Source organism: Streptomyces sp. Rer75, from assembly GCF_013414305.1.
Lineage (GTDB): Bacteria > Actinomycetota > Actinomycetes > Streptomycetales > Streptomycetaceae > Streptomyces > Streptomyces himastatinicus.
Window position 1 is genome coordinate 2,172,945 of record NZ_CP058693.1, and the last position, 230,686, is coordinate 2,403,630.

Consider the following 230,686-nt stretch of genomic DNA (forward strand, 5'->3'; position numbering starts at 1 on the left):
CGTGGGCTGAGCCGCACGGGCCCCGTGCGCACCAGGAATCGGCTGGCACGTCTCGTCAGGAGGTTGCTAGCATGACGCGCATGTCGACTCCGCGTGTTTCCTAGCGACCCATCCCGCCTCAAGGGACAGGTCTGCCTTCAGGAAGCCACGGAGAGTATGCATTGATTACAGTTTGTCATGTGGATGTGCGTGTCGGTGCACGTCTGCTGCTGTCGGACGTCGACTTCCACATCTCCCCCGGTGACCGGGTCGCCCTCGTCGGGCGCAACGGAGCGGGCAAGACGACGCTCATGCGCACGATGGCGGGTGAACTGCGGCCCGCCGCCGGGACCATCAAGGCGACCGGACCGGTCGGGTACCTCGCACAGGACCCGCGCGGAGCCGACCAGGACCAGACGGTCATGGACCGGGTCCTGGCCGCCCGCGGCCTGGACCGCGTCATGGCTACGCTGCGCGCCGCGGAGACCGCCATGGCCGAAGCCCGGTCCGACACCGAGCGGGACCGGGCCATGCGCGCCTACACCAGGGCGCAGGACGAGTTCGATGTCCTGGGGGGATACGCGGCCGAGGCCGGCGCCGCACAGGTGACCGCGGGTGTCGGGCTGCCCGACCGGGTACTGACGCAGCGGCTCGGCGACCTGTCCGGCGGGCAGCGCCGGCGGGTGGAGTTGGCGAGGATCCTCTTCGCCGAGCAGGACACGCTGCTGCTCGACGAACCGACCAACCACCTCGACGCGGACTCCATCGCCTGGCTGCGCACCTTCCTGTCGGGGTTCCCCGGCGGCCTCCTGATGATCAGTCACGACATTGATCTGATCGCGGCCGTGGCGAACCGGGTCGTCCACGTCGACGCCGAACGGCTCGCGATCGAGGTGTACAACACCGGTTGGCGGCGCTACCAGGCCGACCGTGAGGCCGCCGAGCGCAGGAGAGCCAGGGAGCGTACCAACGCCGAACGCAAGGCGGCGGCGCTGCGCGCGCAGGCGGAGAAGATGCGCTCACATGTGGCGACAGCGGTGGCCGCGCGGAACATGGTCCGGCGTGCGGACACCATGCTGCGGGAACTGGAGCCGGCACGCAGGGCCGAACGCGTGGCCCGGGTGCGGCTGCCCACCCCGGAACCCTGCGGGCGCATCCCACTGGCGGCGGTCGGCTTGAGCAAGTCGTACGGCGAGCACACGGTCTTCGACGGGATCGACCTGGCCGTCGACCGGGGCAGCCGCCTGGTCGTACTGGGGCTCAACGGTGCGGGCAAGACCACGCTGTTGCGCGTCCTGGCAGGTGAGGAGCGGCCCGACCGGGGACGGGTGGTGCCGGGACACAACCTGCGTGTGGGGTACTTCGCCCAGGAGCACGACACGCTCGATCCCGCCGCGACGGTGTTCCGGACGCTGTCGTCCGCGGCCCCGGGGCTGGCCGACGGCGAGGTGCGACAGGTGCTGGGCGCGTTCCTGTTCCGAGGCGACGACGCCGACAAGCCCACCGGTGTGCTCTCCGGCGGTGAGAAGACCCGGCTGGCGCTGGCGTGTCTCATCCACTCCGGCGCGAACGTACTGCTGCTCGACGAACCCACGAACAATTTGGACCCGGTCTCCCGCGACGAGGTCCTGGCCGCCGTGGGCGACTATCCCGGCGCGGTCGTCATGGTCACCCACGACCGCGGCGCGGTGGAGGCGCTGCGCCCCGACCGGGTCCTCTTCCTCCCCGACGGAGAGGAAGACCTGTGGAGCGAGGCATACGCCGACCTGATCTCCCTGGCCTGACCCCGGACACCGGCGCGCCGCCCGGTCCGTGAGGACCGGGCCCCTTCCGGCAGAACACCATACGGCCATACCCGGTCCTTGCGGACCGGTCGATTCGCTGAGGGAGCACCATGCTCGACCTGAAAGGCCGCACAGCGCTGGTCACCGGTTCCTCGCGCGGGATCGGCCGCGGCATCGCCGAGCGGCTGGCGGCGGACGGCGCCCGTGTGGCCGTCCACTACGGACACGACGAACGGGCTGCCCAGGAGACCGTGGCGCACATCCGCGAACGCGGCGGAGAAGCGTTCGCCGTCGGTGCCGACCTGTCGACGGTCGCCGGGGTGGACGGCCTGCTGGCCGAGACGGGCTCCCGGTTCGCCGACGGCGGCCGGGACAGACTCGACGTGCTGGTCAACAACGCGGGCTTCAGCACGACGTTCTTCGAGGCCACCACACCCGAGATCTTCGACAGGCTGTTCGCGGTGAACGCCCGGGCGCCGTTCTTCCTGGTGCAGCGCGCGCTGCCGCTGCTCGCCGACGGCAGCAGGGTGGTGTCGGTGTCCTCCGCGGCGGTGCGGGTGGCGGTGGCGGACGTGGCGTACACGATGGCCAAGGCCGCGGTGGTGGCCATGAACCGGACCCTGGCGCACCTGCTGGGCGAGCGTGGCATCACGGTGAACACCGTGGCCCCCGGTGCCGTGGACACTGACCTGACCGCGGCCGAGCGGCGGGAGCAGCCGGAAACCAGGCAGGTCATCATCGACATGACCGCGCTCGGCCGGATCGGCACCCCCGCCGATGTCGCCGATGTCGTGGCGTTCCTCGCCTCGGATGACGCGAAGTGGGTCACCGGACAGCTCATCGAGGTCAGCGGTGGCCTGTTCCTGGGGCTTCCCCCGGGTCTCGCACACTGACCGCGTCCGCCAACGACGGAGGGGAGGAGCCCGTGTTCCTAGTGGGACTCGCCGAGCCAGCCCGCGTCCGACGGGGCATCACACCCGACGAAGGCGTTCACGAACGCCTCGATGGCCCGCTCGTCGGCAGCGGTTCGCGTCAGGTCGTCGAGGAACTCGGCGGTGAAGGGACGCAACTCGGCCTGCTCGCAGGTGTAGGCGAAGGCCGCGAGCCGCTGCGCGTCGCGGGTCGCGGCATAGCCCGCCAGCGCCTCGTCGAGCCCGACGGATCCCGAGAGCCCGGCGTCGAGGGCGTCGGCGAGTACGGCGGCGTCGGCGAAGGCGTCGGAGATCCCCTGGGCCGAGACGGGATCCTTGTGGTGGCCGGCGTCCCCGGCCAGGACCCATCCCGGGCCGTGGGCGTGTCTGCGGGCATTGCGGACGGCTGCGGACCGAGGCTGCGATACCAGGTCCGCGCTCGCCAGGGCCTGCCCGACCTCGGGTACCTCTCTCAGCGACGACATGTAGAACGCATCCCGCGCCGAACGCCCCGGGCCGGGGGCCTCCTCCGGAGGGAAGACCAGCGAAACCACGGTGAGATCGCCGTTCGTCGGCCACAGGGAGATGCCGCGCCGACCGCGGAACACCACCCGCACCCCCCCTTCCGCGACACCCGTCCAGTAGCCGTAGAGGCTGCGTGCGAGAACCCCCCTGTCCTCCAGGACCGGGGCCTTCACCAGGCGGGCGACCGTCGAGTTGCGGCCGTCGGCCCCGACGACCACGCGGGCGTGCAGGTCGACGGGCCCGTCCGGGCCGGCCCCCCGCACCCCCGCCACCCGGCCGTCGGCGACGAGGAGACCGGTGACCGCGAAGCGTTCCCGCAGCCGCGCCCCCTTGGCGCGGGCCTCGGCCACCAGCAGGGCATCCAGCGCGGTCCGCCGGGGTGCGTAGGTCACGGCCTCCGTCCCCCCGGCCTTCGGTCCGCCCGTCACCACACGGCCCTCGAAATCGAGCGAGGCGCTTGTAATGGGCGGGCACCCCGTTTTCTCCAATTCTGGAACGAGGCCCCACGCACGGAGCTGTTGAACACCCGGCCACCGGATCCAGTGAGTGGATACCGTATCGGTTCCGGCTGCGCTTTGGTCGACCATCTCCACCGCGTAGCCACGTTGGGAAAGCAGCATTCCCAGTGGGGCGCCGGCGCACCGCGCACCCACGACCAAGACATCGTAAGGATGACCTTCCGTGCCCAATTGACTAACGCTCACTAAACACTTTCCTTTCTCCACGGCAAGGTTGACTCCGGTGTTCGCGTAGCTCGTGCACCGTCGAACGGTGATGCGGCGCGTCGTGTCTAAAACAGCAGCTCAGACGTGCTGTCGAAGGCAGCCGCGTGAGCGAGTAATTTCCGCAACGGGTACCTGTGGCCGCATCTGGGGAACTGTCCCCCGCATGCGACCACAGGTACCCGTCCGGTCGCGGGACGACACTTTGCGACATTGGCTTGGCTTAAATCATTTTCCTTGCTTTGGGGCGCCGTTGACGTCGCTCGGCGAGCCAACCTAGCATCGCATTATGGTCAGCGATTCGATTCCGCTAATTGCGGCGCGATGTCATCGGGAGACAGATCCCGTACACCTGCTCTGTTATTTCGCCCCCGAGGTCGAACAGGAATTGACCTCGACAGGACTCCAGCCAGGGCACATGGCGTATTTCGCCGGCCGCGCCGCCGCGCTCGGCCGCGCCTCCTCCGCCGCGGTGGCAGCCATGTTCTACAACTTCAACCCCGCTCTCGTCGCCCGCCATCTGCCCCGGGCGTGGGACCTGGCCCCGCCGGAGCGCGTGGTCGAGGCCCGTCTGACTGCCGTGGACCGCGCGTTGCGCCGCATCCTCGGCGACGAAGCGATGGGCAGCCCGGAGGTCGCCGAGGCGGCCGCACTCGCCCGAACCGCCGCCGAGGCATGCTCCCCCGAGGGGCGGCCCCTGTACGCCGCGCACGCCGAGCTGCCGTGGCCCCGTGAACCGCACCTGGTGCTGTGGCACGCCATCACGCTCCTGCGCGAGCACCGGGGCGACGGCCACATCACCGCGCTGGTCGGCCACGGTGTCGGCGCCATCGCGGCCCTGGTCACCGATACCGCCACCGGCAGCAGCCTGTTCGGGGCGCAGCAGATGCGCGAGCACCGCGACTGGTCGGAGCAGGAGTGGGACGCGGAGGTGACCGCGCTCACCGAATCGGGCTTCCTGGACTCCTCCGGCCGGTTGACCGAGGCGGGCAGGCGGCTGCGTTCCCGGATCGAGGACGCGACCGACGCCGCCGCGGCTCCTCCCTACCGATCCTTGGGGGCCGAACGCGCGGAACGGCTCATCGCGCTGTGCAAGCCGTTCCGTGATGCCGTGGTCGCCTCGGGCGAGCTGCCCGGCAACGACGCGGTGGGCGCGCCCGCCCACGGGTGAGATCGAACCCACCCCCGTCCGCACGCACCGGGGTATCCGCCGACCACCGGTGCCCGTGTGAAAGGAGGAACCCCGCACACACCCCGCCGTACGTTGTCCACTCCACCACCTTCCGCTCGCCGTCCCGCTGCGGGTCGTGTCCGTACCGCCATCCGGACGCGACCCGCTCCTCGGACGGGAACGCCCGGGACGAGCCGCCGGTACCCCGGTCCGCCGCCGTGCCCCGCCCGGCGACCCCTCGAGGTCGTCCGCTCCGTGGCAGAGCCGTGGAGCACAGGGGCGGGCCGTCTCCACCGCCAGGAGCGTCGGCGTCCGACGCCGACCGGTGCGCACCACCTGCGGCCCCGTACCCCGCCACGCGACCAACCCCCAGCGGAGCCAAACGACTCACGCAGTGGAAGTGATCTATGGACGTCACCACACTCATCGACGCGGTCGCACAGATCAAGAGTCAGGCCGACGAGCTCACACAACAGCAGATCGTCGACGGCCTCTCCCGCCCGCTCGCGGAGTTCACCACCTCGACGGAGAACCAGGTCTTCGCCGAGGCGTACAGCCCGAGCGGGAACTACACGCGGCTGCTGCTGAACGACCCGGAGGAGCCCTATCAGATCGTCCTCGTGTTCTGGGGGCCGGGACGGGGGAGCCCGATACATGACCACGACGACACGATCGGCGCGGTCAGCGCGCTCACCGGTGAGACGAAGGAGATCAAGTACGCCGTCACCCGGTGCGCGGGAGAACAGGTCAAGCTCGCCCAGGGCGACGAGTTCACCATCGCGCCCGGCCGGGTCACCCCGATCCTGCCCGAGGACGACAAGCAACTGCACCTGATGGTCAACGAGGAGACGGGCTGGGCGGCCACCGTCCACGTCTATCTCACCGCGATCCACCGATACCGGCAGTACGAGCCCGCGCCGGACGGCTCTTTCCGCACGGCCGAGACCTCGCTGTGGTTCGACGAGTGCGGAGTCGGGCGCAGGATGCCCGCGAGCACCCGCTCCTGACCCCGCCGGGACACGCCTCCCGGCCGCCCGGGCGCGCCACGCCCACCGTGCGCGTCCGGTCCCGAGAAAAAGGGGGTAATGATGGACATGCTCGACGCCGTGGCCCTTCACGTCCGCCGGGCGCCGGACTCGCCGGCGCTCACCGACCACCTGGGCACCCGGTTGACCTACGCCGAACTCGACTCCGCCGCCCGCGCGGCGGCCGGCGCCCTGAGCTCTCTCGGCGTACGCCCCGGGGACCGTGTCGGACTGGTGCTGCCCCGCAGCGCGGACCTGTTCGTGCTCGAACTCGCCGTACTGCTCGCGGGTGCCTGCTTCACCCCGTTGGACCAGGCCCAGCCACCGGACCGGCTACGCCTGCTGCTGAAGCGCGCCTCCGTGGCGCTGCTGGTCACCGACGACGACGAACTGGCCGGGGCCGCCGACGTCCCCGCGGTCCGGCCCGATGGGCTGCCGGCCCGGGACGGTCCCGCCCCGCACGATCCGGGCGCCCGGCCGGAGGACCCCGCCTACTGCCTGTTCACCTCAGGATCGACGGGGACGCCGGTGGGCACCCTGATCAGCCGTGCGGCGCTGGACGTCTACGTCGCCGCCTACGCGCGGCTGGTGGGCGCCTCACCACGAGAGCGCGGAGCGCAGATCGGCTCGCCCGGGTTCGACGTCACCATCGACGAGCTCTGGCCGTTCCTGAGCACGGGCGCATCCGTGCACATCGCGGCCGACACCGATCGCTCGTCGCCCCGCGCGCTGGTGGACTGGCTGCGCGTCAACCGGATCACCCAGACCTACGTCCCCCCGCTGCTGTTGGAGGCGATATTCCGTCTCGATGACGTGGACCTCGGCGACGTACGGCTCATCCGCACCGGCGGCGAGCGACTCGCCGCCTACCCACCGCCGGGTTTCCCCAGCCGCGTCCTCAACGAGTACGGGCCGACCGAGACCGTCGCCGGCGCGGTGTTCTGCGATCTCTCCGCGTGGCCCGACCGCGGCATCCTGCCGCCCATCGGGACGCCGCTGCCGCACATCAGGGCCAGTGTCCGCGACCCGCGGGGAGCGCCGGTCGTGCCGGGCACACCGGGTGAGCTGTACCTGGGCGGCCCGACCGTCGGCATCGGCTACGTCGGCGACGACGAGCGCACCGCGCGCAGGTTCGTCGAGGTGGACGGGGAGCGCTGTTTCCGCACCGGCGACCTGGTCCGCCAACTGCCCTCCGGAGACCTGGAGTTCCTGCGCCGACTCGACGACCAGGTGCAACTCTTCGGGAAGCGCGTCGAACTGGGCGAAACGGAGAGCGCGGCGGTCACCCATCCCGCAGTCCGGCGGGCCGCGGTGGCCGCTCCGACGGACGACGCGGGCCGTGCGGAGCGGCTGGTGTGCTTCGTGGAGTGGCACCCGGGGCACGGCGACGCGGACACCGCCGACCTCCGCGCCCACCTGAGCCGGCTGCTGCCCGGCCACATGGTGCCCACCGAGGTGCGCACGGTCGGCCGGCTGCCCACGACCCCCGCCGGGAAGATCGACCGGAGAGCGCTGCTGCGCCCCCGGCCGGGTCCGCCACGTCCGGCGCCGACCCCGCAGGCGCTGGTGCGGGTCTGGGAACGGGTCCTGGGCGCCACCGGTCTCACCGTCCATTCCGACTTCTTCCTGCACGGCGGTGACTCCGCGCGGGCAGTGACCGTGGTGACCGAGATCGGTCTGCGGCTGGGCCTGCGGGTCAGCGTGCGCGATGTGTTCGTCCACCCCACCCCTGCCAAGCTGGCCGAGCGGCTGACGGAGGATAAGCAGTGAGCGCAAGCCCCGTGCTCGACATGGTCACGAACACAGCGACCGCCCGCCCGGAGGCGGCCGCCATCGTCCAGGGCGAGCGGTCGCTGACCTACCGCGAACTGGCGGCGGCCGTGCACCGCTTCGCGGCGGCACTGACCGGCGCGGGCGCCTCCCCCGGTGCGCACGTGCTGCTCGCGCTGGACAACCGGCCCGAGTTCGCGGTCGCCTACTTCGCCACGGCCAGGGCGGGCTGCACGGTGGAGGCCATCGATCCGGACCAGCCGGAAGAGGTCCTGCGGCGGAGGCTGGCCGACGGCCGGCCGGCCGTCGTGGTCACCACGTCGGGTCACCCCGTCGCCGCACTCGCCGACTGCTCCGTCCTCACCGTGGACGCCCCCCTCTCCCCGTCGCGGTCGACGGCGGGACGCCCGCCATCACCGGCGGACGGCCCGTGGGTGACCGCCCTCTCCTCGGGCAGCACCGGCGAACCCAAGCGCGTCGTCCGCACCCAGGCCCACCAGGTCGCCGAGGCGACCAACATCACCGCGACGGCGGGCATCACCTCCGATGACGTCCTGCTCTGCCCGCTGCCGCTGTTCCACGCCCTCGGACAGTTCTGCTGCCTGCTGGCGGCGGTGCGCTCCGGGGCCACGCTGGTGCTGCCGGACCGGAGCGCGGGCGCGTCGTCGGTGGAAGCCGTGGTGCGCGCTCTGGCGCTGCACCGCGTCACACTGTTGATCGCCGTGCCCCAGATCTTCGACGCCCTGGCCGACCTGCCCTCGGACACCCCGGCCGACCTGGGCACGGTGCGCCTGTGCCTGTCCGGGAGCAACTTCCTCGATCCCGCCGTGGTGCAGCGCTTCGAGGCGCGCTTCGGCCTCCCCATACGCCAGACCTACGGGAGCACGGAGGCGGGCAGCGTCTGCTGGGACGTCGGGGCGGAGCCCTCCCCGGGCACGGTCGGCACCCCGCTGAAGGGCGTACAGATCCAGGTGACCGACGAGGGCGGCGCCCCACTGCCGCCGGGTGTGACGGGCGAGATCGTGGTGTCCGGCCCCGCCGTGGTCAACGACCCCGGAAGCGGCCACCACAGAACAGGCGACCTGGGCAGGCTGGACACACACGGCAGGCTGACCGTCGTCGGGCGGTCCCGGGTGCTGATCGACACCGGCGGGCACAAGGTGAATCCGGTCGAGGTCGAACAGGCGCTGGTCGACCACCCGCTGATCGCCGACGCCGGAGTGGTCGGCATCCCGCTGCCCGGCCGGGGAGCCCTGCTGGTGGCGGCGGTACGGCTCCGCGACGACACTCGGGCAGCGCCCCCCGATGTCCTCGCGCACTGCGCACGGCGTCTGCCCCCCTACGCGGTCCCCCAGCGGGTGCGCGTGGTGGCCGAGGTACCGCGCACCGCGCTGGGCAAGATTCGCCGCGCGGTGCTCGCCGCCCGGCTCGCGGACGAGCGGAACGAGGCGACGGTCGGCCTACGGGAGCGGCTGGCAGCGCTCCCCCCGGACCGGCGGCGCGCCGAGGTGTGCGACCACCTGCGCCTCCAGGTGGCCGAGGTGGTGGGCACGGCACCCTCGGCGGTGGAGCCCGGTGCCCCAGCCCGGGCGGCCGGCGTGGAATCGCTCGCCGCGCTGCGGCTGCGCATGGCCGTGTACGGGGAACTGGGGGTGAAGCTGTCGCTGCCCTCTCTGCTGGGCGCACGCACGCTGGAGGAACTGACCGACGAAGTCGTGAAACGGCTCGACGGGGCCGAGGACGACCCCGACCCGGTACCGCACGGACCGGTCGAGGGCCCATTCCCACTGGCACCGAACCAGATGTCGCTGTGGCACGCCGACAGCCTCGACCTGGGCGGGTCGGCCTACGTGGTGGCCTTCGCGGCGCGCCTGGTCGACGGCTGCGACGTGGAGGCACTGCGACGGACGTGGACGACCCTGGCCCACCGGCATCCCGTTCTGCGCACGTCCTTCCCCCTGCGCGACGGCACCCCCGTGCAGCAGGTGTCCGCCGGGGCGGACGTGGACTTCGCGGTCGTGCCGGTGCCGTCGAGCTGGGACCGCACGAACCGCGAGGACCTGGTCCGTTCGGCGTTCGAGCCCTTCGACCTGACCGCACGACCGCCGCTGCGCGTCCGGCTCTACACCGGACCGGCCGAGGGGCCGGTCATGGTGGTGTCCCAGCACCACCTGATCACGGACCACTGGTCCATGATCACCATGCTGCGGGAGCTGGCGGTGGTCTACGCGGCGGAGAGCACTGGCACGGAGGCGTACCTGCCCGCCCCCGCACACACCTACACCGACTTCGCGTCCTGGTCGATCGCACGGTCCCGGACACCCCGCGGCGCCGAGGACCTCGACTACTGGGTGCGACATCTGACGCCTCCGCCCCCGCCTGCGGACCTGCCCACCGACCACCCCCGACCAGTGGTGCGCGGGCAGCGCGGCTCGGCATTGCGGAAGGACCTGTCGTCCACCCGGGTGACGGCCGTCCGCACACACGCCCGTGCCAGCGGGACAACCCCGTTCGCCGTGTTGCTCGCGGTGTTCCACGTGCTGCTGCACGCCCACACCGGACGCGGCGACAGTGCCGTCGGGGTGAACACCGCAGGCCGCGAGCGGCCCGAGTTCGCCGATGTGCTCGGCTACTTCGTCCTCCCCGTGGTGCACCGGGCCCAGCTGACACCGGACCAGACGTTCTCCGCCCTGCTCGACTCGGTCACCGAGACGCTGCTGGCAGGGCTCGGGCACAGCGGCGCCACCTTCGAGGACTTGCTGGGACCGGTGGGCGCACCCCGCGACCGAAGTCGCGCACCGCTGGTGGAAGTCGGCTTCGGGCAGAACACCGCGCACGACCCGGCACTGAGCGGAGTGGGCGCGCTGCTCTTCGCCGATCGCGACGGCGTACGCGTGCCCTTGGGCCCGCTGACCCTCGAAACGGTCCCACTGCGCCGCACGGGAGCCGTCTACGATCTGGCGGGTGCGGTCTTCGAGGGCGACGATTCGATCTCGATCACCTGGGAGTACGACGCGGACCTGTTCACCCGGGCCACGGTGCGCCGGCTGGCGGCCCGGTTCGAAACCTTGCTGGACACCCTGCTCGCCGCGCCTGACACCGAGCTGGGGACCCTTGCCGCGGCGGCCTCGCGCCCGGGTGGGCTCACTGGAGCGCCTCCCAGTGAGCCGATCACCGACCGTGTACGGCGGTGGGCCGAGGCGGACCCCGCGGCCCTGGCGATCGTCGACAGCACGGACAGGGCCACCTACGGCGAGATCGACCGGGTCGCGGATCGGGTGGCAGCCGCTCTTACCGACCACACCGACCCAGCCCGCCCCGCCGTGGTGGCCGTGCGGGCAGAGCGGGCGACCGACCTGGCCGCCGCGTGCCTCGGGGTGCTGCGCGCCGGTCTGGTCTGTGCTCCCGTCACCGGAGAGGAGACGGACGCGCCTGACGAGCCGTCCGAGGTGGGGGCATCGGCCCTGCTGGACATCGCCGGGTCCGCGGACGACCCGGGCACCCCCACGGTGCGCGTCCACGGCACGTCCGCGGCATTCACGCCCCCGGCGGAGCGCCCCGACGGTCAGCGGGCGCCGCTGCTGGTAGTACGCACCAGCGGTACCACCGGCGCCCGACGGCCGATGGCGCTCCCACACCGGGCGCTCGCCGGCGCGGTGCCCGACGATGAGCGGGGCGAGGTGCTGATCGCCCGCGGCACGGCCGACCGTCTCGCACTCGACCTGCTCACCGCCCTCGCGGCAGGGAGTACCGCCGTGCCCCTGGCTCCCGCCACGCGGCTGGCGGAACTCGCCCGGGGGCGAGCGGCGGCCTCAGCCCAGGTCACCCCCACCGAACTGGCCGATCTCCTCGGCCGGTTGGACGAGGACGGCGGCACCCCGTCGGTGCGGACCCTGGTGGTCAGTGGCGAGACCCTCGGCTCGGACCTCGCCGACCGGTGGCGGAACCACGCTCCGCGAAGCCGCCTCGTGCACAGGTACGGCGGTGTCGAGTGGGGACCGGTGATCGCCGAGGAGGAGGTGCCCACCGGCCATGCCGCGACGGTTGTGGAACCGGTCACCGGCATCGTGCCCGTGGGCAGGCCCTCGGCCGATCCGCTGCTGTGCGTGGTGGACCCGTGGGGCCGTGCCTGCCCGACGGGGGTGCCTGGGGAGATCTGCGTCGGTGCCGAGGGGGCGCCGGTACCGCTCGGGGCGGCACGGGAGGACCCCGCGCTCCGTCATCCGCTGGCACCCGATGCCCGGGTGCGGCGGACGGGGGACGCCGGCGTGTTCCTCCAGGACGGCAGGCTGGTCGTGCTCGGCCGGGTCGCGGAGATCCACTCCGAACACGGCTACCACCATGCCCCGGCCCGGGTCGAGCGCGTGCTGCGGGGCCACCCGGCCGTACGGGCGGCCACGGCTCCAGGAGGCGGAGCGGAACGGTCCGTCGCGGTGGTGGAGACGGACGGTTCGGTGTCCGAGGGCGAGCTGATGGACGCGCTGCGCCGTGAGCTGCCCGCCTACCTCCTGCCCGGACAACTGCGGTGCGAGGCGCGGCTGCCGAGGACGCCGGACGGCAAGGCCTCGCGCGTCCCGCCCACACCAGTGGTCACCGGCCCTCAGGCGCCCGTGCCCGCCCAGGACATGACCGAGGTCGAGGCCGCGCTGGCGAGCGTGTGGCGCGAGATCCTCGGCGTCCGGCACGTCGGCCTGGACGACGACTACTACGCGCTGGGCGGCGACTCGGTGCAGGCCGTGCGGATCGCCACGAAGGCCGCCGAAAAGGGGCTCCAGGTCACCCGTCGGCATCTGTTCACCCACCCGACCATCCGGTCGCTGGCCCGGGTCACCACCTCGGCCGCCGGGGCGACCAAGGTGAGCGAGACCTTCGCCCGGCGCAGGTCCATCCCCCTGACCCCGGTCCAACGCTGGTTCTTCGGGCTGGATCTGCCCGACGCGAATCACTGGAACCAGTCGGTCGCGGTGCGCGTACCGCGGTCGCTGGCCTCACAGACGCTGCTGACCGCCGTCCAAGCGGTGGCCGACCACCACGCCGTGCTGCGCCACCGCTTTCGCCGACGGGGAACGGATTGGGAGCAGGTCAGCGATCCGACGGCACAGACCGTGGCGATCGAGGACGTGACGGCACCCGACGACGATGCCGTGTCCGCCGCGATCAACCGGGCCAGGCGGGGCGTCGACATCACCGGGGGGCCACTGCTGCGCGCCACGCTGATCCGGGACGCGGCAGGCAGCCGCCTGCTGGTCCTCACCGCGCACCACCTTGTGGTGGACGTGCTGTCGTGGGGCGTGTTCCTGGACGACCTGCGGGCCGCCTGCGTCAACCACGCCGCGGGAGATCCCGTCCGGCTGCCCCCGGTGCCCATCCCCTACCACCGGTGGGCGCGTTCCCTGGCGGAGCACGCCGACGACCTCGCCAGGCGCCTCGGCCCGACCGTACGGGCCGACACACCCGGCGCCACCCCTGGCCCGCCGCCCACGACGTACGAGGGCAGCACCCGCGTCGTCGAGCGCGCGCTCGACTCGGTGCACACCCGTTCCCTGCTCGAGGGCCTACGGAGGCGGGGCGCGCACCCGGCTGACGCCGTGCTGGCAGCCGCAGCGGGCGCCGCCGCCGCCGAACTGGGCTGCCGCGGGCTCCGCGTCGTGATGGAACTGCACGGTCGCGAAGAGGAGGTGGTCGGCGGTGCGGACCTGTCGCGGACAGTGGGCTGGTTCACCACCCTGGTCCCCGTGCTGGTCGACGCCGCACCGGATGCCGAGCCGCGCGAGGTGCTCGACAGTGCCCGGGAGGCCCGTTCACGCCATGCCCTCGAACACGGCCTGGTGCGGTACGGCACCTCGGACACCGCCGTTCGGTCCCGGCGCGCGGAGGCGGAACGCCCGTGGGTGAGCGTGAACTACCTGGGCAGACTCGGAACGGTGTTCACGGGCAGGGCCGGACGGGGCGACGACAGCCTGGTGGAGGTCCCGCTGCCGCACCGGGGTGACCGGGCCCCGGATAACCCCAGGCCATTTCACTGGGAGTTCAGCGCGTACACGACGGGGGACGAGGTGAGGTTGCGGCTGGCGCACGCGGGCGACGGCGGCCAGGCGGAACGCCTTCTGGACACCGCCTGCGACTACCTCCGCTCCCTCGCCGCCGTCCTGGACCCGGCAGAGACGAAGGAGTTGCGGTGAGCGAGAACTGGCTGGTGGACCTCGTGCCCGCCGAGCAGCCGGGACGGGTGGCATACCTGTTCCCGCACGCGGGCGCCGGCGTCGGGGCGGTGCTGGCATTGGGCCGGGCCCTGGCTCCGGACCCCCACCCGGTGGCGATCCGTCTGCCCGGGCGGGAGGCGCTGCTCGACCACGCTCCGATCGCCGACCTCCCGGCCGTGGCCAAGCAGTTGGCGGACGCCATCCGTACCCACGCGGGCGAGGCGCGGATCATCCTCTACGGCCACTCGTCGGGGGCGGTGCTGGCGTACGAGACGGCCCGTGCGCTGGAGCCGGAGACCGCCGTTCTGCTCGCGGTCTCGGCGCAACAGGCGCCGGGGACGCCCGTCCGTACGGCCGCCGGCGGCTGGGACCTCCCGGACGACCAGTTCTTTGCCCAGGTCGTCGCGGACGGCTACCTGCCCGCCGAGCTGCTCGACGCCCCGGACGTCCTGGAGCTGGTGGCTCCGGCTCTGCGGGCAGACTACCGGGCGACCCACGAGTACCTTGCCGGAACCACCCGATGGCCACCCGTGGCGTCGCCGATCCTGACCATCCGCGCCACGGAGGACGAGACCGTCGCCGAGGAGGACATCGCCGCGTGGGCGGCGCTGACGACGAGCGGCCACACGACCGCGCTGATCGCCGCCGAGCACAACCTGCTGCGCGACCGTCCGGCGGAGTTGGCCGACGCACTCCGGGGCGCACTGTCCTGAGCGCCGGGCCCGGTGGTGGCCGGTCACGGCCTACGGTGCACGGAAACGGCGTACTCTCCGCCGGTGTAAGGGTCCCGGGACCACGTCGCGTACCGGGCTTCGAGGGTGAGTCCCGCCGCATGGCAGTGAGCGTCGTAGTCGTCCAGCGTGTAACCGCGGTTCAGGGAGAACCCGGCGACCAAGCGCCCAGCCGGACGGACGTGACCGGCCACCCCGGCCACCAGGGCCGGTTCCGTTCCCGGCGGGGTGAACAGGGGGACGTTGCCCGCCATCACCACAACGTCGAACAACTGCCCGAGGTCGAGGGCCACCAGGTCACGCTGGTACCAGCTGATCCCCGGCGCCCGGCGCCGGGCGGTGGCGAGCATCGACTCGTCGACGTCCACGCCCGTCACGGCGATCCCGTGGCGGGCCAGCTCGATGGCCACGCGCCCGGTGCCACAGCCCGCGTCGAGGACCGTGGACGGGGCGAAGGAACGGACCAGCGCGGCTTCACCATGGACATCCCCTCCCTCGACGGCGATGCGGTCGAACCGGGCCTGGTACTCCTCACCGTTCCACGTCATGCGATCACCATGGCACACCCGCCACCCCGCCCCAAGACCGATCTCCGCCGGAGGCCGGAACGCTCTTCCGGACGCGAGCCGGCCCTTGCCGGTGCGAGTGCCAGTGCGCCGGGCCGGTGCCGGCCAGGATGCCGCCGACGATCACCACGGCGGAATGGCGGAACCGCGTGCGGGGCCGGAGCGCGAGCGACGGCCCGAGGCGGCCGATGATGCGGTCAGCGGCCGACGCCCTCCAGGACACCGCGAACGCCCGGCCGCTGCAACCTGCGCTTGCCGTAAAGGTCATCCGCCCTGGTGGCAGGTGGTGCGCGCGGTGTACCGGAGGTCGACCGGCGAAGTCGCCAGAACAGGCGCTCTCGCGAGGCTGGCGCTCACCGCGGTCGGTGGCGAGGTTGCGGGCTTGCCGGGTGGCCCAGGCCGCGATCGGGTGTGCGGTGACGCCGGCGATGTGCAGGCGCCGGGTGCGGTGCTCGAGAAAGACCAGGGCGCAGAGACGTTGCAGGCTGATGGTGTCGATGTGGAGGAAGTCGCAGGCGATCAGGCCGGTCGCCTGCGTAGAGAGGAACTCGCGCCAGATTGGACCGGTGCGGCGTTGTAGGGGCCAAAAACCTCATCCGATCTGGTCATGACGGGCGAGCGCTGCGGTGGACCCGCCAACCTCGTTGCCGACCCAGCCTCTCCCCCACCAGCATGGTGGAGTGCCGCTGCGACTGCTCTACCTGACCTTGACGAACGTGTTCACCTTGATACGGCTCCTGCCGCGGAATGAGCACGACAAAGACGCCGAGATCCTGGCCCTACGCCACCAACTCACCGTGCTGCAGCGACAGACCGACAAACCGAAGCTCACCTGGCCAGACCGCGCGCTGCTGGCCGCTCTGCTCCGCCCCCTTCCCCGGATACATCTTCGCCCTACCGCTGATCGTCACTCCCGACACGGTGCTGCGCTGGCACCGTGACCTGCTGCGCCGCCGCCACGCGAAGGCATCCCGCCCCAAGCGCCCGGGACGACCTCGCACGGTTCGTTCCATCCGCGCCCTGGTGTTACGGCTGGCACGAGAAAATTCCAGCTGGGGCTACCGGCGTATCCACGGCGAACTCGCCTCCCTCGGCATCAAGGTCGCCGCCGGTACCGTGTGGAACATCCTCAAGGAGCACGGCATAGAACCAGCGCCCGAACGCGACCACACCACCTGGGCGACTTTCCTGCGCTCCCGGGCCCAAGCCATCCTCGCCGCCGACTTCTTCAAGACCAAGACTCTCAATGGAGCGACGCTCTACGTCCTCGCGGTGATCGAGCACGCCACCCGCCGCGTGCGGATCCTCGGCGCGACGGCACATCCCACCGCCACCTGGGTCACCCAGCTCGCCCGCAACATGGCCATGGATCTCCAAGACGCAGGCACCAAAGTGAAGTTCTTGATCCGGGACCGGGACGTTCGATACCCGACATCCTTCGACACTGTCCTACAAGCCGAGGGTATCGCGGTCGTCCAGACCGGCGTCCGGATGCCGCGCATGAACGCGATCACGGAGCGTTGGGTGCGGTCATGCCGAACCGAACTCCTCGACCGCACCCTCATCTGGAACCAACGCCATCTCCTCCACGCACTGCGCGAGTACGAGGCGTTCTACAACGAGCACAGACCTCACCGCACTCTCGCAAGCGCCGCACCACTCCACCCCCTACCCGAACCGATCACCGTCCCCGACCAACTCACCCATCTCCACGTCCATCGACGCGATCGCCTCAGCGGCCTCCTGCACGAGTACCGACATGCTGCGTGACCAGCACGGACGTAGTTCTTGGCACCTACAAGGTCCAATGCCGGTGACTTTGCAGCCTTCCAGACCCCGCCAGTGAGGACATCGCCGCAGGTCAAAGGCTCGCGCGCGCCGCTAAGTCACCGGCATTGGGGCTAGGTCCCCTTGGATCCGCCGGTGCCCCCACCTCGGATTCTCCCTCGCCAGCCGCACAACGAGCTTCTTGATCGCTGCCGGGTGGGTGGGCGACCGGTGCGTCGGCGCGCGGTCCGGAGTGGCAATCTGCACCGGCCCAAGCGCTACAGCCGACGCCTGCGACGGGTGTTCTACATGTCCGCGCAGGTCAGCGTCACTCGTGAGGGGCCGAACCGGGACTTCTACCTCAAGAAGCGAGGTGAGGGTTGCAAGCACGTCCAGGCCGTCATCGCCCTGGCCCGCCGACGAGCGAGCGTGTTGTGGGCACTCCTACGCGACAACCGGGTCTTCACCCCTGCCCCACCGATGACGCGAGCGGCTTGACTTCGGCATTGAGACTCCCAGACGGTGGAGGCAGCGACTTTGATCCCCAGGGCTGCGAGTTCGCCGTGGATCCGGCGATATCCCCACGAGGCATTCTCTCTGGCCAGGTGCAGGACGAGGGCGCGGACCGACCGGATGGTGCGTGGGCGTCCACGTCGTCTGGGTAGGCAGGTCGCGGCATGGCGTCGCCTGAGCAGTTCACGGTGCCAGCGCAACACCGTGTCGGGCCGGACCAGCAGCAGAAGGTGCCGCAGCCTGTCTTTGGGGAGGTGGTGGAGCTCCAGAGCCGGATACGGCACTCGCGCCCTGGGAGTGACCTATCTGCCGGCGGACGCCAAGGGGCTTTGCCTCGCCTTGACGCAGGTCGCTCGCAACGACCAGGACGCCCGCGTGCGACCTGCCTGCGAAAACCGACTCAGCGACATCACCGACAGTCCCCCCATCCCTGTCGCATGGGGAGCGCGACTCCGTGCTCCCACCCTGAAAGGAGGTCGAGAGCCGACAAGGGGTTCTTATGCCTCTCGATGCAGAGAGCATCCGGATCGATGGGGTGACTTCAGGGGCCTACGGTTGACGACGGCATGCAGGGGCGCGGTACGACGCTGTAGGTCTACCGGATCGGGTGACGGGCAAATCGGGCACCGTTGACACGTCCGCGAGTTGGGAGCACGAGGGCTCCCCATTGCTCCCAGCCCGGAAACGGTTAAGGCCGCTCCCGCTACCCGCGGAAACGGCCTCCGACCTGCGAAAACGCTGGTCGGGACGACAGGATTTGAACCTGCGACCCCTTGACCCCCAGTCGCGCGGCAATTCTCCCTCTATGCTCTACTTTAAGACTCTCGCGGATCTGCCGCGCCGTCAAGGTCTGTACGACGCCGTAGGCGGAAGCGGTCAAGTGGCACATGGAGCAACTTCGACGCGGTGCATCGCGAGCCACCGAACAACGCAACTATGCAGGTTTCGAAACCTATGAGACCGCTACCAGCCCCTCAAGAACACCCGGCACCTGACCAGGGCGGATGTAATATTCGGCACCCACAGGGTGCGCGCAGCACGGATGAGGCTTTTGGCACGTACAGGGTTCCCGGTGGCCAGGAGGGTGCGAGACCGTCCGTCGGCACGGACGGGCGCGTGGATCCGGCAGCCGGTGCCCCGGTCGAGGCAGGCAGCTCATCGCCGGGAAGAGGCGCCATCGCTCCGGTGGTCGCGCGAGCCCCGCCCGAACGCCCCCGCCGGGAGAGGGCTATACAGTACTGATGGGCGTAGATACCTGGATGACCGGGGCGACGCGATTGCGCAGCACAGTGGTGATCCTTACGGCACTGGGTCTGGAATACCAGTCGGTGCGCCAGTACCTGACCGGCTGTGACGTGGTTCGCCATCAGACCGGAACGGTCTTCGAAGTGGGCGATTTGGACGGGACACCCTGGCAGGTGGCGCTGGCGGAGCTCGGGGAAGGCAATCGTCCGGCTGCCGTCGTCACCGAGCAGGCCCGCCAGCTCTTCTCCCCCGGCGCGCTGCTGTTCGTCGGTGTCGCCGGCGCGCTCAAAGACGACGTGGAGCTCGGCGATGTCGTGATCGCCACCCGGGTCCACGCCATCCACGGAGGCAAGGACACCCCCGAAGGGTTCATGGCTCGCCCGGAGGGCTGGGCCGGCTCCCACGCGCTGCTGCAGACCGCCCGTCTCGCCCTGCGTTCGGCGTCGTGGCGGCCGGAGCCGGCCTCGGGGAACGCCGAAGGGCAGCGGGGACCACAGGTGTACTTCAAGCCCATCGCAGCCGGGGACGTAGTGCTCAACTCCTCTGCCTCCGCACTGCGTCGACAAGTGCATACGCACTACAACGACGTCGCGGCAATCGAGATGGAAAGCGCGGGAATGGCACACGCCGCCCAGATCGGTCACATCGACGCGCTGACCATACGCGGCATCAGCGACAAGGCCGACGGCAACAAGTATCCGGACGCCGATGCCGAACACCAGCCACGGGCGGCTGCCCACGCCGCGGCGGCCGCCGTCGCCGTCATCCGTCAGCTACCGGCGTCTCCAACGACGGCTACCGCCTCCCTCACCTCATCGGATGGAGTACCTCCGTCACAGCGAGAGGGCGCCCTTAGCACCCCGCGGAAGGGCTCGCCCCTATCGGTACGGCACCTGTTGTCCTGCCTCGCGGACGCGCCGCTGCCTCTGTACGTGCTGTCCCCCGCAGCCATCGCCTCGGTCGGCATACCGGACCTCTCCGCGGATCGCGTATCAGCTGATCTCAGCCACTTCACCGTCCGTTCCGTCACGGCGTCCGGACAACCCGGCGCACCCGCCGTGCCCTGCGTCAGCAGAGACGCAGCCACGCAGGCGGAGACCGCACGCGAAATGTCCCATGAACACGCCCAGGTGTGCGCGTATGCCGCCGCTCTTCTGGATCACGCGGTGACGGTGGTTCCGGATGGCTCCACCTTACGCCTGCTCACGCCGCACGCGATGGCACTGCTGTGGCGCGACAGCCACAATCCGACACGAGCCGTCGCGGCCGCGCGCCGGGTGCGGGACGCTTATTTGGCTCTGGGCGCGTACGAGGAGGGGTTGCCGCTCGCGGTCCAGATCGTCAAGACCGGGCGAGGCGATCTGAAGGACGACCTGGCGCTCGGCCAACTACGCAGGGGCTGCGGCGACTTCCCCGAAGCTGAGGCAGTGCTCCGACAGGTCCTGGCTCGGGCGGAGAAGGATGCCCACGCACACGGGCTGTCGCTGGCCGGGCGAACCGGCCCCAGTACGAGGGACATCCTCAGGGAGAACGCGAGCGGTCCGTTCACCAGAGAACTCTCCCCGGTGCAGTGCGACGTGCTGGGCTTCATGGCCGAAGTACAGCACGCGATGGGCAACACCCTCTACGACATGCGGCGTTACGAGCAAAGCGAGCGGCTACTGCACGCTGCCGTAGGGCTTCTGTGGAGAACACAGGGCGCGCACCATCCGGGCCGTATGGTCGCTCAGATGCACCGCGCGAAGGCTGTAGTGCGCCAACGTCGGTGGGAAGAGGCGCTCGGACTGGTTCACGATGTCCTCCCCCACCTCGCCCAGCTACGACTCGACCGAGACAGCCCTGAGGACGACGCGCTCATACGCCTGGCGCATGCCGAAGTGACGGCGGACATCGTCACCTCTCTCCAACGGGGGGATACACCGCAGATGCGAGGCGTCGGGATGTTCCCAGCGATCGTGGTGAAGTGGCTGGGGCGAACGGTCACCACCGCTCGACCGGAGAAGCTCACATGGGACGACGTGCGGCACCTCGGCGATGACGCCGTACGAGCCTGCGAGAGTACCTTCGGCGGCACCCACCCGCATACCGCGGCAGCCACGAAGGTGCGCGACCGCGCGGTTGCCGGACAACGCAAGGCCGCACGCCCGTAGCGTCGACGTATCAGCCCGAACAGGGCAGCGAACCGGAACGAGTTAGCAGGCTCGTCACGGCCCGAGTCACCGCGACCGGTGGGCCGGGACCGCTGTCAGCCTCCGACGTCCGTCTCGCAGGATGGAGGGCGCGTGCGACCGCGCGGCCCGGACCATCGCACGGGCCGCGGCCCGGCAGTACGGCGTCACCGAGCCGGTCGACGCCATCCACCGGTACGCGTTCCGGGACATCACCGGACGCCTGACCGTGGCGGACACCGACGACCTGGCCCGTACCGATGTGTGCGCCGCGGCGGCGCTGAGCGCGGCCGCGGAGACATTCCTGAAGTCCCTGGGCGGCTTCGAGCGGGTCATTGATGCGAAGTACGAGAGGTTCCTCGCCGAGGTCGGCCGCGACGAGGCGGAGGACCTGCACGCCACCGTACTCACGGCCATGATCACAGGGCTGTTGACGCCCCTGTGCGAGTGGTTACGCCAGCGGCGCGGCTCAAAGGCGTTCGAGGCTCTGTTCCTGTCGCCTGCGTACTTCGGCCCAGTCCGCCCCGCCTGACGCTGAGACTCTGGGATGCGCCGGCCTGGTCACCGGCGCACGCTGGACACATGACCGAGCGCCCGCCCGTCATCGTGCACCCGCCGTCGCCCAGCGGTGGTCGGCGGGTCACGATCCGGGGCGAGATCGTCGGCCTCGCGCACGGGCCAACTCATCTGCTGGAGTTCCTGCGACGCGCCGGCGCCCCGGAGGACGCCCGGCTCGACGATCCGGAGCTGATCGAGTGGCGTAGCGGCGGACCGGACCTGGTGGTGACCCCTGTGCTTGGGGGGGGATCCCTTATCGTCCGCCCATGGACATGGGGGATGTGCCCGCGTGGGTAGCACTGTTCTTTTCGGTGGTCGGGGTGGCGGTCAGCTACGTGTTGGGCAAGCGGTCCGCTGACGCCGCGAAGGATTCGGCCAGAGAGGCTCAGCGCTCGTCGGATGCGGCGGAGCGCTCAGCCGTCGCTGCGGAAGACTCGCTCGCGCTTCAGCGCGAGGAGGCGGAGGAGCGGCGGCGGGCTGCCGCGCCTAAGGTCAGGCTGGTGGTGGAACACGTGAAAGGCGATCGATATCGGGTCCGCAACGCCGGTGACGCCGTCGCTCAAAACGTCCGCTTCTTGGGGCGGGATCTGCCGTATGCCTTCACTTGGCCATCATCGGGCGTGACTATCCCGCCCGATGACAGCCACGGATTGCGCATGCCAGGAGCGAGTGGGAAGCCCATTCCGGTAAAGCTGTTGGCCCAATGGGACGGGCAACCGAAAGCGGTTCCTCTGTCCGTGCCACCTAGGCGGTAGGCCAGGGCAGCGCGCCTCACGCGTCGAGCCCGGCCGCCGTCAGGCCGCGGCGGGCTCTGGCTCGTGCCAGGTACGCCCGCAGTCCGAGCACCACACCGTCGGCCGTTTCCCGCCCCGGGCTCGATGACCAGCTCGCCGGAGCACTCCGGGCACGGCCGAGCGAGCGCCGCTTTGTGGTCGGTCATGTCGAGCGCGGTCTCGACGCTGCGTCTGCCGAGAATGTCATCCGCCCTGGTAGGAGGCATGCACCCGGACTGGCAGTCGTCGGCTCCGTCGCTCGAGTTAATGGGGATTCCGGAAAACGACCAGGTCTACTCGTCCCCCACTTGATCAAGTCGCCAACTGAGTGGGGAAGCTCGGTGAGCGCCAGGCCGGGTGTGAGCCGGGGCCGCCCGCTCGTTCAGTGTCTCGGGCCGAGTGTAGGTTCCGATTTGACTTGTCGGTCGGTGGGAACGTGACCTGGCGTTTTTGGGGTGCTGTCCAGGCATCTTGTCGAGGATTCGTCCGATAAATCTGTCGGACTTCTCAGGCGGTGGTGCGGTGTTGGGTTTCGCGCCGGGCGGCTCGGTGGCCCTCGGCTGTGAAGGTGTAGTAGGTGCGGCGTTTGGCGGGGCAGCGGCTGGGGTGCATTGCTTCGAGCCGCTGGGGCCGGGGGACGGACATCCCGGACTGAGTTCGGGACGATCGGAAATCGCTTGTGGTGATCCGATGGGGCGTCGTACGGTCGCCTTCGATGAACGAGACGCCCGAGGTTTTACCGTTGCCGGACCGGAAACCAGTCGGCGCCGCGGTGGCGGGCAGGTTGATCGCCGCGCAGTTCCCGCAGTGGTCCGACCTTGAGGTTCGGCCGGTCGATGCGCAGGGTTGGGACAACTGCACCTTTCGCCTCGGTGACGAGATGCTGGTGCGGCTACCGACTGCCGAGGAGTACGCGCTGGCGGTGGAGAAGGAGCACCGGTGGCTGCCGGTGCTCGCACCCGCGTTGCCGTTGGAGGTCCCGGTTCCGCTGGCCAGAGGCGTGCCCGATGAGAGCTTTCCGCACAGCTGGTCGGTCTATCGGTGGATCGGTGGCGAGCCTGCGGCCCGTGCCGCCGTCGGGGACAAGACGGCGTTCGCCATCAACCTTGCGGAGTTCCTCGTGTCTCTGCAGCGGATCGACCCGACAGGTGGACCGGGCCCGGGACTGCACAATTGGTTCCGAGGCGGACCACTGACGACCTACGACGGGTGGGCCCGGGCAGCCCTGGAGACGTTGGGCGGCCTGATCCGGATCGAGGCCGCCGAGGAGATCTGGGAACGGGCGTTGCGAGCCTCATGGGATGGTAAGCCAGCCTGGTTCCACGGTGACATGGCCTCGGGGAACCTTCTGGTGAAGGACGGTGCGCTCGCGGCTGTCATCGACTTCGGCACCTGCGGAGTCGGAGACCCGGCCTGCGATCTGTCGATCGCCTGGACGATGCTGACCGGCAAGAGCCGCGCCGCGTTCCGCGATCGGCTAGCGGTAGACGAGGCGACCTGGGAGCGTGGACAAGGCTGGGCACTCTGGAAGGCCCTGGTCGTCTGCGCCGGAGCGGTTCGCGATGGCGACGGCCTCCCGGCGGATGCGTCGGTCGTTCTTGAGGAGATCCTCGCCGCTCATTAGCGGTTGGTCCGAACGACAAGTTGATTACAAGGCATTTGGGCAACGACATCTCTATTCGGTGTTGTCCAGGCTTCTTGTTGGGGTTTGTTCGGATGATCTGTCGGATTCTTCAGGCCCTGGTGCGGTGTTGTGTTTCGTACCGAGCGGCGCGGTAGCCCTCGGCCGTGAGGGTGTAGAAGTTGCGGGCGTTTGCCGGGGCCGCGGCCTGGCGTGGCTCTGTTCATCCAGGTGACGTTGTCTTCGAGTCGGCTGGTAAGCCACCCTTGCGGGTTGAAGGGTGTCTTTATTGACGCACGGTGGTTGACCTGAAGCTTTGTGATCGCCCACGTATGGGCATGATCAGTGATCGTGGGTCTGCGACTGCGTTACCTGATCTTCTGCCCCTGCTGGGCTGCCTCCTCGTGCTGCGCCGACAGATCGAGCGGCCGCGGCTTTCATGGGCTGACCGTGCCGTGCTCTCCGCTCTCGCCCGGCACCTGCCATCCGCCTTGCGCCGCCATCGGTTGGTCACCCCGGGCACCCTGCTGACCTGGCGCCGCCGTCTGGTGCGCTGGAAATGGCGACAGGCACCAGCCAGGCCCGGTCGGCCACCGTTACCGGAAGAGACAGTCGCGCTCATCCAGCGCCTAGCGCGAGAGAACCCCACCTGGGGATATGTCAGGATCCAAGGCGAGCTGCGGCGGCTCGGTCATCGGGTTGCCGCCGCCACGATCCGCCGCGTCCTGCGCCGCTTCGGCCTGCCGCCCGCACCGCGACGCGCCTCCCAGCAGACCTGGCGCTCCTTCCTGCACTCCCAGGCCCACACGCTGCTCGCCTGTGACTTGATGCACGTGGAGGCCGTTTTCCTCAGACATCTCTATGTCTTCTTCGTCATGGAGATTGCCACCCGGCGCGTCCACGTCCTGGGTGTCACCGCTCACCCGAGCGGCGCATGGGTCACTCAGCTCGCCCGCAACCTGCTCATGCACCTCGGAGACAGGGCTGGATGCTTCCGGTTCCTCATCCGGGACCGGGACAGCAAGTTCACCGCCGCGTTCGACGCCGTCTTCGCCGGCGAACCTGCTCCGGGCTCATTGCTGCTCACCATCGGCGTGCCCCGACGGCCCTTCCCCTGCGCAGAGATACTGGACTCTCCGCCCGAAAGAATGAAGATCGACTTGTAGAACCGCACAATCGAGCCAGCAGACGCATATCAGTGATCAAGACGAGTGCCGAGCCTCCATCAACCCCGGAACGCCTCAGAAAGAGTTTTCAGTCCGTGGCGTCGGGCAGCATCTCACCTCTCGGCGTATTGCAGGAACCGCACACCCAGGACGACGAGTCCGGCGGCTTCCAGGATGGAGACCGCGACCAGAGGGGCGCTATCCGTGTTGTGGCACCAGAAGGTGATGAGTGCGGCAAAGGGAGTGACGAGGAAGGCCACCAGATCGACGACTGTCTGTGTGGTCTTGCGCGAGACCCGTCTGGCATCGCTGCGATGGTAGGTCTCCCAGCCGAACAGCGGTTCCTCCACGTTTGTGGCCTCTGCGAGTCGGGACGCGAGCTCGGTGCGGACGTAGCGCCCGATGGCTGAGATTTTCTCGTCGTTGACCAGGTGCGTCCATCCGAGCACAAGACACACCACCGGAAGGGCCAGGATCAGCTGTGGGTAGTCCGTCTGCGCGGCGACGGCCGCGACGGCGGTCACGGCCGCAAGAGTCACGTACAGCAGGTTGTCCCTGAAGCCGATACGTGCACGCTGCTCTTCCTTGATCTGTGCGTACTCGGCAAGGAGTACGGCGCTGGTGCTCCGTTTCCTGTTACTGGCGGTCATGACTGGCTGTCACCCTCGTATCCCAACACCTTGGCAGGGGTGGCTCGGTGGTACCCGTACTCGGCCCGTGGTGCCTGGACCTTCAGGGAGCTGCCGTGCTCTCGACAGTTCCCTGGACGGTCGGCCTCCGGATCCGGTCCGGGAGGACTCAGTCGGTGCTGTCCGCGGGCGGTGGACTGTCGGCGTTGTTCCGCTCGATCCATGCCTTCCCGTCGGCGGCGATGCCCTCCAGGAGGCGGAACGTATGGGCGAAGCCGGCCGCGTCGAGGTTGTTCTGCGAGAGGTCCCGGGCGTTCTCGTACGGTTCGAGTTGGTGGCTGTCGGCGTCCTTAATCCGGATGGTTCTGGCGGGGCCGTTGGAGAGGAGCAGCGCCATCTCGTAGCCGATGCGGTCGTCCTCAGTGACCTGTACGGAGGAGAAGGCGTTGAAGCGGTAGTTGGTGCGTTGTTCGCCCGGGCGAGTAGCGCGGGCGAAGTCGACTTCGGTGCTGATCTCACGGATACCGTTCCGTGTGGCCAGGAACAGCCGGAGGGTGTATCGGGAGTAGCGCCAGGGGCCGCCTCGGCGCCGTGCTCGTCTGTAGGGGCGTGCCGGTGTCGTCAGGATCGTGTGGGCGATGATGTCGTACCAGGTGAGCTGGTGGTGACGGAGCACATCGGCGGTGAAAAGGACCTTGTCGTGGCTGAGCCACGCCTCCATCTCGGCGTCGGAGGGCCGGATGGCTTCCAGTCGCTCCTTCCAGCGCTGGAACTCCTCCTCACGGGCGTACATCCGCCGGTGGTACTCCTGCGTCTCCTCGACGAGCCGCTGTTCCTCGCTGCGTATGTCCAGCCACACCGAAGCTGCCCGGCGCCCGCTCCCGATGGTGCCGAAGAACACGGCGAAGGTGAGGAGGCCGTGGAACGCACCCGCCGAACCTGTCGCGGCGGTGACAGTGATGGCCAGGGACGTGACGCCCAGCACGGCCAGGGCGAGCCCGCAGGCGAGTTTCGTCGTCACCGGAGTCCGGTACCGCTGCCGGTGGGCGAACAGCGCGCCGTTGTGATGGCGGTCCTTGGCGTCCCGGGCCAGGTAGCGGATGAGCCAGTTGACCCGGTCGACGCTGATTCTGCTTTCCCGGTAGAGGAACGCGACCTCGGCGGCCAGAACGGCGCGGATGCCAGCGGTGTGGGCGAGCCACTCGGGATGGTCGAACCCGTGCGGCACGTATTTGCCGAAGTAGTGCTCGAAGGACTTGCGGACGCGGCTGGTGAACCCGTCCGCGGCGGGGGCTCCGCCGCCCGCGGGTGCGGGGGAGGGGGCGGCCGGATCCGGTACCGGCTCCTGGTTCGACGCTTGGTCCAGCTCCTGCTCCTTGGCCTGCAGCCGGTGCTTGTTGTGCCACCATCGCTGGCCGAACCGGGCGGCGAGGAATCCGGTGCCGAGCGCGATCAGCAGCTCGACGATCGCGGTCAGCGGCTCCGCGATCACTGCCGAGATCCCGAGGAATCCCGCGGCGACGACGAACAGACCGGTCCAGGCCGCCAGGCGAGGACGGTAACGGAAGGCGGTGCTCTCCTCGGGAGGCCGGGTCCGTGCCCCGATGGGATCGGGCTCGAAGTAGTACCGGACCCGCCGGGAACGGTCACCACGGAACTGCCCGGCCTTGGCGAGCTCACAGATCTCGGCCCACAGGGTGGCTTTTGTCCGGCTGGTGAGCACGAGGTCGAGGTGGTGGACGATCAGGTCACGCTGGGGCGGTGCCAGATCCCTCAGCCGCTTCAGCACGGCGGCGGTCTCACTGTCAGCCTTGCCGGGCAATGCCAGCAGATCGAAGACGACCTGCAGACCGGGTTTCCAGTCCTTGTCCTCGGCGTAGCCCTGCATGACGTCCCGCGTCCGGTCCAGCTGACGGCGCTCCTCGGCGCTGAGGTCGTGGTGGGCGCGTTTGCTGAGCATGGCGAGCGTCCAGTGGAAGCGGATCTGCGGGCCGTCGTGGTTGTGGGTGATCGCGTCCCAGATCAGTTCCCGCGCCCGGCCGGGCAAGCCTTCTTCCAGACAGCGGACCCCGACCTCGTACTTCTTCTGGGGCGAAGCGTCCGGCGGGACGATGTTGATGGTGGAGTCGTGTACGTCCGAGGCCTGGAAGCCGACGAAGGAATCGTGCGCCTCGTTGTGCGTGGAGGGAAAGCCCTCGGTCATACCGGGTCACCCGCCGCCGCGATCAGGGACGCGAGACCGGCGGCCAGTTCCGGGTGGTCGGCGAGCAGGCCGCGCAACTTCCTGAGCGCCATAGCTGCCTTCTTCGGATACGCCGGGGCGTTCGCGGTGCACTTCTCCGCTGCGCGCCTCGCGATGCTCAGTTCGCCCTGTGCCTCGTGGAGAGTGTCCGCGTCGAGGGTCCCGTTGGCGTGGTGTCGTGTCAGGTGGTCACGGAAGTGGTCCAGCTCCGCGACCAGTTCCGTCGGGGTGGACGCCTTCGGAGTTGCCCCGCCGACGTGGATGGTGCTGCCGGTGACCTCTCCGGCCATGAATCCCACCGTGCTGGAAAAGGCCGTGTTGACGACGCTTCCGCTGCCCCTGCCAGTTCTGTCTTTCTGGGCCATGACGGTCCGCTCCTCTTCTTCCGCTTTCTCTGCCAGTTCCGCTTCCTTGATCAGTTCTGAAGCCAGCCGTACCGCGAAAGCCGCCGCGTTCGCCGCGGCGCGTGGCTGCCACTCGCGGTCCTCCGCACCGTTCTTCGTGCCGTCCGCCCGGTCACTGATGCCGCGGACGATGCCGACCGGCAGACTGCTGAGATGGCCGGCCTGTGCCACGCCGGCGGCTTCCATGTCGATCGCGAACGCGTCGTTGTAGTGCTGCCGGAGCCATGCGGCCTCGGCGGAGTTCCGCGAGTTCTGCAGGACCTCACCGGCGGCTATCGGGCCGAAGTGCACCCGCGGCACTTCCCCGTTCTCCGATGCGTGGCCGACCCGGTCCGTCATCCGGGCCAGATGCTGGCCGAGCTGGATGGTGCCGTGCGGCGCCTCCCACACCCGGGGCCGCGCCTTGAGTCCGTCGTCCTCGCTGGTCGCGCCGTGGTAGGCGTACACATGGGTGGCCATCACCACGTCGCCCAGCGCGATCGAGCTCCGCATGCCCCCGGCGACACCGACGAACAGTACGGCTGCCGGAGAGAAGTGCTCGATCGCGCGCTCCGCCAGCACTGCGGCCGAATGGTTCCCCTTGCTCGTCAGGCCGAGTGCCACACGGCACGAGGTGCCCGGCACGGTACCGACCTCGAACCGCGTGCCGCTCTTGTGTACGGTCACCTGTGGATCGGCCAGTTTCCTGTGCACGGCCTCGTATTCGAGATTGAGGGCAGCGAGAATCACCACCAGGTCATTTGACATGTATTCTCATTCCTTTGCGTGTTCCTCTGTTTGTTCATCCACCTGCTGTCCCGCCGGTGCTGGCGCGGGCCGGACCAGCGGAGGCGAGAGCACCGTGGTCGGTCCCGCGCGGAACAGACGTGCGGGGCGCCCCACCGTGGTCCTGCGTCCCGTCCCGGCCGGAACGATGAACCCGTCCACGGCCTGGATCTTCCGGTAGAAATTCCGGGTGTCGAGCGTGACGCCCCACACCGCCTCGTACACCTGCCGCAACTCGGCGATGGTGAAAAGGTCTCCACAGAACGCCGTGGCCAGTGCGGAGAACTCGAGTTTCGTACGGGCACGTTCAATTCCGTCCGTCACTATCCGATCGTGATCGAAAGCAAGCTTCACCTGCCCGGAAAGGACCGTGTCCGTCGGAATCCATGAGGCATTCGCGGCATCCGTTCCCGCGACCGGCTCAGGAAGGCGCGGTGCGATCGCCAGATGCGCAACCGAGACGACCCGCCCACGCGGATCACGCCCTGGATCCCCATAGGTGGCCAACTGCTCCAGATGAAACTGCCGGGCATCAACAGCGGTCTCCTCGCCCAGCTCGCGGCGAGCGGCCTCCGGGATCGCCTCACCGGCGTGGTTGAGGAAGCCGCCGGGCAGCGCCTGCATGCCAGCGAAGGGTTCCTTGCCCCGCTCCACGAGCAGGACACACAGCCGCCCCTCACGCAACGTCAGGATTACAAGGTCAACTGTGAGCAGAACGGACGGCGGCGCCCAGGAATCATCACGCATGGTGCCGACCGTATCGGATTGCTGTCACATTGACAATATACCCCTCGACATGCACTGCTTGGCACACTATTTGTGAGCAGCAACATCGATCATCGAAACACCGACTGCCACCGCCCCTCACCGGCCACGTCGCCGATCTGCCACGCCGTCAAGCTCCGTACGACGCCGTACACGGAAGCGGTCAAGTGGCACATGGATCAGCTTCGACGCGGCGCATCGCGCCCCACCGAACAACGCAACTACCCAGGTTTCGAACCTATGAGACCGCTACCAGCACCCGACACCTGACCAGGGCGGATGTAATATTCGGCACTCACAGTATCGATCGCGGCTGACATGACGCGACGGGGAGAGGACTCCGGGCGGGTGACGGGCTCCTCTCCCTGTTGTGGTGGAGTGGGAGGTCGTCGTAGGCAGGCGCCGTTTTCGGCCGCCGCTTCAGCAACGGTGAGGTTCGCTCGCCGCCAAGAGGTGACCGTGGCTGGTCGCAACGCGGAGCACGTCCCGCAAAGCCCCGGTCAGTTCCTTCGCCAACCGTCGCAGGTCCGCATCCTGGTCGCCGAGCGTCTCCGAAACCTGCGGGTGCCGGAAACGGTGTCACCGTATGCGACCTGCGCATATTGGTGGATGAGGCCGCCGAGTCGATCGCGTCGAAGGACTCGAGTGTTGTCGGTGGGGGTGGGTGGTTCGGGCTCGGTGAGTAGGTCCGGCGTTCGTTGTCCGAGGGATCGGTGTGGCCGGTGTTCGTTGTAGTGCTCTGTGTACTTACTGACGACGAGGCGTAGGTGGCGCTCTCCCGTGATCAGGACGCGCCCGAGTCGAGCCAGCTCACCTTGGATCCTCCGGTGCCCCCACGTCGGATTCTCCCTGGCCAGGCGCAGGACGAGCTTCTTGATCGCTGCCGGGGTGGGTGGGCGACCGGTGCCCCGGCGCGCGGTGTAATCCCATTTCACGGCGATGAACCTGCGGTGCCAGGCAAGCAGGGCGCCGGGGGCGACAGGGAAGATCTTGAGCCAGCGGCGCTGGGGTATCAGCCCGGACAGGGCGGCGAACCAGAACCGGTCGGCGGGCTCATAACGGACCGATCCGGGCAACTGGCGACGCAGGACCGCGTTCTCGTGCCGCAGCACCAGCAGTTCCGTCTCCTTCGCCGTCCCGCGACGCAGGAGCACCGATGGAACAGTGAGCAGCTTCCGGTCCCCTTGTACAGCAAGGACGCAATCACGCAGGACATGATCCCAGCGAACTGACTGCATCCCGCTCACCTGCGGCGATGACTTTTCGAGCGGCACACGGTCCCCGCTCCCCCGCTCTTCCTGTCGCATGGGGAGCACGGCGCCGTGCTCCCACCCCGAAAGAGGGTCGGGAGCCGACAAGGGGTTCTTATGCCTCTCGATGCAGAGAGCATCCGGATCGATGGGGTGACCTCAGGGGCCTACGGTTGACGACGGCACACAGGGGCTCAGTATGGCGCCGTAGGTCTACCGGATCGGGTGACGGACGAATCGGACACCGTTGACACGTCCGCGAGTTGGGAGCACGAGGGCTCCCAGAGGGCTCCCCATCGCTCCCTGCCCAGACACGACAAAGGCCGCTTCCGCTACCCGCGGAAACGGCCTCCGACCTGCGAAAACGCTGGTCGGGACGACAGGATTTGAACCTGCGACCCCTTGACCCCCAGTCAAGTGCGCTACCAAACTGCGCCACGTCCCGGTGCTTGTCCGGCTTGGGCTTTCCCCTTGCCGGGCGCGCATGAAGAACAATACCGCACTTCAGGGGGTGCTCGCCTCCACCCCTGGGCGAGGGCTCGGGGCGACCCGGGGTTACGGGGTGTTTTCGGGGGGTGGCGGGGTGTCGCCGAGGAGGTAGCGGGCGCCGGGGCCGTGGGTGGAGGCGGTGTCGGAGGGGTTGTAGAGGGCGCATTTGCGCAGGGAGAGGCAGCCGCAGCCGATGCAGCCGGTGAGCTTTTGCTTCAGGCGTTCCAGGTCGGCGATGCGCTGGTCGATGCGGTGGGTCCAGGTACGGGCGACGGCGTTCCACTGAGTGGCCGTGGGGGCGCGGTCGGCGGGGAGGCGGGCGAGGGCCGCGGCGGCCTCGTCGAGGGTGAGGCCGACGTGCTGGGCGGCCCGGATGAAGGCGACGCGGCGGAGGGTGGCGCGGGGGTAGCGGCGCTGGCGGCCGACGGTGCGTTCGGAGTGGATCAGGCCGAGTTCCTCGTAGTAGCGCAGGGCCGAGGTGGCGAGGCCGCTGCGGGCGGCCAGCTCGCCGATGGTGAGGCGATCGGAGGACGAGGTCATGGGCGCGATGCTAGCGCTTGACTTCAAGTCGACTTGAAGTTGCAGGCTCTCCGTATGACCTCGACCTACACCGACCTTCCGCGGCTGATGAGCCTGATGACCGGCGACGAGAAGCATGGGCCAGCCGCCACCTCCACGCTCGACGCGCTCTGGGTGCTGTACGACCGCGTGCTGCGCGTCTCGCCGGAGACCGTGGACGATCCGGGGCGGGACCGGTTTCTGCTGTCCAAGGGGCACGGGCCCATGGCGTACTACGCCGTGCTCGCGGCCAAGGGGTTCTTCGCCGACTCGCTGCTGCCGGGGTTCGGCTCGTACGACTCGCCGCTCGGCCACCATCCGGACCGGGTGCTGGTGCCGGGGGCCGAGATCAGCAGTGGTTCGCTCGGGCACGGGCTGCCGCTGGGGGTGGGGACGGCGCTGGGCCTGCGGGCACAGGGGCTCGACGGGGACGGCGGGCCCGCGGTGTGGGTGCTGATCGGCGACGCCGAGCTGGACGAGGGGAGCAACCACGAGGCGATCGCGTACGCGGGCGCCGCCGGGCTGGAGCGGCTGCACACACTCGTCGTCGACAACGCCTCCGCCACCTATGGCCGCCCGGGCGGCATCGCCTCCCGGTTCGAGGCCGCGGGCTGGTCCACGGCGACGGTCGACGGGCGGGACCACGACGCGCTGTACGACGCCTTCACCGCACCGCATCCGGGGCGGCCGCGCGCCGTCGTCGCCCGGGTCGAGGGCAAGGGGGCGTGAGGCCCGTTCTGCGTGTTTCCGTACCTTTCGGCTTTTCGGCTTATTCGTTAAGGGGATTTTTTCGTGGACACCATGCGTGAGCGCTTCGCCTCCACCGCCTCCCGTCTCCTCGACGACGACCCCCGGCTGGCGGTCGTCCTGGCGGAGATCGGCAAGGACGGCTTCGCCGACGCCCTGCGCGCCCACCCCGACCGGGTGATCAACGTCGGTATCCGGGAGCAGTTGCTCGTCGGCGTGGGCGGTGGACTGGCGCTGACCGGGATGCGACCGATCCTGCACACCTTCGCCAGCTTTCTGGTCGAGCGGCCCTTCGAGCAGGTGAAGCTGGACTTCGGGCACCAAGGGGTGGGCGGGGTGCTGGTGAGCGCGGCGGGGTCGTACGACTGGCCCGCGGGCGGCTTCACCCATATGGCGCCCGGTGACGTCGCTCTGATGGACACCCTCGACGGCTGGACGGTGCACGTCCCCGGCCACCCCGACGAGGCCGAGGCGCTGCTGCGGGACGCGGCCGCGGCCGGGGACGACTCGGTGTACGTACGGCTGTCGGCGCACGCCAACGCGGCGCCGCGGCCCATCGCCCCGGGGCGGTTCCTGACCGTGCGGGAGGGGCGCGACGGGGTGGTGGTCGCGGTCGGGCCGATGCTCGACGGCGTGCTCTCGGCCGTCGAGGAGGGCGAGGGGCTGGACGTGACCGTGCTGTACGCCACCACCGTGCGCCCCTTCGACGGGCGCGCGCTACGGTCCGCCACCGGTGCGGCCGCCGCCGCTACGGACGTCGTACTCGTGGAGCCGTACCTCGCGGGTACGTCGACGGCGGCCGCGAACGACGCCCTCGCCGACGTTCCGCACCGGGTGCTCGGGCTCGGTATCGCCCGGCGCGAGCTGCGGCGCTACGGGACGATGGAGGAGCATCTGGCGGGGCAGGGGCTCGATCCGGTGTCGTTGCGTGAGCGCATCGCCGGATTTTTGAGGACCGGGCGGCGGTGACCGGCGGCCCGGCTCAGAGGTGTTTGTCGAGCCAGTCCAGGAGGTCCTGCTGCACCTCGTCGCGGTTGGTCTCGTTGAGGATCTCGTGCCGGGCGCCCTGGTATCCCTTCCAGCTCAGCTCCCGGGTGCCGCCGTAGCGGAAGTCCTCCAGGAGTTCGTAGACCAGGGTCATCCGCTGGTTGCAGGGGTCCTCGGTGCCCACCGCCAGGTGGACGGGGAGCGCGGCCGGGATGCGGGACTGGTTGCGCGGGTCGTTGATCTTGCGGACGGCGCGCAGCCAGTCCAGCGAGAGTCCGGCGCTGAAGGGGAAGCCGCAGTGCTCGTCGGCTGCGTAGGCGGCGACCTCGGCCTGGTCCCGGGAGAGCCATTCGAAGCCCGTCCCGAACTCGTACGGGTCGTTGAACGAGGCGAAGAGCGTGGGGACGAAGGTGGACAGGGCCGTACGGCCGCGTTCCGCGACCTCCCGCTCGATGGCCGCCATCGCGTCCTCGATCTCCGCGCCCGGCAGTGAGCGGAAGGTGCCGGAGAGGATGAGCCCGGCCAGCTCCCCGCCGTACTCCTGGGCGCAGTCGCGGGCCAGCATGGAGCCCATGCTGTGGCCGAGCAGGATCAGCGGCACTCCGGGGTGGTCGGCGCGGGCGCGGTCGCCGATGGCGCGCAGGTCCGCGACGATGGCCCGCCAGCCGTCGCCGTCCTCACCGACGACCCCGAGGCCGCCGGTGGACTCGGCGGTCGCCCCGTGGCCGCGGTGGTCGGAGGCGACGACCGCGTAGCCGTGGCCGGCCAGGAAGCGGGCGAAGCGGTCGTAGCGCCGGGCGTGTTCGGCGGCGCCGTGGGCGATCTGGACGATCGCTCGCGCGGGGCTCGACTCCGGCTGCCAGGTGTACGTCGCGACGCGCACGCCGTCCGGGGCGGTCAGGTGGTCCGTGCGGTGGGTGATGCCGCCTGCTGGCATGCGCTCTCGTCTCCTGGGCCGTTGGGGATGGCGCCCTCGTGACGAGGGCGGAATCCCACTCTCCCTTCGCCGGGCCGCCAAGCCAAGGCCATGGACGGGCGTTGTTGCCGGTGCCGGCGGGTGGTTGTCGCCGGTACGGGCCGGTGTTGACGCAGCGCCGACAAGGTGCTGACGAGGTGTTGACCGGGAGCACGGGCGGTGTGTAACGATCAAGCGCTTTCCGTACCACCTGCAACTCCTGAACCGTGCAACTCCCTGTACCAGGAGGATCGTTGGATACATACGAAGCACCTGACGAGGCATCGGACGGGGCCCCGTCCCCCTTCTCCCGACGGCGCTTTCTCCAGGCGGCCGCCGCGGGCACCGCCGTCGCCGCCGGCACCGCCGCGCTGCCCGCCGAGGCGGTGGCCCAGGCCGCGGCCCGGGCGGAGGCGCGGCGGGTCTCGCTCTCCTTCACGGCGGCCACCAACGGCGCCGCGTCCCTCTCCCCCTCCGGCGACCGGCTGATCGCCGAGGTCCAGAACGTGCTGTGGTCCGTCCCCCGCAAGGGTGGCGACGCCGTCGCGCTCACCCCGCCCGATCTGGAGCCCACCCGTCCGGTCCACTCCCCCGACGGGAAGCTGCTGGCCGTGTGCGCGTACCGGGGCGGCGGCTTCCACATCTGGACGCTGCGCCCCGACGGTTCCGATCTGCGGCAGCGCACGGACGGGCCGTGGGACGACCGCGGACCGGCCTGGTCGCCCGACGGCACCCGGATCGCCTTCGCCTCCGAGCGCGGCGGCGATCCGGTGGCGGGGAGCCCGTACCGGGTGTGGGTGCTGGACGTCGCCGGCGGCGAGCTGACCCGGCTGACCGGGCTCCCCGGCCAGGACGGGCCGCTCCAGGGCGGCGCCTGGGAGGACTTCGACCCCACCTGGTCCCCGGACGGCGAGCGCGTGCTGTTCGTGCGCGGCGTGCCCGGCGCGACCGCGCTGGACGCCCGTACGGTGGCCTCCGTACGGGCGGACGGCACCGGGCCGGTGACCGTCGAGCGCACCGACGCGACCACGGGCGCCCAGGTGATGACGCCGTCCGTGTCGGCGGGCGGCAAGCTCGCCTATCTGCGCACCACCGTCGCCCCCGACGCGTCCTGCACGCTGGTCGTGGACGGCACGGCGGTCGCGGTCGAGGGCGATGTGCAGCCGGTGCCGCCGCGGTGGGTCTCGCGCGAGGAGCTGCTGCTGACGGTGAACGGGCGGTTCCGGCTGGTACGCCCCGACGCACCGGCCAAGGGCGAGGAGATCCCGTTCGCCGCCACCCTGCCGGTCGACCGGCCCCGGTACCCCGTCAAGCGGTACGACTTCGAGGGCGGCGGGGCGCGCCCGGTGCGCGGACTGCATCTGCCCGCGCTGTCGCCCGACGGCCGCGAGGTGGCCTTCGCCGCCCTCAACTCCCTCTGGATCGCGGACGTCTCGGGCGGCCGCGCCCCGCGCCGGGTCGTCCGGGCGGACGCCACCCGGTATCTGCTCGCCCCCACCTGGACGCGCGACGGGCGCGCCCTGGTGTACGCCGACGACCGGGACGGGCTGCTCGCGGTGCGCCGCCGGGACCTGGCCTCCGGCGAGGAGAAGGTGCTCGCCTCCGGCGGCCGGGTGCACCCCGCGCTCTCCCCCGACGGCAAACGGCTCGCCAGTATCGACATGTCGGGAAACCTCGTCGTACGGGACCTCGACGCCGGTACGGAACGGGTGCTGGCCGCGCCGCTCGGGGCGGGCGGGCTGCCCGGCCGCCCGACCTGGTCGCCGGACGGCCGCTATGTCGCGCTGTGCGACCGCAACCGGCTGAACCAGAGATTCCGCGAGGGCTACAACCTCATCCGGGTCGTCGACACCAGCAGCGGCACCGCGAAACTGCACGCCGTCGCGCCGCACACCTCCCTGACCGACCGCTATGACTCCGGCCCCGTCTGGTCCCCGGACGGCCGCCACATGGCGGTCGTCGCCGAGTCCGCCCTGTGGCTGCTGCCGGTCCGGCAGGACGGCAGCCCGGACGGCGACCCGCGCCGGCTGACCGACGAGGCGGCCGACCATCCGTCCTGGTCCGCGGACTCGGGCAGCATCCTGTATCTGTCGGCGGGCAGGCTGCGGCTGCTGGACGTCGCGAGCGGTGACGTCCGTACGGTGCGCGTCCCGCTCGACCACCGGCGCCCGCGCCCGGCCGACACCGTGGTGCGCGCCGGGAGGTTCTGGGACGGTACGGGCGGCGGCGGCACGGTCCGCGAGGACGTCGACATCGTGGTGCGCGGCGGGCGGATCGCCGCCGTCGAGGCGCACCGCGGCGGGCGGCCCGCGAAGCGCCGTGTCGACGCCTCGTCCCACACCGTCGTCCCCGGGCTGTGGGACGCCCACACCCACCCCTGGCAGTACACCTACGGCGGCCGCCAGACCGCGCTCCAGCTCGCGTACGGCATCACCACCGCCGTCTCGTTCGGCGGCTTCGCCTACGAGCAGGCGCGGCTGCGGGAGGCCGTCGCGGCGGGCGCGCTGGCCGGGCCGCGGCTGCTGGCCACCGGAGAGCTGCTGGACGGGCCGCGGGTGGCGTACAGCATGGGCCGCGCGCACCGCACCCGGGAAGGACTGCGGCGCTCGCTGGACCGCGCCGCGGCCCTCGACTGGGACTTCGTCAAGACGTACGTCCGCGCCCCCGGATGGATCATGGAGGAGGCCGCCCGCTTCGCGCACGACCGGCTCGGGGTGCGCTCCGGCAGCCATCTGTGCACCCCCGGCATACAGCTCGGCCAGGACCTGACGACCCATCTCCAGGCGACGCAGCGGCTGGAGTTCGGGCATGTGACGACGGGGACGGGGCGCGCCGAGCAGGATGTGACGGAGATCTACACGGCCTCCGACTTCCGGCTGATCGCCACGCCGTTCGCCGCCCAGCCGCTCGTCGGCACGGACCCCTCGCTGGCCGAGGACGAGCGCGTCACCCGGCTGATGCCGCCGTGGGACACCGCCCTGGTGCGGCAGCTGGCCGGAGCGCCGCCGACCGACGCCCAGCTGGCCACCCTGCGCGCCGAGATCGCCATATACCGGCGGATCCTGGCCGGTGGCGGAGTGGTCGCCCTGGGCACGGACCAGCCGCTGGCACCGGTGGGGCTCCATCTGCACGTGGGGCTGCGGGCGTTGCACCGATTCGGGATGTCGCCCGCGGAGGCGCTGCGCACGGTGACCGTTCTCCCGGCGCGGGCGTTCGGCGCCGACCGGGATCTGGGCACCCTGGAGGTCGGCAAGCTGGCGGACCTGACGGTCGTGGACGGCGATCCCTTCACCGACTTCGACTCGATGGTACGGACGGTGTCGGTGCTGCGGGGCGGGGTGCCGTTCGAGCAGCGGCAGCTGGTCGAGGCGTTCCCGGCGCCCGCCGGTGCCCGTGCGGCGCACGGGCGGTCGGCGGAGCACTGGCTGGAGGTCGGGCGGCAGTTGCGGCGCGACGGGTGCTGCGACCTGCACATCTGACGGCACATCTGACGGCCGTCTGAACCGTTGACGGGCATCGGAAACCGTCGACGGACATCCGAAAGGCAGCGCCGGGCCCGGCTCAGACGGTGGGAGCCGGGCCCGGTCGCGTCAGGCCGAGCAGGTCGCGGGCCGGTCCTGTGGGGTGGGGGCCGGACGGCCAGACGGCGCGCAGGTCGCGCCGGAGGGGGATGTCCTGGACCGCGATCTCCACCAGGCGGCGGGCCGCCAGCTCCTCGCCGACGGCCAGGCGGCTGAGCACCGCGGGGCCCGCCCCGCTCACCGCGGCCGCCTTGACGGCGGTCGTGGAGGCCAGCTCCAGCAGGGGCGCGGCCAAGCCGCCGTGGGCGGCGAGCGCGGCGTCCAGCACCTGCCGGGTGCCGGAGCCGCGTTCGCGGAGGATGAGCGGTGTGGCGGCCAGTTCGGCGGCGTCGGGCGGGGTGCGGCGGCGGGCCCAGGGGTGGCCGGGAGCGGTGACCACCGTCAGGCGGTCGTGGCCGATGACCGCGCCGTCCAGACCGTTCGGGGTGTCCAGGCCCTCGACGAAGCCGATGTCCGCCTCGCCGTCCAGCAGCCGCCCGGCGACGGCCGCCGTGTTCCCGGCGAGCAGCGAGACGGCGGTGTCGGGGCGCAGGGCGCGCAGGGCGATCAGCCAGCCGGGCAGCAGATACTCGGCGATCGTCATGCTGGCGGCGACCCTCAGCCGGGAGTCGCGGCGGTCGCGCAGCGCGTGGACGCCCGCGTCGAACGCCTCGGCCGCCTCCACCACGCGCCGCGCCCAGTCCGTGACGAGCGCCCCGGGCGCGGTGAGCCGGGAGCCGCGCGGCGAGCGGTCCACGAGCGCGACGCCCAGCCGCCGTTCCATCGCCCTGATCCGGCTGCTCGCGGCGGGCTGGGTGATGCCCAGCTCCCGGGCGGCGCGGCCGAGGCTGCCGAGCCGGGCGACGGCGAGCAGCAGCTCCAGCGCGCCGAGGTCGGGGACGCGGTACGCGAGGGGGGTGGGGTGCGCCGGGCCGTCGTCGCCGGGTGTGGGGCGCTTCCGGCGCTGCTCGCTCATAACGTCAGCTTATGCCCTCATAGAGAAGACGGGCCTGGTGGGAGGCGCGGCACCGGGCGAAGGTGCGTTCATGGTCACTGCCGCGCCCGCCCCGCCCCTCCCCGCCGCCGTCCGGAATCACCCGCCCCGGCCGTCCGTACGCGGCCTCGGCCCGAACTGGTACGCCACGGTGATGGGCACCGCCATCGTGGCCACCGCGGGCGCCGGGTTGCCGGTGCGCGTCCCGGGGCTGAGCGGCGTGTGCCGGGTGGTGTGGGGGCTGTCGGCGCTGATGCTCTGCGCCGTGCTGGCCGCCCGCGCGGCGCACTGGGCGCGCCATCGCGACCGGGCCCGCGCCGATCTGCTCGACCCGGCGGTCGCGCCCTTCCACGGCTGCCTCCCCATGGCGCTGTCGGCGGTCGGCGCGGCGACGCTGTCGGTGGGGGCGCAGGTGATCGGCGTACGGGCGGCGGTGGCCGTGGACGCGGCCCTGTGGGCGGCCGGAACGCTCACCGCCCTGCTGACGGCGGCCGGGATCCCGGCCCTGATGGTCGTCACGCACCGGATCGGCCCCGGGGACGCGTCCCCGGTGTGGCTGCTGCCCGTGGTGGCGCCGATGGTGTCGGCGGCGACCGGTCCGGCGCTGGTGCCGCATCTGCCGCCCGGGCAGGGGCGGGAGGCGCTGCTGCTGGGGTGCGTGGCGCTGGCCGGGGCGAGCCTGCTGGGGACGTTCCTGATGCTGCCGCTGATCTTCGACCGGCTGGTCCGCCACGGTCCGCTCCCGGCGGCGCTGACGCCCGCGCTGTTCCTCGTGCTGGGCCCGCTCGGGCAGTCCACGACGGCCGCGGGCGGGCTGGCCGACGCCGCGGCGTACACGCCCGGGGTGCCGGAGGCCGCCGTCCGGTTCGCCTCGGTGGCGTACGGGGTGCCCGTGATGGGGTTCGCGCTGCTGTGGCTGGCGTCGGCGGGGGCGCTGGTGGTGCGGACGGTGCGGCGCGGGATGCCGTTCGCGATGACCTGGTGGGGGTTCACCTTTCCGGTGGGCACGTGTGTCACGGGGGCGGCGGCACTGGCCCGGCACACCGGTCTGCACGCGCTTGGCTGGCTCGCGGCGGGGCTGTACGCCGCCCTGGTGGCGGCGTGGGGGCTGGTCGCGGCGCGCACGGCGCTCGGCCTGGCGCGCGGCACCCTGCTCGCGCCCTAGGGGGGTGTCTTGCCGAGCATGCCGGGCTCCCGACGCCTCCCCCTGAGCCCGGTCCTCACCGAGCCGCCTCCAGGGCCGCGCCCAGCACGGCGGGCGCCTCCGCCAGCGAGGGGCCGTACCAGGTCAGATGGCGGCCGCTGACGAGCGCGGCGGGCAGTCCGGGGAACGCCTCGGGCCCGTCGTCGGCCGTGAAGAGGTACGGCTCGTCCGGCAGCACCACCAGCTCCGCGCCGCACCCCGTCAGCTCGTCGATCGGGATGCGGGGGTAGCGCTCGGGGTGCTCCGCGTAGAGATGCCGTACGCCCAGCCGGGCCAGCAGGTCCCCGGCGAAGGTGTCCCGGCCCAGCACCATCCACGGCCGCCGCCACACGGGAACCACGGCCCGCCGCTCCGGCCCGGCGGCCCGGACGGCCCGGACGTCCGCCCAGGCGGCCTCGGCCTCGTCCAGCCAGCCGGGCCGCGGTAGCCCGCAGCCGCGCACCAGGACCCGGTCCAGCTCGGCGAACGCCTGCTCCAGCGTCCGTACCTCGGTCACCATCACCTCCAGCCCGGCGGCGCGCAGCGCGGCGAGGTCGGGGGCGCGGTTCTCCTCCTCGTTGGCGAGGACGAGGTCCGGGGAGAGGGCCGCGATGCGGGCGGTGTCGGGGTTCTTGGTGCCGCCGACGCGCTCCGCGCTCAGCCCCGGCGGATGGCTGCACCAGTCGGTCACCCCGGTCAGCAGGCCGGGCGCGGTGGCGGCGACGGACTCGGTGAGCGAGGGCACGAGGGACACCACGCTCCGTACGCGGGCACGAGTACTCATCGCCCCACGGTACGGCGCGGGCCCCCGCGAACGGCCGCCGCCGCGGGCCGGAGCGATGGGGCTCCGGACCGCGGCGGCGGATGGTGTTACAGCGGGGCGACGGGGGTCAGGGGGTGACCGGCGCCATCTTGTCGACGATGCCGGGGTGGGCGTCGATCCACTTCTGGACGCCCTCCTCCTCGTTGCCCTTGCCCGCGTCCTGCACGGCCTGCTCCAGCGTCGCCAGCTCCTTCTCCGTCATGTGCCACTTCTTCAGCCACCCGTTGAACTCGGGGAACTTCTTCGGGAAGGACTTGTGGGCGAGCGTGTGGAGCTGGTTGTTGGCCCCGAAGGCCTTCTGCGGGTCCGCGAGCTTGGTGAGCTTGTACTTGCTGTACGCCCAGTGCGGGGTCCACAGGACGACGGCCACCGGTTCCTTCTTGGCGTACGAGCGCTCCAGCTCCGCCAGCATCGCCGGGGAGGAACCGTCGGAGACCTTGTACTCCTTGTCCAGGCCGTACGCCTTCAGGACCTTGCTCTTGAGGATCTTCATCTCGCCGGTGCCCGGTTCGATGCCGACGATCTTGCCCTTGAAGAGGTCGGACTTCCCCTTGAGGTCGGCCAGGGACTTCACGTCCTTGACGTACGACGGCACGGCGATCTCGAGAGAGGTCTTGTCGTACCACGACCCGACATCGACGAGGTTCTTCTTGTATCTGTCCCAGTACTGTTTCTGCGCGACCGGCAACCAGCCGTCGAACTCGACGTCGATCTGCCCGGTGCTCATCCCGGTGAACATCGAGCCGACGTCGTACTGCTTGATCGACGGCTTGTAGCCGCGCTTCTCCAGGACGTTCTTCCACAGGTACGTGGTCGCGATGTCCTCGTCCCACGGGAAGTAGCCGATCTTCGGCGCGGCGCCCGCGTCCTTGCCCTTCTGGTCGGCGCCGCCGGGCACCGGGGCGAGCTTGCTCGCGATCCCCGGGTTGTCCTTCATCCAGGCGCGCACGCCCTCCTGCTCCTTGCCCTTACCGGCGTCCTGGATGGCCGACTCCAGGCTGGTGAGCTGCTTCTCGCTCAGCTTGAAGTTCTTCATCCACTTGGCGATCTGCGGGTTCTTCTTCGAGAAGCCCTTGCGCGCAATCGTGTCGATGTGGTCGCCCTTGCCGAAGGCGCCCTTGGGGTCCTTCAGCTTGGTGAGCTTGTACTTGTCGTACGCCCAGTGCGGGGACCACAGGGTGACCGCGATCGGCTCCTTCTTGGCGTAGGAGCGCTCCAGCTGGGAGAGCATCGCCGCGGTGGAGCCCTTGACCAGCTGGTAGTCCTTGTTCAGGCCGTACCCCGGCATGACCTTGTCCTGCATCAGCTTCATCTCACCGGCGCCGGGCTCGATGCCGATGATCTTCTTCTGGAAGGTGCTGGACTTGGACTTGAGGTCGTCGAGGGACTTCACGCCCTTGACGTACGAGGGGACCGCGACCTCCAGGGAGGTCTTGTCGTACCAGGAGCCGAGGTTCTCCAGCTTGTCCTTGTACTTGGACCAGTACGTGGCGTGGGTGGCCGGGAGCCAGGCGTCGGTCTGCATGTCGATGTTGCCCGCGGCCATGCCGGTCCACAGGGCGCCGACGTCGTACGACTGCACCTTGGGCTTGAAGCCGCGCTCCTCCAGCAGCTCCTTCCACAGGAAGGTGGAGGCGATGCCCTCGTCCCAGTTGATGTAGCCGAGGTTGACCGACTGGCCCTTGCCGACGTTGGCGGAGACGGCGGGGCCGGTGTCGTCGTCGGCGAACATCTTCATGCCGCCGGCGACCAGCGCCAGGGCGACCACGCCGACCATGGCGACCGAGGTCGCGGGCCGCCAGTGCAGCACCCGCGAACCGGTGAGCGCCTTGGCCCTCTCCTTGGCCAGCGCGCGGCGGGCCAGCGGGGAGACGCGCTGATTGAGCGCGCTGGTCATCCGGTCCAGGTACATGGCCAGGATGACCACCGCGATGCCGCCCTCGAAGCCCATGGCCACGTCGACGGAGCTGATCGCCTGGAAGACCGTGGACCCCAGGCCCTCGGCGCCGACCATGCCCGCGATGACGACCATGGACAGCGCCAGCATGATCACCTGGTTGATGCCCGCCATGATGGTGGGCAGGGCCAGCGGCAGCTGGACGCGCAGCAGGGTGCGGCGCGGATGGGTGCCGAAGGCGTCGGCCGCCTCGACCAGCTCGGCGTCGACCTGGCGGATGCCCAGCTCCGTCATGCGGACGCCCGGGGGCATCGAGAAGATGACGGTCGCGACGACACCGGGGACGACCCCGAGGCCGAAGAAGAAGATGCCGGGGATCAGGTAGACGAAGGCGGGCATCGTCTGCATGAAGTCCAGCACCGGGCGGATCGCCGCGCTGACGGCGCGGTTGCGGGAGGCCCAGATGCCCAGCGGCACCGCGAACACGATGGTGATCACACCGGCGACCAGCACCAGTGCGAGGGTGTTCATCGCCTCGCCCCACAGCTCGATCGAATCGATGAGCGCGAAGCCGAGGAAGGCGAGGACGGCGGGCAGCAGCCCGCGCAGCCACCAGGCGAGCACCGCGAGGATGCCCGCGAACAGCAGCGGCTCGGGCGCGCTGAGCACCGAGTTCACCCCGTCGTACATGCCCTGCACGACGGAGGAGATGAAGTCGAAGAGCCAGCTCAGGTTGTCACGGAGCCAGTTGACGCCGGAATTGATCCAGTCGCCGAGTTCGAGCCTAGGCACCGGTGATCACCTTCTTCGCGGACTCGGGCGCGTCCCCGCCGCCGGGTGACGGCGGTGTCGCGCCGTCGCCACCGGTGTCCCCGTCGCCGAGGACGGCGAGCAGCCGGGCGCGGGCGACGACACCGACGAGGGTGCCGTCACCGTTGGTCACCGCGACCGCGGTGCCGCTGCGCGAGCAGGGGGTGAACAGCTCGGCGATCGGGGTGTCGGTGCCGACGGTGGCGGGGGCGGCGTCCAGCACGTCCTGCTCGGTGCGCAGCGGCGTGCCGTCGTCGGCGGTGGTGCCCAGCACCTCGGCCGGGTCCGACATGATCGCCCCGGCGGTGAGCACCCGGGACCGGTCGACGTCCTGGGTGAAGGAGGCGACGTAGTCGTTGGCCGGGGTGACCAGGATGTCCTCGGCGGTGCCGATCTGGACGATTTGGCCGTCACGCATGACGGCGATACGGTCGCCGAGGCGCATGGCCTCGTTGAGGTCGTGGGTGATGAAGACGATGGTCTTCTTGAGCCGCTTCTGGAGCTGGACCAGCTGATCCTGCATATCGCGGCGGATCAGCGGGTCGAGCGCGCTGAAGGACTCGTCCATCAGCAGCACGTCGGCGTCCGTGGCCAGGGCGCGGGCGAGGCCGACGCGCTGCTGCATACCGCCGGACAGCTCGTCGGGCCAGGACTTCTCCCAGCCGGCCAGACCGACCATCTCCAGGGCCTCGGTGGCGCGCCGCACACGCTCCTCGCCCGGTATGCCCTGGACCTCCAGGCCGTACCCGGCGTTCTCCAGCACCGTGCGGTGCGGGAAGAGCGCGAAGTGCTGGAAGACCATGCTGATCTTGTGGGAGCGCACCTGGCGCAGATCGCGCGGGCTGAGCGCGGTGAGGTCGTCGTCGTCGAAGAGGACGCGTCCGGCGGTCGGCTCCAGCAGCCCGTTCAGCATGCGCAGCAGCGTGGACTTCCCGGATCCGGACAGACCCATGACGACAAATGTCTGGCCCGCCTCGACCGCGAAGGAGGCGTCGATGACCGCAGCCGTCGTGCCTTCCGCCCGCAGTTTCTCGCGGTCCGCACCGCCCTCGAGATCGGCTACCGCCTCATCGGGTCTTCTGCCGAACACCTTGTACAGGTGTTCGGCTCGCAGTTTGGACACATATACCTCTCATATCGCACCAAAAAACGACCCGCCACCCCCGCCGGCAGGTCGTGGAACAGCACGGCACCGGGACCGCATGCCCTACGCAATAGTTGAATCACGCAAGGGCCTCGCTCCGGGGGCGCGCCTGCCCCTGTCCTTATGGCGTAAACCATACGGTGACCCAGCTCACATTCCCAGTCCGGCAGTGTCACCGGCGTACGGCATTATCGAGATGTGACCCGACGCCTGATGCTTCTCGACACCGCTTCTCTGTACTTCCGCGCCTATTTCGGGGTGCCTGATTCGGTCAAGGCCCCCGACGGCACTCCGGTGAACGCCGTGCGCGGGCTGCTGGATTTCATCGCCCGGCTGGTCCAGGACCACCGGCCGGACGATCTGGTGGCCTGTATGGACTTCGACTGGCGGCCCGCCTGGCGGGTCGAGCTGATCCCCACGTACAAGGCGCACCGGGTCGCCGAGGAGGCGCCGGAGGCGACCGCGGTCGACGAGGAGGAGGTTCCGGACACCCTCTCCCCGCAGGTCCCGGTGATCGACGCGGTGCTGGACGCGATCGGCATCGCCCGGGTGGGCTCGGCGGGCTACGAGGCGGACGACGTGATCGGCACGCTCGCCGGGCGCGCGACCGGCCCGGTCGACATCGTCACCGGCGACCGCGACCTCTTCCAGCTGGTCAGCGACGAGCGCCGGGCGCGGGTGCTGTACCCGGTCAAGGGCGTCGGCACGCTCCAACTGGTGGACGAGGCGCTGCTGCGCGAGAAGTACGGGGTGGACGGCAGCGGATACGCGGATCTGGCGCTGCTGCGGGGCGACCCGAGCGACGGCCTGCCGGGCGTTCCCGGGGTCGGCGAGAAGACCGCCGCCAAGCTGCTGGCGGCCCATGGCGATCTGGCCGGGATCATGGCCGCGGTCGACGACCCCGGCTCCAAGCTGACCCCTGCGCAGCGCAAGCGGCTGGACGAGGCGCGGCCGTATCTCGCGGTCGCCCCCAAGGTCGTCCGGGTCGCCTCGGACGTCCCGCTGCCGCCGTTCGACGCCGCCGTGCCGCGGACGCCGCGCGACCCGCGGGCGGTGGACGCGCTCGCGGAGCGCTGGGGACTGGGTGGATCCTTGCGGCGGGTGCTCTCCACCCTTGAGGGATAAGGTGTTAGGTTAGCTTAACCTAACCATCGCCGATCAAGGAGCCCGCCATGGCAGACCGTCCTGCCCGTAAACGTCCGCGGCCCCACCGGGCGCAGGTAGTACGCACCGACCGGCTGACCCCCCACATGGTGCGGGTGGTGCTCGGTGGCGACGGTCTCGTCGACTTCAGCGCCGGTGAATGGACCGACCACTACGTCAAGCTGCTGTTCCCCGCCGAGGGCGTGGCGTATCCCGAGCCGTTCGACCTGGAGCGGATCCGCGAGGAACTCCCGCGCGAGCAGTGGCCGGTCACCCGTACGTACACGGTGCGGGCCTGGGACCCGGCGGCCCGCGAGTTGACGATCGACTTCGTGGTCCACGGCGACGAGGGCCTGGCCGGACCGTGGGCGGCACGCGCGCGGCCCGGCCAGGAGATCTACTTCCAGGGGCCGGGCGGCGCCTACGCCCCGCACGAGGACGCCGACTGGCACCTGCTCGCCGGTGACGAGAGCGCGCTGCCCGCGATCGCCGCCGCGCTGGAGCGGCTGGCCCACCGGCCCCAGGGCGCGGGCAGGCCCGTCGTGCACGCCTTCATCGAGGTCGAGGGACCGGAAGAGGAGCACAAACTGGCCGTCCCGGACGGGGCCGAGGTGGTATGGCTGCACCGGGGCGCCGCGCCGGTCGGCGAGGCGCTGGTGGCGGCCGTCCGCGGGCTGGACTTCCCGGCCGGGCAGGTGCATGCCTTCGTACACGGCGAGGCGGGCTTCGTGAAGGAGATCCGCCGCTATCTGCGGCTGGAGCGCGAGGTGCCGCGCGAGTGGCTCTCCATCTCCGGCTACTGGCGGCGCGGCCACAACGAGGACGGCTGGCAGGCGTCGAAGCGGGAGTGGAACCAGCAGGTGGAGGCCGAGCAGGAGGCCCAGGCGCCCAAGGAGGCGGCCGCGTAGGGCACACCGCACACACACGCGCGTACGCGGGCGGGTGGACGGCTGGGACCGTCCGCCCGCCCGTTGTGCTTTCGGGGACCTTCGGCGGTCGTCAAGTGGGGGCGTACGACGGCAGAGAAAATCCGTTAACAGGTTTTAACCCTACTTACACATGAATTCCCGGTTGCTCCAGTTCCACCTTCCGGCCCCTTCACCCGATGGCTTAAATCGGAAGCAGCGAGATGGACGGCGCCCCTCGCACACGGCGCCGAGTCGCTTCATCCCGAAGACCCGCCCCCAGGCGCCGGCCCCGAGGCCACGGGTCTTTCACCAGCCGTTCCCGCGCACCGGGACGTCCTCCGCGGTCGCGGAGCGCGTCAGCCATCGGCCTGCTCTCCGCGCCTCCCGGCGCAGCGGCTCCATCGAAGGAGAAGGATCATGGCAACCATCACCTCCGTGGTGGACACGACCACCACCACCAACCAAGGCAAACCCGGGGACACCGTCCAGATCAACGGCACCGCGATGGCCACCACCACCCGCGTGAACTTCGGGTCGACGGCCGTCACCCCGACGGGCGTCACCGCCACCCAGGTCACCTTCGTCGTGCCCAGCACGGCGCCGTGCTCCGGCCAGGTCGCCGTCAGCGTGACCAGCAACACCGGCGCCACCAGCAACGCCCTGCCGTTCTTCGTCATCGCCACGCCGACGACCACCGGGCTGAGCGTCACCTGTCTGTCGGCCGCCACCGGTGGCGCGGCGACGCTGTTCGGCACCAACTTCCTGACCGGCACTCAGGTCGCCGTGGGCACCGTCGGCAGCGTCGCGGTCACCCCCACCCAGACCAACCAGGTCACCTTCACCGCACCGGCCAACCCGGGGCAGGTCGCCGCCGTGTCGACCCAGCCGGTGACCATCACCACGGCCGGCGGCACCAGCACCTCGGGCACTACCCTGGTCGACTACTACCTCACGCCGGCCATCACCTCCGTGGTGCCCGCGACGGGCACGGCCGGGGACGACGTCACCATCAACGGAACGTCCTTCATCGGCGTCGACACCGTCACCTTCACCGACAGTGCCGCCGCCACCGCCACCGCGGTCTTCACGCCCTTCAGCGACACCCAGCTCGTCGCCACCGTGCCGGGCGGGCTCGCCACCGGCGCCGGGACCATCACGGTCAGCACCTGTGGCGGGGACTCCAACGCCCAGGCGTTCACCATCACCTGACGCCGGCGACGACCGAGCTCCGACAGCGTCACCGCGCAGTCGCCCCAGGGGGTGTCTTGTCGGTCAGGCCGGATCAGCAGGCGTCGGGAGCCCGGCATGACCGGCACGACGCCCCCTCACGCCCTGGCCGACAGCCGCCGGCCAGGGCGCTGCCGTCGAGGTACGAGAAGGAGAACCGCGTCATGGCCCCCATAGTGACCAGCGTCAGCCCCGCCCAGGGCACCCCGGCGGGAGGCACCCCCGTCACCATCACCGGCTCCGGCTTCACCGGCGCCACCGCGGTGAGGTTCGGCTCCAGCCTGGCCACGAACGTGGCCGTCGTGAGCAGCACGCAGATCACGGCCAGGACGCCCGCGGGGACCGGCACGGTCAAGGTCACGGTCACCGGGCCGTCGGGGACCAGCACCCAGAACGTGTTCTTCACCTACACCACCGTCGCGGCCCCCGTTCTCACCTCGCTCAGCCCGGCCTCGGGTCCCCCCTCCGGCGGCAACACGGTCACGATCACCGGCACCAATCTCTCCGGGGCGACCTCGGTCATGTTCGGGATCAACGCGGCGGCCATCCTCACCAACGCCGCCACCCAGATCACCGTCACCGCGCCCGCAGGGCCGCCGTCCGCGGTCAACGTCACCGTCACCACGCCGGGCGGCACCAGCAACCCGCTGCCGTACTCCTACATCACCGCGCCGGTCGTCAACGATCTCTCCACCCACCTCGGCCCGGCCACCGGAGGCAACACCGTCACCGTCTTCGGCAGCAATCTGACCCTCACCAGCGCCGTCGCCTTCGGCGGAAGCCCGGCCACCGCCATCAACGTGATCTCCGACAGCCAGCTGACCGTCACCGCCCCGGCCGGGTCCGGCACGGTCCAGGTCACCGTCACCACCCCCGGCGGCACCAGCTCGACCGGGAGCGGGAACCCGCACTACACGTATCTCGGCGCCCCGGTCCTCACCAGCCTCAACCCGCCGAACGGCCTGGACACCGGGAGCGAGTCGATCGTGCTCGTCGGCAGCAACCTCACCTACACCGACTCGGTGACCTTCGGCGGCGTCCCGGCCTCGTTCGCCGCGATCTCGGACACCCAGGTCGTCGCCACCACCCCGGGCGGGCCGCCCGGGGTGGTGAGCGTCGTCGCCCACACCCCGGCCGGGAACAGCAACGCCCTGCCGTTCACCTACGACCCGTCGTGACCCCGGCCCCGCAGGGCCGGTCCCAGGGCCGTAGGGCCTCAGGGCCTCAGCCGACGGAGGAGTACGCCACGACCCCGCGCAGCAGCCCGTCGACCGCCTTGCGGGCGTTACGCGCCACGCTGCCGTCCGGGGCGGCCGCCGCGATCTGGCCCAGCACGTCGATCAGCTGCTTGCACCAGCGCACGAAGTCACCGGCGGGCATGTCCACTTCCCGCAGCAGCTCGTCCAGCCCATGGCCGGACGCCCAGCGGTAGGCGGCCCAGGCGAAGCCCAGATCCGGTTCGCGCTGGCCGACCCCCTCGGCCTGGTTGATCTTGTGCTCCTCCTCCAGGGCGTCCAGCCGGCCCCAGATACGGACCATCTCCCCCAGCGCCTCCTTGGCGGCGCCGGTGGGGAGCTTGGGCGGCAGCGCGTCGTCCGCCGCCCGGGACTCGTACACCAGCGCCGAGGCACACGCCGCCAGCTCGGCGGGCTTCAGCCCCTCCCACACGCCGTCCCGCAGGCATTCGCTGGCCAGCAGGTCCAGCTCGCCGTAGAGCCGGGCCAGCCGCTTGCCGACGTCCGTGACCTCGTCACCGCGCAGATAGTCCAGTTCGGACAGCAGCGCGCAGATCCGGTCGAAGGTGCGGGCGATGGTGTTCGTCCGCCCCTCGATGCGCCGCTCCAGCTGGCGGGTGTCGCGCAGCAGGCGGTGATAGCGCTCGCCCCAGCGGGCGTGGTCCTCGCGGTCGGAGCAACCGTGGCACGGGTGGGCGCGGATGGCGGCGCGCAGCCGGGCGATCTCGGTGTCGTCGGCCGCCCGCGAGCGCTCCTTGCGGTGCCGCCGCACATCGTGGTGACCGGCCTTGGTGCGCAGCGCGGACGCCAGGTCCCGGCGGGACTGCGGGCTGCGCGGGTTGAACGACTTCGGGATCCGCATCCGGTCCAGCGGCTCGACCGGCACCGGGAAGTCGATCGACGCCAGCCGCTTGACCTGGCGCTCGGCGGTGAGCACCAGCGGGCGCGGCCCGTCGTGGTGCTCGAAGCCGCGGTGGCCGTTGGACCGCCCGGCGGCCAGCCCCGGGTCCAGCACCAGGGCGAGTCCGGCGAACTTGCCGGTGGGCACATGGATGACATCCCCCGGGCGGAGCTTCTCCAGCGCCACCGCGGCGGCCGCGCGGCGCTGCGCGGCGCCCTGCCGGGCGATCTCGGTCTCGCGATCCTTCAGCTCGCGGCGCAGCCGCGCGTACTCGTCGAAGTCGCCGAGGTGGCAGGTCATGGAGGCGCGGTAGCCCTCCAACCCCTCCTCGTTGCGCTGCACCTGACGGGAGATGCCGACGACCGCCTTGTCCGCCTGGAACTGGGCGAACGAGGTCTCCAGCAGCTCCCGCGAACGGTGCCGGCCGAACTGGGAGACCAGGTTGACCGCCATGTTGTACGAGGGCTTGAAGGACGAGCGCAGCGGATACGTGCGCGTGCCGGCCAGGCCCGCGAGGGCGGCCGGGTCCATGGCGCGCTGCCACAGCACGACCGCATGGCCCTCGACGTCGATGCCGCGCCGCCCGGCCCGCCCGGTCAACTGGGTGTACTCACCGGGGGTGATGTCGGCGTGCTGCTCCCCGTTCCACTTGACGAGCTTCTCCAACACCACCGAGCGGGCGGGCATGTTGATGCCCAGCGCCAGGGTCTCGGTCGCGAACACCGCCTTGACCAGGCCGCGGACGAACAGCTCCTCCACGACCTCCTTGAAGGTGGGCAGCATCCCGGCGTGGTGGGCCGCGATGCCCCGCTCCAGGCCCTCCAGCCATTCGAAATACCCCAGCACATGGAGGTCTTCGTCGGGGATGCCGGCGGTGCGCTCCTCGACTATCGCCCGCACCTGGGCGCGCGCCGCGTCGTCGTTGAGCCGCAGCCCCGCGTACAGACACTGCTGGACGGCCGATTCGCACCCCGCCCGGCTGAAGATGAACGTGATGGCGGGCAACAGCCCCTCGGCGTCGAGCCGGTCGATGACCTCCGCTCTGCCCGGGGTCCAGATCCGGCTGCGCTGGCGGCGCTCGCGCTCCCGGTCGGCCTCCCGCATGTTGTTCCGCCCCCGGCGCTTGTCGCGGCCGAAGGCGGGGCGGCTGTTCTCCATCCGGGCCAGCCGGACGAGGTCGGGATTGACCTCGCGACGGCCGGACTGGTCGCCGTCCCGGCCGCTCTTCTCCTCGAAGAGGTCGTACATCCGGCGCCCCGCCAGCACGTGCTGCCACAGCGGCACCGGGCGGTGCTCGGAGACGATCACCTCGGTGTCACCGCGCACGGTGTCCAGCCAGTCGCCGAACTCCTCGGCGTTGGACACCGTCGCGGACAGTGATACGAGGGTCACCGACTCGGGGAGGTGGATGATGACCTCTTCCCAGACGGCGCCGCGGAAGCGGTCGGAGAGGTAGTGCACCTCGTCCATCACCACATAGCCGAGGCCGAGCAGCGACTGCGAGCCCGCATACAGCATGTTGCGCAGCACCTCGGTGGTCATGACGACCACCGGAGCCTCGGAATTGACGCTGTTGTCCCCGGTGAGCAGGCCGACCTTGTCGGCGCCGTAGCGCTTGACGAGGTCGGCGTACTTCTGGTTCGACAACGCCTTGATGGGCGTGGTGTAGAAGCACTTGCGGCCCTGGGTGAGCGCCAGGTGGACGGCGAACTCGCCCACGATGGTCTTGCCCGAGCCGGTGGGGGCGGCGACCAGCACGCCCTTCCCGGCCTCGAGGGCCTGACACGCCTCGATCTGGAACGGGTCCAGCGCGAAGGCGTACATCTCGCGGAAGGGGGCCAGCGCGGTGGCCTGCTCGGCGGCCCGGAGGCGGGCCGCCACATAGCGCTCGGCGGGAGATAGCTCGTCGGTCATCGTATGTACGAGACTACCGGCCACCTCCGACAACGCACGCGATCTTTACGGCGGGATGGGGATCGGGGCCCGCCTGGGCGTGCCCCGGTCATCCGTCCGCGGGCCCCTTACGTGACGTCGTCGTAGCCGTTGCGCCGCGCGGGGTCGTCGCCGGGGGGCAGCTCGCCCGCGGAGACGCGCTCGGTCTCCTCGATGGCCTCCGGCGTCAGATCCAGGCTCGACGCCTCGTCGTCGCTCAGGCCGAAGTCGGGGTCGGCGGCCCGGCGCCGTGCCCTGCGCCGGTCGTTGACCATGGCGACGGCGACCGCGCCGAAGTAGAGCACGGTGACCGGTCCGGCCAGGGCGAACATGCCGATCGGGTCGGTGCTGGGGGTGGCCACCGCGCCGAAGACCGTGATGCCCATGATCATGGCCCGCCACCAGCCGAACATCCGGCGCCCGCTGAGGATGCCGGTGAAGTTCAGCAGGATCAACAGCAGCGGCAGCTCGAACGCCAGCCCGAAGACGACGATCATGCGGGTGAGCAGATCGAGGAAGTCGTCCAGCGGGAGGAGGTTGCTGGCCCCGCCGGGCGTGAAGTCGAGGAGGACCTTGGCGCTGGTCGGCAGGATCTTGTACGCGAAGAAGGCGCCGCCGACGAACAGCGGCACGCCGAGGCCGACGAAGAAGAGCGAGTACTTCTTCTCGTTGCGGTGCAGACCGGGCGCGAGGAACGCCCACAGCTGGTACAGCCACACCGGGGTGGCGAGGACCACGCCGGTGGTGAAGGAGACCTTCAGCATGATCGTGAACGGCGACAGCAGACCGTTCACGGTGAAGTACGCGCAGTTGTTCTTGCTGGCGTCGTCGGTGTTGAGCTGGGACAGCCGGACCCCGGGGCAGCCGACCGAATCCAGGACCGGCTTCATCAGGAAATCGACGATGTTCTTGTAGAAGAACATCGCGACGATCGTGATCACGCAGATCGCCAGGACCGATTTCACCAGCCGGTTGCGCAACTCGCGCAGGTGGTCCGCGAGGGGCATCCGCCCCTCGGGGTCCTTCTCCTTCTTGCGGGCAGACTTGAGCAACCCACGTCCTCATCTCGTGCGTCAGACGGCGGCGTCCATCGATGCCGCCTTCAAGTGGCCCCGGGTCAGCGCTTGGTGGTGTCGCTCGGTTCGGCCACCGGACGGGAGCTGGAGACATCGCCCGGGGCAGCCTGGATGGTGCGGTGCGCGCCCTGGTCCTGGCCGGGGTTCGGCGGGTCGGCCGGGGCGTTCTCGTCCTGCTTGCCCTCCGACTTCATCGCCTTGGCCTCGCTCTTGAGGATGCGGGCCGACTTACCCAGCGAGCGCGCCATGTCGGGGAGCTTCTTCGCACCGAACAGCAGCAGAACGACGATCAGGATGAGGATGATCTCGGTAGCGCCGAGCTTTCCGAACATATTCGTCTACCTTCTCACCGGGGCGGCTGGGGGGTGGGGCTGCCGACCGTTCGGACAGGAGTCCGGCAGCCGTGCTGTCAGCGATCGTAGCGCGCAGGGGTAAATGCAGGGCAATCCCCATGCAGACGCCTGGTTGCGGCCCTCCGCCTCGTTTCCAGGGCCACGACCAGCCAGCGTACCCCGCTTCCCTGTGATGCAGCAGAGCGCCGCCGATCAGTGGCCCTGGGCGGCGCCCTCGTCCCGGCGCACCGCCCCCACCTGCGCACTCAGCGGCCCGGTGGCCCGCTCCAGGTCGTCGGCGGCGCGGCTGATCCGCGCTGAGCTGTCCGACACCTGCCGGGCCAGTCTGCGCACCTCGGTGTAGACCCGTACGGAGAGCACGGCGAGGACGGCGATTCCGCAGAAGGCGAGGGTGAGGGCGAGCATCGGCCAGAGCATGGGGCGAGCCTATCGGGGCCGCCGGGGCGGCCGGACGGTGGCGCCGTGGTGACCGCATCGTGGTGATCAGACGGTGGCGGTCGGACCGCGGCGGTCGGCCCGCCGTCAGACAGTCGAGTGCAGCCGCAGGGTGCGCACCCCGCCGCCGGTGAGCAGTTCCACGATCCGCTCCCCCGCGGGCTTGCGCACCGCGCTGCCGCAGTCGGGGCAGGTGAAGGAGTAGAAGGTGGTGCGGTCACTGGCCCCGATCGCCAGCCGCAGCGCACCGGCGGCCAGCTCGAACCGGCCCCGGCACTCCGGACAGGCTGCCTTGAAGATCACCGAGGTGGGATTCCCCCCAGCGGTCACTGTGTGCGTCCCTTCACTCACCGCAAGCTTCACTCACCGTAGGCCGCAAGCGCTTGCCGCGCCGCGTCCCGAGCGCTGTCCGCGAGCCCCTGCGGCGCGACGATCCGGCCGTCCCTGCCGAGCCGCAGCGCCAACCGCCGCAGCGAGCCGGGGTCAGGGGCGCGCAGCGTGATCCGCAAGCCCCCGTCGGGCAGCTCCTCCGCGCTGTCATGCGGGTAGTACTCGGCGACCCAGCGCCCGCCCGGGCCGGTCTCGACGACCACCTCGGGGTCCTCGGCGCCGGTCTGCACCAGCCCGGTCGACGGATCGGAGAGGTCGCGCAGCTCGATGGGCGGCGGGTCGGACGCCTCGTCCAGCAGCTTGATCTCCACGACCCGGTCGAGCCGGAAGGTGCGGCGCGCCTCCGACAGCCGGCACCAGGCCTCCACATAGGTGTGGCCGACGGCGAACAGCCGGATCGGGTCGACCTCGCGCTCGGTGACCTCGTCACGCGCGGGCGAGTAGTAGCGCAGCCACAGCCTGCGGCGCTCGGAGATGGCCCGGTCGACGTCGGCGAAGACGCCGCCCTCGGACTCGAAGGTGACCGAGAGCCGGGAACTGGCGCCCGCCACCTCCCCCGCCGCGGCCTCCAGCTTGGCGGTGGCCCGCAGCAGCGCCTCCCGGTCGCTCTCGCGCAGCCCGGGCAGGGTCGCGACGGCACGCGCGGCGACCAGCAGCGCGGTGGCCTCGTCGGCGGCCAGCCGCAGCGGCTCGGCGACATCGTCGGGGTTGTGCCACCAGATGCGCTCGCCGTCGGTGTCGATGTCCAGCAGGTCGCCGCCGCGGAAGCTGGTGCCGCACAGCGGCAGCACGTCGAGGTCGGCGATCAGCTCGTCCTCGCTGATGCCGAAGGCGCGGGCGACCTCGGCGACGCGGGCGCCGGGGCGTTCCCGCAGATACGTCACCAGGGACAGCATCCGGCGGGTCTGGTCAATGGCGTTTCCGGCCATGATGAAGTCGTTCCGTCCCCTCAGCCCTTGGCCACGGCGCGCAGCCGCTCGACGACGTCCGCCCGCAGCTCGTCGGGCGCCAGCACGACCACCTCCGGGCCGAATTCCACGAGCCAGGCGTCCAGTCCGTGCCCGTACGGGATCTCCAGCTCGTCCCAGCCGTCGTCCCCGGTGCGGGTGGTGAGCGCCCTCGCCCGCAGCGGATAGCCGTGCCCGGCCCGCACCCTGATCCGGGCGGTACCGGTCGCGGTCTCCCCCGCCCAGGACTCCACGGTCTCCCGCACGGTGGAGTGGTCGGGCACCTCGGCGGTGTACGCGCCCGAGCGCAGCCGCACCCGGCCGGTGATCCGCGAGAGCCGGAAGACGCGCTCGGCGGACCGCCCTCGGTCCCACCCGGCGAGGTACCAGTGGCCGCGCCAGCACTCCAGCGTCCACGGCTCGACCTGGCGCTGTTCGGGGCGGGCGGCGTTGGACTTGCGGTAGTCGAAGACGACCGGGCGGCGGTCGCGGCAGGCCAGCATCAGCGGCTCGAACGCGGCCTCGTGGACCGGGATGTGCGGCTGGAGCGCGCTCTGCGGCTGGGTGTCGTACGGGTCCTCGGCGACCGGCATCCCGGCGGCGCGCAGCTTCTGGAGCGCGCCGCTCGCGGCGCCCGCGAGCCGGGCCTGCTGCCAGACCTTGGCGGCGAGGCCGAGCGCGGCGGCCTCCTCGGCGTCCAGCGTGATCGGGGGGAGGCGGTTGCTGTCCCGGCGGGCGAGGTAGCCGACTTCGCCGTCGAGGCCCTCCACCGTCTCGATGACCAGGCCGAGTTCGCGCAGATCGTCCTTGTCGCGCTCGAACATGCGGTTGAACGCCTCGTCACCCGCGGCGGTGGACCCGCTCGTCCCCTCCAGGTACGCCTCTATGGAGCCCCGCAACTCCCGTTTGGTCAGCGGACGCCGGGTTCCCAGCAGGCACAGCGCCAGATTCATCAGCCGCTCGGCCTTGGCAATCGCCATCGACGCCCTTTCTTCTTGACCTTACGACCGTGACCGTACCGCTCCGGGCACGCACCGCAAAAGCCGAGGCCCCCGCCCACCGGCGGGAAGACCTCGGCTCTGGCTTTCAAAGCTCCGCGGGAGGTCTCAGACGGAGACCAGGTCACACACGAAGATCAGCGACTCGCCCGGCTTGATCCGGCCGCCGCCGGCGCCACGGTCACCGTAGGCCAGGTGCGGCGGGATGATCAGCTGGCGGCGTCCGCCGACCTTCATGCCCTGGAGGCCCTGGTCCCAGCCGGAGATGACCTGGCCGACACCGAGCTGGATGCGCAGCGGGGTGCCGCGGTTGTAGCTCGCGTCGAACTCCTCGCCGGTGGAGAAGGCCACGCCGACGTAGTGGACGGCGATGTTGTCGCCGGCCTTGGCGGCGGGCCCGTCGCCCTCCCAGATGTCCTTGATGTCCAGGTCCGCCGGCGGCTCGCCGCCCGGGAAGTCGACCTCGGGCTTGTCGATGCTCACGAAATTGCTCCTCGTTACGTTGTGGGCAACCCGCACACCCTACAGAACGGCCGAGCTACAGAACGGCCAGGATGTCGACGGTGAAGACCAGGGTGGAGTTGGCGGGGATGCCCTTCTGGGCCTTCTTCCCGTAGCCGAGGTCCGGCGGTACGACGATCAGCACCCGGCTCCCGGCCTTCTTGCCCGTCAGCCCCTGCGACCAGCCCTTGACGACCTGCTGGAGGGAGAACTGGGCCAGCTCGCCGCGCTTGTAGGTGGAGTCGAACTCCTTGCCGCCGTCCCACAGCACGCCCTTGTACTGCACCAGCAGCGCGTCCTTCGCCGTGGCCTCGGGGCCGTCGCCCTCGATGACGTACTCGGAGACGAGCTTCTTCGGCGCGTCCTTCTTGGGGACGGTGATGGTGGGGGCCTTGCCGTCGGTGTTGTCGGACACCTTGGGCAGGTCGAAGTTGCTCTGCGCCACCTTCTTGCCCTTGGCGGAGCTCTTGGCGTTGAAGGCGCCCTCGATGTCGATGACGAACACCAGGGTGTCCGTGCCCTTGATGCCCGCCTGCGGCTGGCCCTGCTTGCCGTACGCGTACGCCGGCGGAACGGCCAGCTCCAGCCGGCTCCCGACGGAGCGGCCCACCAGCCCCTGGTCCCAGCCCGGCAGCACCTGGCCCTTGCCCACGGGGAAGGCGGCCGTCTGCTTCTTGTCGTAGGTGTCGTCCACGACCTTGCCGGTGTTCCAGATCTGGGCGAGGTAGTTCACCTGGACGTAGTCGCCCTTGGCCGTCTTCGCCCCGTTCCCCTTGATCACCGTCTTGACCGCGAGGTCGGAAGACGGCTTCCCGCTGCCCTTGGCGACCTTCGGCTTCTCACCGAACTTCTTGCCGCCGGTGATCTCCGGCACCGGCCCGCTCACGATCTTCCCCGTGGGGGCCGGTGAGGGCGACTGCCCGGTCGGCTCCTGGGAGGGCTTGGCCTTGTCGGATCCTGACTGGTCGTCACCGCAGCCCGCGAGCGTGAGCAGGCCCGCGGGCACGGCAAGGAGTACGGAGCGTCGGCGCACGGAGTCCTCGTTTAGGTAGATCTTGCGATGGCCAATGCGCGCCACTTTACGGCGTGACACGGGCCCCGTCCGAGAAACGCACGGGGCCCGCGTCACACATAAGCCGTACGCCGACTCAGGCAGCGGCCTACATACCGGCGATGAGTTTCTCCACCCGGTCATCGACCGAACGGAACGGGTCCTTGCACAGCACCGTGCGCTGCGCCTGGTCATTGAGCTTGAGGTGCACCCAGTCCACGGTGAAGTCGCGGCGCTGCTCCTGGGCACGGCGGATGAAGTCCCCGCGCAGCCGGGCGCGGGTCGTCTGCGGGGGCACCGACTTGCCCTCGAAAATCTTCAGGTCGTTGCACACCCGGGCCGCCTGACCGCGCTTCTCCAGCAGGTAGTACAGGCCCCGGCGGCGGTGGATGTCGTGATAGGCGAGGTCCATCTGGGCGATCCGCGGATGGGACATCGTGATGTTGTTCTTCGCGCGGTACCGCTCGATGAGCTTGTACTTCATCACCCAGTCGATCTCGGTGGCGATCCGGTCCAGCTCCTCGGTACGGATCGCCTCCAGGGTGCGGCCCCACAGCTCCAGCACCCGCTCGACGGTGCCGGTGCGGATACCCCGGCGCTCACAGAAGTCGACGGCCTTCTCGTAGTACTCCTGCTGCACCTCCAGGGCGGACGCCTCGCGCCCGCTGGCCAGCCGCACCTTGCGCTGCCCGGTGATGTCGTGGCTGACCTCGCGGATCGCCCGGATAGGGTTCTCCAGGGTCAGGTCGCGCATCACGGTGCCCGCCTCGATCATGCGGAGCACCAGGTCGGTGGCGCCGACCTTGAGCAGCATCGTGGTCTCGGACATGTTGGAGTCGCCCACGATGACGTGCAGCCGCCGGTAGCGCTCGGCATCGGCGTGCGGCTCGTCGCGGGTGTTGATGATCGGCCGGGAGCGGGTCGTCGCCGAACTGACACCCTCCCAGATGTGCTCGGCGCGCTGGCTGACGCAGTAGACCGCGCCACGCGGGGTCTGGAGCACCTTGCCCGCCCCGCACAGCAGCTGCCGCGTCACCAGGAACGGGATGAGAATGTCGGCGAGCCGGGAGAACTCCCCGTGCCGGGCCACCAGATAGTTCTCGTGGCAGCCGTAGGAGTTGCCGGCCGAGTCGGTGTTGTTCTTGAAGAGATAGACGTCGCCCGCGATTCCCTCCTCGTGCAGGCGGCGCTCGGCGTCGACGAGCAGACCCTCGAGAATGCGCTCGCCGGACTTGTCGTGGGTGACCAGCTCGGTCACGTTGTCGCACTCGGGTGTGGCATATTCCGGGTGCGAGCCCACGTCGAGATAGAGGCGGGCGCCGTTGCGCAGGAAGACATTGCTGCTACGGCCCCACGAGACGACACGGCGGAAGAGGTACCGCGCCACTTCGTCAGGAGACAACCGGCGCTGTCCCCTGAATGTGCACGTGACGCCGTACTCGTTCTCCAGCCCGAAAATGCGGCGGTCCATGCCTGAACATTACGCCTGATGGCCTGCTCTGAAACCGGGTTCGGCGGCATGGCTGCGATCATTTTCCTGACGGACTCCATCCGGCGTTCGCCGCGGAGCCTCCCCCAGGTACCTCCGGGCCGCCAGCAGGACCACCAGCGCGGCCGCTCCGGCGGCCCCCGGGACGGCGAAACCGAGGCCCGTACCGCCCAGCTCCACGGCGGGACCGGCCGCGGCCGCACCGGCCGAGCTGCCCACCACGAAGGTGGTCACGAGCCACGAGAACGCCTCGGTGACCGTACCGGCCGGGGCGTGCCGGTCGATGACCACGAAGGCGCACGCGAGCGCCGGGGCCAGGAACACCCCCGCCACACCCGCCAGGGCCGTCATCGCGGCAACGCCCGGCACCAGCACCAGCGGCACATAGCCGACCGCCAGGGCGGCCACCAGCAGCCGCAGCCGCCGCTCGGGCGGGCCGGCCCACGGGCGGGCGCCGTAGACCACGCCGCCGACCAGCGCGCCCACGCCGAGCGCGGAGAGCAGATAGCTGGAGACCAGACCGCCGCCGTGCTCGTCGGCGTACGCGACGGCAGCCACCTGGATCGCGCCGAGCGCGATCCCGACGAAGAAGAACGAGCCGAGCAGCACCAGCATCCCGGACGAACGCAGCGCGCCCAGCCAGTGCGCCTCGCGCGGCGCGGAGCGCCACCGCCGGGACGGCGGCGACACCACGACGGACAGCGCGCCCAGGACCCCGGCCGCGTTGATGACCAGCAGCGCGGCCGCCGTGGACCATCCGGCGACCAGGAGGGTGACCAGCAGCGGGCCGACGGCGAACATCACCTCCTGGGCCACGGCGTCCAGCGCGTACGCCGCGTGCACCTGGTCGGAGCGGCGCAGGACGTCCGGCCACAGGGCCCTCAGCCCGCCCTCCAGCGGGGGCGTGAACAGGCCCGCGACGAGCATCGCGGCGTACGCCACCGGCAGCGGATCGAGGCCCACGACGGCGAACAGCGCCATCCCGAGCGCGGACACCACGGCGGCCGGGAGCATCACCCGCGGCTGTCCCCAGCGGTCCACCGCCCGGCCCAGCAGCGGCTGTCCGACGGCGTTGGCCACCCCGTAGACGGCCGAGAGCGCCCCGGCGAGCGCGTAGCTTCCGCCCTCGGCGCGGGCGAAGAGCACCACGGCGAGCGGGGCGGTGGCGTTCGGCAGCCGCCCGATCAGCGTGCCGGTGAGCAGCCGTGCCGCGTGGCGTGTGCGCAACAGTTCCCCGTAACCGGCTGCCATGGCTGCCCCTCCTCGTGGGTCATGTACTGGTGGGTGATCGATCAAGTTTTACGTATAACGACGCGTCGTTATACGTACCATGGCGGCCTGCCCCGGGTCCACCCGTGGCGGGCGAACACAGGTACAGGACCGGACACAGCGGAGGCGAAGTGGCACACGGGACCGGACCGTCCGCGGCCGCGGCACGGGTCACCAGCCGGGACGTGGCGCGGCGCGCCGGAGTGTCCCAGGCGACCGTCTCCCTCGTGCTCGGCGACAAGTGGCGCGGACGGGTCTCGGAGCGCACCGCGGACGCCGTACGGGCCGCGGCGCGCGAACTGGGCTACCGGCCGAACCTGGCGGCGCGCAGCCTGCGGCTCGGCCGCACCCGGACCGTACTGCTCGTCGTCCCGGCCCTCACCAACGAGTTCTTCGCGCACGTCTACACCGGCGCCGCCCGCGTCGCCGCCGACCACGGCTTCGGCGTGGTGCTCTACCCCTCCCCCGAGGGCGTCGGCCCCGCCCGGGACCCCTTCGACTCGGCGCGGGCCTCACTGGACGGCGTGATCGCCTCCTCGATGGCCGCCGACGCGCTGGCCGCGGTGCGCGGGGGCGGGCTGCCGCTGGTCATGCTCGACAGCGACCCCGACGACCCGGCCGCCGCCTCCACCGTCAACCTGGACATCGGCGACGGCATGCGACAGGCCGCCGAACATCTGCTGGGCCTGGGACACCACCGGATCGTCCATGTGGCGGCGGCGGTCGACTCCTGGACGTTCCAGGTGCGCGCCCGGGCCCTGGCCGGGGCGGTGCACGCGGTGCCCGGCACCGTGCTGCACACCGAACACGCGGCGCTGAGCGTCGAGGAGGGGCGGCGGGCGGCGCTACGGGCGCTCGGCGGCCCGGGGCCCCGGCCCACGGCGCTGATGTGCGACGACGACATCCTCGCCGCGGGCGCGTGCAAGGCCGCCCGGCGGCTGGGGCTGCGGGTGCCGGAGGACGTGTCGGTCACCGGCGTCGACGACCTGGCGCTGGCCACGGCGGTCGAGCCGGAGCTGACCACCGTACGGCTGCCCGCGCAGGCGGTCGGGGCAGAGGGGATGCGGGCGCTGATGGCGGCCCTGGACGGGAAACCCGCCGGGGACACGACGCTGCCCGTGGAGCTGGTCGTACGGGCCTCCAGCGCCCTTCCCCCACCTGTGGGCGGATGAGGCGCCGACGCCTGAGCCCCGGCCGCTGATCGGCCGGGGCTCATCACGATGGAACGGTGCCTACTCGGCGCTCTCCGACGACTCGCCGGACTCGCCGGACTCCGACGCGGACTCCTCCGTGCCCTCGCCGGACTCCGACGCGGCGCCGGAACCCTCCAGGAGACGGGCCAGCTGACCGCCCAGGATGCGCTTGAACTTCCGGGCCTGAGGCCGCTTGCGGTCCAGGACCGCGACCTCCAGCTGCTCGGCGGTGAGGCTGCGCTCGCCGCCGTTGTTGTCCCGGGCCAGCGAGTCGACGGCCAGCTTGAGGGCCTCGGCCAGCGTCATGCCGTCCCGGTGGCGCTGGTCGAGGTAGCTGCTGATCTGGTCGGCGTTGCCACCGACGGCGACCGAGCCGTGCTCGTCCACGATGGAGCCGTCGTGCGGCAGCCGGTAGATCTGGTCGTCGGCGGGGCTTTCCCCGGTCTCGGCGACGATCAGCTCGACCTCGTACGGCTTCTCGGCGGCGCTGGAGAAGATCGTGCCCAGCGTCTGCGCGTAGACGTTGGCAAGGCCCCGGGCCGTGACATCGTCGCGGTCATAGGTATAGCCACGCAGATCGGCGTAGCGGACGCCGCCGATGCGCAGATTCTCGAATTCGTTGTACTTGCCGACCGCCGCGAAGGCGATGCGGTCATAGATCTCGCTGACCTTGTGCAGGGCGCGGGACGGGTTCTCGGCGACGAAGAGGATGCCGTCGGAAAACTGAAGCACAACCACGCTGCGGCCGCGCGCGATGCCCTTGCGGGCGTATTCCGCGCGGTCGGCCATGGCCTGCTGGGGCGATACATAGAACGGGGTCGTCACCGGCTATCCGTCCCTTTCTGTCATTGGCGAATGCATTCCGGGTCAACCGTCCCCTCAGAGCAGGGCGGCGCGCGGGCCGTCCGGCTCTTCGAGCCGCCGCTCGTGGACTGCGCGGACGATCTCCGCCACCTCGTCCTCGGTGAACTTCTTGAAACCGTCCTCGGTGATGACCGTGACGATGGGATAGATACGCCGGGCCAGATCGGGTCCGCCGGTCGCCGAGTCGTCGTCCGCTGCGTCGTACAGCGCCTGGATCACGGCGGTGGCGGCCTGCTCCTCCGTCAGGTCCTCGCGGTAGAGCTTCTTGAGCGCACCGCGAGCGAACGTCGAGCCAGACCCGGTGGCCGCGAAGCCGCGCTCCTCCGAGCGCCCGCCGGTCACGTCGTAGGAGAAGATGCGGCCCTTCTCCCGGTCCACGTCATAGCCCGCGAACAGCGGGACGACGGCCAGACCCTGCATCGCCATGCCGAGATTGCCGCGGATCATGGTCGACAGCCGGTTGGCCTTGCCCTCCAGCGAGAGGACGGTGCCCTCGACCTTCTCGAAGTGCTCCAGCTCCAACTGGAAGAGCTTGACCATCTCCACGGCGATACCGGCCGTGCCCGCGATGCCGACGGCCGAGTACTCGTCCGCCGGGAAGACCTTCTCGATGTCGCGCTGCGCGATGACGTTCCCCATGGTCGCGCGGCGGTCACCGGCGAGCGCGACCCCGCCTGCGAACGTCGCCGCCACGATCGTCGTGCCATGCGGTGCCTCGATGGCACCCTGCACCGGAGGAAGCGGGCGGTTCCCCGGAAGCAGCTCGGGCTGATGCGTCCCGAGGAAGTCCATGAAGGAGGATGAGCCCGGCGTCAGGAAGGCAGCTGGTAGACGCCCGGTGCTACGAGTGTTGGCTTCCACACGTTTCCTTCCAGATATGCGGCGGCACGCCGTATGGCATCCGCTCGGTCCTTGAACTGCCCCAATGCCGCATTGCAGCTGAAGCAGAGTACGCCACGGACCCTACCCGTCCCGTGGTCGTGATCCACATGCGCTGCGGGAGCGTCCAGGCAGATCGCGCAAGCGCCCGCTTGTGAGGCGACGAGCTCATCACGCTCCGCTTCCGTCAGGCCGTACTGACGCTTCAGGTGACCTGCCCTGCCGTCCTTCGCCCGGCACGTCTTGCACCGGCTCGCGAGGCCGTCCGGAGCGCCGAGCTTCCGATGCCATTCGCTGTGCGGCCTGACTTCCCGGCATCCGCGACAGTACTTGTGGCCGGGAGGGACATGACCCTTGCGGTGCACATCGAGCCCCGCCGCCTCCCGGCGCTCCAAGTAATACTCCTTGGTGCACTCCCGGCAATAAGCCTGAAGTCCGTCTCGCATCGACTTATTGCGCGCGAACGCTTCTCGCGAAAGCGTCCGACGACACCGGGAGCACCTTTTCGACGTCACTGGACCGTATCCGATACGGCCTATTGTCCGCCCTTTTGAACGAAGCTTCGCACGAAATCCTCGGCATTCTCTTCGAGCACATCGTCGATTTCATCGAGAACGGAATCGACGTCGTCGGAGAGCTTTTCCTGCCGCTCCTTGAGATCCTCCGCGGCCTGTGCGTCCTGCGCCTGCTCCTCGACCTCCTCGGTCTGGCGCGACGCCTTCTGCTGACCGCCGCCGGTGTCCTTGGTCGCCATGTCCCTCACCCCGCTCGGTTCGCCCGCTGATTCGATCGGTCTCAAGATCAGACCCTACAAGCAGGGTCCGACATCGGCCTCCCACTCGCTACAACGCGCGGAGGCCACCACGATGATTCCCGGTCGGAGGCCATTTCAGCCTCCGGACAGCACCCGCACCAGGTCCTCGGCCGTGCGGCAGCGGTCCAGTAGTTCCTTGACGTGGTTGCGGGTGCCCCGGAGGGGCTCCAGCGTGGGGACCCGTTGCAGAGAGTCACGACCCGGGAGGTCGAAGATCACCGAGTCCCAGGAGGCCGCGGCCACGTCGTCCGCGTACTGCTCCAGGCAGCGGCCGCGGAAGTAGGCGCGGGTGTCCTCCGGGGGCTTGTTCTGGGCCCGTGCCACGTCGGAGTCGTCCAGCAGCCGCTTCATCTTGCCGCGCGCCGCCAGCCGGTTGTACAGGCCCTTCTCGGGCCGTACGTCGGCGTACTGGAGGTCCACCAGGTGGAGCCGGGCGGCGTCCCACTCCAGGCTGTCGCGCCTGCGGTAGCCCTCCAGCAGCTCGCGCTTGGCCACCCAGTCCAGCTCGCCGGACAGGGACATCGGATCGCGCTCCAGCCGGTTGAGCACGTCCTCCCAGCGGGTCAGCACGTCCCGGGTCTGGTCGTCGGCGTCCGCGCCGAAGCGGTCCTCGACGTACTTGCGGGCCAGCTCGAAGTACTCCATCTGGAGTTGTACGGCGGTCAGCGTACGGCCGCTGCGCAGCGTGATCAGACGCTGGAGCGTCGGGTCGTGCGAGACCTGGTGCAGCGTGCGGACCGGCTGGTCGACGGCCAGGTCCACGGCGATGAAGCCGTCCTCGATCATCGACAGCACCAGTGCGGTGGTGCCGAGCTTGAGGTAGGTCGACAGCTCGGAGAGGTTGGCGTCGCCGATGATCACATGGAGCCGGCGGTACTTCTCGGCGTCGGCGTGCGGCTCGTCGCGGGTGTTGATGATGGGTCGCTTGAGGGTGGTCTCCAGACCCACCTCGACCTCGAAGTAGTCGGCCCGCTGACTGATCTGGAAGCCGTGCTCGTGCCCGTCCTGGCCGATGCCGACGCGCCCGGCGCCCGTGACGACCTGGCGTGAGACGAAGAACGGCGTCAGGTGGCGCACGATGTCCGAGAAGGGGGTCTCCCGCTTCATCAGGTAGTTCTCGTGCGTGCCGTAGGACGCGCCCTTGTTGTCGGTGTTGTTCTTGTACAGGTGGATGGGCTGGGCGCCGGGCAGCTCGGCGGCGCGCATGGCGGCCTCGGCCATGATGCGCTCGCCCGCCTTGTCCCAGAGCACGGCGTCCCGCGGGTTGGTGACCTCGGGCGCGGAGTACTCGGGGTGCGCGTGGTCGACGTAGAGCCGCGCACCGTTGGTGAGGATGACGTTGGCCAGGCCGATGTCCTCGTCCGTGAGCTGGCTGGCGTCCGCGGACTCACGTGCGAGGTCGAAGCCGCGGGCGTCCCGCAGCGGGTTCTCCTCCTCGAAGTCCCAGCGGGCGCGGCGCGCCCGGTGCATCGCCGCCGCGTAGGCGTTGACGACCTGGGATGAGGTGAGCATGGCATTGGCGTTCGGGTGTCCCGGGACGGAGATCCCGTACTCCGTCTCGATTCCCATTACGCGCCGTACGGTCATGCGGCCCTCCTTGCCCGGCGCGGCCCCAGGCCGGGGCCGGCGCTCAAGTACCGCTGCGCTTCCGGTCCGCAACCGGCCCCCGAGCCGCCGCGCCGCGGGGCCGCGGCGGTACCGGCGAGCCGGATACGGCTGTGCGGTGCTGCGGAGATCATGACAGTCATTGCTCCGGTGGGGCTCGTAGGACTCATACGATGAATGCCGTCCGAAAAGCGCATCCGGCTGCGGATGCCCCGTCCAGGACATCCGCAGCCGGACAGCGGTGTTACAGGTACTGACCGGTGTTGGCCACCGTGTCGATGGAGCGTCCCGTGTCTGCGCCCTGCTTTCCGGTGACCAGGGTGCGGATGAAGACGATCCGCTCACCCTTCTTACCGGAGATGCGGGCCCAGTCGTCCGGGTTCGTGGTGTTCGGCAGGTCCTCGTTCTCCTTGAACTCGTCAACACAGGCGGCGAGCAGATGGGAGACCCGAAGGCCCTTCTGGTTGTGGTCGAGGAATGCCTTGATGGCCATCTTCTTGGCCCGGTCCACAATGTTCTGGATCATGGCGCCGGAGTTGAAGTCCTTGAAGTAGAGGACTTCCTTGTCACCATTGGCGTAGGTGACCTCCAGGAAGCGGTTCTCCTCGGATTCCGCGTACATCTGCTCGACGACCGACTGAATCATGCCGGCGATGGCGGCCTTGGGGGACCCGCCGTGCTCGGCGAGGTCGTCCGCGTGAACCGGCAGGGTGGCGGTCAGGTACTTCGAGAAGATGTCCTTGGCGGCCTCCGCGTCCGGACGCTCGATCTTGATCTTCACGTCGAGACGGCCGGGGCGCAGGATGGCCGGGTCGATCATGTCCTCGCGGTTCGAGGCGCCGATGACGATGACGTTCTCCAGGCCCTCGACACCGTCGATCTCGGAGAGCAGCTGCGGGACGATGGTGTTCTCCACGTCCGAGCTGACTCCGGAGCCGCGGGTGCGGAACAGGGAGTCCATCTCGTCGAAGAAGACGATGACCGGCGTGCCCTCGCTGGCCTTCTCCCGGGCGCGCTGGAAGACCAGCCGGATGTGCCGCTCGGTCTCACCGACGTACTTGTTCAGCAGCTCGGGGCCCTTGATGTTGAGGAAGAAGCTCTTCCCCGCGGGCTTGCCGGTGACTTCGGCGACCTTCTTGGCAAGGGAGTTGGCGACGGCCTTCGCGATCAGCGTCTTGCCGCAGCCGGGCGGGCCGTACAGCAGCACGCCCTTGGGCGGCCGCAGTTCGTGCTCCTTGAACAGGTCGGGGTAGAGGTACGGAAGCTCGACCGCGTCCCGGATCAGCTCGATCTGGTTTCCCAGGCCGCCGATCTTGGTGTAGTCGATGTCCGGAACCTCTTCGAGGACGAGTTCCTCGACCTCGCTCTTCGGCACGACCTCGTAGACGTAGCCGGACCGGGGTTCCAGCAGCAGGGCGTCACCGGGGCGGATGGTGGTTTCCAGCAGCGGCTCGGCGAGCCGCACCACGCGCTCCTCGTCGGTGTGCCCGATGACCAGGGCCCGCTCGCCGTCCTCAAGGACCTCCTTGAGGGTGACGATGTCCCCGGCGCGCTCGAACTCCATGGCCTCGACCACGTTGAGCGCCTCGTTGAGCATGACCTCCTGGCCTCGCCGGAGGTCATCGAGCTCGACGCTCGGGCTGACATTCACGCGGAGTTTACGGCCTCCGGTGAAGATGTCGGCTGTGCCGTCCTCGTTCGCCTGCAGAAAGGCACCGAAACCGGCCGGCGGCTGGGCGAGCCGGTCGACCTCCTCCTTGAGGGCCACGATCTGGTCGCGGGCCTCACGGAGGGTGTTCGCGAGCCGCTCGTTCTGGGCGGACACTCCCGCCAGATTGGTCTGCAGCTCGACGATCCGCTCTTCGAGAATCCTCGTGTGACGCGGAGAGTCGGCGAGCTTGCGGCGCAGGACGGCGATTTCCTGCTCGAGATAGGCAACCTGACCGGCGGGGTCGTCAGACCCCCGCCCCGGCCGGATGCCGCGGTTGATGTCGTCGTCGTGGGCTGCCACGGTCCTCACCTCCTCCAAGGGGAGCTGGACGCTTCCTGACCCTACCTGGGCCGGTGCGGGTTGAAACCCCTAGATCACAAACCCGGTCGGCGTGTGTCCGATCTTCACCCTTGCGCACTCCCTCACGCCAGGTGAATACCCACCCAACAACATCGGAAAGCGAGCGGTTGTATCGTCGACCCGGTCAACACCCGCCAGGGCTGGCGATATTTAGTCAATGTTGAATCGCGTATCGAGGGAACGGCAGGCGACGCACCGTGCGGAACGAGGAGCTCGGCGATCTTGAAGTCTGGATTGACCAGGACCTGTGCACGGGGGATGGGATCTGTGCCCAGTACGCGCCCGAGGTCTTCGAACTCGACATCGACGGTCTAGCCTACGTCAAGAGCGCCGACGACGAGCTTCTCCAGGACAAGGGCGCGACGACCAAGGTGCCGCTGCCGCTGCTCACCGAGGTCGTGGATTCCGCCAAGGAGTGCCCGGGCGACTGCATCCATGTGCGGCGTGCCGCGGACAAGGTCGAGGTGTACGGCCCGGACGCCGAGTAGCGTGCGGGCGCGCCCGCCGGGGAACGCCGCGTGACCGGTCAGACACTCCCCGGCACGGGCAGCGCCTTCAGGACGAACTCGCCGTCCTTCCACTGCCAGTTGACCTTGCGCTGGAGGTCGGGGCAGCACCGCGGGACCTTCGTGGACGAGTAGCCCAGCAAAGTGGCCGAAACCTTCGTTCCGCGCACCGCGAAATCCTGGACACTCATCCCCTCCTTCGGATCGACGAAGGTCGCCACGATCCGGGGGGCCGCGCCCTGGCCGGTCGGCTGCGCGAGCACGTAGAGGCCACTGGGCGGGTTGCCGGCCGCGGTCTCGCAGCGCACCACGGCGACGGTTTCCGGCCGCCCGTCGCCGTCGAGGTCTCCCGAGGCGCGGTCCACCACGCCGGGCCGGGCCCGGCCGCAGTCCATCGGGTAGTGCGCGGCGCGCGGGTCGGGGGCCTGTGCGGCGGGCAGGCCGCCGGTGCGGGGCGCGGAGAGGGTGGTGGGGGCCGGGGTGGCCTTGGCGTCGGCGGGCTGGAAGGCCGACGCTCCGGCGACGACGGCGGCCACGGCGGCCGCGGTCGCGATCCAGTGCACGAGGCGGGGGCGGGTGTGCGCGAGATCCGGGCCCAGAGACTGCACGCGGGACGACTCCATGAGATGGCTGCGGCGGAGGGGGTGCTCCGCATCGTGCCACATCTCACACCGGCGCGGCCACCGCCCCGCACGGGGGAAGTCGGTGGCCGCGCCGAGTGGTTGACGAGGTTCAGCCGCGGTCGGTCGCGTCCTGGCCGCCGGAGGCGCCGCGCTTGCGCTCCGGGGTGGCGGTGTCCTTCCCGCTGCCGTAGCCCGGGTAGTCGTCGCCGTACGCGCCCTTGGCGGGCCGGCGGCGGCGGAGCGGCGGTTCCACGCCGTCGGCGAGGCGGCGGGCGGTGAGGAGGAAGCCGGTGTGGCCGATCATGCGGTGGTCGGGGCGTACCGCGAGGCCCTCGACGTGCCAGGTGCGGACCATGGTCTCCCAGGCGGACGGCTCGTTGAAGGTGCCGTGCTCGCGGATGGATTCCACGGTGCGGGCCAGCTGGGTGGTGGTGGCGACGTAGGCGCACAGGATGCCGCCGGGCACGAGCGCCTTGGACACCGCTTCCAGGCATTCCCAGGGGGCGAGCATGTCGAGGATGACGCGGTCGACGTCGGTGTCGGACAGGTTGTCCTGGAGGTCGCCGACGGTCAGCCGCCAGGCGGGGTGCGGGGCGCCGAAGTAGCGCTCGACGTTCTGGGAGGCGATCTCGGCGAAGTCGGCCCGGCGCTCGTAGGAGTGCAGCATGCCCTGGTCGCCGATGGCCCGCAGCAGGAAGGTGGAGAGCGAGCCGGAGCCGACGCCCGCCTCGACGACGCGTGCGCCGGGGAAGATGTCGGCCATCGCCAGGATCTGCCCCGCGTCCTTGGGGTAGACCACGGCGGCACCGCGTGGCATGGACAGGACGTAGTCGGGGAGCAGGGGACGCAGCGCGAGGTACGCGACGTTTCCCGTGGTGCGCACGACAGTTCCCTCGGGGGCGCCGATCAGCTCGTCATGGGGGAAGGATCCCTTGTGGGTGTGGAAGTTCTTCCCGGCTTCGAGCGTGAACGTGTAGTGGCGTCCCTTGGGGTCGGTGAGCTGGACCTGGTCCCCGACCTGGAAGGGCCCGCGACGGCGGGCGGCACCGGTCGGTTCGGACATGTGAACAGCCTACCGGGAGCGGGAGCCTGCCCGGGACGGCGGGCCTCACGGGCGCCCGGGGGCAGCCGCGTCAGGGGCCCGGGGGCCCGGGCGGGCGAGCCTCACATCAGGCAGTCGGGGTGCGCGCCATGGCGTTGACGAAGGCGCGCTCGACGTCGGCCGTGGAGAGCACGCCGTAGATCTCGCCCGTCTCCTCCACCACCAGGTACTCGGTCGCGGGGGTGGCGCGCAGGGTGTCCAGCAGCTCCTCGCCGGTCAGCTCGGCGGAGACCCGCATGCCGTCCTTGATGTCCTGGGCGAGGCCGCTGACCGCGACCCAGGGGCGCCGGTGCTCGGGGACCCCGACGATGGCCGCCTCCCGCACCACGGCGGTCGGGGCGCCGTGGCCGTCCACCACGACCAGGGCGCGCGCCCCCGCCTCGTTGGCCCGCCGCAGCGCCTCGGACAGGGGGGTGTCGGCGGCGACGGGCACGGCGCGCCGGGTGAGGTTGCGGGCGCGCAGGTCCGGCAGGCGCTCCCGGAGCCGGGCCATGCGCAGGCTGTTGCCGGCGCCGGTCCAGATGATCGCGGCCAGTATGGCGGCGAGCAGCGCGTCGGTGAGCGAGTCGACGCTGCCGAAGTCCTTGGGCTCCCCGCCGAGGCCGCCCGCCTGGGTGAGCAGCGGCAGCCCCACCAGGACGGCGACGGCGAGGGCCCGGCCGGTCCAGGCGGCGGCGACGGTGCCGGCCATGGGCTTGCCGCTGATCTTCCAGACGACGGCGCGCAGCATCCGCCCGCCGTCCAGGGGGAGGCCGGGCAGCAGGTTGAAGGCGGCCACGATGAGGTTGGAGATCATCAGTCCGGCGAGCAGCACCCCGGGCACCGTGTCGGGCTCCACGACCAGCATGCCGAGGTAGAAGACCCCGGAGAGGACCAGGGAGAGCAGCGGTCCGACGAAGGCGAGGACGAACTCCCGGCCGGGGGTCTCGGACTCCTTCTCGATCTCCGAGACGCCGCCGAAGAACTGGAGCTGGATCCGGCGCACCGGCAGCTTGAAGCGCAGGGCGGCCACGGTGTGTGCCAGCTCGTGCACCAGGACGGAGGCGTAGAAGGCGACCGCGAAGAAGAGCGACACCAGGTAGCGGGTGGCACCCAGCTCCGGCAGCACCCGCTCCAGCTGACCGCCGAAGACCCAGGTGATGAGGGCGGCCACGAGGAACCAGCTGGGCGAGACGTAGACGGGTACGCCGAAGGGGCGCCCCATCAGGATGCCGCCGCCCGCCTCGCGTGGGCGGCGCGGCTTGTCCGCCTCGGGCTCGGTCGTGCGGTCCGATCCCCCGTCGCCGGACTGCCGCTGCCCGCTGTTGTCCACGGTGTCCCCTCGTCGGATGCGTCCGTCGCACCCTCTTTTGATACGGTCCCCACGATCATGCAGTGCGAGGGGCTCGGACGTCGATGGTATGCGTCCGGCTGTCGGTGGCGGGTCGTAGGGTCTTCGCCATGGGAATCACCTCAGGGCAGCCCGAACAGGCGGACGGGGCACCGCAGTCCGGCCGCGCCGCGTCGCTCTCGCCGTCCCGCGCGGCCGACTTCATGCGGTGCCCCTTGCTGTACCGCTTCCGGGTGATCGACAAACTGCCGGAGAAGCCGAGCGCGGCCGCGACGCGCGGCACGGTGGTGCACGCGGTGCTGGAGCGGCTGTTCGACGCGCCCGCGGCGGAGCGCACCGCGCCGCGCGCGCGGGCGATGGTGCCGGGCGAGTGGGAGCGGCTGGTGGCGGCCAAGCCGGAGCTGGCGGAGCTGTTCCGGGAGGAGGACGGGGCGGAGTCCCCGGAGCGGCTGGCCGAGTGGCTGGCGGGGGCGCAGAAGCTGGTGGAGGGGTGGTTCTCGCTGGAGGACCCGACCCGGCTGGAGCCCGCCGAGCGGGAGCTGTTCGTGGAGACCGCGCTGGAGTCGGGGCTGACGCTGCGCGGGATCATCGACCGGGTGGACATCGCGCCGACCGGGGACGTGCGGATCGTCGACTACAAGACGGGGAAGGCACCCGGGCCGAGTTACGCGGGCGAGGCGCTGTTCCAGATGAAGTTCTACGCGCTGGTGCTGTGGCGGCTGCGCGGCACGGTGCCGCGCCGGCTCCAGCTGGTCTACCTGGGCAGCGGCGATGTGCTGACGTACGACCCGGAGGAGCGGGATCTACTCGGGGTGGAGCGCAAGGTGCTGGCGCTGTGGGAGGCGATCCGGCTGGCGACGGAGTCGGGGGACTTCCTGCCGCGCCGGACCAAGCTGTGCGGCTGGTGCGATCACCAGGCGCACTGTCCGGAATTCGGTGGCACTCCCCCGGCGTATCCGCTGCCCGTGGTCCCGGCCCAGTCCCCGGCTCTGTCCCCCGCTCCCTCCGGGGGTGACGGCTCCGGCAGAATGGACGCGGTCTAGCGAAGGAGATCCCGTGGCGATCCGCGTCCTACTGGTCGATGATCAACCGCTGCTGCGCACCGGATTCCGGATGATCCTGGAGGCGGAGCAGGATCTGGCGGTCGTCGGCGAGGCGGGGGACGGGCTTCAGGCCCTCGACCAGGTGCGGGCGCTCCAGCCCGACGTGGTGCTGATGGATATCCGGATGCCGCGGATGGACGGGGTGGAGGCGACCCGGCAGATCACCGGTCCCGGGCGGGACGGCCCGGCGAAGGTGCTGGTGCTGACCACCTTCGATCTCGACGAGTACGTGGTGGAGGCGCTGCGCGCGGGGGCCAGCGGCTTTCTGCTCAAGGACGCGCCGGCCACCGAGCTGGTGCAGGCCATCCGGGTGGTGGCGGCGGGCGAGGCGATGCTGGCGCCGAGCATCACGCGTCGGCTGCTCGACAAGTACGCGGGGCATCTGCCGTCGGGTGAGGAGCCGGTGCCGGACACCCTGCACACGCTCACCGAGCGCGAGGTCGAGGTGTTGAAGCTGGTGGCCCGGGGGCTGTCGAACGCGGAGATCGCGGCGGATCTGTTCGTGAGCGAGACGACGGTCAAGACGCATGTGGGTCATGTGCTGACCAAGCTGGGGCTGCGGGACCGGGTGCAGGCCGCGGTCTACGCGTACGAGAGCGGGCTGGTCCGCCCCGGCGCGCAGTAGGCATCAGGCGCGCGCCGGGGCGGGGCCGGGCGTCAGTCCGTGGGGGACTTCTTGATCTCCCAGAAGCGGAAGACCGTCGAGGCGTCCAGGGTCCACTGGAGCCCGGAGATGGACTCCTGGGCCACCGCGTACTGCTTGCCCTGCCACAGCGGCAGCATCGGCACGTCGTCGGCGACCAGGTTCTGTATCTTCTGGAAGTCGCCGACTGTGGCCGCGCGGCTGGGCTGGCCGGCGGTGGCCGGGATGAGCTGCCCGGTGAGCTGCGCCTGGGTGTAGTGGTTGGCCAGGACGTTGTCGGCGCCGAAGAACGGGGCGACGAAGTTGTCCGGGTCGGGGTAGTCGGGCACCCAGCCCTTGACGTAGACGGGGTAGTCGCCCGCGGCCACGCCCTTCTCGTAGGTGGCGACGTCGGTGCTCTTCACGTCGACGTCGAACAGCCCGCTGGCGTTGAGCTGCTTGGCGATCTCGTGCAGGCCCGGGACGGTGCCGGGGCCGTAGCGGATCGGGGTGCCCCACAGGGTGAGCTTGACCTTGTCGGTGATGCCCTCGTCGCGCAGCGCCTGTTCGGCCTTCTCGGGCTGCGGCCGGTCGCCGTACTTGTCGAAGAAGGCCGTGTTGTGGCCGGTGATGCCGGCGGGGACGACGGAGTACAGCGGCTCGGCGGTGCGCTTGTAGACGTCCCGGACCAGGGTGGAGCGGTCGAGGAGGTACGCCATGGCCTTGCGCACGCCGAGTTTCCCGGCGACCGGGTCCTTCATGTTGAAGACCAGGTGCTGGACCTCGGCGCCGGTGCCCTCGACGACGTTGAGGTTCTTGCCGCCGCTGAGGGACTCGGCCTGGAGGTCGGCCAGGTCCTTCATGGCCAGCCCGCGGTAGGCCAGGTCCACGTCGCCGTTCTGGACGGCGTCCTTCAGCTGCTGCTGGCGGCCCTGGAAGAACTTCAGGGTCATGCCGGTGTTCTGGGCCTCGGCGGGGCCCTTGTACTGGCCGTTGACCGAGAAGTCCGCCTCCTTCTTGCTGAAGGAGTCCAGCTTGTAGACGCCGGAGCCGATCGCCTTGTTGTCGGTGCGCAGCTTGTCGGCCGGGTATTCGCTGTGGTCCACGATGGACCCGGCGCCGGAGGCGATCTTCTGCGGGAAGGTGGCGTCCGGGGTCTTCAGGTTGAAGACGACGGTCCGCTCGTCCGGGGTCTTGATGTTCCCGATGCTGGCGAGCATCACCGCCGGGCCGTTCTCGTCGTTGATCCGCATGGTGCGCTCGAACGAGAACTTGACGTCCTCGGAGGTCAGCGGATGTCCGTTGGAGAACTTCAGGTCGTTCCGCAGGGTGCAGGTGAAGACCTGGCTGGAGTTGTCCTTGAAGCCGCACTTCTCCGCCGCCTCCGGCTGCGGGGTGGTGCCGCCCTTGGGGAAGCTCAGCAGTGACTGGAACACGTTGTTGAACAACAGCCAGGAGCCCGGGTCGTAGCCGGATGCCGGGTCGGTTGCCAGCACCTCGTCCGACATTCCCATGACGACGTGCTCACCGCTGCCCGCGGTGTCCCCGTCCTCGCTCCCACAGCCGGTGAGCAGGGCGGCGGCAAGTCCCGCTCCAAGGGGAGCTGCCAGCCACTGGTCACGTTTCCTCACGGGTGGTTTCCTCACAGTTTCGTCGTCTCGTTGTCCGGCCCCCGTCTGGCGTTGCGTCAGCTGCCGGCTCCTCGGCCCAGCTCCCAGAGCTGAAGCATGGTCGAGGAGTCGAATGCGTATTCGGCCCCGGTGATGTTCTCTCGGGCCGCCACATAGGTGTTCCCCTGCCACAGAGGCAGATAGGGAACATCGTCGGCGACGGTGTTCTGGATGGTCTGGAAGTCTCCGGCCGCGCGGGTCCGCTGGCTCTCCTGCCGGGTCCGCGGGATCAGCTCGCCCTGCACGGTGCTGTCGCGGTAGGGCGAGTTGAGGAAGTTGTCCTTGGTCAGGAAGGGCGCGATGTAGTTGTCCGGGTCCGGGAAGTCCGGCAGCCACCCCATGCCGTAGGCGGCGTACGCGCGCTTGGGGAGGTTGGGGCGGAACTCGGTCCAGCGGACGCCCTTGATCTTGACCTTGAAGAGGCCGCTGCGGTTGAGCTGGCTCTGGAGCTCCTTGAACTCCTGGGCGGTCTCCGGACCGTAGTGGTCGGTCGTGTACGTCAGGGTCAGCTTCACCGGGGTGCTGACCCCGGCGTCGCGCAGGGCGGTGCGGGCCGCGCCGGGGTCGGGGTCGCCGTACTCGTTGTAGAACGAGTTGGTGTGCGAGGTGACGTTGCTCGGGATCAGCGAGTAGAGGGGCTCGGCGGTCCGCTTGTAGACGTCGCGCACCAGCGCCTGCCGGTCCACCAGGTGGGCGATGGCCTGCCGTACGGCCTTGGTTCCGACCACCGGGGCGTCGGTGTCGAAGACGAGGTAGCGGATGCCCTGGCCGGAGGACTCGAAGAGCCGGACGCCCTCGACCTCGCCCTTGTTGAGCTCGTCGATCTGGCCGGGCGAGAAGCCGCGGTGCACCACGTCGATGTCGCCCTTGGTCAGCGCCTTCTCCATGGCCGGTGCGGAGTCGAAGAACCGCATCTCGACCTTGTCGTTGTCCGGCTTCACATCGCCCTGGTAGTTCGGGTTCCGGGTGAAGCGCACCTTCACCAGCCGGTCGTCCCGTACCTCGGTCTTCGCCTGGTACGGGCCAGAGCCGACGAGGCTGAAGCCCTTGCGCAGCGCGTTCCCCCGGTAGGACTCGCTGTCCAGGATGGCCGCGGCCGGGGTGGTGAGCTTGGACGGGAAGGTCGCGTCGGGCGCGCGGAGGTGGATGACGACCTCGCGGGAGGTCGGGGTCTCCACCTTGTCGACGTTGGAGAGCAGGGAGACCGGGCCGTTGCGGTCCTTGATGCGCAGCATCCGGTCGAGGGAGAACTTGACGTCCTCGGAGGTGAGCGCGTGGCCGTCGGAGAACTTCAGCCCGCTGCGCAGGGTGCAGCGGTACTGCTCGCTCTGCCGGTCCTGGAAGCCGCACTTCTGCGCGGCGTCGGGTATCGGCTCGGTCCCGGAGCGGGGCAGCCGCATCAGCGTCTGGAAGGTGTTGTGGAGGACGCTCCAGGAGGCGAAGTCGTACGCCTGGGCGGGGTCCAGCGGGGCGGGCGCCGCCTTGGATGCCTCGATCCGGTCGGTACTCCCCAGGACGATGGCGCCGTCGTCAGCGCCCGAGCCGTCGGGGCCACCGCATGCGGTGAGCGCTGACGTCAGTAGGCCCGCCACGGCCGGCAGCGCGAGCGACTTGCGCTTCATTGTCGGGAGTCTCCCTGCGATCGATCAACCACTCGCGACGAGATTAGTCCGAGGCGCCAGCCATGCTCAGACACAACGAAGTTGAGGCGATATCACGCACCGATAACGAGAAAGGTCCGCCCGATATCCGAACGCGGTCGCGTTTCGTACGGCATGTCATCAATCCGGACACAAGGGCGCACCCACATCGCACCAAACAGGACGCGCAGCAGATACCCACCCGATCTGTCGACGGCATATGCAGTGATAAACATCACGCCCGGAATGCCGGTGCCGCCACACAAAAATGGGGAGCGCGTTATTCAGTCTGCAATTTACAGACATACGCTCAGTGCGCGATCAGTGCATTCCTGTGACGAGTCCGCGCAGAAATGGAAGATCGACTTCTTCCAGCGATCCGATGACCGTACGGCCCGCCGCGGGCTCGATCGGCACGAGGGAGGGCACCGCCAGCACCCGGCACCCGGCCGCCTCGGCGGCCCGTACCCCGGTCGCGGTGTCCTCGATGACCACGCACCGCGCCGGGTCGGCGGCCAGCCCCGCGGCGGCGAACAGATACGGGTCGGGGTGCGGTTTGGTGCGGCCGATCTCGTCGCCCGCGACCGTCAGCGCGAAGTTCTCCGGGCCGATCGACCGCAGCAGCCGGTCCATCACCCGGCGGTGCGAGGCGGAGACCAGGGCGGTCGGCACCCCGTGCGCGCCCAGCTCGGTGAGCAGCCGGCGCGCGCCGGGCAGCATGGGCACGGTGCCGTCGAGCAGCTCGGTGAAGCGGCTGTTCAGCAGGCCGGTCAGCTCGGCGAGCGCGATGTCGGCGCCGGTGGCCTCGATGAGGAACGAGGCGCTGCGGGCCATCGGGCCGCCGACCACCACTTGGCGGTACTCCTCGGCGAGGGCATGGCCCAGCTCGGCGAAGATCGACACTTCCGCGTCCCACCAGATGTCCTCGGTGTCCACCAGGGTGCCGTCCATGTCGAGCAGGACCGCCTGGAGGGCGGAGCCTTCGGCCGTACGGGTGGCGACGGCGGGGATGCTGCTGGTCATCCAAACACCTCCGGATACGGGGCACGAAGGCCGGCCCCCTTCCACGATGTGGAAGACGACCGGCCTCTACCGGATCGACCAGTCTACGACGCGTCGCGTCGCGGCGCCTCCTGTCGGGCGCCCGCCGGTTACCGGGCGTTGAAGTACTTCGCCTCCGGGTGATGGATGACGATCGCGTCGGTCGACTGCTCGGGGTGCAGCTGGAACTCCTCGGAGAGCTTCACCCCGATCCGCTCCGGCTCCAGCAGTTCGGCGATCTTCGCCCGGTCCTCCAGGTCGGGGCAGGCGCCGTAGCCGAGCGAGAAGCGTGCGCCGCGGTACTTCAGCGCGAACATGTCCTCGATGTCGCCGGGGTCCTCCCCCGCGAAGCCGAGCTCGGACCGGACCCGGGCGTGCCAGTACTCGGCGAGCGCCTCGGCGAGCTGCACGGACAGCCCGTGCAGCTCCAGGTAGTCGCGGTAGGAGTCGGCGGCGAACAGGTCCGCGGTCGCCTCGCCGATCCTCGAGCCGACGGTGACGACCTGGAGGCCGACCACATCGGTCTCGCCGGACTCCTCGGGCCGGAAGAAGTCCGCCAGGCACAGCCGGCGGCCCCGGCGCTGGCGCGGGAAGGTGAAGCGGGTGCGCTCGCTGCCGTCCTCGTTGAGCAGGACGAGGTCGTCGCCCTTGGAGACGCAGGGGAAGTAGCCGTAGACCACGGCGGCTTCCAGCAGGTTCTCCGTACGCAGCTTGTCCAGCCAGCCGCGCAGCCGCGGGCGGCCCTCGGACTCCACCAGTTCCGCGTAGCTCGGTCCGTCGCCGGTGCGGGCCTCCTTGAGCCCCCACTGGCCCTTGAACAGCGCGCCCTCGTCCAGCCAGGAGGCGTAGTCGACCTGCTGGATGCCCTTGACGACGCGGGTGCCCCAGAAGGGCGGGGTGGGCACCGGGTTGTCGGTGGCGACGTCGGAGCGCGACGGGCCCTCCGGCTCCGGGTCGCTCAGGGCCGCGTCCCGCTTGGGCACCCGGCGCTGCTTGAGGGCGGGCAGCTCCGCGCCGGGCACGCCGCGCTTGACGGCGATGAGGGCGTCCATGAGGCGCAGACCCTCGAAGGCGTCGCGGGCGTAGCGGACCTCGCCCTCGTAGATCTCGTGGAGGTCCTGTTCGACGTAGGCGCGGGTGAGGGCGGCGCCGCCGAGGATGACGGGGTAGTCGGCGGCCAGGCTGCGCTGGTTCAGCTCCTCCAGGTTCTCCTTCATGATCACCGTGGACTTCACCAGCAGGCCGGACATGCCGATGACGTCGGCGCGGTGCTCCTGGGCGGCGTCCAGGATCGCGGAGACCGGCTGCTTGATGCCCAGGTTGACCACGTTGTAGCCGTTGTTGGACAGGATGATGTCCACGAGGTTCTTGCCGATGTCATGGACGTCGCCGCGGACGGTGGCCAGCACGATGGTGCCCTTGCCCTCGTCGTCGGACTTCTCCATGTGCGGCTCCAGGTGGGCCACCGCGGTCTTCATCACCTCGGCGGACTGGAGGACGAACGGCAGCTGCATCTGGCCGGAGCCGAACAGTTCGCCGACGACCTTCATGCCCGCCAGCAGCGTCTCGTTGACGATCTCCAGCGCCGGGCGCTCCTGGAGCGCCTCGTCGAGGTCGGCCTCCAGGCCGTTGCGCTCGCCGTCGATGATGCGCCGCTGGAGGCGCTCGTCCAGCGGCAGGGCGGCCAGTTCCTCGGCCTTGCCCGCCTTGAGGGACTTGGCGGTGGCGCCCTCGAAGAGCGCCATCAGCTTCTGGAGCGGGTCGTAGCCCTCGGCGCGGCGGTCGTAGATGAGGTCGAGGGCCGTGGTGACCTGCTCGTCGTCGAACCGCGCGATCGGCAGGATCTTGCTCGCGTGGACGATCGCCGAGTCCAGCCCGGCCTTGACGCACTCGTCCAGGAAGACGGAGTTGAGCAGGATGCGGGCGGCCGGGTTGAGGCCGAAGGAGATGTTCGACAGGCCGAGCGTGGTCTGCACGTCCGGGTGGCGGCGCTTGAGCTCGCGGATCGCCTCGATGGTGGCGATGCCGTCCTTGCGGGACTCCTCCTGGCCGGTGCAGATGGTGAAGGTCAGGGTGTCGATGAGGATGTCGGACTCGTGGATGCCCCAGTTGCCGGTGAGGTCGGCGATGATCCGCTGGGCGATCTCGACCTTCTTCTCCGGCGTGCGCGCCTGGCCCTCCTCGTCGATGGTCAGCGCGATCAGCGCGGCGCCGTGCTCGCGGGCGAGCTGGGTGACCTTGGCGAAGCGGGACTCGGGGCCGTCGCCGTCCTCGTAGTTGACCGAGTTGATGACCGCGCGGCCGCCCAGCTTCTCCAGCCCGGCCTGGATGACGTCCACCTCGGTGGAGTCCAGCACGATGGGCAGCGTGGAGGCGGTGGCGAAGCGGCCGGCCAGCTCCTGCATGTCGGCGACGCCATCGCGGCCGACGTAGTCGACGCACAGGTCGAGCAGGTGGGCGCCCTCGCGGATCTGCTCGCGGGCCATCTCCACGCAGTCGTCCCAGCGGCCGTCCAGCATGGCCTCGCGGAACTTCTTGGACCCGTTGGCGTTCGTCCGCTCGCCGATGGCCAGGTACGAGGTGTCCTGACGGAACGGCACCGTCTGGTACAGCGAGGCGGCGCCCGGCTCGGGGCGCGGCTCGCGCGTGGTCGGGGTCAGGTCGCGGACCCGCTCGACGACCTGGCGCAGGTGCTCGGGCGTGGTGCCGCAGCAGCCGCCGACCAGCGACATGCCGTACTCGCGGACGAAGGTCTCCTGGGCGTCGGCCAGCTCGGCCGGGGTGAGCGGGTAGTGGGCGCCGTCCTTGCCGAGCACCGGCAGGCCCGCGTTGGGCATGCAGGACAGGGGCACGCGCGAGTGGCGGGCGAGGTAGCGCAGGTGCTCGCTCATCTCGGCCGGGCCGGTGGCGCAGTTGAGGCCGATCATGTCGATGCCGAGCGGTTCCAGGGCGGTCAGCGCCGCGCCGATCTCGGAGCCCAGCAGCATGGTGCCGGTGGTCTCGACGGTGACCGAGCAGATGATGGGGAGGCCCGCGCCGGTGGCGTCCAGGGCGCGGCGGGCGCCGAGGATCGCGGCCTTGGTCTGGAGCAGGTCCTGGGTGGTCTCGACCAGGAGGGCGTCCGCACCACCGGCGATCATGCCTTCGGCGTTCTGCTGGTAGGCGTCGCGCAGCGTGGTGTACGGGGCGTGGCCGAGGGTGGGGAGCTTGGTTCCGGGGCCCATCGAGCCGAGCACCCAGCGGTGGCGGCCGTCGGCGGCGAACTCGTCGGCCACCTCGCGGGCGATCCGGACGCCCGCCTCGGACAGCTCGTAGACCCGCTCGGGGATGTCGTACTCGCCCAGCGCCGCGTGGTTGGCGCCGAAGGTGTTCGTCTCGACACAGTCCACGCCGACCGCGAAGTACGCCTCGTGGACCGAGCGGACGATGTCGGGGCGGGTGATGTTGAGGATCTCGTTGCAGCCTTCGAGCTGCTGGAAGTCGTCGAGACTGGGGTCCTGCGCCTGGAGCATCGTGCCCATCGCACCGTCGGCGACGACTACGCGGGAGGCCAGTGCCTCGCGGAGGGCGTCGATTCGGGCGGCGGATGCGGACGATGACGTGTGCGAGGCCATGGATGTGCTCCCTGGAGTGCGACGGCTGTCGGCTTTGCGCCCTCACTTGGCAAGGGCGCACCAGGCCAGCCTAGCTGCCGGGGGCAAGAGGGCAGGGGGCCGTCCCATCAGCCGGACTCACATCCTCCGGTCGGCCGCCGCGGACTGGTGATCGTTTACGTTTGGCTGTGTGTACCGCGGAGTCGGCATGGACCGATAGTGTTCAGCATTGTCGAACCGCAGTCAGGAGGTTGGCGATGGCACGGAACATCCAGTCGTTGGAGCGGGCTGCCGCGATGCTACGCCTGCTCGCCGGCGGCGAGCGCCGGCTGGGACTGTCCGACATCGCCTCCACCCTCGGGCTCGCCAAGGGGACCGCCCACGGCATCCTGCGCACCCTCCAGCAGGAGGGGTTCGTGGAACAGGACGAGAACTCGGGCCGCTACCAGCTGGGCGCCGAGCTGCTGCGGCTGGGCAACAGCTATCTGGACGTCCATGAGCTGCGCGCCCGCGCCCTGGTGTGGACGGACGACCTGGCGCGCTCCAGCGGCGAGAGCGTCTACCTCGGCGTGCTGCACCAGCAGGGCGTGCTCATCGTCCACCATGTCTTCCGGCCGGACGACAGCCGTCAGGTGCTGGAGGTCGGCGCCATGCAGCCGCTGCACTCCACCGCGCTGGGCAAGGTGCTGTCCGCGTACGACCCGGTGGCGCACAGCGAGGCGGCCGAGGGCGACCGGAAGCCGTTCACCAAGCGCACGGTGACCGAGACGGACGCGTTCGAGGGCGTCCTGGCGCTCACCCGGGCGCGCGGCTGGGGCTCGGACGTGGAGGAGACGTGGGAGGGCGTCGCGTCGGTCGCGGCCCCGGTGCACGACCGGCGGCGGCTGCCGGTGGGGGCGGTGGGGATCACGGGCGCGGTGGAGCGGGTGTGCGATGACGGGGAGCTGCGCTCCGAGCTGATCGCCGCCGTACGGGACTGCGCGCGGGCGGTCTCCCGCGACCTGGGCGCCGGACGGTTCTGACCGCGGCCCCTCCCGGAGGCCCCCGGTCCGGCCCCTGCCCGGCCCCTGCCCTGCCCCGGCCCGGAGCGCGCCCGACCTGGACCGGGAGCCTGATCGCCCGTCCTGACCAGGACCTTTGGCCAGGTCTATGGTCATTCATCACGGTTTCACATCCTCCCGAGTTTTCCTCCACACGACCCTTGACGGGGTCTTCGCCGTGAAGAAAACTGCCGTTCATCGGTCGGCATTGTCGAACACCTGACGACAATATTCGCTATGGTGGACTCGCCGCGGGCCGACCAACGCCCTCCCATGAGGGCGCGGATCCCCGGCGGGACCGGGGGTTCGCCTTCCCCTGGACGAAGGACAAAGGAGTCGCGGGTGTCCAGCTCCGACATCTTCATCGGCGAGACCATCGGTACCGCCGTACTCACCCTGCTCGGCTGTGGTGTCGTCGCAGGCGTTCTCTTGAAGCGATCCAAGGCGTTCGACGCGGGATGGCTGGCCATCACCTTCGGGTGGGGCTTCGCCGTCCTCACGGGCGCGTACATTTCGGCGCCGCTCTCCGGCGCGCACCTCAACCCGGCGGTGACGCTCGGTCTCGCGATCTCGGGCGGCACCGAGTGGGGCCACGTACCGATCTACTTCCTCGGGCAGATCCTCGGCGCCATGATCGGCGCGGTCCTGGTGTGGTTCGCGTACGTGGGCCACTTCCGGGCGCACCTCACCGACCGCGAGGTGGTCGGCGGCCCGGGCGCCCAGGACACGAAGAAGGCCGACGCCGCTCAGGCGGGCGCCGCGGGCCCGGTGCTGGGGATCTTCTCCACCGGCCCGGAGATCCGGAACACCGCTCAGAACGTGCTCACCGAGATCATCGCCACCGTCGTGCTGGTCCTCGCCATCCTCACCCAGGGCCTGAACGGCGACGGCAAGGGGCTGGGCGTGATCGGCGTCCTGATCACCGCCCTGGTCGTGGTCGGCATCGGCCTCTCGCTCGGCGGCCCGACCGGCTACGCCATCAACCCGGTACGTGACCTGGGCCCGCGCATCGTGCACGCCCTCCTGCCGCTGCCCAACAAGGGCGGGTCGGACTGGGGCTACGCCTGGATCCCCGTCGTCGGCCCGCTCCTCGGTGGAGCCATCGCCGGCGGCATCTACGAGATCGCCTTCGCCTAGCCCCCACCCCATCGGACTCGCAGGAGAGCAACCCACCATGACCGACACCCACACCACGAGCGCCTCCTCCCACGGACACGGTCCGTTCATCGCCGCCATCGACCAGGGCACCACGTCCAGCCGCTGCATCGTCTTCGACCGGGACGGGCGCATCGTCTCGGTCGACCAGAAGGAGCACGAACAGATTTTCCCCAAGCCGGGCTGGGTCGAACACAATGCGACCGAGATCTGGCAGAACGTGCAGGAGGTCGTGACCGGCGCGATCACCAAGGCCGAGATCACCTCCGCCGACGTCAAGGCGATCGGCATCACCAACCAGCGCGAGACCACCCTGCTGTGGGACAAGAACACCGGCGAGCCGGTGCACAACGCGCTGGTCTGGCAGGACACCCGGACCGACGCGCTCTGCCGGGAGCTGGGCCGCAACGTCGGCCAGGACCGGTTCCGCCGCGAGACGGGCCTCCCGCTGGCGTCCTACTTCGCCGGACCCAAGATCCGCTGGCTGCTCGACAACGTCGAGGGGCTGCGCGAGCGCGCCGAGTCGGGCGACATCCTCTTCGGCACCATGGACTCCTGGGTCATCTGGAACCTGACCGGCGGGGTCAACGGCGGCGTGCACGTCACCGACGTCACCAACGCCTCCCGCACCATGCTGATGAACCTGCACACCCTCGACTGGGACCCGAAGATCCTGACGTCGATGGAGATCCCGGCCGCCGTGCTGCCGAAGATCCGCTCCTCCGCCGAGGTGTACGGGCGCACCGCCGACGGCATCCTCCAGGGCGTGCCCGTCGCCTCCGCGCTCGGCGACCAGCAGGCGGCCCTGTTCGGCCAGACCTGTTTCGCCGAGGGCGAGGCCAAGTCGACGTACGGCACCGGCACCTTCCTGCTGATGAACACCGCCGACAAGCCGGTCAACTCCTACAACGGCCTGCTGACCACCGTCGGTTACCGGATCGGCGACCAGAAGCCGGTGTACGCCCTGGAGGGCTCCATCGCGGTCACCGGTTCGCTGGTGCAGTGGATGCGCGACCAGATGGGGCTGATCAACAGCGCCGCCGAGATCGAGACCCTGGCCAGCTCGGTGGACGACAATGGCGGCGCGTACTTCGTGCCCGCGTTCTCCGGTCTGTTCGCCCCGTACTGGCGCGACGACGCGCGCGGCGTGATCGCGGGCCTGACGCGTTACGTCACCAAGGCGCACATCGCGCGGGCCGTGCTGGAGGCGACCGCCTGGCAGACCCGCGAGATCGTCGACGCGATGACCAAGGACTCCGGCGTCGAGCTGACCGCGCTCAAGGTCGACGGCGGAATGACCTCCAACAACCTGCTGATGCAGACCCTCTCGGACGCCCTCGACGCACCCGTGGTGCGCCCGATGGTGGCCGAGACCACCTGCCTCGGCGCCGCCTACGCCGCCGGCCTGGCCGTCGGCTTCTGGCCGGACACCGACGCCCTGCGCGCCAACTGGCGCCGGGCCGCCGAGTGGACCCCCCGTATGGACGCGGACGTACGGGACCGCGAGTACAAGAACTGGCTCAAGGCCGTGCAGCGGACCATGGGCTGGATCGAGGACGAGGAGTAATCTCAATGACCCCCCTGCAGAGCGTTCCTTCCCTCGGGACGCGCCCGGCTGCCGGTTCGCACCCGACCCGCGCCGAAACCCGGGAACAGCTGTCCAAGGCTTCGTACGACCTCCTGGTGATCGGCGGCGGCATCCTGGGCATCACCACTGCCTGGCACGCCGCGCAGTCCGGACTGCGGGTGGCCATGGTGGACGCCGGTGACTTCGCCGGCGCCACCTCCTCCGCCTCCTCCAAGCTGCTTCACGGCGGCCTGCGCTACCTCCAGACCGGCGCGGTCAAGCTCGTCGCCGAGAACCACTTCGAGCGGCGCGCCGTCTCGCGCAGCGTCGCGCCGCACCTGTCCAACCCGCTCACCTTCTACCTGCCGGTCTACAAGGGCGGCCCGCACGGCGCGGCCAAGCTGGGCGCGGGCGTCTTCGCGTACTCGGCGCTCTCCGCGTTCCGCGACGGCGTCGGCCATGTGATCAACGCCGAGAAGGCCGCGCGGGACGTGCCGGAGCTGCGCACCGAGGGGCTGCGGGCGGTCGCCGTGTACGGCGACGGGCAGATGAACGACAGCCGCATGGCCCTGATGACGGTCCGGGCCGCGGTCGACGCGGGCGCCACCGTCCTCAACCACGCCGAGGTCACCGGGCTGCGCAAGACGGACGGCCGGGTCACCGGCGCGGAGCTGAGGGACCGCACCGACGGCACCGAGTTCGGCGTCAACGCCCGGCTGGTGCTCAACGCCACCGGTCCTTGGGTGGACCACCTGCGGCGGATGGAGGACCCGAACGCGGCGCCGTCCATCCGACTCTCCAAGGGCGCCCACCTGGTCCTCAAGCGCACCTCCCCGTGGCGGGCAGCGCTGGCGACGCCCATCGACAAGTACCGCATCACCTTCGCCCTCCCCTGGGAGGACATGCTGCTGCTCGGCACCACCGACGAGCCGTACGAGGGCGACCCGGCCGATGTCGCGGTCAACGACGCGGACACCACGCAGATCCTGGACGAGGCCGCGTTCTCCATCCGCGACCAGCAGCTCTCCCGCGACCTGATCACCTACGCGTTCGCGGGGCTGCGGGTGCTACCCGGCGGCCCCGGCGACACCGCCAAGGCCAAGCGGGAGACGGTCGTCACCGAGGGCAAGGGCGGCATGCTCTCCATAGCCGGCGGCAAGTGGACCACCTTCCGCCACATCGGCCGCACCGTGATGAGCAAGCTCGCCGAGCTGCCGGGCCGTCCGCTCGCGGACGACATGGAGCCGGTCAAGCAGCTGCCCAAGCACATGCCGCTGCCGGGCCTCGCCAATCCGCACGCGGTCGCCCACCGGCTGCTGGTGGACGGCGGTACGCCCGGCCCGCGCATGGCCGCGGACACCGCGCGCCACCTGGCGACCCACTACGGTTCGCTCTCCTTCGACATCGCGCGGCTGGCGAGCGGCGACGCGGCGCTCGCCGAGCGGATCCACCCGGACGCCCCGGAGATCTGGGCCCAGGTCGTCTACGCCCGTGACCACGAGTGGGCGCAGACCGCGGACGACGTGCTGCGCCGCCGCACCACGCTGACGATCCGCGGCCTGGACGACGACGCCATCCGCGGCCGGGTCGAGGAGCTGCTGGCCAAGCGCGGCTGACGCTTCTGCTGACGGCCGGGTGAGAAGACGTTCCTTCTCGCCCGGCCGTCGGTCTGTGCGGGGGCGTGGTCGGGGCTGTGGGCGGGACGCGACCTTACTCGCCAGTTAAAAAGTTGCGGAATCACTCTTGCCTTCTTCGGCGCCGCGCGCATCAATAGCTTTCCGTCCACGCATGACGGACAGTCAGGTCACCTCAGCGCGGGCGCACCCCCCACAAGCCCACCGCTCACTTCCCCCACTCCGGAAGGCAGTCCCCATGAGACGCATCAAGCTCGGGATCGGCACGGCAATGGGAACAGCAGCACTGGCCGCCGGCGCGCTCGCGCTGGCGCCGAGCGCGGTCGCGGTCACCCCGACCACCGCGACCCTGACGGCCGACTGCGGAACCTACGGTTCCGGTCTGGCGACGCTCACAGCCACGCAGAGCGGCACCGCCGCGACCATCACCCTGTCCTCGGCGGCCGTCAAAGCGCCGATCGACATTCCGGCGGGCGCGGTCAGCTCCACCCTGACGCTGTCGAAGAACGGCTCCGGCACCACGACGTTCACCGGCAACGCCAACCCGGCCATCAAGACCGGCGCCGATGTGACCACCGGCCCGCTCAAGGGCACCGTGGCCGCGGGTGACGTGCTGGAGGCCAAGTCGCTGAAGCTGGTGGTCTTCGGCCTGATCACGGTCAACTGCACCGCCACCACGGCCCAGTCCCCGGGCCCCTTCACCTTCTGAGCCCCACCTTCTGAACCCCACCTTCTGAGCCCCGTCGGCGGCGGCCGACAGCGGCTCGACAGAGGACCGAAACGGACCGGCGGCGTCCCCGGAAGACGCCGCCGGTCCGCGCGCGTCATAATGGACCCATACATCGGATGTTTGACCCGGAGGTCCATCATGGCGGTCACCGACGAGGCGATCGAAAAAATCAAGGGCATGATCGTCTCGGGTGCGCTGCGCCCGGGTGACCGGCTTCCCAAGGAGAGCGAGCTGGCCGCGGATCTGGGCCTGTCCCGCAATTCGCTGCGCGAGGCCGTCCGCGCGCTGTCCCTGATCCGCATCCTCGACGTGCGGCAGGGCGACGGTACGTACGTCACCAGCCTCGACCCCCAGCTGCTGCTGGAGGCGCTGAGCTTCGTCGTGGACTTCCACCGGGACGACACCGTGCTGGAGTTCCTGGCGGTGCGCCGCATCCTGGAGCCCGCGGCCACGGCGCAGGCGTGTAGCCGGATCAGCGACGCCGAACTGGATGCGCTCGGCGCCCAGCTGGACGCGCTGGGCGAGGCGCCCTCGGTGGAGGAGCTGGTCGCCTGCGACCTCGAATTCCACCGGGGCATCGTCCACGCGTCGGGCAACTCGGTGCTCTGCTCCCTCCTGGACGGGCTCTCCGGCCCCACGACCCGCGCCCGCGTCTGGCGCGGTCTCACGCAGGAGGACGCGGTCAGCCGCACGCTCCATGAGCACCGGGCGATTCTGGAGGCGCTGCGGGATCGGGATGCGGAGGCGGCGCGGTCGTGGGCGACGGTGCACGTGGCGAGTGTGGAGCAGTGGCTGCGGTCGACGCTGTGACGGGCGGGGCGTCTTCCCCCACCCCGCCCCTTCCCGAACCCGGGGCTCCGCCCCGGACCCCGCTCCTCAAACGCCGGAGGGGCTGGGTGTGGGGCACGTCCGTCCCGGGCCCCCGGCCGAGGCCGAAGACCGGCCGCGCTGGGGGCTCCGGGCCCAGGGCCCCAGCCGGAGGTCGCGGGGGCCGGGGCGGAGACGCGTGTCCGGGGGCTCTCGCTAGGTTCCCAGGGCGTACGTGCGGGCCGCGTTGGTGCCGAAGACCGACGCGCGTTCGGCTTCGGTCAGTCCGGCCGTCGCACGGTCCGCCAGGGTCACGACATCCGCGTACGTCGCGGCCAGTTCGCACACCGGCCAGTCCGAACCGAACAGCACCCGCTCCGGGCCGAACGCCTCCAGTACGTGCCGGGCGTACGGCAGCACCTGCTCCGGCTTCCAGGTCTCCCAGTCGGCCTCGGTCACCAGCCCCGACAGCTTGCAGTCGACGTTCGGCAGGGCGGCCAGTCGCGTCAGAAGGCCGGTCCACGGGTCGCGCTCGCCGCTCGCGATCGGCGGCTTGGCCGCGTGGTCGAGGACGAAGCGCACCCCCGGCAGCTCCCGCACCGCGGCGATCGCGGCGGGCAGCTCGCGCGGGGTGACGAGCAGGTCGTAGACGAGCCCCGCGTCGGCCGCGTCGGCGAGGCCGCGCCGTACGTCGGCGCGCCCCAGCCAGTCGGGGTCCGGCTCGTCCTGCACCTGGTGCCGCAGCCCCACCAGCCGGTCGCCGCCGGGGCCCGCGGCCAGGGCGGCGAGGACCGCGGGCAGCTCGGGGTCGGTGAGGTCGGCCCAGCCGACGACGCCCGCGATCCGGTCCGAGGCGCCCGCCAGGGCGAGGAGTTCGCGCGTCTCGTCGTACGAGGAGCTGGACTGGATGACGACGGTGGCGCCGATCCCGTGGGCGTCCAGGTGCGGCAGCAGGTCCGCAGTGGTGACGGTGCGGGCGATGGGGTCGGCCCAGGGGCCGTCCATCCACGGCTGCGGCCTGCGGGACAGGTCCCACAGGTGGTGGTGGGCGTCGATTCGGCTCAGCGGCACGGAAGTTCCTCGGGGTCGGGCCGTCAGAGCGGCAGCGGGATGTCGTCGTCGAGCAGCCCGCGCCCGACCAGCGCGTGCCACAGCTCGTCGGGAATGTCGTAGCCGAACATCTCGGCGTTGTCCCGCACTTCGTCCGGTCCGGCGGCGCCGATGACCGCCGTGGCCACGGCCGGGTGGCCGAACGGGAAGCGCAGGGCGGCGGCCCGCAGCGGCACCCCGAACTCGGCGCAGACGGCGGCGAGCCGCCGGGCCCGCTCGGCGATCTCGGGGGGTGCCTCCTCGTAGTTGTAGCGGGCGCCGGGGCGGGGGTCGGCGAGCAGCCCGGAGTTGTAGACGCCGCCGACCACCACGGAGGTGCCGCGCCGCTCGCACACCGGCAGCAGGTCGTCGTAGGCGGTGCGCTCCAGCAGGGTCCAGCGCCCGGCGCACAGGACGACGTCGACATCGAGGTCGGCGACGAAGCGGGCGAGGATGTCGCTGTAGTTCATGCCGAAGCCGATGGCCCGGACGAGCTTCTGGTCGCGCAGTTCGGCGAGCGCGGGGAAGGCCGTCTCGTACACCTCGCGGATGTGGTTTTCCGGATCGTGGAGGTAGACGATGTCGAGGGCCTCGACCCCGAGGCGTTCCAGGGAGGACTCCAGGGTGGCGCGGATGCCGTCCCGGGTGAAGTCCCACTCGCGGACGCGGTCGGGGGTGTCCGCGAACCCGTCCGGCTGGGCGGGTTCGCCGGGCGTCCGGTCCCGCAGCCGCCGCCCCACCTTGGTGGAGAGCGTGTACGAGCCGCGGTCGCGCCCGGCGAGCGCGCGGCCCAGCCGCTCCTCGGACAGCCCGACGCCGTAGTGCGGGGCGGTGTCGAGGTAGGTGCAGCCGAGGTCCAGGGCGGTGTGGACGGTCGCCAGGGCACGTTCCTCGGGCACCGCGGCGTACAGATTGGCCAGCGGGGCGCAGCCGAGCCCGAGGGGTGGTACGTGGACGCCCGAGCGCCCCAGTTCGCGCGGTCCGCGCGGTACCTGCGCCATGATTCCTCGCCTCTGTTCCTGTTCGCTCGGTACTGCGTCTCGGTTTCTGGGTCTCAGTCCTGCTTCTCGCCGCTCGCGTAGCGGGAGATGATCAGCGCGACGATGATGATGGAGCCGTTGATGAACTGGTTCCACAGTGGCGGAACGCCGCCGAGGGTCATCACATTGACGACCAATTGCAGCGTAAGCACACCCGTGAGGGCTCCGAAGAGCGTGCCGCGGCCGCCCTTGAGGCTGATGCCGCCGATGACCGCGGCGGCGAACACCTGGAAGATCCAGCCGTTGCCCTGGGTCGCGGCGACCGAGCCGTAGTGGCCGGTGTAGAGGATTCCGGCGAAGGCGGCCAGCAGGCCGCCGACGGCGAGCACGATCCAGGTGATGCGGTCGACGCGGATACCGGCGGCGCGCGCCGCCTCGGGGTTGCCGCCGATCGCGTACAGGGCGCGGCCGTGCCGCAGATAGCCGAGCGCGAGGCCGCCGAGCGCGTACAGGCCGAGGCACAGCCACACGGCGGCGGGCGCGCCCAGCCAGTCGGCCTTGCCGAGGTAGCGGAACGACTCGGGGACGTTGACGATGGACTGGCCCTCGGCGATGCCGACCTGGAGTCCGCGCAGCATGGTGAGCATGCCCAGGGTCGCGATGAAGCCGTTGACGCGCAGCTTGAGCATCAGGAAGCCGTTGGCCGCGCCGATCAGGGCGCCGACCGCCAGGCACAGCGGAATGGCCGTCCATACGGGCAACAGCCCGAGCCCTTCGAAGCGCGCGCCGTGCGAGGGCAGCACCAGCCAGAGGGCGATCACGGGCGCCACGGCGATGGTGGACTCCAGGGAGAGGTCCATCCGGCCGCTGATCAGGATCAGCGCCTCGCCCAGCACCAGCAGCCCCAGCTCGGTGGACTGCTGGACGACGCCGATCAGGTTGTCCTCAGTGAGGAAGGCGGGCGAGACGATGAAGCCGATCACGCCCAGCACGAAGATCACCGGGACCAGGGACAGATCGCGCCAGCGCGCGATGTCGATCCGCGGACGGCTTCGGGCCCCTCCGCGGCCTCGGCCGTGCCCGTGCGGTCCTCCCGTGCGGTCTCCCCGGCCGGTGGCCGTCCGTCCGTGCTGGGTGTACTGGTCGCGCCTGTCGTGCCCGGTTCCGTCATGCCTTCCATCGCGGCGACCAGCTGGCGGTCGCTCCAGCCGCTGCCGAACTCGGCGACGACCCGCCCGTGGAAGAAGGCCAGGACCCGGTCGCAGACCCGGAGGTCGTCCAGCTCGTCGGAGACGATCAGCGCGCCGCTCCCGGCCGCCGCGACGTCCCGTACGACGCCGAGCAGGGCGTCCTTGGACTTCACGTCCACCCCGGCGGTCGGCCGGATCGCGACCAGCACGCTCGGTTCGCGTGCCAGCGCCCGGGCGATGACGACCTTCTGCTGATTGCCGCCGGACAGGCCCGAGACGGGCTGCGACGGTCCCGCGGTCTTGATGTCGAGCGAGGTGATCATGCGCTGGGCGAACGCGCGGGTCCGGGAGGGCAGCACCGTGCCGTACGGCCCGAGCTGGTCGGTGACGGTCAGCGTGGCGTTCTCGGCGACGCTGCGGCCCAGGACGAGACCCTGGTCGTGGCGGTCCTCCGGGACGTAGCCGATGCCCGCGTCGATGGCGTGCGGCACGCTGCCGGGGCGTACCGGCCTGCCCCGTACGGAGACCCGGCCGCCGCCCGGCTTGCGCAGGCCCACCAGGGTCTCGCCGATCGCCGTGTTGCCGCTGGCGGTCGCCCCGGCCAGGCCCAGCACCTCGCCCGGCCGCACCACCAGGTCCAGCGGCGCGAACTCGTCCTCCAGGGTGAGCCCTTCGGTGCGCAGCACCGGCTCGCCGCCCGGGTCGGCCTCGCGCACGGTGACGGGGGCGCGGACGGCAGCCCGGGAGTCGCCCTCGGGGGCCCCTTCGCCGTCGCCCGTCATCGCCGCGACCAGGTCCTCCTTGGGCAGGTCGGCGACCGGGGCGGTCAGCACGTGCCGGGCGTCGCGGAAGACGGTGACGGTGTCGCAGAGGTCGTAGACCTCCTGGAGGTGGTGCGAGATGAACAGGAAGGCGACGCCCTGCCTGCGCAGTTCGAGCAGCTTGGTGAAGAGCCGGTCGATGCCGCCCGCGTCGAGCTGGGCGGTGGGCTCGTCGAGGATGATCAGCCGGGCGCCGAAGGACAGGGCGCGGGCGATCTCCACGAACTGCCGCTGTTCGACGCCGAGGTCCTTGGCCCGGGTCTGGGGGTCCACGTCCACCCCGTACTCCCCCAGCAGCGCCCGGGCGTCCTCGCGCAGCGCCCGCCACCGGATGCGCCCGGTGCCCTGGAAGCGGCCCAGGTACAGGTTCTCGGCGACCGTCAGGTGCGGGACCACCATCGACTTCTGGTAGACGCAGGCGACCCGGCGCTGCCAGGCCGCGGTGTCGCCGTAGCCGGGGGCGGGTTCACCGGAGAAGGTCACCTCGCCCTCGTCCGGGCGTTCCATGCCGGTGAGGACGGACACCAGCGTGGACTTGCCCGCCCCGTTCCGTCCGACGAGGGCGTGCGCCTCCCCCGGGCGCACGGCCAGGTGGGCGTGGTCCAGGGCGACGGTCGGTCCGAAGCGTTTGACGATGCCCTCCGCCCGGACCACGGGGGGCTGTGCTGCCTCTGCCGCTGCCTCTGCCATCGCTACTTCTTTTCGAGCTGGTTGGCCCACAGCTTCGGGTCGTCGACGTTCTCCTTGGTGACCAGTGGCGCCGGAAGCTGGTCCTCCAGACCGTTCTCGATCTTGACGATCTCCGAGCCGTGATCGGTCGGGCCGGGTTTGAACGTCTTGCCGTCCAGCGCCGCCTTGGCGTAGTTCAGGGCCCACTTGGCGTAGAGGTCCGCGGGCTGGGAGAGGGTGGCGTCGATCTTCCCGGCGCGGATCGCGTCCAGCTCCTCCGGTATGCCGTCGTTGGAGATGATCGTGATGTGCCCCGCCGAGCCCGCGGGCTTGAGCAGCTTCTTCTGCTCCAGCAGCGCCAGGGTGGACTGGAGGAAGGCGCCACCGGCCTGCATGTAGATGCCGTCGAGCTTGCGGTGCTGGGCGAGCAGGCTCTGGAGCTTCGCGGAGGCGACGTCGCCCTTCCAGTCGGTGGGCAGCTCGTGCACCTTGATGCCGGGGTACTTCTTCTTCATGCACGAGGCGAACGCCTGCGACCGGTCGCGGCCGTTGATGGAGCTGAGGTCGCCCTGGAGTTCGGCGACCCGGCCCTTGCCGCCCAGCTGTTCGCCGAGGTATTCGCACGCCTTGGTGCCGTACGCCCGGTTGTCGGCGCGCACCACCATGTAGATCTTGCCGGAGTCGGGGCGGGTGTCCACGCTGATGACGGGGATCTTCTTCTCCTCCAGCTGCTCCAGGGTGGAGGAGACGGCCCCGGTGTCCTGGGGGGCCATGACGATCGCCTTGGCCCCCTGGTCGGTGAACGCCTGGACGTTGGAGACGAGCTTGGAGATGTCGTTCTGCGAGTTGGACAGGGGGAGCGCGGAGACCGTGCCCTTGTCGATGCCCTTCTCCAGATACTGCTGGTAGGAGTTCCAGAAGTCGGTGTCGGTGCGCGGCATGTCGATGCCCACCTTGCCGCCGCCGGCGCCGTTGCTCTCACGGTTGCAGCCGGCCAGCCCGGCGACGGCGAGCAGCACGGCGCAGGCCGCGGCTCCGGTGGTGCGGAGTCTCGTCATCGAGTCCCGTCCTAGGTCGAGTTGTGCGACGTGCGTGGTGCGGGGTGCGATGGTGCGGGGCGCGCGGTACGGGGTTTGCAGCGTGCGGTATGGGGTGCGGGCGCGGGTGTGGCGGTGCGGCGCCGGGCTCAGGTGGCGGGGCGCAGACGCAGCCCCTGCATCCCGCCGTCGACGGCCAGCGCGGTGCCGGTGACGGCCGCGGCGGCGGGGCTCGCCAGATACGCGACGGCCGCGGCGACCTCCTCGGCGGACACCAGCCGCCCGGTCGGCTGCCGGGCCTCCAGGGCGGCCCGCTCGGCGGCCGGGTCGGCGGCCTGGCCGAGCAGCCGCCCCACCCACGGGGTGTCGACGGTGCCGGGGTTGACGCAGTTGACGCGGATGCCCTCGCGTACGTGGTCGGCGGCCATGGCGAGGGTCAGCGACAGCACCGCGCCCTTGCTTGCGCTGTACGCGGCGCGCTGCGGCAGTCCTGCGGTGGCGGCGATCGAGCAGGTGTGGGTGATGGAGACGGCTCCGGGCCGGTCGGCCGCGGCGGCGCGCAGATGCGGCAGCGCGGCCCGCGCGGTGCGCACCAGACCCAGCACGTTGACGTCCAGCAGCCGGTGCCACTCGTCGTCGGAGTTGTCCTCGACGGTGCCGATCGCGCCGATGCCCGCATTGCCGACGACGGTGTGCAGGGCGCCGAATTCGGCCACCACCGCCTCCACCGCGGTCCGTACGCCCTCGTCGGAGGTGACGTCGGTCTTGACCGGCAGGGTGCCGGACGGGGCGCCCGTCGGGTCCCGGTCGAGCACGGCGACCCGTGCGCCCCGGTCGCGCAGCGTGGCCGCGATGGCGGCGCCGATGCCCGAGGCGCCGCCGGTGACGAGCGCGGCCAGCCCTTCGAAGTCGCCGGTGGGGCTCAAGAGGTCTCCTCCTGTCGTGCGGACTGCGGTGCGGCGTTCTGCGGTGCGGCGTTGAGCGGTGCTGCGGACTGCGGTGCGGCGTTCCGGGCCTGCCATTCGGGCCCGTCCGGATAGCGGTAGGCGGCGATCGACTCGGGAAGCATCTGGGCGGAGAAGCCCGGGGCGGCCGGTGCGCGGTACCGGCCCGCTTCGACGACGGCCGGATCGGCGAAGTGTTCGTGGAGGTGGTCGACGTACTCGATGACCCGGTCGTCCCAGCTGCCCGAGACGGCCACGAAGTCGAACATGGCCAGGTGCTGCACCAGTTCGCACAGGCCCACGCCGCCCGCGTGCGGGCACACCGGCACCCCGTGCTTGGCGGCGAGCAGCAGGATCGCCAGGTTCTCGTTGACCCCGGCGACGCGCGCGGCGTCGATCTGCACGAAGTCGACGGCTTCGGCCTGAAGAAGCTGTTTGAAGACGACGCGGTTGGCGACGTGTTCACCGGTGGCGACCTTGACCGGCTGTCCGGCGCGGATGGCGGCGTGGCCGAGGACGTCGTCCGGGCTGGTCGGCTCCTCGATCCAGTGCGGGTCGTACGGCGCCAGGGCGCGCATCCAGCGCAGCGCCTCCGCGACGTCCCAGCGCTGGTTGGCGTCGACGGCTATCCGGATGTCCGGGCCGACCGCCTCGCGGGCCAGCCGCATCCGTCTGAGGTCCTCGTCGAGATCGCCGCCGACCTTGAGCTTGATCTGGTCGAAGCCCTCGGCGACCGCCTCCTGCGCCAGCTTGATCATTTTCTCGTCGGAGTAGCCGAGCCAGCCCGCCGAGGTGGTGTAGGCGGGGTAGCCGCGCTCGCGCAGCAGCGCGGCGCGCTCGGCGCGGCCGGGCTCGGCGGCGCGCAGGATGGCCAGGGCCTCGTCGCGGGTGAGGGCATCGCTGAGGTAGCGGTAGTCGACGAGGTCGGCCAGCTCCTCGGGCGACATGTCGGCCAGGAACTGCCACAGCGGCTTTCCGGCCTGCCGGGCGGCGAGGTCCCAGGCGGCGTTCACCACCGCACCGGCCGCCATATGCATGACGCCCTTCTCCGGGCCGAGCCAGCGCAGCTGGGAATCGTGGGTGAGGTCGCGGTAGAGCTCGGCCAGTGCGGCCGCGGTGAGCGGGGCGGGGCGGCCGACGACCTGGGGGCGCAGGGAGCGGATGGCGGCGGCGGTCACGTCGTTGCCGCGGCCGATGGTGAAGACGAAGCCGTGCCCTTCGGCGCCGCTGATGTCATCGCCGATGTCACCGGTGGCGTCATCGGTGGTGTGATCGGCGTCCGTACGGAGCACCACATAGGCAGCGGAGTAGTCGGGGTCCGGATTCATCGCGTCCGAGCCGTCGAGCTGCTCCGAGGTGGGAAACCGGATGTCATGGACCTCGAGCTCGGTGACGGTCGGGCGCAAACTCAATGGGGGCTCCCTGAACGACGCGCGATAGAACATCGGACCTTTAGCGATGATCCGATGTATAGCGCTGACATGGGGGTCTCGTCCAGGGGTGTGCCGCAACTTTCGGGAGACAGGTCGGATGAATGAGGATGGGTTTCCCTACGGGGGCTGCGGCGGGGGCCCCTTGAAGCCGTAGGCTTGGGGCGCACGCAAAAGAACTGTCGCCGGAGGCGGTACCAACCCGTCCGCCCCGGTCGGAAGGAGGCGCTGGGTGATCGAGCTTGAGGGGGTTCCCGAGCTGATCGACCCGGTCATGATCTGTGCCTTCGAGGGCTGGAACGACGCCGGAGACGCCGCCTCCACCGCGGTCGGGCACCTGGACCGGGAGTGGAAGGGCGAGGTCTTCGCCTCTCTCGACGCCGAGGACTACTACGACTTCCAGGTGAACCGGCCCACCGTCGCGCTGGACAACGGGGTCCGCAAGATCACCTGGCCGACGACACGGCTCTCCGTGGTCCGCGCGGAGGGCGGCGAGAAGACCCGCGACCTGGTGCTGGTGCGCGGTATCGAGCCGAGCATGCGGTGGCGGTCGTTCTGCAACGAGATCCTCGGCTACGCCCATGAGTTGGGCGTCGAGATGGTCGTCGTCCTCGGAGCACTGCTCGGCGACACCCCGCACACCCGGCCGGTGCCCGTCAGCGGTGTCACCTCCGACCCGGACCTGGCCCGCAGCCTCGACCTCGAGGAGACCCGCTACGAGGGGCCGACCGGCATCGTCGGCATCCTCCAGGAGGCCTGCACCCACGCCGGTGTCCCCGCGGTGAGCCTGTGGGCGGCCGTCCCGCACTACGTCTCCCAGCCGCCGAACCCGAAGGCGACCCTGGCCCTGCTGAACCGCCTCGAGGACCTGATCGGCGTCCGCATCCCGCTCGGCGAGCTGACCGAGGACGCGCGCGCCTGGCAGCTGGGCGTGGACCAACTCGCCTCGGAGGACAGCGAGGTCGCCGAGTACGTCCAGTCGCTGGAGGAGGCCCGGGACACGGCGGAGCTGCCGGAGGCGTCGGGCGAGGCGATCGCGCGGGAATTCGAGCGCTATCTGCGGCGGCGCGACGGCTCACCGGGCGCGCCGGGCGGTCATGCGACGGAGACGGGCACCGGGGGCATCGCCGACGCCCCGTATCTGCGGGACCCCGGAAGCGGCCACGCCCGACCGCGGAAGCCGTCCGCGAAGGACGACGAGGGCGGCGGTGACGGATCCGGATCCGGCTCCGGGAGCAGTGAGTCCGGCGGGGCCGCGGAGGAGACCGGGAGCAGCGACGCGGAGGAGCGCCCGGACGACCAGGGCTGAGCCCCGGTGACCCGCACCGCCGGGCGGACCGATTCCTTCGGTCCGCCCGGCGGTGTGCGGAGCGGGCGGTGCCCCCTGGTGTTTCGTTGCCGGGTGCGGGCCGGTGGCCGCGTTGTGCCCACCCGTTCCGCCCTGCGTTCCGCCCTGCGGAACGCTTGCCCACAACATGGCCAACTCCCGGCCGGGTCCAGGGGCGGAGCCCCTGGGGTCTGGGGAGGGGCGGGGTCGGGCCTCCCTACAGGGCTACGCCCAGGAGGGCGTCCACCGCTCGTGACACCAGGCCCGGGGCGCCCTCGTCCTCGCCGCCGGTCGAGGACTGGGCGGCGGCCCACCGGTCGACGGCCGCGAGGGCTGCCGGGGAGTCGAGGTCGTTCGCCAGCGCCTCGCGCATCTCCTCCACCAGCGCGTCCGCCGACGGGCCGTCCGGCCGGGAGACGGCTGCGCGCCAGCGGGCGAGCCGGGCCTCGGCGTCCCGCAGGACGCCGTCGGTCCACTCCCAGTCGGAGCGGTAGTGGTGGGCCAGCAGGGCGAGCCGGATGGCGGCCGGGTCGATGCCGTCGCGCCGCAGCGCGGAGACGAAGACCAGATTGCCCTTGGACTTGGACATCTTCTCGCCGTGCAGCCCGACCATCCCGGCGTGCACGTACGACTGCGCGAACGGCCGCTCGCCGGTGAGGACCTGGGCGTGCGAGGCGCCCATCTCGTGGTGCGGGAAGGCGAGATCGGAGCCGCCGCCCTGCACGTCGAAGCCCATGCCGAGGTGGTCGAGGGCGATGGCCACGCACTCGATGTGCCAGCCGGGGCGGCCGGGGCCGAGCGAACCGCCGTCCCAACTCGGCTCGCCCTCACGGGCGGCCACCCACAACATCGGGTCCAGCGGGTTCTTCTTGCCCGGGCGCTCCGGGTCGCCGCCGCGCTCGGCGGACAGCAGCCGCATGGCCTCGGCGTCGAGGCGGCTGACCGAGCCGAAGGCGGGGTCGGACTCCACGGAGAAGTAGATGTCGCCCTCGACCTCGTACGCCGCGCCCGCGTCCCGCAGCCGCTCCACGAGCGGCACGATCCCCGGTATGGACTCGACGGCACCGATGTAGTGGCGCGGGGGCAGCATCCGCAGGGCCGTCATGTCCTCGCGGAAGAGGGCGGTCTCGCGCTCGGCGAGGGCCGTCCAGTCGTCGCCGTTCGCCACGGCCCGCTCCAGCAGCGGATCGTCGATGTCGGTGACGTTCTGCACGTAGTGGACCTGGCGCTTGGTGTCGAGCCACACGCGCTGAACGAGGTCGAACGCGTTGTAGGTCGCCGCGTGACCCATGTGGGTCGCGTCGTACGGCGTGATGCCGCAGACGTAGATGCGGGCGACGGGGCCGGGGGTGAGGGTGATCGGTCCCCCGGTCGCGGTGTCGTGAATCCTCAGGTCGCGGCCACTGCCAGGCAGGGCGGGAACCTCGGAAGCGGGCCAGGCATACATGCAATGAGCGTAACCGGATGCCAGTTCCGGATACGAACCGGACCGGGCCTGCTGACCGTTTGTTGGCCGGATAGGCGGTCTTGCGTATTCGCCCGTGAACTGCTTCGTCGCCGCCCGGCAGCCTTCACCTCGGACCGGCGGGCCTCACATCGGCGGGCTCGGTCAGACCGGCGGCCACGGAATGGCGGGCCACTGGCCGCTGGGCGCGGGGTGCACCCCGGTCCGCACCAGCGCCGCCACGCGGTCCCGCAGCGCCTCGATCTCGGCGCCGGTGATCAGCTTCGCCAGCCGGGCGCACAGCGGGCCGTCGTCGGCGAGCTGCTCCGCCAGCCCGCGCAGCACCTCCAGCACGTCGTCCGGCAGCGGTTCCCCGGCCCATCCCCACAGCAGGGTGCGCAGCTTGTCCTCGGCGTTGAAGGTCACACCGTGATCAATCGCATAGAGTCGGCCCCCCGCGGCGGGCAGCAGATGGCCGCCCTTGCGGTCGCCGTTGTTGATCACCGCGTCGAGTACGGCCAGCCGCCGCAGCCGTACGTCGTCGGCGTGCACCAGCAGCGCGGTGCGGCCCTCCCCCACCTCGGCGAAGCCGACCGCCTTCCAGCCCGGGCCCGGCTCGTCGCCCTCGACGAGCGCGAGCAGCTCGGACCCGTCGGAGCCGTCGGTCCCGTCGGAGGCGTCGCCCGCGGCCTCACCGTCGCCGGTGGCCACCTCGACCCAGAGCTGGCACATGCCCTGCCCGTACGGCCCGTCGCGCAGCACGGTGGGCGGGACCAGTCCCCACCCGGTCGCCTCGGAGATCTCGTACGCCGCGACCTCGCGCTGGGCGAGCGTGCCGTCGGGGAAGTCCCACAGCGGCCGCTCCCCGGCCACCGGCTTGTAGACGCACGGGGCGCTGTGGCCCTCGTACTCGACCGTGCAGTAGAGCACCGCGTTGGACGCCTCCCGGACCTGGCCGCGCACCGTCAGCTCGCCCAGGGCCAGCAGCTCGGACGGCTCGGGGGGCGTCAGGCTTCGCGGCGGTATCCGTTCTGGCGCGGACATACGTGTCCTTCCGGGTCGAGCGGCAGGCTGCACAGCGGGCAGGGCGGCCTACCGGCGTTGACGACGTCCAGCGCCCGCTTGGCGAAGGCCCGCGCCTGGGTGCCGGTGAGCCGGACCCGCAGCATGGGCGGCCCGTTCACGTCGTCCTGGAGGAGCCGTTCCTCGGCCTCGGCGAGGTCCTCCTCGGACTCGGCTTCCAGCTCGACGAGCGCCTGCGCCTCCACGATCATGCGCTGTTCCTCGCCGTCCCAGGCGAGGGCCATGGTGCCGACGCGGAATTCCTCTTCCACGGGGGCGTCGAGGGGCGCGGTGTCGCTGAGTTCGGAAGGTGCGACGGCCGGTACCGGGGCGTTGCCGCCGGTGCGCCGCACCACCTCGTCGAGCAGCTCGTCTATCCGCTCGGCGAGCGCCGCGACCTGGGTCTTCTCCAGTGCCACGCTGGTGGTCCGGCCACCCGCGGACGCCTGGAGGAAGAAGGTACGGCGGCCCGGCAGCCCGACCGTACCGGCGACGAATCGGTCCGGCGGGTCATAGAGGAACACCTGACGGGACAACGTCCTGCTCCATTTGCGTCGACTGGTCGGCTGGTTGGCTGGTGGGGCTGGTGGTTCCGGCGGGGCTGCCGGGCGTCACGGCCGCCCGGTCGCGGCTGCCGCGGCGCGGCCGCGCCGCGGGACCACCCTACTGCGCCCGGAGATCATGGTGCCCCCGTGTCGCCGCCCACCGCCGCGTCCCCGCCGCGCTCGGCGGAGGCGTCCTCCCGGGGCGCGAGTCCCGCGAAGTCGCCGGTGTCCCCCAGCCGTACGACGAAGGGCCGGGTGGGGGTGTAGCGGATCGCGGTGACCGAGCAGGGCTCGACGGAGATCCGCTGGAAGAGGTCGAGGTGGAGGCCGAGGGCGTCCGCGACGATCGCCTTGATGATGTCGCCGTGCGAGCACATCAGATACGTCGCGTCGGCGCCGTACTCCCCCTCGATCCGGGCGTTCCAGTCGCGCACGGCGTCGACCGCGCGTGCCTGCATGGCGCGCATGGACTCGCCCCCGGGGAAGGCGGCGGCGGACGGGTGCTGCTGGACGATGTTCATCAGCGGTTCATCGGCCAGCTCGGCGAGTTTGCGGCCCGACCAGTCGCCGTAGTGGCACTCCCCGATCCGTTCCTCGGTGTGCGTCGGCAGGTCGGGGCGGGCGGCGAGCAGCGGCGCGAGGGTCTCCTGACAGCGCTGGAGCGGGCTGGTGACGGCGGCGGCGAGCGGCAGCCGGGCCAGCCGCCCGGGCAGCTCCGCGGCCTGGGCGGTGCCGCGCTCGTCGAGGGCGACACCGGGCGTCCAGCCCGCGAGGACGCCGGCCGTGTTCGCGGTGGACCGGCCGTGCCGGACGAGGATCAGCGTGGGCATGCCTGCCAGCCTACGACCCTTCCGGGCCCGCTCAGGGAGGGTGTGTGCCCCTCTTGTGCGCTTCCCCCACCTGTGCGCTTCTTACCCGGGCGAGGCACAATGCCCCGCGTGATCGTGGATTGTGCCATCTACCGGGACGGGTGCCGCACCGAGGGCCCCGCCGACTTCTCCGACGCCCTCGACCAGGCGCGCGCGGCCGGGGACTCCTTCCTCTGGATCGGGCTGCACGAGCCGACGGAGAAGGAGTTCGCGCTGGTCACCAGCGAGTTCGGGCTGCACCCACTGGCGGTGGAGGACGCGCTGACCGCGCACCAGCGGCCCAAGCTGGAGGTCTACGACGACTCGCTGTTCCTGGTGCTCAAGCCGGTCCGGTACGAGGAGAAGGCGGGCACCGTCACCGCCGGTGAGCTGATGGTGTTCGTCGGTGACTCCTTCGTGGTGACCGTGCGGCACGGCGAGGCCAATCCGCTGAGCGCGGTGCGCGAGCGGCTGGAGGACACCCCCGAGGTGCTGGCGCACGGGCCGACGGCGGTGATGTACGCGGTCGCCGACGCGGTCGTGGACCACTACCTGGACGTCGCGGACGCCCTCCACGAGGACCTGGACGAGCTGGAGACCACGGTCTTCGCGCCGGACGGCAGCGGGGGCCAGAACACGGCGGGCCGGATCTACGCCTTCAAGCGCGAGGTGCTCGAATTCCGCCGCGCGACGGTCCCGTTGGCGGAGCCGATGACCCGCCTCGCGGGCGCCGGGGTGCCGTTCGTCCACGAGGGGTCGCGGCCGTTCTTCCGCGACGTCCATGACCATCTGACCCGGGTGAACGAGCACGTGGAGGGCCTCGACCGGCTGCTGTCGGACATCCTCTCGGCCCATCTGGCGCAGATGGGGGTGCGGCAGAACGACGACATGCGGAAGATCTCGGCGTGGGCGGCGATGGCGGCGGTGCCGACGCTGATCGCCGGTATCTACGGCATGAACTTCCGCTACATGTGGGAGCTGCGCCAGCCGTGGGGCTATCCGGCCGTGGTGGGGTTGATGGCCGGAGTGATCGCGCTGCTGTACCGCATGTTCAAGCGCCGCGGCTGGCTCTGACCGGGCCGTGGAACAGGCTGTGGAACGGGCCGTACAACGAGCCGTGGAGCGGGCCGTACGCCGCCGTACGGGCGGGGGTCACGCGAACTCGGGCTCCTCGGGGGTGGCCGTCTCCGCGTCCCCCAGCGCGTCCCGCCGCTCGGGCATCCGCAGCGTCACCATGCGGCGCCAGCCGCCCAGCCGCTCGTACCCGTACCCGGCCTTGATGCCCGCCGTCAGCACCGCGGACTTCCCCTTCGACCAGCCGAGGATGCGCCCCATGTGCGTCATCACGCCGAGGCTGACGCACCGGTGGACCTCCATTTCGACGAGCGCGCACTCCCGCAGCGCCCGCTGGATGGTCCGGCCGTACCCGGCGGCGGCCAGCCGCAGCAACTCCTCGTGGCAGTAGGCGAGGTGGCTCTCCTCGTCCTTGGCGATCATCGTGACCGCCCGGCCGACCTCCGGGTGGTCGCCGAAGCAGCCGCGCAACATGGCCATCTGCGCGGCGGCACGCTGCTCGGTGACCCGGCTGTGGGCGAGATAGATGACGATGTCGTGCTCGGTGAGCGGCTCGTCGCGGCGCAGCTTCTCGTGGGCGAGCCCGACGCCGCGGGCCTCCAGCAGCATCGTGTAGTCCGTCTCGCGCGGCACCTCCACCGGCTCCAGGCCGCGCTTGCGGAGCAGGGCGTTGAAGATCCGGCCGTGCTTGTCCTCGTCCGCGCCATGGCGGGTGATCTTTGGTGCGAGGTCGCGCCGGCTGTCGGGCACGAGCGCGGCGATGCGGCCGTTCTCCCAGCCGCCCTGCGCCTCGCCGCTGGCGGCGATGGAGCAGAACAGCCGGAACGACTCGTCGTTTCCGAGGATCTCCTGGAAGACGCTTTTCGCCGAGAGCATCACTGCCACCTCCGGGCACGGCACGCGCGCACCGCACTGAAAAGAGTCAAATGCCGGGTATTGGAAGTGGCAACAGGTGGGGCGTCCGGCTCATCCGTACGAGGGAATCACGAGCGAATACGGAGGGGCCCGCCGTGCGCGTAACCCCGCGGCACCGGAGGCGTTGTGCTCGGTGACGGCCGTGGCGGGGAAGACCCCCGAGCCCCCACCACGGCCGTAGAAACCTCCGCGCCTACGCCTACGCCCCGCTTGTCCGCTACGCGAGCCCGGCGCGCTCCAGCGCCTCGACACCCGCCCGCAGCCCGGCCACCCGCTCCTCCAGGGTGAAGCCCGCGGGGGTGAGCGACAGGGTGGTGACACCGGCCTCGGCGTACGCCTTCATCCGGTCGGCGATGCGCTCGACCGGGCCGAGCAGCGTGGTGGAGTCGATCAGCTCGTGGGGGATGGCGGCGGCAGCGCCCTCCTTGTCCCCGGCCAGGTACTTCTCCTGGATCTCGGCGGCCTCCTTCTCGTACCCCATGCGCTGCGCGAGCTTGTTGTAGAAGTTCTGCTTGGCGCTGCCCATGCCGCCCACGTAGAGCGCGGTGTACGGGCGGAACTGGTCGGCGAGGCCGCGGACGTCCTCGCCCACCGCGAGCGGGACGGTGGGCACCAGGTCGAAGCCGTCGAGGGTCTTGCCCGCCTTCTCCCGGCCCGCGCGCAGCGAGCCGAGGGTGGTGGCCTCGGCGTGCTCGGGGGCGAAGAAGATGACCAGGGCGCCGTCGGCGATCTCGCCGGTCTGCTCCAGGTTCTTCGGGCCGATGGCCGCGATGTAGAGCGGGATGTACTCGCGCACCGGGTGCACGGTCAGCTTGAGGGGCTTGCCGGGGCCGCCGGGCAGCGGCAGGGTCCAGTTCGCGCCCTCGTGGGTCAGCCGCTCGCGCGACATCGCCTTGCGGATGATGTCCACGTACTCGCGGGTGCGGGCCAGCGGCTTGTCGAACCGCACGCCGTACCAGCCCTCCGAGACCTGCGGCCCCGAGACGCCGAGGCCGAGGCGGAACCGGCCGCCGGAGAGGGAGTCGAGGGTGGCGGCGGTCATCGCCGTCATCGCGGGCGTACGGGCCGGGATCTGGAAGATCGCGGAGCCGACGTCGATGTGCTCGGTCTGCGCGGCGACCCACGACAGCACGGTGGCGGCATCCGATCCGTACGCCTCCGCGGCCCAGCAGACCGAGTAGCCGAGCCGGTCGGCCTCGCGCGCCACCGCGAGGTTGTCCGCGTCCATCCCGGCGCCCCAGTAGCCGAGGTTGATTCCGAGCCGCATACCCATGCCACACCTCTTACTGATCAGTAACGTCGCTGTTCCGGGGACTCTAGCGCGCGGAACCCCGGTACGTCAGGGGTGGGTCCGGGGTAGGCCGGGGGTGGCTCGCCGGGTGATCCACCAGGGGCTGAGGGTGGGTTATCCACAGGCTGACACGGTCCGCTTTCCGGCCAGTAATCTCGATGTTCATGGAGCGACGTACATGGAGCTAAGGCACCTGGGCCGCACCGGCCTGCGCGTATCCCGGCTCGGGCTCGGCACGCTCACCTGGGGGCGGGACACCGGCGAACACGAAGCGGCGGACCAGCTGAAGGCGTTCTGGGAGGCGGGCGGGACCCTGGTCGACACCGCCGATGTGTACGCGGACGGGGAGGCGGAGTATCTGCTGGGGCGGCTGTTGGAGGGGCTGGTGCCGCGGCGCGATCTCCAGATCGCCACCAAGGCGGGCAGCGTTCCCGACCCGGACCGCCGCTTCGACGGCTCCCGCGGCCATCTCCTGGCGGCCCTGGACGCCTCGCTGGAGCGGCTCGGCACGGACCACGTCGACCTGTGGCAGGTGCACGCCTTCGACCCCGTCACCCCGCTCGAGGAGACCCTCCAGGCGCTCGACATAGCGGTGAGCAGCGGGCGGGCGCGGTATGTCGGCGTGTCCAACTTCTGCGGCTGGCAGCTCGCCAAGGCCGCCACCTGGCAGCTGGCCTCCTCCGGTGCCCACACCCGGCTCGCCAGCACCCAGATGGAGTACTCGCTGCTCCAGCGCGGCATCGAGCGCGAGGTGCTCCCGGCCGCCCTCGACCTCGGCATCGGGCTGCTGCCCTCCTCGCCGCTGGGGCGTGGCGTACTCACCGGAAAGTACCGCCACATGACGCCCTCCGACTCCCGCGGCGCCTCCGAGCTCGCCGCCTTCGTCGCCCCGTACCTCGACGAGGAGGCGAGCCGGATCGTCGACGCCGTCGCCATAGCCGCCGACGGCCTGGCCACCAGCGCCCTGCACGTCGCCCTCGCCTGGGTGCGCGACCGCCCGGGCGTGACCGCGCCCATCGTCGGCGCGCGCAACGCCCAGCAGTTGCGCGCGGCGCTGTCGGTGGAGGCCCTTAGTCTTCCGGACGAGATCTGCCAGGCGCTCGACGATGTGTCGGCGCCCGTGCACCGCTATCCCGATCAGGACTGGAGCACGCTGTGACGACCGACCACCTCGCCGGCGACCCCCCGCCCGAGGAGGCCACCGACGCGAGCGCGGACCGCGCCGCGCCCGCCACCCCCGCGGCGCCGTCGGCGCCCGACGCTACCGCGCCGGGGCCGGATCGGGACGCTGCCCCTGCCCCCGACGCCGCCGCATCAGCGGCGGCCCAGCCGGGCGGCGGCGAGGCCGACCCACCGGCCACGACGGGTGCCGCGGCAGACTCGCACCAGCCCGGGGCCGGGCAGGCCCCCGGCGATGCCGGTCCGCCGGAGGCACCGGCATCAGCCGCTGCCCCGGAGGGCCCCGGGCACCCCGCCCCCGACGGGGACGCCGCGGAGCGCGCTACGGCAGAGCATGGGCGACCCAGCTCCGGGAGCGCCGCCCCCGGACCGGAGGCCGACAGCTCCGCGACCGACGCGCACGCCGAGGCCGAGCCCGAGCCCGGGGCCGGGGCCGGGGCCGATGCCGATGCCGAGCCGACCGGGACCGGCGCCGCCGCACCGGAGCACCCGGCTGCGGCGGACGCCCCCGCATCCGGCGCTCCCGGGGCGGGGGCTCGCGCCGAGGCCGGGGGCACGGCGGGGTCGGCCGGTGACCCGGCCGCGCAGACACCGGCCGGTGGTGGCGGCAAGGGTGGGCGATCGGCGGCGGCCGAGGCGTTGGCTGCTGCCGTGCGGGCCGTGGAGAGTGGCGAGCGGTCGGCGGCGTCGTTCTTCAACGAGCCCCGACCGGCCCCCGCCCGGCCGCAACCGGCCGCCGCGCCCGCGCGGGAACCGGCCCGTGCCGCCGCTCCCGCTCCCGTCGCGCCACCGGCGCGTCCCGCTGCGGCGGGAGTGGCCGGAGTCCGCGAGGTGCTGGCGGCGGGCGGGGCGCCCGAGGCGCTGGCCGTATCGGTCGCCGAGACGCTCGGCGAGCGTGCCGCCGAGGCGCTGCGCGAGGACCCGTGGCAGCTGCTCGCCGTCCCCGGGGTGCGCCCCGATCAGGCCGATGGGTTCGCCCGCGCCCTGCTGGGGCCGGAGTGCGGGCCGGGCGACGAGCGCCGCTCGCAGGCGCTCACCGGCTGGCTGCTGGAGCGCGCCGCCCTCGAAGGGCACACCGCGCTGGAGTCCTCCGCGCTGCGCGCCGCGCTCGCCAAGGTGTCCGTGCCGGACCCGGACGAGGCGCTGCGGGCGGCCATCGCGGGCGGCGGGGTGCTGGTCTTCCAGGACGCCCTGGAGGCGCCCGCGGGCGCCCGGCCGCCCGCACCCGCCGCACCCTCCGCACCCGACGACGAGGACGCCGAGCAGCCGGTCCGGGTGCTGCTGGGGCTCGACCGCTACGCGCTCGCGGAGGAAAGCCTGGCGGACGGTTTCGCCCGGCTGATCACGACGTTCGCCGACGCGCACAAGGACGACGCGCCGGACTGGGAGGCGGCCGCCAGCGCCGCGCCGTCCCCTTCCGCCGCCGAGCTGATCCGTACCGTCGCGGCGCACGGCCTGGTCACGCACAGCGGTGGCGAGGCGGCCCGCGCCGAACCGGCCGCGCTGGTCTCCGCCGCGCGGTCCATGGGGCTGCGGGTGTGCGCCGCCGCGCACAGCGAGGACGGCAGGCAGCGGCTGGCCGCCGAGGTCGGCGCCGAGGCGGCCGTCACCGTCGCCGGGCTGCTCTCCGGCGGCGAGGGGCCGGGGCGCGACGAGGACGGCGCGCTGGCGCTGGATCTGATCGCCGTGCTGGACGCGCCCCAGCTGGACGTGGAGACGGCGGCCATGCTCGTCGAGTCCCTGCCGGACGGCGCCCGGCTGGTGCTGAGCGGGGACCCGGGCGTGCTGTGGTCGGCCGGGCCCGGCCGGGTCTTCGCGGATCTGGTGGCGGCCCGCCGCTGCCCGCAGGTGGTCTCCCGTACGCCCGACCCGGGACCGATCGGCGAGCTGGTCTCGGGCATCGGCATCGGCGAGCTGAACCAGGTGGAGGCGCCGGGCAAGGAGGTCGTGATCGTCCCCGTGCGCGACCCGGGCGAGGCCGTGCACCGCACCGTTCAGCTGGTCGCGGACTCGGTGCCGCGCGCGATCGGCGTGCCGTCGGAGCAGACCCAGGTGATCACGCCCGGCCATGGTGGCGCGGCGGGGACGCGTGCCCTCAACGCCGCGCTGAAGGAGCGGCTGAACCCCGGCCCCGGCCGGTTCGCCGGTTTCGACCCGGGCGACCGCGTGGCGTACACCCCGGCGCCGGGCCGTGCCCTCCCGGGCACCGTGGTGTCGGCGGACGCCGAGGGGCTGCGGCTGGACTGCGCGGGTGCGCCGGTGGTGGTGCCCCGTGAGCAGGTCGGCGACCTGGTGCGGCACGGCTGGGCCCTCACCGCCCATCAGGCGGCCGGGATGCGCTGGCCCGCCGCGGTCGTGGTGCTGCCGGGGGACGCGGCGGCCGGGCTGACCCGGGCCTGGGTCTACACCGCCTTCGGCCGGGGCGAGCGGCATCTGTCCGTGGTGCAGGGCGCGGAGGCGGCGCTGCCACGGGCGGTCGCGGAGATCCCGTTCAAGGACCGCACCACGCGCCTGCGGTCCCTGCTCCAGACCCAGGCCCCGCCCACGGGATGACGGGCGAGACGGGCCCTGCGGCCGCGGGGGTGCGGCCGGAGGGCCCGGGGTGCGGCGGTGCTGCCGGGTTCAGCTCCCCGGGCCCAGCACCTCGAGATCGTCCTCGTCGTCCAGCTCCTCGTCGAAGACCGAGCTGACGTCGAAGCGGCACACGATCTGCTCGGGGTCGGCCTGGTCGAACGGGGCGGACAGCCACTCGCCCGGTTCGGCGGGCTCTTCGAGGGCCGAGACCCAGAGGGTCGAGTCGCCCTCCTCCAGGCCGAACTCCTTGTGCCGGGAGGCGATCTCGTCCGGCTCGAACTCGCCGAACACGACGCCGAGGGCGGCATGGACGCTTTCCCCGGCACCGGCCGTCCCACCGCCCAGGCGGCCGCCTCCGGTGTCGAGGTCCGGGTCCAGGTCGACGATGCGCTGGGCCTGCGACAGCAGCCGCTGCGGTTCGACGACCGCGTAGTCCCGGCGGATCAGCACGCTGAGCGCACTGGGTTCGTCCGGGCCCGCATAGGCGGGCAGGCTGTCGTCGCCCGGGATTTCGAAGGGCGTGACCTCGTCGTAGGTGTCATAGAGCAGCTCGTCGTAGACCTCGGCTGCCGCCGCCAGTTCGTTGAATGCGGCGTAGACGGCCGGGTCGCCTTCCCCCGACCGGCGCTCGACGGCGTCGAGGTGACGGTCCAGTGCGGCTTTCACCGCTTCAGCGGCGGCGCGTACCTCGGCAGCGGATGGCTGCGCAGCATCAGACATAGTGCAGACGCTATCCGTACCAGGGCAGTTCCCGCACAATAGATGCGATGCCGGAATACGAATTCTGCGACGTGTATGTGCCACGCGGGGTGTCCCGCAACGCCGCTACCCGCCTGCTCACGGACCATGCCGAATACGGACACTGGGAGTTGGATCGACTGAGACTCAACCCCGACGGCAGCCGAAGAGTGCGGCTGCGGCGTCGAATCATCCGCCAGCTCCGCGCCACCTGGTGACGCACAGCGGGCCCCGCACGAGGCGGGGCCCGCCGTGATCCAACGGGATCAGACCAGGTCAGACGGTGTGGGCGAGGTCAGCGCCGCGCGACGCGCGCCCGACGGTAGAGCACCGTGCCCGCGAGCAGCATGCCCGCAGCGGCCGGAATGGCCAGTTCCACCGGTCCGGCACCGGTGTGGGCGAGCTGCTCGTTGCCCGTGAGGTGGGAACCGCCGAGGTTCGCGGCCGGGTCGGCGGCGTGCGCCCCGGGCCCGTTGCCGTTGTCACCGTTGTTGCCGTTGTTGCCGGGGGTGTCATCTCCCGGATTGTTCGGCTGACCGGGGTTGCCGGGGGTGCCGGGCTGGCCCGGGTTACCGGGGTTCCCCGGGGTGCCGGGCTCACCCGGGTTACCGGGGTTCCCCGGGTTACCAGGGTTGCCGGGGTTCCCAGGGTTGCCCGGAGTACCGGGGTTGCCGGGGTTCCCAGGGTTCCCCGGGTTGCCAGGGTTCCCGGGGTTGTCCGGGTTCTCCGGTACGGCGTCGACCACACCGTCGCAGTCGCCCCCACTGCTGTTCCCGGCCGCGATCACACCGATGCTGTTCCCGCACACGGTGACCGGAACGTGCACCGGGGCCTGGATGTTGTTGCCCGAGCCGACCCCCGGGGAGGTCTGGGTGCTGCCCTGGGCGGAGGAGCTCCCCGCCTGGGAGCCGCTGGACGAGCTGCCCGAGTTGGACGAGCTGCCGGATCCCTGCTGAGCACCGCCGCCGCACCGGGCGTCATTGAGGAACCCGAGGACGTTCACGGTGTTTCCGCACAGGTTCACCGGCACGTGCACCGGCACCTGGATGTTGTTGCCCGACACGGCGCCGGGCGAGTTCCCGGCGCCGCCGTTCGCCCCCGAGTCCGCGTGTGCGTAGCCTCCGGTCACGGCCAGCATGCCGCTCGCCGCCGCTACGGTGATCAGGCCCTTTTTCGCAACCTGTCGCATAACTTTTCGCTCCCCTGCCGGTGGCCCGGCCGGAACGCGTGCGGGCGGTGTCGCCCGCACCCCCATGCCCGGACGGTCCGGGAGTGCGCGTCGCGCGCATTCCCGGACCGCCGGGATCACGTTCCGGTGGACCGTGACTCAACGTCACGTGATCGATGCGGTAGTCGCCGAAGGCCGGGGTTCATCGTCCCGCCCCCTCTTCGGCTTCGCGGCCCGGTCACGAGCCGCACACCCCATGTAACGAGGAGGGAGCAATCAAGCTATCAAGCTACGACAGCATTCACCCTTTGTGATGCATTCAGTATGTGTGATCGATTAGGCCATTCAGGCACCCCTCAGCACGCGTCCAGGAACCGGTCGAGGACCCGCACGCCGAACTTCAGACCGTCCACCGGAACCCGCTCGTCCACGCCGTGGAACATCCCGGCGAAGTCCAGCTCCGGGGGCAGCTTCAGCGGCGCGAAGCCGAAGCAGCGGATGCCGAGGTCGTCGAAGGACTTGGCGTCCGTGCCGCCGGAGAGGCAGTACGGCACGGCGCGCGCGATCGGGTCCTCGGCCTTGAGCGCCGACTGCATGGCATCGACCAGCGCCCCGTCGAAACTCGTCTCCAGGGCCTTGTCCGCGTGCACGTCCTCGCGCTTGACCCGCGGGCCGAGGATGCGGTCGAGGTCGGCCAGGAACTCGTCCTCCAGACCCGGCAGGAAGCGGCCGTCGACGTGGGCCGTCGCCTGCCCGGGAATCACGTTGACCTTGTACCCGGCGCCCAGCATGGTCGGCGCGGCGGTGTTCTGGAGCGTCGCCCCGATGAGCTTCGCGATGCCGCCGAGCTTGGCCAGCGTCTCGTCCATGTTCTCCGGGTCGAGCGGGGTGCCGAGCGCGTCGGACAGCTCGTCCAGGAAGGACCGTACGGTCTTGGTCACCCGGATCGGGAACTTGTGCCGCCCGAGCCGCCCGACCGCCTCCGCCAGCTCGGTGATGGCGTTGTCGCTGTTGGTCATCGAGCCGTGGCCCGCGGTGCCGTCCACCGTGAGCCGCATCCAGTGCATGCCCTTCTGGGCGGTCTCGATCAGATACAGCCGCAGGTCCTCGTTGACGGTGAACGAGAAGCCGCCGACCTCGCCGATCGCCTCCGTCACGCCCTCGAACAGCTCCGGGTGATGGTTGACCAGGTGCCGCGCCCCGAACACGCCACCCGCCTCCTCGTCGGCGAGGAAGGCGAGCACGATGTCGCGCGGAGGCTTGCGGCCGGTGCGCAGCCGCTCGCGGACGACCGCGAGCGTCATGGCGTCCATGTCCTTCATGTCGACCGCGCCCCGGCCCCAGACGCAGTCGTCGACGATCTCGCCGGAGAAGGGGTGAATGGTCCAGTCCTCGGCGTTGGCCGGTACGACATCGGTGTGCCCGTGGATGAGCAGCGCGGGCCGGGACGGGTCCTCGCCCTCGATGCGCGCCACCGTCGAGGCCCGGCCCTTGCGGGATTCGAAGATCTGCGGTTCGAGCCCCACCTCGGCGAGCTTCTCGGCGACGTACTCGGCGGCAGCCCGCTCGCCGGGGCCGGAGTGATCGGGGCCGTAGTTACTGGTGTCGATCCGGATCAGATCGCGGCACAGATCGACGACCTCGTCCTCGCCTCTGACCGTTCCGGCTTTCGTCCCGCCCGATTGCGACTCACTCACGCTGCCTCCTCATCGTTCCCTGCCCCCGGGCCAGGTCCACCCGGACCGGCCCACCGCGGGGTCACTCCGCCATCCTCCACCTCCCGACGCCGCAGCCCAAGGCCGCAATACCGCCGTCATGCCCCCGTCACACAGCGGCGACCCACCGTCCGCCGCCGTCCAGGGGGCCGTCCGCGTGATCGAGCACGCTCTGATGTTTGCTATGGTTTTCCACGTCGGAACGGCCGCGGGCCGGGACGGCAGACACCTGGTCCGGGTGGCGGAATGGCAGACGCGCTAGCTTGAGGTGCTAGTGCCCTTTATCGGGCGTGGGGGTTCAAGTCCCCCCTCGGACACCAGCTAAGACCCCTGTCCATCAGGGGTCTTCTGCATTTCTGGGCAGGTGACCCGACACCTGAGCGCGGCCTGAACGTCTCAAGTGCGTGGAGCTGGAGCTGTGCCACGGGGCTGAGGAACTGCGGTGGGTGAGATCTGGCGTGCCCCCGGCCTCCCCGGGGCTACCTGGGCGGGGCCGTGAGGCTGCTGGGCCGGGCGCCGAGCGGGCGTCAGGGCGGGCGCTGCGGGAAGAGGTGGCACGCATATGACGACGTACCCCAGGCCGGAGCAGCGCACGGGGTAGCCGCCCAGGGGTGCCGCCAGGGCGGCTTCTCCGAACGGTGACAGGCAGCCGTAGCGGGCGGTGCCGCGGCAACCTCACCCTCCTCCAGGCCATCACGGTCAGTGATCGCCGGGGTTGCCGGTGAAGATCGAGACGACGACCTGACCTGCGGCTGATGGCCTTCCGGAAACGGGCCTTGGCCGCCCTCGTCGGCTGCCGCGACTGTGTCAAATACCCCCTGGGGGTATTTGACACAGTCGCGGCGGCAGGATAACCTCTTGCCGCAGAGATACCCCCAGGGGGTATACAGGGAAGGGGAACCGTGATGAGCGAGACGAACTGGCACCTCAAGGGCGAGTGGTTCGACGTATGCAGCTGCTCGATGCCCTGCCCTTGCACCTTCGCGCAGGCTCCGACAAACGGCGCCTGCCTGTTCACGCTCGTATGGCAGATCCATGAAGGGCACTTCGGGGATGTACGCCTGGACGGCCTGGGCGTCGTGGCGCTCGGCGAGTTCGCCGGAAACATGTGGGTGGACGACCCTGACGCCACGATGACGGCGATGTTCTACATCGACGCGAAGGGGACGCCCGCACAGCGGGACGCCCTGGAGAAGATCTTCCGCGGCAACGCCGGGGGATGGCCGGGCACGTTCGGTTCACTGATCAGCGAAGTGCGCGACGTGCGATACGCCCCGATTCACTTTGATGCCGCGCCGGATCTTGCATACTGGCGCGCGGCCGTGTCCGACCAGGTGAGCGTGGGCGCCACGGCACTGACCGGCCCCACCTCGGACCCCAGGCGCCGGGTGCAGTTGATCAACGCCCCGGGGGCGGAGGTGGGGCCCGGCCAGGTTGCGACATGGGGTGTGGTGAGCGCGGACCACGCCGAGGGCTTTGACTTCTCCCGCGAGTACCGTGGCGGGTCCAGCAAGCACTTCCCGTTCGACTGGCGGCCCGACGCCTGACAGCGCGCATTGCCTGCCGCACCCTCAGTGGGCCGTGAAGCGGGTCCTCCTCGCCACGGACGAGAGAGCGCCGCGGAGCCACCACAGCCACCGCCACCCCTGCCGGCACCGCCCGCAACGCCACCCATCCGGCAAGGGCTGTCCCCCGTAGTGCAAGTACGGGGGACAGCCCGGCGTCGGGCCCCGGCATGATGCAGACCTGCGCTGCCGGACCCGGCGGCGAGGCATGCGTCATCTCACTCCCCGCCAGACCACTCCTTTGAGTGACCACCGTGGAGCGATTCAGGCGATACGGTCTTGTCGGACGATCCGGGCCCTTTGTGGATGGCGCGTCGGTCGCCGTGCTCCTCGTCGTCACATGGGCGCCACCGCTGCCCGACACCACGTCAAGGGGGCCTAGTTGCAGGCACCACAAAGTGTTCCGAACCGCATCGTCCCCGACCGGCACGATACGGCCGACGCACACATGGAGGGCGAGACGGCCAGGCTGGCCTTCCTTCAACGGGCGATCAGGGACATCGGCACCACGTTGAACCTCGGCCACGCGGCTCGCCTCCTGGCCGCCTCGGCTGTTCCGGGGTTCGCCGACTTCGCTTCGGTTCATCTCCACGATCATGTGACCGCATCGGAAGACGACTCCACCGCACGGAATCCGGGCGCCGCCTCGGTGATGCACCGCGTGGCCGCCGTCCACCATGACGACCCGGGGCACGGGGAGGGACTCCAGGCGGGGCAGACCTTCGCCTACCCATCCGGCACGGCAATGGCCCGGTTTCTCGCACTCATCGAGCCGGTCCTCATTCCCCGGGTCGACCGGGACATCCTGCGGAAGCTGCCGGCGGAACTCGACAGCCCGTCAGCCCGGTCGGTGCTCACTGACTCCTCCGTCATGCTGGTGCCGCTGACCGTGCGGGATTCGGTCCTTGGCTTCCTGGTCTTCGGACGCAAACCAGGGCGCCCCGCGTTCCTCCCGGCGGACCTGGCCGCCTGCCAGGAGATGGCCGAGCGGGCGGCCCTGTCCCTGCACAACGCCCGCCTCTACCACCACCAGGCAAGAACCTCAGCCGTGTTGCGGCGCAGTCTCCTGCCCATGCTGCCGCCCCATCTGCCAGGGGTGGAAATCGCCTACCGGTACCACCCGTACAGCCGCACCACGCAGGTGGGCGGCGACTGGCTGGACGCCATCCGGCTGCCCGGCCACCGGGTCGGCCTGGTCATCGGTGATGTGGCAGGTCATGGATTGCATGCGGCCGTGGCGATGGGCCAACTGCGCACCGCCGTCAAAACCCTCGCCACCCTGGACCTTCCCCCCGCGCAGTTGTTGCTCCGCCTCGACCAGTTCGCCCAAGGGCTCGACCAGACCATCCTGGCCACGTGTCTGTATGGCATCTATGACCCCCTCACCCGCCGGGCCACCTTCTCCAGCGCCGGGCACCTTCCACCCATCCTGGTGAGCCCGGACGGCAAGGATGAACTGCTCCAGGTGCCCGTCAGCGCGCCGATCGGTGTGGGAAGCCCCGCCATCGACACATTCGAGCTGTCCGTCGACCCCGGCAGCCTTCTCCTGATGTGTACCGACGGTCTGGTGGAGACCCGCGAGGAGGACATCGAGGAGGGGCTGTCCGCCGTGCGCCGCAGCCTCACCACCCCCCACCTGTCGCTGGAGGAAGCGTGCGACGCACTCCTGGGGCGACAGCACCCCGGCGGCCGGCACGACGACGCCGCCGTGCTCATGGCCCGCCTCCACGGCGTTCCCCACGGGCGAATCGCCACGTGGCCTCGCCCGCAGCGGCCCGAGCAGGTGCGCGTCGCCCGCTGGTCACAGGAGTGAGGACGCGCTGAATCGGGAGCGCCGGGAGGGCGCTTACGCGCTGCGCGCGGGGACCGGCTCGTCGTGGACTACGCGGGGCACCGGGCGGGCGAGGCGTGCGACGCGGGCGACGGGGCGGTCGGGTCCCGTCCGCGCCTCGGCGCGGGTGGCCTTTCCGGTGCTCCACAGCCACGCGATGTCCCGGGCGAAGGACCAGATCAACGAGGTCAGGGCCAGCAGCACGACCGCGAGGTTCGCGGGGGCCGGGAGGAGACCGGTGGCGGCCACGAGGAGGGCGACGCCCTGGAGGGCGGCCACCGTCTTGCGGGCCATGCTGTGCGGGAGCGGCGCGTTCATCCAGGGGAGGAAGCGGGCGGCCGCGACGAAGGCGTAGCGCATGGCGCCGATCAGCAGCACCCAGGGGCCCAGTGCGGTGGCGACGTAGACGCTGAGCACCAGGATGAGGATGGCGTCGACCTCCATGTCGAACCGTGCGCCCAGGGTCGAGGAGGTTCCGGTGCGGCGGGCCACCTGGCCGTCGACCGCGTCGAGGATCAGGGCCACCGCGGTGAGCGCGGTGAGGACCGCGACCCGGGGCGGGCTCGTGAAGGAGTCGGCGACCAGCGCGGTCACGCCCCCGACGAGGGTGGCCCGGGCCAGGGTGACGCGGTTGGCGGCCCCGAAGGAGGACAGCCAGGAGCGGGAGACGGCGCGGGTCAGCACGGCCCAGGAGACGGCCGCGAAGGCGAGGCCGGTGAGCCAGCCCGCGGGCCCCAGGTCGAGCGAGGCGCCCAGAAGCGTGAGCAGGAGGATCTGTACGCCCGCTCCCGCCGCTGTCTCCTGCCGCAACAGCCTCGCGTTGTGTGTGTGGTTCAGGGCCACCGGGCACCCCTCCGGCTGTGTGACAGTGTCGATTGGCGCCGCGTAGCGTGTGCGCGGCTTGATGATGTCCCGTACGTGGCGCGTCTCCCGTTTGTTCAGCGCGATGCGCGGCCCGTTGTTTCAGCGCAGAGTTTCTGCTCGATTCCTACAGAGAGGACGCAGATGGAGCGCGTCGCCCGTGCTTTCTGGCTCAACTCCCCCGGTCACGGCGGGATACGGGATGTGGTGCTGCCCGAGCCCGCCGAGGGTGAGGTGGTGGTGCGCACGCTGTGCTCCGGTGTGAGCCGCGGCACGGAGGCGCTGGTGTTCCGGGGCGGGGTGCCGGAGAGCCAGTACGGCGCGATGCGTGCGCCGTTCCAGGAGGGCGACTTCCCCGGGCCGGTGAAGTACGGCTACCTCAATGTGGGGGTGGTCGAGGAGGGGCCGCGGGAGCTGGTGGGCCGTACGGTCTTCTGTCTGTTCCCGCATCAGACGCGGTACGTGGTCCCGGCGAGCGCCGTGACGCCCGTACCGGAGGGCGTGCCCGCCGAGCGGGCGGTGCTGGCCGGGACGGTGGAGACCGCGGTGAACGCCCTGTGGGACGCGGCGCCGCTGCTCGGCGACCGGATCACGGTGATCGGGGCGGGGATGGTCGGGGCGTCGGTCGCCGCGCTGCTGGCCCGCTATCCGGCCGTACGGGTCCAGTTGGTGGACGCCGACCCGGCGCGCGCGGCGCTCGCCAAGGCGCTCGGCGTGGACTTCGCGCTGCCGGAGGAAGCCGAGGGCGAGCGGGATCTCGTGGTGCACGCCAGCGCGAGCGAGGCGGGTCTCGCGCGCTCCCTGGAACTCCTCGCCCCGGAGGGCACGGTCATCGAGCTGAGCTGGTACGGCGACCGTCGGATCAGCGTGCCGCTGGGCGAGGCGTTCCACTCCCGTCGGCTGACCGTGCGCAGCAGTCAGGTGGGGACGGTGTCCCCGGTCCGGGGCGGCCGCCGCGGCTATGCGGACCGGCTGGCGCTCGCGCTGGAGTTGCTCGCCGACCCCGCGCTGGACGCGCTGGTCACCGGGGAATGCGCGTTCGAGGAGCTGCCGGGGGTGATGGCCCGGATCGCCGCCGGTGAGCTGCCGGGGCTGTGCCACCGGGTGCGGTACTGAGGCGCCCGGGGCGCGGCGCGCAAAGCCGTCTGAACAAGGCTGAGCTGCGGCTGAACACGGGGAAGGCATCGGCCGTACTAGAAGCCGAGATGTGCCGCCGGACCGGGAGGGCCGTTGTTCAGCATCACCGTCCGCGATCACCTGATGGTCGCCCACAGCTTCAGCGGAGAGGTCTTCGGACCCGCGCAGCGTCTGCACGGCGCCACGTTTCTGGTGGACGCCACCTTCCGGCGCGCCGCGCTGGACGACGACAACATCGTCGTCGACATCGGACTGGCCACCCGGGAACTGAGCGCGGTGGTCGGCGACCTCAACTACCGGAACCTCGATGACGAGCCCGCCTTCAAGGGGATCAACACCTCCACCGAGTTCCTGGCCAAGGTCATCGCCGACCGGCTCGCGGAGCGGGTGCACGCCGGTGCGCTCGGCGAGGGCGCGCGCGGCCTGGCCGGGATCAAGGTGACCCTGCACGAATCGCATGTCGCCTGGGCGAGTTACGAGCGTGACCTGTGACCGCGCACCTCGACAGTCCCGGGAGCCTGCTGGGCCTCGGCAGCGGTGCCGTCCCGCCGCCGGTGCGCGAAGTGCACGTCGTCATGCCCGGCGGGGTGGACGACCCGGCCACGCCGAGCGGCGGCAATACGTACGACCGGCGGATCTGCCGGGAGCTGCCCGGCATCGGCTGGGACGTCCACGAGCACACGATCGCGGGCAGCTGGCCGCAGCCGGGGCCCGCGGCGCGCGCCGAACTGGCCCGGCTCCTGGCGGAGCTGGCGGACGGCAGCATCGTGCTCCTCGACGGCCTCGTGGCCTGCGCCGTCCCCTACCTGGTCGTTCCCGAGGCGGAACGGCTGCGGCCCGGGGTGCTGGTGCATCTGCCGCTGGGTGAGGAGACGGGGCTCGCCCCGGGCCGGGCGGCGGACTTGGACGCGCTGGAGCGCAAGACGCTGCGCGCGATGCCCGCGGTGGTGGCCACCAGCGGCTGGGCGGCCCGTCGGCTCGTCGCGCACCACGGGCTGGCCCCGGGCCGGGTCCATGTGGCCGCGCCCGGTGCCGATGTGGCGCCGCAGGCGTCCGGCACGGACGAGGGCACCCGGCTGCTGTGCGTCGCCTCGGTGACCCCGCGCAAGGGGCAGCACCGGCTGGTGGAGGCGCTGGCCGAGGTCGCCGATCTGCCGTGGACGCTGGAGTGCGTCGGCGGTCTCGGCCAGGACCCCGGCTACGTGGAGCGGCTGCGCGAGCTGATCGAGGCGTCCGGGCTCGGCGACCGGGTGCGGCTCACCGGCCCGCGCCGCGGCGCGGAGCTGGAGGCGAGCTTCGCCGGTGCCGATCTGCTGGTGCTCGCCTCGTACGCCGAGACGTACGGGATGGTGGTGACCGAGGCGCTGGCGCACGGCGTTCCGGTGCTGGCCACCGCCGTGGGCGGGGTTCCGGAGGCGCTCGGGCACGCGCCCGAGGGCAGCGTGCCGGGCCTGCTCGTGGCCCCGGACGACCCGGCCGCGCTCACGGCGGCGCTGCGCCGCTGGCTGGGCGATCCCGATGTACGCCGCCGGCTGATCACGGCCGCCCGTGGCCGGCGCACCGCGCTGGACGGCTGGCACACGACCGCGTCGGACCTGGCCGGTGCGCTGGAACGACTTCGCCGCGAACCCCGGAGGGCCGCGTGACCACCACCGATACGCCTCAATACGCGCCCGAGTGGCTGGAGTTGCGCGAGGGCGCGGACGCCGCCGCCCGCGCGGCCGAACTGCTGGAGCCCTTGCGGGCCCGTCTCGCGGAGACGGCCGGACGCTCCGTACGCGTGATCCATGACCTGGGCTGCGGCACCGGTTCGCTGGGCCGGTGGCTGGCGCCCCGGCTGGACGGCCCGCAGGAGTGGGTGCTGCACGACCACGATCCGGGTCTGCTGGAGCTGGCCGCCGAGCGGGCGCCGCGTGCGGCCGCCGACGGCAGCCCGGTCACGGTGCGCACGCGCCGCGGTGACCTGGGCTCGCTGACCGCGGACGATCTGGCGGGTGCGTCACTGGTGACGGCCTCCGCGCTGCTGGACGTGCTCACCGCCGAGGAGATAGAGGGGCTCGCCGCGGCCTGTGCCGGGGCCGGTTGTCCGGTGCTGCTGGCGCTGTCGGTGGCGGGGCGGGTCGAACTGGCCCCGGAGGACCCGCTGGACGCGGAGATCGCGGAGGCGTTCAACGCCCATCAGCGCCGCTCCGGTCTGCTCGGGCCGGACGCGGTCGCGGTGGCCTCCGAGGCGTTCGCCCGGCATGGTGCGACGGTACGGACGCACGCCAGCCCCTGGCTACTGGGCGGCGGGGAGTCCGCGCTCGCGGCGGAGTGGCTGCGGGGCTGGGTGGGCGCGGCGGTGGAGCACCGGCCGGAGCTGGAGCCGCGTGCGGAGACGTATCTGCGGCGGCGGCTGGCGGAGTGCACGGCGGGCGAGCTGCGGGTGGTGGTGCACCACGACGACCTGCTCGCCCTGCCGCGCCCTGTGAGCCCCGGGCCGACGGGCGGAGTGTCATGAGCGCGACGATCCGGGCCCGGCTGGGCACCCTCGCCGGAGCGGCCATCATCGCGGTGCTGCTGTGGCAGATGGGCACCGGCGCCTTCGTGGAGGGCTTGCGCCGCATCGACGGGGTCACCCTGCTGGCCGCCCTCGGACTGGGCCTGCTGACCACGGTGTTCAGCGCCTGGCGCTGGTGCGTGGTGGCGCGGGCGCTGCGCATCCGGCTGCCCCTGGTGCAGGCGGTCGGCGACTACTACTGCTCCCAGTTCCTCAACGCGGCGCTGCCCGGCGGCGTCCTCGGCGATGTGCACCGCGCGGTACGGCACGGGCGCACCGAGGGCGATGTCGCCCGGGGCGTGCGCGCCGTGGTGCTGGAGCGGACCGCGGGTCAGGTGGTGCTGGTGATGGTCGGCGTGGCGCTGCTGTTCGCCCACCCCGCCCTCGCCCTGTCCGAGGGCGGACGGGTGCTGCACGCCGTGGCCACGACGCCCGGCGCCGCACCCGCGCTGCTCGCGGTGTGCGGGCTCGGGGCCGTGGCCGTCGTACGGCTGCGCCGCAGGCCCGGCACCTCGCGGGGGCGCCGGGCGCTGCGCGCCGCGCTCACCGAGGCGCGGCTCGGGCTGCTGGCCCGCGCGAGCTGGCCGGGGGTCGTGCTCTCGTCCGCGGTGGTGCTGGCGGGCTATCTCGGGATGTTCCTGCTGGCCGCGCGGGCAGCGGGATCAACCGCCCCGGCGGTCGAGCTGGTGCCCATCATGGTGCTGGCCCTGCTCGCCATGGCGCTGCCGCTGAACGTCGGCGGCTGGGGTCCCCGCGAGGGCGTCACAGCGTGGGCCTTCGGCTCCGCGGGCCTGGGCGCCGCCCAGGGGCTGACGGTCGCGGTCGTGTACGGGGTGCTCACCTTCGCCGCGAGCCTGCCCGGTCTGGGTGTGCTGGTCGGGCAGTGGGCCGTCCGGCTGCGGCGTCCCCAGGTCGAGCTCGAAGAGGGTGTCCTCGCCGAGGTGGGCCCGGCGGGTCCGGGGCCTGAGCGCGTCGCGCATGACGGGGGTGCCGTCGAAGCGCAGCCCCGGGATGCCGTCGCCGAGCAGAACCGGTGCCACGGTGACGTACAGGCGGTGCAGCGCGCCGTCATGAAGAAAGCGCGACACCGTGACGCCGCCACCCTCGATCAGCACCCGGCCGAGTCCGCGCGCCGCAAGCGCCTCCACCAGGCGCTGCGGCGTGAACGCGGCACGGTCCGGCAGGGTCAGTACGTCAACGCCGTCCGGCGCCGTCCGCCCGTCGCCGGTGTCCGCTCCCACCACCCACAGGGTCGGCGCTGAGCCGTCGGTGAAGACCCGGCGATGCGGAGGTACCCGGCGGTGCGGATCGAGGATGACGCGCACCGGATGCGGTCCGGAGCAGGCGCGCACGGTGAGCTGGGGGTCGTCCGCGAGGGCGGTCCCGGCCCCGACCACCACGGCGTCGGTGAGGGCGCGCAGCCGGTGCAGATGGCACCGGTCCTCCTCGCCGGTGACGTAGTCGGCGTCGCCGGTGCGGGTCGCGATGAAACCGTCGAGGCTCTGGCCGAGCTGGGCGATCGTCAGCCGCGGCCCGGCGAGGCAGAGCGGCAGATAGCGGTCGGCGAGTTCGTCCGCCTCCGGGGTGGCGTCCTCGCGCCAGCGCACCGCGCCGCCCGAGCCGCGCACCAGCCCGGCGGCCCGGGCGTCGGCCACGGTCCGTATGGAGCGCAGGCGCTCCCAGGCCTGTGCCGTGTCCAGCGTCGTCATCGCGTCTCCGTTTCCTGTCGCTCGCCGACCCGCTCGCCGACCGGAGAGCCGCCGACCACGGAAAGGTACTCGGCGAAGGATTCGGTGAGTGCGGCGAGAAGTTCCTTTCCCTTACCGGCGGATGCCAGGGAAGGGCGGCCGATGACACCGGACTCGGTGTACTCGGCCATGCCGAGGGTCAGCAGATGCTTCCGGTCGTCGGCGAGACAATCGGAGGTTTCATAACCGGGACGGACGAGTTCGGGATGGGCATGCAACAGGATGGAGGTCTCCACTTCTCCCCCGTGCATATCGCTGTACGACGGGGTTTGGACACCGGCCCTGGTGCGGGCCGTGTCCCAGTCGGCCGAGCCCGGGAAAAGCGCCATGCGGGTACCGGTGCCGGCGGATTCCTGAACAATGTTGCGCAGGACGTAATTTCCGCCGTGTCCGTTCACCAGAATCAGCGAACCGACACCGGAGCGGCGGAGCGATCCGGCGATGTCGCGCACCACGGAGTACAGGGTCGCGGCGGATATGGAGACGGTGCCCGGCCAGTCCGCGTGCTCGTGCGAGCAGGAAACCGTGACGGGCGGGAGGAGTTGGACCGGATACGCCGCGGCGATCTCCCGGGCGATGGTGCAGGCGATGACCGTGTCCGTCACCAGCGGGAGATGGGCGCCGTGTTGCTCGAAGCTGCCGATGGGCAGGACGGCGACACCGGTCCGCAGGGCCCGCACCTCCTCCGTGGTCGTCGGCGGCAGGAGCCCCGAGGCCCACTGGTCCGGCGTTTCCGAATCACTCATGTGCTACGGGCCTTTCGTTCTTCGCGTTACGGGATGCGCGGCCAATCACCCGGCCGACTTTGCCATTTTCCCCTACGCCACCCGGCGTTTACCAGATAGGGTTGCAACATGACAGCAAGTGATAGCGTGTTGGTCGACAGCGCTCGTCGATCGGATGTCGAACGAGTGGTGAATCTCCGGCTGTCCACCGTGCACGGCGATTTCCTCGCCTACGGCTACCAGGACCACAATCGCGGAGATGAACAGATCGCGCTGGTTTACGGCGACATCAAGGGCGAGGACGCACTGACGCGCGTGCATTCCGAGTGCCTGACCGGAGACGCCTTCGGTTCCCGGCACTGCGAATGCGGCGACCAACTGTCCGCGGCGCTGCGCGCCATCGTGAGCGAGGGGCGGGGCATCCTCGTCTACCTCCGCGGCCACGAGGGCCGGGGCATCGGCCTGCTGGCCAAGCTCCAGGCGATGCAGCTCCAGGCGGAGGGCCTGGACACGGTCGAGGCCAACCTCGCGCTCGGCCTCCCGGACGACGCCCGCGACTACCAGGTGGCGGCGGAGATGCTGCACGACCTCGGGGTGCGCTCCATACGGCTGCTCTCCAACAACCCGCGCAAGCGGGAGGCGCTGCTGCGCCACGGCATCAAGATCAGCGAGCAGGTTCCGCTGCTGATCCAGCCGTGCGAGGAGAACCTGCCCTACCTGCTGACCAAGCGGGAGCGGATGGACCACTACCTGCCGCATCTGGACGGTGTGCTGTCGTCCGTCGACGGCGGCGCCGAGCGGTCCTGAGCGGCGTGCGGAGCCGGTGGCGCCGACGACGCGGCGGGCCTGCCGCACCGTCGGCGCTCCGGAGGCACTGAGGCGAGAACAGGCGATCAGGGCACATATGTCCGATGATGTGAAGCATGGACGTGGAGATCACGCTCCGGGTGGACGGTACGGACCACCGGCTCACCGTCGACACCCGTACGACGCTGTTGGACGCCCTCCGCGAGCGGCTGGGGAACACCAGCCCCAAGAAGGGCTGTGACCACGGCCAGTGCGGCGCCTGCACCATCCTGCTCGACGGCCGCCGCGCCCTGGCCTGTCTGGCGCTGGCGGTGGCACACCAGGGCGCCGACGTCGTCACGGCCGCGGGCCTGGTGAACGGCGCGGGCGGGGACGGGGAGGGCGACGGGCTGCATCCGCTCCAGCGCTCGTTCATCGCCCATGACGCGTTCCAGTGCGGCTACTGCACCCCCGGCCAGATCTGCTCGGCGGTGGGCATGCTGCGCGAGGCGGCGGCGGGCTGGCCGAGCGCCGTGGCCAAGGATCCGAACGCCGCCGATGTGGTGCTGGACGACGAGGAGATCGCCGAGCGCATGAGCGGCAACCTGTGCCGCTGCGCCGCGTACGCCAACATCGTCCCGGCCATCGCCGATGTCGCACACCGGGACGAGGGGGCGCGCCGATGAAGCCCTTCCGCTACGAACACGCCGACACCGTGGCGGCCGCCGTGACCGCGCTGGCCGAGGAGCCGGAGGCGGCGTATCTGGCCGGTGGCACCAACCTGGTGGACCTGATGCGCCTCGAAGTGGCGACCCCCGAGGTGCTGATCGACGTACGGCGGCTCACCTCGGACCGGATCGAGGAGCTGCCGGACGGGTCGCTGCGCATCGGCGCCGCCGTCCCCAACAGCGATCTGGCCGCCGACCGGCGGATCCGGCGGCGCTATCCGGTGCTGTCGCAGGCCGTGCTGTCGGGCGCCTCGGGCCAGTTGCGCAACCTCGCCACCACCGGCGGGAACCTGTTGCAGCGCACCCGCTGCGCGTACTTCCAGAACGTGACCACCCCGTGCAACAAGCGCGAGCCGGGGTCGGGGTGTTCGGCGCTGGAGGGCTATCAGCGCGACATGGCGATCCTCGGCGCCTCGCCGTCCTGTGTGGCCACCCACCCCTCCGACATGGCGGTCGCGCTGGCGGCGCTCGACGCGACCGTGTGCGTCCACGGGGCCGACAGCCCGGACGGCGAGCTGCGCATCCCGCTGACCGAGCTGCACCGGCTGCCCGGCGACACCCCCGAGCGGGACACGGTGCTGCGGCGTGGGGAGCTGATCACGGCCGTGGAGCTGCCGCCGCCCGACTTCACCGCCACCTCCCGCTACCGCAAGGTGCGCGACCGCGCCTCGTACGCCTTCGCGCTGGTGTCGGTCGCCGCCGCGCTGGACGTCGGGGACGGCGGGACCGTACGGGACGTCCGCATCGCGCTGGGCGGAGTGGCGCACAAGCCGTGGCGGGCGTGGAAGGCCGAGGAGTCGCTGCGCGGTGCGCCCGCGACCTGGGACAGCTTCCGGGACGCGGCCTCGGCCGAACTGGCGCAGGCGGAGCCGCTGCCGGGCAACGCCTTCAAGATGGCGCTCGCCCGCAACACCGTCGTCGCCACGCTGCTCGATGTGCTGGAGGTCGCCCGATGAGCGAGGTCAGGGAGCGGCCGCGGGCGGTCGGCGCGCCGCTGCGCCGGGTCGACGGCGCGCTGAAGGTCACCGGCACCGCCACCTACGCCTTCGAGTGGCCCGTCGAGCACCCCGCCTATCTCCATCCGCTCCAGTCCACCATCGCCGCCGGGCGGATCACCGGGGTGGACACCGCCGCCGCGGAGGCGGCGCCCGGGGTGCTGGCCGTCCTCACCCATCTCACCGCGCCGCGGCTGACCATTCCGGACGATCCGGAGCTGGCGGTGCTCCAGTCCGACGAGGTGGCCTGGCGCGGGCAGTTCACCGGCGCGGTGGTCGCGGAGACCCCGGAGGCGGCCCGGTACGCGGCGGGCCTGGTGCGGTTCGGCTACGCGCAGCGCCCGCCCGACACGGCGTTGCGCGAGGACCGCGACGACCTCTACAAGCCTAGGGACGCGGCCCAGTTCGGGCAGGGCGGCGGCGAACTCCAGGACGGCTCCCCCGCCGACAGCGTCCTCGGCGACGCCGACCCGGTGCTGGCCGCCGCGCACACCGTGCTGGACGCCACGTACACCACGCCGATGTACCACAACAACCCGATGGAGCCGCACACCGCCGTGGTCACCTGGACCGACGGCGAGCTGCTCGTGTACTGCTCCACGCAGGGCGCGACGATGAGCCGCAACCTGATCGCCGCCACCCTGGGGCTCCAGCCGGGCCGGGTGCGGGTGGTGTCCCCGCACGTCGGCGGCGGCTTCGGGTCGAAGGTGTACCCGCACGCGTACGCGGTGCTCGCCGCGATGGCGTCGCGGACCGTGCGCCGGCCGGTCAAGTTCACGCTGACGCGTCAGCAGATGTTCGCGCTGGTGGGCTTCCGCCCGGCGTCGATCCAGCGGATCCGGCTCGGCGCGGACGCCGACGGCCGCCTGACCGCCGTCACCCATGACGTGGTCGAGCAGACCGCCCGGGCCAAGGGGTACGCCGACCAGACCGCCGTGTGCACCCGGCTGATGTACGCCGCCCCGCACCGGCGCACCACCCACCGGCTGGCCCCGCTGGACATCCCGGTGCCGACGATCATGCGGGCGCCGGGCGAGGCGCAGGGCATGTTCGCGCTGGAGTCGGCGATGGACGAGATGGCCATCGCGTGCGGCATGGACCCGGTGGAGTTCCGCATCCGCAACGAGCCGGACGTCCACCCCGAGTCCGGACTGCCGTTCTCCAGCCGCCATCTGGTGGCCTGTCTGCGCGAGGGCGCCCGCCGCGCCGGATGGGAGCGGCGCGATCCGACGCCCCGGGCGCGCCGCATGGGGCGGTGGCTGATCGGGACCGGGGTGGCCGCGTCCACGTACCCCTCGCCGCGCCTCCCGGGGAACGCGGCGACGGTCCGGGTCGCGCCGGACGGGCACTGCACGGTGCTGATCGCCGCCGCCGACCTGGGCACCGGCACCTGGACGGCGCTCACCCAGATCGCCGCGGACGCGCTGGGCGTGCCGGTCGAGCGGGTGGAGCTGCGCATCGGGGACACCACCCTGCCGAACGCCTCCCCCGCCGGTTTCTCCTCCGGCATCAACAGCTGGGGCTCGTCGATCGCGGAGGCCGCCCGACAGGCGCGGACGCTCCTGGAGACCGAGCACGGCGACGTGGTTCCGCCGGACGGCCTCGAGGTCACCGCCGACATGCCCGCGAACACCGACGCCGAGCGGTATGCGATGCACAGCTTCGGGGCGCAGTTCGCCGAGGTCCGGGTGGACGCGGACACCGGGGAGGTCCGGGTGCCGCGGCTGCTCGGGATGTTCGACGTGGGCCGGGTCATCAACCCAAGGACCGCGCGGTCGCAGCTGCTGGGCGGCATGACGCAGGGCATGTCGATGGCGCTGTACGAACACAGCGTGCTGGACCCGCGGTTCGGCCATGTGGTCAACCAGGACTTCGCCCAGTACCACATCGCCGCCAACGCCGATGTGCACGCGGTCGAGGCGCACTGGCTGGACGAGACGGACCCGCACACCAATGTGATGGGCGCCAAGGGCCTCGGCGAGGTGTGCATCGTCGGCACGGCGGCGGCCATCGCCAACGCGGTGCACCATGCGACGGGTGTGCGGGTGCGCGATCTGCCGATCACCCTCGACAAGCTGCTGTCCGATTCCTGATCCCTGCCCCCTGCCCCCCCCTGATCCCTGATCCCTGACCCCTGATCAGGCCCAGGCGCCGTCCGCGGCCGCCTCGCGCGCGACGTCGGCGATGTCACGCGGCTCGCGGCCGAGGGCGCGGTGGACGCCGTCCGTCACCCGCGCGTTGCGGCCGTCCAGGAGCGCGCCGAACAGCTCGGTCAGGAAGGCCACGAGGTCGCCGGAGAGCCCGTAGCCGCTCAGCAGCGCCCCGTATTCCGCCGCGGAGACCGGCACGTAGCGCACCGCGCGGCCGCTCGCCCGGGCGATCTCCGCGGCCACCTCGGCGAAGGTCAGCAGCCGCGGGCCGGTGAGGTCGTGGATCCGCCCCGCGGGCCCGTCGCCGGTCAGCGCCGCGACCGCGACCTCCGCGATGTCGTCGGCGTCGATGAAGGGCTCCTTGACGTCCCCGGCGGGGAAGGCGATCTCGCCGCCGAGCACCCCGTCCCGCAGGATGCCCTCGCTGAAGTTCTGGAAGAACCAGCTCGCCCGGATGACGGTCCACTCGGCGCCGTCCACCGCCACGGCCCGCTCGGCGGGCAGCGTCGCCTCCATGCCGCGCGCGGAGAGCAGCACCAGCCGCCGGGTCCCGCCGCGGACGGCCTGTTCGGCGAAGGCCCGGAGGGTGTCGGCGGCGCCCGGGTCGGCGATGTCGGGGTAGTACGCGAGGTACGCGGCGCCGGTGCCGTGCAGCGCGGGCGCCCAGGTGGTGCGGTCCTCCCAGTCGAAGGGCGGCTCGCCGCCGCGGGAGCCGATCCGGACCGGCCGTCCGGCGGCGGTCAGCCGCTCGGCGATCCGGCGGCCGGTCTTGCCGGTGCCGCCGAGCACCAGCGTCGTCGTGTGCTGCGTCTGCTGCGTCGTCGTGTGCTGCGTCGTGGTCATACGGACAGTCAACTGGGCCGTGGTGAGACGATCCATGGCCGAGAGGCTCGCCCGCATAAGCGTGCGTCTACGATGTGCGGCATGGACGCGCTGGCGAACCTGCTGGACGGACCGCGGGCCCGGGAGGCGTTTCTGCTGCGGGCCGTGATGGAGCCGCCGTGGTCGGTGCGGATCGAGGACCGGGCCCCGCTGTGTGTGATGACGATGGCGCGCGGCGAGGCGTGGGTGGTGCCCGACGCCGGTGAACCGCGGCGGCTGGGCCCGGGGGACGTGGCGGTCGTGCGCGGCCCGGATCCGTACACGGTGGCGGACTCCCCGGACACCCCGCCCCAGGCGTGGATCCTGCCGGGCGAGGAGTGCCGGACGGCGGACGGCCGGGACCTGGCCGAGGCGATGGCGCTGGGCGTGCGCACCTGGGCAACCACGCGGACGGCTCGACGACGCTGCTCATCGGCACCTATCCGCTGGACGGGGAGATCAGCGGGCGGCTGCTGGACGCGCTGCCGCCGCTGCTGGTGCTGGACGGCGAGGTGTGGGACTGCCCGCTGATGCCCTGGCTCGGCGAGGAGATCGTCAGGGACGAGGCGGGGCAGTCTGCGGTGCTGGACCGGCTGCTGGACCTGCTGCTGATCGCCGTGCTGCGGGCCTGGTTCGCCCGGCCGGAGGCGCAAGCCCCGGCCTGGTACCAGGCGCTGGGCGATCCAGTGGTGGGCCGGGCGCTGCGGCTGCTCCAGAACAACCCGGCGCATCCGTGGACGGTGGCGGGGCTGGCCGCGAAGGCGGGCGTCTCGCGGGCGGCGCTGGCCCGCCGCTTCACCGCGCTGGTGGGCGAGCCGCCGATGGCGTATCTGACCGGGTGGCGGCTGGCTCTCGCGGCCGATCTGCTGCGCGAGCAGGAGGCGACGCTGACGGCGGTGGCCCGGCAGGTGGGGTACGGCAGCGCGTTCGCGCTGTCCGCGGCGTTCAAGCGCGAACGCGGCGTCAGCCCGCGGGAGCACCGCGCCCGTGGTTCCGCGAAAACCGCGCGCTGACCGGCTGCCCGTACGGAGACGCCGGCTCACCCCGTGGGCGCGCCGCGCTCCCCACCGCGCACCGTCCGCATCCCCGCCGCGGGGCCCCGCAGACAGCCGTCCGGGCCGCAGGTGGTGGCGCGGTCGTAGAGGTCCATGAGGCGGCGGACGCCGCGGGCGATGTCGTACCGCTCGACCGCGTCCGGCACCGGGTACCGCCGCGGGCCCGCGGCCAGTTGGCGGCGGAGCGCGTCGGCGAGGGCGGCCGGGCCGGGGGCGACGCGGCGGGCGGCGGGGGCGGCGCCCGCGGGGAGTTCGTCGAGGGCCGGGCAGACGGTGTACAGCACGGGCAGCCCGGCCGCGAGGGCTTCCAGCGCGGCGAGCCCGAACGCCTCCTCGGCGGACGGCGCGACCAGGACGTCCATGGCGGCCAGCAGCCCGGGCAGCCCGGCGGGCCGGTCGTCGGGCGGGGCCACGGCCCCGTCCCGCTCCCCCAGCAGCCGGATCCGGTCGGCCGCGCCGAGCCGGGCGGCCAGGTCCTCCAGGGCGGGGCGCTCGGGCCCCTCGCCGACCAGCAGCAGCCGGGCCCCGGGTACGGCGGCGACGGCCCGCACCGCCACCTCGAACCGCTTGGCCGCCACCAGCCGTCCGACCGCTCCGACGACGAAGGCGTGGTCGGGGATGGCCAGGCGGGCGCGGGCGGCGGTGCGGGCGGCGGGGGCGAAGCGGAAGTGGCGGGCGTCGATGCCGTTGGGCACCAGATGGATGCGGTGGTTGGGCACGCCCCAGTCGCGCAGCCGGTCGGCGACGGCGGCCGAGACGGCGACGGTCGCCGAGCCCAGCCGTTCGGCGGCCAGATAGCGGGCGCGGACGGCGGGGCTGAGGGGGTGGCCGTCCACGCTGCGCGCGCCCAGGGCGTGTTCGGTGGCGATCACGGCCCGTACGCCCGCCAGCCGGGCGGCGATCCGGCCCAGGACGCAGGCCCGGTAGAGGTGGGTGTGCACCACGTCGTAGCCGCCGGAGCGGATGGTGCGCACCAGGGCGGGCAGCGCCCGCAGCTCGCCCGCGCGGCCGTCCAGGGGCAGATGGGTGACCGGGATGCCGTCGGCGCGGATGCCGTGGGCGGTTCTGCCCGGTGCGGCGAGGGCAACCACGTCGCAGCGCACCGGCACATGGCGCAGCAGCAGCCGCAGTTGCTGTTCGGCGCCGCCCGCGCCGAGGCGGGAGATGATGTGCAGAACTCTCATCGGGCGACCCCGCCCCATCCTCCGTTGTGCAGCCGCGGATTCGTTGATTCGCTTCTTTTCACGCGATCCCCGACCTTGCCAGAGGGCGGGATGTAAATCACGTAAGACGCGCGCTGATGGGCCGTCAGGGTGGCGCTTTCACGGCCTATCACCAAAGGCGCGCCGAAAATCCGATGTGCGCAATACCGCCACATCCGATTGTTACCTTCTCATCTCGCGCGATGACATGACGAATGTGGTCCGTTCGGGTCATCGCGGCGCGTCATCCGGTTTCCAGACAGCCCGCGGGAGCGCCCATGTCTGCACAGACCCCCGTCAGAGATTCGAGAAACGCACGAGATCCGCGTCGTGGAGTCGCCCCCGCCGCCGCGCGCACCGCCGGGCACGCCGCCGCACCCCCGCATGCGCGCCCCGCCCCGGATGCCGTGCACCCGCGCCCGGCCGCGGTGTACGAGTACAAGCGGTACAGCGAGCTGGCGGGCCCGCTGACGGAGCCGCCCGCCGACCGCCCGTACCGGGTGCGCAGCCGCAGCCTGCTGGCGCAGGAGCCGCACCGGTTCCGGGCGGCGCTGCTGCTGTGCGGGGCGCCGGTGTGCTCGGCGCTGCTGCTGTTCTGGCTGCTGCGGCCGGACCACTGGGCGGCGCGCACCCATGTGACGGCGTGGGAGACCGCGGCGGATGTCGCGATGCTGGTCTCGATCGCGCTGATCGAGACGTTCCGGCTGGTCACGGTCATCTCCAACGCGCACGCGACGCTGGTGGCCCGGGATCCGGTGCCGGTGACCGCCGAGCACGGCACCCGGGTGGCGTTCCTGACGAGTTTCGTGCCCGGCAAGGAGCCGATCGCGATGGTCCGGGCCACGCTGGAGGGCGCGGTGCGCATCCGGCACCAGGGGACGCTGGACGTCTGGCTGCTGGACGAGGGGGACGACGCGGAGGTCAAGGAGCTGTGCGCGCGGCTGGGCGTACGGCACTTCTCCCGCAAGGGAGTCGAGAAGTGGAACCAGCCGAAGGGCGCTTTCCGGGCGAAGACGAAGCACGGGAATTACAACGCCTGGCTGGACGCGCACGGGGACGCTTATGAATTCATGGCGTGCGTGGACACCGACCATGTGCCGCTGCCCAACTTCCTGGAGCGCATGCTGGGTTACTTCCGCGATCCGAATGTGTCCTTCGTGGTGGGACCGCAGGTGTACGGGAACTACGACACCGCCGTCACCAAGGCCGCCGAAAGCCAGCAGTTCCTGTTCCACGCGCTGATCCAGCGGGCCGGGAACGCGTACGGCAGCCCGATGTTCGTGGGCACCAACAACGCGGTGCGGATCAGCGCGCTGCGCAGCATCGGCGGGCTGTACGACTCGATCACCGAGGACATGGCCACCGGCTTCGAGCTGCACCGCCACCGCAACCCGGCCACCGGCAAGAAGTGGCGCTCGGTGTACACCCCGGACGTGCTCGCGGTCGGCGAGGGACCCAGCTCCTGGACGGACTTCTTCACCCAGCAGATGCGGTGGAGCCGGGGCACCTACGAGACGGTGCTCAAGCAGTTCTGGAAGGCGCCGTTCACGCTGTCGCCCGGCAAGCTGCTCAACTACACGCTACTGATCACGTACTACCCGATGACCGCGGTCAACTGGGTGCTCTCGGCGCTGTCCTGCACGCTGTTCCTGATGCTGGGCGCGGCCGGGCTCCACATCCCGGCCGAGCTGTGGATGATGCTCTACAGCGACGCCGCCATGCTCCAGATCGGGCTGTACATCTGGAACCGCCGCCACAACGTCTCCCCGCACGAGCCCGAGGGGTCGGGCGGACTCGCCGGGATGCTGCTCTCCGCCCTGTCCGCGCCGATCTACGTCAAGTCGCTGTTCGACGCGGTGCTGCGGCGCAAGAGCCGGTTCGTGGTCACGCCCAAGGGCGATTCGTCCAGCCCGGACCGGCTCTCCACGTTCCGCATCCACCTGCTGTGGGGAGGGCTCTTCGGCACCTCGCTCGCGGCCTCGTTCTTCCTGGGGCACACCCACGCGGCGATGCGGACGTGGGCCGTCCTCGCGCTCGCGCTGTGCCTGGCGCCGGTGGTCGTCTGGTACGGCGGGGTGGTGCGGGGCCGGCGCCGCCCGGTGGCGGCGCCGGCCGTACCGACCGCGCGTGCGGACAGCCAGGGCCCGTGCGCCCCGGCGAAGGACCCGGACGCGGTGTGCGCCCTGTGACGCCGGGCGGGCTTTGATACCGGACGCCTCAGCGGCGGCCCGGGCCATGTGGGTGACGGTGGCCCGGGCCGTGTGCGTTCCGGGCCAGCCCGAGCGCGTACTCGGGCCACCAGTGGCCCGCCGGGGGCCCGCCGTTGCACGTCCCGTCGGATTCGCCGGGCCGCTTGATCCACAGATACGCGTCCACCAGCCGGTCCCCGGTGTGGGTGCTCGGCGGCTCCCCCAGCGCCCGCCCCGGCGGGTTGCACCAGGCCTCCGCCGACCGGGCCCCGTGCCGGGCCGCGCCGCGGCGCCGCAGCGGGCCGTTGCCGTTGCGGCTGGTGTCGATGACGAAGTGCGCTCCGCCGACCGCCCTGGACAGCCGGTGGCCGTACCGCTTGGTGCGGCCGGTGGGCTGGAAGTTGGAGACGTTCAGGGAGAAGCCGTCCGCCTGCGCGATGCCGCTCTTGAGCAGCGGGACCATCAGCCGGGCGGGGTTCTTGATCCAGCCCGCGTTCCCGGCGTCCAGGTACACCCGTACGCGGGGCAGTGCGGCGAACGCGGCGACCGCGTCGCGCAGCAGCGTCAGCCGGGGGCCGACCATGCGGCGGGGCACACAGCCGTCGACGACCTGCGCCACCGCGTCGGGCTCCAGCACGACGATCGCCTTCCGGTCGCCGATGCCGAGCGCGACCTGCTCGATCCACCTCCGGTAGACCGCGCCGTTCGCCGCGCCGCCCGCCGAGTACCCGCCGCAGTCCCGGTACGGGATGTTGTAGGCGACCAGCACCGGGGTGGTGCCGGTCCGGGCCGCGGATTCGGTGATGAAGCGCACCCGTTCGCGAGGGGGCTGCGGGCCGAGCCATTCGGCGACCGGCTGCCGGGCGATCCGGGCGATCAGCGCCGCGTCCCTGCTCTTGTCCTCGTGCTTGCTGCCGTTCTTCCCTTCCTCCTCCCGCTCACGGACATGGCGGGCGGCCGGGCCGTCCGGGTTCACCCAGAGCCCGCCCCGCCGCGGTGGGGGGTCGGACAGCTGACATCCGCTCAGCGGCACCACCATCGCCACCACACCGCATGCGGCGACCGTCACCAATCGCCGCATAACCGACTTTTTTGGATCTTTCTCGCGCATGCGACGCATCATGGCACTGCGTGCCGTCGGTTCAGTGGACGTCGCGTCCGTGGTCGGCGTCGTGGTGGTCGGCGTCCTCCGTGCGCCACAGCGGATGCTCGCGGGCCGCCCACTCCGGGTCGACCCGCCCGGTGCGCATCCCGCGCCGCGCCTCCGGATCGGCGAGCGCCTTCCCGATGTGCCCGATCACCACGATGCCGACGGCCAGCGCCAGCCAGTCGTGGACGAACGTGGCGCCGGTGCGCCACATCAGCGGGGCCAGCCCGGTGAACCACATCAGCGACCCGGTGGCCGCCATCACCAGCATCGCGCCCGCGGTCCAGGCGGCGTACACCTTCTGGCCCGCGTTGAACTTCCCCGCCGGGCGCTCCGCACGGCTGTGGTCGCGGCGCAGCGCGGCCCGCAGCCAGCGGCGGTCGTGCGGTCCGAAGCGGTTGAGGCGGCCCAGATCGGCCCGGAACGCGCGCGAGGCGAGACCGGCGAGGGCCGGGACGGGCGTCAGGATGCCGGTCCACTCGTGGACGGTGACCACGAGGGCGCGGCGGCCCACGAGTTGGGCCAGGGCGGGTACGTACAGACAGGCCGCGCTCACCACGCACACGCCCACCAGGGCGGCCGTCGTGCGGTGGATCCAGCGCTCGGCGGGCGTGAAGCGGCGCACCCGGCGCGCGGTGGCGGCCGGGGCCGCGGCGGTCTCAGACAGTGGGGGCATCGTCGCGTCCGTTCGACTCGCCGACCCAGGCGTCCACGTCGTACCCGCGGTCCTCCCAGTAGCCGGGGCGCACCTCGTCGGTGACGGTGATGCCGGAGAGCCACTTCGCCGACTTGTAGAAGTACATGGGCGCGACATAGAGCCGGACCGGGCCGCCGTGCGCATGGCCCAGCGGCTTGTCCTGCATCCGCAGCGCCACCAGGACGTCGGGGCGGCGCGCCTGGTCGAGGGTGAGGCTCTCGGAGTACGCGCCGTCGAAACAGGTGAACCGGACCGCCTTGGCGCGCGGGCTCACCCCGGCGGCGTCCAGCAGCGTGGACAGCCGCACCCCCTCGAACGGCGTCTTCGGCACCCGCCACCCGGTGACGCACTGGACGTCCCGGACGAGCCGGGCCTGCGGAGTGTCGGCGAGCCGGTACGGAGGTGAGGCGGTACGGAGGTCAGTACCGGAACCCGCCGCCGTTGGGCAGCAGCCCGGTCACCCCGGTGGGGTCCTTGTCGGCCACCGCGCCGAGCGCGCTCTCCAGCCCGCGCTGCGCCCAGGGCGCGACGGCCATCCCGGCGGCGCCGAGGCCGAGCATGCCGAGCAGGATGCGGCGGCCGACCGGTGCGCCGCGGCCATCGCCGTGCTCGTCGTCGCCGGGGGTTGCGTCCATGTGCTGATGAGACCACCGGGGGGCGTGGCGCGCCATCGTCTGTGGCTTTTCGTCAGACTTCCGTCAGAACTGAACGCGCCCGGGAACTGCTGGAAACTACGACACCGCCCTGGCCGCCGCGCGCCCCGCCGTCCGCCCCGAGAAGAGGCAGCCGCCCAGGAAGGTGCCCTCCAGTGACCGGTAGCCGTGCACGCCACCGCCGCCGAACCCCGCTGCCTCACCGGCCGCGTAGACGCCGGGCAGCGGCTCCCCGCCCTCCGTCAGTACCCGCGACGACAGGTCCGTCTCCAGCCCGCCCAGGGTCTTGCGGGTGAGGATGTTCAGCCGCACGGCGATCAGCGGGCCCGCCTTGGGGTCGAGGATGCGGTGCGGGGCGGCGGTGCGGATGAGGCGGTCGGCGATGTACTTGCGGGTCCCGCGCAGGGCGGTGACCTGGAGGTCCTTGGTGTAGGGGTTGGCGATCTCGCGGTCCCGGGCCACGATCTCGCGGCGCAGCTCGGCCTCGTCGATGAGCGGGTCCTTGGTGAGGGCGTTCATCCGCCGTACGAGGGGGGGCAGCGAGCGTTCGACGATGAAGTCGGCGCCGTGGTCCATGAACGCCTGGACCGGTCCCGGCGCCCCGGCCCGCCCGCGCCCCAGCACATCGCGGACGCTCTTGCCGGTGAGGTCCGGGTTCTGCTCGGAGCCGGAGAGCGCGAACTCCTTCTCGATGATCTTCCTCGTGAGGACGAACCAGGTGTAGTCGTATCCGGTCCGCATGATGTGTTCGAGGGTGCCGAGGGTGTCGAAGCCGGGGAAGAGCGGGACCGGCAGCCGCCTGCCGCGGGCGTCGAACCAGAGCGACGAGGGGCCGGGCAGGATGCGGATGCCGTGCCGGGGCCAGATCGGGTTCCAGTTCTCGATGCCCTCGGTGTAGTGCCACATCCGGTCGCGGTTGATGAGGTGGCCGCCCGCGGCCTCCGCGACGCCGAGCATCTTGCCGTCCACGTGCGCGGGGACACCGGAGATCATCCGCTCGGGCGGGGAGCCCAGCCGCTCGGGCCAGTTGGCGCGTACGAGGTCGTGGTTGCCGCCGATGCCGCCGGAGGTGATGATCACGGCTTGGGCGCGCAGCTCGAAGGAACCGGTCACCTCGCGGCTGCTGGCCGTGCCCCGCTCGGCGCGGCTCGGCTCCAGCACCTCGCCGGTGACGGTGTCGACGGCGCCCGCGCTGCGCGAGAGCCCGGTGACCCGGTGCCGGAACCGCAGGTCGACCAGGCCGCGGGCGGCCGCGGCGCGCACCCGGCGCTCGAAGGGGGCGACGACGCCGGGTCCGGTGCCCCAGGTGATGTGGAAGCGGGGTACGGAGTTGCCGTGCCCGGTCGCGTCGTAGCCGCCGCGCTCGGCCCAGCCGACGAGGGGGAACAGCCGCAGCCCCTGGGCGTGCAGCCAGGACCGCTTCTCGCCCGCCGCGAAGTCCACGTACGCCTCGGCCCAGCGGCGCGGCCAGTGGTCCTCGTCACGGTCGAACCCGGCCGTGCCCAGCCAGTCCTGCCAGGCGAGTTCGCGGCTGTCGCGGATGCGCAGCCGGCGCTGTTCGGGCGAGTCGACGAGGAAGAGGCCGCCGAAGGACCAGTGGGCCTGGCCGCCGAGCGACTGCTCGGGCTCCTGGTCGAGCAGGATGACCTTGCGGCCCGCGTCGGCCAGCTCGGCGGTGGCCGCGAGGCCCGCCAGGCCCGCCCCGACCACGATCACATCCGCGTCGTACGCCATGGTTGGTGGTATCCCGTCCTCGTCAGCCGGTCGACGGTGTCGTCGGGTGCGATCCTGCCTACCGGCCAGTACGTCGTCAACTGGTCCGGAAGCGGGGGTGAGAGCGCTTTCCGGACACCGTCATCCTCAGGCTATAGCTCTCTTGTGCAGCAAAACGGAACAATCCCTCATCACTATTGGACACGGTTCAGCCAAACCGGCATCATCAACGACCATGGCTGACCGCTCCGTTGAGCAACCCGGGCCGCCGTACCCGGCGGACAAGCGCATCGTGAATCCGACACTTGTCACCCCCGGCCCCCAGCCCATCGAGGCGGGTGACGCCGTCACCCCGCACATCCTCCAGGGCGAGGTCATCGGCCCCCGGCACGCCCGCGCCCGCCGCCGGGGCATCGACCCGCGGCGCAAGGCGGCCGCCGGGGCGATCCTGCTGTCGGCCACCGGCGCGGCCACCGCGCTCTTCATGCTCATGGGCAAGGACGCGCGCCAGGCGCAGGCCGCCCCGGGGCACGACAGCTCCCCCACCGCCCCCGACGAGCCCGAGCCGAAGGCCGCCGCGTTCGGCGATTCGGCCGTCGGCGACGAGCCGCTGCGCGGTTCGCGCACGACCGAGCCCGCGGCCCCGGCGCCCGCCGCGCAGCCCGCCACCCAGGCCCCGGCCGCCCCCGCCGCCGAGCAGCGCACCCCGTCCTCCGGTCAGCAGCCCGGGCCCGGCTGGTCCGAGGCGGCCGAGAGGTGGCGGGAGCGGGCCGAGGAGTGGCGGCAGTGGGCCGGTGAGCAGGCCCGGCGACAGGCGGAACGGCAGGCCGACGGCCAGGGCGGCGCCGGTCAGGGCCAGGGACAGGGCCAGGGCGGCTGGGGGAACGGTCAGGGGAACGGCAACGGCTACCCCGGCGGATCCGGTCCGTACGGCCAGGGCGGCGGCGGACCGTACGGCCAGGGCGGCGGATCCGGCCCGTACGGCGGCCACGGCGGACAGGGCGGCCCCTACGGCGGCGGCCCCTACGGCGGTGGCCCCTACGGCGGTGGCCCCTACGGCGGTGGCCCCTCGCGCTGACCGCGGCGCCATCTGCTTGTATGGCCGTATGCCTGATCAGGAGCCGCTTTCCGCCGACGAACTGCTGGACATCGTGGACGAGCAGGACCGGGTGATCAGCCAGGCCCGTCGCGGTGACGCCACGGCACACCGGCTGCGCCACCGCTGCGCCTTCGTCCTCGTGCGCGACGCCGAGGGCCGCGTCTTCGTCCACCGCCGCACCGACCGGAAGCTGGTCTTCCCCTCGCTGTACGACATGTTCGTCGGCGGGGTCGTCGCGGCGGGCGAGAGCTACGACGAGGCGGCTATGCGGGAGGCGGAGGAGGAGCTGGGCGTCCAGGGGCTCCCCGCGCCCGTACCGCTGTTCTCCTTCCTCTTCGACACGCCGGAACACACCTGGTGGTCCCGGGTCTACGAGGTCCGCTGCGACCTCCCCGTCGCACCGCAGGCCGACGAGATCGCCTGGCACGCCTTCCTCACCGACGACGAGCTGGAACGGCGACTCACCGAGTGGGAGTGGGTGCCGGACGGCGCGGAGGCGTACCGGCGGCTCCAGGAGTGGCGCCGCGAGAGGCCCACCCCGTGACCGCAGGCAGACTCGCGGACGCCGTGGCGGGCATCCGGCTGTGGTTCGCGCCCGAACGGCTCCGCGAGGAGGGCGACACCCCCGACTACCGCTTCTCGCTCGCCAACGAGCGCACCTTCCTCGCCTGGCTGCGCACCGCGATGGCCCTGGTGGGCGGCGGTTTCGCGGTCGACCAGTTCCTGCCGGACACCGGGCGGGTGCTCCGGCTGGCCCTCGCGCTCACCCTGCTCGCGGGCGGCGCGGTGTGCGCCCTGCGCGCCATCAACCACTGGATCCGCTGCGAGCGGGCCATGCGGCGCGGCGAGGACCTGCCGGTGTCGCGCTTCCCGGTGATGCTGGGGCTGGCCGTCGGGGTGGTCGCGCTGCTGATGGTGCTCGTCGTCGCCGTGGGGTGGGGCGGGTGACCGAGCCGGTGCGGGACCCCGGGCTCCAGCCGGAGCGCACCCGGCTGGCGTGGCGGCGTACGACGCTGGCCTGCGCCGTGGCCGCCTCGCTCGCCGGGCGGCAGACCCTGCACGCGGGCGGCGGCCCGCTCCCGGTGCTCGCCCTGTCGCTGGTCGTCCTGTCCTGGCTGACCTTCGTGGCCGTGGCCCACCGCCGCGTCCGCCACCTGCACGCCCCGCGCCCGCCCCTGCTGTCCCCGCGCGCGGCGGTGGCCGCCGTGGGCTGCGTGATGGGCGCGGCGGTGTGCGGCGCGGCGATGCTGCGCTGATTTTCTGGGGCTCGGTCAGTCGACCGTGATGACGATCTTGCCGCGGGTGTGGCCCTCCGCGTTGCGCTGCTGCGCCTCCGCCGTCCGCTCCAGCGGGTACGTCGCCGACACCTCGACCCCCAGCGCGCCGCGCTCGGCGAGGTCGGTCAGGTCCTGGAGGTCGTCGGGGTCGGGGCGGACGAAGACATAAGCGCCGCCGAGGCCGAGGACCGCGGGGTCGGCGATGGACGCCAGCCTGCCGCCGGGCGCCAGCACCTCCGTGGAGGCGGTGAGGGCGTCGCCGCCGACCAGGTCGAACGCGGCCTGCACCCCGTCGGGGGCGAGCGCCCGCACCCGCTCGGCCAGCCCCTCCCCGTACACGGTCGGCTCGGCGCCCAGCGACCGCAGATAGTCGTGGTTGTGCTCACCGGCGGTCCCGATGACGCGGGCGCCCAGGTGCCGGGCCAGCTGCACCGCCATCGAGCCGACGCCCCCGGCGGCCGCGTGCACCAGCACCGTGTCCCCCTCGCCGACCCGCAGCGCGCCGACCAGCGTCTGGTAGGCCGTCAGCCCCGCCAGCGGGATGCCCGCGGCCTGCTCGAAGGAGAGGTTCCGCGGCTTGCGGGCGAGCGTGCGCAGCGGCGCGGCCACGTACTCGGCGCAGGTGCCGCGGGAGAGGAAGTCCTCGCGTACGTACCCGATCACCTCGTCCCCGGGCTGGAACCCGGTCACCGCCGGTCCGGTCTGCTCCACCACCCCGGCGACGTCCCAGCCCGGGATGACCGGGAAGACGGCGTCCAGGACGGGGTCGAGATAGCCCGCCTGCGCCTTCCAGTCGACGGGGTTCACGGCGGCGGCCTTGACCCTGACCAGCACCGAGTCGGGCCCGACCTTGGGGTCCCGGACCTCGCCGAATTCGAGGACCTCGGGGCCGCCGTAGCGGCGGTAGCTGATGGCCTTCATGGTGGCTGCTCCTTGCGGTTCCTTGTGACGGTGGCGCAGTAACGGGGGCGCAGTAACGGTTGCGCATCCCCTACGACGCTCCTGCTCGGGAACCGGCACCGCAAATCCAGTCCGGGTGGGTTCAGTCGGCGGCGCGGTGCGGGACCTGGGCCGCCGCCGGGGGCAGCGCGGCCCGCGGCTCCGCCCCCGCGAACCAGAAGCCGAGCAGGAACGCGGCCGTCGACTCCAGGTGGCGGGCCCGCTCCAGGCGGCCCCCGTCCAGCGGTACGCAGCCCATGTCACGTACGAGGGTCCGTACGGCCTCCAGCGCGCCCTCGTCGTCCCCGCACAGCGGCACCGCGAGCGGGCCGTCCGCGAAGACCGGCGGGGTCATCCGCCACACCGAGTCCGCGCACAGGTTGAAGCCCTTCACCACCGTGCGCCCCCACCGCCCGCGCGGCGATGCGCTCGGCCATTCCCGGGCCGCCGTCGGTGGCGAGGACGAACCGGCCGGGGACGATGGCGTTGGTGCAGTCGATCAGCGCCCGGCCGCTCAGCGTCCCCTCCCCCGCGCCCGCCGCCTCCAGGGTGGCCGACACCCCTTCGTACGCGACGGCGAGCAGCGTCGCCTCCCCGAACCCGGCGGCCTCGCGCAGCGATCCGGCCCGTGCGCCGTGGCCGATCCGTTCCGCCAGCGCCCGTGCGTTGGCGGGGGTGCGGCCTCCGATGAACAGCGTGTGGCCCGCCCGCGCCCACTGCCCCGCCAGCCCCTCGGCCATGGTTCCCGTGCCCAGCACTCCGATCCGCATCGCGCGGCCTCCTCGTCGTATCCGAAGCGGCGTGTGCCGCCTGCTGGATGAGGACACCAGGAACTCCGTTGCACACCCCGAGGTGCCCAACGGATCCGCTAGGCCGGTACGGACGCCCGCCACCAGGAGGCTTGAGTGACGACGACACCCCCGCACCCCTCGCCCACCGGCCGGTTCATCGCCGACTGCCGGGCCCGGATCGGCTTCGACCTGCTGACCGGCACCTGGACCGCCGTGGTGCTCTTCGGGCTGCGCGAGGGTCCGCGCCGCCCCGGCGAGCTGCGCGCGGCGATCGGCGGCATCAGCGCCAAGGTGCTCAACGAGACGCTGCGCCGTCTGGAGGACGACGGGCTGGTGGAGCGCCACCGGTACGCGGAGGCGCCGCCGCGCGTCGAGTACGCGCTGACGGCCCTGGGCCGGACCCTGCTGGGCCCGCTCGAGGCGCTGGGCTCCTGGGGCATCGAGCACGGCGACGCGGTCGTCGAGGCCCAGGAGCGCGCCGAGCGGCGGCGGGAGGCAACCGGTGACGGCCGGACACTGGACTACATACCGACTGGTCGGCATCATGAGGTGGACATGGAATGAGCGACAGGCAATGAACCGTCCGCCCGCCTCCCAGGGAAGAAGAGACCCGATGAACGCAGCCAATCCGCCAGGACTCGACCTGACGCGGCTCCGCGCCCATCTCGACCGCGAACGGCCGGGGCTGGTGGGCGGCGAGCTGAGTGCGGAGCTGATCGAGGGCGGCCGGTCGAATCTCACCTACGCGGTCACCGACGGCACCTCCCGCTGGGTGGTCCGCCGCCCGCCGCTGGGGCATGTGCTGGCCACCGCCCATGACATGCGGCGCGAGCACCGGGTGATCAGCGCGCTGCATCCGACCAGCGTGCCGGTGCCGGAGCCGGTGCTGCTGTGCGAGGACGACGCGGTGGTCGGGGCGCCGTTCTACGTCATGGAGTTCGTGGAGGGCACTCCGTACCGTACGGCCGAGCAGCTGGCCGCCATCGGGCCGGAGCGCACCCGGGGCGTGGTGCTGTCCCTGGTGGACACGCTCGTCGCGCTGCACTCCGTCGATCCTGCCGGGGTCGGGCTCGGCGACTTCGGGCGGCCGGAGGGCTTCCTGGAGCGGCAGTTGCGGCGCTGGGGCAAGCAGCTGGAGGCCTCGCGCAGCCGTGAGCTGCCGGGCATCGACGAGCTGCACGCCCGGCTCGCCAAGGCGCTGCCCGCCTCCCCCGCGCCCACCGTGGTGCACGGCGACTACCGCCTGGACAACGTCCTCGTGGGCACCGACGACCGGATCAAGGCGATCCTCGACTGGGAAATGTCCACGCTCGGCGATCCGCTGACCGACCTCGGCCTGATCGTGATGTACAGCGAACATCCCACCCTCGACGACGCGCCCATCTCCTCCACCCAGGGCGCCCCCGGCCACCCGGGGACGGACGAACTGGTCCAGCGGTACGCGGAGGGCTCGGGCCGGGACGTGAGCGGCATCGCCTGGTACACCGCCTTCGCCTACTTCAAGCTCGCGGTGATCTTGGAGGGCATCCACTACCGCTTCACCCTCGGACAGACCCTGGGCGCGGGCTTCGACCGCATCGGCGCGATCGTCCCGGGCTTCATCCACAACGGCCTCACCACCCTCCAGGAGAGCTGAGACACCTCATGGACTTCGCATTCGACGCCCGCACCGAAGAACTCCGCGCCAAGCTGCTGACCTTCATGGACGAGCACGTCTACCCGGCCGAGGCGATCGCGGCCGAGCAGCGCGCCAAGCTCGGTTCGCCCTGGGACACCCCGGCCGTCGTGGACGAGCTGAAGGCCGAGGCCCGCAAGCAAGGGCTGTGGAACCTGTTCCTGCCCGACTCCGCGTACGGCGCCGGGCTGACCAACCTCCAGTACGCCCCGCTCGCCGAGATCACCGGCCGCAGCCCCCAGCTCGCCCCCACCGCCCTCAACTGCGCCGCGCCGGACACCGGCAACATGGAGGTGCTCGCCCAGTTCGGCAGCGAGCAGCAGCGCAAGCAGTGGCTGGAGCCGCTGCTCGCGGGCGAGATCCGGTCGGCCTTCGCGATGACCGAGCCGGAGGTGGCCTCGTCCGACGCGACCAATATCGAGACCCGGATCGAGCGGGACGGCGACGACTACGTCATCACCGGGCGCAAGTGGTACATCTCCGGGGCCATGAACCCCGACTGCAAGATCTTCATCGTGATGGGCAAGACCGACCCCGAGGGCGCGGACGTGCGCCGCCAGCAGTCGATGGTGCTGGTGCCGCGCGATACGCCCGGGGTCGAGGTGCGGCGGGCGATGACGGTGTACGGCTACGAGGACCACTACCACGGCGGCCACGCCGAGGTCGTCTTCGACCGGGCCCGGGTCCCCGCCGCGAACCTCATCGGCGAGGAGGGCGGCGGCTTCGCCATCGCCCAGGCCCGGCTGGGCCCCGGCCGCATCCACCACTGCATGCGGCTGATCGGCATGGCCGAGCGGGGCATCGAGCTGATGTGCCGCCGGGCGGTGGCCCGGCAGGCGTTCGGCAAGGCGCTCGCCCAGCAGGGGCAGGTCCACGAGTGGATCGCGGATGCCCGGGTGGCGGTCGAGCAGCTGCGGCTGCTGGTGCTGAAGACGGCCTGGATGATGGACACGGTCGGCAACCGGGAGGCGCACACCGAGATCCAGGCCATCAAGATCGCCACGCCGCGGACGGTGGTGGGGATCCTGGACCAGGCGGTGCAGCTGCATGGCGCGGGCGGGGTCAGCCAGGACTTCCCGCTGGCCGAGCTGTGGGCGGCGGCCCGTACGCTGCGGCTGGCCGATGGCCCGGACGAGGTGCATCAGCGGTCGCTGGCGCGGCGCGAGCTGAAGCGATACCTGTAACCGGGGCTCCGCCCCGGACCCCGGTCCTCAAGCGCCGGACGGGCTGGAAAATCCAGCCCGTCCGGCGCTTGACACTTTATGGCCGTAGCGCTCGCAACAGGAGGTCGGCCAGGTGGTCGGCCACCTGCTGGGGGGCGAGGGAGCCGCCGGGGCGGTACCAGGTGCCCAGGTGGTGGACGGAGCCGAAGTGGTAGTCGACCACCAGGTCCGCCGGGGTGTCGGCGCTGAACACCCCGGTCCGCTGGCCCTCCTCGACGAGCGCGCGGAACCGCTCGTGGTAGCGGCGCCGCTCGGCCCGTACCTGCTTGTACTTCTCCGGGCTCAGATGGTGCATCGACCGGAAGAAGATCGTGGTGTCGTCGAGGTTCTCGATGGTGGTCACGACGACGTCGGCCGCCGCGCCCCGCAGCCGCTGCTCTACGGGAGCGTCCGCGTCCGCGAAGGCGTCGAGCCGTTCCTGCTGGAGGCGGAGCACCCGGCCGTAGATCTCGTGGAGCAGATCGTCCTTGGAGCCGAAGTAGTGGTACAGCGCGCCCTTGGTGACCCCCGCCGCCTCGACGATCTCCTGGACGGACGTCCGGTCGAACCCGCGCTCCGCGAAGAGGCGGGTGGCAGCGGCCAGCAGCCGCCGCGGCACCGGCTGTCCGTCGCCGTTCGTCGTTCTGGCCATGGTCGCCACCCGCTTCTCTTCCGTTCTCATCCTCGCAGTTCTCGTCGGAGGATCTTGCCACTGGTCGTCTTCGGAAGGTCGGGCAGGATGTCGACCTCCCGCGGGTACTTGTACGCGGCGAGCCGGTCCGCGCAATAGGCGGCCAGCTCGTCCGGCGTGACCTCGGCCCCGGGCCGCAGACTCACGTACGCCTTGACCGTTTCGCCCCGGTAGGGGTGCGGCTTGCCGACGACGGCCGCCTCGCGGACGGCTGGGTGAGTGTAGAGCACGTCCTCGACCTCGCGCGGCCACACCTTGAACCCGGAGGCGTTGATCATGTCCTTCTTGCGGTCGACGACGTACAGCCAGCCGTCCTCGTCCATGAAGCCGATGTCCCCGGTGCGCAGTTCGCCCCCGGGCATACCGGCCTCGGTGGCGTCGGGGCGGCGCCAGTAGCCGGGGACGACCATGGGGCCGCTCACCACGATCTCGCCGGGCTCGCCGAACGGCACGTCCTTCCCGTCGTCCCCGGCGATCCGTACGACGGTGTCCGCGCCGGGCACGCCGACCGCCAGGGTGCCGGAGACCGGGTCGACGGGGGCCCGCACACCGGGCGGGACGCTGGCGCAGGGGGCGGTGCACTCGGTGAGCCCGTAGCCGTTGTGCAGATACGGGCCGAGGGCCGACTCGAACCGCTCGACCAGCGCGGGCGGCAGCGGGGCGCCGCCGGAGGAGATGATCCGGAAGGACGAGAAGTGGTCGCGGGTCGCCTGCGGATGGGCCATCAGCGCCATGAAGGCGGTGGAGGGGCCGACGGTGTACGCGGGGCGGTGTTCGGCGAACGCGTCCAGGACGACACCGGTCTCGAAGCGGTACGCCAGCGCGAGCGTCCCGGCCCCGGCGAGGCTCGCGCCCAGCTCGCAGACCATGCCGGTGATGTGGAACAGCGGCGCCAGCGCGAAGATCGCCGAGCCCGGGGGCAGCTCGTGGAGGAGGTGCTGCCGGTCGGCGTTGTAGGAGACGTTGCCATGGGTGTTGATGGCGCCCTTGGGGGTGCCGCTGGTCCCCGACGTATAGCTGATCAGCGCGGTGTCGCCGGGCGCGGGCTCGGGGACGGCGGGCGGCCGGGCACCGGCGCGGGCGGCAGCGAGGAGGTCGTCGGTGTCCTCGGGGACCGGGATGCGCTCGTCGCGCAGCACCCGCTCGTCGTTCCGGGTCTGGAAGTCGTACGCGTCGGCGGTGAGCGCGATGCGCACCGGGGTGTCCGCGGCCGTCTCCCGTATGTACGCCTCCCAGCCGGTGCGGGCGCACACCAGGGCGGTGACCTCGGCGTCGGTCAGGATGTGGGTGAGTTCGCCGCCCTTGTACATGGGGTTGACGGGGACCACGGCCGCGCCCGCCTTCCACGCGCCGAGCAGCGCGATCACGAAGTGCGGGGTGTTCTGGAGCATGATCGCGAGCCGGTCGCCGGGGGCGAAGCCGCGCGCGGCGAGGTGGCCCGCCAGCCCGTCCGACAGCTCGTCCAGCTCCCGGTAGCTGACCCGGCCGTCGAAGTAGGCGATCGCGGGGTGGTCCGGGGCGTCGCGCACGGCCTCCCGGAAGGCGTGCAGCACGCTCGGCCGGGGGGTGATCGGCTCGCGCTGCTTCTCGGTGAGCCGGGCGAGCCAGGGCTGGTCCTGGTACGACGTCATCGCGGTGGCCTCTCTTCGGTCTCTTCCAGGGTGCGCTGCACGCGGTTCATGCCCCGCAGCCACCGCTCGGTGTCGGTGGCGCGGGTGGCGTAGTACCCGGCCACCTCGGGGTGCGGCAGAATCAGGAACCGATTCTCGGCGATGCCCTTCAGCACGGCGTCGGCGACCTCTTCCGGTTCGATCGCGGTGGGCAGGAGCACCAGGTCTCCGGCGGTTCCGCTGTCCTCCAGCATGTTGGTGCGCACGCCCTGCGGGCACACGGCGTGCACCTGGACGCCGCGGTGGCGGTAGGTGGCGAAAAGCCATTCGGCGAAGGCGAGCGCCGCGTGCTTGGAGACGCTGTACGGTGCCGAGCCGACCATGGTGAGCAGCCCGGCGGCGGACACGGTGGAGACGAAACGGCCCTCGCCGCGCTCCAGCCAGTCGGGCAGCAGCGCGCGGGCGGCCCGGACGTGGGCCATCACGTTGACGTCCCAGGCCTCGGCCCACAGCGCCTCGTCGGCCTCGGGGCCGCCGCCGTGGCCGACGCCCGCGTTGGCGCAGAAGATGTCGATGCCGCCGCCGAGCGCATCGCGGGCGGCGGGCACCACCCCGGAGGCGTCACCGGGGACGGCGGTGCCGCCGATCTCGGCGGCGACGGCCTCCGCCCCGGCCGCGTCGAGGTCGTTGACCACGACCCGGGCGCCCTCGGCGGCGAAGCGGCGGGCCAGGGCGGCGCCGATGCCGCCTCCCGCCCCGGTGACGACAACTCGCGCTCCACGCACGGTATCCACGATTGAGACGCTCCTCGGATGCGGCGCGGCCGTCGGCCCGGATCGGCCCGGCCGCACCGGCAGACTAACCAGTCGGTATGTTGAAGGGAAGAGGGCGCGGGGCTGACCGGCGGATGACGTCGCGCCGACCGCGGGGACGGACTCACGGTCGTACGGGCGGGACTCGCGGGCCGGACTCACCGGCGGAGCGGGCCCGGGCTCTACCGGGCGCGCGGGCCCCCGGGGCGCTGGTCGCCGATGACGCGGCGCCAGCGGGCGTTCTCCCCCGCGAGGGCGTTCCACAGCACGTTGAGCGGGTGGTCGTCGTCCTGGGCGGCACGCTCCCCGGCCCGTACGAAGACCCCCACGAGCACGTCCAGTTCCGGCGCGATGTCATCGGCCAGCTCCAGCGTGCGCAGCCCGGCGCCGGTCCGCAGCCGCCCGTCGGCCACCGCGTCGCCGATCCCCTGGGTGACGAGCACCGCGCCGCGCAGCACGCCGGAGGAGAGCAGTTCGAGGCCGTACTGCACCGTGTCGATCTCGGCGGCGATGTGCAGCTCCTGGCGGTAGCGGCCGCCGAACCAGCCGCGCAGGAAGCCGGGGATGAGGCCGTCGGCGGAGACCGCGAGCGGCACCCCGGGCAGGGCGCTCACCGCGACGGAAGGGCCGGGCAGTTCGTCGGCGCCGAGGTTGGTGACCAGGGACAGGCCGCTGCGCCGCCACTCCATCACCTCGAAGCCGTCGAGCCCGCGGTTCCGGCTGCCGTCGGCCAGGACGCTGCCGCAGACCAGGTCGAGTTCCTTGGAGCCGAGCCGGTCGAGCAGGTCCCTGGTGCGGACGTGCTCGACCTTCAGCTCGACGCCGCGGCTCTCGAAGTCCGCGGTGACCAGTTCCACGGCATTCAGCAGAAAGCCGAGGGTGTAGCGGGTGGAGCCGACGGCCAGCCGGCCGCCGAGCCGGCGGCGGCAGTCGCGCAGTTCCTCCTGCCATCCGCGCAGCGTGCCGCGGGCGAGTTCGGCGAGGCTCTCGCCGGTGGCGGTGAAGAGCACATTCCGGCTGCGGCCGCGTTTGAGGACGAGCGGTTCTCCGCACAGGGTGCCGAAGTTCCGGTTCATCGTGTCGAGCAGCTACTGCTCGCGCCCAGCAGACACCGGTCTCCGGTGCGGAGTTCCATGCTGTCCCAGCGTACAAGAAAACGCGCCCTGACGTTTCCGAGCATAGTGCAGCGCATTTCCCTGCCGGGCCCGGCAGGGATATTCCGGAATTCACGACGGAAACAACGAGAAATACCGGAACTGCGCGCTCAGCGGTGGCGTGCGAACTCCACCACTTGCTGGAAGGTGGGCCGGTTCTGCCAGCTGATCTTGTCGTGGGTCAGTCCGCCGACCGTGCGCTGGATGATGGAGTCCGCGCACCACTGGTCGCCCGCCGCGCAGTTGTCGTCGCCGGGATAGACCTCGGTGGCGGGCTTGGCGGCGGCCTGCTTGAGGCTGCTCAGCAGGGCGTCACGGCAGGCGCTCAGCTCGCCGCCGCCGCAGTACCGCTTGGCGAGCGGCCCCTTGACGTCCTCGCCGAGCACCGCGCGCAGGTCCTTGTCGACGTAAGACCACCAGCCGTACTGGAAGGACGACCCGGCGTGCGAACCGGTCGGCCCGTGGCCCGCCGAGGGCGCTTCGTCCACGCTCAGGTTGGTGCGCAGCGCGTCGTACAGCTCGCCGCCAAGACCCGGCTTGAACTCGGCCTCGACCAGCAGCGGCCACCACGCGTCCATGATGCGCACGGCGTCCGCGTGACCGTAGGTTTTCGATCCGCCGCTGGTCTCGCGGCGCTGTGAGCCCGCCGCCTGCCAGGACTCCAGCCGCTGTACGGCGGTGGCGAGCGCCGGGTCGTCGATCGGCTTGCTGCGCAGCACCTTCAGCAGCTCCGGCAGCACGTCCTCGCCGCGCAGATCGGTGACGGCGGCCTCGGCCATCGCCCGGGTGAGCGCGGCGCGGGTCACCCCGCCCTTCGTGACCAGGGCGCGCACCCGGTCGTCGAGGAGGTCGCCGCGGTGCACGGAGCCGTTGCCGAAGCCCGCCGCGCTGTAGTCCTTGGCGAGCTTGTTGTTCCAGCTGATGTAGTAGTCCTGGTCGATGGACTGGGGGTGTTCGGCGGGCGGGGTGTACGCGGCGGTGTTGTGCGCCGGGTCGAAGTCCCGCCACTCGTACGCCTGGTCGGCCTTGACGGGCAGCGACGGGTCGACGCCGTCGGCGCGCCGCATGTTGAGTCCGCTGTTGTAGTAGGCGGCCTGCCGGGAGTCGGCGTAGAACCAGTTGAAGGTGTAGTTGATGTGCTGGGCGGCGTTCTGGAAGGACTTCGCGTCGGTCACGTAGCCCGGATCGTTGAGCATCTGGAAGCCGATGATCGAGTCGGCCTCGTGGCGGTAGGTGGCGCGCAGCGAGGTGTAGGCGACCGGTTTGCCGCCGACCGTGGCGCGATGGGTGACGAGCCCGTACTTGGTGCGGTACACCTGCATCCGGTAGGAGCCCGCGGCGGTGGAGTCGGCGACCGTGGGCTTCCAGGCGTTGCGCCGCTCCAGCTTGTCCATGGGCAGGCAGTCGCCGTGGTAGCGGTAGTACGTCGAGTCCTTGGACGGGGCGGAGCCGTCCGGTGAGCACAGCTCGACCGCGTAGGTGTCGGTGACGTCCTGGGCGGAGGTGGTGGCGCTCCACGCGTAGTCCTGGCCGCGCCCGAGCTGGACGTACATGCCGACGCCCGCGAAGGAGGCGCCGCGGGCGCTGATCCCGGGGCCCTGGAGCTCCTGGAGCATCAGCAGCTGCGGGGCGAAGTAGCCGGTCTGCGGGCCGAAGACGGCGACCGGGTGGCCGCTGGCGGTGTACTTGCCGGAGACGACGAGCGCGTTGGACATGCCCTTCTTGCGGCTGAACAGATCGCGGGGCAGCACCCCGTCGTCGTAGATGCCGCGCAGCTTGTCGAGCTTCGCGGGCGCCTTGACCGTGGTGCGGGCCTTGGCCTTGGCCGGGGTGGCGCTGCCCTCGCGGTCGTACACGAGCTGTTCGGCGCTGACGGAGCCGGGGTCGGGCAGAGCGGTGCCCTTGGCCGTGACGGGCTTGTCCGCGTACGGGAAGGCGCCGTCGCGGACGGTCAGCACGGCCTCGGGGTCGTTGCGCTGCCGGAAGGACTCCCACACCTTGGTGCCCTCTTCGAGGCCGTACTTCTGCTGGGCGGCGAGCAGCGACAGCGCGCCCTCCACCTCGCCGCCCCCGCCGTTGCCGAAGAGCGCGCCGACGACGGAGGCCAGGGCTATCAGGTCGGTGAGCTTGAACGGCTGGATCTCACCGGCGTTGGTGATCGCGTCGATGTGCCCGGTGAGCACGTACTCGCCGGGGAAGTAACGGCCGTCCTTCGCCTTCTTGGCGTAGGCGTTGATGCCGTCGACGTACGCCTGGGCATCGGCCAGCGCTTGCTTTCCGCGCTCGCCGCCGGTGGCCAGGATGTAGTCGATCTGCGCCTGATAGTCGGCCTCGGTATACGGCGCCTGGCGGAAGAAGTCTTGTTCCAGGCCCTGGTTGGATGCGGCGCCCCCGGCGAAGGAGGTCAGCTCGCCGCGTCCCACATGACGGAAGAGATCCATCAGCCACAGCCGGTCCTGGGCGGCGGCGTATCCGGCGCCGAACTCGGTGCCCTCGCGGGTGGTGCCCTGGATATGCGGGACGCCGGTCTTCTTGTCCCGGGTGATCGTGACGTCGTCGCGGGGCTTGGTGACCGACTCGACCTGGTCCGCCGGGACCCCGAACGACGAGTCGTTGAAGAAGGTGTTCAGCTTGTCGTCGGTGAGCGTGGGATAGCCCTGGGCCAGGTCGTTGTACGGGCCGAGCTGGTCGGCGCTGTGCGCGGGGCGGGTGCCGAACACCCGGTTGGCGAGGATGTCGGCCAGTGTCGCGTTGCCGGTCGCGCCGGGCGGCAGGATGTCGGAGCACTGTCCGCCGCAGTAGTCGGTGGCGGCCGGGGCGGCGGGCGCCGCCTGGGCCTCTTGCGGCAGTGGGGCCGCGAACGTGGCGCCGAGCGCCAATACCGCGGCCGCGGCGACGGCGACACGGGTGAGCTTGCCGGTTCTGAAACGCATATCCGCTCCTCCCGGATGCAGTTGAGGGGGAGGTTACCGGCGGTACAACAACGCCGGAAGATGAGCGGCCGTCAACTTCCTTCCGGCGATTGCTCCGCGACTTTCTGGAAACACGATGGATCCGGATCGCGCTGCGTTACGTCCATTCGACAACGAGTCGGGTCCGCACAACGCGGAGGTGGTAAGAAGTGGCCGGTTTCAGAGCACTCGCACGAGAGGTTCGCAATCCACGCAGACACGTCACCGCCCGGCGCACCTCGCTGCGCAAATGCCTGGAACGGTTCGCGCCGTACGGGCACCGGGCGACCTGGCACCATCTGTGCACCAGGACCGGGATCACCCCGGAGGACCGTCAGCCTGAACCCACACGTTTGATCACGGCACTCGAAGAACTCGAGGAGGCCCGCACCCTGTGGCTCGCGTACGAGGCGGACTTCGCCGCCCGGCGCAGGCTGGAGAAACACCACGGCATCCGTCAGCCCAGTGCCGTCGACGACTGGCACCTGCACACCTGGGGCGGCTGCGACATCATGCCGTGCGAATCTCCCTCGACCCATCCCGACGGCCGCCTCGCCGACGTCCTGCGGCGGCTGATCGTGGCCATGGAGGCGGGCCCGGGATCGGCCTGCCCGGTCTGCGCCCAGGAACGGCTGGTCTGGCGGGAGGACCTGGACCGCTATCCCGCGGCCGGACCGGTCTGCGAGGACTGCGGCATCGTGGTGCCGGTTCCGCTGCTCACCACCGAGGCACTGACGGCCTCCCGGCGCGCCGCCCGCGCGACGGTGACGCGGTACGCGGCGGCCTGAGGCCGCCCGGCCCCGGACCGGGGGCGCGCTCGCCGGTGCCCGGCGGGCGCGCCCCGAAAGCCGAGGGGGCGCCCCGAACGCCGAGGCCATGCGGATGGCGGGTGGCCGGGAACGTTGACAGGAGCCAGGTCACCCGAGCATGCTGAGCAGTCGCTTAGCCGCATCGCGAGTCGCCCGGGAGGCAGCACACATGGCAGAGCCCAGGATCTTCACCTCGCCCGAGGAACTGCGCGCCGCGGTCGGCGAGGAACTCGGCCCCAGCGACTGGCTGGAGATCGACCAGAAGCGGATCGACCTGTTCGCCGAGGCGACCGGCGACCACCAGTGGATCCACGTCGACCCCGAGAAGGCCGCCGCCGGGCCCTTCGGCACGACCATCGCGCACGGCTATCTGACGCTGTCCCTGCTGCCGCACTTCAGCCCGCAGCTGCTGCGCGTCGAGGGCGTACGGATGGGCGTCAACTACGGCTCGAACAAGGTCCGCTTCCCCTCCCCCGTCCCGGTCGGCTCCCGCCTGCGCGCCACGGGCCGCATCGCGGAGGTGGCCGAGGTGAAGGACGGAATCCAGGTGACGCTCACGGTCACCGTCGAGAGCGAGGGCGGCGCCAAACCGGCCTGCGTCGCGGAAACGGTGTCCCGCTTCTACCTGTAGGCGCCTCCAGGAACCTCCAGGCGCCTCCAGGGACCTCTAGACACCTCTAGGAGCCTCTAGGAGCCCGCGCCTTCCGCGCCGACCATGCGCAGCACCAGCCCGGCGTAGAGGTCACCGACCTCGTCGGGGGTGCTGCGCCCCCGCGCGTTGAACCAGCGGGCGACATCGATGCACAGCGACAGCACCGCGACCGTGGTGCCCCGCACATCCGGCACGTCGAAGGCGCCCGCCCGCACCCCGTCCTCGATGATCGAGCGCACCGCCGCGTCCGTGGCCCGGCGCATGGCGATGACCTCGGCGTGGTGCTCCTCCCCGAGCGCGCCCAGCTCGTACTGCACCACGCGCGCGGTCATGTGGTGCTCGGCGTGCCACCGCACGAAGCCCCGCACCGCGGTGGCCAGCCGCTCGGCGGGGGCCCCTTCCCCGTCCCGCGCCTCCTCCAGGATGTCCAGCGCGAGCCGGTGGCCGACCTTGCTGATCTGGTAGAGCAGCTCTTCCTTGGTCTTGTAGTGGATGTAGAGGGCGGCCGGACTCATCCCGGCGCGCCCGGCGATGTCCCGCGTGGTGGTGGCGTGATAGCCCCGCTCGGCGAAGGCGTGCACGGCGGCGCTCACCAGCCGTCGGGCCGCGTCCGGCGTAATGTCTCCCCACGCCTCGGCCCGGCCCCCGGCGTTCTTCCGCTCCACGTCCATGGCGGACACCCTACACGGAGGGTGAGCAAGCGCTTAGGACACGTCTCCGAGGCGCACGTTAGGATCCCCCGCATGTCATCTCAGGTCCAGGTCAACTACCGGAAGTACGACGGCACTCTGCACTGGAACCTGCGTATGCGCAGGCTGGGGGAGGACGAGCACGGGGTGTGGCTGGGGCTGCCCGCCGACTCGGTGATGCGCAAGGGGGACGGCCCCGAGGTGCCCATCGAGTGCGCGCATGTGATCCTCTTCCCGCGCGGGACGTGGTGGACCGCTGTGTTCAACGCGCCGCCCCGCTCGACCGAGGTGTACTGCGACATCACCACTCCGGTGGAGTGGGTCTCCCCGGACGAGGTCACCATGGTCGACCTGGATCTGGACGTGCTCCGGAAGCGGGCCGACGGGGCGACGCTGCTGGTGGACGAGGACGAGTTCGCGGAGCACCAGGTGCGGTACGGGTATCCGGCGGACGTCATCGCGCAGGCCGAGGCGGCGGGGCGGTGGCTGATGGACGCGGTCGGGGGTGGCGCCGAACCGTTCGGGAAGGCGTACCGCCCGTGGCTGGCCATGGTGGCGGACGAACACGCCTAGAGAACACCCAAAAGACGCCTAGACACCCCTAGAAGACGACGAGGGCCCGCCCTCCGCGTCCCGCGAGCATCGCGTCGAAGGCCGCCGGGATGCCGTCCAGGCCGATGCGCTCGGTCACCAGGGCCGACGGGTCGAGCCGTCCCGCGCGGATGTGCTCGGCGAGGACGGGGAGGTCGCGGGCGGGGTCGCTGTTGCCGTAGACGCAGCCGGAGAGGGTGCGGCCGAAGTAGAACAGCTCCAGCGCCGAGAAGGTGACCTGCTGGTCCTTGCCGCCGATGCCGACGACGGTCGTCCGGCCGCCGCGGCGGGTGGCGGACCAGGCGGCGCGGATGGTGTCGGCGCGGCCGACGCATTCGATGGCGACGTCGGCGCCGTGGCCGCCGGTGAGCGCGCGGATCCGCTTGGCCGGGCCGGCGTCGCCGGTGCCGTCGCCGGTGCCGGTGAGGACGAACTCGGTCGCGCCCGCCGCGCGGGCCAGTTCCTCCTTCGCCGGTGATACGTCCACCGCGACGATCGTCCCGGCGCCCGCGAGGCGCGCCGCCTGGAGCACGGCCAAGCCGACCCCGCCGAGGCCGAAGACGGCGACGGACTCGCCGGGCCGTATCTGGGCGCTGTGGTGGACGGCGCCGTACCCGGTGAGCACCGCGCACCCCAGCAGGGCGCCGTCGGTGAGCGGTACGCCGTCCGGCAGCGGGAGCACGGCGTGCGCCGGTACGACGGTCTCCTCGGCGAACGCGGCCGTGCCCAGCCCCGGGTACAGCGCGCTGCCGTCGGCGGTGAGCGTGGCGTACGGCAGCGCCGCGGCGTCCCCGGCCTTGGCGCACAGCCAGGGCTCGCCGAGCCCGCAGTAGTGGCATCTCCCGCAGGACGGGGCCCAGTTGAGGATGACGGCGTCGCCCGGGGCGATCCCCGTCACGCCGTCGCCGACCGCCGTCACGGTGCCCGAGCCCTCGTGGCCGAGGACGGCGGGGACGGGCTGGCGGAGCGTTCCGTCGGACAGCGACAGGTCCGAGTGGCACACCCCGGCCGCGGCGAGCCGCACCCGCACCTGTGCCGGTCCGGGGTCGGGGATCTCGATGTCCTGGACGCTGAGCGGCGTGCCGAGGGCGGGGAGGACGGCGGCGCGGGTCATGGTGGGGGCTCCTCGGGGTCGGTGCGGGCCGATGTTTCCTCCCCCGGCCCGCACCTCCCCGAAACCGCGCTCCGCTCCTCCTCAGCCGCGCGCGGGGGTTTGCGCGCCTCCGGAACGGCCGGAGGGACCGCCGTGTCCGCGGCACGCCTCAGGGGCCGTACGGCTATCGCCGCCGAGCCGAGCAGCAGCAGCACGCCGAGCATGACGAAGGGGGCGGCGGTGCCCGCGAGTCCGGCGAGCAGTCCGGCCGAGGCGGGCGCGGCGACCTGGCCGAGGCGGTTGCCGGTGAGCCGCAGCGCGAGGGCGGTGCTGCGCGCCTCGTCGGGCGCGGCCTGGACGACCGTGGACATGGACAGCGGCTGGCCGACGCCGAGGCAGAAGCCGAGCGCGGCGAGCAACACGCCGAGTGCCCAGGCGGGCAGCGGCAGGGCGACGGCCGCGCACAGCAGCCCGGCGCCCAGACAGCTGACGGCCATCAGCACGGTCCGGCCCATCAGCCGGATCATCGGGGTCATCACCAGGCGGCAGGCGACGGTGGCGGCGGCGCGCAGGCTGAGCAGCAGGCCGACGACGGCGGGCGAGATGGCGCGCTGTTCGCCGACGACGGGCAGGTAGGCGGTGAGGATGTCGGTGGCGGAGAGCACGGCGAGGCTGATGAAGATGCCGGAGGCGACCCCGCGGGTGCGCAGGATGCCGAACACCGGCACCCGCCGGGAGGGGGACGCGTCGGCAGTCTTCTTCAGCAGCCCCTCCGCCGGGCGGTGCTCGATCCGCCACAGCGAGGTGACCGAACAGGCCGCGACGGCGGCGGCGACGAAGAGCGCGGCGGCGCTGGTGCGGGCCAGCGCGCCGTCGTGGCCGGAGACGAGCTGTCCGGCGGCGATCGGCCCGATGAGCTGGCCGAGCGAGGCGCCGACGGTGAAGTGGCCGAAGTTGCGGTCCTGGTCGGCGGGGGCGCTCTGCCGGGCGACGATGGACTGGGCACCGATGACGAAGGACAGATGGCCCAGCCCCATCACCCCGCTCCACGCGGCCATTTCGGGCAGTGAGCCCGCGGTGCCGCTGAGCCCGCATCCGGCGGCGATGAGCACGACCCCGATCGGCAGCAGCGGGGCGCACCGGCCGTGGTCGGTGCGCCGCCCCAGCGGTACGGCGGCGAACAGCGGCAGCAGCGCGTAGATGCCCGCGATCACGCCGACCGCGCGGGCGTCGGCGCCCAGCGCGAGAGCCCGGTAGGAGACGGCCGGTCTCGCCATGCTCACCGCCCCCTGTGCGAAGGAGAAGGCGATGACCAGGCGCAGCAGCCAGCCCCTACCGGGCTCCGAAGTCGTCACGGGTCAGATGATGCCGAACGCGAGTCCGGCGGCCAGCACCACCAGGGACGTGAGCACCGCCCATTTGACCGTGAAGCGGGTGTGGTCGCCGAATTCGACCTTGGCCATGCCGACGAGCACATAGACGGCGGGGACCAGCGGGCTCGACATGTGCAGCGCCTGGCCGACGAGCGAGGCGCGGGCAATCTCCAGTGCGGAGACGCCGTGGGTGTGGCCCGCCTCGGCGAGGATCGGCACGATGCCGAAGTAGAAGCCGTCGTTGGACATGAAGTAGGTGAACGGGATCGACAGCAGACCGGTGATCAGGCCCATCTGCGGACCCATGGCGTCGGGGACGCCGTCGACGACCCAGCGGGCCATGTTCTCGACCATGCCGGTGCCGGTCAGGACACCGGTGAAGACGGCGGCGGCGAAGACCATGCCGGAGACGTTGACGACGTTCTCGGCGTGAGCGGCGACCCGGGCCTTCTGGTCGGCCATGCGCGGGAAGTTGACCGTGAGCGCGATGGCGGCGGCCAGCAGGAAGAGGACGGGGATGTCCAGCGTCTCGGTGATCATCAGGGCCAGCAGGGCGACGGTGAGCGCCGCGTTGAACCAGTAGAGCTTGGGACGCAGGGTGGCGCGGTTCGGGTCGAGGCCCTTGAACTCGTCGTCGTCCTCGGCCGGGCCGCTCGCCGCCGGGCCGCCCGCGGGGGCCTCCGCGTCCGTACCGCCGCCGGCGCCGCCGGTGCGCTTGCCCTGCTTGCCCAGGCTGATGCCCTTGCCGCTGCCGCCGCCGGCCCCCACGAGCACCGTCTCCGGGTCGCCCGCGGTGACCTCGTCGAGGGTCAGCACACCGAGGCGCTTGCGCTCGCGCAGTCCGAGGCCGTACGAGAGGGCGAAGACGAAGAGCAGACCGACCGCGAGGGCGGGGATCATCGGGACGAAGATGTCGCTCGCGTCGACCTTGAGCGCGGCGGCGGCGCGGGCGGTGGGACCGCCCCAGGGGAGCGTGTTCATGACACCGTTGGCCATGGCGGCGACACCGGTCATCACGACCAGGCTCATCTTCAGCTTCCGGTAGAGCGGCACCATCGCCGACACCGTGATCATGAAGGTGGTGGAACCGTCGCCGTCGAGCGAGACGATCGCCGCGAGCACCGCGGTGCCGACCACTATCCGCATCGGGTCCGCCTTGCAGAACCGCAGGATGACGCGGACGATCGGGTCGAAGAGACCGACGTCGATCATCACCCCGAAGTAGATGATCGCGAAGAACAGCATCGCGGCGGTGGGTGCCAGCTCCCCGATGCCATCGATGACGTAATCACCGAGGTGCGCCCCCTTCCCGACAAGGACGCAGAACAGCGCCGGGATGAGCACCAGTGCCCCCATCGGGGACATCTTCTTCGTCATGATCAAAACAAGGAATGTAGCGATCATGACGAAACCGAGGATTGTCAGCATGTGGCTACCTCACGTTCGCCTTTGAACTCCCCCAGATTTGGCGGTCGAGGCGACGCTAGGTGGCGCAACTTCGCGTTAACAAGGTCTTGACGCGTGAGCAATAAGCGCAAAACCCCAGGTCAATCCCCTTGGGCGGCCATGGTCACGGTGAGCGGAAGGGCCGTCACCCGCACCGGGCACCCGTTGAGCACCGCCGTTCCCGAGAGCGGATCCAGCCGGGAGCGGTCGATGAGCTGATTGACGTTGACCCCCGGATCGGCCCCCGCGACCGCGAGCCGGGTGCCGGGGCGGGCATGGCCCCAGCCGTGCGGCAGGCTCACCACCCCGGTGCGCACCGCGTCCGTCACCTCCACCGGCACCTCCAGTGCGCCCCCGTCGCCGGTGACCCGGGCGAGCCCGCCGTCGGCCAGCCCGAGCCGCGCCGCGTCGTCCGGGTGCACCTGGAGCGTGCAGCGGTTGCTGCCGCCCATCAGCGCCGGGACGTTGTGCATCCAGCTGTTGTTGGAGCGCAGATGGCGGCGGCCGACCAGGAGCAGCTCGTCGGGCCGCGCGGCCAGCGCCCCGCGCAGCCGCCCCACATCGGCGGCGATCGGCTCCGGGCACAGCTCCACCGTGCCGCTGCGGGTCTTCAGCAGCCCGGGGATGCGGGGGCTCAGCGGTCCGAGGTCGATGCCGTGCGGATGGGCGAGCACCTTCTCCAGGGTGAGCCCGTCGGGGTCGGCACCGAAGCCCTCGCCGTACGGGCCGAGGCGCAGCATCATGTCCAGCCGCCGTTCGGCGCCGGTGAGCCCGGTCAGCCCGGCGGCGAGTTCGGCGGCGTCGCGCCCGTACACCGGCGCGGTGGGATCGGCGACGGCCTTGCCGAGCGTCGTGCCGATCACCATGTCGTCCACGGTCGCCGGGTCGGCGCCGTGCTGCCCGCTCAGACACAGCACCAGCCGGGCCAGGATCTCGGTCTCGCACATCCGGTCCGGGTCGAGCGGGATCGCGGGGCGGGTGTAGCGGACCTGGTTGCGGACGGCGAAGCCGTTGAAGGCGTAATCGAAGTGCGGGCTCTGGCTGGGCGGGGGCGGCGGCAGCACGACATGGGCGTGGCGTGAGGTCTCGTTGAGGTACGGGTCGACGCTGACCATGAAGTCGAGCCCGGCCAGGGCCCGGTCGAGCCGGTCGCCGTCCGGCGCGGACAGCACGGGGTTCCCCGCGACCGCCAGCAGCGCCCGTATCCGCCCCTCGCCCTCCGTCTCGATCTCCTCGGCGAGCGCGACGGCGGGCAGCTCGCCCTTCGCCTCGGGGTGGCCGCTGACCCTGCTGTGCCAGCGGCCGAGCGCGAACCCCTTCCCGGGCGCCGCCGGGCGCTTCCACCCGCCGGTCGCGGAGAGCGGGAACATCATGCCGCCGGGCCGGTCGAGATTCCCGGTGAGGGCGCCCAGGACGTCGACCAGCCAGCTGGTGAGCGTGCCGAACTCGACCGTGCTGGAACCGACGCGCCCGTACGCCACGGCCCGGGGCGCGGCGGCGAATTCGCGGGCGAGGCCGCGGATCTCCTCCGCGGGTACGTCACACGCCTCGGCCACGGCCTCCGGGGTGAAGCCCGCGGCCAGGCCCTTGACCTCCTCGATGCCGCTGAGGTGCGCGCCGAGTGCCCCGGGGGCCACCAGCCCCTCGTCGAACAGCACCGACACCATGGCGAACAGCAGCAGCGCGTCCGTGCCGGGCCGGATCGCCACATGACGGTCGGCCAGCTTGGCGGTGCGGGTACGCCGCGGATCGATCACCACCAGCTTGCCGCCGCGCCGCCGCAGGGCGCGCAGGCGGCCGGGGAAGTCGGGGGCGGTACAGAGGCTGCCGTTGGAGTCCAGGGGGTTGGCGCCGATCATGAGGAGGTGGTCCGTACGGTCCAGATCGGGCACCGGGATGGCGAAGGCGTCCCCGTACATCAGCCCGCTGGAGACGTGCTTGGGCATCTGGTCGAGGGTGCTCGCGGTGAAGACGTTGCGGGTGCGCAGGGTGCCGAGCAGCACCGGCGCGAAGAGCGCCCCGGCCACGGTGTGGACCGTGGGGTTGCCGAGGACGACACCGGTGGACTGCGGTCCGTGGCTCCGGAGGACCTCCCCGAACCCCTCCGCGACGGCGGCGAACGCCTCCTCCCACGACGCCTCCCGGAGCTGCCCGTCCCGTCGCACGAGGGGCCCCCGCAGCCGGTCGGGGTCGCCGTCCAGCTCCCCGAACGAGGCGCCCTTGGGGCAGATGAACCCCCGGCTGAAGACGTCCTCGGCATCGCCGCGCGCCCGGGTGACCGTGCCGTCCTCGATGGTCAGGGTGAGCCCACAGGTGGCCTCGCAGAGCGGGCAGATACGCAGGGCGGTACGGCTCATCGGTCCCTCCCGGGGACGGTACGGCTGCGACGGCGCCTTACCATACCGGCCGGTATGCCGCCGGGGTACCGCTCGCGCGGGCCGTTCATCGCGCGCTGTCCGTCGCGCCTGTTCAGCGCGCGCTGTTCATTGCGCGCTGTTAATCGAGCACGCGCGCCAGATACGCCCGCAGCAGCTCCTTCGTCTCGGCCACGACCGCCGGGTCCCCCTCCGGGTCCACCCGGAAGGCGAGCCGCAGCAGCGCGTCCGCCGTCTCGACCGCGAGCAGGAACGCGACCCGCAGGCGCTCGTCGGCCTCGGCGGTGCCGTCGATGCCCAGCGGTTCGGCGAGGAGGGCGCGGAGGCGGTCGGCCACCAGGTGGTTGGGCTGGTCGGGCAGGCCGGTCGCCGGAACCGGCATGCCGAACTCGACGAGCGCGAAGCCGGGCGCGCCGCGCTTCATCTCCAGGTATTCGTCCACGACGATGTCCATCGCGGCACGCCAGTCGCTCCCGTCCGCCCCGGCCCCGGCCAGCCGCCGGGTGATGCGCGCGGCGTACTCGTCGAGGTTGCGGTGGGCCAGGGCCTCGGCCATCGCCCGTTTGTTGGAGAAGAAGCGGTAGACGGAGCCGATGGGCACCTGGGCGCGCTCGGCTACCGCGCGGGTGCTCAGCTGCTCATAGCTCATCTCGTCGAGCAGCTCGGCGCAGGCGTCGAGGATCCGGCCGAGGCGTTCGGCGCTGCGGCGCTGGACCGGTGGGCGGCGGAGAGGCGGTATGGGCACGCCACCATCCTGCCCGATCATTGACGTAAGCCCTCTTCGATTCCTATCGTCGGACAGAGGATTCGTCGGAGCGTCGGGAGCACGCCATGGGCGAGGGCACGGGGATCGAGCGAGCGCGCAAGACCGCCGAAGGGCTGGCCTACGCCTCCGGGTTCGGCAACGAGCACAGCAGCGAGGCAGTCCCCGGCGCACTGCCCGTCGGCCGCAACTCGCCCCAGCGCGCCCCGCTCGGGCTGTACGCGGAGCAGCTGAGCGGCACCGCCTTCACCGAGCCGCGCGCCCACAACCGCCGCTCCTGGCTGTACCGCATCCGTCCCTCGGCCGCGCACCCGCCGTTCGTCCGCATCGACAACGGCACCCTGAGCGGCGCCCCCTTCACCGACTCCGCCCCGGACCCCAACCGGCTGCGCTGGGACCCGCTGCCGGAGCCCGCCGGGCCCACCGACTGGCTGTCCGGCCTGTGGACGCTGGGCGGCAACGGGGACGCCACCCAGCGCACCGGCATGGCCATCCACCTCTACGTCGCCGACGCGCCCATGACCGACCGGGTCTTCAGCGACGCGGACGGCGAGCTGCTGATCGTCCCCGAGCGCGGCGGGCTGCTGCTCCACACCGAGCTGGGGCTGCTGCGCGCCGAGCCGGGCCATGTCGCGCTCATCCCGCGCGGGGTGCGCTTCCGGGTCGAGCCGCTCGACGCCTGCGTCCGCGGCTACGTCTGCGAGAACTACGGCCGCCCCTTCGTCCTCCCCGACCTCGGCCCGATCGGCGCCAACGGGCTGGCCAACGCCCGCGACTTCCTGGCCCCCGTCGCGGCGTACGAGGACGTGGAGCGCCCGGTGGAGGTGGTCAACAAGTTCTGCGGCAACCTATGGGCCGCGACGTACGACCACTCCCCCCTCGACGTCGTCGCCTGGCACGGCAACCACGTGCCGTACGTATACGATCTGCGCCGTTTCAACGTCATGGGCACCATCAGCTACGACCACCCCGACCCGTCCATCTTCACGGTGCTCACCTCGCCGTCCGACACCCCCGGGCTCGCGGGCGTCGACTTCGTGGTCTTCGCGCCGCGCTGGCTGGTCGGCGAGGACACCTTCCGGCCGCCGTACTTCCACCGCAACGTGATGAGCGAGTACATGGGCCTGATCGAGGGCGCGTACGACGCCAAGACGGCCGGTCCGGGCGGCTTCGTCCCCGGCGGCGGCTCGCTGCACAACATGATGTCGGCGCACGGCCCCGACCACGACACCTTCGAGGCGGCCAGCGCGGCCGAGCTGACGCCCCGGAAGCTGGACGACGGGCTGGCCTTCATGTTCGAGACGCGCTGGCCGGTCACGGCCACCCGGCAGGCGATGGAGTCCGACCGGCTCCAGAGGGCTTACGACGCGGTGTGGGAGGGTCTGGAGCGCCACTTCCGCGCCTGACCGGGCCCGAGTGCCCGTGAACGGCCGTCGCCTGAGTTCCCGTGACCGGAGAGCCGCGTTGTGACCACCTTCGCCCCCGACTCCCTCGCCCTCAACCGCAAGCTCCCGCTCTGGTACCAGGTCTCGCAGTCGCTGCGCGCCTCCATACTCGGCCGCGGGCCCGACGAGCCGCTGCGGCTGCCGACCGAGGACCGGCTCGCCGAGCACTACGGCGTCAGCGTCCTCACCATGCGGCAGGCGCTGAAGGAGCTGGAGTCGGAGGGCCTGATCAGCCGCCACCGGCGGCGCGGCACCTTCATCGAGCCGAGCGCGCGGCGCGGCACACCGGTGCGGCTGCTGGGCTCGGTGGACGCGATCGTGGCCCAGCAGTCCGGCGAGCGGACCACGGTGCTGGAGCACGGCCCGGCGCCGGTCCCGGCGGAGCTCGCGGGGTACTTCCCCGGCCTGGAGGAGGCCGCCTCCTACCGCCGGCTGCGCCGGGACGAGCACGGCGACGAGCCCACCAACTGGGCCGAGAACCTGGTCCGCCCCGAACTGGCCGCCCGCATCGACCTCGCGGACCTGGCGCGCTGGCCGATGACGAAGGTGCTGCGGGACGCGGTGGGGGTGCGGATCAGCCGCATCACCGACACCGTGGAAGCGCGCCTGGCCGATCCCGAGACCGCCCGCCTCCTCCAGATCCCGCTGCTCAGCCCGATCCTCCACTACACGGGGGTGACGTACGACGAGGCGGGCCGCGTGGTCGACGTCGCCCGCATCCACTACCGCGGCGACCGCTTCTCGTTCTCGGTGACGGTGGACGCCGACTGACCACCGCGGTCACGGCGAGTGAGCCGAAGGGCCGAGCACGGTCGACCGTCGACAGGGGCTGAGGCGCCCCGGAGGCGAACCGAGCCCCGAAGACACAGCTACGATGCCCGGGCTGACCGAGTACGTGCCGGGTGAAAGGCGGCAGGGTGACGGCAACCCGAGACGCATCGCTGCTGGCGGATCTCATGCCCTGGTCCGTGCGGCCGCCGCGGTTCGGGCGGGGCTGGGTCGCGGGGCCGGACGCGGGGGCGCTGCGGGCCCGCTGGGCGCGGCTGGTGGGCGCCGGGGACGAGGCCGAGCGGGCGGCGCTGTTCCGGCCGAGCCGCGCCCGTACGCTGCACACCTCCGTACCGCAGCTGCCCGGCCAGGCCACCTCGACCGCCCGGCTGGCCCGCGAGGACGGGCCGTGTCCGGAGCCGGTACGGATCACACACGGGCCGTTCGACCAGCAGTGGCTGATACCGGATCACCGCGTGCTCGACGCCGCCCGCCCCGAGCTGTGGCGGGTCGCGGACGACCGGCAGATCCATGTGGTGGAGGCGGGCGGGCCCGACCCCGACCCGGTGCTCACCTTCTCGGCGCTGCTGCCGGACGGCCACTCCCCCGCCGGGCGCCCCGGGCTGATCCGCCCCCTCTACCGCCGCCCCGGCGGACACGAGCCCAACCTCGCGCCGGGGCTGCTGGCCCACCTCGGTGAGCGGCTCGGCCATCCGGTCGCCGCCGAGGACTTCCTCGCCTGGGCCGCCGCCGCGCACCGGGGCGCGCCGTGCGCCGTACCGCTGACCGCCGACCCCGAGACCTGGGAGACGGGCGTGGAGCTGGGCCGCCGTGCGCTGTGGCTGCACACGCGCGGGGCGCACAGTGGTGAGCGCCCGCGCATGCCGGGCGGCCAGCGCCCGTACGTGCGCGCCGCGCTGCCCGAGCGCGGGCTGCCGGACACGATCGGTTACGACCCGGACGAGGCGGCCCTGCATCTGGGCTCGGGGCGCATCTCCCCCGTACCGCGGACAGCGTGGGAGTGCCACGCGGGCGGGGTGCGGGTGCTGGAGGCGTGGTTCGAGCGGCGTACGGCGCAGGCCGAGCCGGGAACGCTGGAGGCGGTCGGCGCACCGGCCGGATGGCCGCGGGCCTGGACGTCGGAGCTGCTGGAGCTGATCACCGTGCTGGCGCTGCTGGCCGAGCTGCGCCCGGCCCGGGAGGCGCTGGCCGACCGGGTGGCCGGAGGGCCGGTGGTGGGCCCGGAGGAGCTGCGCGCCGCGGGGGTGCTGCCGGTGGCCGCCGGGGCCCGCCGCCCGGCGTCGGTGCTGGACCACCAGGAGGAGGGGCCGGAGGGTCAGTTCGCGCTGCTGTGACCCGCGCGTTGACCCACTGCTACACGACGGGGCGCGACGGCACGCATCCCGGGAGGCCGGTGGTGTGCCGTGCCTCACAGCGTGAACTCACAGCACGGAGCACCGGCTGGAGCGGGCCGGTGCCTCCTGCCTACCCGGGATGCGGATGCCGTCGCGCGCGGGTGTGACGCGCCTGGCGGGGCGGTCGGACGCGGTGGGTCAGGCGTGGCTGCCGAACAGCGAGCGCCGCAGCCGGCGCAGCGGCGCGAACAGCGACACCCGGGCACCCCGGTTGTTCTTCGCGCGCGCGTGATCGCGTGCGATCAGCTCCTGCATCAGCACCGTCGCGCCCTCGGCCTCCCGCTCCGGGACGGCCGGGCCGCCCAGCACCGCGAGATGGCGGTCGAGGCGCGCGCTGGACGCTCCGCTCCCGCAATGAATGGCAGGCACTCGGGGCCTGCTACGTACTGTTATCTGCTCCATGTCACTCCCCACCCGTTCGAGGGCACCCGCCCCGGGCAGAGTAACCCTACCTCCCCGAGCCGTCACCTGCGCATCCCAGGTTCCTGATTCACCACCACGTCAAGGGTGTTGACGCCCATACAGTGAAGATCGGCCCCGGTGAGAGCCCCTTTGCCATTCGTGACAAATTACGGAACGCGCCAAGCCATTCGGCCCTCCGCCCCGAATAGCCGCATGAAGGAACATCCGGCAAGGTGCGAAGGACCGACACGATGACCGCATTCACCAGGAGCTTGGCCGGGCTCGTCTGCTGCTCGCTGGCCGCGGGCGCGCTCACGGCCGCCGGCGTCGCGGCGCTACAGCCGCAGACCGCGGCAGCCTCCAGCCACCGGGAGGCGCCACTGATCTCGGGGCAGCCGCAGTACGACGCGACGGACGTGTACGCGTTCCAAAGCCCCGACAAGTCGGACACGACCACCCTGGTCACGAACTTCCTGCCGTTCCAGGACCCGGCCGGCGGCCCGAACTTCTACAAGTTCGGCACGGACGCCCGGTACGACCTGCACGTCGACAACGACGGCGACGGCCAGGGCGATCTGCTCTTCCGCTGGACGTTCGAGGACCATGTGAAGAACGGGGACACGTTCCTCTACAACACGGGCCCGGTCGAATCGCTCGACGACCCGGACCTGAACTTCACCCAGAGCTACGACCTCGAGGTCATCAAGCTCAAGAACCAGCGGGCCGTCGCCCGGGCCAAGCTCGCCGACGACCTGCCGGTCGCCCCGTCGAACGTCGGCAAGGCGTCCATGCCCGACTACAAGAAGCTCCGCGACCAGGCGGTCCAGAAGATCGGCTACAGCGGCGGCTCGACCAGCTTCGCCGGTCAGGCCGACGACCCGTTCTTCGCCGATCTGCGGGTCTTCGACCTGCTCTACGGCGGCGACATGTCCGAGGTGGGCAACGACACCCTCAAGGGGTACAACGTCCAGTCCCTGGCCCTCCAGGTGCCGACCAAGGCGCTCACCGAGTCCGACGACCAGCCGGTGATCGGCGTGTGGTCCACCGTCCACCGCAGGAGCGCGGACGGCGACTGGGCCCAGGTCTCCCGGCTCGGCAACCCGCTGGTCAACGAGGTGGTCCTGCCGCGCAAGGACAAGGACAAGTTCAACGCCTCGGCCCCGTGGGACGACGGCCAGTTCCTGAAGTCCGTCACCGAACCCGAACTGCCCAAGCTGATCGAGCAGATCTACAAGATCGAGGCCCCGGACACCCCGCGTGACGACCTCGTGCAGGTCTTCCTGACCGGCGTGCCCAAGCTCAACCAGCCGCCGCGCGTCCGCCCCTCCGAGATGCTGCGGCTCAACACCTCCATCAAGCCCGCCAAGAACCCCAAGCGGCTCGGCGTGCTCGACGGTGACAACGCCGGGTTCCCCAACGGACGGCGGCCGCTCGACGACGTGCTCGACATCTCGCTCCAGGCCGTGGAGGGCGAACTCCTCGGCAAGAAGAACGACCTGGGCGACGCGGTCGACAAGAACGACCAGGAGTTCTACGGCGCCTTCCCGTTCCTCGCGCTGCCCAGCTCCGGTTCGGACGCCAAGGCCGTTTCCAAGAGCGCCGGTTCGTCCCTGCTGGAAGGCGGCTCGGGCATCGGCGGCTCCTCGGAGGACACCATGCTGCTCGCCGGGTCCGCGGCGGGTGGCGGCGGCGCCGTCCTGCTGGTGGGCCTCGGGCTCCTCTGGTTGCGCAAGTCGCGCCGTCCCGCCCGCGCACGCAGGCACTGACCAGAGCCCGTCTCCTCTCGCACCACCCCGCGGGCGCGGTCCCGCCCTCGCACGCTCCCCTTCGTGCGGGACCGCGCCCCCTCTCCCCTGTTATGCCTGTTACGGCGAAAGGCAGCTGTCACCCATGGCTCTCCGGCCACCCCTCCCCCGCACGGTCCGCACGGCGGCCGTCGTCTGCACCCTCGCGGTGGGTCTGACCGCCGCCTCGTCCGTACTCAGTGGAACCCCCGCCGACCAGCCCGCCGGACCGGTGTCGCTGCGCGCCGCCGGGGCTCCGGCGTCGCTCCAGCAGGTCTCGGCCGACGGCCTCGCCGGACGGATCAGCGCCCTCCAGAAGCATCTGCGCGCCCAGCCGAAGGACGCCTCCGGCTGGTCCGGTCTCGGTGCGGCCTACATCGAACAGGCCCGCACCACCGGCGACCCCACCCGCTATCCGCAGGCGGAGAAGACCTTCGCCCGCTCGCTCGCCGCCCAGCCGCGCGACAACGACGAGGCGCTCGCCGGGCGCGCCTCCCTCGCCGCCGCCCGGCACGACTTCACGAGCGCGCTGCGGGACGCCGACAAGGCGCTGAAGATCAACTCCTACAGCCAGTCGGCCATGGCCGTCCGGATCGACGCCCTGGTGGAGCTGGGCCGCTACAAGGACGCGTCCACCGCCGCCGAGCACGCCGACTCGGTGCGGCCCGGCATCCCCGTCTTCACCCGGCTCGCCTACGTCAAGGAGCTGCGCGGCGATCCGAAGGGGGCGCGCGAGGTCCTGGAACGCGCGCGGGAGTCCGCGACCTCGCCCAGCGACATCGCCTACGTCGCCACCTCGCTCGGCCAACTCGCCTTCGGCCAGGGCCGGTACGACGCCGCGCGGAGCGCCTTCCGCACCGCCCTGCGCGCCGCGCCCGGCTACCTCCCGGCCCTGGAGTACCGCGGCCGCACGGCAGCCGCCGAGGGCCGCCTCGGGGCCGCCGTACGCGACCTCGAAGAGGTCGTACGGAGGTCCCCGCTGCCCGCCCAGCTGGCGGCGCTGGGCGAGGCGTACGAGGCGCGGGGCGACGCCAAGAAGGCCAAGCAGCAGTACGCGGTGGTCGACACCTGGATCACCCTGGCCCGCGCGAACGGCGTGGCCACCGACCTCGACAGCGCCCTCGTCGCGGCCGACCACGGCGACGTCAAGGAGGCCCTGAAGGCGGCCCGCGCCGAATGGGACCGACGGCACACCGTGCACACCGCCGACGCCCTGGCCTGGGCCCTGCACCGCAACGGCAAGGACCGCGAGGCCCTCACCGCCGCCAAGCGCGCCGCCGAACCGGGCTACCGCAACGCGGCCTTCCTCTACCACCGAGGCATGATCGAGAAGTCCCTCGGCGACGACGAGTCCGCCCGCGACCACCTCGCCGCGGCCCTCGACCTCAACCCGGGCTTCTCCCCGACGGGCGCGCGCGACGCGAAGGCGGCCCTGAAGCAGCTGGACGGTGCGCGATGACCTTTCCCCACCCCGCCCCTCCCCGAACCGGGCCTCCGCCCCGGACCCCGGTCCTCAATCGCCGGACGGGCTGGATGGCGACCGAACCCGACGCAACGCGCCCCACCCCCGGCACGGAGCCCGCGGCCAGCTCTGAGACGGAGCACCCGGCGCAGCTCCGGGCGAAGCCCACGACCGGGTTCACGGCGGCGCCCACGGCAGAGTCCAGGGCAGAGCCCACGTCCGGACCCGAGGCAGAACGCCCGGCGCAGCCCATGACCGTTCCCGGGGCCGGGCCCGTGGCGGGGTCCGGGGCGGAGCCTAGGGTTCGGGTAGGGGCGGGGTGGGGGAAGGCGTCCGGGCACCCCCGCGACGTGGCCGCTCGGCGGCGGGTCCGGCGGCGGGTCATCGCCGCCGGGGTGCTCCTGGGGGCCGTGGCGCCGGTCTTGTTGCCCGCCGGGAGCGCCGAGGCGCACCCCCTCGGCAACTTCACCGTCAACCGCTACGACGGCCTCGTCATCACGCAGGACGCCGTCCGCGTCGACCACGTCGAGGACCTGGCCGAGATCCCGTCCGCGCAGGCGAAGGCACAGATCGACAAGAACGGCGACGACGCGCTCTCCCGGAGCGAGCTGTCCGCCTGGGCGGACACCCGTTGCGCGACCGCCGCGGAGGAGGCGCGCCTGACCGTGGACGGCCGTAAGACCGACGTCCGCGTGCAGCGCAGCGCGGCCCGCAACCGGCCCGGTCAGGCCGGGCTGCCGACGCTGCGCGTGGACTGCCGGCTGACGGCGGGCCTGGCGCACGCGCAGAAGGCGGCCATCGGCTACCGCCCCCACGACGTCGGCACCGGCCCCGGCTGGCGCGAACTGTCGGCCCAGGGCGACCGGATGACGCTCACCGACTCGACCGCGCCCACCCGTTCGGTCTCCCACCGGCTGACCCGCTACCCCAAGGGCCAGCTCTCCTCGCCGCTCGACCAGCGCACCGCCACCCTCCGGGTCGAGCCGGGCGGTCCGGCGCTCGCCGCGGCCACCCCGGCGTCCGACCGGGACGACGCGGTGGGTTCGTCGGTGCTGCCGCGCGGCGCGGACCGTTGGACGCAGGCGCTCACCTCGATGGTGGCGCGGCACGACATCACCTTCGGCTTCGCGCTCACCGCCTTCGGCATCGCGGTCATGCTGGGCGCGATGCACGCGCTCGCCCCGGGCCATGGCAAGACGATGATGGCGGCGGCCGCCGCGGCGGGCGGGCGCAGCGCGCTGCGCGATGTGCTGACGCTGGGCGCGTCGGTGACGGTCACCCACACGATGGGGGTGTTCGCCCTGGGGCTGCTGGTCACGGCGGGTTCGGCGGCCGCGCCCTCGGTGATCTCCTGGCTGGGCATCGCGAGCGGGGTGCTGGTCGCGCTGGCGGGCGCGGGGCTGCTGCGCAAGGCGGTCCGCAGGCACCGCCATGTGAAGGCACACCAACACCAGCACCACCACGACCACGACCATGAGCACGGACACAGCCACGACCATGGGCACCCGCACGGGCACACGCACACGCACACCCACGACCACGGAGACGGCCACACCCACACCCACGAAATCCGCCCCACCCTCCGCGGCACCCTCCTCATGGGCTTCGCGGGCGGGATGGTCCCCAGCCCTTCCGCCGTCGTCGTGCTGGTCGGCGCCGCGGCGCTCGGGCAGGCGTGGTTCGGGATCGTGCTGGTGGTGGCGTACGGGCTCGGGCTGGCGCTGACCCTCACGGCGGCCGGGTTCACCGCGGTACGCGTGGGCCAGGAGGCCGCCGAGCGGCTCATGGCCCGCCGGGAACGGGCGGGCCGGGGCCACAAGCTCCTGGGCGTGCTGCACCGCGCGTCGCCGTTCGGGACGGCCGCCGTCGTGCTCGTGCTCGGCTGCGGATTGGTGCTCAGGGGGGCGGCAACAACGCTCGGTTGAGGTACATTCAGCCCGAATTGCTCGGTTGGGGGGAGGACTCGGCCATGAGCGAAGAGGGTTTCGGCCGCCGGGACGAGCGGCTGGCCGGGGGGCGTTACCGCCTCCTCGGCGAGCTGGGCCGCGGCGGCATGGGCGTGGTGTGGCGGGCGTACGACGAGGCGCTGGGCCGCGACGTCGCCATCAAGGAGGTGCGGGCCCCGTCCGGGCTCGGCGACCGCGACATCGACCGGCTGTACGCCCGGCTGGAGCGCGAGGGCCGGGCGGCGGCGCGCGTCTCGCACCGCAATGTGGTCACGGTGTACGACGTGGCGATGGAGGGCGGCCGCCCGTGGATCGTCATGGAGCTGGTGCGCGGGCTGTCCTTCGCGGATGTGCTGGAGGCGGAGGGTTCGGTGCCGCCCGCGCGCGCCGCGTTCGTGGGCGCCGAGGTGCTGGCGGCGCTGCGGGCCGCGCACGCGGTGGGCGTCCTCCACCGCGACGTCAAGCCCGGAAACGTACTGATCGCGAACGACGGCCATGTGGTGCTCTCCGACTTCGGGATCGCCGTGGTCGAGGGTGACGCGGCGCTGACGCTGACCGGGGAGCTGGTCGGTTCGCCGGAGTTCCTCGCCCCGGAACGGGCGCTCGGCCAACCGCCGGGCCCGGAGGCGGATCTGTGGTCGCTGGGCGTGATGCTGTACGCGGCGGTGGAGGGCTTCTCGCCGTTCCGGCATGACACGCCGCTGTCGACGTTACGGGCCGTGGTGGACGCGGCGTTACCGCCGCCCCGCTGGGCCGGGCCGCTGAGGCCCGTACTGGAGGGGCTGCTGCACAAGGATCCGCGCCAGCGGACGTCGGCCGCGGAGGCGGAGCGGCTGCTGCGGCTGGTGGCCGCGGGCGGCGCCCCCGGCGACGTACCGCGCCACACGAACGCGACCCCGACGACCCCGATGACCCCGACGACACCGACAGATCCCGCGCCGCCGGGCGGCGGCCATCCGGCCACCCCCGCCCCCGCGGGCGATCAGCCGCCGCCGGAGCATCCCCGGCGGGCGGTGGCCGCGATCGCGGCCGGGGCGGTGCTGGGCGTGCTGGCGCTGTGCGGGCTGACCTGGGCGCTGCTGAACGAGGGCGGCCAGGACGACAACAGCGGCGGCACCGGCGGCACGACGACCGCCACCGGCACGCACCGTACGGACGCCACCAAGGACCCCAAGGACGGCGGGGACGACAACGGCCGTCCCGCGAGCACGGCCGCGACCACCTCACCCGCCCTCACCATCACCGTCGTCATCAAGGCCGAGCGCGACGACTACGAGGGCGCCTGCCCGCCCCCGTCCGGCGAGGCGCCGTCCTTCACGGCGGCCCTCTCCGTGAACCACGCCCCCGCGACGGTCCAGTACCGCTGGATCACCGGCAGCGGCCGCGTGTCGGACGGCGGCTGGAAGTCGGCCCACTTCGGCGAGGGCGGCACGGCGCGGACGGTGCGCCACACCGAGCTGTCGTATCAGGCGGGAGCCCGCCACGAGGACTGGATCGCCGTGGAGGCGAAGGGCCCGAAGGGCATCGCATCCGTCACGTCCTCGCGCGTCGGCTTCGCCACGACGTGCGAGGAGGCCCCGACGGACGGGGCCTCCTCCTCTACGTGGGCACCTCGGGGGACGGAGCCGTTCAGGCAGCCGCGGTGAACACGGGGAGGTAGCCACCGGACTGACCGGCGGCGGTCGGGTGGTAGGACTCCTCGATGGGGAAGGTGACGCTGTTCAGCCAGGCGCTGCCGGAGCAGATCTCGTGGCCGGTGAAGGTCGGGGTGACGTCGCCGAAGGCGAAGCCGTGGTCGGCGGCGCGCTTGGCGGTGACGGAGTTGAGGAGGTCGGCGGCGTTGTTGATGGCAGCGCGCGAAGCCTCGCTGAGGCCCAGGAAGCAGGAGCCGTTCAGCTTGTAGAAGCGCGGGTAGCCGAGGACGACGACCTGGGCGGACGGGGCCTTGGCGCTGATGGCGTCGTACACCTGGTCGAGCTTGCCGGGCAGGGTGTTCTGGGCGTACGTACGGGCGTTGGCCACGGCGTTGAGGCAGCCGCTCTCGCCCGACAGCGCACAGGTGGTCATGACGCTCGCGAACCCGGCGTCGTTGCCGCCGACGCTGATGCTGACGAGGCCGGTGGTGGAGTTGAGCGGTCCGAGCTGGCTGCTGAGCACGTCGCCGGTCTTGGCGCCCGAGCAGGCGGTGAAGGCGAAGCTGGAGGGGGAGTGGGCGGCGGCCCAGAGCGCGGGGTACGCCTTGGTGCTGCGCTTGCAGGCACCGCTGGCACTGTCGTAGCTGCCCGCGCCGACGCCGGACGAGTAGGAGTCACCGAGCGCCACATAGGCGGGGCCGGCGCTCTGCCCGGCGGCGTGGGCGGCACCGGCCCCGGTGAGGGCGAGGACGGCGCCGACGACGAACGCGCCTAAGGTCGCCGTGAGTCTGGACAGTTTCATTCGAATCTCCCTAGAAGGATCACTCCTGTGCCGATATGAGGCGCAATCACCCCCATAGCGGGGCAATCGCGTTCGAAACCGTCAATCACGCCACCGTGCATATATCGGCGCCGTGACATGGCTATGTCATGCCGCCGAAAATCATGATCTATGCATGGAAGTGGCCAAAATCTTTCGATCACTCAAAAGGGTGAATCCTGCACGCAATCCCCGGCGCGCGCCTGGCGCGCGGGTGCGCAAAACCCTTGGTGGGCGCTCAACCCCGCGCTCTCGCATGACGTCTTCGCACACTTTTCCCGTCTTGACGGGCCTTGGCGCGCTGCGCGACATTGAAGCCCGGCATCCGGCGCTTCGGGGGGCAAAGTCGCCAATGCAGACGAACACTGACAAGAGATCGGCACGCGCCGAACTGCTGCCGGTGGCCGCGGGGGCGGCCGTCGGCATCGCGGCCACCGGCGCCGCGCTCACGCTGGCGGACTTCGACTCGCCGCTGCGCGCGCCGTTCACCCTGTTCTTCCTCGTGGCGGCGCCCGCCGCGGCGCTGGGCAGCGCCCTGCGCGGGCTCGACACGGCGGCCCGCATCGTGCTGGGGGTGGCGGGCGCGCTCGCCCTCGATCTGCTGGTGGCGCAGGCGATGCTCGCGCTGCACGTCTGGTCGGTGCGCGGCGGAGTGGCCGCGGTGGGACTGCTGAGCCTGCTGATGCTGGCCCCGGCACTCCTCACGCAGGCCCGGCGCCCGGGCCGGGGGCTCGCCGAGCCTCAGAAAAGCGGCGGGGGCTGCTGACCTGTGGAGATCCGTGTGTACCGGCCGGGCGAGCTGACCGCCGCGGACCGGGCGGTCTGGACGGCCATGCAGGCCCAGGCGCCGCTGCTGGGCGCGCCGCAACTGGCGAATCCCTTTCTGTCACCCGAGTTCGCTCTCGCGCTCGGCCGCTGCCGAGGCGGGGTGCGGATCGCGGTGGTGCGCGAGGAGGGCGAGCCGGTGGCCTTCTTCCCGTTCCAGCGGACCCGGTTCGGGGTGGGCCGGGCGATCGGCCTCGGACTGTCGGACGCGCAGGGGCTGGTGCACCGGCCGGGGTTCCAGTGGGACGCGCGCGAGCTGTTACAGGCGTGCGGGCTGGCGGTGTGGGAGTTCGACCACCTGGTGGAGGGCCAGAAGCCGTTCGAGGTGGCGGCGCGGGGGACGTACGACTCCCCCGTGATCGACGTGGACCGCGGCTACGAGGCATATCTCGCCCAACTGCGCGCCCGCTCACCGAAGTTCACGCGGACGACGCTGGCCAAGGCGCGCAAGCTGGGCCGGGACGTCGGCGAGGTGTCCTACGTCCACGACGAGCGTGATCCGGCCGTGCTGCGCACGCTCATGGGGTGGAAGTCCGCGCAGTACCGCAGGACCGGGCGGAGCGACCGCTTCGCCCATCCGTGGATCATCCGGCTGGTGCGGCAGCTGTTCCACACCCGGGGGGCATCGTTCGCGGGAGTGCTGTCGGTGCTGTACGCGGACGGGCGGCCGATCGCCGCGCACTTCGGGCTGCGTTCGGAGCGCGTCATGGCGTGCTGGTTCCCGGCGTACGACACGGACTTCGCCAAGTTCTCGCCCGGTCTGGTGCTGCACCTGCGGATGGCGGAGGGAGCCGCCGCCGAGGGTGTGGACTATCTGGATCTCGGGCGCGGCGAGAAGGAATACAAGGACTCCCTGAAGACACGCGATCTCAGCGTGTCGGAGGGGTGGGTGATGCGCCGCCACCCGGTGGCGCTGGGGCATCGGGCACGGCGTGCGCCGGTGCGGGCGCTGCGCAACACGGTGCTTTCCCGGCCGGAGCTTTTCGGACCGGCCGACCGGCTGCTGAAACGCATGGGGAGTGTGCGGGCGGCCGGGAAGAATGGGGAAGGCAAATGAAGGTCAACATTTCAGAAAGAGGTGTCGGCACCGCCGTCTTGCCCTAGGGTCAAGAGGCTCAACAGAGTTATGAGCGTGAATACCGTCGTTACTCAACCCGCATCGGACCATCATTCAACGCGGCTCAAGGGGAGGGCTCGAGCGCCGCGATGGATTCCGTGCGGGGCGCGGTAGGGGGGTGCCGCGTCCGGTTTTTCCTGCCCGTTGTTGGGGGCGGGCCGGGGCGCGTGCCGCGAGGCCAGTAACAGCCAGCTCATCCGTTCCGCACGGTGTGCACGAGAGTTCATGCCGTCATGCGCGGATGAGAACCCCCCTTTCGAACCGGATACACCAAAGGACCGCCGCGGGGGCGGTGGTCCACCGGACGAGAGGGAACCATCGTCATGACGTCTTTTGTGCGACCGGCCACGTCCGATATCGCACCGGCCGCCGGATCATCTCGATACCGGCCCATCTCCTCACATCTCGCGATCGCGCCGCCGGTGAGCGTCGTGATTCCGGCGATGAACGAGGCCGAGAATCTTCCGTACGTCTTCAAAACCCTTCCGGACTGGATCCATGAAGTCGTCCTGGTGGACGGCAATTCCACGGACGACACGGTCCGGGTGGCCCGTGAACTCCGGCCGGACGTGAAAGTCGTGTCGCAGCGCGGCAAGGGCAAGGGAAACGCGCTCATCACCGGATTCGCCGCCTGCACCGGCGAGATCGTGGTGATGGTGGACGCGGACGGCTCCGCCGACGGGTCCGAGATCGTCAGCTATGTGTCCGCGCTGGTGTCGGGAGCCGACTTCGCGAAGGGGTCGCGCTTCGCCAACGGGGGCGGCACGGACGACATGACGCCGATCCGCAAGCTCGGCAACCGCGCGCTCACCGCGATCGTCAACCGCAAGTTCGGCGCCCGCTACACCGACCTGTGCTACGGCTACAACGCATTCTGGCGCCACTGCCTGGACGAGATCGCGCTGGACTGCGCCGGGTTCGAGGTGGAGACGCTGATGAACATCCGGGTGGTCAAGGCCGGGCTGCGGGTCCAGGAGATCCCCAGCCATGAGTACGAGCGCATCCACGGCGCCAGCAATCTGCGGGCCGTCCGCGACGGGCTGCGGGTGCTGAGGGTGATCCTGGCCGAGCGCGGCGTCCGGCGGCCCCGCCGCCCGGCCGTGGCGCCCGCGGCGGTCCGAGGGGAGGTGTCTTGACCCTCGCCCGACCGCAGCCGCGGATCTCGGTGGTGATCTGCGTCTACACCGAGGACCGCTGGGACGACATCCTCGCCGCGGTGGCCTCGGTGCGCGACCAGTCGTGGCCCGCCGAGGAGACGCTGCTCGTGGTGGACCACAACCCGGCGCTGCTGCGGCGGCTCCGGGACCACTACGGGTGCGCCGATGCGGCCGATTCCGGCGAGTCCGGCGAGTCCGGCGAGTCCGGTGAGGGGGTGCGGGTGCTCGCCAACGCGGGCCCCCGCGGCCTGTCCGCGGGCCGTAACACCGGCATCGCCGCGTCCACCGGCGAGGTGATCGCCTTCCTCGACGACGACGCGGTCGCCGAGCGGGACTGGCTGCGCCACTTCGCCGACGGGTACGCGGACCCGCGGGTGCTGGCGGTCGGCGGGCGCACCGAACCGGTGTGGGCGTCCCGGCGCCGCCCGGCCTGGTTCCCGGAGGAGTTCGACTGGGTCGTGGGGTGTACGTACCGGGGGCTGCCGCCCGGCCGGGTCCGGGTGCGCAACGTGCTCGGCGGGAACGCCTCGTTCCGCAGGGAGGCGTTCGACGCGGTGGGCGGGTTCGCGAGCGGCATCGGGCGGGACGCCGACAAGCGGCCGCTGGGCTGCGAGGAGACCGAGCTGTGCATCCGGCTGGCGCGCGCCCGGCCGGACGCGGTGCTGCTGATCGACGACCGCGCGGTGATCCACCACAAGGTGCCCGCGGCGCGGGAGCGGTTCGCCTACTTCCGCAGCCGGGCGTATGCCGAGGGGCTGTCGAAGGCCCTGGTCGCCCGCAGTGTGGGGGCCCAGGCCGGGCTGGCGACCGAGCGCCGCTACACCACGCGCGTGCTGCCCGCGGGCGTTGCCCGGGGGCTGCGGGACGCCCTGCTCGGCCGGGCGGGCGGGGCCGGGCGCGCGGGCGCGATCGTGGCCGGTGTGTCGGCCGCGGCGGGCGGCTATCTGATCGGCACCGCCCGGGCCCGCCGGGCGGGCGGTGCCCGCTTCACGATCGCGGCGGTGCCGGGGCCTCCGGCGTCCGGCACCGACGGGGGAGGCTCCCCGTGACGACAAGGCCGGTGCCGATATTGATGTACCACGCCGTGGCCCACACCCCGGCGCGGGCGACGCACGCGCTGTCCGTCTCACCGGGGGCGTTCGCCGAGCAGATGGAGCTGCTCGGCGCGTCCGGCTTCACCCCGGTGACCTGCGCGCGGCTCGCCGACGCCTGGCGCGGGGGCGATGCACTGCCGTCGAACCCCGTGCTGATCACCTTCGACGACGGCTACGAGGGCGTGCACCGCCACGCCCTCCCCGTCCTCGACCGGCACGGCTTCGCGGCCACCCTGTTCGCCTCGACGGGGTGGCTGCGCGGCCGGTACGAGACGGACGGCGCGCTCGACGTGATGCTCGACTGGGGGCAGGTGCGCGAACTCGCCGCGGCCGGGATGGAGATCGGCGGGCACAGCCACACCCATCCGCAGCTCGATCAGCTCGGCGACGAGCGGCTCCGCTTCGAGGTGGTGCGCTGCCGGGACATCCTCGAGGCCGAACTGGGCCGTCCGCCGGTGTCGTTCGCCTATCCCTACGGCTACTCCGACCGCCGGGTCCGGCAGGTGGTGCGGGAGGCCGGGTTCGGGGTGTCGCTCGCGGTGGGCAACGCGTTGGCGGACCGCCGCCAGGGCCCGTACGCGCTGCGGCGGATGACGATCGTCCGCACCACGCGCATCGAGGAGTTCGCGCGGCTGGTCCACGGCCGGGCCGTCGGCCGCGCCTTCGCCGGGGACCGGGCGCTCACCAAGGGCTATGCCCTCGTCCGCAGATCACGTCAGCTTCTAGGGAAGGTGCACTGAGCCCGTGTCCGACACGACCACCCGGGCCGAGGCCGTCGCCGAGGCGCGGCCGGCCGCGGAGCAGCCGCCGCCGACCGGCCCCGGCGGCGGCAGCCAGCTGTTCCGCAATGCCTATGCGCTGATGCTCAACACGGGCATCTCGGCCGTCCTCGGCCTCGGCTTCTGGCTGGCCGCGGCCCGCTACTACGCGGACGACGCGGTCGGCCAGGGTTCGGCGGCCATCGCCGCGATGAAGCTCCTCGCGGGGCTCACCGCGGTGACGCTGACCGGCGCCCTGGCCCGGTTCATCCCGGTCGCCGGGCGGACGACGGGACGGCTGGTGGGTGGCACCTACGCGGGCAGTTCGGTGGTCGTGGCGTGCGCCGCCGTGGTCTTCCTGCTCACGCTGGACCTCTGGGGCCCCTCGTACCGCTTTCTGCACGGCCCGGTGCACGGCATCGGCTTCGTCGTGGCGGTCGTCGCCTGGTCGCTGCTGACCCTCCAGGACGGGGTGCTCACCGGGCTGCGCAGCGCGTTCTGGGTGCCGGTGGGCAATACGGTGTTCCTGGCGGCGAAGCTGCTGCTGCTCGTCGCGCTCGCCGCCACGATCCCGACCGCCGGGGTGTTCGTGTCGTGGGTGGTCTCCATCGCACTGTCCGTGCTGCCGCTGGGCTGGCTGGTCTTCCGGCGTCTTGTGCCGCGGCATGTGAAGACGACGGAGGGCCGGGCGCGGCCCGCGTCGTACCGGGAGATGGGCCGCTTCCTGGCCGGGGACTACACCGGGTCGCTGTTCTCGCTGGCCGTGGTGTACGCGGTGCCGGTCATCGTCGCCTCGCAGGTCAGCGCGGCCGACAACGCGTACTTCTACATCACCACCACCATCGGCGGCACGGTCAATCTGCTCGCCATCAACATGGGCGCGTCGCTGACCGTCGAGGGCTCGCACGACCCGGCCCGGCTCGCCGAGAACTGCCGGGCGGCGCTGCGCCGGATGGCGCGCATCATGCTGCCGGTCTGTCTCGGGCTGTTCGTCTTCGCCCCGCAGATCCTGGGCGTGTTCGGGGCGGGCTACGCGGACGCGGCCGCGTCGCTGCTGCGCTGGTTCGCGGTGGGGGCGGCGCTGCGGGTGGTCATCGAGGTGTACTTCGCGGTGCTGCGGGCGCAGAGCCGCACCTCGGGGCTGGCGTATCTCCAGGGGCTGTTGTGCGTGCTGGTGCTGGGGCTGACGTTGCTGCTGCTGCCGCGGATGGGGCTGGTGGGCGCGGGCGTCGCGGAGATCTCCAGCCTGGCGGTGATCGCCTCGATCGCGTCGGTGAAGCTGTACCGGGTGGTCACGGCGCAGCCCGCGGCCCCGGCTTCCGCCGCCGCTTCGGATCCGGCGAGGATTCCGCCTCCGCCCGGCCCTCCCCCGCCGCTGGAGCGCGGCACCGCGCCCGACGGCGATCTGGCGGATCTGGCGGTGGACGGCGACCGTCGCGCCAAGCGTCCCCGTGGCACGCACGACGCCCGTTACGGCACCCGCTGGGCGCTGCGCGCGGCGCTCGACGCGGACACGCTGGTGCTGGGCGTCCGCATGGACTTCGACCATCCGGAGCGCCGCCCCGACGCCCGGTACGGCCCGCAGCCCGACGCGCCCCCACCCGCCGCACCCGCCGCACCCTCCGCGCCCGCTGCTTCTGCCGCGCCCGCCGCGTCGGAGGCACCGCGCGATACGGGCAGGACGCGGCCGCACACCGGCGTGGCCGTCCTCTGGGCGGTCCTGGCCGCCGGTCTCGGCCTCTACTGGCTGCCGCTGCTCGGCCTGGACGCCGCCGCCCTGGACCGGATGGGCGGGCTCGGACTGGTCTCCGTACTGCCCGGGCCGACGCTGCTGGGGGCGGCACTGCTGGTCGCCGTGTTCGCCGGTGCGCTCGCGCTCGGGCGGCAGCGCCGTGCGCTGCTCACCGTCGCCCTGCTGGCCACCGTCGTGTCCCTGCACGCCGTGCCCGCCGTGCTGGAGGCCCATCCGCGGTTCGCGACCGCGTGGCAGCACCTGGGGTTCCTGGACCACATCGGCCGGACCGGCGACGCCGTGCCCGATCTCGACGCGCGCTGGAGCTGGCCGGGCTTCTTCGCGGGGGCCGCGTTCCTCGCCGAGGCGTGCGGCGTACGGGATTTCTCCGCGCTGCTGCGCTGGTGGCCGACGGTCATCCAGTTGCTCTACCTCGCCCCCCTGATGGTGCTGATGCGCGCGCTGCGGGCGAGCTGGCGGGCCAAGTGGACGGCGGTGTGGCTGTTCGCCCTGAGCGGCTGGGTGGGCCAGGACTACTTCTCGCCGCAGGGGTTCACGTACCTCTTCTACCTGGTGTTCGTCGCCGTGCTGCTGGTGTGGTTCCGCGAACCGCGGGTGCTGGGCGGCAGGCGCAGGCCCGGTGAGGCGGAGGTGGCGGAGGCGACGCGCGGTCAGCGCGCGGCGCTGCTCGGGCTGCTGATCGCGCTGTTCGCGGCGTCGGTGGCGGCGCATCAGCTGACCCCCTTCGTGATGCTCGGCGTGGTGACCGCGCTGGTCCTGGTGCGGCGTTCCGATCTGTACGGGCTGCCGCTGCTGTGCGGGGTGATGGTGGTCGTCTGGATCGGCTTCCTGGCGGAGCCGTACTGGTCGGGCCACTGGGACGAGCTGTTCGGCGGGGTCGGCGGGGTCGGCGGCAATGTGTCGTCGTCCGTCTCCGGCCGGATCGAGGGCGGCAGCAGCGTGCACAAGCTGGTGCTGTACGTGCGGGTGGCGCTGGCCGGCGGGGTGTTGGCGTGCGCCTGCTGGGGGGTGCTGCGGCGGCGCGCGGCGGGCTTCACCGAGCGGGCGCTGCTGGTGCTGACCTTCGTGCCGTTCCTGGGCTTCGGCATGCAGAGTTACGGCGGCGAAATGGCGCTGCGCGTCTTCATGTTCGCGCTGCCGGGCGCCTGCGTGCTCGGGGCGCTGGCGATCTTCCCGCGGGTGCGGCCGGACCGCCGGGGCCTGGCGCCGGTCGCGGCCCTGGTGGCGGGCCTGACGCTGATGTCCGGCTTCCTGGTCGCCCGCTGGGGCAATGAGGCGTTCGAGCGGGTGCGGCCCGGCGAGGTCGCGGCCATGGAGTACCTCTACGCGCACGACAAGCCGACCGTGCGGGTGCTGTGGATGAGCGACGACCCCGTCAACAACGTCACCCCCGCGATGCCGTGGGGCGCGCGGGACATGGAGCGGGTCGCGTACGAGCCGACCCTCGCCCCGCGCGACCCGGTGCTGGTGGGCGGGCTGGTGACGGCGCTGCGCGACGCCGGGCCGCACTCGTATCTGATGGTGGGCCGCGGCCAGTCCGTCTCGCTCCAGTTGGACGGCGGTTACGGGGCGCGCTGGCAGGAGCGGCTGCTGCGCTCCCTGGACCAGCGCCCCGAACTGCGCCGGGTGCTGTCGAACGACGACGCGTCGCTGTACGAGCTGGCGTCGCCGCCGCGCGGGGCGGTGCCGGAGCCGAAGCCGGGCCCGGCCGGGCCGCAGATCACCTGGACGCCGTGGTCGGTGACCGGCGCGCTGGCAGCGGTGGTGCTGATGGTGCTGCTCGCGGCGCGCGAGGTGGTGCGGGTGGCGGTGCGGCCGAGCGTACGGCGGCTGCGGTGGCTCCAGGCGTCGTACTGGTTCGCGCTGCCGCTGCTGCTGGTGGTGCTGGCGTCGCTGGTGCAGCGGTTCCTGACGCTGTCATGAGAAGGCATGAGGAGGCATGAGGAGGCGTGAGGAGGAGGTCGACACCGGTGAGCACGCCGCCCATGGCATCGGCGCTGCCCATGGCGTCAGCGCTTGAGCCAGCGCACCTCGTACGCGTCCATGGCGAACGACCGCCCGTCGACCTTCGCCTTGATCGGCCGGGCCAGGGTGTTGACCACCAGCGTCGCGTCGTCGTCGGCGAGGACCTGCACATGGGTCCGGTCGTCGGCGGCGATGTCCACCGAGCGGAAGCGGGTGCCCGGCGGGAACTCGCGGCCGAAGCGGCTCAGCAGCTCCATCATGGGCAGCGCGCTGCCGCCGTCGTCCAGTTCGGTGGGGCGCCACAGACAGCCGGGGCAGTCGGAGTCCGTCGTCTCCGGGTTCCAGTAGAAGGCGGTCGCGGCGCCGCCGCGGGCCAGCCGGGTCAGCGCGGTGGCCTGCACCGCGACGCGGTGCGCCTCGCTCCAGCGGCCGCGGGCGCCGGCCCTGCTCGTGTCGGCGGCCGGTTCCACGTACCACTCGGCCCACCACACCGGCAGCTTCGTGGTCTCGTCGAGCCAGCGGGTGACGTCCTGGAACTTCTGCGTGGCGTTGAACGCGTCCGGGATCAGCCGGTCGCCCTCGCGGGTGTAGCTGGAGCCGTCGACCACGACGAAGTCGGCGCCCGCCTTGTGCTCGTTCCAGTACGTGATCGCGTCGACGGAGCGCCGGTCGAGCGTGCCCCAGGGGCCGGACACCGTGTCGTCGCCGCCCGCCGCGCCGGGCGGGTCGCTGTCGGCGACGACGTACGGGCCGCCGACCAGGTTCTTCGGGTTCCGCTTCTTCAGCTCGTCGTAGACGAGGTTGTAGAGCTTGGTGTAGCCCTCGTAGTTCCAGCGGTTCTTGCTGTCGTCGTAGAAACCCTTGAACTCGTTCCAGACGATGAAGTGCCGCACCTCGGGGTAGCGCTCGGCGACCTTCCCGGCGAGCTTCGCGAAGTCCTTGTAGTGGTCGGGGGTCGGCGCGGTCTCCAGGGCCTCCTGCGACCAGTCCGTGTCCCCCGGGGTGCCGCCCTTCATCCAGTCGGGCGCACAGCACAGGGTGAGCACGGGCTCGGTGCCGGTCTTGCGCATCAGGGCGACGCGCCGGTCCAGGTCCGCGAAGTCGTAGCGGCCCGGGGACGGCTCGGGGTTGCCCGCGCCCCACCCCATGATGTGCTGGTTCTGCGGCATCGGACGGCCCGACAGCAGCGACTCGGCGGCCTTCCTGCCGCTGTCGGTGCCGCGGTCGGCGCTGTACTGGGTGTGGGTGAAGCCCCAGCCGAGACCGGCCGACGCCGCTCGCTCACGGGCCGACGCCGACGCCCCCGGCCGCCCCGTGCCATCCCCCGGCCAGCTCGTGCACGTGGTCAGCAGCAGGGCCAGCGTGCCCATGCCGACGGCGAGCAGTGCGGTGATCCGCCACCGCCGCGCTCCCGGTAACCCCGCCCGCGACCCCACCGGCATTCCTACCCGTGATCCCACCCGCGCCCCGCCCCGTTCCCGTCCTTGACGTCCTACAAAGGGTAAGAGTATCCCTGAACGCCCCCATTCCGGTGGGCTTCTTCGGAACAGCTCGGTAAACGGCCGTAAACCCCGGTGCGCCGACGCCCCTCGTGCTGGATCATGGGGCAGGGTGCGCCGACCGCCGCACCGGACCGCTCGCTCAGGAGGCAGACCCTGCCCGCTACACCCGCCGAACAGTCCCTTCCGATCCGGCTGAACGTCGATGACAGCGATTCGCCGTCGGATGTCGTCGACGCACTCTTTCTCGGCCGTTTCGCGACCGGAGAGCAGCCGTATGCCCGCAGCCACTCCGTCGACCGGGTGAAGTCGGGCGCCACTCTGCTGCCGCCCGCCGCGACCGTGCTGCGCGCGGCACGCGACGACGACCGCAGCGCCACGCTCGCCGAGGGCGACGGCTGGACCCTGCTGGTGTCCCGGTGGAACCGGGGCGCGGACGTGACCGTGACCGCGGTCCGGGACGACCTCGCCGAAACGGTGCTGCGGCAGGCGGTCGACGGCGCCGAGGACGAGCCCGAGCCCCAGCCGGAGAACGTGTCGATGGGCTTCTGGTACGTCTCGCCGCGCCGCGGCCCGCACCGCACCACCCGCCAGATCGCGGCCGGGACCTGGGAGGAGATCCGCGACAACTACACCGCGCCGGTCGCCGACGCCATGGACGGGCTGATGAAGGTCACCCCGGACGACATCGCGGGCCGCCTCCTGCTGCTGCACGGCCCGCCCGGCACCGGCAAGACCTCAGCGCTGCGCACCCTCGCCCGCTCCTGGCGCGACTGGTGCCAGGTGGACTGCGTCCTGGACCCGGAGCGGCTGTTCACCGACGTCGGCTATCTGATGGACATCGCCATCGGCGAGGACGACGGCTCGGCCAAGGGCCGCTGGCGGCTGCTGCTCCTGGAGGACTGCGACGAGCTGATCCGCGGCGAGGCCAAGCACACCGCGGGCCAGGCGCTGTCCCGGCTGCTCAACCTGACGGACGGTCTGCTGGGCCAGGGGCGCAACGTCCTGGTCGGGGTGACCACCAACGAGGACCTGGAGCGGCTGCACCCGGCGGTGGTCCGCCCCGGCCGCTGCCTCGCCCGCATCGAGGTCGGCAAGCTGAACCGTACGGAGGCGGTCAACTGGCTCGGCACGGAGGAGGGCATCGGCCGGGACGGCGCGACGCTCGCGGAGCTGTTCGCCCTCCGCCGCGGCACCCGCCCCGCCTCGGTCCCCATCCAGCCGGGCGAGACGGACGCGGGGCTGTACCTGTAAGCCCGTCCCGCGTCCTAGACGTACAGCTCCCGCAGCCGCACCGACAGGCAGGTCACGCAGCCCTCCATCTTCTCGAACTCGCCGATGTCCACCGGCACCGGCGTATATCCGAGGTCGGCGAAGAGCGCCGCGCTGCGCGGCGCGCTCGCCGCCATCAGCAGCCTGCCGCCGCCCAGCAGCACCACATGCGCGCCCGACTCCTCGGGCACCGGCAGGAAGCGCGGAAAGGCGGCCGGGTCGTCGACCAGCGGCGGATACCCGATCACGGTGCCGTCCGGCAGCGCCGTGACCGCCGACTTCAGGTGCAGCACCTTGCTGACCGGTACGGCCACCACGCGCGCCCCCAACGGCTCGAAGGCGGCGCGCAGCTGACGCACCCCCTCGCCGTTCGTCCGGCCGCCGCGCCCCACGTACACCGTGTCGCCGATCTTCAGCACATCGCCGCCCTCGAGCGTCCCCGGCTCCCGCACCCGGTTGACCGAACAGCCGAGCGCCGTCACGGCCGCCTCGGCGGCGGCGGTCTCGGGGCGGCGGGACTCGGCTCCGGGTCGCGAGATCAGCGCGACGTTCCGGTAAACGACCATCGTGTCCTCGACGAAGACCCCGTCCGGGCACGCGTCGACCGGATCGGCCTCCACCGTCTCCCAGCCGTGCGTCTCCAGGGCGGCGACGTACGCCTCCCACTGCCGCAGCGCGAGCGCGGCGTCGACCGGCTTGCGGTCGATGTGCGTGACGAGCCCCTCCGCGAGCCGCGGGCTCGGCCGCCGGACCAGGGCGATACGGCTGGTGGTCATCGACTCCCCCTATCGTTTCGGATCACTCACCGTACGCCGCCCGCAGCGCGTCCTCGACGGTGGCGAGGGCGGCCGCGCGGTCCAGGCCGAGCCGCCGGGCCCGCTGGGCGTAGGTCTGCGCCGCCTCGGCGGCCTGGCGTCCGGCGGCGTCACCGGCCGCCGCGACGAACGTGCCGTGGCGCCCGCGGGTCTCGATCACGCCGTCCGACTCCAGCGCGCGGTACGCCTTGGCGACGGTGTTCGCCGCCAGGCCCAGCTCCTCGGCGAAGCCGCGCACGGTGGGCAGCTTGTAGCCCACGGGGAGGTGCCCGGAGCGGGCCTGCTCGGCGATCTGCGCGCGGATCTGCTCGAAGGGGGCGGTCGCCGCGTCGGGGTCGACGGTGATCTGCAAGGCCACGTGGTGCTCCTGGGGTGCGTACTGCGTGGGGTGCGGGCTTTGTCGCACCCATTGTGTGCCGCTAGGCGGTGGGCCGGAAATTCGGAGGCGGGCCGGGTACACCGGTCACGCTGCGCGCCCACCGCGGACGGGGCCTGGCGAAGCTGGCCAAGACCCATTCGCTGCACCGGGCGCGCGCGGCGGGGTGTGCCGAGGCGTTCACGGGCAACGACAGCGAGAACGGCCCGATGCTGGCGATCAACGCGGGGCTCGGCTACGCCGTGGCCACCCTGGAGCGGCGTTACGTACGCGAGCTGGGCCACTGACGCGGGTCGGCCGTCATCCCGACGCCTCCAGCACCACCAGCCGGTCCGGACCGTCCGGGGCGAACGCGATGCCGTCCCCCGGCTCGTGCCAGTGCACGGCGAACCGCTCCCCGGCCCGGTACGCCTCCACGCCCGCCCGGCAGTACGCCACCATGTCCTCCGGCAGGGCGTCCAGCGCGAACCAACCGATCTCGGAGCACTTGTCCGGCTCCCGGTTCACCGGCTCCCCCGCGCCGTCCGTCAGCTCCGCCTCGAAGAACCAGCCCGTACGGGCCGATCCCGTGGGCGACTTGTGCTGCATGACGAGCGCCACCCGCACCTCGTCCGGGGTGAGCCGGATGCCGATCTCCTCGGCCGCCTCGCGGATCACCGCGGTCCGTACGTCCTCGCCGTCCTCCACATGGCCGGACGGCGCGTGCAGCAGCCCGTCCGCGTACCCCGTGCCCGCGCGGCGCGCGAGCAGGATCCGGCCGCCGCGCCGCAGCAGCAGATGGACGTCGACGATCTCGGCGTGCCGCCGGGGCGGGGCGAGGTCCGCGCGCAGCACATAGCGCTCGTCGCGCACCGGCCGCCCCCACAGCGCCGCGTCCGCCGCCAGCTGTTCGACGTACGTACGGGACGCCAGCGGCTCGACCATGCGCACCAGGTCACCGGCCGTCAGCCCGACCGGATCCGACTCGCCCCACCGCCCCTCGACCAGCACCAGCGCCCCGCCCGGCCGCAGCAGCCGCGCCCAGCGCCGCAGCACGGCCTCCTGGCCGGGCAGCAGCCACAGCAGATGGCGCGCCAGGACGACGTCGAAGCCGCCCTCCTCGACCGGCGGTGCCGCCGCGTCCCCGACGAGCACGGTGGCGTCCGTCCCGGCGAGCTTGGCGCGGGCGCGCTCGGCCATCCGCGGCGACCGGTCGACGCCCGTCACCCGGTGGCCCTGCTCGGCCGCGAGGCGGGCCAGGCTGCCCGTGCCGCAGCCGAGGTCGAGCACGTCGCAGGGCCGCCCGGGCAGCCACTGCCGCAGCCGGGCCGCCCATGCCTCCCGCACGGCCGGATCGCGCAGCCCGTGATCCGGCTCGTCGTCGAACCCGGCCGCGGCGGCGTCCCAGTAGTCGGCGGTCCCGTGTCCGGTCATCGATCCCTCAGCACCCATGCGGCGCATCGTCGCACTCCCCACCGACAATGCCCCCGGCCCGGAACACCCCGCTGACAACGCCCGGCGCGCGGGCGATGATGGGGCATGTCCTCGACGCCGCACGCCGCCCTCGCCTCGTCGTTCAACGCCGTCGCCGCGCAGTACGCGGCCGCCCGGCCCGGGTATCCGCCCGCCCTGTTCGAGGCGGTGGAGGAGGTCACGGGCCGGCCGCTGGCCGGGGCGGAGGTGCTGGACGTGGGGGCGGGCACGGGCATCGCCACGCGGCTGCTGGCCGACCGCGGCGCGCGCGTCACCGCCGTGGAGCCGGGCGCGGGCATGGCGGCGCAGCTGCGCGCCTCCGCGCCGGACGTCCGGCTCGTGCGGGGCGACGCCGACGCCCTGCCGTTCCGCGACGGGGCCGCGGACCTCATCGCGTACGCCCAGTCCTGGCACTGGACCGATCCGCGGCGCTCCGTCCCCGAGGCGCTGCGGGTGCTGCGTCCCGGCGGGGCGCTGGCGATGTGGTGGAACCTGCCGGACCTCGACGTCCCCTGGGTGGCGCGGCAGGAGGAGCGGCTCGCCGAGCGCTGCCCGGCCTATCGGCCGCCGGGTTTCCCGAGCACCGTGGCCGGGCGGCTCGCGCCGTTCGGGGTGCGGACGACGGACCGCAGGGTGCGCTGGTCGCGGACCATCACGGTCGAGGACCAGGTGCGCTCGCTCGGCAGCCACTCCTATCTGGCGGTGATGGACGCCGGGGAGGCCGGGGCGGTGCTGGACGCGGAGCGGGCGGAGCTGCTCGCGCTGTTCCCGGACGGGGTGCTCACCGAGCCGTACGTCGTGGATCTCGTCGTGGGGTGGGGCGGGGGGTAACGGAGCCCGAAGCGTCGACGTCGGGTGTCTTGACGGCAGAAATGTTAGCGGTAACACTCCCGTCGTGGACAACGTGGACAAGCACGTAGGCCAGAATCCCGATCCCCCCTCACACTCACCGCTGTTCAGCCGCGCCGCGGTGGTCGCGTCCTGCGTCGGGTTCATCCTCATCGGCGCACTCCAGGCCCTCTACGGCCCGTCGATCCCCGCCTTCCGCGACGCCCACGGGCTGTCGCCCTCGGCCGCCGGGCTGGCCTTGAGCGCGCACTTCGTCGGCGGCGTCGCGGGCGTCCTCGGCTTCGACCGGCTCTTCGGCCGGATCGGCAACCGCACGCTGCTCGGCTCTTCGTATCTGCTCATGGCGGGCGGCGCGGCCGGGTTCGCGCTCGCCCCCGACTGGCCGCTCGCCCTGGGCCTGGCGCTGCTCGCGGGGCTCGGCTTCGGCGGCATCGACTACGGGCTCAACCAGATGTTCGCGGTCGGCTTCGGGCGGCGCAGCGCCGCCATGCTCAACATCCTCAACGCCCACTTCGGCATCGGCGCGATCCTCGGCCCGGCCCTCATCGGCCTGGTCGGAGCGGAGCACTACACGCTGGTGTTCCTGGGGTTCGCCGTGCTCACGCTGCCGCTGGTGCTGTGCCTGACCGGGGTGCGGGACCAGGCGCCGCCGCGCGGCGGCGCGGAGCCGGAGACCACCGACAAAGCCCGCAACCGCAGCCTCGTCACCGTCCTGGGCGCGTTCGTGCTGCTCTACGTCCTCCACGTCGGCGTCGAGGCCGGGGTCGGGGGCTGGGAGCCCACGCATCTGGAGACCGTGGGGTACGGCGCGACCGCCGCCGCGTCCGCGACCTCCGTGTACTGGCTGATGATGACCGTCGGCCGCTTCCTGGTCGCCCCGCTCGCGCTGCGCTGGTCCGCCCCGGCGATCATCGCGGTCAGCTGTGCGGGCATGACCGTCTGTCTGCTGCTCGCCGCGATCCCGGCCCTGGCCCCGTACGCGTACGCGGGCGTCGGCCTGTTCATCGCGCCGATCTTCCCGACCGGTCTGCCCTGGCTGGGCCGGGCCGCGCCGCGCGCCCGCCGGGCCGGGGCGCTGGTGATCGCCGCGTCGATGATCGGCGGGGTGGCCGCGGGGCCCGTGCTCGGCAAGGCGATCGAGCTGGCGGGCATCCGTGCCGTACCGCTCGTCCTGGGCGCCGTCTCGGCCGTCTGCCTGATCACCACCGTCTGGCTGATCCGCGCCACGTCCTCGTCCGTATCCCCTACGCACACCATCACTACCGCACCCGCTCCCGCCCGTGCGGTCGAAAGGACTTCGGCCCATGCCCGCCCTGACGCTCACCAATGACGGCTTCCTCCTCCACGGCAAGCCCTTCCGGATCCTCTCCGGCGGCTTCCACTACTTCCGCACCCACCCCGACCAGTGGGCCGACCGGCTGCGCAAGGCGCGGCTGCTGGGGCTCAACACGGTCGAGACGTACGTCCCGTGGAATCTGCACCAGCCCACGCCGGACGGCCCGCTGGACCTCGACGGGCTGCTCGACCTCCCCCGCTTCCTGGAACTCGCCCGGGCCGAGGGGCTGTCCGTGCTGCTGCGCCCCGGCCCGTACATCTGCGCCGAGTGGGAGGGCGGCGGGCTGCCCTCCTGGCTGACCGCCGATCCGAACATCCGGCAGCGCAGCAGCGATCCGCGGTTCACCGGCGCCGTGGACGCGTACCTCGATCTGCTGCTGCCGCCGCTCGCCCCGTACATGGCGGCGGCCGGCGGCCCGGTCATCGCGGTCCAGGTGGAGAACGAGTACGGCGCCTACGGCGACGACGCCGCCTACCTCGCCCATCTGGCCGACGCCCTGCGCAAGCGCGGCGTCGAGGAGCTGCTGTTCACCTGCGACCAGGCCGACAAGGCCATGCTGGCGGCCGGAAGCCTGCCCGGGGTGCTCTCCACCGGCACCTTCGGCAGCCGGGTCGGCGACGCGCTGGAGGTGCTGCGCGCCCATCAGGAGAGCGGGCCGCTGATGTGCGCCGAGTTCTGGATCGGCTGGTTCGACCACTGGGGCGAGCCGCACCATGTGCGGGCGGCGGACGACGCGGCCGCCGACCTGGACGCGCTGCTGTCGGCGGGGGCGTCGGTGAACCTCTACATGTTCCATGGGGGCACCAACTTCGCCTTCACCAGCGGCGCGAACCACGATCACGCCTATGCGCCGACCGTCACCTCCTACGACTACGACGCGGTGCTCACCGAATGCGGCGACCCGGGCCCCAAGTACGCGGCGTTCCGCGATGTCCTCGCCCGCCACACGGACGTACCGGACGAACCCATTCCGGAGCCGTCGCCCAAGCTGCCGCCGACCGAGGTCCGTCTGACCGCCTCGGCGAACGCCCTGGTCAGCGCCGAATTCCTGGCCCCGGCGGAGCACTTCACCGACCCGCCCACCATGGAGGCGCTCGGCCAGTCCTACGGCTTCGTCCTCTACGGCACCGAGCTGCCCGTCATCGGCGACCACGTCCTGCACTTCACGGGCGGGGTCGGCGACCGGGCGCAGGTATTCGTGAACGGCGCCCCGGCCGGTGTCGTGGAACGCGAACGCCACGAGCACAGCATCCATGTGCGCAGCCCCGAATACGGCGCCCGGCTGGACGTCCTGGTCGAGAACATGGGCCGCGCCAACTACGGCGTCCGCATCGGCGACCCCAAGGGCATCACCGGCCCGGTCACGCTCGACGGGGAGCCGCTGGAGAACTGGACCTGCCACCGCCTCCCCCTGGACCGGCTTCCCGAGCTCCCCTTCCGCACCACCGACACCCCGGTCGCGGGCCCGGGCTTCCACCGCGGCACGTTCACCGTGGAGACCCCCGCCGACGCGTATCTCGCGCTGCCGGGCTGGACCAAGGGCGTGGCCTGGGTCAACGGCTTCAACCTGGGCCGCTACTGGTCGCGCGGCCCGCAGCGGCGGCTGTACGTGCCGTGGCCGGTGCTGAAGGCGGGCGAGAACGAGCTGACCCTGCTGGAGCTACAGTCGGCGACGACCCGGGTGGCCCACCTCACCGACGCACCGGACCTGGGCTGGACCCCGGAGGACTGACCCCGGAACCCTAGGGGGTGTCGTGCCGATCACGCCGGGCTCCCGACGCCTGGCACGGCACCTCGCGGCGCCGCGCTCGTCGCACGCAGCGCCGCTGCGCTCTCCTCACGCGACTTGCGATGCACCGCACCAGACGCCGCTCGCTGAGCCGGCCTGATCGACAAGACACCCCCTGGGCGCAGGGCCACACCCCGCACCCGGGGCCGGCACCCCCTCGAAGGAGCCACGACCGCATGGCGGAGCCACACCGCGCCCCCACCCGACGCCGCCGCCCCACCACCGGCGGCAAGGTGGTCATGGCGGACGTCGCCCGGCTCGCGGGCGTCTCCGACCAGACCGTCTCCCGCGTCCTCAACGACCACCCCCGGGTCCGCGCCGAAACCCGCGAACGCGTCCGCGCCGCCATGCGCGAGCTGGGCTACCGCCCCACCGCCAGCGCCCGCACCCTGGCCAGCGGGCGCAGCCGCACCCTCGGCGTGATCTCCTTCGACGCGGCCCGCTTCGGCCCGGCGGCCACGCTCGCCGGGATCAACGAGGCCGCGCAGGCGGCCGGTTACCTCGTCAGTACGATCGCCCTCACCGCCGCCGACCAGGCCGCCGTCACCGGCGCGGTGGACCGCCTGCTCGGCCAGGGCGCGGACGGCATCATCGCCATCGCGCCGCAACGCTCGGTCGGCCAGGCCCTGGTCGAGGCGGATCACGGTGTCCCCATGGTCACCCTGGACAAGAGCTTCGGCGCGCACATCCCGGTCGTCGCGGGCGACTCCGCCTCCGGCGCCCACCAGGCCACCGCACACCTCCTCGGCCTCGGCCACCGCACCGTCCGCCACATCGCGGGCCCCACCGGCTGGATCGCCGCCGAGGCCCGCGTCGACGGCTGGCGCGCCGCGCTGACGGCCGCGGGAGCCGAGGTCCACGAGCCGCTGCTGGGCGACTGGAGCGCGGACTCCGGCTACGACCTGGGCCGCCGCATCGCCCGGCAGCCCGGTCTCACCGCGCTGTTCGTCTCCAACGACCAGATGGCCGTCGGTGTCCTGCGCGCCCTCCACGAGGCGGGCCTCCGGGTCCCCGAGGACGTCAGCGTGGTCGGCTACGACGACATCCCCGAAGCCGCCCATTTGCTCCCGCCGCTCACCACCGTCCGCACCGACTTCACCGAGATCGGCCGCCGCTGTCTGACCCTGATGCTCGACCAGCTCGACCGCTCGCCGGAGCCCGGCGTCCGCGTGACCATCCCCACCGAGCTGGTCGTCCGCCACAGCACGGGCCCCGCCCCGCGCTGACGGCCGAAGCCCCGGTCATTCCCCGAGGTAGTGGAAGCCCGGCTCCGGGTGCATGAGGAAGTCGTGGTGCGAGATGTTCCAGGCGTACGCGCCCGCCATCGCGAAGGCGACGCGGTCCCCGGCGCGCAGCTCCGCGACCGGGACGCCGCGGGCCAGGACGTCCTTGGGGGTGCACAGCTGGCCGACCAGGGTGACCGGTTCGCCGCGGGCGGCGGGGCGCGGCCAGGGGTGGGGCCAGGAGGCGGCGGGGAGCACCTGGAAGGGGTGGTCGTGCTGTTTGGCGGCCGGGGTGCGCAGGTGGTGGGTGCCGCCGCGGAGGACCGCGAACGCCTCGCCGCGGCTGTGCTTGAGGTCCAGCACCTCCGTGACGTACCAGCCGCAGTACGCGGTCAGCGCCCGGCCCGGCTCGATCCGCAGGGTCAGGCCGGGGTTGCGGTCGGCGACCTCGGCCAGGCCCTCGCCGTACGCCTTCCAGTCGAAGCGGGTGTCGGGGCGGGCGTAGTCCACGCCCATGCCGCCGCCCACGTTGACCTCGGTGAGGCCCAGGCCGTGGCGGTCGGACAGCTCGCGCGTCCAGTCGGCGATCCGCGCGGCCACGGCGGTCTGGGCCGGGGCGTCGAGGCCGCTCGCGAGGTGGGCGTGGATGCCGCGCAGCCGGAGCGGGCCGTCCGGGGTGAGGAGCGGCAGGCACCGCTCCACCCGGTCGGGGTCGAGGCCGAAGGGGCTGGGGCGGCCGCCCATGGCGAGCGCCGCGCCGCCCAGCGCCTCGTCGGTCAGGGGGAGGTTGACGCGGAGCAGGACGTCCACGGGGCGGCCCTCGGTGAGCGTGGACAGCAGCCGCAGTTCGTGCTCGCTCTCCACATGGAACCGTTCCACCCCCAGCTCCAGCACCCGCCGCAGCTCCGTCTCCGTCTTGCCCGGTCCCCCGAACGCGAGGGGCCGTTCGGGGACGGCCTCGCGGACGTGCGCCAGCTCGCCGCCCGAGGCGACCTCGTAGCCGGTGACGTACGGGGCGAGCGCGCGCAGGACCGGCGGCTCCGGGTTGGCCTTCGCCGCGTAGTACAGCTCGACGTGGCGAGGGAGCGCGTCCCGTATCTCCCGGGCGTGGGCGTCGAGGGCGGTGAGGTCGTAGACGTACGCGGGGAGGCCGTCCCCGGCGAGCGTCCCGGCGAGCGCGGCGGCCGGTGCGGTGAGGAACGAGGTATTCAACGGGCGCTCCCGGGGGCGATGACGCGGGCCGCCTCGGACAGCAGGTCGGAGGCGAGCGGGCTGGCGATACGGACGTAACCGGCGTCCCGGTCGGCCTTGCGGCCCCAGCGGGTCAGCAGGTTGGCCTTGGCGGGCAGCGGCACGCCCGCCACCAGGGCGCGCAGCGCGGGCGGGTCGTCGTGGGCCGCGGAGCGTGTCCACAGGACGCGGCGGACCGCCGACCACAGGTCGGGCTCCAGCCGGGGGTGACGGTCGGCGAGGGCGGCGACCATCTCGGCGAGGTGGTTGACCAGCAGGCAGTACACCACCCGGTCCCAGCCGCGCTCGCGCCCGTACGTCATGGGGCGGGCCACCGCCTCGGGCAGCGCCGCGAGCGCGGCGGCGTGGTGGCCGGACACCAGCTTGGTGCCCTCCAGGTCGCGGAAGAGCACCTGGCGCGGGGTGCCGGTGGCGTCCACGCCGATGACCACGTTCTGGAGGTGGGGTTCGAGGACCACGCCGTGGTCGAAGTAGGCGGCCAGGATCGGCGGTACGAGGAGGTCGAGATACGCCTGCCACCAGGCGAGCGCGTGCTCGGGCCCGGTGCCGCCGAGGAGGTGGGAGAGCTGGGCGCCGCTCGTCGGGTACTCGTCGGCGACGGCCGCCGCCAGCAGCCCGGTCAGCCCCGGCCGCAGCCGGACGTCCAGCCCCTCGCGGACGATCACGCCGAACCCCTCGGAGAGGTGGCGGTCGTCGAGGTCGAGCGTGCGGTAGCCGGGTTCGCGCAGCAGGTCGGCGCCGGGGAAGCGGGCGGCGAGGTCGGCGGCGACCGGCTCCAGCAGCCGGGTGAGGGCGACGGCGCCGGACAGCTCGTAGTCGGCGTTCTTGCGGAGGCAGTTGGTGATGCGCACGTTCAGGCTGAACTTGAGGAAGTCCCGGCCGTCGTAGAGCGTGCGGACCGAGGCGGTCGGCGCGAAGTCCGGGCCGCCGGGCCCCAGGTCGAGGATGTCGCCGCCGTCGAGCGCCGCCCGCAGCACCCGGTGCTCGCGGAGCATGGCGTACTGCCAGGGGTGGGCGGGCAGCAGCCGGTAGCCGTCGGGGACCGGCCGCTGGCGGTCCAGCGGCGCCAGCGCCCCGGCGTACGCGGCCTCCTCCCGTACGTACTCCCTGCGCACCGCGAGGTGGTGCAGCGGGAAGCGGGCCCCGGCCTCGGGCGCGAACAGCGCCCAGGAGTCGGGGCTTCCGGTGCGGGCCTTGGGGGTGGGGTGGAAGCGGTGGCCGAAGAACAGGGACTGCTCGGAGGCCAGATAGGCGTCACGGGCGGGGTTCCCCGTGGCCTTCTCGCGCTCCTGGAGGGCGGCCGTCATGCCCGCGTGGCTGGAGGCGACCTGCGCCAGGAACTCGTCGTTGCGGACCCCCGTGCGCAGCTGGAGTTCCCGCTGGATGCGCTCGGCCAGACCGCGCCAGGAGACCTCGGCCCAGATGCCGTCGCGCTGTTCGCTGACCGGTCCGGTGAACCGGTGCGCGCCGATCAGCGACGTGCGGCGCAGCCCCACCCGCAGCAGCACCCCGCTGCGGGGCAGCCGCAGCCGCAGCCCGCCGTCGTCGGCCACGACGGTCTGGTGTTCCGGACCCGACACCTCGCGCAGCAGACAGTTGAGCAGGGTGTGGGCGGTCGCGTGGTCGGCGGAGACCAGCGCCGTGGCGGGCGAGACCGACGCGGCGGGCGAGACCGCGGAAGAGGGCGAGGAGGTCGTTGGCATGGAGCGGCTCCAGCGGGTGCGGAGAGGAGAGTTGTGGAGGGGTAAGGAGGTCGCGGCCGTCATCTGCCGCGCCCCCGCAGAAGGTAGTTGGGCCCGGTCACGTAGTGCTTGTTGACGTCGGCGGCGCCCGACCGGGCCTTGGTGAACAGCGTGCCCGCGGTCACCATCGCCTTGACCGGCAGCCGGTCCGCGTCCAGCACCCGGGCGCGCAGCACGGCGGCGGCCGCCCCCGGGTACACCGCGCCGGTCCGTTCGACGGCCTCGGTGAGCCGGGCGCGCAGCTGCCGCAGCAGGACGTCCAGGGGCGCGCGGCCGAGGGCGGCCAGCTCGAAGGCGAGCGCGGCGGCGCACAGATGGACGGTGATGGTGGTGAACACGTCCGCCACCGGGCCGTCGCCGCCCGTCAGGATGCGGCGGTCGTCGAACCCGCACAGATCCGCGGCGTCGGCCCCGCCGATCATCGCGGCGAGCCGGATCGCGTGGACGCGCGGCCCGTCGTGGTCCTTGATGAGCAGCCGCAACCGTGGGGTGGCCGGGCCGCCGGTGTCGTCGAAGACGAGGGAGGTGTTCTGCTGATGCGACTCCAGGGCGATGCCGTAGGCGAAGAGGGTGGTGTGGAAGTCGAAGAGGAGGGTGAGGTACGCGTCGAGCAGGGCGAACAGGTCCCCGCCGTAGTGCCGCTCGGCGAGCGCGTCCACCACGAGCCTGCCGTCCGGGGTCCGGGCCAGCAGCCCGGCCAACGGCACGACCTGCGCGTTCTCCAGACCCGGCGGATAGCGGCGGACCAGCGTGGCCAACAGCTCGTGCCCGGCGTGCAGATGGGTCGTCTCGTCGGCGAGCAGCACGGTGTCCGCGAACCGCGGCTCGCGCGCGATCACCGCCTCCGTCAGCCGCTGCGCCACCTCGCCGTCGAGAAGTGTGCCCGGCTTGACGGTCCGCCGGTTGCGCAGCCCCAGGGTGGCGGTGGTGAGCGGCAGCTTGAGGTGGGTGAGCGGATCGTCGGCGACGGCGACGGTCCGCATGGACAGCGTGGGCCGTACGTCCAGCCACGGCCGCTCGGCGAGCCGCGCCCGCCCGCGCAGCCCGGTCGCGTCGAGGGCGGCGTCGAGGGGGCGGCCGACGGTGAGCGGATGCACGGGCAACGCGACATGGTCGGCGTCGAGCCCCCCGGGCAGCCCCAGCTCCCCGGGCCGCGGCCACCACGGGGGCAGCCGCCCCGGATCGCCGCCGACCGCCGCGCGCGGCAGCACGAGCCAGCGCAGCGCGAAGCCGGGCGCGAACTCGGGCGCGTGGGCGCGCAGGGCGTCCTCGCCGAACACGGACCGGCCGCGGCTGGTGGGGTAGACGGGATGGTCACGGAAGGCGGCCAGCGTGTCGTACGCGACGCCCCCGCCCATCCCGGCCCACCGCCCGGCCTCCCCGTACCGCGCGGCCAGCCCCCGGACGACACCGGGCCGGATGCGGTCGTGCAGCCGCTTGGCGTCCAGCGCGCGATGGCATTCCCCCACGAAGGCGTCGTACAGCGCCTGGTCCTCAGGCGCCACGGCCCCCCGCAACCGCGCGAGGACGGCGTCGAGCCCCCGCAACTCGACGGCCCCGCCACCGGTTCCGGGCACCGCGCCGGGCCCTGGGCCGCCGGCATGCGCCGCGCGGCCCTCGCCGGTACCGCCGTCGGCGCGGCCCGGGCCCGGCTCGGCCGCACGCGTCGCCCCGTCCGGGCCCGCCGCGACGGGGCGCGGACCGGCACGGTCCGCCCGCGCGGGCGCGCCACCGCCATCCCCCGCATCGCACCCACCGGCACCCGCGCCACCCGACGCGGCGGCGTGCCCGCCGGGCCGCCCGGCGCGGGCGGACCCGGGGCCGGGGCTCCCGGCCGAGGGCGGCGGCTCGCATTCGAGGCGTACCGGGCGGCGGGCGCGGATTTCGCACTGGAAGCCTTCCGGCTCCACCGGCAGCAGCACGGTTCCGCCCTCCCTCAGCGCGATGCGCAGCCAGTCGCCGTCGGTGCGGCGTACGGTGCGGGCGCGGCTGCGCAGCTGGTACGCGTCCTCACGGAGCAGGGTGTCGAGCACCCGGCCGAGAAGTTCCTCCTCGGCCTCCTCCCCTTCCGCGCGGCTCATGACGCGATCTCCCACCGGTGGGCCGCCAGGAACTCCGTCACGGCCGTGTCGATCCGCGCCTGGTCGGTGCCGGTCGCGCGCAGGACGCCGAGGAAGTCGCGGTTGGTGCGGTAGAGGGGGTGTTCCTCGCCGATCTCGCGCAGCGGGCGGTAGTCGAGCCGTACGCCGTCGCGTTCGGTCACGGCCGCCGCCGGGGCGGCGACGAGGCGGCCGGGGCGGTCGGCCATGACGTACTCCATGCGGACCCGGCCGTCCGTGCGGGCGCCGAGGTCGGCCGGGAGCGGTTCGCCGAGGTGGGTGCGGAGGATGTGCTCGAAGAGCGGGATGCCGAGGAGTTCGGCGAGCACCAGGTCGCATTGGTCGCCGATGGCACGGTAGTTCACCTCGATGAGGCGGGCCCGGTCGCCCTGGACGACGTATTCGGTGTGGCAAGCGCCGAATCCTACTCCCAGCGCCCGGAGTTGGGCCAGCACCTGGCCGGTGTGGGGCTGCGGGGGCGGGGCGGGCAGGAGGTGCAGCCGTTCCTCGATGAAGTGCGGGGGCGGGGAGACGTCGGTGCGGAAGGCGCCGAGGACGTGGAGGGTGCGGCCGTCGCCGAGGGTTTCGAGGGTGCGCAGTTCGCCGTGCAGATATTCCTCGATCACCAGCGCCGCGTCGGGCCGGTGGGCGCGTATGTCGCGGCAGCTGCGGACGAGTTCGGCCGCGTCGGCGACGAGGACGACGTCCTCGCTGGCCACGCCCTCGCGCGGCTTGACGACGCAGGGGAAGGGCGCGTCGAGGTCGGCGAGGGTGGACGGGTCGTCGCCGGTGCCGAGTTCGGTGGACCAGATCGTGTCGGCACCGGCGGCGGCGAGGGCGCGGCGCAGCTCGGCCTTGTTCTTGGTGCGGAGGGCGGCGCGCCAGTCCTTGCCGGGGAGGTCGAAGTAGGCGGCGGCGAGGGCGGCCTGGGTCTGGAGGTGGTCGCTGTTGGTGAAGACGGCGCGGGGGCGTCGGCCGTCGGGGGCGGCGGCGATCCGGCTGATGACCTCGCGGAAGTCCCGTACGTCGCAGGGGGCGACGTCGAGCGTGGCGGGGAGCTGTCCGCCGCGGTCCGCATGGCGGGCGTACGCGCGCTCGTGCGCCTCGGGCTGGTCGGTGAGGAGGGTGACGGCGAGGCCGAGGCGGGCGGCGGCGGGGAGGAAGCCTTCGGTGACGGAGTCGGTCGGATTGAGGGCGAGAAGGTGGATGGGCGCGGGGTGGGCAGGGGCAGGGGTGGAGAACGGCCGGGGTGCCGTGTCGAGATCATTCTCGTTCACGAGCCGAGATTAGGTTAGGCATGCCTAAGACTGCCAATTCGGCTGACTGGTGCGCCCGTTTGGCCCTGTTACGCCGTCAACTCGGCACCCCGATACGGCGGTGCCGGGCCCGGCGGGCGGCGAGCCGCTCCTCGGGGTCCTGGGCACGGAGGGCGGCGAGTTCGGCGCCGAGGATGCGCCCGAGGCGCCCGAGGAACCCCTCCCCTTCACCCTCCTCGCCCTCCTCCACGACGCGGTCGACGATGCCGTCGGCCAGCAGGTCGGCGGAGCGCACCCCTTGCCGGTCGGCGACCTCGTACGCCCGCTCCGTGGTCCGGTGGAGGATGGCGGACGCGCCCTCGGGCGGCAGCGGCGACAGCCAGGCGTGCCGCGCGGCCACGACCCGGTCGGCGGGCAGCAGCGCGAGCGCGGCCCCGCCCGCGCCCTGGCCGAGCAGCAGACAGAGGGTGGGCGCGGGCAGCGTGACCATGTCCGCGAGACAGCGGGCGATCTCCCCCGCCAGCCCGCCTTCCTCGGCCTCCCGGCTGAGCGCCGCGCCTGCGGTGTCGATGACGGTGAGCAGCGGCAGCCCCAGCTCGGCCGCGATGCGCATCCCGCGCCGCGCGGTACGCAGCCCGGCGGGCCCCAGCGGCTGGCCCTCGGCCGACGCGCGCTCACTGCCGCGGCGCCCGCGCCGGTTGTGCCCGAGCACCACACAGGGCACCCCGCCGACCCGCGCGAGGGCGAGCAGCAGCCCGGGGTCGTGCTCCCCGGCGCCGGTCCCGCTGAGCGGGCTCACGTCCTCCGCGGCGACCCGCAGCAGATCCCGCACCCCGGGCCGGTCCTCCCGCCGCGAGGCCCGGATCGACTCCTCGGCCGAGGGCCCGACCGCCGTGGCCCCCGCACCCCCGCGCCCCGCTGCGTCGCCGGGCTCGACGGGCTCGAAGGACTCGCCGGACTCGCCGGACGCGGCGGACGCGGCGGGCTCGGCGGGCTCGGCGGGCTCGGCGGCACCGGCCTCGGCGCCTGACCGAAAACCGACACCAGCCGGTGCGTCCTGGTCGCCACACAGGACCCGCAGCACCCGCGCCGCGACCTCCGCGAGGCGGCTGGTCGGGAGCACCGCGTCGATCAGGCCGTGGTTCATCAGGTTCTCGGCGACCTGCACGCCCGCCGGGAACTCCTCGCCGTACAGGGCCTCGTGCACCCGCGGGCCCATGAAGCCGATGAGGGCGCCCGGTTCGGCGGCGGTGACGTGGCCCAGGGAGCCCCAGGAGGCGAGGACGCCGCCGGTGGTGGGGTGGCGTACGTGCACCAGGTACGGCAGGCCCGCGGCCTTGTGGTCGGTTATCGCCGCCGCCACCTTCACCATCTGGAGGAAGGCGACCGTGCCCTCCTGCATCCGGGTCCCGCCCGACGCCGGGGCGGCCAGCAGCGGGAGCCGTTCCGCCGTGGCGCGCTCGACGGCGCGGACCAGCCGCTCCCCCGCCGCGACCCCGATCGAGCCCGCCAGGAAGCGGAATTCGCAGGCCACATAGGCGACCCGGCGCCCTTCGATGCGCCCCTCGCCGGTGATCACCGACTCGTCGAGCCCGGTGCGCTCGCGGGCCCGCTCCAGGTCGGCCCGGTAGTCGGGGTCGGTCGTGGTGATCTCGACCGGCTGGTCCCAGCTGCGCCGGCTGCCGGGGTCGAGGAAGGTCTCGACCAGCTCGATGGCGGACTTGCGGGCCGTATCGGCGCCCGCGCGGGGGTGAGTTCCGGTCATGTCTGACACCTTCCACGCATCCGACACCACTCAATCATTCTCGGCATGTGCGGTGGGTCCCGGAGACGGCCGGTGGCCGGTCCCGGGGAATGGTGACGGCACCCCCCGGAACCGAACACTCCAGTATCACCCCGGCCCGGTGACCCCGGTGCGGTGATCGAGTCCGGTGATCACAGCTCGGGGATCACAGCTCGGTGATCACATCGCCCGCCACATGCTGATAGATGATCGAACTGCGGAAGTCCACGACCTCCTTGCGGCCCGAGACACGGTCCATCAGGAAGGCGTGCAGCCGGTCCACATCAGCCACCGACACGTGGACCAGGAAGTCGTCGCCGCCCGCGACCACGAACACCGACAGCACCTCGGGCAGCGTGATCAGGTACGCCTTGAACCCCTCGATGACCTCCCGGCTCAACGGCCGGATCCGGACCGCGAGAAGGGCCTGGACCGGGCGGCCCAGGGCGCGCAGGTCGACCGTCGCCCGATAGCCGGTGATCACGCCGCGGTTGCGCAGCCCCCGGACCCGCTCCAGGCAGGTGGAGGGGGCGATGCCGAGGGTGCGGGCGAGTTCGCGGTTGGTCTGGCGTGCATCGCGCTGGAGTTCGCGGACGATCGCCGTATCAAGTTCGTCCATGGCGAGCATGATTCCAGGCTCGCCGAATTTCCTTCGGCGATCTCACCGAATGCCCGTCTGACCAGCTAGCTTTCCTCGGCATGACCGCACAAGGGACCAAACCGTCCGCTCCTCCGCGACCGCCCCTCACCTCGCCCCGCCGCCTCGGCACCGGGGGCGGCACCGCCCTGTACGCGGGCGCCGTCCTCGGGCCCGGGGTGCTCGCGCTGCCCGCGCTCGCGGCCGCGGCCGCCGGGCCCGCCTCAGTTCTGGCGTGGACCGCCCTGCTGGTGACGAGCGTGCCGGTCGCCGCGTGCTTCGCGGCGCTCGGCGCCCGGTTCCCGGACGGCGGCGGGGTGGCCACGTACGTCCACCGTGCCGTCGGACCACGTGCGGCGGCGGTCGTGGGGTGGTGGTTCTACGGGACCGTACCGGTCGGGGTGGTCGCGGCCGCGTGGATCGGCGGGCAGTACGCCGCGGCCGCCGCGGGCTGGAGCCACACGGGGACGGCGGCCGTCGCCGCGCTGGTCCTGGCGGTCGCTCTCGCCGCCAACTGCCGCGGGCTGCGGCTGTCCAGCCGGGTGCAGTTGCTGCTGGTCGGGCTGCTGACGGCGCTGCTGCTGGCGGCCGCATCCGCGGCGGCGCCACAGGTGCGCGCCGCGCACTTCACGCCGTTCATGCCGGGCGGCTGGGGCTCGGTCGGCTCGGCGGCGGGGGTGCTCTTCTTCGCGTTCGCGGGGTGGGAGGCGGCCAGCCATCTGTCCGCCGAATTCGCCGATCCGCGGCGCGATCTGCCGCGCGTCACCGCGCTCACGCTCGCGGTGGTCAGCGTGCTGTACCTGGGGCTCGCGATCGTGACGGTCGGCGCGCTCGGCCCCGCCGCCGCGGCCACCGATACCCCGCTGACCGCGCTGCTGACCCGCAGCGTGGGCGGCGCGGCGCGCGCGGTGGCCGCCGTCGCGGCGCTGTTCCTCACCTTCGGCGCCGTCAACTCCTATGTCGCGGGCGCCGCCCGACTCGGTGCCGCCCTCGCCCGCGACGGTGCCGCGCCCCGGTGGCTGGCCCGGGGCGGTGCCCCCGGCGAGGTGCCGCGGCGCAGCCTGGCCGTGCTCGCCGCCGGATGCGTGGCGGTCGGGGCGTTGGCGGCGGGCGGCGCGGCGGGGCTCGACGGACTGATGCGCGCGACCTCCACATGCCTGGCCGCGGTCACCCTGGCCGGGCTACTGGCGGCGCTGATGCTGCTGCCGCGCCGTACGCCCCTGTGGTGGTCGGCTGTCGGCAGCGCGGCGATCACCGCGACCGTCCTCGTCCTCTCCGGCGTCCTGCTGCTGATACCGCTGGCCCTGGCGGCCGCGGCCCTGTGCTTCCAGACGTTCCGGCGCGCCCGCGTCCCCGGCTCGGCCGCCGGCGCCGACTCCGAGGAGAACCCCGTATGACCACGGCCGTCGGCACATCCGCCGAGACCCACTACGAGCGGCTGCTGGCCGCCCACTACACCTGGATGACCGGGGGTGATCTCGTGGCGGCAGCCGAGCAGCAGGCCGTACTGCTGCGTGAGCTGGGCGTGGTCCCGGGCCCCGGTCGCGCTCGCGCCGTCGACCTCGGATGCGGACCCGGCGCCCAGACGCTGGCCCTCGCGTCACTCGGCTTCTTCCACATCGCCGCGGTGGACACCAGTCAGGCCCTGCTGGACGAACTCACCGCGGCCGCCGCCGACTTCCCCGGAACGTCGATACGTCCCGTCCGGGAGGACATCCGCACCGCGCTGCCCCGGATCACCGCCCCGGGCGGCGTGGCCGCGATCGTGTGCATGGGCGACACCCTGACCCATCTGCCCGCCAAGGACGATGTACCCGCCCTTGTCGCGGCCGCCGGCCACGCGCTCGCACCCGGCGGTCGGCTGGTCTTCACGTACCGCGACCTGACCCGGCCGCTGGAGGGCACGGACCGCTTCCTTCCGGTACGGAGCGACGCGGACCGCATCCTCACCTGCTTCCTCGAGTACCGCGACGAAGACACCGCGCTGGTCCACGATCTGCTGCACGTCCGCACATCCGAGGGCTGGCGCTTGCGCACCGGTGCGTATCCGAAGCTGCGGATCGCCGCCGATTGGCTCGCCGACCGGTGCCGGGAAGCGGGTCTCGAGGTGGTGCACGACGCGCCGGGGGCGCGCGGTATGCGCGTCCTGGCGGCCGTCAAGCCCGCCTGACGGCTCCGGCGGGGAGGACGCTCAGTCCTCCTCGTCGGCCAGTGCCGCGTCGAGCGCCGCCGTCAGCCGCTGCACCCGTGACCGCAGATCGGCCAGCTCCTCGTGGTCCAGGCCGGTCGACCGGATCACCTTCAGGGGGACCTCGCGGGCCTGCTCCTTGAGCGCCTCGCCCTCCGCCGTCAGCCGGACCGTCACCGAGCGCTCGTCGTGCGCGCTGCGCTCGCGCGTGACGAGTCCGGCCGACTGCATGCGCTTGAGCAGCGGCGAGAGGGTGCCCGAGTCCAGCCGCAGGAACTCGCCCAGCTGCTTGACCGGCATCTCGCCGTGCTCCCACAGCACCAGCAGCGCCAGGTACTGCGGGTACGTCAGCTCCGTGTCGCGCAGCACCCGTCGGTAGATGCCGCCGAACGCGCGCGAGGCGGCGTGCAGGGCGAAGCAGAGCTGGAGGTCGAGCCGGAGCGGATCGTCCGCCGTGACGGCTCCGCTCGGCGCGGGAAGCGGGTCGGACTGAGATGACATATGACCAGCGTACCTCTTAGTTGTGCACAATTTAATTGTGTGCTCTACTTGGGCCACTGCCGGACCCCGGCCGGACTCCCCCGGCCACCGGGACTCGAAAGGGATTGGTCTTCATGGATGCGCTCTACACCGCGGTGGCCACGGCGAACGGCCGCGACGGACGCGCCGTCAGCTCCGACGGCCGGCTCGACCTGCCCCTCGCCATGCCGCCCGCCCTCGGCGGCGACGGTCAGGGCACCAACCCGGAGCAGCTGTTCGCCGCGGGCTACGCCGCCTGCTTCGCGAGCGCGCTCGGCCTCGTCGGCCGCCAGGCGAAGGTGGACACCAAGGACATCTCCGTCACCGCCGAGGTCGGCATCGGCAAGGACGAGTCGGACGGTGGCTTCGCCCTCAAGGTGACGCTGCGCGTCGAGCTGCCGGGCGACCTGGAGAACGAGACCGGCCGCAAGCTGGTCGAGCAGGCGCACCAGGTGTGCCCGTACTCGAAGGCGACGAAGGGCAACATCGAGGTCGAGCTGATCTCGGAATAAGCCGCATAAGCCGCATAGCCCGTGCGGGCTACTCCGTCGCCACCCGCACCCCGAGACCGATCAGGGCGGCCCCCAGCAGGGTGTCCTGAGCCCGCCGCACCCGGCGGGAACGGAGGAGATGGCGGAGACGGTGGACGGCCCAGGCGGTGAGGCCGAGCCCGGCGAACTGGAACAGCACGGCGACCGCCGCCAGGCCCAGGGCGATCGGCACTGCCTGGGCCGCGCGGTCCGCGGGGACGAACTGGGGCAGGGCCGCCACGAAGAACAGCGTCGCCTTCGGGTTGGTGAGGTTGGTCAGCAGCCCTTCGGTGAAGGGGTTGCCGCCGCGCGGCGCCGCGGAACGCTCCCCGGCGGGCGCGGAGTCGGGGCCGGGGGCGGCGGCGCCGGGCGACCGCCAGGCGGACCACAGCGAGCGCCCGCCGAGGAGGACCAGCACCAGGGCGCCCGCCAGCTTGACCGCCTCGAAGGCCGCGTCGCTGCGCAGCAGCAGTTCCGCCAGGCCGAAGGCGACCGCGGCCGCGTGCACGAACAGCCCGGCCGCGCAGCCGAGCGCGGTCCGCAACCCGGCCGCACGCCCGCCGCGCAGCGCGCTGCGGATCACCACGGCGGTGTCCAGGCCGGGCGTGATCGTGATCAGCAGACACAGCCCGAGGAACGACGCGAATCCGGTCATGCGGCCCATGGTGATGCGCCGGAGGGCCCGAATCGACCCCCCGCGTCAGTCGTCCGAGGCGCAGGTCGTCGGGGTGGCGTGCGCCGGGTCGAGGGCGTTGGCGGCCTCGTGGAAGGCGAGGCCGTCGGTCATCCCGATGGTCAGGTGCTCGGACAGGTCGGAGGCGCACAGGTCCTGGAGCACGACGTTCTTGACGTCCGGGCCGGTCAGGAACTGGCTGCGGTACGGCGTGACCACCTCGTCGTACCGGGTGGCGATGACGGTGTAGCGCACCCCGGGCACGGTGTCGCCGCCCGCGTTCAGCCGGTTCAGGAAGTCCGACCCGGCCACCTGGTCCATCAGCCCCGGGGCCGCCTTGGCGACGGCGTCGTCGAGGCCCGGGAAGAAGTCCAGCAGCTTCGTCAGCCCGGACAGGGTCGTGCCGTGGTTGGACGGGGCGAGGCCCACCAGGGCGTTCACCTTGGCCGCGCCGCCCAGGAACTTCAGGTAGTAGCGGGGCATCATCCCGCCCTGGGAGTGGCCGACCATGTCGACCTCGGCGGCTCCGGTGGCGGCGAGCACCCGGTCGACGTACGACGACAGCTGGCCGGCGGACCGGTCGACGGGGCCGAGCCCGTGGAAGAAGGGCACGCCGGGGAGTTGGCCGTAGTCGAGGGAGAAGACGCAGTAGCCGCGGTCGACCAGGTACGGGGCGAGGCCGAGCCAGTTGTCGACGGAGTTGCCGAGGGTGCCGTGGACGAGGACGACGGGCCGGGGGTGCTGGGCGGAGGGCTTGCAGGAGTAGTCGTTCCAGCCGCTGTCGGTGGTCTGCGACGACTGGGCGGCCGCGGCGGCGGGGGCCGCGGTCGCCGCCGCGACCGCCAGGGTCAGGGCGGGCAGTAAGGTGCGGATGTTCCTCCAGGGCAGCATCACATGAACTCCTCGCGGTGGGGGTGGAGTTGCACTGACGGCGCACCCTGTGACCCGGATCACAAACGTGTGGTGCGGGGATCAAATTACGCGTGGGTAGCGAAGACTTCCAGCCATCGGCCGGTGAAGAAAGGTTCACGCAGCCCTTACGCGACGTCCAGGAATCCGGTCCCCAGGAACCCGGCGGGCCGGACCGCGGACACGCCGAAGCGGGCCCGCGCCCGGTCGGCGGCGGCCTCCGCCCGGCGGGCCTTGTCGTCCGCGGCGTCGAAGGACAGCTGGTGGGAGGCGAGTTCGGCGCTCATCAGCCCCTCGGCCCGCAGCGCGACGGACCGCACCCGGGCCCGCTGGAGCCCGAGCGCGTCGTGCAGCGCGTACGCGGCGGCGGTCAGCACCGGGGTGTGGGCGGTCGGCTCGGTCAGGGTCCGGGAGCGGGTCGTCGAGGAGCGGTCGGCGTACCGGACGGTGAGACTGAGCCGGGCCGCGATCTGCCCGCTCGTCCGCAGCCGGATGCCGAGCCCGTCGGCGAGCGTCAGCAGCGCCCGGCGCCGCCGGTCCGGGTCCAGCTCATCGCGGTCGAAGCGGTGCTCGGCACCCACGGCGCGGGCGGGGGCGTTCGGGGTGACGGGCGCGGGGTCGATGCCGTGCGCCCAGGCGTGCACCCGGCGCGCGGTCGCCGCGCCGAGGATCCGCTGCAACGTGGACAGCGGCGCGGCGGCGATGCGCTCGGTGCTGTCGAGCCCGTACGCACACAGGGCCCTGGCGGTCGCGGCGCCCACGCCGGGCAGGGCGATGGGCGGCTTGCGGGCCAGGAAACCGGCGACGGCGTCGGGGTCGCCGGGGACGGTACGGACGGCGCCGGGCGTGTTCGGCGGGGCGTCGTGGGCGGCCATGCGGGCGAGCATGGGGTTGGCGGCGACGCCCACGGTGCAGTCGACGCCGTACCGGGCCAGCGCCCGTACCCGTACGATCTCCGCGAGCCCCGCCGCGTCCCGCCCGAAGTACCGCAGCGCACCACGGACATCGGCGAGCGCGGCATCGGGCGGCAGCGCCTCCACGACGGGCGTCACCTCGCCGAGCAGCGCGAGCAGCCCCTGATAGACGTCCTCGGCGAGCGGGGCGTCGGCCTGGAACCGTACGTACAGCACATGGGGGTCGCCCCCGGCCGGGGTGACGGCGTCCGTCGGGGGCGGGGGTTCGCCGGTCGGTTTCGTGCTCATCCCGCGCTCCCCGGGCTCGAGTGCCACAGCTTGCGGCCGGTCGCGGACTGGTCCCCCGCGGGCCGGAGGTCGGCCCAGGGGTGCATGGCGTAGCCGGTGGACAGCTGGATGCGGCGGCCGGAGTCGGCCCCATCCGAGTCCGCGTCCGCACCCGCGCCCGCGCCCGCCAGCTCGGCGGCGACCGCTTCCAGGCCGCCTTCGCTGCGCAGCCGGGCCAGTTCGGCGAGGTTCCAGACGGCCGAGCCGACGACGCTGAGGCTGCGCGGGCCGCGGCGCTGGACGACGCCGCGCACCAGCAGCAGCCAGGAGTGGAAGACGGTGTGCGCGCAGGCGGCGTGGCTGTCGTCGAAGAAGGCGCAGTCGACCAGGCCCGTGCCGTCGTCCAGGGTGGTGAAGATGACCCGGCGGCCGGAGCGGATCGGCGGGGTCTGGGTGGCGGCCTTGGCGCCCGCGACGAGCACCGTCTCCCCGTGCCGGACCGACCGCAGCCGCTTCGCGGGCATCGCGCCCAGCTCGTCCAGGAAGGCCCGGTGGTCGGCCATCAGATGGCGGGAGACGTCCATGCCGAGGATGCCCAGCTCGGCGCCGAGGCGTTCGCCGTCGTCGAGGTCGGGCAGCCCGGCGGGGGCGGGCGGGCCGGTTTCGGCCAGCGGCAGCTGACCCTCGTCATGGGTCCCGGCGCGCTGCCGGTGCAACTCGGCGATGTGCAGCAGCAGGTCGCGGCGGCCCGCACCGAACGCGTCCAACGCCCCGACCTGGGCCAGCCGTTCGGCGACGGGCCGCCCGGGGTGGGCGCGCAGCCACAGGTCCTGGAGCGAGGAGTAGGGCTGACCTGCGGCGATCCGCCGCGTCTCGGCCTCGCTGATGCCGTGGACGTCGCTCAGCGCCAGCCGGACGCCCATATCGCCGCCCCCAGAAATCCCGGACACCAGTTCGATCCGATAGTCGGAGCCCGACCGGTTCACATCGAGCGGAAGGATCGGCACGCCCCGCCGCCGCGCGTCCGCCAGCAGCAGCCGCTTCGGGTACATCCCGGGGTCGTGGGTGAGCAGTCCCGCGTAGAAGGCCGCCGGATGGTGCGCCTTGAGCCAGGCGGACTGGTACGTGGGGACCGCGAAGGCCACCGCGTGCGCCTTGCAGAAGCCGTACGAACCGAACGCCTCGACGATCTCCCAGGTACGGCCCAGCACCTCCGCCGAGTACCCCCGCCGGCCCGCCTCGGCGTGGAACCAGGCCCGCACCCGGCCCTGCCGTTCGGGGTCGGACAGGGCGCGGCGCGCCTCGTCGGCGAGATCCCGTTCGCATCCGGTCATGATCGACAGGATCTTGATGATCTGCTCGTGGAAGACGACGACCCCGTAGGTCTCGCGCAGCGCGTCCTCCAGGTCCGGATGCGGATAGCGGGCGGGGTGGCGGCCGTGCCGGGCGTCGATGAAGGGGCGCACCATGTCGGCGGCGACCGGGCCCGGCCGGAAGAGCGATATGTCGACCACGAGGTCGTGGAAGGAGTCGGGCTGGAGCCGTCCGAGGAGATCGCGCTGGCCGGGCGACTCGATCTGGAAGCAGCCGAGGGTCTCGGTCGAGCGGATCAGGTCGTACGTCGCCGGGTCGCCGGGCCGGACCTGCGCGGGGTCGTCGAGGTCCACGGTCTGCCCGGTGGCCCGCCGGATCTCGGCGACCGCGTGCGCCATCGCGGACTGCATGCGCACACCGAGGACGTCGAGCTTGAGCAGCCCCAGCTCCTCGACGTCGTCCTTGTCGAACTGCGACATGGGGAAGCCCTCGCCGCTGGTCGGCACGATGGGGGTACGGGCGAGCAGCCCGGCGTCCGAGAGCAGCACCCCGCAGGGGTGCATGGCGATGCCGCGGGGCAGGCCGTCGAGCGCCTCGACCAGCTCCCAGAGCTTGCCGAAACGATCCTGCTCTGCCGTCGCCTCTCGCAGTTCCTTCAGTTCCGGCAGTTCGGCGAGCGCCGCGCGCGCGTCGCGGGCGCGGATGTGCGGGAAGGACTTGGCGAGCCGGTCCACCTCGGCCGGGTCCATGCCGAGGGCCGCGCCCACGTCCCGTACGGCGTGCCGCACCCGGTAGGTCTCGGGCATCGAGACGGTCGCGACCCGCTCCGCCCCGAAGCGGTCGAAGATCGCGCGGTAGACGTCGAGGCGGCGCGCCGACTCCACGTCGATGTCGATGTCGGGCAGCGCGGCCCGCCGCACCGACAGGAAGCGCTCCATCAGCAGACCGCAGGCCACGGGGTCGGCGTGGGCGACGCCGAGCAGATGGTTGACGAAGGAGCCCGCGCCGGAGCCGCGGGCGGCCACCCGCACCCCGAGCGCCCGGGTGTCGTCCACGACCCGGGCGACGGTGAGGAAGTACGAGGCGAAGCCGAGCCGTTCGATGGTGCGCAGCTCGTCCTCGAGACGCTCCCAGCGCGCCCGGTCGCGGTCGTAGCCCCGCAGCACCATGGCGGCGGCGCAGCGCGACCGCAGCACCCGCTCGGCGCTCCGCCGCCCCGCCCCGACCAGGCGCGGTTCGGGGAAGTGGACGGTGCCGAGGCCGATGTGGTCCTCGGGGTCGACCAGGCACGCGGCGGCGGTGCGCGCCGTCTCCTCCAGCAGCCGGTGCGCGCCGTCCCGCCGCTGCCCGGCTGCCTCCGCGATCCGTTCGGCGGCGCGCGCCATGTCGCGCGGGCCCTTGAGCCAGCGTTCCCCGCTGTCGAGCGAGGCGGGGTTGCGCGGGTCGATGGGGACGAGCCTGCGGGCGGCGTCCAGGACGTCGGCGACGGGGCCCTCGCCGGGGTCGGCGTAGCGGACGGCGTTGCTGAGGACGGCCCGGACGCCCTGGTCGGCGGCGAAGCCGACGGTACGGGCGGCCAGCCGCAACGAGCCGGGCCCGGTGCCGGAGCGGCCGTGCCATACGGCCTCAAGACGCAGTGCGTCGCCGAACAGTTCGCGCCAGGGGGCGAGCAGCCGTGCGGCCCGGTCGGGGCGTCCGGCGGCCAGGGCGCGGCCGACGTCGGAGTCCGGGCCGAGGAGCGCGGTCACCGGGGCGAGCGCCCCGGGGGCGCTCAGCAGATCGCTCCAGTGCAGCAGGGGCGGTCCGTCGCCGTTGGCACGGGCGGAGCCGGGGTGGCCGAGCCCGGCGTGGGCGGCGGAGACCAGCCCGCACAGCGCGGCCCAGCCGGCCGCGCCGTCCCGGGCGAGGAAGACCGCCCGGGGCGCGGACTCGTCGATGAATGCCCCGCCGCGCACCGGCGTGCGCCGCCGGGCCGTGCGCCCGGGGTCCGGGGGTTCCGCCTGGACGGCCAGATCCACCCCGAAGAGCGGCCTGACCCCCGCGGCCTCACTCGCCCGGGCGAACCGCACCGCTCCGGCGAGGCTGTCGCGGTCGGTCAGCGCGATGGCGTCCATGCCGCGCTCGGCGGCGCGCGCCGCCAGCCGCTCCGGGTGCGCGGCGCCGTACCGCATGGAGAACCCGGAGGCGGTGTGCAGATGCGTGAAGCCTGGCATCCGCACCTCCTGCTGGTCACACCCCCTGGCCGATCCTGCTCTGCTCGTCCTCCCCGGCCCCCACCTTAACCCCATTCTCGAACAAGCGTGCGAGCGACGTCGAACGGGTACCGGCCGCCCCTCGCAGCGCTTCCATATACACCATAAGCACGCAAATCCTCCCTTCATTCCGCGTGTCGCATCCCGGGAAATCAGCCATCGGCGCCCGTATGCTGATCACCATGACGGAGCCGACCCTGCTCGACCTGCTGCGGGAACAGCGCACCGGCGCGCTCGTCACCCTCAAGCGCGACGGCCGCCCCCAGCTGTCCAACGTCGCCTACAGCTACGACCCGGCCGAGCACCTCATCCGCATCTCGGTCACCGACGACCGCGCCAAGACCCGCAACCTGCGCCGCGATCCGCGCGCGAGCTTCTACGTCACCAGCGGCGACCGCTTCTCCTATCTGGTGGCCGAGGGCACCGCCGAGCTGACACCGGTGACGACCGACCCCCACGACGCCACCGCCGACGAGCTGGTCGAGGTCTACCGGGCCATCCAGGGCGACCACCCGGACTGGGAGGAGTTCCGCGCCGCGATGGTGGCGGACCGCCGCCTGGTGGTGCGGCTGCGGGCCGACCGCGCGTACGGCTGGGGCCGCCACACCGGTCCGCTCAGCGACGGACTCGACTGACTCGTCCCGTTACGGTCGGCTTGCCCTGGCAGATTCTCGCCCTGGCGTCACTCACGCACCGACACCCCCGGACCGCCCCTCAATCGAGCGCGCTTGAATCGATTTGAGTGGCGCTGAACTGTCGTTCGACAGGACGGCGCACCGATCGCACTCCCCCGGCCCGCACATCTGCCCGCACCCGGTCGACACGCGGCGTTCCCCAGGGCCACACCGTGCACGCGCGACAATGAGCCACCGAATGGCTACTTGTAGCGACCGGAAGTGCTCGATCAACGTGCGTTCCCGATGCGTGGGGCGTAGAACTCCGTCCGGTATCTGCAAGCACGAGCAAGGGAGTGTTCGATATGCGGAAGACGACAGGGGCGATCGGTGGCCTCGGAGCCGCGCTGGCCATGAGTGCCGCGCTCGGACTGGGGGTGAGCGGCACGGCACACGCCGAGCCCGCGACGCCGAAGAGCCTGTACCCGCCCTCCGCGCTGGTCCTCACCGTCGGCTACGGACCCGACGACGCGTCCTCGGTGGCCGTACAGCGGGCGGTGACGCTGAGCTGTCAGCCCACCCCCACGGGTACCCACCCGGCGCCCGCCCGAGCCTGCGCCGAACTGCGCGCCGTGAACGGCGAGTTCTCCACGCTGACCGAGGCGACCGAGTCCGGCCGGATGTGCACCAAGGAATGGCGGCCGGTGACCGTCACCGCGGAGGGCATCTGGGACGGTCAGCGGGTGTCGTACGAGCACACCTTCGCCAACAACTGCCTCAAGAACGCGGCCGTGACCCAGCTCTACGAGTTCTGAGGTCCGCACGTTCCGAGCGGGGCTGAGCGAAGCGAAGGCCCCCGGACACCGTCCACGGGTGTCCGGGGGCCTGTCCCTGCGCGGGCGCGTGCCGCGAGAGATCTGCCGGGCTACAGCTGTCGCGAGCTGTCGGCGCGTCAGCCGATCTTGGCGCCGTACGCCTCCAGGGCCTCCGGCACCGGCTGGAAGAACGTCTCGCCACCCGAGGAGCAGTCACCGCTGCCGCCGGAGGTCAGACCGAGCGCCGTGTCGCCCGCGAAGAGCGCGCCGCCGCTGTCGCCGGGCTCGGCGCAGACGTTGGTCTGGATGAGCCCGCTGACCGAGCCCTCCTGGTAGTTGACGGTGGCGTCCAGGCCGGTGACCTCGCCGTCGTGCACCTGGGTGGTGGAGCCGCTGCGGGTCACCTTCTGGCCGACGGTGGCCTCACCGGCCTTGGAGATGGCCTGGCTGTCGCCGTTGTAGAGGTTCACCTCGCTCGGGTGCGCGACGTCCTTGGTGTACTTGACCAGGCCGTAGTCGTTGCCGGGGAAGTCGCTGCCCTCGTTGGCCCCGATCTCGTCACCGCCCTGCGAGTCGGACCAGCTCTTGATGGACTCGGTGCAGTGACCGGCCGTCAGGAAGTACGGCTGGCCGTCCTTGACCACGTTGAACCCCAGCGAGCAACGCCCGCCACCGCCCCAGATGGCGTCGCCGCCCGCGAGGAAGGTGGAGAACTTACCGGCCGAGCGCTTCACCTCGACCTTGTCGCCCAGGCTCTTGGCGACCTTGTTGAGCGTGGCCATCCGGCTGCCCTTGACGCTGCTGTCCGCGGTGACGACGACCTTGTTGGCTCTGGGGTCGACCGACCACGAGGTGCCGGGAATGGTCGCCTTGTCCTTCAGGGTGGCGCGCGCCTGCTTCAGCTGGGCCAGCGTGTGCTCGACCACCTTGGCCTCGGCGCCCGCGTCGCGGACCCGCTCGGCAGCGGCCTTGTTCACCACGTTGACCACGAGCTTCTTGGCCTTGGCGTCGTAGTACGTACCGGCGGCGTCAGTCTTGAGCGCCGACGTGAGGGTGTTCGCGAGCTTGCCCGCGGAGTTCACCGACAGCGTGTGGGGCTGCGGCTCGGCGGGGGCGGCGTTGGCGTTCTGCAAGGTGAGGGCGGCGGCGGCCAGAGCCATGGCTCCGGCCCCGGCTATGACGGCACGGCGCTTGGGTATGCGGCGGTGCTTCAACTCTCGGTCCTCCAGTGGGGGGTTGGGCCGTCGGCAGTGGGGTGCCCGGCCCGGAGGGCGTACGGCACGGGGCGCGCCTGCCCGTGAGGGAGCGCGTCCATGCCAAATTGCGCCGCCGAGTATTCCCAGCGCGGCCGGGGGCGCACAAGACCGCGTTCACGTCATCTGCGTGAAATTTATGGAGCGTAGATCCTCATATCAGGACATGACGGTGCCCGCGCGCCTCGAACGGGCACGCGGGCACGGGGTTTTTATGCGCGGGTCACCGCTCCACGACACGCTCCGGTTCATGCTCCGGTTCGCGCTCCGTCAGCCTGGGGACGGCCGGAGCGGGCGGGACCGCCTCCTGCCCGGCGGACACCGGTTCCTTGGCGCCGCCGCCGTCCACTCGGGCCACCTCCGGGGGCTGCTGGCCCCGCTCCAGGAAGCGCAGCAGCTCCACCGGGATGGGCAGGACCAGCGTGGAGTTCTTCTCGGCGGCGACCGCCATCACCGTCTGGAGCAGCCGCAGCTGGAGGGCGGACGGGGTCTCGGACATCTGCGCGGCGGCCTCGGCGAGCTTCTTCGACGCCTGGAGCTCCGCGTCCGCGTTGATCACCCGGGCCCGGCGCTCCCGGTCGGCCTCCGCCTGGCGGGCCATCGACCGCTTCATGGTCTCCGGCAGCGACACGTCCTTGATCTCGACGCGGTCGATGTGGACGCCCCAGCCGACGGCCGGGCTGTCGATCATCAGCTCCAGCCCCTGGTTGAGCTTCTCCCGGTTGGAGAGCAGATCGTCCAGATCGCTCTTGCCGATGATCGAACGCAGCGAGGTCTGGGCCATCTGGGAGACCGCGAAGCGGTAGTCCTCGACCGCGACGATCGCCTCGGCCGGGTCCACGACCTTGAAGTAGACGACCGCGTCGACCCGGACGGTCACGTTGTCGCGGGTGATGCCCTCCTGGGCGGGCACGGGCATCGTCACGATCTGCATGTTCACCTTGCGGAGCCGGTCGAAGACCGGAGCGATCATGGTGAAGCCGGGCCCCCGGATATCCGAGCGGAGCCTTCCGAGCCGGAAGACCACCCCCCGCTCGTACTGCTTGACCACGCGGGCCGCCGCCATGGCGCAGACGACACCGGCACAGGCCAGGATCACCACCACTGTCACGAGTGCATCGAGCATCACGGCCACCTGCCGTCCGTATCGCGAACGATGCCCCACCCGGGGTACCGATGTCCACGATAGTCCCGCTCCGCCCGGCCTGGGAGACCTGCGGAAAACCGGAAACCCCCGCCCGGAGGGCCCGGGCGGGGGCGTGCGTCGATCGGTGCGCCGACCGCGTCCTCTCGTAGTCCTCTTAGTAGACGCTCACGCCGTACGCGTTCAGCGCCTCGACGACCGGCTGGAAGAACGTGGTGCCGCCGGAGGAGCAGTTGCCGCTGCCGCCGGAGGTGAGGCCGAGGGCGGTGGAACCGGAGTACAGGGGGCCGCCGCTGTCGCCGGGCTCGGCGCAGACGGTGGTCTGGATCATGCCGTACACGATGTCGCCGCCGCCGTAGTTGACGGTGGCGTTCAGCGCGGTGACCCGGCCGCTGTGGGTGCCGGTGGTGCTGCCGCGCCGGGTGACCGTCTGGCCGACGGTCGGGTTGGCGGCCCGGGTGATGTCCTGGCTGCCGACGGTCCCCTCGGGGGTGGCGGAGCCGCTGTACCGGACCAGACCGTAGTCGTTGGTCGGGAAGCTGGAGCCGGACGTCGGGCCGACGGTGGTGGTCTTGCCGGAGTTCGACCACCAGGTGCCCGCACCGTCGGTGCAGTGGCCGGCGGTGACGAGGTAGTTCGCCCCGCTGCTGTTGCGCACGTTGAAGCCGAGCGAGCAGCGCCAGCTACTCGCGTAGATCGCGTCACCGCCGGAGATCAGCTTGCTGATCTTGCCGGGGGTGCGCTTGACCTCGATCGCGTCGGCGTTGGCGCCCGCCGCGTCCTTGATCTTGGCTATCTCGCTCTGGGAGACGGTGCTGTCAGCGGTGACGACCAGGCTGTTGGTCGCCTTGTTGACATACCAGGCGGTGCCCGCGACATCGGCGTCCAGGACGGCGTCGCCCGCCGCCTTGGCCTCGGCCGCGGTGAAGGTGCGGGCCGCGTCGTTCCCCGCGTAGGCGGCGGGGGCGACGAGCGCCGTCCCGGCCACCAGGGCCGAGGTGGCGGCGAGGAGTGCGATGCGTCTCGCCCGGGAGCCGTGGGGGGTAATGCGCTTGATCCTCAACTCTTCCTCCGAGGGAATCGGGGGTCTGCTTGGGTGGGCAGGCCCGTGAGGCGCAGTCAGCGAGCACACCGGACGGAAATTCCCGACGTGCTCCTGACAAGCGCTGCCGGAAGTATTCGCGGCCACGACCGCAAAGGGCAAGAGGACAATTCGGAAACCCACCGGGCACACGCCACATGGCCCCGGCGCCTTTCGGCCGCCGGGGCAGTGCGCCCTTCCCTCGGGCACCCGGTGAGACGAGCGCTGTGGCCGCCGGGTTCCACTCCGTGCCCGGCCCCCTGGCCCCGCCCCCGTACGGCCGCCTCCGGTACCGCCTATTCCGGGGCGCCCGGGCGGGAAAGCCCCAGATGGTCGCGGAGGGTGCGGCCCGTGTACGCGGTGCGGAAGACGCCCCGTTCCTGGAGCAGCGGAACCACCCGGTCCACGAACTCGTCGAGCCCGCCGGGGGTCAGATGCGGCACCAGGATGAAGCCATCAGCGGCCTCGTCCCGTACGAAACGCGCCATCTCCCCGGCAACCGCCTCCGGGGTGCCGATGAACGACTGCCGCCCGGTCGTCTCGATGACGGTCTGCCGGATGGAGAGCCCCTTCTCCTCCGACAGCGCCCGCCACTTGGCCGCGAGCGCCAGCGGATCGGCGTGCCGCACCCGGCCCTGGACGAGCTGGGAGCCGGGGTCCGGGTCGATGTCCGGAAGGGGACCGTCCGGGTCGTATCCGGACAGGTCCACCCCCCAGACCTGTTCCAGGGTGAGGATCGCGGTCTGCGGTGAGACCTGCTGCCGCCGGATCTCGGCGGCCCTCTCCTGGGCCTCGGCCGCGGTGTCGCCGAGGACGAAGGTGACGCCGGGCATGATCTTCAGATCCCCGGGCGCCCGGCCGTACGCCGCCAGCCGCCGCTTGACGTCGGCGTAGAAGGCGCGGCCCGCCTCCAGGCCGCCGTGCCGGGTGAAGATGATGTCGGCGGCGGAGGCCGCGAACTCCCGGCCCTCGTCGGAGTCCCCGGCCTGGATCACCACCGGATGACCCTGCGGGGAGCGCGGTACGCCGAACCGCCCCTCGATGTCGAACTGCTCGCCCCGGTGCGCGAACGGGCGCGGCGCACCGCCCTCCGGCCAGGAGTCCCACAACTCGCGCGCGGTGGCGACGAACTCGGCGGCCCGGGTGTAGCGGTCGGCCCGGTCGAGGTAGCCGCCGCGCCGGAAGTTCTCGCCGGTGAACGCGTCGGAGGAGGTGACGACGTTCCAGGCGGCGCGGCCCCCGCTGAGGTGGTCGAGGGAGGCGAGGCGGCGGGCGAGTTCGTACGGCTCGTTGAAGGTCGCGTTGACGGTGGCGGCCAGGCCCAGCCGGTCGGTGACGGCGGCGAGCGCGTTCAGCACGGTGAGCGACTCGGGCCTGCCCACCACGTCGAGGTCGTGGATGCGGCCGCCGTGCTCCCGCAGCCGCAGTCCCTCGGCGAGGAAGAAGAAGTCGAACAGACCGCGCTCGGCGGTGCGCGCCAGATGGTCGAAGGAGCTGAAGTCGATCTGACTGCCGGACCGCGGATCGGCCCACACCGTCGTGTTGTTGACGCCGGGGAAGTGCGCGGCCAGATGGATCTGCCGGGGCTGCTGTCGGTCGTTCACAGGGCTGCCTCCCTCGCGCGGGTGTAGCGGTTGGCCGGGCGCGGCCGCCCCAGGTGCTCGCGGAGCGTCGTACCGGGATAGAAGGTGCGGAACAGCCCGCGGTGCTGGAGCAGCGCGACCGTGCCGTTGACGAAGCGCTCCAGGTCGCGGCGCGGGACGACGGGGGTGATGTGGAAGCCGTCCACGGCACCGGCGTCCTGCCATCCGGCGATCAGGTCCGCGAGGTCGACCGGTCCCCCGCGGTACAGCGGCGGGGCACCGTCCCGGGCGGTCAGCCCGTCCGGGGCGGTCAGCGGGCCCTGGGCGGGGGCGGGTTCGACGGCGCCTTCGCCGTCGCCCAGGTCCACCGCGAGGGCGGCGAGCACGGTGAGCGCGCCCGGGTCCCGGCCGTACGCCGCCGCGCGGCGCCGCAGTTCGTCCCGGATCCGGCCCGCCGCCCCCGCGTCGGTCGCCCGTACGCAGGCCACGTCGGCGTGGCGGGCCGCGGTGTCCCAGGTCACCGGGTCGGTGGCGGCGACGGCGACCACCGGGTGGCCCTGGGGCGGGCGGGGCACGATGGCCGGGCCGCGCACCCGGAAGGCGGTGCCCTCGTAGTCGACGTAGTGCAGCTTGTCGCGGTCGACGAAGCGGCCGGTGGCGGTGTCGCGGATCTCCGCGTCGTCCTCCCAGCTGTCCCACAGCCGGGCGGATACGTCGGCCACCTCGCCCGCCTCCGCCCAGAGTTCGGCGGCGGGGGCGGCGGGGCGGCGGCCGACCAGCCGCGCCTCCGCCTCGGTGGCCGACACCTCGACGGTCCAGCCCGCCCGGCCGCGGCTCACCCAGTCCAGGGTGGCCACGGCGGACGAGACGTGGAACGGCTCGGTGTGGGTGGTGGTGACGGTCGGCACCAGGCCGATCCGCTCGGTGGCGGGCGCGACGCGCGCGAGGACGGCGAGCGCGTCGAGCCTGCCCTGCCCGTCCCCCGGCGGGCCGAACGTGTCGTCCAGGGTGACGAAGTCGAGCGTGCCGCCCTCGGCGAGGCGCGCCAGCTCGATGTAGTACGGCGCCTCGTACTGGCCGACGCCGTCGATGGCGGCGGCCAGATGCAGGGGGCCGGTCGGTGTGGCCATGGGTGTGGGGCCCTTCCTCGGTCGGGGAGCCGGTCAGCTCGTGGGCAGGCCGCGCGGGTTGATCTCGGACTTCTTCACGGCCTCGCTGGCGAGCCCCCAGCGCTTCAGGACCCGGGCGTACGAACCGTCCTGGATGATGTGGTCGATGGCGGCGGCGTACGCGTCGACCAGCCCGCTGCCCTTCTTGGTGGTGGCCGCGATCTTGCCCTGTACCAGGTCGCCGCCGCCGGAGAGCGTGCCGACGATCCGGGTCTGCCCGGCCGAGGCGACGTGGTAGGCGGCGGTGGGGTGGGGGCCGAGGTAGGCGTCGATGCGCCCGGACTGGAGGGCGAGGTAGTAGTCGGTGTCCTTCTGGAAGTACTTGATGTCCACGGGCTTGCGGCCCGCCTTCTCGTTCTCCTTGCTCCAGTCGACGAGGATCTTCTCCTGGTTGGTGCCGGAGGAGACCGAGATCGTCTTGCCCGCGACGTCCTTCGGGCCCTTGATCCGCCACGAGGCGCCCTTCTTGGCCTCGAAGGCGAGGTTGTCCAGCCGGTAGGTCGCGAAGTCGTACTTCTCCTTGCGCTCCTCGGTGACGGTGACGTTGGAGAAGACGGCGTCGAACTTGGAGCTGTCCAGGCCGACGAAGAGGTTCTCCCAGGAGACCGCCTCGAAGGCGACCTCGAGCCCGAGGGTGTCGGCGACCAGGGTGGCGAGGTCGATCTCGACGCCGATCCGGGTCTTGTCGTCGGTCGCGTAGAAGCCGAGCGGCGGCGAGGCGTCGGCGCTGCCGCCGAGGCGCAGCGTGCCGCGGCGGCGGATCGCCTCGGGCACCTTGGCCGCGATCGCGTCGGCCTTCTTGCCTCTGATCCGGTGCTGCCGCGGGCTGACGTTGAAACCGGCGCCCTTCTTGCCGCCGGCGCCCACCGTCTGCTGGGCGTCGCCGTCGCCGCAGGCGCCGAGCAGGGCGGTGGCGGGGACGGTGGCGAGGGCGGCGAGGAGGGTGCGGCGGGTGGTCACGGGGGTGCTCCTTGAGTGCATGGAGGTGTGCATGGGGTGGTTCACAGGACCTTGGAGAGGAACGCCTTGGTGCGTTCGTGCCGGGGATGGTCGAGGACCTCGGAGGGCGTCCCCTGCTCGACGATCCGGCCCTCGTCCATGAAGACGACGGTGTCGGCGACCTCGCGGGCGAAGCCGATCTCATGGGTGACGACGATCATCGTGGTGCCCTGGTCGGCCAGGTCCTTGATGACGTCGAGGACCTCACCGACCAGCTCGGGGTCGAGGGCAGAGGTCGGCTCGTCGAACAGCAGCAGCTCGGGCTCCAGGGCGAGCGCGCGGGCGATGGCCACCCGCTGCTGCTGCCCGCCGGAGAGCTGCCGGGGGTACGCGGACGCCTTGTCCCCGAGCCCGACCCGGGCGAGCAGCCGCTCCGCGGTCTCCACCGCCTGCTTCCTGGGGCGGCGCAGGGCGGACACCGGGGCCTCGATGATGTTTTCCAGCACGGTGAGGTGCGGGAAGAGGTTGAAGTTCTGGAAGACGAAGCCGATCCGGGTGCGCTGCTTGAGGATGTCGCGCTCGCGCAGCTCGTACAGCTTGTCGTTGCGCCTGCGGTAGCCGACCAGCGAACCGGCGACGCTGATCCAGCCGCTGTCGACCTTCTCCAGGTGGTTGATGGTGCGCAGCAGCGTGGACTTGCCGGAGCCGGACGGGCCGAGGACGACGGCCACCTCTCCGGTGCGCACCTCCAGGTCGATGCCGCGCAGCACCTGAAGCGACCCGAAACTCTTGTGGACGGAACGGATGTCGACCATGGCGGTCATCGGGTGGCTCCCCGGGAGAAGTGGCGCTCGACGAAAGTCTGGGCGATCGAGAGCAGCGTGGTCAGGATGATGTACCAGACGGTCGCGACCATCAGGAGCGGCACGACCCGGCCGTTGCGCCCGTAGACGACCTGCACCTGGTAGAAGAGTTCGCCGATCGCCATGACGGAGACGATCGAGGTGCCCTTGAAGAGGGAGATGACCTCGTTGGCTGCGTTCGGCAGGATCGAGCGCATCGCCTGCGGCAGCACGATGCGGCGCAGCTGCCGCAGCCGGGGGATGCCGAGGGCGGCGGCCGCCTCCAGTTGTCCGGTGTCGACGGCGAGGACGCCGCCGCGCACGATCTCGGCCGCGTACGCCGCCTGGTGCAGGGCGAGTCCGAGGACGGCCGCGCTCATCGCGCCGACGAGTCCGGCGGTGTCGAAGGAGAAGAAGCCGGGCCCGAACGGGATGCCGAAGTCGAGCCGCTTGTAGAGATAGGTGAGGTTGAACCAGAAGAGCAGCTGGACGATGAGCGGGATCGAGCGGAACGCCCAGATGTAGGTGAAGGCGACCGACTTCAGGAACGGGCTCCTGGACAGCCGCATGAAGGCGAGCACGATGCCGAGGGCGAAGCCGAGCGCGGTGCCGTAGAACGTCAGCTGGAGGGTGATCCAGACGGCCTTGAGGATCGTCTCGGTGGCGAAGAAGTCGGCGAAGACCTCCCATTCCCAGCCGGGGTTGGTGATCAGGCCGTGCGCGAACTGGGCGACCAGGACGGCCGTCACGGCGACGGCGACCCAGCGCCACGGGTTGCGTACGGGGACCACCTTCAGCGCGGAGTAGTCCTCGGGAGCGGCCCGTTCGGGCGCTTTTTTGATGGGTGGATCAGAGGTCAGAGACACGGGTGTCCTTCAAGGGAAGCGGGGTTTTCGGGCGGGGTACGGCTCAGACGGCGAGCGAGGCGCGACAGGACAGGTCGCGCAGGCTGAGCAGCAGGGCGCGGGAGGTCGCGTCGTTCTGCCGGAACGCGGGGGCGTTGGTACGGGGCCGGGCGAAGGCACCGGAGGAGCGGCCGTCGGTGTGCGGGCCGAGCGCGAAGCGGCGCGGGTGGGGGCGTCCGGCCCGGTCCAGGATCCGGGCGTCGTCCGGGCTGACGGCGAGCAGCCCCGCGGGGGTGGCGGCCGCGCCGTCCCGGTGGAGGGCGCGCAGCAGCGCGTCGCGGGAGCGGGCCACGGTCGGCTCCGGCAGCCGGGCCTCGACCAGGGCGCGGGCCTCGACCTGACTCCCGGGGACGCTCGCGCCGCCCGCCCGGAACACCCCGCGCTCCGGGTCGGCGGTCACGGTCATCCCGGCGCCGAGGAAGCGGACGACCCCGGCGCGGGAGAGCGCGAGGAGCTGTTCCAGGCGCGGACCGGGCGGACCGGAGGCGAGATAGCTGAAGAAGCCGTGCCACCAGCCGCCGTCGCCGAGGTCCCCGAGCCGGGTGAGCTGGCCGTAGACGGAGAGCAGGGCGAGGAAGACGGCCAGGTCGGTGCTGTGCGCGGGGTCGTGGCGGCGGGCGAGATCCGCCTCGATGTAGCCGCGCAGCCCCTCCTGGAGGGCGTCATGACCGGGGAAGCGCAGCCCGTCGAGCGGATGGTCGAGGGCGTCGAGGTCGAGCCGGTCGGCCGGATCGGGGACGGCGGCGGCCACCAGGGCGTACAGTTCGGCGCTGCCGGGCGGGCAGGCGGCGTACCGCTCCTCGAAGTCGGACCAGTCGGTGGCCGTGCGGTCCGGGTGGACGGTGAACAGCCGGTGGTAGTGGGCGAATCCGAGTTCCTTGTCGATCAGCGGCCGGATGTCGCGCCGGAAGTCGGGCGGTGTGGGGCGCCGCAGCAACGCCTCGACCTGGGCGGGGCCGAAGAAGCGGGGTACGGGCGGCCGTTCGCCGGACAGCTGGTAGCCGATCTTGGCGTGGTACGGGACGCCGCGGCGCGAGCCGACGTACAGCACGGGTTCACGCCCGGAGGGCCGGTAGACCGGCTCCCCGGCGGGCCCGCGGTCGTACCGTCCCCCGCGTCCCTCGGTGAGCAGCACCATCAGATCGACGAAGGCGAGGCCGAAGCCGCGGACGATGACCGGCTCACCGGGCCGCAACCGGCTCAGATCGCTGTCGGCGGTGAACTCGGGCGGCAGATGCGCGAGCTGGTGCTCGGCGGCGAAGGCGGACAGCGCCCGCTGCTCGGGGTCGGGCTCGGCGTCGAGATGGCCGAGGGCGAGGACCACGGCGTCGGCGACGAGCGGTTCGGCGCGCCCTTCCAGCCACACCCGCTGGCGTCCGTCGGGCGGTCCGGTGACCCGTACGGCGCGGTACGGGTGCTCCTGGACGGTGACCCCGGGCGGCAGGGCGGCCACCGACCGCTCGTACACCCAGCGCAGATAGGCGCTGTTCAGCCGCCGGGTGGCGAAGCTCCGGCCGGTCAGCGACGTGGCCTCGGCGACGACCTCGGGCGGCAGGGCGGCCAGTTCACCGGCGGGCAGCGCCCCGCGGCGGACGCGGTCGGCCCACTCGGCGAGGGAGGGGCCGGGGCGGACCGGGCCGTCCCGTTCCACCGACTCGTCGGTGAACATGGTGACGTCCTCGGCCATGGAGTTCATCCACAGCAGCGGGGACTGGTCGGGGCGCCAGACGCGGCCGCCGCCGGGCGGATGCGGGTCGACCAGGTGCAGGGTGAACGGGGCTCCGTCGCCGTACAGTTCCGGCGCGTTGGCGGCGATCCGCTCGACGAGCCCGGCGGCGCGCGGGCCCGCGCCGACGATGACGACGGCGTGCGGTGATGGGGAAGCGGGGTCCGGGGTGGCGGACATGCGAAGGCTCCGTGAGTTCGTAAGTGAACACACGCATTGCCTGCACACACGAAAAGCCGAGCCCCTCAGCACGGCGTGACGCCGAGGCTAAGGCGTCCCCACGGCCCGTTGTCAAGGCTGTCCGAACTGTGAGCGGCGCGTCTCACCGCGGTTGACGCGGAAGCGGAAGGCTGCTCCACTTGCCCCATGTACTCATGGCAGCGACTGGTCACGCGCGACCACATCGACTTCGGTCGGGTGTGGTCGTCGTCCTGTTCGGGCTGACACCGCCCGCCTCCGCTGCCCCTGGGCTCTTGAGGCTTCGCCTGCCCGCCGGTCCTTTCCGGTGTGGCCGTTACGTCCGCGTCGTCACGCGCCTTCACACACGCTTCAGCGTTTCACCCCTCCCCTCGCACGACCTGTTTCGGGGGCGTCCTGTTTCGGGGCGTCGACTAGCAGCCGCAATCGCAGCCGCAGTCACAACCGTCACAGCAGTTGCTACAGCACTCGCAACCATCACAGCAGTTACCGCAGCAATCACAACAGTCCGAGCAGTCACTGCACTTCTGGCACCAGCCCTCGCGCGGCTCTCCCGACCACGGGTCGTGGTACGGGTCCCGGCAGCACACCTGGCAGGTGCAGAAGAGCCCGGCCCACACCGCGCACCCGGCTATCAGCCCGCGCCGCCTGCCCCGGTCCGGCGGCTCGGGCGGCGTCCCGCCGGGTCCGTCCGGGGCGTCGGGCCCCTGCGGGGTGATCCACGGCGACTGCGGCGGCGGCGCGCCCTGGGACGACGCCGGGGCGTCCGCGGTCTGCCCGGTGTGCCCGGTGTGCGTACAGGAGGTGGTGCCGAACGCCCGGTCCACCGCGCGCGGCAGCTCGTGCGCCAGCAGCACATGGGCGAGCCTGCCGGACCGCTTGCAGGCGAAGTCGACGTCCTCGAGCGCCAGCCGCACCCCGTGCGCCGCGTCGTCGCACAGCCGGCGCACCTCGGCGAGGTCCGCGCCGGTGGCCGTGATCGGGTTCCAGGCACCCGTCTCGGCGTCCTCGACCAGGTCCTCGACCGCGTCCAGCAGATGCGCGAGCCTGCCGAAGAGCCGTCCGGCCTCCTCCAGCGGCGCCCGGTTGCCGGGCTTCCCGGCCAGGACGGCGGTGTGACCGAAGGCCGCGGCGGTCGCGGTCTCGGTCGGCTCCGTGACCGTCAGCAGCGAGGTACCGGCCCCCGCCAGCTCCTCGATCTCCTGCTGCCGCCCGACCGCGTCCAGCAGCAGGGCCGTGTCGAAGCCGATCTCGGCACCGCTGCGGGCGCCCGCCCGGTCCCACCGCCCGGCCACCCGGCGGGCGGCCGCGGCGACCGGACGGCGGGCCAACGCCCCGTCACCGTCCGCCACATGGTCCCGTACCTTCGCGGAGGCCAGCACCAGCGAGACGGTCGCCGCGAGCCGCGCGCCCTCCCCCTGCGCCACCGACGCGGTGCGCATCCCGCGCAGCGGACACGGCCCCGCGGTGCGCCGCCAGCCGTCGGAGCGACCGGCCTGAGCCTCCACCAGAACCGATATGACCAGCCCGTCGTAGTTGGTGGCGACGCGGGCGAACTGACCGTGCTCACCGCGCAGCGCGAGGCACAACCCGCACAGATGCGCCATCCATTCCGTCCGCAGGTTTTGCGACAGCCGGTGCCGACAAGGCCGGATAATGCCAAACAAAACTGTCCCCGTTCACCCGTACGTCCCCGGTGTCACCCGTCCGGCCTGCGGAGTCTACCCAGCGTTCCGTCAGCCCCCTTCATCAGGTGCAACCCTGATATGGCGCCAAACGTTGTGCACCGGTAACGTCACAAATCCGCTGTGCGGCCGCAATCCACGTGGCACATCATCCGCATCATGGACGACCATAGAGGGGCGGACAGTACACACCGTTAAGAGGAGAGGAGGCGTCCATGGGATCGGTGCGCAAGGCGAGCGCTTGGCTTGGCCTCGTCGACGACAGCGATGACGAGCGCTACTACGACGACGACTACGCCGAGGGACCCGAGCCCGGCGACTCCTGGGTGACCGACCCGCGGGTGCGGGTGGCCGACCAGGCCGCGCAGGACCAGGGCACGCGGATCGCGACGGTCACCCCGGACGGGTTCCGGGACGCCCGTGGAATCGGTGAGATGTTCCGGGAGGGCATTCCGGTCATCGTCAACCTGACGACGATGGAGCCCGCCGATGCCAAGCGCGTGGTGGATTTCGCCGCCGGACTGACGTTCGGGCTCCGCGGCTCCATCGAGCGCGTCGCCAACCGCGTCTTCCTCCTCACCCCCGCCGACTACCAGATCGTCAGCGGGGAGCCCAGCCGCGGAATCGGCGGCTTCTTCAACCAGAGCTAGGTCCCCTTTTTTGGGGCTCGGTTCACCTCCGGGGCGCCTCAGCCCCTGTCGACGGTCGACCGTGCTCGACTCCTCGTTCCTCGGAGTCTCCGCGCGCTCTCCCTTTCGACAGCGGCGCGCCCCTTCGGCTCACTCGCCGAGGCCGCTCACCGGAAGGCATCCAGACCGGTGAGCGCCTTGCCGAGCACCAGTTGGTGCATTTCGACGGTGCCCTCGTAGGTGAGCACCGATTCCAGATTCGTCGCGTGCCGCATCACCGGGTACTCCAGGGAGATCCCGTTGGCGCCCAGGATGGTCCGGGCCGTGCGGCAGATCTCGATCGCCTCGCGCACATTGTTCAGCTTGCCGAAGCTGACCTGCTCCGGCCGCAGCCGCCCCGCGTCCATCCGCCGCCCCAGATGGTGGGCGAGCAGCACGCCCTTGTGCAGTTCCACCGCCATGTCGGCGAGCTTGGCCTGGGTGAGCTGGAAGCCCCCGATGGGCCGCCCGAACTGCTCCCGGGTGCGGGCGTACTCCAGCGCCGACGTGAAGGACGCGCGCGCCGCGCCCAGCGCGCCCCAGATGATGCCGTAGCGGGCGTGGCTCAGACAGCTCAGCGGTCCGCGCAGCCCGGTGACCTCGGGCAGTACGGCATCGGCGGGCAGCCGCACCTCGTCCAGGACGAGTTCGCTGGTGACCGAGGCGCGCAGCGACCACTTGTGCTTGATCTCGGGGGCGGAGAAGCCGGGTGTATCGGTGGGGACGGCGAAGCCGCGGATGCCCTCGTCGGTGCGGGCCCACACCACCGCGACCCCGGCCACCGAGCCATTGGTGATCCACATCTTACGGCCGGTCAGCACCCAGTCCGTGCCGTCCCGCTTGGCGTACGTGCGCATACCGGCCGGGTCGGAGCCATGGTCCGGTTCGGTGAGCCCGAAGCAGCCGATGACCTCGCCGGAGGCCATCCGCGGTAGCCACTGCTGCTTCTGCTCCTCGGAACCGAAGCGGTGGATGGCGTACATGGCGAGCGAGCCCTGCACCGAGACCAGGGAGCGGATGCCGGAGTCGGCGGCCTCCAGCTCCAGACAGGCCAGCCCGTACTGGACGGCGCTGGCGCCCGCGCAGCCGTAGCCGGTGAGGGACATGCCGAGCGCGCCGAGGGAGCCGAGTTCGCGGGTCAGTTCGCGGATGCCGGGCAGTTCGCCGCGCTCGTACCAGTCGGCGATGTGGGGCAGGACGCGGTCGGCGGCCCACTGCCGCACGGTGGTCCGTACCGCCAGGTCCTCCGGCTCCAGCAGGTCGTCGATGCCCAGCGGGTCGTCGGGGTCGAACGGCGGCAGGGTGCCAGCGGACATGGGTAGCGACCTCCGGTTCGGTGTGGCTTTTCCGGCCGCTGACGCTACGACCGGGTAACGCCTGCCGTCCAGACCGTGTGGATCAGTCGGGGACCGGAGGTCAGCTCCGGGACTCGGCGCCGACGACGGCGGCCGGGTCGCGGCGCGGCGGGGTGTCCACGATCTCCGCTGCATCCGGGTCGTCCGCGGTGCAGGGAGCGTCCGCGGCCCCGGCGGGACACGTGCCGTCCGTGTCGTCCTCGTCGGCGGGCCCGCACTCCATGGTCTTCGGCAGCCGCAGCGCGGCCAGCGCGCCCATCAGCAGCAGACCGGCGCTGACCGCGAGCGTCACATGGAGTCCGTGGACGAAGGACGCGCGGGCCGCGGCCATCAGCGCGGCCCCGGACTTCCCGCCGAGCTGGGCGGAGACCTCGTACGCCACGCCCAGCGACTGGCTCGCCTCGGCGCTGGCCTTGCCGGGCACCCCGGTCACGGAGGAGACGCCCGGCTTGTAGGCGGCGTTCATGACGCTGCCCAGGAGGGCTATGCCGATACCGGCGCCGAGCTGGTAGGACGTCTCGCCGATGGCGGCGGCGCCGCCCGCCGACTTGGCGGATGCCTCGTTGAGCATGGACTCGTACGCGCTGAACAGCGTGGTCTCCAGGCCGAAGCCGAGGACGAGGAAGCCGCCCACGAGCACCGCGGGCTGGTCGGACTGGCCCATGGTGATGAGCGACAGGACACCGGCGGCGGTGAGCACGAAGCCGAGCCCCACCATCATGCGGGGGCCGAGCCGCTGGAGCATCCGGGAGCCGACGAGCCCGGCGGCCATGGCGGCGAAGGTGAGGGGCAGCAGCCTCAGCCCGGTCTCCAGCGGGGTGAGCCCGAGGACGAGCTGAAGGTACTGCGCGGCTATCAGCTCCAGGCCGACGAGCGCGAGCAGGGCGACCACGATGCAGCCGACGGAGATCGAGAAGGCGGGCCGGGCGAACAGCTTGAGGTCGACCAGCGGATGCGTACGGCGCCGCTGGCGGCGGACGAAGAGCACCAGCACCACCAGCCCGATCAGCACCGGGGTGGCGGTGAGGGCGTCCAGGAGCCCCGCGCCGCTGCCCATCCGCTTCACGCCGAAGACGAGGCAGAACAGCCCGCCGGCGGCCATGAGCGCGCCCAGCACGTCCCAGGGGCCGTTCCGGTCGCCGGTGGACTCCGGCAGCAGCCAGCGGCCGACGGGCAGCGCCACGGCCATCAGCGGGAGGTTGACCAGGAAGACCGAGCCCCACCAGAAGTTCTCGACCAGGAAGCCGCCGAGCAGCGGGCCGACCGCCGCGCCGACCGCCGCGACCGCGCTCCAGATGCCGATGGCCAGGGCCCGCTCCCGGCGGTCCGGGAAGACCTGCCGCAGGATCGACAGCGTCGCGGGCATGATCATCGCGCCGCCGACGCCCAGCAGGGCGCGGGCCACGATGAGGATCTGTGGGGTGGCGGCGAAGGCGGCGAGCGCCGAGGCGGCGCCGAAGAACGCGTAGCCGAGCAGCAGCACCCGGCGGCGGCCGACCCGGTCGCCGAGGGTGCCGAAGAGGATCAGCAGCGAGGCACAGACCAGGGGGTACGCGTCGACGATCCACAGCAGCTCGATCGCGCCGGGCCGCAGGTCCTCGGTCACGGCCGGAACCGCGACGTGCAGCACGGTCGCGTCCACGGCGACGAGCAGCAGGCTGACGCAGAGCACGAGGAGCACGATCCAGCGGTTCGCGCCGCCGCCCGCCTCGGTACCGAGCCATTGCCGGGGAACGGCCGCCGTCCGCCGAGTGCGGGCCGTGGTCGTCCCGGACATGTACGCACCTCCCTGGTCTTGCGCTCGCGTCGCGCCGGGACGGGCCGAACGTCACTTCGTAGGGACGTGCGGCGGCCCGGCGGCGATGGCACGAGTGGAGAGGTCAGGGTACGCGAGTCGCCGCGCGAGGCGTGTGCCGCAGGTCATGTTATGGGCATCGCCGCAGGCCAGGACGGTGGAGTACGTTCCACAGTTCCCCTTTGCGCCCTGTCCGTCTCCGGTCCGTCTCCCGTCCGTCCCCCGTACGCCGACAGGCCGCCGGTCGGCCCTCGGCCGTCCTCCCTCCGTCCGTCGGCTGTTCGTCCGCCGGTTATCCACAGGCCCGGGCGGGCCCCGGAAACATCCTCGATAATCGTCGCCGTGACTGATCTTGCCCAAGCCGATACCGCGCCGCCCGGCGCCGGGCGGCCGGGCGGCGTGGCGCTCGCCGCGCTGCGCCGGGCCGCCCCGGCGCTGCTGCTGTATGCCGGGACGCGCGTGCTCGGCCTCGTGGTTCTCGCGGTCTGGGGGGCGGCTGCGGGCAAGAGTGCGCACCAGCTCCTCTCGGCCCGCTGGGACTCGCTCTGGTACTCCCGCATCGCCGAGGAGGGATACGGCTACACGATCCATCTGGCCGATGGGTCGGTCCACTCCAACCTGGCGTTCTTCCCGTTGCTCCCCTGGCTGGAGCGCGGCATATCGGCCGTGACGCCGCTGAGCGTGCCGGACGCGGGGCTGGCCGTGAGTTCGGTCACGTCGCTGCTGGCCGCGTGGGGGATCTTCGCGGTCGGCGATCTGGTGTACGGGCGCCGGGTGGGGATCACGCTGGCGGTGCTGTGGGGCGTGCTGCCGGTCGGGATCGTGCAGTCGATGGCGTATTCGGAGTCGCTCTTCACGGCGCTGGCCGCCTGGTCGGTGTATGCGGTGCTGACCCGGCGCTGGGTGTGGGCGGGGGTCCTCGCGGCGCTCGCGGGGCTCACCCGGCCGGTGGGCGCGGCGGTCGTCGCCGCGGTGTGGATCACGGCGGCGGTGGAGCTGCTGCCCGGTGGGCGGTGGCGCCAAGCGCTGCGTACGCATTGGCGCGTGACGGCCGGGCTGGCGATCGCGCCGCTGGGCTGGCTGGGCTATGTGACCTGGGTGGCGGTGCGGACCGACAGCCTCACCGGCTACTTCGACGTCCAGAACGGCTGGGGGAACGGGTTCGACGGCGGGCTGGCCTTCGCGGCCTTCATCGGCGGGCTGTTGGTGCATCCGCCGTTCGTGGCCGGAATCGCGCTGCTCCTCGCCATGGCCGCGCTGCTCTGGCTGTATGTGTCCTGCATACGGCAGAGCCAGCCGCTGCCGCTGCTGGTGTACGGCGGCGCGGTGCTCGTCCTCGCGCTGGCCGCCAAGGGGTACTTCGGCTCGAAGCCGCGGCTGCTCATACCCGCGTTCCCGGTGCTGATCCCGCTCGCGATCGCCCTGGCCCGGCTGCGTCCGGCGCGCACCGCGCTGATCCTGGGCTCGGTGGGGCTGGCCTCCGCGGCGTACGGGGCATGGTGGTTGCACGGCTCGGGACCGCCGTGATCCGGCCACCCGGTCCGGCCGTCCGGCGGCCCGCCGGACGGCGGCGGCGGGAGCCCGTCCGTCGCCCCGGCGACGCACCGGGAAACAGTGAGGAACGCCACGGCCAATCGCCGATAAACACCCCTGTAAGAATTCCATAAAGAGATCGCTCTTCGCTGATAGGAAGGCCAGCGCACAAATGCGCCGGGGCCTCGTGCATTCCTCGGAAAGGGGCGGCCAAAAGCAGCCCGACGAGACGCACCCCACATCACATCGTCATCACAAAGCGACCTGATCGACTGAACCCCCCTGTCACGCAATGTAACGTCGATTAGGTGCGTACCGAAGACAAGCTCCTCAAGGAGGAGCGACCTACCGATCTCGCGCGGCGCGATCCCGCGCGACCGCGGATGACCCGAACACGCTTCTGGCTGCTCGGAACCACCCTCGCGGTCTATGCCGCGACCGTGATCGGCGTGCTCACCACCTCGTGGCTGGTGAGGTTCGACTGGCAGGTCATGCTCTTCCGGCCCTACAAGCAGTGGCCGGAGTTCCACATGTTCCTGGACTACTTCGTCGTGATGGGCCAGCGCGGGCCCACCGCGGTGGCGGTCGCCGCCTGGCTGGGGTGGTGCTGCTACAAGCAGCGCACCCTGCGCC

185 protein-coding genes, 2 tRNA genes and 10 pseudogenes (2 of these 197 only partly in view) are annotated in these 230,686 nt (G+C 71.9%); 90 read left to right on the forward strand and 107 right to left on the reverse strand.

Annotation, left to right across the window (positions count from 1 at the left end):
- From HYQ63_RS08865 to HYQ63_RS08875, 3 genes are all read left to right on the forward strand, one after another.
- Window positions 1-10 carry the final stretch of an MFS transporter gene (locus HYQ63_RS08865; protein ID WP_179933317.1) on the forward strand. The gene continues 1,367 nt to the left of window position 1, outside the view, so only the last 10 of its 1,377 coding nucleotides appear in the window; its start codon lies off the left edge, out of view; the stop codon is at window positions 8-10.
- 151 nt (window positions 11-161) lie between these two features.
- Window positions 162-1,763: an ABC-F family ATP-binding cassette domain-containing protein gene (locus tag HYQ63_RS08870; protein WP_179933318.1), complete on the forward strand. Its 1,602-nt coding sequence runs from the start codon at window positions 162-164 to the stop codon at window positions 1,761-1,763.
- Window positions 1,764-1,873: 110 nt separating this feature from the next.
- Window positions 1,874-2,656 carry an SDR family NAD(P)-dependent oxidoreductase gene (locus HYQ63_RS08875; protein ID WP_179933319.1) on the forward strand — a complete coding sequence of 261 codons (783 nt, stop codon included), beginning with the start codon at window positions 1,874-1,876 and terminating at the stop codon, window positions 2,654-2,656.
- Between the two features lie 38 nt (window positions 2,657-2,694).
- Here the strand turns inward: HYQ63_RS08875 and HYQ63_RS08880 are convergent, their stop codons facing one another.
- Entirely contained in the window at window positions 2,695-3,924 is a 1,230-nt protein-coding gene (locus HYQ63_RS08880; RefSeq protein WP_306664816.1) for an NAD(P)/FAD-dependent oxidoreductase, read from the reverse strand.
- A 286-nt stretch (window positions 3,925-4,210) separates the two neighbouring features.
- Between HYQ63_RS08880 and HYQ63_RS08885 the strand changes: the two genes are divergently transcribed.
- The 5 genes from HYQ63_RS08885 (at window position 4,211) to HYQ63_RS08905 (ending at window position 14,803) form a co-directional block, all read left to right on the forward strand.
- Window positions 4,211-5,092 carry a hypothetical protein gene (locus HYQ63_RS08885; RefSeq protein WP_373689046.1) on the forward strand — a complete coding sequence of 294 codons (882 nt, stop codon included), beginning with the start codon at window positions 4,211-4,213 and terminating at the stop codon, window positions 5,090-5,092.
- 407 nt (window positions 5,093-5,499) lie between these two features.
- Window positions 5,500-6,099: a cysteine dioxygenase family protein gene (locus HYQ63_RS08890; protein ID WP_179933322.1), complete on the forward strand. Its 600-nt coding sequence runs from the start codon at window positions 5,500-5,502 to the stop codon at window positions 6,097-6,099.
- A gap of 99 nt (window positions 6,100-6,198) precedes the next feature.
- On the forward strand, window positions 6,199-7,887 hold the full coding sequence (locus HYQ63_RS08895; protein WP_179933323.1) for a non-ribosomal peptide synthetase: 1,689 nt from the start codon (window positions 6,199-6,201) through the stop codon (window positions 7,885-7,887).
- Window positions 7,884-14,069, forward strand: a complete 6,186-nt coding sequence (locus tag HYQ63_RS08900) for a condensation domain-containing protein (protein WP_179933324.1) — start codon at window positions 7,884-7,886, stop codon at window positions 14,067-14,069. Before HYQ63_RS08895 ends, HYQ63_RS08900 begins: the two co-directional genes overlap by 4 nt.
- Window positions 14,066-14,803 (forward strand): thioesterase II family protein, encoded by a 738-nt coding sequence (locus HYQ63_RS08905; RefSeq protein WP_179933325.1) that lies wholly within the window; start codon window positions 14,066-14,068, stop codon window positions 14,801-14,803. Before HYQ63_RS08900 ends, HYQ63_RS08905 begins: the two co-directional genes overlap by 4 nt.
- 23 nt (window positions 14,804-14,826) lie before the next feature.
- Here HYQ63_RS08905 and HYQ63_RS08910 read toward each other — a convergent pair whose 3' ends face one another.
- Both HYQ63_RS08910 and HYQ63_RS44560 read right to left on the reverse strand, forming a co-directional pair.
- Window positions 14,827-15,369, reverse strand: a complete 543-nt coding sequence (locus HYQ63_RS08910; protein ID WP_179933326.1) for a class I SAM-dependent methyltransferase — start codon at window positions 15,367-15,369, stop codon at window positions 14,827-14,829.
- A 367-nt stretch (window positions 15,370-15,736) separates the two neighbouring features.
- Window positions 15,737-15,979: pseudogene (locus HYQ63_RS44560) on the reverse strand (integrase); the annotation flags it as partial.
- 88 nt (window positions 15,980-16,067) lie between these two features.
- Between HYQ63_RS44560 and HYQ63_RS08915 the strand changes: the two are divergent.
- Both HYQ63_RS08915 and HYQ63_RS08920 read left to right on the forward strand, forming a co-directional pair.
- A pseudogene (locus HYQ63_RS08915) lies at window positions 16,068-17,157 on the forward strand (integrase core domain-containing protein).
- 225 nt (window positions 17,158-17,382) lie between these two features.
- Window positions 17,383-17,652, forward strand: a pseudogene (locus HYQ63_RS08920) (IS110 family transposase); the annotation flags it as partial.
- A 14-nt stretch (window positions 17,653-17,666) separates the two neighbouring features.
- Here HYQ63_RS08920 and HYQ63_RS44565 read toward each other — a convergent pair.
- Window positions 17,667-17,930, reverse strand: a pseudogene (locus tag HYQ63_RS44565) (integrase); the annotation flags it as partial.
- A gap of 978 nt (window positions 17,931-18,908) precedes the next feature.
- On the opposite strand from HYQ63_RS44565, the gene HYQ63_RS08925 reads away from it, so the two are divergent.
- From HYQ63_RS08925 to HYQ63_RS08945, 5 genes are all read left to right on the forward strand, one after another.
- The gene (locus tag HYQ63_RS08925; protein ID WP_179933327.1) at window positions 18,909-21,062 is read left to right on the forward strand and encodes a hypothetical protein; all 2,154 of its coding nucleotides are present in this window, start codon (window positions 18,909-18,911) and stop codon (window positions 21,060-21,062) included.
- Window positions 21,063-21,183: 121 nt separating this feature from the next.
- Window positions 21,184-21,612 (forward strand): hypothetical protein, encoded by a 429-nt coding sequence (locus HYQ63_RS08930; RefSeq protein WP_179933328.1) that lies wholly within the window; start codon window positions 21,184-21,186, stop codon window positions 21,610-21,612.
- Window positions 21,613-21,904: 292 nt separating this feature from the next.
- Window positions 21,905-22,393, forward strand: coding sequence for a hypothetical protein (locus HYQ63_RS08935; protein ID WP_179933329.1), 489 nt, complete (start codon window positions 21,905-21,907; stop codon window positions 22,391-22,393).
- 733 nt (window positions 22,394-23,126) lie between these two features.
- Window positions 23,127-24,035 (forward strand): aminoglycoside phosphotransferase family protein, encoded by a 909-nt coding sequence (locus HYQ63_RS08940; protein WP_179933330.1) that lies wholly within the window; start codon window positions 23,127-23,129, stop codon window positions 24,033-24,035.
- Window positions 24,036-24,331: 296 nt separating this feature from the next.
- Window positions 24,332-25,198: an IS3 family transposase gene (locus tag HYQ63_RS08945; protein ID WP_257231755.1), complete on the forward strand. Its 867-nt coding sequence runs from the start codon at window positions 24,332-24,334 to the stop codon at window positions 25,196-25,198.
- A gap of 113 nt (window positions 25,199-25,311) precedes the next feature.
- Here HYQ63_RS08945 and HYQ63_RS08950 read toward each other — a convergent pair whose 3' ends face one another.
- The 7 genes from HYQ63_RS08950 to soxR form a co-directional block, all read right to left on the reverse strand.
- Window positions 25,312-25,848 (reverse strand): hypothetical protein, encoded by a 537-nt coding sequence (locus HYQ63_RS08950; RefSeq protein WP_123107489.1) that lies wholly within the window; start codon window positions 25,846-25,848, stop codon window positions 25,312-25,314.
- 148 nt (window positions 25,849-25,996) lie between these two features.
- Entirely contained in the window at window positions 25,997-28,030 is a 2,034-nt protein-coding gene (locus HYQ63_RS08955) for a hypothetical protein (RefSeq protein WP_179933331.1), read from the reverse strand.
- Complete coding sequence (locus HYQ63_RS08960) at window positions 28,027-29,220, reverse strand: 5'-methylthioadenosine/S-adenosylhomocysteine nucleosidase (protein WP_179933332.1); 1,194 nt, start codon at window positions 29,218-29,220, stop codon at window positions 28,027-28,029. Before HYQ63_RS08960 ends, HYQ63_RS08955 begins: the two co-directional genes overlap by 4 nt.
- Window positions 29,221-29,226: 6 nt before the next feature.
- On the reverse strand, window positions 29,227-29,985 hold the full coding sequence (locus HYQ63_RS08965) for an NUDIX domain-containing protein (protein ID WP_179933333.1): 759 nt from the start codon (window positions 29,983-29,985) through the stop codon (window positions 29,227-29,229).
- 518 nt (window positions 29,986-30,503) lie between these two features.
- Window positions 30,504-31,277 carry an integrase core domain-containing protein gene (locus tag HYQ63_RS08970; protein ID WP_257231756.1) on the reverse strand — a complete coding sequence of 258 codons (774 nt, stop codon included), beginning with the start codon at window positions 31,275-31,277 and terminating at the stop codon, window positions 30,504-30,506.
- Window positions 31,278-31,621: 344 nt separating this feature from the next.
- Window positions 31,622-31,698 (reverse strand) — tRNA-Pro (locus tag HYQ63_RS08975).
- A 110-nt stretch (window positions 31,699-31,808) separates the two neighbouring features.
- Window positions 31,809-32,282 (reverse strand): redox-sensitive transcriptional activator SoxR, encoded by a 474-nt coding sequence (gene soxR, locus HYQ63_RS08980; protein WP_179933334.1) that lies wholly within the window; start codon window positions 32,280-32,282, stop codon window positions 31,809-31,811.
- 54 nt (window positions 32,283-32,336) lie between these two features.
- Between soxR and HYQ63_RS08985 the strand changes: the two genes are divergently transcribed.
- Both HYQ63_RS08985 and HYQ63_RS08990 read left to right on the forward strand, forming a co-directional pair.
- Window positions 32,337-33,029: a transketolase gene (locus HYQ63_RS08985; RefSeq protein ID WP_179933335.1), complete on the forward strand. Its 693-nt coding sequence runs from the start codon at window positions 32,337-32,339 to the stop codon at window positions 33,027-33,029.
- A gap of 63 nt (window positions 33,030-33,092) precedes the next feature.
- Window positions 33,093-34,016 (forward strand): transketolase family protein, encoded by a 924-nt coding sequence (locus HYQ63_RS08990; RefSeq protein WP_179933336.1) that lies wholly within the window; start codon window positions 33,093-33,095, stop codon window positions 34,014-34,016.
- Between the two features lie 13 nt (window positions 34,017-34,029).
- Here the strand turns inward: HYQ63_RS08990 and HYQ63_RS08995 are convergent, their stop codons facing one another.
- Window positions 34,030-34,971 (reverse strand): alpha/beta fold hydrolase, encoded by a 942-nt coding sequence (locus tag HYQ63_RS08995; RefSeq protein ID WP_179933337.1) that lies wholly within the window; start codon window positions 34,969-34,971, stop codon window positions 34,030-34,032.
- Between the two features lie 272 nt (window positions 34,972-35,243).
- Here HYQ63_RS08995 and HYQ63_RS09000 point away from each other — a divergent pair, with 272 nt between their 5' ends.
- On the forward strand, window positions 35,244-38,468 hold the full coding sequence (locus HYQ63_RS09000) for an amidohydrolase family protein (RefSeq protein WP_179933338.1): 3,225 nt from the start codon (window positions 35,244-35,246) through the stop codon (window positions 38,466-38,468).
- A gap of 82 nt (window positions 38,469-38,550) precedes the next feature.
- Here the strand turns inward: HYQ63_RS09000 and HYQ63_RS09005 are convergent, their stop codons facing one another.
- Entirely contained in the window at window positions 38,551-39,525 is a 975-nt protein-coding gene (locus tag HYQ63_RS09005) for a LysR family transcriptional regulator (protein ID WP_179933339.1), read from the reverse strand.
- A gap of 70 nt (window positions 39,526-39,595) precedes the next feature.
- Between HYQ63_RS09005 and HYQ63_RS09010 the strand changes: the two genes are divergently transcribed.
- Entirely contained in the window at window positions 39,596-40,708 is a 1,113-nt protein-coding gene (locus HYQ63_RS09010; RefSeq protein ID WP_179933340.1) for a TDT family transporter, read from the forward strand.
- 55 nt (window positions 40,709-40,763) lie between these two features.
- Here the strand turns inward: HYQ63_RS09010 and HYQ63_RS09015 are convergent, their stop codons facing one another.
- The 3 genes from HYQ63_RS09015 to HYQ63_RS09025 form a co-directional block, all read right to left on the reverse strand.
- Window positions 40,764-41,510, reverse strand: coding sequence for a helical backbone metal receptor (locus HYQ63_RS09015; protein WP_179933341.1), 747 nt, complete (start codon window positions 41,508-41,510; stop codon window positions 40,764-40,766).
- Window positions 41,511-41,616: 106 nt separating this feature from the next.
- Complete coding sequence (locus HYQ63_RS09020; RefSeq protein WP_179933342.1) at window positions 41,617-44,238, reverse strand: ABC transporter permease/substrate binding protein; 2,622 nt, start codon at window positions 44,236-44,238, stop codon at window positions 41,617-41,619.
- Window positions 44,231-45,379, reverse strand: coding sequence for a glycine betaine/L-proline ABC transporter ATP-binding protein (locus tag HYQ63_RS09025; RefSeq protein WP_179933343.1), 1,149 nt, complete (start codon window positions 45,377-45,379; stop codon window positions 44,231-44,233). The genes HYQ63_RS09020 and HYQ63_RS09025 overlap by 8 nt, the downstream gene beginning before the upstream one ends.
- A gap of 234 nt (window positions 45,380-45,613) precedes the next feature.
- Between HYQ63_RS09025 and HYQ63_RS09030 the strand changes: the two genes are divergently transcribed.
- The 4 genes from HYQ63_RS09030 (at window position 45,614) to HYQ63_RS09045 (ending at window position 49,856) form a co-directional block, all read left to right on the forward strand.
- Window positions 45,614-46,525: a 5'-3' exonuclease gene (locus tag HYQ63_RS09030; RefSeq protein WP_179939897.1), complete on the forward strand. Its 912-nt coding sequence runs from the start codon at window positions 45,614-45,616 to the stop codon at window positions 46,523-46,525.
- 47 nt (window positions 46,526-46,572) lie between these two features.
- On the forward strand, window positions 46,573-47,451 hold the full coding sequence (locus HYQ63_RS09035; RefSeq protein ID WP_179933344.1) for a siderophore-interacting protein: 879 nt from the start codon (window positions 46,573-46,575) through the stop codon (window positions 47,449-47,451).
- A gap of 417 nt (window positions 47,452-47,868) precedes the next feature.
- The gene (locus HYQ63_RS09040) at window positions 47,869-48,660 is read left to right on the forward strand and encodes an IPT/TIG domain-containing protein (protein ID WP_179933345.1); all 792 of its coding nucleotides are present in this window, start codon (window positions 47,869-47,871) and stop codon (window positions 48,658-48,660) included.
- Between the two features lie 182 nt (window positions 48,661-48,842).
- Entirely contained in the window at window positions 48,843-49,856 is a 1,014-nt protein-coding gene (locus tag HYQ63_RS09045; RefSeq protein WP_179933346.1) for an IPT/TIG domain-containing protein, read from the forward strand.
- Window positions 49,857-49,902: 46 nt separating this feature from the next.
- Here the strand turns inward: HYQ63_RS09045 and HYQ63_RS09050 are convergent, their stop codons facing one another.
- The 11 genes from HYQ63_RS09050 to HYQ63_RS09100 form a co-directional block, all read right to left on the reverse strand.
- Window positions 49,903-52,728: an RNA helicase gene (locus HYQ63_RS09050; RefSeq protein ID WP_179933347.1), complete on the reverse strand. Its 2,826-nt coding sequence runs from the start codon at window positions 52,726-52,728 to the stop codon at window positions 49,903-49,905.
- Between the two features lie 107 nt (window positions 52,729-52,835).
- Complete coding sequence (tatC, locus tag HYQ63_RS09055) at window positions 52,836-53,798, reverse strand: twin-arginine translocase subunit TatC (protein WP_179933348.1); 963 nt, start codon at window positions 53,796-53,798, stop codon at window positions 52,836-52,838.
- Between the two features lie 65 nt (window positions 53,799-53,863).
- Window positions 53,864-54,154, reverse strand: coding sequence for a Sec-independent protein translocase subunit TatA (gene tatA, locus HYQ63_RS09060; protein ID WP_123101070.1), 291 nt, complete (start codon window positions 54,152-54,154; stop codon window positions 53,864-53,866).
- Window positions 54,155-54,367: 213 nt separating this feature from the next.
- A complete protein-coding gene (locus tag HYQ63_RS09065; RefSeq protein ID WP_179933349.1) occupies window positions 54,368-54,592 on the reverse strand; it encodes a hypothetical protein in 225 nt (74 codons plus the stop codon).
- 105 nt (window positions 54,593-54,697) lie between these two features.
- Window positions 54,698-54,961, reverse strand: coding sequence for a hypothetical protein (locus HYQ63_RS09070; RefSeq protein WP_055553417.1), 264 nt, complete (start codon window positions 54,959-54,961; stop codon window positions 54,698-54,700).
- 8 nt (window positions 54,962-54,969) lie between these two features.
- Window positions 54,970-55,929 carry a YafY family protein gene (locus HYQ63_RS09075; protein ID WP_179933350.1) on the reverse strand — a complete coding sequence of 320 codons (960 nt, stop codon included), beginning with the start codon at window positions 55,927-55,929 and terminating at the stop codon, window positions 54,970-54,972.
- A 20-nt stretch (window positions 55,930-55,949) separates the two neighbouring features.
- A complete protein-coding gene (locus HYQ63_RS09080; RefSeq protein WP_179933351.1) occupies window positions 55,950-56,927 on the reverse strand; it encodes a YafY family protein in 978 nt (325 codons plus the stop codon).
- Window positions 56,928-57,053: 126 nt separating this feature from the next.
- Window positions 57,054-57,428, reverse strand: a complete 375-nt coding sequence (locus tag HYQ63_RS09085) for an FKBP-type peptidyl-prolyl cis-trans isomerase (protein WP_179933352.1) — start codon at window positions 57,426-57,428, stop codon at window positions 57,054-57,056.
- A 55-nt stretch (window positions 57,429-57,483) separates the two neighbouring features.
- Window positions 57,484-58,479, reverse strand: a complete 996-nt coding sequence (locus tag HYQ63_RS09090) for an FKBP-type peptidyl-prolyl cis-trans isomerase (RefSeq protein ID WP_179933353.1) — start codon at window positions 58,477-58,479, stop codon at window positions 57,484-57,486.
- A gap of 127 nt (window positions 58,480-58,606) precedes the next feature.
- Window positions 58,607-59,968: a Pup--protein ligase gene (pafA, locus tag HYQ63_RS09095; protein ID WP_123101074.1), complete on the reverse strand. Its 1,362-nt coding sequence runs from the start codon at window positions 59,966-59,968 to the stop codon at window positions 58,607-58,609.
- A 9-nt stretch (window positions 59,969-59,977) separates the two neighbouring features.
- Window positions 59,978-61,237 carry an MFS transporter gene (locus tag HYQ63_RS09100; RefSeq protein ID WP_179933354.1) on the reverse strand — a complete coding sequence of 420 codons (1,260 nt, stop codon included), beginning with the start codon at window positions 61,235-61,237 and terminating at the stop codon, window positions 59,978-59,980.
- A 149-nt stretch (window positions 61,238-61,386) separates the two neighbouring features.
- Between HYQ63_RS09100 and HYQ63_RS09105 the strand changes: the two genes are divergently transcribed.
- The gene (locus HYQ63_RS09105) at window positions 61,387-62,427 is read left to right on the forward strand and encodes a LacI family DNA-binding transcriptional regulator (RefSeq protein WP_179933355.1); all 1,041 of its coding nucleotides are present in this window, start codon (window positions 61,387-61,389) and stop codon (window positions 62,425-62,427) included.
- Between the two features lie 60 nt (window positions 62,428-62,487).
- Here the strand turns inward: HYQ63_RS09105 and prcA are convergent, their stop codons facing one another.
- The 6 genes from prcA to arc all read right to left on the reverse strand — a co-directional run bounded on the left by prcA (window position 62,488) and on the right by arc (window position 68,621).
- A complete protein-coding gene (prcA, locus tag HYQ63_RS09110; RefSeq protein ID WP_179933356.1) occupies window positions 62,488-63,273 on the reverse strand; it encodes a proteasome subunit alpha in 786 nt (261 codons plus the stop codon).
- A gap of 54 nt (window positions 63,274-63,327) precedes the next feature.
- A complete protein-coding gene (gene prcB, locus HYQ63_RS09115) occupies window positions 63,328-64,173 on the reverse strand; it encodes a proteasome subunit beta (RefSeq protein ID WP_179933357.1) in 846 nt (281 codons plus the stop codon).
- Window positions 64,125-64,637 carry an endonuclease VII domain-containing protein gene (locus HYQ63_RS09120; protein ID WP_179933358.1) on the reverse strand — a complete coding sequence of 171 codons (513 nt, stop codon included), beginning with the start codon at window positions 64,635-64,637 and terminating at the stop codon, window positions 64,125-64,127. The genes prcB and HYQ63_RS09120 overlap by 49 nt, the downstream gene beginning before the upstream one ends.
- Window positions 64,638-64,726: 89 nt before the next feature.
- A complete protein-coding gene (locus tag HYQ63_RS09125; protein ID WP_179933359.1) occupies window positions 64,727-64,945 on the reverse strand; it encodes a ubiquitin-like protein Pup in 219 nt (72 codons plus the stop codon).
- A gap of 135 nt (window positions 64,946-65,080) precedes the next feature.
- Entirely contained in the window at window positions 65,081-66,592 is a 1,512-nt protein-coding gene (gene dop / locus HYQ63_RS09130; protein ID WP_009719187.1) for a depupylase/deamidase Dop, read from the reverse strand.
- Window positions 66,593-66,854: 262 nt separating this feature from the next.
- The gene (gene arc / locus HYQ63_RS09135) at window positions 66,855-68,621 is read right to left on the reverse strand and encodes a proteasome ATPase (RefSeq protein ID WP_179933360.1); all 1,767 of its coding nucleotides are present in this window, start codon (window positions 68,619-68,621) and stop codon (window positions 66,855-66,857) included.
- Between the two features lie 257 nt (window positions 68,622-68,878).
- Between arc and HYQ63_RS09140 the strand changes: the two genes are divergently transcribed.
- On the forward strand, window positions 68,879-69,169 hold the full coding sequence (locus HYQ63_RS09140) for a ferredoxin (RefSeq protein ID WP_055553393.1): 291 nt from the start codon (window positions 68,879-68,881) through the stop codon (window positions 69,167-69,169).
- Between the two features lie 38 nt (window positions 69,170-69,207).
- Here the strand turns inward: HYQ63_RS09140 and HYQ63_RS09145 are convergent, their stop codons facing one another.
- The 3 genes from HYQ63_RS09145 to HYQ63_RS09155 form a co-directional block, all read right to left on the reverse strand.
- Entirely contained in the window at window positions 69,208-69,810 is a 603-nt protein-coding gene (locus tag HYQ63_RS09145; RefSeq protein WP_179933361.1) for a hypothetical protein, read from the reverse strand.
- A gap of 109 nt (window positions 69,811-69,919) precedes the next feature.
- On the reverse strand, window positions 69,920-70,873 hold the full coding sequence (locus HYQ63_RS09150) for a tRNA (adenine-N1)-methyltransferase (protein ID WP_179933362.1): 954 nt from the start codon (window positions 70,871-70,873) through the stop codon (window positions 69,920-69,922).
- A 106-nt stretch (window positions 70,874-70,979) separates the two neighbouring features.
- Entirely contained in the window at window positions 70,980-72,224 is a 1,245-nt protein-coding gene (locus HYQ63_RS09155; protein ID WP_179933363.1) for a site-2 protease family protein, read from the reverse strand.
- Window positions 72,225-72,352: 128 nt separating this feature from the next.
- On the opposite strand from HYQ63_RS09155, the gene HYQ63_RS09160 reads away from it, so the two are divergent.
- Window positions 72,353-73,285 carry a RecB family exonuclease gene (locus tag HYQ63_RS09160; protein WP_257231760.1) on the forward strand — a complete coding sequence of 311 codons (933 nt, stop codon included), beginning with the start codon at window positions 72,353-72,355 and terminating at the stop codon, window positions 73,283-73,285.
- A 13-nt stretch (window positions 73,286-73,298) separates the two neighbouring features.
- The gene (locus tag HYQ63_RS09165) at window positions 73,299-73,970 is read left to right on the forward strand and encodes a response regulator transcription factor (RefSeq protein WP_009719179.1); all 672 of its coding nucleotides are present in this window, start codon (window positions 73,299-73,301) and stop codon (window positions 73,968-73,970) included.
- A gap of 32 nt (window positions 73,971-74,002) precedes the next feature.
- On the opposite strand, the gene HYQ63_RS09170 is transcribed toward HYQ63_RS09165, so the two are convergent.
- The 4 genes from HYQ63_RS09170 to metH form a co-directional block, all read right to left on the reverse strand.
- Window positions 74,003-75,598, reverse strand: coding sequence for an ABC transporter substrate-binding protein (locus tag HYQ63_RS09170; protein WP_179933365.1), 1,596 nt, complete (start codon window positions 75,596-75,598; stop codon window positions 74,003-74,005).
- Between the two features lie 56 nt (window positions 75,599-75,654).
- Window positions 75,655-77,259: an ABC transporter substrate-binding protein gene (locus HYQ63_RS09175; protein WP_179933366.1), complete on the reverse strand. Its 1,605-nt coding sequence runs from the start codon at window positions 77,257-77,259 to the stop codon at window positions 75,655-75,657.
- Between the two features lie 339 nt (window positions 77,260-77,598).
- A complete protein-coding gene (locus HYQ63_RS09180; RefSeq protein WP_179933367.1) occupies window positions 77,599-78,300 on the reverse strand; it encodes an HAD family phosphatase in 702 nt (233 codons plus the stop codon).
- Window positions 78,301-78,428: 128 nt separating this feature from the next.
- The gene (gene metH, locus HYQ63_RS09185) at window positions 78,429-81,932 is read right to left on the reverse strand and encodes a methionine synthase (RefSeq protein WP_179933368.1); all 3,504 of its coding nucleotides are present in this window, start codon (window positions 81,930-81,932) and stop codon (window positions 78,429-78,431) included.
- Between the two features lie 236 nt (window positions 81,933-82,168).
- Between metH and HYQ63_RS09190 the strand changes: the two genes are divergently transcribed.
- The 6 genes from HYQ63_RS09190 (at window position 82,169) to HYQ63_RS09215 (ending at window position 88,847) form a co-directional block, all read left to right on the forward strand.
- Window positions 82,169-82,933 (forward strand): IclR family transcriptional regulator, encoded by a 765-nt coding sequence (locus HYQ63_RS09190; RefSeq protein WP_179933369.1) that lies wholly within the window; start codon window positions 82,169-82,171, stop codon window positions 82,931-82,933.
- A gap of 360 nt (window positions 82,934-83,293) precedes the next feature.
- A complete protein-coding gene (locus HYQ63_RS09195) occupies window positions 83,294-84,088 on the forward strand; it encodes an MIP/aquaporin family protein (RefSeq protein ID WP_179933370.1) in 795 nt (264 codons plus the stop codon).
- 37 nt (window positions 84,089-84,125) lie between these two features.
- Complete coding sequence (glpK, locus tag HYQ63_RS09200; protein WP_179933371.1) at window positions 84,126-85,673, forward strand: glycerol kinase GlpK; 1,548 nt, start codon at window positions 84,126-84,128, stop codon at window positions 85,671-85,673.
- A gap of 5 nt (window positions 85,674-85,678) precedes the next feature.
- Window positions 85,679-87,289 carry a glycerol-3-phosphate dehydrogenase/oxidase gene (locus HYQ63_RS09205; RefSeq protein ID WP_179933372.1) on the forward strand — a complete coding sequence of 537 codons (1,611 nt, stop codon included), beginning with the start codon at window positions 85,679-85,681 and terminating at the stop codon, window positions 87,287-87,289.
- Window positions 87,290-87,545: 256 nt separating this feature from the next.
- Entirely contained in the window at window positions 87,546-88,016 is a 471-nt protein-coding gene (locus HYQ63_RS09210) for a hypothetical protein (RefSeq protein ID WP_123101093.1), read from the forward strand.
- A gap of 159 nt (window positions 88,017-88,175) precedes the next feature.
- On the forward strand, window positions 88,176-88,847 hold the full coding sequence (locus HYQ63_RS09215) for a FadR/GntR family transcriptional regulator (RefSeq protein WP_179933373.1): 672 nt from the start codon (window positions 88,176-88,178) through the stop codon (window positions 88,845-88,847).
- Between the two features lie 213 nt (window positions 88,848-89,060).
- Here HYQ63_RS09215 and HYQ63_RS09220 read toward each other — a convergent pair whose 3' ends face one another.
- From HYQ63_RS09220 to HYQ63_RS09250, 7 genes are all read right to left on the reverse strand, one after another.
- A complete protein-coding gene (locus tag HYQ63_RS09220) occupies window positions 89,061-89,909 on the reverse strand; it encodes an amidohydrolase (RefSeq protein ID WP_179939899.1) in 849 nt (282 codons plus the stop codon).
- Between the two features lie 29 nt (window positions 89,910-89,938).
- Window positions 89,939-90,934, reverse strand: a complete 996-nt coding sequence (locus HYQ63_RS09225; protein ID WP_179933374.1) for an aldo/keto reductase — start codon at window positions 90,932-90,934, stop codon at window positions 89,939-89,941.
- Window positions 90,935-90,987: 53 nt separating this feature from the next.
- The gene (locus tag HYQ63_RS09230; RefSeq protein ID WP_179939901.1) at window positions 90,988-91,953 is read right to left on the reverse strand and encodes an ABC transporter permease; all 966 of its coding nucleotides are present in this window, start codon (window positions 91,951-91,953) and stop codon (window positions 90,988-90,990) included.
- The gene (locus HYQ63_RS09235) at window positions 91,911-93,614 is read right to left on the reverse strand and encodes a sugar ABC transporter ATP-binding protein (protein WP_257231764.1); all 1,704 of its coding nucleotides are present in this window, start codon (window positions 93,612-93,614) and stop codon (window positions 91,911-91,913) included. Before HYQ63_RS09235 ends, HYQ63_RS09230 begins: the two co-directional genes overlap by 43 nt.
- Before the next feature lie 2 nt (window positions 93,615-93,616).
- A complete protein-coding gene (locus tag HYQ63_RS09240) occupies window positions 93,617-94,651 on the reverse strand; it encodes a sugar ABC transporter substrate-binding protein (RefSeq protein WP_179933375.1) in 1,035 nt (344 codons plus the stop codon).
- 128 nt (window positions 94,652-94,779) lie between these two features.
- A complete protein-coding gene (locus HYQ63_RS09245; RefSeq protein ID WP_179933376.1) occupies window positions 94,780-95,556 on the reverse strand; it encodes an SDR family NAD(P)-dependent oxidoreductase in 777 nt (258 codons plus the stop codon).
- Window positions 95,553-96,980, reverse strand: coding sequence for an enolase C-terminal domain-like protein (locus HYQ63_RS09250; RefSeq protein WP_179939903.1), 1,428 nt, complete (start codon window positions 96,978-96,980; stop codon window positions 95,553-95,555). The genes HYQ63_RS09245 and HYQ63_RS09250 overlap by 4 nt, the downstream gene beginning before the upstream one ends.
- Window positions 96,981-97,236: 256 nt before the next feature.
- Here HYQ63_RS09250 and HYQ63_RS09255 point away from each other — a divergent pair, with 256 nt between their 5' ends.
- Window positions 97,237-98,313, forward strand: coding sequence for a PAC2 family protein (locus tag HYQ63_RS09255; RefSeq protein WP_179933377.1), 1,077 nt, complete (start codon window positions 97,237-97,239; stop codon window positions 98,311-98,313).
- Window positions 98,314-98,548: 235 nt separating this feature from the next.
- Here the strand turns inward: HYQ63_RS09255 and mshC are convergent, their stop codons facing one another.
- The 4 genes from mshC to HYQ63_RS09275 all read right to left on the reverse strand — a co-directional run bounded on the left by mshC (window position 98,549) and on the right by HYQ63_RS09275 (window position 102,212).
- The gene (gene mshC, locus HYQ63_RS09260; protein WP_179933378.1) at window positions 98,549-99,778 is read right to left on the reverse strand and encodes a cysteine--1-D-myo-inosityl 2-amino-2-deoxy-alpha-D-glucopyranoside ligase; all 1,230 of its coding nucleotides are present in this window, start codon (window positions 99,776-99,778) and stop codon (window positions 98,549-98,551) included.
- Between the two features lie 162 nt (window positions 99,779-99,940).
- Window positions 99,941-100,819, reverse strand: coding sequence for an SCO1664 family protein (locus tag HYQ63_RS09265; RefSeq protein ID WP_179933379.1), 879 nt, complete (start codon window positions 100,817-100,819; stop codon window positions 99,941-99,943).
- Entirely contained in the window at window positions 100,783-101,373 is a 591-nt protein-coding gene (locus HYQ63_RS09270) for a DUF3090 domain-containing protein (RefSeq protein WP_055553352.1), read from the reverse strand. The genes HYQ63_RS09265 and HYQ63_RS09270 overlap by 37 nt, the downstream gene beginning before the upstream one ends.
- Window positions 101,374-101,516: 143 nt before the next feature.
- The gene (locus HYQ63_RS09275) at window positions 101,517-102,212 is read right to left on the reverse strand and encodes a histidine phosphatase family protein (RefSeq protein ID WP_179933380.1); all 696 of its coding nucleotides are present in this window, start codon (window positions 102,210-102,212) and stop codon (window positions 101,517-101,519) included.
- Window positions 102,213-102,311: 99 nt separating this feature from the next.
- Between HYQ63_RS09275 and corA the strand changes: the two genes are divergently transcribed.
- A complete protein-coding gene (gene corA / locus HYQ63_RS09280) occupies window positions 102,312-103,304 on the forward strand; it encodes a magnesium/cobalt transporter CorA (protein ID WP_179933381.1) in 993 nt (330 codons plus the stop codon).
- Window positions 103,305-103,382: 78 nt separating this feature from the next.
- Here corA and HYQ63_RS09285 read toward each other — a convergent pair whose 3' ends face one another.
- Together HYQ63_RS09285 and HYQ63_RS09290 are read right to left on the reverse strand one after the other, a co-directional pair.
- Window positions 103,383-104,180 carry a ferritin-like domain-containing protein gene (locus HYQ63_RS09285; RefSeq protein ID WP_179933382.1) on the reverse strand — a complete coding sequence of 266 codons (798 nt, stop codon included), beginning with the start codon at window positions 104,178-104,180 and terminating at the stop codon, window positions 103,383-103,385.
- Between the two features lie 256 nt (window positions 104,181-104,436).
- Window positions 104,437-105,486 (reverse strand): LLM class F420-dependent oxidoreductase, encoded by a 1,050-nt coding sequence (locus HYQ63_RS09290; protein WP_179933383.1) that lies wholly within the window; start codon window positions 105,484-105,486, stop codon window positions 104,437-104,439.
- Between the two features lie 202 nt (window positions 105,487-105,688).
- On the opposite strand from HYQ63_RS09290, the gene HYQ63_RS09295 reads away from it, so the two are divergent.
- Together HYQ63_RS09295 and HYQ63_RS09300 are read left to right on the forward strand one after the other, a co-directional pair.
- Window positions 105,689-106,669 (forward strand): aldo/keto reductase, encoded by a 981-nt coding sequence (locus tag HYQ63_RS09295; protein ID WP_179933384.1) that lies wholly within the window; start codon window positions 105,689-105,691, stop codon window positions 106,667-106,669.
- Window positions 106,666-109,242 (forward strand): helix-hairpin-helix domain-containing protein, encoded by a 2,577-nt coding sequence (locus HYQ63_RS09300; protein WP_179933385.1) that lies wholly within the window; start codon window positions 106,666-106,668, stop codon window positions 109,240-109,242. The genes HYQ63_RS09295 and HYQ63_RS09300 overlap by 4 nt, the downstream gene beginning before the upstream one ends.
- 69 nt (window positions 109,243-109,311) lie before the next feature.
- Here HYQ63_RS09300 and HYQ63_RS09305 read toward each other — a convergent pair whose 3' ends face one another.
- Window positions 109,312-109,983 carry a hypothetical protein gene (locus HYQ63_RS09305; protein WP_123102887.1) on the reverse strand — a complete coding sequence of 224 codons (672 nt, stop codon included), beginning with the start codon at window positions 109,981-109,983 and terminating at the stop codon, window positions 109,312-109,314.
- Window positions 109,984-110,030: 47 nt separating this feature from the next.
- Between HYQ63_RS09305 and HYQ63_RS09310 the strand changes: the two genes are divergently transcribed.
- The gene (locus tag HYQ63_RS09310; RefSeq protein WP_079038522.1) at window positions 110,031-110,219 is read left to right on the forward strand and encodes a DUF5703 family protein; all 189 of its coding nucleotides are present in this window, start codon (window positions 110,031-110,033) and stop codon (window positions 110,217-110,219) included.
- Between the two features lie 77 nt (window positions 110,220-110,296).
- Here the strand turns inward: HYQ63_RS09310 and HYQ63_RS09315 are convergent, their stop codons facing one another.
- A complete protein-coding gene (locus HYQ63_RS09315) occupies window positions 110,297-111,190 on the reverse strand; it encodes a chaplin (protein WP_179933386.1) in 894 nt (297 codons plus the stop codon).
- Window positions 111,191-111,525: 335 nt separating this feature from the next.
- Window positions 111,526-112,866, reverse strand: a complete 1,341-nt coding sequence (locus HYQ63_RS09320) for a M20/M25/M40 family metallo-hydrolase (protein ID WP_179933387.1) — start codon at window positions 112,864-112,866, stop codon at window positions 111,526-111,528.
- Between the two features lie 250 nt (window positions 112,867-113,116).
- On the opposite strand from HYQ63_RS09320, the gene HYQ63_RS09325 reads away from it, so the two are divergent.
- The 3 genes from HYQ63_RS09325 to HYQ63_RS09335 all read left to right on the forward strand — a co-directional run bounded on the left by HYQ63_RS09325 (window position 113,117) and on the right by HYQ63_RS09335 (window position 116,262).
- Window positions 113,117-113,204, forward strand: a tRNA-Leu gene (locus HYQ63_RS09325).
- A gap of 585 nt (window positions 113,205-113,789) precedes the next feature.
- Entirely contained in the window at window positions 113,790-114,431 is a 642-nt protein-coding gene (locus HYQ63_RS09330) for a DUF1326 domain-containing protein (RefSeq protein WP_179933388.1), read from the forward strand.
- A 400-nt stretch (window positions 114,432-114,831) separates the two neighbouring features.
- Window positions 114,832-116,262: a PP2C family protein-serine/threonine phosphatase gene (locus HYQ63_RS09335; protein ID WP_179933389.1), complete on the forward strand. Its 1,431-nt coding sequence runs from the start codon at window positions 114,832-114,834 to the stop codon at window positions 116,260-116,262.
- Between the two features lie 33 nt (window positions 116,263-116,295).
- On the opposite strand, the gene HYQ63_RS09340 is transcribed toward HYQ63_RS09335, so the two are convergent.
- A complete protein-coding gene (locus tag HYQ63_RS09340) occupies window positions 116,296-117,123 on the reverse strand; it encodes a CDP-alcohol phosphatidyltransferase family protein (RefSeq protein ID WP_179933390.1) in 828 nt (275 codons plus the stop codon).
- A gap of 162 nt (window positions 117,124-117,285) precedes the next feature.
- On the opposite strand from HYQ63_RS09340, the gene HYQ63_RS09345 reads away from it, so the two are divergent.
- From HYQ63_RS09345 to HYQ63_RS09365, 5 genes and pseudogenes are all read left to right on the forward strand, one after another.
- Window positions 117,286-118,257 carry a zinc-binding alcohol dehydrogenase gene (locus tag HYQ63_RS09345; RefSeq protein WP_179933391.1) on the forward strand — a complete coding sequence of 324 codons (972 nt, stop codon included), beginning with the start codon at window positions 117,286-117,288 and terminating at the stop codon, window positions 118,255-118,257.
- A gap of 114 nt (window positions 118,258-118,371) precedes the next feature.
- Window positions 118,372-118,770 carry a 6-carboxytetrahydropterin synthase gene (locus HYQ63_RS09350; RefSeq protein WP_179933392.1) on the forward strand — a complete coding sequence of 133 codons (399 nt, stop codon included), beginning with the start codon at window positions 118,372-118,374 and terminating at the stop codon, window positions 118,768-118,770.
- Window positions 118,767-119,924 carry a glycosyltransferase family 4 protein gene (locus HYQ63_RS09355; protein ID WP_179933393.1) on the forward strand — a complete coding sequence of 386 codons (1,158 nt, stop codon included), beginning with the start codon at window positions 118,767-118,769 and terminating at the stop codon, window positions 119,922-119,924. Before HYQ63_RS09350 ends, HYQ63_RS09355 begins: the two co-directional genes overlap by 4 nt.
- Window positions 119,852-120,778, forward strand: a complete 927-nt coding sequence (locus tag HYQ63_RS09360; protein WP_373689205.1) for a methyltransferase domain-containing protein — start codon at window positions 119,852-119,854, stop codon at window positions 120,776-120,778. The genes HYQ63_RS09355 and HYQ63_RS09360 overlap by 73 nt, the downstream gene beginning before the upstream one ends.
- A gap of 68 nt (window positions 120,779-120,846) precedes the next feature.
- Window positions 120,847-121,614: pseudogene (locus HYQ63_RS09365) on the forward strand (YbhN family protein); the annotation flags it as partial.
- A gap of 270 nt (window positions 121,615-121,884) precedes the next feature.
- Here HYQ63_RS09365 and HYQ63_RS44580 read toward each other — a convergent pair.
- Together HYQ63_RS44580 and HYQ63_RS09370 are read right to left on the reverse strand one after the other, a co-directional pair.
- Window positions 121,885-122,526: pseudogene (locus HYQ63_RS44580) on the reverse strand (RibD family protein); the annotation flags it as partial.
- Window positions 122,523-123,311, reverse strand: coding sequence for a creatininase family protein (locus HYQ63_RS09370; protein WP_179933396.1), 789 nt, complete (start codon window positions 123,309-123,311; stop codon window positions 122,523-122,525). The pseudogene HYQ63_RS44580 and the gene HYQ63_RS09370, both read right to left, overlap by 4 nt.
- 108 nt (window positions 123,312-123,419) lie before the next feature.
- Here HYQ63_RS09370 and ribA point away from each other — a divergent pair, with 108 nt between their 5' ends.
- From ribA to HYQ63_RS09390, 4 genes are all read left to right on the forward strand, one after another.
- Entirely contained in the window at window positions 123,420-124,097 is a 678-nt protein-coding gene (gene ribA, locus HYQ63_RS09375; protein WP_179933397.1) for a GTP cyclohydrolase II, read from the forward strand.
- Window positions 124,098-124,213: 116 nt separating this feature from the next.
- Window positions 124,214-124,762 carry a 2Fe-2S iron-sulfur cluster-binding protein gene (locus tag HYQ63_RS09380; RefSeq protein ID WP_179933398.1) on the forward strand — a complete coding sequence of 183 codons (549 nt, stop codon included), beginning with the start codon at window positions 124,214-124,216 and terminating at the stop codon, window positions 124,760-124,762.
- Window positions 124,759-125,760 (forward strand): xanthine dehydrogenase family protein subunit M, encoded by a 1,002-nt coding sequence (locus HYQ63_RS09385; protein WP_179933399.1) that lies wholly within the window; start codon window positions 124,759-124,761, stop codon window positions 125,758-125,760. The genes HYQ63_RS09380 and HYQ63_RS09385 overlap by 4 nt, the downstream gene beginning before the upstream one ends.
- On the forward strand, window positions 125,757-127,892 hold the full coding sequence (locus HYQ63_RS09390) for a xanthine dehydrogenase family protein molybdopterin-binding subunit (RefSeq protein ID WP_179933400.1): 2,136 nt from the start codon (window positions 125,757-125,759) through the stop codon (window positions 127,890-127,892). The genes HYQ63_RS09385 and HYQ63_RS09390 overlap by 4 nt, the downstream gene beginning before the upstream one ends.
- Window positions 127,893-127,937: 45 nt before the next feature.
- Here the strand turns inward: HYQ63_RS09390 and HYQ63_RS09395 are convergent, their stop codons facing one another.
- The gene (locus HYQ63_RS09395) at window positions 127,938-128,792 is read right to left on the reverse strand and encodes an NmrA family transcriptional regulator (protein WP_179933401.1); all 855 of its coding nucleotides are present in this window, start codon (window positions 128,790-128,792) and stop codon (window positions 127,938-127,940) included.
- An 81-nt stretch (window positions 128,793-128,873) separates the two neighbouring features.
- Between HYQ63_RS09395 and HYQ63_RS45950 the strand changes: the two are divergent.
- Together HYQ63_RS45950 and HYQ63_RS45955 are read left to right on the forward strand one after the other, a co-directional pair.
- A pseudogene (locus HYQ63_RS45950) lies at window positions 128,874-129,388 on the forward strand (cupin domain-containing protein); the annotation flags it as partial.
- A gap of 228 nt (window positions 129,389-129,616) precedes the next feature.
- A complete protein-coding gene (locus tag HYQ63_RS45955; RefSeq protein ID WP_373689206.1) occupies window positions 129,617-129,823 on the forward strand; it encodes a helix-turn-helix domain-containing protein in 207 nt (68 codons plus the stop codon).
- Between the two features lie 26 nt (window positions 129,824-129,849).
- On the opposite strand, the gene HYQ63_RS09405 is transcribed toward HYQ63_RS45955, so the two are convergent.
- The gene (locus tag HYQ63_RS09405; protein ID WP_179933402.1) at window positions 129,850-131,049 is read right to left on the reverse strand and encodes a glycosyltransferase; all 1,200 of its coding nucleotides are present in this window, start codon (window positions 131,047-131,049) and stop codon (window positions 129,850-129,852) included.
- A gap of 296 nt (window positions 131,050-131,345) precedes the next feature.
- On the opposite strand from HYQ63_RS09405, the gene HYQ63_RS09410 reads away from it, so the two are divergent.
- Window positions 131,346-133,256 carry a glycosyltransferase family 2 protein gene (locus tag HYQ63_RS09410; protein ID WP_179933403.1) on the forward strand — a complete coding sequence of 637 codons (1,911 nt, stop codon included), beginning with the start codon at window positions 131,346-131,348 and terminating at the stop codon, window positions 133,254-133,256.
- A 28-nt stretch (window positions 133,257-133,284) separates the two neighbouring features.
- Here HYQ63_RS09410 and HYQ63_RS09415 read toward each other — a convergent pair whose 3' ends face one another.
- From HYQ63_RS09415 to HYQ63_RS09430, 4 genes and pseudogenes are all read right to left on the reverse strand, one after another.
- Window positions 133,285-134,367 (reverse strand): glycoside hydrolase family 6 protein, encoded by a 1,083-nt coding sequence (locus HYQ63_RS09415; protein ID WP_179933404.1) that lies wholly within the window; start codon window positions 134,365-134,367, stop codon window positions 133,285-133,287.
- Window positions 134,368-134,398: 31 nt separating this feature from the next.
- Window positions 134,399-135,079, reverse strand: coding sequence for a cytochrome b/b6 domain-containing protein (locus tag HYQ63_RS09420; protein ID WP_179933405.1), 681 nt, complete (start codon window positions 135,077-135,079; stop codon window positions 134,399-134,401).
- Window positions 135,063-135,735, reverse strand: a pseudogene (locus HYQ63_RS09425) (molybdopterin-dependent oxidoreductase). Before HYQ63_RS09425 ends, HYQ63_RS09420 begins: the two are co-directional and overlap by 17 nt.
- A gap of 96 nt (window positions 135,736-135,831) precedes the next feature.
- Window positions 135,832-137,487: an FAD-binding dehydrogenase gene (locus HYQ63_RS09430; protein WP_179933406.1), complete on the reverse strand. Its 1,656-nt coding sequence runs from the start codon at window positions 137,485-137,487 to the stop codon at window positions 135,832-135,834.
- 214 nt (window positions 137,488-137,701) lie between these two features.
- Between HYQ63_RS09430 and HYQ63_RS09435 the strand changes: the two genes are divergently transcribed.
- From HYQ63_RS09435 to HYQ63_RS09450, 4 genes are read left to right on the forward strand one after another with little or no spacing between them, the layout of a single operon-like run.
- Window positions 137,702-138,544: a hypothetical protein gene (locus HYQ63_RS09435; protein WP_179933407.1), complete on the forward strand. Its 843-nt coding sequence runs from the start codon at window positions 137,702-137,704 to the stop codon at window positions 138,542-138,544.
- Window positions 138,545-138,572: 28 nt separating this feature from the next.
- The gene (locus HYQ63_RS09440) at window positions 138,573-139,109 is read left to right on the forward strand and encodes an NUDIX domain-containing protein (RefSeq protein ID WP_179933408.1); all 537 of its coding nucleotides are present in this window, start codon (window positions 138,573-138,575) and stop codon (window positions 139,107-139,109) included.
- Complete coding sequence (locus HYQ63_RS09445; protein WP_179933409.1) at window positions 139,106-139,513, forward strand: YidH family protein; 408 nt, start codon at window positions 139,106-139,108, stop codon at window positions 139,511-139,513. Before HYQ63_RS09440 ends, HYQ63_RS09445 begins: the two co-directional genes overlap by 4 nt.
- A complete protein-coding gene (locus tag HYQ63_RS09450; RefSeq protein ID WP_179933410.1) occupies window positions 139,501-139,821 on the forward strand; it encodes a DUF202 domain-containing protein in 321 nt (106 codons plus the stop codon). The genes HYQ63_RS09445 and HYQ63_RS09450 overlap by 13 nt, the downstream gene beginning before the upstream one ends.
- A 15-nt stretch (window positions 139,822-139,836) precedes the next feature.
- Here the strand turns inward: HYQ63_RS09450 and HYQ63_RS09455 are convergent, their stop codons facing one another.
- Window positions 139,837-140,763, reverse strand: coding sequence for an NADP-dependent oxidoreductase (locus HYQ63_RS09455; RefSeq protein ID WP_179933411.1), 927 nt, complete (start codon window positions 140,761-140,763; stop codon window positions 139,837-139,839).
- 121 nt (window positions 140,764-140,884) lie between these two features.
- Window positions 140,885-141,551: pseudogene (locus tag HYQ63_RS09460) on the reverse strand (NADPH-dependent F420 reductase).
- A 135-nt stretch (window positions 141,552-141,686) separates the two neighbouring features.
- Between HYQ63_RS09460 and HYQ63_RS09465 the strand changes: the two are divergent.
- The 3 genes from HYQ63_RS09465 to HYQ63_RS09475 are packed head-to-tail and all read left to right on the forward strand — an operon-like array spanning window position 141,687 to window position 144,431.
- A complete protein-coding gene (locus tag HYQ63_RS09465) occupies window positions 141,687-142,136 on the forward strand; it encodes a helix-turn-helix domain-containing protein (protein ID WP_179933412.1) in 450 nt (149 codons plus the stop codon).
- Window positions 142,137-142,185: 49 nt separating this feature from the next.
- Complete coding sequence (locus tag HYQ63_RS09470; protein ID WP_179933413.1) at window positions 142,186-143,208, forward strand: phosphotransferase family protein; 1,023 nt, start codon at window positions 142,186-142,188, stop codon at window positions 143,206-143,208.
- Between the two features lie 8 nt (window positions 143,209-143,216).
- On the forward strand, window positions 143,217-144,431 hold the full coding sequence (locus HYQ63_RS09475) for an acyl-CoA dehydrogenase family protein (RefSeq protein WP_179933414.1): 1,215 nt from the start codon (window positions 143,217-143,219) through the stop codon (window positions 144,429-144,431).
- A gap of 76 nt (window positions 144,432-144,507) precedes the next feature.
- Here the strand turns inward: HYQ63_RS09475 and HYQ63_RS09480 are convergent, their stop codons facing one another.
- From HYQ63_RS09480 to HYQ63_RS09500, 5 genes are all read right to left on the reverse strand, one after another.
- Entirely contained in the window at window positions 144,508-145,101 is a 594-nt protein-coding gene (locus HYQ63_RS09480) for a TetR/AcrR family transcriptional regulator (RefSeq protein ID WP_039942228.1), read from the reverse strand.
- A gap of 26 nt (window positions 145,102-145,127) precedes the next feature.
- On the reverse strand, window positions 145,128-146,771 hold the full coding sequence (locus tag HYQ63_RS09485) for a class I adenylate-forming enzyme family protein (protein ID WP_179933415.1): 1,644 nt from the start codon (window positions 146,769-146,771) through the stop codon (window positions 145,128-145,130).
- A complete protein-coding gene (locus tag HYQ63_RS09490) occupies window positions 146,768-147,544 on the reverse strand; it encodes an SDR family oxidoreductase (protein WP_179933416.1) in 777 nt (258 codons plus the stop codon). Before HYQ63_RS09490 ends, HYQ63_RS09485 begins: the two co-directional genes overlap by 4 nt.
- A gap of 200 nt (window positions 147,545-147,744) precedes the next feature.
- Window positions 147,745-148,638, reverse strand: coding sequence for a LysR family transcriptional regulator (locus HYQ63_RS09495; RefSeq protein ID WP_257231768.1), 894 nt, complete (start codon window positions 148,636-148,638; stop codon window positions 147,745-147,747).
- Window positions 148,639-148,826: 188 nt separating this feature from the next.
- Entirely contained in the window at window positions 148,827-151,649 is a 2,823-nt protein-coding gene (locus HYQ63_RS09500) for a penicillin acylase family protein (protein WP_179933417.1), read from the reverse strand.
- Window positions 151,650-151,837: 188 nt separating this feature from the next.
- Between HYQ63_RS09500 and HYQ63_RS09505 the strand changes: the two genes are divergently transcribed.
- Together HYQ63_RS09505 and HYQ63_RS09510 are read left to right on the forward strand one after the other, a co-directional pair.
- Window positions 151,838-152,455 carry a hypothetical protein gene (locus tag HYQ63_RS09505; RefSeq protein WP_179933418.1) on the forward strand — a complete coding sequence of 206 codons (618 nt, stop codon included), beginning with the start codon at window positions 151,838-151,840 and terminating at the stop codon, window positions 152,453-152,455.
- A gap of 190 nt (window positions 152,456-152,645) precedes the next feature.
- Window positions 152,646-153,107 (forward strand): MaoC family dehydratase, encoded by a 462-nt coding sequence (locus HYQ63_RS09510; protein ID WP_179933419.1) that lies wholly within the window; start codon window positions 152,646-152,648, stop codon window positions 153,105-153,107.
- Window positions 153,108-153,163: 56 nt separating this feature from the next.
- Here the strand turns inward: HYQ63_RS09510 and HYQ63_RS09515 are convergent, their stop codons facing one another.
- Window positions 153,164-153,799 carry a TetR/AcrR family transcriptional regulator gene (locus tag HYQ63_RS09515; RefSeq protein WP_179933420.1) on the reverse strand — a complete coding sequence of 212 codons (636 nt, stop codon included), beginning with the start codon at window positions 153,797-153,799 and terminating at the stop codon, window positions 153,164-153,166.
- A gap of 72 nt (window positions 153,800-153,871) precedes the next feature.
- Here HYQ63_RS09515 and HYQ63_RS09520 point away from each other — a divergent pair, with 72 nt between their 5' ends.
- Complete coding sequence (locus tag HYQ63_RS09520) at window positions 153,872-154,390, forward strand: DUF402 domain-containing protein (RefSeq protein ID WP_179933421.1); 519 nt, start codon at window positions 153,872-153,874, stop codon at window positions 154,388-154,390.
- 28 nt (window positions 154,391-154,418) lie between these two features.
- On the opposite strand, the gene HYQ63_RS09525 is transcribed toward HYQ63_RS09520, so the two are convergent.
- From HYQ63_RS09525 to HYQ63_RS09545, 5 genes are all read right to left on the reverse strand, one after another.
- Complete coding sequence (locus HYQ63_RS09525; protein ID WP_179933422.1) at window positions 154,419-155,522, reverse strand: Zn-dependent alcohol dehydrogenase; 1,104 nt, start codon at window positions 155,520-155,522, stop codon at window positions 154,419-154,421.
- Window positions 155,519-156,856 carry an MFS transporter gene (locus tag HYQ63_RS09530; protein ID WP_179933423.1) on the reverse strand — a complete coding sequence of 446 codons (1,338 nt, stop codon included), beginning with the start codon at window positions 156,854-156,856 and terminating at the stop codon, window positions 155,519-155,521. Before HYQ63_RS09530 ends, HYQ63_RS09525 begins: the two co-directional genes overlap by 4 nt.
- A gap of 3 nt (window positions 156,857-156,859) precedes the next feature.
- The gene (locus HYQ63_RS09535) at window positions 156,860-158,302 is read right to left on the reverse strand and encodes a CitMHS family transporter (protein WP_179933424.1); all 1,443 of its coding nucleotides are present in this window, start codon (window positions 158,300-158,302) and stop codon (window positions 156,860-156,862) included.
- 119 nt (window positions 158,303-158,421) lie between these two features.
- A complete protein-coding gene (locus HYQ63_RS09540; RefSeq protein WP_179933425.1) occupies window positions 158,422-160,677 on the reverse strand; it encodes a molybdopterin oxidoreductase family protein in 2,256 nt (751 codons plus the stop codon).
- A gap of 139 nt (window positions 160,678-160,816) precedes the next feature.
- Window positions 160,817-161,461 (reverse strand): TetR/AcrR family transcriptional regulator, encoded by a 645-nt coding sequence (locus tag HYQ63_RS09545; RefSeq protein ID WP_179933426.1) that lies wholly within the window; start codon window positions 161,459-161,461, stop codon window positions 160,817-160,819.
- 65 nt (window positions 161,462-161,526) lie between these two features.
- Between HYQ63_RS09545 and hmgA the strand changes: the two genes are divergently transcribed.
- From hmgA to HYQ63_RS09560, 3 genes are all read left to right on the forward strand, one after another.
- Complete coding sequence (hmgA, locus tag HYQ63_RS09550; protein WP_179933427.1) at window positions 161,527-162,864, forward strand: homogentisate 1,2-dioxygenase; 1,338 nt, start codon at window positions 161,527-161,529, stop codon at window positions 162,862-162,864.
- Window positions 162,865-162,924: 60 nt separating this feature from the next.
- Window positions 162,925-163,674: a GntR family transcriptional regulator gene (locus tag HYQ63_RS09555; protein ID WP_063733953.1), complete on the forward strand. Its 750-nt coding sequence runs from the start codon at window positions 162,925-162,927 to the stop codon at window positions 163,672-163,674.
- A gap of 185 nt (window positions 163,675-163,859) precedes the next feature.
- A complete protein-coding gene (locus tag HYQ63_RS09560) occupies window positions 163,860-165,026 on the forward strand; it encodes a type ISP restriction/modification enzyme (protein WP_179939905.1) in 1,167 nt (388 codons plus the stop codon).
- A gap of 198 nt (window positions 165,027-165,224) precedes the next feature.
- On the opposite strand, the gene HYQ63_RS09565 is transcribed toward HYQ63_RS09560, so the two are convergent.
- A complete protein-coding gene (locus tag HYQ63_RS09565; RefSeq protein ID WP_123100063.1) occupies window positions 165,225-165,488 on the reverse strand; it encodes a hypothetical protein in 264 nt (87 codons plus the stop codon).
- Between the two features lie 251 nt (window positions 165,489-165,739).
- Here HYQ63_RS09565 and HYQ63_RS09570 point away from each other — a divergent pair, with 251 nt between their 5' ends.
- The 4 genes from HYQ63_RS09570 (at window position 165,740) to HYQ63_RS09585 (ending at window position 172,326) form a co-directional block, all read left to right on the forward strand.
- Complete coding sequence (locus HYQ63_RS09570; protein ID WP_179933428.1) at window positions 165,740-167,254, forward strand: DUF4331 domain-containing protein; 1,515 nt, start codon at window positions 165,740-165,742, stop codon at window positions 167,252-167,254.
- 124 nt (window positions 167,255-167,378) lie between these two features.
- Window positions 167,379-168,731 carry a lipopolysaccharide assembly protein LapB gene (locus HYQ63_RS09575; RefSeq protein WP_257231769.1) on the forward strand — a complete coding sequence of 451 codons (1,353 nt, stop codon included), beginning with the start codon at window positions 167,379-167,381 and terminating at the stop codon, window positions 168,729-168,731.
- A 353-nt stretch (window positions 168,732-169,084) separates the two neighbouring features.
- Entirely contained in the window at window positions 169,085-170,659 is a 1,575-nt protein-coding gene (locus tag HYQ63_RS09580; protein ID WP_257231770.1) for a nickel transporter, read from the forward strand.
- 44 nt (window positions 170,660-170,703) lie between these two features.
- Window positions 170,704-172,326, forward strand: a complete 1,623-nt coding sequence (locus tag HYQ63_RS09585) for a serine/threonine-protein kinase (protein ID WP_179933430.1) — start codon at window positions 170,704-170,706, stop codon at window positions 172,324-172,326.
- Here the strand turns inward: HYQ63_RS09585 and HYQ63_RS09590 are convergent.
- Window positions 172,310-173,116: an SGNH/GDSL hydrolase family protein gene (locus HYQ63_RS09590; RefSeq protein ID WP_179933431.1), complete on the reverse strand. Its 807-nt coding sequence runs from the start codon at window positions 173,114-173,116 to the stop codon at window positions 172,310-172,312. The two genes, HYQ63_RS09585 and HYQ63_RS09590, sit on opposite strands and share 17 nt — an antisense overlap.
- Before the next feature lie 370 nt (window positions 173,117-173,486).
- On the opposite strand from HYQ63_RS09590, the gene HYQ63_RS09595 reads away from it, so the two are divergent.
- The 6 genes from HYQ63_RS09595 to HYQ63_RS09620 all read left to right on the forward strand — a co-directional run bounded on the left by HYQ63_RS09595 (window position 173,487) and on the right by HYQ63_RS09620 (window position 181,761).
- Window positions 173,487-173,900, forward strand: coding sequence for a hypothetical protein (locus HYQ63_RS09595; RefSeq protein ID WP_257231771.1), 414 nt, complete (start codon window positions 173,487-173,489; stop codon window positions 173,898-173,900).
- A gap of 3 nt (window positions 173,901-173,903) precedes the next feature.
- Complete coding sequence (locus tag HYQ63_RS09600) at window positions 173,904-175,016, forward strand: GNAT family N-acetyltransferase (RefSeq protein ID WP_179933432.1); 1,113 nt, start codon at window positions 173,904-173,906, stop codon at window positions 175,014-175,016.
- A 383-nt stretch (window positions 175,017-175,399) separates the two neighbouring features.
- On the forward strand, window positions 175,400-176,212 hold the full coding sequence (locus tag HYQ63_RS09605; protein ID WP_179933433.1) for a glycosyltransferase family 2 protein: 813 nt from the start codon (window positions 175,400-175,402) through the stop codon (window positions 176,210-176,212).
- Window positions 176,209-177,282, forward strand: a complete 1,074-nt coding sequence (locus HYQ63_RS09610; protein WP_179933434.1) for a glycosyltransferase family 2 protein — start codon at window positions 176,209-176,211, stop codon at window positions 177,280-177,282. The genes HYQ63_RS09605 and HYQ63_RS09610 overlap by 4 nt, the downstream gene beginning before the upstream one ends.
- A 23-nt stretch (window positions 177,283-177,305) precedes the next feature.
- Window positions 177,306-178,067 (forward strand): polysaccharide deacetylase family protein, encoded by a 762-nt coding sequence (locus HYQ63_RS09615; protein WP_179939911.1) that lies wholly within the window; start codon window positions 177,306-177,308, stop codon window positions 178,065-178,067.
- Window positions 178,068-178,071: 4 nt separating this feature from the next.
- Complete coding sequence (locus HYQ63_RS09620) at window positions 178,072-181,761, forward strand: lipopolysaccharide biosynthesis protein (RefSeq protein ID WP_179933435.1); 3,690 nt, start codon at window positions 178,072-178,074, stop codon at window positions 181,759-181,761.
- Window positions 181,762-181,847: 86 nt separating this feature from the next.
- Here the strand turns inward: HYQ63_RS09620 and HYQ63_RS09625 are convergent, their stop codons facing one another.
- Window positions 181,848-183,245, reverse strand: coding sequence for a xylan 1,4-beta-xylosidase (locus tag HYQ63_RS09625; protein WP_373689048.1), 1,398 nt, complete (start codon window positions 183,243-183,245; stop codon window positions 181,848-181,850).
- Window positions 183,246-183,404: 159 nt separating this feature from the next.
- On the opposite strand from HYQ63_RS09625, the gene HYQ63_RS09630 reads away from it, so the two are divergent.
- Complete coding sequence (locus HYQ63_RS09630) at window positions 183,405-184,556, forward strand: DUF5925 domain-containing protein (protein ID WP_373689207.1); 1,152 nt, start codon at window positions 183,405-183,407, stop codon at window positions 184,554-184,556.
- A gap of 14 nt (window positions 184,557-184,570) precedes the next feature.
- Here the strand turns inward: HYQ63_RS09630 and ddaH are convergent, their stop codons facing one another.
- Together ddaH and HYQ63_RS09640 are read right to left on the reverse strand one after the other, a co-directional pair.
- A complete protein-coding gene (ddaH, locus tag HYQ63_RS09635) occupies window positions 184,571-185,350 on the reverse strand; it encodes a dimethylargininase (RefSeq protein ID WP_179933436.1) in 780 nt (259 codons plus the stop codon).
- Window positions 185,351-185,372: 22 nt separating this feature from the next.
- Window positions 185,373-185,747: a GntR family transcriptional regulator gene (locus HYQ63_RS09640; protein WP_179933437.1), complete on the reverse strand. Its 375-nt coding sequence runs from the start codon at window positions 185,745-185,747 to the stop codon at window positions 185,373-185,375.
- 107 nt (window positions 185,748-185,854) lie between these two features.
- On the opposite strand from HYQ63_RS09640, the pseudogene HYQ63_RS09645 reads away from it, so the two are divergent.
- Window positions 185,855-186,052: pseudogene (locus HYQ63_RS09645) on the forward strand (GNAT family N-acetyltransferase); the annotation flags it as partial.
- Between the two features lie 13 nt (window positions 186,053-186,065).
- Here the strand turns inward: HYQ63_RS09645 and HYQ63_RS09650 are convergent.
- Window positions 186,066-187,196, reverse strand: a complete 1,131-nt coding sequence (locus HYQ63_RS09650) for a methyltransferase domain-containing protein (RefSeq protein ID WP_257231774.1) — start codon at window positions 187,194-187,196, stop codon at window positions 186,066-186,068.
- Between the two features lie 87 nt (window positions 187,197-187,283).
- Between HYQ63_RS09650 and HYQ63_RS09655 the strand changes: the two genes are divergently transcribed.
- The 4 genes from HYQ63_RS09655 to HYQ63_RS09670 all read left to right on the forward strand — a co-directional run bounded on the left by HYQ63_RS09655 (window position 187,284) and on the right by HYQ63_RS09670 (window position 192,417).
- Complete coding sequence (locus HYQ63_RS09655; RefSeq protein WP_179933438.1) at window positions 187,284-188,048, forward strand: class I SAM-dependent methyltransferase; 765 nt, start codon at window positions 187,284-187,286, stop codon at window positions 188,046-188,048.
- A gap of 64 nt (window positions 188,049-188,112) precedes the next feature.
- Window positions 188,113-189,396, forward strand: coding sequence for a sugar MFS transporter (locus HYQ63_RS09660; protein ID WP_257231775.1), 1,284 nt, complete (start codon window positions 188,113-188,115; stop codon window positions 189,394-189,396).
- Window positions 189,371-191,134: a beta-galactosidase gene (locus tag HYQ63_RS09665; RefSeq protein ID WP_179933439.1), complete on the forward strand. Its 1,764-nt coding sequence runs from the start codon at window positions 189,371-189,373 to the stop codon at window positions 191,132-191,134. Before HYQ63_RS09660 ends, HYQ63_RS09665 begins: the two co-directional genes overlap by 26 nt.
- A 233-nt stretch (window positions 191,135-191,367) precedes the next feature.
- Window positions 191,368-192,417, forward strand: a complete 1,050-nt coding sequence (locus HYQ63_RS09670; protein WP_179933440.1) for a LacI family DNA-binding transcriptional regulator — start codon at window positions 191,368-191,370, stop codon at window positions 192,415-192,417.
- Window positions 192,418-192,432: 15 nt separating this feature from the next.
- On the opposite strand, the gene HYQ63_RS09675 is transcribed toward HYQ63_RS09670, so the two are convergent.
- The 6 genes from HYQ63_RS09675 to HYQ63_RS09700 all read right to left on the reverse strand — a co-directional run bounded on the left by HYQ63_RS09675 (window position 192,433) and on the right by HYQ63_RS09700 (window position 201,164).
- Entirely contained in the window at window positions 192,433-193,626 is a 1,194-nt protein-coding gene (locus HYQ63_RS09675; protein WP_179933441.1) for a type III PLP-dependent enzyme, read from the reverse strand.
- Window positions 193,623-195,368 carry an IucA/IucC family siderophore biosynthesis protein gene (locus tag HYQ63_RS09680; protein WP_179933442.1) on the reverse strand — a complete coding sequence of 582 codons (1,746 nt, stop codon included), beginning with the start codon at window positions 195,366-195,368 and terminating at the stop codon, window positions 193,623-193,625. Before HYQ63_RS09680 ends, HYQ63_RS09675 begins: the two co-directional genes overlap by 4 nt.
- Window positions 195,369-195,427: 59 nt before the next feature.
- Entirely contained in the window at window positions 195,428-197,488 is a 2,061-nt protein-coding gene (locus HYQ63_RS09685; RefSeq protein ID WP_179933443.1) for an IucA/IucC family protein, read from the reverse strand.
- Window positions 197,485-198,714: an acetyl-CoA carboxylase biotin carboxylase subunit family protein gene (locus HYQ63_RS09690; RefSeq protein WP_257232586.1), complete on the reverse strand. Its 1,230-nt coding sequence runs from the start codon at window positions 198,712-198,714 to the stop codon at window positions 197,485-197,487. Before HYQ63_RS09690 ends, HYQ63_RS09685 begins: the two co-directional genes overlap by 4 nt.
- 145 nt (window positions 198,715-198,859) lie before the next feature.
- The gene (locus tag HYQ63_RS09695; RefSeq protein WP_179933445.1) at window positions 198,860-200,527 is read right to left on the reverse strand and encodes a carboxyl transferase domain-containing protein; all 1,668 of its coding nucleotides are present in this window, start codon (window positions 200,525-200,527) and stop codon (window positions 198,860-198,862) included.
- Window positions 200,528-200,711: 184 nt separating this feature from the next.
- Window positions 200,712-201,164, reverse strand: coding sequence for an Lrp/AsnC family transcriptional regulator (locus tag HYQ63_RS09700; protein WP_179933446.1), 453 nt, complete (start codon window positions 201,162-201,164; stop codon window positions 200,712-200,714).
- Window positions 201,165-201,244: 80 nt separating this feature from the next.
- Here HYQ63_RS09700 and HYQ63_RS09705 point away from each other — a divergent pair, with 80 nt between their 5' ends.
- Both HYQ63_RS09705 and HYQ63_RS09710 read left to right on the forward strand, forming a co-directional pair.
- Window positions 201,245-202,579 carry an APC family permease gene (locus tag HYQ63_RS09705; RefSeq protein WP_179933447.1) on the forward strand — a complete coding sequence of 445 codons (1,335 nt, stop codon included), beginning with the start codon at window positions 201,245-201,247 and terminating at the stop codon, window positions 202,577-202,579.
- The gene (locus HYQ63_RS09710) at window positions 202,576-203,352 is read left to right on the forward strand and encodes a trans-aconitate 2-methyltransferase (RefSeq protein ID WP_179933448.1); all 777 of its coding nucleotides are present in this window, start codon (window positions 202,576-202,578) and stop codon (window positions 203,350-203,352) included. Before HYQ63_RS09705 ends, HYQ63_RS09710 begins: the two co-directional genes overlap by 4 nt.
- Before the next feature lie 21 nt (window positions 203,353-203,373).
- Here the strand turns inward: HYQ63_RS09710 and HYQ63_RS09715 are convergent, their stop codons facing one another.
- Window positions 203,374-203,871 (reverse strand): MarR family winged helix-turn-helix transcriptional regulator, encoded by a 498-nt coding sequence (locus HYQ63_RS09715; protein ID WP_179933449.1) that lies wholly within the window; start codon window positions 203,869-203,871, stop codon window positions 203,374-203,376.
- A gap of 113 nt (window positions 203,872-203,984) precedes the next feature.
- Between HYQ63_RS09715 and HYQ63_RS09720 the strand changes: the two genes are divergently transcribed.
- A complete protein-coding gene (locus HYQ63_RS09720; RefSeq protein ID WP_123108093.1) occupies window positions 203,985-204,401 on the forward strand; it encodes an organic hydroperoxide resistance protein in 417 nt (138 codons plus the stop codon).
- 28 nt (window positions 204,402-204,429) lie between these two features.
- Here the strand turns inward: HYQ63_RS09720 and HYQ63_RS09725 are convergent, their stop codons facing one another.
- The 4 genes from HYQ63_RS09725 to HYQ63_RS09740 form a co-directional block, all read right to left on the reverse strand.
- Window positions 204,430-205,074, reverse strand: a complete 645-nt coding sequence (locus tag HYQ63_RS09725; RefSeq protein ID WP_179933450.1) for a LysE family translocator — start codon at window positions 205,072-205,074, stop codon at window positions 204,430-204,432.
- Window positions 205,075-205,119: 45 nt separating this feature from the next.
- Window positions 205,120-205,983 carry a triacylglycerol lipase gene (locus HYQ63_RS09730; RefSeq protein ID WP_179933451.1) on the reverse strand — a complete coding sequence of 288 codons (864 nt, stop codon included), beginning with the start codon at window positions 205,981-205,983 and terminating at the stop codon, window positions 205,120-205,122.
- A 146-nt stretch (window positions 205,984-206,129) separates the two neighbouring features.
- Window positions 206,130-207,203, reverse strand: a complete 1,074-nt coding sequence (locus tag HYQ63_RS09735) for a helix-hairpin-helix domain-containing protein (RefSeq protein WP_179933452.1) — start codon at window positions 207,201-207,203, stop codon at window positions 206,130-206,132.
- Entirely contained in the window at window positions 207,200-210,709 is a 3,510-nt protein-coding gene (locus HYQ63_RS09740; RefSeq protein ID WP_179933453.1) for a DNA polymerase III subunit alpha, read from the reverse strand. The genes HYQ63_RS09735 and HYQ63_RS09740 overlap by 4 nt, the downstream gene beginning before the upstream one ends.
- Window positions 210,710-210,930: 221 nt before the next feature.
- Here HYQ63_RS09740 and HYQ63_RS09745 point away from each other — a divergent pair, with 221 nt between their 5' ends.
- Together HYQ63_RS09745 and HYQ63_RS09750 are read left to right on the forward strand one after the other, a co-directional pair.
- Entirely contained in the window at window positions 210,931-211,383 is a 453-nt protein-coding gene (locus HYQ63_RS09745; RefSeq protein ID WP_179933454.1) for a PPOX class F420-dependent oxidoreductase, read from the forward strand.
- 344 nt (window positions 211,384-211,727) lie between these two features.
- Complete coding sequence (locus tag HYQ63_RS09750; RefSeq protein ID WP_039939416.1) at window positions 211,728-212,177, forward strand: subtilase-type protease inhibitor; 450 nt, start codon at window positions 211,728-211,730, stop codon at window positions 212,175-212,177.
- A gap of 137 nt (window positions 212,178-212,314) precedes the next feature.
- On the opposite strand, the gene HYQ63_RS09755 is transcribed toward HYQ63_RS09750, so the two are convergent.
- The 10 genes from HYQ63_RS09755 to HYQ63_RS09800 all read right to left on the reverse strand — a co-directional run bounded on the left by HYQ63_RS09755 (window position 212,315) and on the right by HYQ63_RS09800 (window position 224,684).
- Entirely contained in the window at window positions 212,315-213,391 is a 1,077-nt protein-coding gene (locus tag HYQ63_RS09755; protein WP_179933455.1) for a S1 family peptidase, read from the reverse strand.
- 262 nt (window positions 213,392-213,653) lie between these two features.
- A complete protein-coding gene (locus tag HYQ63_RS09760; RefSeq protein WP_179933456.1) occupies window positions 213,654-214,556 on the reverse strand; it encodes a slipin family protein in 903 nt (300 codons plus the stop codon).
- Between the two features lie 175 nt (window positions 214,557-214,731).
- Window positions 214,732-215,637 carry a S1 family peptidase gene (locus HYQ63_RS09765; RefSeq protein ID WP_179933457.1) on the reverse strand — a complete coding sequence of 302 codons (906 nt, stop codon included), beginning with the start codon at window positions 215,635-215,637 and terminating at the stop codon, window positions 214,732-214,734.
- Window positions 215,638-215,951: 314 nt separating this feature from the next.
- Complete coding sequence (locus HYQ63_RS09770; RefSeq protein ID WP_179933458.1) at window positions 215,952-217,259, reverse strand: NtaA/DmoA family FMN-dependent monooxygenase; 1,308 nt, start codon at window positions 217,257-217,259, stop codon at window positions 215,952-215,954.
- Entirely contained in the window at window positions 217,256-218,368 is a 1,113-nt protein-coding gene (locus HYQ63_RS09775; protein ID WP_179933459.1) for an LLM class flavin-dependent oxidoreductase, read from the reverse strand. The genes HYQ63_RS09770 and HYQ63_RS09775 overlap by 4 nt, the downstream gene beginning before the upstream one ends.
- 33 nt (window positions 218,369-218,401) lie before the next feature.
- Complete coding sequence (locus HYQ63_RS09780; protein ID WP_179933460.1) at window positions 218,402-219,367, reverse strand: ABC transporter substrate-binding protein; 966 nt, start codon at window positions 219,365-219,367, stop codon at window positions 218,402-218,404.
- A 41-nt stretch (window positions 219,368-219,408) separates the two neighbouring features.
- Window positions 219,409-220,161 (reverse strand): amino acid ABC transporter ATP-binding protein, encoded by a 753-nt coding sequence (locus tag HYQ63_RS09785; protein ID WP_179939921.1) that lies wholly within the window; start codon window positions 220,159-220,161, stop codon window positions 219,409-219,411.
- Window positions 220,162-220,166: 5 nt separating this feature from the next.
- On the reverse strand, window positions 220,167-221,054 hold the full coding sequence (locus HYQ63_RS09790; RefSeq protein ID WP_179933461.1) for an amino acid ABC transporter permease: 888 nt from the start codon (window positions 221,052-221,054) through the stop codon (window positions 220,167-220,169).
- Window positions 221,055-221,097: 43 nt separating this feature from the next.
- Entirely contained in the window at window positions 221,098-222,999 is a 1,902-nt protein-coding gene (locus HYQ63_RS09795; RefSeq protein ID WP_179933462.1) for an FAD/NAD(P)-binding domain-containing protein, read from the reverse strand.
- Between the two features lie 431 nt (window positions 223,000-223,430).
- Window positions 223,431-224,684 carry a DUF5685 family protein gene (locus tag HYQ63_RS09800; protein ID WP_179933463.1) on the reverse strand — a complete coding sequence of 418 codons (1,254 nt, stop codon included), beginning with the start codon at window positions 224,682-224,684 and terminating at the stop codon, window positions 223,431-223,433.
- Window positions 224,685-224,917: 233 nt separating this feature from the next.
- Here HYQ63_RS09800 and HYQ63_RS09805 point away from each other — a divergent pair, with 233 nt between their 5' ends.
- On the forward strand, window positions 224,918-225,352 hold the full coding sequence (locus HYQ63_RS09805; RefSeq protein ID WP_123105865.1) for a cell division protein SepF: 435 nt from the start codon (window positions 224,918-224,920) through the stop codon (window positions 225,350-225,352).
- A 146-nt stretch (window positions 225,353-225,498) separates the two neighbouring features.
- Here HYQ63_RS09805 and HYQ63_RS09810 read toward each other — a convergent pair whose 3' ends face one another.
- Window positions 225,499-226,686, reverse strand: coding sequence for an acyl-CoA dehydrogenase family protein (locus tag HYQ63_RS09810; RefSeq protein ID WP_179933464.1), 1,188 nt, complete (start codon window positions 226,684-226,686; stop codon window positions 225,499-225,501).
- Between the two features lie 100 nt (window positions 226,687-226,786).
- Window positions 226,787-228,502, reverse strand: a complete 1,716-nt coding sequence (locus HYQ63_RS09815; RefSeq protein WP_179933465.1) for an MFS transporter — start codon at window positions 228,500-228,502, stop codon at window positions 226,787-226,789.
- A gap of 360 nt (window positions 228,503-228,862) precedes the next feature.
- Here HYQ63_RS09815 and HYQ63_RS09820 point away from each other — a divergent pair, with 360 nt between their 5' ends.
- A complete protein-coding gene (locus HYQ63_RS09820; protein ID WP_179933466.1) occupies window positions 228,863-230,047 on the forward strand; it encodes a hypothetical protein in 1,185 nt (394 codons plus the stop codon).
- A gap of 314 nt (window positions 230,048-230,361) precedes the next feature.
- Window positions 230,362-230,686, forward strand: the beginning of a protein-coding gene (locus HYQ63_RS09825; protein ID WP_179933467.1) for a phosphatase PAP2 family protein. Its footprint extends 722 nt past the window's final position; only the first 325 of its 1,047 coding nucleotides appear in the window; its start codon is at window positions 230,362-230,364; its stop codon lies off the right edge, out of view.

What these genes read in the sequence shown, in the direction of transcription:
- HYQ63_RS08875 (WP_179933319.1), top strand. Translation starts at nt 1,874, where the DNA reads ATGCTCGACCTGAAAGGCCGCACAGCGCTGGTCACCGGTTCCTCGCGC.
- HYQ63_RS08885 (WP_373689046.1), top strand. Translation starts at nt 4,211, where the DNA reads ATGGTCAGCGATTCGATTCCGCTAATTGCGGCGCGATGTCATCGGGAG.
- HYQ63_RS08890 (WP_179933322.1), top strand. Translation starts at nt 5,500, where the DNA reads ATGGACGTCACCACACTCATCGACGCGGTCGCACAGATCAAGAGTCAG.
- HYQ63_RS08910 (WP_179933326.1), bottom strand. Translation starts at nt 15,369, where the DNA reads ATGACGTGGAACGGTGAGGAGTACCAGGCCCGGTTCGACCGCATCGCC.
- HYQ63_RS08925 (WP_179933327.1), top strand. Translation starts at nt 18,909, where the DNA reads ATGGGCGTAGATACCTGGATGACCGGGGCGACGCGATTGCGCAGCACA.
- HYQ63_RS08930 (WP_179933328.1), top strand. Translation starts at nt 21,184, where the DNA reads ATGGAGGGCGCGTGCGACCGCGCGGCCCGGACCATCGCACGGGCCGCG.
- HYQ63_RS08935 (WP_179933329.1), top strand. Translation starts at nt 21,905, where the DNA reads ATGGACATGGGGGATGTGCCCGCGTGGGTAGCACTGTTCTTTTCGGTG.
- HYQ63_RS08940 (WP_179933330.1), top strand. Translation starts at nt 23,127, where the DNA reads ATGAACGAGACGCCCGAGGTTTTACCGTTGCCGGACCGGAAACCAGTC.
- HYQ63_RS08950 (WP_123107489.1), bottom strand. Translation starts at nt 25,848, where the DNA reads ATGACCGCCAGTAACAGGAAACGGAGCACCAGCGCCGTACTCCTTGCC.
- HYQ63_RS08955 (WP_179933331.1), bottom strand. Translation starts at nt 28,030, where the DNA reads ATGACCGAGGGCTTTCCCTCCACGCACAACGAGGCGCACGATTCCTTC.
- HYQ63_RS08960 (WP_179933332.1), bottom strand. Translation starts at nt 29,220, where the DNA reads ATGTCAAATGACCTGGTGGTGATTCTCGCTGCCCTCAATCTCGAATAC.
- HYQ63_RS08965 (WP_179933333.1), bottom strand. Translation starts at nt 29,985, where the DNA reads ATGCGTGATGATTCCTGGGCGCCGCCGTCCGTTCTGCTCACAGTTGAC.
- soxR (WP_179933334.1), bottom strand. Translation starts at nt 32,282, where the DNA reads ATGACCTCGTCCTCCGATCGCCTCACCATCGGCGAGCTGGCCGCCCGC.
- HYQ63_RS08985 (WP_179933335.1), top strand. Translation starts at nt 32,337, where the DNA reads ATGACCTCGACCTACACCGACCTTCCGCGGCTGATGAGCCTGATGACC.
- HYQ63_RS08995 (WP_179933337.1), bottom strand. Translation starts at nt 34,971, where the DNA reads ATGCCAGCAGGCGGCATCACCCACCGCACGGACCACCTGACCGCCCCG.
- HYQ63_RS09005 (WP_179933339.1), bottom strand. Translation starts at nt 39,525, where the DNA reads ATGAGCGAGCAGCGCCGGAAGCGCCCCACACCCGGCGACGACGGCCCG.
- HYQ63_RS09010 (WP_179933340.1), top strand. Translation starts at nt 39,596, where the DNA reads ATGGTCACTGCCGCGCCCGCCCCGCCCCTCCCCGCCGCCGTCCGGAAT.
- HYQ63_RS09015 (WP_179933341.1), bottom strand. Translation starts at nt 41,510, where the DNA reads ATGAGTACTCGTGCCCGCGTACGGAGCGTGGTGTCCCTCGTGCCCTCG.
- HYQ63_RS09030 (WP_179939897.1), top strand. Translation starts at nt 45,614, where the DNA reads ATGCTTCTCGACACCGCTTCTCTGTACTTCCGCGCCTATTTCGGGGTG.
- HYQ63_RS09035 (WP_179933344.1), top strand. Translation starts at nt 46,573, where the DNA reads ATGGCAGACCGTCCTGCCCGTAAACGTCCGCGGCCCCACCGGGCGCAG.
- HYQ63_RS09040 (WP_179933345.1), top strand. Translation starts at nt 47,869, where the DNA reads ATGGCAACCATCACCTCCGTGGTGGACACGACCACCACCACCAACCAA.
- HYQ63_RS09045 (WP_179933346.1), top strand. Translation starts at nt 48,843, where the DNA reads ATGGCCCCCATAGTGACCAGCGTCAGCCCCGCCCAGGGCACCCCGGCG.
- HYQ63_RS09050 (WP_179933347.1), bottom strand. Translation starts at nt 52,728, where the DNA reads ATGACCGACGAGCTATCTCCCGCCGAGCGCTATGTGGCGGCCCGCCTC.
- tatA (WP_123101070.1), bottom strand. Translation starts at nt 54,154, where the DNA reads ATGTTCGGAAAGCTCGGCGCTACCGAGATCATCCTCATCCTGATCGTC.
- HYQ63_RS09065 (WP_179933349.1), bottom strand. Translation starts at nt 54,592, where the DNA reads ATGCTCTGGCCGATGCTCGCCCTCACCCTCGCCTTCTGCGGAATCGCC.
- HYQ63_RS09075 (WP_179933350.1), bottom strand. Translation starts at nt 55,929, where the DNA reads ATGGCCGGAAACGCCATTGACCAGACCCGCCGGATGCTGTCCCTGGTG.
- HYQ63_RS09080 (WP_179933351.1), bottom strand. Translation starts at nt 56,927, where the DNA reads ATGGCGATTGCCAAGGCCGAGCGGCTGATGAATCTGGCGCTGTGCCTG.
- pafA (WP_123101074.1), bottom strand. Translation starts at nt 59,968, where the DNA reads ATGGACCGCCGCATTTTCGGGCTGGAGAACGAGTACGGCGTCACGTGC.
- HYQ63_RS09100 (WP_179933354.1), bottom strand. Translation starts at nt 61,237, where the DNA reads ATGGCAGCCGGTTACGGGGAACTGTTGCGCACACGCCACGCGGCACGG.
- HYQ63_RS09120 (WP_179933358.1), bottom strand. Translation starts at nt 64,637, where the DNA reads ATGCGAGACGGACTTCAGGCTTATTGCCGGGAGTGCACCAAGGAGTAT.
- HYQ63_RS09125 (WP_179933359.1), bottom strand. Translation starts at nt 64,945, where the DNA reads ATGGCGACCAAGGACACCGGCGGCGGTCAGCAGAAGGCGTCGCGCCAG.
- dop (WP_009719187.1), bottom strand. Translation starts at nt 66,592, where the DNA reads ATGACCGTACGGCGCGTAATGGGAATCGAGACGGAGTACGGGATCTCC.
- HYQ63_RS09145 (WP_179933361.1), bottom strand. Translation starts at nt 69,810, where the DNA reads ATGGAGTCGTCCCGCGTGCAGTCTCTGGGCCCGGATCTCGCGCACACC.
- HYQ63_RS09150 (WP_179933362.1), bottom strand. Translation starts at nt 70,873, where the DNA reads ATGTCCGAACCGACCGGTGCCGCCCGCCGTCGCGGGCCCTTCCAGGTC.
- HYQ63_RS09160 (WP_257231760.1), top strand. Translation starts at nt 72,353, where the DNA reads ATGGGAATCACCTCAGGGCAGCCCGAACAGGCGGACGGGGCACCGCAG.
- HYQ63_RS09175 (WP_179933366.1), bottom strand. Translation starts at nt 77,259, where the DNA reads ATGAAGCGCAAGTCGCTCGCGCTGCCGGCCGTGGCGGGCCTACTGACG.
- HYQ63_RS09180 (WP_179933367.1), bottom strand. Translation starts at nt 78,300, where the DNA reads ATGACCAGCAGCATCCCCGCCGTCGCCACCCGTACGGCCGAAGGCTCC.
- metH (WP_179933368.1), bottom strand. Translation starts at nt 81,932, where the DNA reads ATGGCCTCGCACACGTCATCGTCCGCATCCGCCGCCCGAATCGACGCC.
- HYQ63_RS09190 (WP_179933369.1), top strand. Translation starts at nt 82,169, where the DNA reads ATGGCACGGAACATCCAGTCGTTGGAGCGGGCTGCCGCGATGCTACGC.
- glpK (WP_179933371.1), top strand. Translation starts at nt 84,126, where the DNA reads ATGACCGACACCCACACCACGAGCGCCTCCTCCCACGGACACGGTCCG.
- HYQ63_RS09205 (WP_179933372.1), top strand. Translation starts at nt 85,679, where the DNA reads ATGACCCCCCTGCAGAGCGTTCCTTCCCTCGGGACGCGCCCGGCTGCC.
- HYQ63_RS09210 (WP_123101093.1), top strand. Translation starts at nt 87,546, where the DNA reads ATGAGACGCATCAAGCTCGGGATCGGCACGGCAATGGGAACAGCAGCA.
- HYQ63_RS09215 (WP_179933373.1), top strand. Translation starts at nt 88,176, where the DNA reads ATGGCGGTCACCGACGAGGCGATCGAAAAAATCAAGGGCATGATCGTC.
- HYQ63_RS09225 (WP_179933374.1), bottom strand. Translation starts at nt 90,934, where the DNA reads ATGGCGCAGGTACCGCGCGGACCGCGCGAACTGGGGCGCTCGGGCGTC.
- HYQ63_RS09235 (WP_257231764.1), bottom strand. Translation starts at nt 93,614, where the DNA reads ATGGCAGAGGCAGCGGCAGAGGCAGCACAGCCCCCCGTGGTCCGGGCG.
- HYQ63_RS09240 (WP_179933375.1), bottom strand. Translation starts at nt 94,651, where the DNA reads ATGACGAGACTCCGCACCACCGGAGCCGCGGCCTGCGCCGTGCTGCTC.
- mshC (WP_179933378.1), bottom strand. Translation starts at nt 99,778, where the DNA reads ATGTATGCCTGGCCCGCTTCCGAGGTTCCCGCCCTGCCTGGCAGTGGC.
- HYQ63_RS09265 (WP_179933379.1), bottom strand. Translation starts at nt 100,819, where the DNA reads ATGTCCGCGCCAGAACGGATACCGCCGCGAAGCCTGACGCCCCCCGAG.
- HYQ63_RS09275 (WP_179933380.1), bottom strand. Translation starts at nt 102,212, where the DNA reads ATGCCCACGCTGATCCTCGTCCGGCACGGCCGGTCCACCGCGAACACG.
- corA (WP_179933381.1), top strand. Translation starts at nt 102,312, where the DNA reads ATGCCCCGCGTGATCGTGGATTGTGCCATCTACCGGGACGGGTGCCGC.
- HYQ63_RS09285 (WP_179933382.1), bottom strand. Translation starts at nt 104,180, where the DNA reads ATGCTCTCGGCGAAAAGCGTCTTCCAGGAGATCCTCGGAAACGACGAG.
- HYQ63_RS09290 (WP_179933383.1), bottom strand. Translation starts at nt 105,486, where the DNA reads ATGCGGCTCGGAATCAACCTCGGCTACTGGGGCGCCGGGATGGACGCG.
- HYQ63_RS09295 (WP_179933384.1), top strand. Translation starts at nt 105,689, where the DNA reads ATGGAGCTAAGGCACCTGGGCCGCACCGGCCTGCGCGTATCCCGGCTC.
- HYQ63_RS09305 (WP_123102887.1), bottom strand. Translation starts at nt 109,983, where the DNA reads ATGTCTGATGCTGCGCAGCCATCCGCTGCCGAGGTACGCGCCGCCGCT.
- HYQ63_RS09310 (WP_079038522.1), top strand. Translation starts at nt 110,031, where the DNA reads ATGCCGGAATACGAATTCTGCGACGTGTATGTGCCACGCGGGGTGTCC.
- HYQ63_RS09315 (WP_179933386.1), bottom strand. Translation starts at nt 111,190, where the DNA reads ATGCGACAGGTTGCGAAAAAGGGCCTGATCACCGTAGCGGCGGCGAGC.
- HYQ63_RS09330 (WP_179933388.1), top strand. Translation starts at nt 113,790, where the DNA reads ATGAGCGAGACGAACTGGCACCTCAAGGGCGAGTGGTTCGACGTATGC.
- HYQ63_RS09345 (WP_179933391.1), top strand. Translation starts at nt 117,286, where the DNA reads ATGGAGCGCGTCGCCCGTGCTTTCTGGCTCAACTCCCCCGGTCACGGC.
- HYQ63_RS09370 (WP_179933396.1), bottom strand. Translation starts at nt 123,311, where the DNA reads ATGAGTGATTCGGAAACGCCGGACCAGTGGGCCTCGGGGCTCCTGCCG.
- ribA (WP_179933397.1), top strand. Translation starts at nt 123,420, where the DNA reads ATGACAGCAAGTGATAGCGTGTTGGTCGACAGCGCTCGTCGATCGGAT.
- HYQ63_RS09380 (WP_179933398.1), top strand. Translation starts at nt 124,214, where the DNA reads ATGGACGTGGAGATCACGCTCCGGGTGGACGGTACGGACCACCGGCTC.
- HYQ63_RS09385 (WP_179933399.1), top strand. Translation starts at nt 124,759, where the DNA reads ATGAAGCCCTTCCGCTACGAACACGCCGACACCGTGGCGGCCGCCGTG.
- HYQ63_RS09390 (WP_179933400.1), top strand. Translation starts at nt 125,757, where the DNA reads ATGAGCGAGGTCAGGGAGCGGCCGCGGGCGGTCGGCGCGCCGCTGCGC.
- HYQ63_RS09395 (WP_179933401.1), bottom strand. Translation starts at nt 128,792, where the DNA reads ATGACCACGACGCAGCACACGACGACGCAGCAGACGCAGCACACGACG.
- HYQ63_RS09405 (WP_179933402.1), bottom strand. Translation starts at nt 131,049, where the DNA reads ATGAGAGTTCTGCACATCATCTCCCGCCTCGGCGCGGGCGGCGCCGAA.
- HYQ63_RS09410 (WP_179933403.1), top strand. Translation starts at nt 131,346, where the DNA reads ATGTCTGCACAGACCCCCGTCAGAGATTCGAGAAACGCACGAGATCCG.
- HYQ63_RS09415 (WP_179933404.1), bottom strand. Translation starts at nt 134,367, where the DNA reads ATGCGCGAGAAAGATCCAAAAAAGTCGGTTATGCGGCGATTGGTGACG.
- HYQ63_RS09420 (WP_179933405.1), bottom strand. Translation starts at nt 135,079, where the DNA reads ATGCCCCCACTGTCTGAGACCGCCGCGGCCCCGGCCGCCACCGCGCGC.
- HYQ63_RS09430 (WP_179933406.1), bottom strand. Translation starts at nt 137,487, where the DNA reads ATGGCGTACGACGCGGATGTGATCGTGGTCGGGGCGGGCCTGGCGGGC.
- HYQ63_RS09435 (WP_179933407.1), top strand. Translation starts at nt 137,702, where the DNA reads ATGGCTGACCGCTCCGTTGAGCAACCCGGGCCGCCGTACCCGGCGGAC.
- HYQ63_RS09440 (WP_179933408.1), top strand. Translation starts at nt 138,573, where the DNA reads ATGCCTGATCAGGAGCCGCTTTCCGCCGACGAACTGCTGGACATCGTG.
- HYQ63_RS09455 (WP_179933411.1), bottom strand. Translation starts at nt 140,763, where the DNA reads ATGAAGGCCATCAGCTACCGCCGCTACGGCGGCCCCGAGGTCCTCGAA.
- HYQ63_RS09470 (WP_179933413.1), top strand. Translation starts at nt 142,186, where the DNA reads ATGAACGCAGCCAATCCGCCAGGACTCGACCTGACGCGGCTCCGCGCC.
- HYQ63_RS09475 (WP_179933414.1), top strand. Translation starts at nt 143,217, where the DNA reads ATGGACTTCGCATTCGACGCCCGCACCGAAGAACTCCGCGCCAAGCTG.
- HYQ63_RS09480 (WP_039942228.1), bottom strand. Translation starts at nt 145,101, where the DNA reads ATGGCCAGAACGACGAACGGCGACGGACAGCCGGTGCCGCGGCGGCTG.
- HYQ63_RS09485 (WP_179933415.1), bottom strand. Translation starts at nt 146,771, where the DNA reads ATGACGTCGTACCAGGACCAGCCCTGGCTCGCCCGGCTCACCGAGAAG.
- HYQ63_RS09495 (WP_257231768.1), bottom strand. Translation starts at nt 148,638, where the DNA reads ATGAACCGGAACTTCGGCACCCTGTGCGGAGAACCGCTCGTCCTCAAA.
- HYQ63_RS09500 (WP_179933417.1), bottom strand. Translation starts at nt 151,649, where the DNA reads ATGCGTTTCAGAACCGGCAAGCTCACCCGTGTCGCCGTCGCCGCGGCC.
- HYQ63_RS09510 (WP_179933419.1), top strand. Translation starts at nt 152,646, where the DNA reads ATGGCAGAGCCCAGGATCTTCACCTCGCCCGAGGAACTGCGCGCCGCG.
- HYQ63_RS09515 (WP_179933420.1), bottom strand. Translation starts at nt 153,799, where the DNA reads ATGGACGTGGAGCGGAAGAACGCCGGGGGCCGGGCCGAGGCGTGGGGA.
- HYQ63_RS09520 (WP_179933421.1), top strand. Translation starts at nt 153,872, where the DNA reads ATGTCATCTCAGGTCCAGGTCAACTACCGGAAGTACGACGGCACTCTG.
- HYQ63_RS09525 (WP_179933422.1), bottom strand. Translation starts at nt 155,522, where the DNA reads ATGACCCGCGCCGCCGTCCTCCCCGCCCTCGGCACGCCGCTCAGCGTC.
- HYQ63_RS09535 (WP_179933424.1), bottom strand. Translation starts at nt 158,302, where the DNA reads ATGCTGACAATCCTCGGTTTCGTCATGATCGCTACATTCCTTGTTTTG.
- HYQ63_RS09540 (WP_179933425.1), bottom strand. Translation starts at nt 160,677, where the DNA reads ATGAGCCGTACCGCCCTGCGTATCTGCCCGCTCTGCGAGGCCACCTGT.
- HYQ63_RS09545 (WP_179933426.1), bottom strand. Translation starts at nt 161,461, where the DNA reads ATGATCGGGCAGGATGGTGGCGTGCCCATACCGCCTCTCCGCCGCCCA.
- hmgA (WP_179933427.1), top strand. Translation starts at nt 161,527, where the DNA reads ATGGGCGAGGGCACGGGGATCGAGCGAGCGCGCAAGACCGCCGAAGGG.
- HYQ63_RS09560 (WP_179939905.1), top strand. Translation starts at nt 163,860, where the DNA reads ATGCCCTGGTCCGTGCGGCCGCCGCGGTTCGGGCGGGGCTGGGTCGCG.
- HYQ63_RS09565 (WP_123100063.1), bottom strand. Translation starts at nt 165,488, where the DNA reads ATGGAGCAGATAACAGTACGTAGCAGGCCCCGAGTGCCTGCCATTCAT.
- HYQ63_RS09570 (WP_179933428.1), top strand. Translation starts at nt 165,740, where the DNA reads ATGACCGCATTCACCAGGAGCTTGGCCGGGCTCGTCTGCTGCTCGCTG.
- HYQ63_RS09575 (WP_257231769.1), top strand. Translation starts at nt 167,379, where the DNA reads ATGGCTCTCCGGCCACCCCTCCCCCGCACGGTCCGCACGGCGGCCGTC.
- HYQ63_RS09585 (WP_179933430.1), top strand. Translation starts at nt 170,704, where the DNA reads ATGAGCGAAGAGGGTTTCGGCCGCCGGGACGAGCGGCTGGCCGGGGGG.
- HYQ63_RS09590 (WP_179933431.1), bottom strand. Translation starts at nt 173,116, where the DNA reads ATGAAACTGTCCAGACTCACGGCGACCTTAGGCGCGTTCGTCGTCGGC.
- HYQ63_RS09595 (WP_257231771.1), top strand. Translation starts at nt 173,487, where the DNA reads ATGCAGACGAACACTGACAAGAGATCGGCACGCGCCGAACTGCTGCCG.
- HYQ63_RS09605 (WP_179933433.1), top strand. Translation starts at nt 175,400, where the DNA reads ATGACGTCTTTTGTGCGACCGGCCACGTCCGATATCGCACCGGCCGCC.
- HYQ63_RS09615 (WP_179939911.1), top strand. Translation starts at nt 177,306, where the DNA reads ATGTACCACGCCGTGGCCCACACCCCGGCGCGGGCGACGCACGCGCTG.
- HYQ63_RS09625 (WP_373689048.1), bottom strand. Translation starts at nt 183,245, where the DNA reads ATGCCGGTGGGGTCGCGGGCGGGGTTACCGGGAGCGCGGCGGTGGCGG.
- HYQ63_RS09630 (WP_373689207.1), top strand. Translation starts at nt 183,405, where the DNA reads ATGGGGCAGGGTGCGCCGACCGCCGCACCGGACCGCTCGCTCAGGAGG.
- ddaH (WP_179933436.1), bottom strand. Translation starts at nt 185,350, where the DNA reads ATGACCACCAGCCGTATCGCCCTGGTCCGGCGGCCGAGCCCGCGGCTC.
- HYQ63_RS09650 (WP_257231774.1), bottom strand. Translation starts at nt 187,196, where the DNA reads ATGGGTGCTGAGGGATCGATGACCGGACACGGGACCGCCGACTACTGG.
- HYQ63_RS09655 (WP_179933438.1), top strand. Translation starts at nt 187,284, where the DNA reads ATGTCCTCGACGCCGCACGCCGCCCTCGCCTCGTCGTTCAACGCCGTC.
- HYQ63_RS09665 (WP_179933439.1), top strand. Translation starts at nt 189,371, where the DNA reads ATGCCCGCCCTGACGCTCACCAATGACGGCTTCCTCCTCCACGGCAAG.
- HYQ63_RS09670 (WP_179933440.1), top strand. Translation starts at nt 191,368, where the DNA reads ATGGCGGAGCCACACCGCGCCCCCACCCGACGCCGCCGCCCCACCACC.
- HYQ63_RS09680 (WP_179933442.1), bottom strand. Translation starts at nt 195,368, where the DNA reads ATGCCAACGACCTCCTCGCCCTCTTCCGCGGTCTCGCCCGCCGCGTCG.
- HYQ63_RS09685 (WP_179933443.1), bottom strand. Translation starts at nt 197,488, where the DNA reads ATGAGCCGCGCGGAAGGGGAGGAGGCCGAGGAGGAACTTCTCGGCCGG.
- HYQ63_RS09695 (WP_179933445.1), bottom strand. Translation starts at nt 200,527, where the DNA reads ATGACCGGAACTCACCCCCGCGCGGGCGCCGATACGGCCCGCAAGTCC.
- HYQ63_RS09700 (WP_179933446.1), bottom strand. Translation starts at nt 201,164, where the DNA reads ATGGACGAACTTGATACGGCGATCGTCCGCGAACTCCAGCGCGATGCA.
- HYQ63_RS09705 (WP_179933447.1), top strand. Translation starts at nt 201,245, where the DNA reads ATGACCGCACAAGGGACCAAACCGTCCGCTCCTCCGCGACCGCCCCTC.
- HYQ63_RS09710 (WP_179933448.1), top strand. Translation starts at nt 202,576, where the DNA reads ATGACCACGGCCGTCGGCACATCCGCCGAGACCCACTACGAGCGGCTG.
- HYQ63_RS09715 (WP_179933449.1), bottom strand. Translation starts at nt 203,871, where the DNA reads ATGTCATCTCAGTCCGACCCGCTTCCCGCGCCGAGCGGAGCCGTCACG.
- HYQ63_RS09720 (WP_123108093.1), top strand. Translation starts at nt 203,985, where the DNA reads ATGGATGCGCTCTACACCGCGGTGGCCACGGCGAACGGCCGCGACGGA.
- HYQ63_RS09725 (WP_179933450.1), bottom strand. Translation starts at nt 205,074, where the DNA reads ATGACCGGATTCGCGTCGTTCCTCGGGCTGTGTCTGCTGATCACGATC.
- HYQ63_RS09730 (WP_179933451.1), bottom strand. Translation starts at nt 205,983, where the DNA reads ATGCTGCCCTGGAGGAACATCCGCACCTTACTGCCCGCCCTGACCCTG.
- HYQ63_RS09735 (WP_179933452.1), bottom strand. Translation starts at nt 207,203, where the DNA reads ATGAGCACGAAACCGACCGGCGAACCCCCGCCCCCGACGGACGCCGTC.
- HYQ63_RS09740 (WP_179933453.1), bottom strand. Translation starts at nt 210,709, where the DNA reads ATGCCAGGCTTCACGCATCTGCACACCGCCTCCGGGTTCTCCATGCGG.
- HYQ63_RS09745 (WP_179933454.1), top strand. Translation starts at nt 210,931, where the DNA reads ATGACGGAGCCGACCCTGCTCGACCTGCTGCGGGAACAGCGCACCGGC.
- HYQ63_RS09750 (WP_039939416.1), top strand. Translation starts at nt 211,728, where the DNA reads ATGCGGAAGACGACAGGGGCGATCGGTGGCCTCGGAGCCGCGCTGGCC.
- HYQ63_RS09760 (WP_179933456.1), bottom strand. Translation starts at nt 214,556, where the DNA reads ATGCTCGATGCACTCGTGACAGTGGTGGTGATCCTGGCCTGTGCCGGT.
- HYQ63_RS09775 (WP_179933459.1), bottom strand. Translation starts at nt 218,368, where the DNA reads ATGGCCACACCGACCGGCCCCCTGCATCTGGCCGCCGCCATCGACGGC.
- HYQ63_RS09785 (WP_179939921.1), bottom strand. Translation starts at nt 220,161, where the DNA reads ATGGTCGACATCCGTTCCGTCCACAAGAGTTTCGGGTCGCTTCAGGTG.
- HYQ63_RS09795 (WP_179933462.1), bottom strand. Translation starts at nt 222,999, where the DNA reads ATGTCCGCCACCCCGGACCCCGCTTCCCCATCACCGCACGCCGTCGTC.
- HYQ63_RS09805 (WP_123105865.1), top strand. Translation starts at nt 224,918, where the DNA reads ATGGGATCGGTGCGCAAGGCGAGCGCTTGGCTTGGCCTCGTCGACGAC.
- HYQ63_RS09810 (WP_179933464.1), bottom strand. Translation starts at nt 226,686, where the DNA reads ATGTCCGCTGGCACCCTGCCGCCGTTCGACCCCGACGACCCGCTGGGC.
- HYQ63_RS09815 (WP_179933465.1), bottom strand. Translation starts at nt 228,502, where the DNA reads ATGTCCGGGACGACCACGGCCCGCACTCGGCGGACGGCGGCCGTTCCC.